Source organism: Acinetobacter genomosp. 15BJ (assembly GCF_000400715.1).
Classification (GTDB): domain Bacteria; phylum Pseudomonadota; class Gammaproteobacteria; order Pseudomonadales; family Moraxellaceae; genus Acinetobacter.
The window spans coordinates 257,530-466,021 of the sequence record NZ_KE007351.1 but is presented as its reverse complement, the minus strand read 5'-3'; the positions used below and the strand labels follow the sequence as shown (position 1 = coordinate 466,021).

Here is a 208,492-nt window from a genome sequence, read left to right as displayed (position 1 = left end):
GAGTTTGATCATGGCTCAGATTGAACGCTGGCGGCAGGCTTAACACATGCAAGTCGAGCGGAGTTATGGTGCTTGCACTATGACTTAGCGGCGGACGGGTGAGTAATGCTTAGGAATCTGCCATTTAGTGGGGGACAACATTCCGAAAGGAATGCTAATACCGCATACGTCCTACGGGAGAAAGCAGGGGATCTTCGGACCTTGCGCTAAATGATGAGCCTAAGTCGGATTAGCTAGTTGGTGGGGTAAAGGCCTACCAAGGCGACGATCTGTAGCGGGTCTGAGAGGATGATCCGCCACACTGGGACTGAGACACGGCCCAGACTCCTACGGGAGGCAGCAGTGGGGAATATTGGACAATGGGCGGAAGCCTGATCCAGCCATGCCGCGTGTGTGAAGAAGGCCTTTTGGTTGTAAAGCACTTTAAGCGAGGAGGAGGCTCTCTTAGTTAATACCTAAGATGAGTGGACGTTACTCGCAGAATAAGCACCGGCTAACTCTGTGCCAGCAGCCGCGGTAATACAGAGGGTGCGAGCGTTAATCGGATTTACTGGGCGTAAAGCGTGCGTAGGCGGCTGATTAAGTCGGATGTGAAATCCCTGAGCTTAACTTAGGAATTGCATTCGATACTGGTCAGCTAGAGTATGGGAGAGGATGGTAGAATTCCAGGTGTAGCGGTGAAATGCGTAGAGATCTGGAGGAATACCGATGGCGAAGGCAGCCATCTGGCCTAATACTGACGCTGAGGTACGAAAGCATGGGGAGCAAACAGGATTAGATACCCTGGTAGTCCATGCCGTAAACGATGTCTACTAGCCGTTGGGGCCTTTGAGGCTTTAGTGGCGCAGCTAACGCGATAAGTAGACCGCCTGGGGAGTACGGTCGCAAGACTAAAACTCAAATGAATTGACGGGGGCCCGCACAAGCGGTGGAGCATGTGGTTTAATTCGATGCAACGCGAAGAACCTTACCTGGTCTTGACATAGTAAGAACTTTCCAGAGATGGATTGGTGCCTTCGGGAACTTACATACAGGTGCTGCATGGCTGTCGTCAGCTCGTGTCGTGAGATGTTGGGTTAAGTCCCGCAACGAGCGCAACCCTTTTCCTTATTTGCCAGCGGGTTAAGCCGGGAACTTTAAGGATACTGCCAGTGACAAACTGGAGGAAGGCGGGGACGACGTCAAGTCATCATGGCCCTTACGACCAGGGCTACACACGTGCTACAATGGTCGGTACAAAGGGTTGCTACCTAGCGATAGGATGCTAATCTCAAAAAGCCGATCGTAGTCCGGATTGGAGTCTGCAACTCGACTCCATGAAGTCGGAATCGCTAGTAATCGCGGATCAGAATGCCGCGGTGAATACGTTCCCGGGCCTTGTACACACCGCCCGTCACACCATGGGAGTTTGTTGCACCAGAAGTAGGTAGTCTAACCGTAAGGAGGACGCTTACCACGGTGTGGCCGATGACTGGGGTGAAGTCGTAACAAGGTAGCCGTAGGGGAACCTGCGGCTGGATCACCTCCTTAACGAAAGATTGGTGACCGGTAAGAATCCACAACAAGTTGTTCTTCGAAGATGTATCTGAGGGTCTGTAGCTCAGTTGGTTAGAGCACACGCTTGATAAGCGTGGGGTCACAAGTTCAAGTCTTGTCAGACCCACCAAATCTGATTGCAGTAGCTTAGATTGAAAGATATGTCGTTCATTAAGTGATAAGCTGGGGACTTAGCTTAGTTGGTAGAGCGCCTGCTTTGCACGCAGGAGGTCAGGAGTTCGACTCTCCTAGTCTCCACCATACATTACGAAGTAATGTAGAAAACGAAAGTTAAATTCCAAAGATAGCTTATAGAAATTAATAAATAAGAAGATCGAATGATCTTGGTTTATTAACTTCTGTGATTTATCACAGTTTACTACTCACCGACGAGGTGGTAGTTAATCATTAACAGATTAGAAAATTGAGTCTGAAATAAATTGTTCAAACTCGATTAATTTGACACTAACGGTAATACGTAAGTATTTCAGTTAGATGAAGAATTAATCTGAGAACTAGCAAAAACACTGAATCAAGCGTTTTGGTATATGAATTAGATTGAAGCTGTATAGTGATTAAATTCACAGACAACAGATAGTAGCAATTAAGTTTGCAACGATAACACTCACTTGTATGTGTTAACGACTGTTTGGGGTTGTATAGTCAAGTAATTAAGTGCATGTGGTGGATGCCTTGGCAGTCAGAGGCGATGAAAGACGTAATAGCCTGCGATAAGCTCCGGGGAGGCGGCAAATATCCTTTGATCCGGAGATTTCTGAATGGGGGAACCCACCCGCTATAAGGCGGGTATCATAAGCTGAATACATAGGCTTATGAAGCGAACGAGGGGAAGTGAAACATCTCAGTACCCTTAGGAAAAGAAATCAATTGAGATTCCCTTAGTAGCGGCGAGCGAACGGGGAGCAGCCCATTAAGTTGTGTGTGTTCTAGTGGAACGCTCTGGGAAGTGCGAACGTAGAGGGTGATATTCCCGTACACGAAAGGGCACACACAATGATGACGAGTAGGGCGAGGCACGTGAAACCTTGTCTGAATATGGGGGGACCATCCTCCAAGGCTAAATACTCCTGACTGACCGATAGTGAACCAGTACCGTGAGGGAAAGGCGAAAAGAACCCCTGTGAGGGGAGTGAAATAGATCCTGAAACCGCATGCATACAAGCAGTGGGAGCCGACTTGTTCGGTGACTGCGTACCTTTTGTATAATGGGTCAGCGACTTATATTCAGTAGCAAGGTTAACCGAATAGGGGAGCCGTAGAGAAATCGAGTCTTAATAGGGCGTTTAGTTGCTGGGTATAGACCCGAAACCAGGCGATCTATCCATGAGCAGGTTGAAGGTTGGGTAACACTAACTGGAGGACCGAACCCACTGTCGTTGAAAAGCCAGGGGATGACTTGTGGATAGGGGTGAAAGGCTAATCAAGCCTGGTGATAGCTGGTTCTCCCCGAAAGCTATTTAGGTAGCGCCTCGGACGAATACCATTGGGGGTAGAGCACTGTTTCGGCTAGGGGGTCATCCCGACTTACCAAACCGATGCAAACTCCGAATACCAATGAGTACTATCCGGGAGACAGACTGCGGGTGCTAACGTCCGTAGTCAAGAGGAAAACAATCCAGACCGCCAGCTAAGGCCCCAAAATCATAGTTAAGTGGGAAACGATGTGGGAAGGCATAGACAGCTAGGAGGTTGGCTTAGAAGCAGCCACCCTTTAAAGAAAGCGTAATAGCTCACTAGTCGAGTCGGCCTGCGCGGAAGATGTAACGGGGCTAAAACTATGTGCCGAAGCTGCGGATTTGACTTTAAGTCAAGTGGTAGGGGAGCGTTCTGTAAGCCGATGAAGGTGTATTGAGAAGTATGCTGGAGGTATCAGAAGTGCGAATGCTGACGTGAGTAACGACAAAACGGGTGAAAAACCCGTTCGCTGAAAGACCAAGGGTTCCAGTCCAACGTTAATCGGGGCTGGGTGAGTCGACCCCTAAGGCGAGGCCGAGAGGCGTAGTCGATGGGAAATTGGTTAATATTCCAATACTTCTGTGTAATGCGATGAGAGGACGGAGAAGGTTAAGTCAGCCTGGCGTTGGTTGTCCAGGTGGAAGGTTGTAGGCATGTATCTTAGGCAAATCCGGGGTACTCTATGCTGAGAACTGATAGCAAGCTGTACTTGTACAGTGAAGTGGCTGATACCATGCTTCCAGGAAAAGTCTCTAAGCTTCAGTTACACAGGAATCGTACCCGAAACCGACACAGGTGGTCAGGTCGAGTAGACCAAAGCGCTTGAGAGAACTCTGCTGAAGGAACTAGGCAAAATGGTACCGTAACTTCGGGAGAAGGTACGCTGCTGACGGTGATGGGACTTGCTCCCTGAGCTATTGGCAGCCACAGAAACCAGGCCGCTGCAACTGTTTATTAAAAACATAGCACTCTGCAAACACGAAAGTGGACGTATAGGGTGTGATGCCTGCCCGGTGCTGGAAGGTTAATTGATGGGGTTAGCGTAAGCGAAGCTCTTGATCGAAGCCCCAGTAAACGGCGGCCGTAACTATAACGGTCCTAAGGTAGCGAAATTCCTTGTCGGGTAAGTTCCGACCTGCACGAATGGCATAATGATGGCGGCGCTGTCTCCAGCAGAGGCTCAGTGAAATCGAAATCGCTGTGAAGATGCAGTGTACCCGCGGCTAGACGGAAAGACCCCGTGAACCTTTACTGCAGCTTGACATTGAACTTTGACCTTACTTGTGTAGGATAGGTGGGAGGCTTTGAAGTTAGAACGCTAGTTCTAATGGAGCCGTCCTTGAAATACCACCCTGGTAATGTTGAGGTTCTAACTCTGCCCCGTAATCCGGGGCGAGGACCATGTCTGGTGGGTAGTTTGACTGGGGCGGTCTCCTCCTAAAGAGTAACGGAGGAGTACGAAGGTGCGCTCAGCGTGGTCGGAAATCACGCGTAGAGTATAAAGGCAAAAGCGCGCTTAACTGCGAGACCCACAAGTCGAGCAGGTACGAAAGTAGGTCTTAGTGATCCGGTGGTTCTGTATGGAAGGGCCATCGCTCAACGGATAAAAGGTACTCTGGGGATAACAGGCTGATACCGCCCAAGAGTTCATATCGACGGCGGTGTTTGGCACCTCGATGTCGGCTCATCTCATCCTGGGGCTGAAGCAGGTCCCAAGGGTATGGCTGTTCGCCATTTAAAGAGGTACGCGAGCTGGGTTTAGAACGTCGTGAGACAGTTCGGTCCCTATCTACCGTGGGCGCTGGAAATTTGAGAGGATCTGCTCCTAGTACGAGAGGACCAGAGTGGACGAACCTCTGGTGTACCGGTTGTGACGCCAGTCGCATCGCCGGGTAGCTATGTTCGGAAGGGATAACCGCTGAAAGCATCTAAGCGGGAAGCCTACCTCAAGATAAGATTTCCCTAGGAATTTATTCCTCTAAAGAGCCGTTCGAGACTAGGACGTTGATAGGTTGGGTGTGGAAGCACGGTGACGTGTGAAGCTGACCAATACTAATTGCTCGTGAGGCTTGACTATACAACACCCAAGCAGTTGTATATAAAGCTCAATTCGATTCAAAACCAAACAGTCAGAAGTGAAAACAACTGATTGAACTTGATTTAGTGAATAAACTAGTTACAATACAGACCAATTATCTAATCCGTTAATAACTCTTTGGACCGTAAGTAAGGCATACGACAATACATCGTGATTAAGACCCGAAAGCACCACAACAGTTTGCTGGCGACAATAGCAAGAGTGAACCACCTGATCCCTTCCCGAACTCAGAAGTGAAACCTCTTAGCGCTGATGGTAGTGTGGCACTTGCCATGTGAGAGTAAGTCATCGCCAGCTTTTAAATACTAAACACCCCCAACCTAACGGTTGGGGGTGTTTTTTATTGGACGGAATTTTATATCTCAACTTATTTTAATTAGATTTGACTAAAAATACTTCATACTCCTCCATCTCTTGCTTAAGATATAAACAATTTGAATCGAGCATCCGTTTATGCAGTTTAAAATTATCGCCGCTCAAGATCTGGATAAACTACAGCGACAACAGATTGCTGAGCTATGCTTTACAGCTTTTGATGAAGATCCTTGGGGGCAATATGCTTTCATGCAAACAGCTTCTCATCTAGTCGGTATATTGGATGAAAAGATTGTATCGCATGCACTATGGACGGATAGAGTTTTCACTATTCATAGCAATAATCAGGTGAAAACTGCTTATGTTGAATATGTGACTACTGATGAAATGATGCGGGGGAAGGGGTTAGCATCACAGTTATTAAGATATTTGATAGATGCTTTAACTACTTTGGGTTATGAACTTGCTGCATTACAACCTGAAGATGATGCTTTTTATAAAAAACTAGGTTGGATTTCTTGGTTGGGGGATTTATATATCAAACAAAATACCTCTACTTATCTGACAGATGAGCATGAAATTCTCTTGTATCCATTGAGTGTTAAGCTGAAAGAATTACTATCACAACATAATACGGATACAGCTGATGATGCTATTTGCACAGATTGGCGAGAGGGTGAGCTTTGGTAGGAATAATTTCATATATTAATGATATTTAATAAAATTATTTTAATTTAAAAAACCTGTAAAGATAAGAATAGGTTAGTATTTCACCTTGGTAACTTATAACTTTTCATAAATCTTAACGTTTTCTACTTTCCTCCTTGGCTCACAAGCCTATAATGATTGAGAATCATTCCAAATCTAATAAGGAAATAACATGTCGACCGATCAGCAATTTCCAACACCTGCCAACTTAGGTATCGCAGTCTATTCAAACAATGCCGAAGCGATTGGTAACACACCTTTAGTTCGTATCAATCGCCTCATCAAAACGGGTGCAACGGTACTGGCAAAAGTGGAAAGCCGTAACCCTGCATTCTCAGTGAAATGTCGTATTGGTGCAGCGTTGATTGCAGATGCGGAAAAACGTGGTGTACTTAAAACAGGTATGCATATTGTTGAGCCAACCAGTGGCAATACAGGCATTGCTTTGGCATTCGTCGCAGCAGCAAAAGGCTATCCAATTACCTTAACCATGCCTGCAAGTATGAGTTTAGAGCGTAGAAAAGTATTAAAAGCATTAGGGGCAGATCTGGTTTTGACTGATCCAGCCAAAGGCATGAAAGGTGCAGTTGATGAGGCTGTTCGTTTAGCCACTGAAAATCCTGAACAATATTTCTTACCACAACAGTTTGAGAATCCAGCCAATCCACAAATTCATACGGACACCACAGGCCCTGAAATTTGGCAGGCCACTAATGGTCAAGTTGATATCTTGGTCGCTGGCGTAGGTACGGGTGGTACCATTACTGGGATTTCACGTTATTTTGAACAAGTTCAGAATAAATCACTTTATTCAGTAGCGGTTGAACCTGCGGAATCACCAATCATCACGCAAACCAAGCGTGGTGAAAGCATCACACCAGCGCCACATAAAATTCAGGGAATTGGTGCGAATTTTATTCCTAAAAACTTGGATTTAGATCTAGTTGATGAAGTTTTACCCGTGAATAGCGCAGATGCAATTGAGTGGGCAAGAAAGTGTGCAACCCAAGAAGGCATCTTAGTCGGTATTTCAAGTGGTGCAGCATTAGCGGCAGCAGCGCAAATTGCTGAACGTCCTGAAAATGCAGGCAAAACCATTGTGGTGATCTTACCAGATAGCGGTGAGCGTTATTTATCTTCAGTCTTATTTGAAGGTTTGTTTGACGAAGCTTAAATTCGTTATTCAGTCCAATAAAAAAACCATGCTTGAGGCATGGTTTTTTATTGATTTTAAAGCGCTTTCTTTAAAGTTTTTTCGTGGCGTTTGACCGAACGAGCATATTTCTTGGCTTTATGCCGCGTCCAGAAACTGCGTTCATAGCCTGTTGGTCCAACATTGTAATAAGCTACGGCTTTAGACCAACTGCCAGCAGATCGATAGTAGGTCGAGAGCACATGTGCACCACAGTTAATATTAACATTTTCATCATAGAGATTGCCCGGACAAGACTGACGCCAATGGCTGGAAATAATCTGAGTTAAACCGATTGCACCCGTTGGCGAACGGGCTGAACTGTTGTAATTAGACTCTTGGCGGATCAGGGCGGCAAGTAAAGTTGGAGATACATCATAACGCTCAGAACTTTGAAGGATCATCGGCGATAAGCGATTGGCCGTAGTCGGAGAAACCGAATACGCATTTTGCAAACCTGAGGAAAGCTGATTCGAGCGATTGGCAAAGGATCCGCTTAAACTGCTACATGCAGATAGACTGATTGCAAGCACAACAAGGCTGATCTTTAAAATGATTGCGGCAAACGGTTTAAAGGCCGTATGTTGATCAGAAGAAGTTGATGTGATGTGCAAAACCAGAACCCGATACCAAACAGAAGTATAAGGATGGTATGCACTCAGTTTAGGGGAGTCAATAGTAGTTATTTTACGGTAATGAATGGATCAGAGAAAGTCATAAAAAAGCCCCGACATCCTGTCGAGGCTTTCTCATATTTGGTTTCTTGCCGCCAACTCCTGTCAACGACCACGTCCTGTGTTTCTTGTTGTTCTGAATGAGACATCCTGTCTCTCTACACTTGATATATTAGTGAGTCTAGCTCAGCAGGTATATTCGGCAATCACCGCAGTTATTGTAGGCTTTTGCTTACAATAGGACTTTATAGCGCTTCTTTTAAGCTTTGTTCATGGCGTTTGACCGAGCTGGCATAGCGTTCAGCTTGCTGGCGCATATAGGGACTTCTTCTGTAACCTGTAGGGCCAACATTGTAGTAGCCGAGAGCTTTTGACCAATCACCTGTCGATTGATAGTAGTTTGCCAGAATATAGGCACCACAATTGATGTTGACGTGTTCATCATATAAATCACCAGGGCAGAACTGTTGCCAGAATTTCGGGCGTACTTGAGTTAAACCTACGGCATCTGCTGAAGACCGCGCACGAGTTCTATAGCTAGATTCTTGACGAATTAGCGCAGCCAATAAATGTGGTGAAATATTATGACGCTCAGCTGTTTGCAGGATGATAGGAGCAACCCGATTTGCGGTTGTTGGTGCTACTGAAAAAGCGTTTTGAATACCAGAAGACAGTTTTTGGGAGTGATTCACCGTAGGTGCCTTGGTTGTCGTACACGCGACAGTGAAGTAAGTACTTAAAAAAATGAGACTCAATTTAGCAAAAGTAATGTGAAAGCGAGAAAAAGAAAAGTTTTTGTAAATTATCATCGTAGAAAAATTTGACCGTCATTTATAAAACATGCGGATGGTAGGAAGCAAGCCAATGGGAGTCAATGCAATCTATAGGGGTAAATCGTTTAGTTTTAGATATTAAGCTGAATAAAAAAGCCCCGACATCCTGTCGAGGCTTTCTCATATTTGGTTTCTTGCCGCCAACTCCTGTCAACGACCACATCCTGTGTTTCTTGTAGTTCTGAATGAGACATCCTGTCTCTCTATGCTTGATAGAGTAATGAATTGATCTCATCAAGTATATTCGCCAATCATCACAGTCGCTGCAGGCTTTTACTTACAAGGTGTAGATAGCAGGTGGGATCAGATTAGCGTTTCTTTAGAATCCAGCCGACCAATCTTTGTGCAATTGGCGCGCAGACCAATACGCTAGGAAAGGCAAACATCCACGCCACGATCCATGCAGACATCCACATGGCGAAGAAATTATTGATAAAACCCACTGCCTTTAATGTGGTGATGCCCGAGATTAAAAAAGACATCATGCAGGATAAAATCAATGGAAATAAAAGACTTGCTGCTTTCACGTGTTCATCACTCCTTGATATGCACTTAAGCTGCATGCAAAGTTTTGTCCAAATAACTGAGCGGTTTTAATATCGCCAACATCAAAAGCATCTGCCGCACTGGCATGTTCGGCTTGTGCCATAAGACCAGACCATGACCCAAGACGATTTGCTGCTTGCATATACGGAACACCTTGATGTTGCTCAGGTAAAATTGGGTTGCCGACCCATATCATACCGTGTTGCATCGCAAAGGTGAAAAGTGAAATCAGGGTAGATTGCTTATCGCCTGCGGGTAGTGAGGAAACGGTAAATCCTGCGGCTAATTTTCCTTTAAATGCTTGCTTCTTCCATAATGGGCCGGTGGTATCCATCAACTGTTTCAATGTGCCAGAAATCCCACCCAGATAGGTCGGTGAACCCCAAATCAGTCCATCATAGTGACAGAGTAGCTCGGGTTGAGACATTAACTGTTCAGCGGTGAATAAATCAATTTTAATCTGTTCAACTTGTGCTGCACCGAGTTGAATCTGTTGAGCAATAAATTGGGTATGGCCCTGACGGCTATGATAAACAATGGCAATCGACTTCATGGTTTGATCCCTCATTGAAATAGTGCAAGCACTTGAGCGCTGAGATATAAACCGCAGCCGAAAATAGCGTGATTGATCAGGCTTCGGAGGCAATTTTGCAAAGGCTGTGCTGTTTTAGCTGAAGCAATGCCTGCCCCCATAGCGGGTTGCATGATGAAAAAGGGAATGAGCACAGTGATCACCCCGAAAATAAGAGCAGAGCTAAATTGGGGTTGTCGTAACCATGCATCTCCTACCATCAGGACAAAGCTGAATGCAAAGAGGATGCCGACACTGTAATGTGCTAGCCAACCCAAGGCATATTCCCGTCGAATGGCAGGACTTTGTGCAATCGATGCATGGATGAACTTGCCCCGAAACATCCAGCCCACCCAACGACCCAGCAAAGCAAAATTTAAGGTGGGCTGATTGAGTTTTTTTAACAACAATAGCCACATATCTATTATCAGCGTGGCCCCTACACCTAAACACAGGATTTGAAATAATAGTTCAACAGTATTCATTTTTTCACCTTGATCTTTTTTGCATAAAACGCGATAAAGATAGTGTGCAAGTTCAAGTTAACTTGAAGTCAAGGGGTATTTATGGATATTGGAGAAGTTGCTAAACGGGCAAAGGTGACCACCTCAACCTTACGCTTTTATGAGGAAAAAGGCTTGATCAAATCAATAGGCCGTCATGGATTACGTCGGCAATATGGCAAGCAGGTCTTGGATCAATTGGCATTGATTGCTTTAGGGCGGGCGGCAGGTTTTTCTCTCAATGAAATTGCGCCTATGTTTGGGGAGAGTGGTCAGCTCGAATTGGATCGAGCCATGCTCAATGAGAAAGCAGACAAGCTGGAACAAATGATCCGACGTCTGCACTTTATCAGCCAAGGACTGAGACATGCCGCGGTTTGCCCCGCAGAAAATCATATGCAATGCCCAACCTTTCAAAACTTTTTAAAAGCTGCGATTGCCGGTGAGTATCAGCCGACCAAACTTGAGTAAGATGGATGCTGAGGCAGTGGGTCTGATTGCTAAGATAAAGTGTTGCGTTACATTGTCATCTTTTCGCCATAAAGACTTCATTTTATTGCAGTAAAAGCGTCATAAAAACTTGTTTTAATTTGCGTAAATTTTTACCAAATGTATAAAACCATGAACAAGAAAACTTTATTGGCCTTTTTCTGCTGTAGTACTTTGGGTTTAACTGCCTGTAATAATGATGACAATAATCAAGATCAGAATACATCGACAGACAAAGTCACAGAACCCACGCTGATTTCTTTCGTCAAGCTTCCTGTCGCAACTTATGCCGCTGGACCAGATTCAGGTAAAGCAGTGAGTGGGGCCAACGGCATCTATCCACCCTTTAAAGGACAACCTGTACAGGGCTTTTCTGCCGCCTTAAAAAATGAGGATGGCAGTTATATGGCCATGGCCGATAATGGTTTTGGCACACAGGATAATTCAGCTGATTTCTTATTACGCATTTATAAAATCAAAGCCGATTTTAAAACCAAGAGCAAAGGTTCGGGGCAGGTATCCGTACAAAGCTTCATTCAATTACGTGACCCAAATAAACGGATTCCTTTTGAGATTGTGAATGGCAATACGTCAGAACGCTTATTGACTGGAGCGGACTTTGACCCTGAATCGATGCAACGTGCGGCTGATGGAACGTATTGGATTGGTGATGAATTTGGTCCATTCCTGCTGCATTTCTCCGCTGATGGTGTGTTGTTAGATGCGCCGATTGCTTTGCCAAATCCATTTAATCCGAGCCAAGAATTACGTTCACCGCAAAATCAACTGAATAAAGCCAATATCAATTATGTTGAGCCATTGGTGGGACGCAGTAGTGGTTTTGAAGGCATGGCGATTTCACCAGACGGTAAATACCTGTATCCGCTACTGGAAAAGCCACTGGTGAATGACTCGACAGGTAGACTGCTGATCTCTCAATTTGATCTTCAGAAGAAAGCCTATACCGGTGTTTATTATTGGTTCGTACTGGATAGTAAAGCCACCAATATTGGTGACTTTCAGCTGTTTAATGACAAAGAGGGCATCATTATTGAACGCGATGTGAGTCAAAATAATCTGGGTGGTCATAAGAAACTGATTCGGATTAAATTCAATGAGCCGAAGCAAGTGGTGGCACGCGAAGACTTGGTCGATTTAATGAAAATTGCCAACCCAAATGGGCTGTATGGCACAGCGCGTGAAGGAGATATTGGTACAGGCAAGGTATTTGCCTTCCCATTTGAAACCATTGAAGATGTGATTATTGAAAATGGCACGACTTTGACAGTATTGAATGACAATAATTTTCCAGGTTCATCGGGTAGAAATGCCAAACTTGCCGATGATAATGAAATAATTCAGATCCGTTTGCCTAAAGCATTATTTTAAACATTTGATAAAAATGGCCGAAATGATCATTCCGCATTTCGGTCGAAGGCGTATACTGGTTGGGCATAAGGAGTTCCGATGTCTGAATCAGTTATACGTCCAACCCATATCGAATATGGTTCTAAATCGTTTACTGCGATTTTATGGTCATTGTTCTTTGCTGGTTTCGCGTCATTTTCCTCGTTGTACTGTGTACAGCCGATGATGCCGATTTTTGCAGAATTCTTTCACGTCACTCCGACCCACAGTAGTTTTCCTCTGTCTTTTTCTACCATTGCATTGGCCATCGGTCTGCTATTTACAGGCTTTATTTCTGATCGTTTTGGGCGTAAGCCGATTATGGTATTTGCCCTATTTCTGGTCTCGATTTTATTGCTGATCAGCGCTTCTTTCCCGATCTGGGAAATCTTTTTAAGTACCCGTGTTTTGATTGGTCTAGCGGTCAGTGGGGTTGCCGCAGTGGCAATGACTTATATCGGAGAGGAGATTGCGCAGAAGGATATCGGTTTTGCTATGGGGCTGTATATCTCAGGTACCGCGATTGGCGGTATGGGTGGGCGTTTGATTGCAGGTGTTTTGGTTGATTTTATTTCTTGGCAATCGGCAACTTATATTATTGGTTTTCTGAATTTTGTGATTGCTTGCTTATTTTATCTGTTATTGCCCAAATCACAGCATTTCAAACCATTTCCATTCCGGTTTTCACGTTTTAAAGCAGCTTTTGAGCAAAATCTAAAAGACCCGAAATTACGCATTTTATTCGCCCAAGGTTTTATTCTAATGGGCTGCTTAGTCACGGTCTTTAACTATATCAGTTACCATTTATTAGAAGCCCCGTTTAATCTATCGCAAACATGGATCGGTCTGATTTCAATTGCTTATTTGGCAGGGATTTATAGTTCACCCAAAGCTGCACAATGGGGCTTTAAATTTGGACGGGATAAAGTGTTGCCAGTTTTACTGGTCATGATGATCATCGGCCTATTGATTACCTTGATTCCATCACTTTGGACTATTTTGCTGGGTCTCACAATTTTTACCTTCTCATTTTTTGCGGCACATTCGACCGCCAGCAGTTGGGTTTCGGTTCAAGCAGTGCAGTATCGTGCAGTGGCCTCTTCACTGTATTTATTCTGCTATTACATCGGCTCAAGTTTACTGGGTAGTAGTGGTGGGTTGGTCTGGGAGAACTATGGCTGGACGGGGATAAATCTCATGGTGGCTGTAGTTTTAGCACTTGGGCTATTTTTAGCGTTGCGGTTAAAGGCTTTACCAATTCAGAAAGTTGATTAACTTTTGTTTTTTAGACTTATGTTTTAAAGTTTTGAATCAATATAAAAAGATAAAGAAATAGAATGAAATCAGTTAAAAAGATATTTATACCAGTGTTAGTCGTCCTTTCTTTAGGGACGAGCTTCTGTATTGGTGCTTTAACCGCAGGACTAAATGATTGGTTTCAACCTTTGGTCAGCATGCAAATTTCAAATCAAAGTGGGCAAACCATCAGCACGCTCAAGCTATCCGTAAAAACAACTGCTGTTCAGCATGAAATATTTTTTCAGCCAATCGAAAATAAAAAAATAATAGAAACGCAGTTTTTCATACAGGGCGAAGGTGGATATCAGTTGGAAGCGACACTTGCGAATGGTCAAATCGTTTCTGGAGGTAGCGGCTATATCGAGTCGGGTTATACGGTGAAAGAGGTGGTTCGATCGAATGAAATAAGCAGCGACGTCTCCCATTAATCAAAAACGCTAGTTTTGCCTCTGATATTTATATTTTGCTTAAACTTTATACAAATAATTTGTTATCCCCTTGTTCCTGAATGTTTTATAAACAGGGAAAATGAATGAAATTCATGTTAAAATGATCGGCTTTCATTTTAGGGGTTAAAATACCACCAGCCCCGATAAATGTCTCTCCTTCATCTGCTAGCCGAGATTCGCAAGCTATGTCTACTGCCTATACCATGCAGACTGCGCCTAAAGCGCTGTTTGATTACGACAAATATTGGGCGTCGTGTTTTGAACCCGCACCATTTTTGCCGATGTCACGAGAAGAAATGGATCTACTCGGCTGGGATGCATGTGACTTTATTTTAGTTTGTGGCGATGCTTATATTGACCATCCATCTTTTGTATCAGGTGTGATTGGGCGTGTACTTGAAGCACAAGGCTTCCGTGTCGGAATCATTGCACAACCTGATTGGACCAATGTAGAGAGCTTCCGCGTTTTAGGTAAGCCAACCATTGCATGGGGTGTGACTGCAGGGAACATGGATTCGATGATTAACCGTTATACGGCTGATCGTAAAATCCGCTCTGATGATGCCTATTCACCAAATAATGAAGCGAATAAACGCCCAGACCGTGCAGCCACGGTTTACTGTCAGCGTTGCCGTGAAGCTTTCCCAGATGTTCCTGTATTACTTGGTGGGATTGAAGGCAGCTTACGTCGTATCGCGCATTATGACTATTGGTCAGACAAAGTTCGTCGTTCGATTTTGATGGATTCTAAAGCTGATTTGCTCATGTATGGCAATGGTGAGCGTGCCATTATCGACGTGATGCATCGTTTATCCAAAGGTGAAAAAGTTCACGAGATCACTGATGTTCGTGGTACTGCATTTATTATCAATAAACATAATAAAAAATCGAAAGCAAAATTCGTTGAAATCGCCAGTAACGATGTTGATACCATTGGCCGTGTTGATCAAATTATCAACCCTTATGTCATGACTGAAGACATTGACGGTTGTGAAGTTGAAAAAGAAAAAGGCAACTCACTGGCACAGTATCAGGACTTTCAAAAAGAATTTGTGGCAAATCCGATCGTACGTGAAGGCGACAATCTAGATCCAGATACACAGATCGTACAGCTGAAACCTGCACCATCAAAAGCAATTAAACATAAATTACCACCACGCGAATTGGCGGTAATCCGTTTACCTTCTTATGAAGAAGTGGCTGAGGATCAGGTACTCTATGCACATGCCAATCGTATTTTGCATCTAGAAACCAACCCTGGTAATGCGCGTGCATTGGTGCAACGTCATGGTGAGCGTGATGTTTGGATCAATCCACCGCCAATTCCTCTGACCACTGAGGAAATGGACTATGTGTTTGATTTGCCTTATGCGCGCTTACCGCATCCAGCTTATGGCAATGCGCGTTTTCCAGCATTTGATATGATCAAGTTCTCGGTCAATATTATGCGTGGTTGTTTTGGTGGTTGTACTTTCTGTTCGATTACCGAGCATGAAGGTCGTATTATCCAAAACCGTTCTGAAGATTCAATTTTACGTGAAATTGAAAAGATCCGTGATACTGCACCAAACTTTACCGGGATTATTTCGGATTTAGGTGGACCAACGGCAAACATGTACCGTTTGCATTGCCAAGATCCTGAAATTGAAAAGAATTGCCGTAAACCATCGTGTGTTTATCCCGGCGTTTGTCAGAACTTACATACCGATCATGCACCTTTGGTTCAGCTTTATCGTAAAGCTCGTGAAATCAAAGGGGTGAAGAAGATTCTGATTGGTTCAGGTCTACGTTATGACCTCGCTGTCTTAAACCCTGAATATGTCAAAGAATTGGTTCAGCACCATGTTGGTGGTTATCTAAAAATTGCGCCTGAGCATACCGAAAATGGCCCATTATCCAAGATGATGAAACCCGGTATCGGCACCTATGACCGTTTTAAACAGATGTTTGAGCGTTTCAGTAAGGAAGCAGGTAAGGAACAGTATTTAATTCCATACTTTATTGCCGCACATCCGGGTACTACCGATTACGACATGATGAATCTGGCGATTTGGTTGAAGAAAAATGGCTTCCGTGCCGATCAGGTACAGACCTTTTATCCATCGCCAATGGCAACGGCAACCACAATGTATTACTCAGGCAAAAACCCATTGTCTAAAGTGGCACGTTATACGGAAAATGTGGATATCGTGAAAGGCGAAAAGCGTCGTCGTCTGCATAAAGCATTCTTACGTTATCATGATCCAAACAACTGGCCTTTATTGCGTGAAGCCTTGAAAGAGATGGGGCGTGTAGATTTAATTGGAAACTCAAAGCAGCATTTGATTCCAACTTATCAGCCACAAGGTACAGCTGAAGGTGAATATAAATCGGCACGTAAAAAGAATTCATCTGTTGCAGGGGATTCTGCAAAGCGTGGTCAGGGTCAGTCTCGGTCACAGTCAGGTCAACAGCGTCCGCAAAAAGGACAGCTATTGACGCAACATAATGGTTTACCACCACGTGAAACTGGTGAGAAAAGACCGTTTTCAGGAAAGCCAAAGTCTAAAACCAAAGCACATCGTTAATTGAGTATTTAAGAAGGCATGAGAGCGTTCATGCCTTCTTTTTTATGCCTAATTGTCATATGATCACAATTTGATCGCAAAACTATCGCCCATAGAAACATAAACTGACAATAACGACTTGAATCTTGGCAAACGAATGATTATAAATAAAGTGCAGAGGGTTATTACGACTTTGGTCGTCTAGGAAAACACGATTAAAAAACTTAAGTTTGCACTGCAAAATGACTTTGCTATCGATGTTCTTGATTAAAAAAATTGGCATCAAGCCAAAATGATTATAAAAAATCTAAAGGGATTAGTTAGAAATGTATTATTTTATAACAACAGTTGGGTTGCTGTTAATCACAGCACTTGCACTTCGTCGCTTACAACAAAATAGGCGTCAGGACAGTCCATTAAAACGCCGTGGTATTTTGAATATTGCGGAGCAAATTACCTTGATGCGTTTACAAGCTGTATTACCACGTCATACCGTATTGGCACATGTGTCTTTTGATGCTTTACTGACCACTAAATTTGCGCACACACGCCGTAAGTATCAAGGTTTGGTCGCAGACTTCGTCATTTTAGATCAGCAGCATCAAGTGCTTGCGATTATTGAGATCGCAGACGAGTCTTATGTGAACCGCCTACATCAAAAACATTATCAAGATAGTTTGCTTGAATTGGCAGGCTATCGTGTACTGCGTTATAGCAGTATTCCGACTGAACAGGAGCTCAGAGAAGATTTAGTGCCTGATTTGTTTGAGCCTACCGCTATTTCAGCGGCAGGTACGTCAGCATCGATGTCGATGCCTAAAGCAGATCGAATGATGAAATATAATGAATTCGCATTTAAATCTTATTAATCTGGGCGAACAGCGGTTACCGTCATTTCAACCAAAACATGAGGGGTGTAGAGTTTAGATTCTACACAGGTACGTGCTGGGGGATGTCCTTCAGCAATCCATGCATCCCAGACCGCATTCATGGCTGCGTAATCTTTTTCAATGTCTTTTAAAAAGATCAGTACAGATAAAATATGGGTTTTATCTGTACCTGCTTCTGCCAATAAACGATCAATATTGTCTAGAGTTTGCTGTGTCTGTGCCGTTACATCAACGCTGGTATCATCCGCCAATTGGCCTGCTAAATGAACAAGATTTCCCGCAATGGCAACTTCGCAATAACGTGATGTGACATGAAGGCGTTGCACAGACATAGTGATTCCCTAATCGAAAAAGTAGAGTCGCAATTGTACTTGATGCAATTCGGCAGCAATGTAATTTTCTATAAATCAGGCTAAAAAAGTTTCTATTCCCATTAAGTTGCGCTGTTGGAAAAATAGAATACAGCGCTGTTGTGGGCAGATAATGATATTTCCCAGATTCAGAAACTGAATTTTAGCCTGTCTTAATTGATTCAGGCAGTTTGCAATAGAACTCTGTGCTGGACAAAGTTGTTTGAGTTGGCTCAAGGCTGAATAGGCTGTCTGATTCATGGTTTTATTCCTTATTAATGCAGTGAAAAGGGACGAAGCCATCGCTTCGCCCCTATGTATTTTTATTGGCTTTGTTGTTCGGATTGATACCAATTGACATGACGGGTGATGAACATGACACAGGCAATCAGAATAAAGGACAGGATCGAACCGAATAAGAAGGTTTTACCACTGGATTGCAGTAATAGATACATCATGCCGTAGAGCACACCGAGTAAAATCCCAAATAACAGCGCAGGCTTAATCCCTTTGACCACAAAATATAAATACCATGTGATGAGACCGACACAAGCGATTGCTGCCGCTAGATAGGCGAGTGCAAAGGCGTAATATTCACTGATCGAAAGTAACAACACGAAGAACACACCTTGTGCCATCGCAACCAAGGCATATTGCACAGGATGGATTTTGAGTTGTTTTAAAACCTCAAACAGGAAGAAGCAACCAAAGGTAATGATGATCACCATCACACCGTATTTAATGGCACGATCGGTTTGGGTATAGATATTGACAGGCTCTAGGAATTGAGTCGAAATGCCTGAAATATTTGAGGGTGTACGGCTATCATAAGCGGCTTCTGCTGCTGCATTTTGTGCGTTTAGGACCTGATAAAAGCATTGGCTATTTTCGCACAATGACACATTTTCCAAATTGCGTTTGCCCAATGCAATATTTTTCCAGTCTGCTTGGAATTGATGTTTTTCACTGGATTTTTTGAATGGAAGACTTTGCCCATCGTATTTGACATCGCCCCAGTTGCCTTTGGCCTGATAGGTCATTTCATAACTGGTGGGAATAAAACTGAATTCACTGAGTCCTTCAAGTTCAAATTCTAGGTCGAATTTAAACCCTTGCTGAAATTTTTGTACCAGTTCAGGGTATTGCTTCGCCGTCAGATGCATCAGGTCAAAACCACGTTGTCCTTGGCTTTGCTCAGAAAAGTCGAACTTATAGGCCTTACCATCAATATTGAAGATCGGTTTGGCATTCAGCCCACGTGCATCTTGGATCGGAAAAATAATTTCAGCCTGTTCCCAAAGGTAATCACGTTTTGACTCGTTCTCGATGGCCTTAAATGTGCCTTTGCCAGACATCGAATTTTGATAGCTAATCGCTTTATAGATATTACGCTTATAAGTACTGTCCGAAACTTTAAATTGTGCATTCCAGTTGGTCGTTTCCGCTCCTACCGCGATAAATAGGGTTTGTGTACAGGGATAACTTTTTTTCTGTTCATCGTTACAGGTGGTTTGCACTTGGTAGGGCAGTTTTAAATAAGGCGCAACGATTTGTTGTGGACGAATTTGTTCGTTGGCAATGTCATGAATGACTTGTTGTTGATAGCTTTGACGTTCAGAGACTAAGCCCGAAATAAAAAATAAACCGATATAAAAAATTAAAATCAGGAACAAAATGGCTCCGATTTTAAGGTTGATAAAATTGCGACGCATATGAAATTCCATGGTCATTAGGATATGACCAGTATCTACATGCGATATGCGCTTCGGATGAGTTCGGTTTGAAGCTTAGATGAAGTTTGTGTGAAGTGTGAGGGTCAAGAGCACACCAGATTGATGGGTTGCTAAGAAGTCGAGGCGATTCGCTTCAATATTCTGGATGCTAATCTGACCTTGATGCTGCTGAATAATCTGTTTGACGATACTGAGCCCAATGCCGGTACTGCGTTGCTGATTATGCGGACGCGGTAGAGAAAAATAGGTTTCAAATACGCGGTTTAAGGCGTACTCAGGAATTGCATCGCCCTCATTAAAAAACAGCAGGGTGATGTTGTGATGGCTTGGGTCTTGCTGAAGTTGAACTGCGATTTTACCTTGTGGTGGGCAGAAGTCTCTGGCGTTATCTAAGAGATTATTCAATGCCTGTTTCAGCCAAAACGGATCGGCGTGGATCAAGCTGTGTTCGGGCAGATCAAGTTGAATCTGGATTTGTTTCAGTTGCAGCACACTTTGCTGTTGCTGAAAACATTGTTGAATCAGGTGATTCAGATCGACCGATTGAAATTCTAAAACATGCTGATTTTTTTCAAGTCGTGTTAATAACAACATTCGTTCAATCAGGGACTGTAAACGTTGGCTTTGTTCAACAATATGTAGCGCAAATTGTTGCTGATCGACCAGTGGTAAATCATCTTGTAGTAATTCAGCGCTGGCTTGAATCGCAGTGAGCGGGCTTTTGAGTTCATGGGTGAGTGTATTGACATAGTTTTCGACATAGCCACGATCTTCCAGTTTTTCCCGCATTTCGCTCAGTGCTTGAGTCACTTGATTGAGTTCTTTGGCGGAATAAAAGAAAGGTGCTTGATTCACGGGTGCCAAGGCCTGTGCATAGCGTCGGACGCGATCAATACTATGTCTTAGCCAATACGCCACCATACTGGCCAAGAGCAGGCTGAGTGCCGCAATCCAGAGGGCTTGATAAATCAGTTGCTGCTCAGCACGTTCGATATAGGGTTGTACCGACTGATTTGGTTTGCCAATACTGACTACACCGAGCAATTGTTGTTGGTAAATAATTGGTGCTGCAATATGCATGACACTACTGTTGCGATCATAGGGATTGGTTGCAGTTGAGCGTGCGCCGTATTTACCACGCAGTGTTAAGTAGACATCATTCCATTTGGAATAGTCTTGCCCCACAGCTTGTCCTTCGGAGTCGTAGATCACGATGCCTTGGGGATCGGTAATGTACAGTTGTTGATTAATTTGCTCTTTGCGATGCTGCCAAATGGTGGCATTCAGTTGACGAGATAAAGCTGCCTGGATTTTTTGGTCAAATTCAGGGGTATCGACCTGATGTTGATAGACATCTTCTGCAATCAATTGGGCAATGATATTGGCGTTTTCAGCGAGGGTATCTTCAACCACCTGCCGTACATTGGGTTTTACTTGTTGGGTCAGGGTATAAGCGATAAAACCTAGACTCAATACCACCACCAAGCTAAAGAAAAACCAGATACGGACAAAGATCGACATGCTTTAGCTCAACTTCATCAAACTATAGCCAAAACCACGATGGGTCCGAATCGGGTCATCATGTGGGGTAATCTGTTTGAGCTTTTGCCTTAAACTTTTGACATGGGTATCGACAGTACGTTCCAAACTATGCTCTGGATGTTCCCAAATATGATCCATTAATTGTTGGCGACTGAATACTTGTTCAGAATGCTGAATCAGTAAAAATAACAAGCGATATTCATAGCGAGTCAGTTGTAGCGGCTGACCATGATAATGAATTTGCAAGGACTGTGGGTGACATGACCAAGTTGCCGATTGCACAATAACTTCAGTTTCCGTCGTTACTGCAGAGGCTGTAACAGACTGAGTTTGAATTTCCATTCTGCGCCAAATCGCTTTGATTCTGGCGACAATTTCTCGTGCACTAAAAGGTTTACTGCAATAATCATCTGCACCAATTTCGAGGCCGACCACCCGATCAATTTCATCATCACGTGCAGTTAAAAATAACAATGGTGTTTGATCTTTCTGACGCAGTTGTTTACAGACTTCAAACCCGTTCAAATCCGGTAGTCCGACATCTAAAATAATGAAGTCAAAAGATTGTTGCGCCAGTAATTGTAATGCTTGTGTGCCAGTATTGGCCCAACTGACTGACCAGCCTTCACGCTCAAGCGCATAACGCAGGGGCAAGACGATTGCGGCTTCATCTTCAACACAGAGGATTTGTTTTTGCTTCATAAGGCATGTACATACAGAATTTTCTAGTTTTATCTACCGAGTTTAACTGAAGTCATGACCGTGCGTAGTGGGAAATATGCAATTTTTTTATAGGAAGAAGGGGATAGAGAAAGAAGACCTGAAGTGCCCTGTAATCTTCGGATTTGATCGTCACGCCAACCACAGGAGCAGATGCTAAAAGCGAGGTTTTCTTTAGCAAAGCAAATAACAAGGATAATGTTACTGCGTTGCTTAGAGTACTGAAAACTGGATAAAAAGCAAACATAAATTTTAGTCAGCGTTGTATTGTTGTGCAAAAAAGCAGCATCACCATAAAGAAAGTTGTGATTCTTCTTCTAGAGTCTGTAACTGATATACACCGACGCCAACCAGACGGAATTGGAATTCTGGGTCAATATGCATTTCATCTAGCAGTTGTAACAGCACTTGGGCTAAATCCTGTTGCGATTGTAGCGCTTGTTTAAAGCTCTTACTATGCTGTAATACTTGGAAATTCTTAAGCTTGAGTTTTACAGTCACACCGCGAGCCGTTAGCTGTTTTTTATTTAAACTACGCCAGACTTGCTCGGTCAATGGCTGCCACGCATGGCTGCATTGAGCAAGAGTGTAATCATCATCAAAGGTAATTTCCTTGGAAATCTGTTGGCGTTCCCGTTCTGCTTTGACTGGTCGATGATCAATGCCTTGCGCATATAAATACAGCTGTTTGCCGTATTTGCCAAAATGATGAATCAGCACATTTTCGTCGATTTTTTGCAGATCGCCCAAGGTATGTAAATTCAGTTGCTGCAGTCGTTCTTGGGTGACTTTACCCACCCCAGGAATTTTATTCAAAGCCAAATCTTGAATAAAGCGCAGCACCTGATTCGGTTTAATCACAAATAAACCATTGGGTTTGTTCCAATCCGAGGCAATCTTGGCTAGGAACTTATTTGGTGCTACGCCCGCTGAGGCGGTCAGTCCTGTGACCGCAAAAATATCAGCACGGATTTGTGCTGCGACTTCGGTGGCACTGGCGATATTCTTTAAGTTCTCAGTCACGTCCAGATAAGCTTCATCTAAAGACAGCGGTTCAATCAAGGGGGTGTATTGCTGAAAAATCTGATGAATTTGCGCTGAAACTTCGCGGTATTTTTCAAAATTAGGTTCAATCACGATGACTTGCGGACAGAGTTTTTTGGCTTGTCCCATCGACATGGCAGAACGGAGTCCAAAGACACGGGCAGGGTAAGACGCTGCGGCAATGACAGCTCTTGGATGATGAGAGGAAATCACCACAGGTAAATCTTTTAGATCTGGGCGATCTTTGAGTTCGACTGAGGCATAAAAGGCATCCATGTCAATATGGATGATTTTGCGTAACTCATTTGGCATCATCAATGCCTTGTGCTTTTAAAAAAATCCGCCATTGTTTTGGGGATTCTGCATAAACATTTAAATCCACGGCTTTGGGAACACCGTCGATTTTGCCTTGGCTGCTATGCTGCCAAAACAGCCATTGTCGACCGTCTTTGAGCTCAGGTTTACCTTCATAGTCTCTGACCCATAAAGGAGTGTTGTTAAAGTTCCCCATCAGCACAATATGGTAAAAGCTCTTTGAAATATAAAAAATCGGTTGTTTACCATAATGCTGTTGCAGTTGGTCATGCATGATCTGAATTTCTTTGATGAGCTGCTCTTTGGTATAAGTGTTGATGCAGTTGCTGTCATATTCCAAATCAATCACAGGTGGCAGGGCATCGGCTTTTTTCGGAACGGTCGCAATAAAATTTTCGGCTTGTATAGCCCCATCACGACACAGCCGATAAAAATGATAAGCACCGACATGTAGGCCACGTTCACGTGCTTTGAGCCAGTTTTCCTGAAAGTTACGATCTTTAAAATCACCGCCTTCGGTTGCTTTGAGATAGACGAATTGGTATTGCATAGGTGAGATTTTTTTCCAGTTAATCTCGCCTTGATGATGAGACACATCAAAGCCGCGAATGGAATAATCCTGTGCCGAGGCTTTCTGTTGATAGAACAAACCAAAATAGCTGACCACACCCAACATGACCGCTAAACCGATACTGGCGTAAGTCGGATAATGTTGAGTTGATGGAAGTTTTGCAGATTTTTTTGCCATATCGTTTGTGTTATGCGGTGCCTAAGTAATAACGCGCTTGCTCATGAGTGAATTGTACAGGTTTTGCTTTGTGAAACGTTATCTGAGCCTACAATTGTGCCACACATTTGCATGCTGCATGGTGTCCCATTTTAGCAATTTTCTGGGCATCTTTTAATCTGTGGTTTCTTTAGGAATTTGCCAAAACACTAAGGCGGTAATGATATTAATACAGCCGAGAGTGATCAAAGTGGCGTGGAAGGCAGTGCTAATCGAGGCACTGGAAAACTGTTGCCCAAACAGATTAATTAACGTTCCGGCCAAAGCCACCCCGATACTCATGGAGAGCATCATAATCATTGACAAGAAGCTATTGCCACTACTGGCGTCCTGTTGTGGTAAATCTTTCAAGGTCAGGGTATTCATGCCAACAAATTGTAGCGAGTTCAACGTACCAAAGATAAACAGGTGCAGGACTTTCAACCATAAAGGTGTAGCGACGGTCATCAGTGAAAAACTGGCAATGCATAAGCCAACCAAAACCGTATTGGTGAGTAGAAAACGACGATAACCGACCCGTTGGATCAGTGGACGTACGATGGGCTTGGAAAATAATGAACCGAGTACCATTGGAATCATCATTAAACCGGTATAGAAAGGTTCAAAGCCAAAAGCAACTTGTAGCATCAGCGGTAAAATGAAGGGAATCGCATTACTACCGAGGCGGGCAAAGAAATTGCCCAGTACCCCAATTGAAAAGATTTTGTAGCGAAATAAGCGACCATGAAACAGGGCGTTTTGATGTGTATGTGCATGGTAGGCATAAGCGGTGGCTGCCAACAGCCCCGAAATCAATAAAACCACACTGATCCAGCGGGAATATTGCGATGCAGCAATATTCTCAATGCCTAAAGACAAGCCCACCATCGCCACCATCAATAGGATAAAACCGCTTAAATCGAAAGATTTAACGCTTGGCTCTTTTTGGTTCGGCATGACTTTGAAGGTCATGATCATGCCGAGTACACCCATCGGCAGATTAATTAGGAAAATCCAGTGCCAGGTTGTTACTTCGACGAGCCAACCACCTAAAGTCGGTCCCATCAACGGGCCAATCAGACCCGCAAGGCTCATCAGGCTCATGGCAGACAGAAATTGGGAGCGTGGGATCAGTTTTAACAGTGCCAAGCGCCCCACGGGCATGAGCAAGGCACCACCAACACCTTGAATGACGCGGAAAAATAACAATTGTTCTAGGTTTTGTGACAAGCCACAGCCCAGCGAGGCCAAGCTGAAAATCACCATGGAACTCAGATAAATATTACGGATGCCAAAACGATCGGCCAACCAGCCACTGAGCGGAATACACGCCGCAACCGACAGCACATAGGCCACAATGACGCCATGCATTTGCAGGGGATTTTCATTGAGTTGTACTGCCATGGCAGGAATTGCCGTGTTGACGATGGTGGTGTCCAAGGCTTGCATAAAAAAGCCAATCGAGACCAAGAGCACCAACATTCGGAATTCAGGCTGTACCGCTTGATGTGTTGTCGTTGTCATGAGCCATGATGCATAAAAAGGCAGTTTTAGTTTAATGCAACTGTGTGTGAAATAAAGCCTAAAATTGTCAAAGAGTGGTCATGAAACTGACATTAAAGTGTCATCGAATTTGCATCACCAAATACTAGATTAGCCATACAGAATAAATTGTATGGAATTTGATCATGAAATTTAAGATTTCAGTATTACTGACCGCGTTACTGTCGGTGGGGTTAGTGGCGTGTAATGATGACAACGACAATGACAACGCAAACACCCCAGCAGAAGTGGTTGAAGCAACCCCTGAAACGATTAAGTTAAGTTTATTAGGGCGTTATGAAACCAATGTTTTCGCCAAAAGTGCTGCTGAAATTCCGGCGTATGATGCTGCAAGCAAACGTCTATTTGTGGTTAATGCCCAGAAGGGTTTAGTCGATGTTCTAGATGCTTCTAAGCCTGAAAAACCCGTCCATCTTGCAGAACTTTCTGCCCGTACCTATTTAGCCAATTCGGAAGTGAACAGCGTTGCGGTTAAAAATGGCATTGTTGCAATTGCGGTTCAAGCTGAGAAGAAAACCGATACAGGGATAGTGGTGTTCTTTAATGCCAAGGACTTAAGTTTTATCAGTAAAGTTGCTGTGGGTTCTTTGCCGGATATGTTGACTTTTAGTCCAGACGGTAAAACTGTTTTGGTGGCCAATGAAGGTGAGCCAAACGATGACTACTCGGTTGATCCTGAAGGTTCAGTCAGCATTATCGATATCAGCAATATTCAACAACCCAAAGCCAGTGCAGCAGACTTTAAGGCGTGGAATTCACAAAAGGCGGATTTAATCGCCAAAGGTGTACGTATTTTTGGACCAAATGCGAGTGTGGCTCAGGATCTAGAGCCTGAATATATAACTATTTCTGCAGACAGCAAAACTGCGTGGGTGACATTGCAGGAAAATAATGCGATTGCTCGGATTGATATTGCACAGCAGAAAGTCACTGATATTTATCCATTGGGCTATAAAGATCATGGGCAAATTGGCAATGAGCTGGATGTCAGTGATAAAGACAAAAAGATTGATATCAAGACTTGGGCAGGCTTGGTTGGGATGTATCAACCTGATTCGATTGCCAATTATCAAGCCAATGGTCAAACCTATCTGGTTACTGCCAATGAAGGCGATAGCCGTGAATGGTTGAAGGATTCCAAAGCCTATTATGCGGGCGATGTTAGTAAAGGTTTTGTTGAAAATATTCGGATGAAGCATCTGTTTAACAGCAAAGGCTTTAATAAGGATGGCGATTATCCAGCACATTTACAACAACTGGCTGCTGGGGTGAAAGGGGCGAAACTCAATCCAGTGACCTTTGCGTATTGTGGAGCAACTACGACAACTGTGGGTGCATGCCGTGATGATGCAGCATTGGGTCGTCTCAATATTGCGTGGAATATGGGTTATCAAACCAATGCAGATGGTTCAGCAAAACTGGATGCCAATGGTTTGCTCACTTATGACAAGCTCTATGCTTATGGCGCGCGTTCATTCAGTATCTGGAATACTCAAGGTCAGTTAGTTTGGGATTCAGGCAGCGAGTTTGAAAAGAAAACCGCTGAATTGTTCCCGAACTATTTTAATAGTGACCACGAATCAGTAGCCTTTGATGACCGTAGTGATAATAAAGGTCCTGAGCCTGAGGGTGTTGCTATCGGCACGATTGGCAAGAAAACTTTTGCTTTTATTGGGTTAGAGCGGATGAGTGGAGTGATGGTCTATGACATCACCACACCAAATAAACCGAAGTTTATTGAATATTTTACCACGCGTAATTTTGTTGAAACCGATGCAGCAAAACAGGGAGATCTAGGGCCTGAAGGTTTGATCTTTATTGCTGCAAAAGACTCACCGAATGGCAAGCCTTTATTGGTGGTGGGGAATGAAGTTAGTGGTTCAACTGCGGTATATCAAGTGAATGTACAATAAGTTTTCAATAAAAAAAAGCGGATCCAAATGATCCGCTTTTTTTTATGGGTATGTTTTAGACTTCGATATGGCTGGGTGTGTTTAAGTTTTTAATCACACTTGAAATCTGTTCCAGTGTTTCACAAACAATCACTTTGGCACGATGCTGTGGTGGTAAAAAGCCTTCTTCTACCGCATGATCAAGCTGTGCAATCAGGGCATCATAAAAACGATTGACGTTATAGATGATCATCGGTTTCTGATGTTGATTGAGCTGCCCCCAAGTGGCAATTTCCAGAATCTCTTCAAAAGTTCCTAGACCACCAGGCAGGGCAATAAAGGCACTGGCACGTTCAGCCATCAGTGCCTTACGTTCATGCATGCTGTTGACGATATGTAGTTCGGTCAATTTATGGTGGGCAATTTCATAATCCAACATAAATTCTGGAATCACACCGACTACTTCGCCACTATGTTCCAGTACAGTATCCGCAACTTGCCCCATCAGACCAATGCTGGCACCGCCGTAGACAATACCAAAGCCTTGATTGGCAATATGTTGGGCAAGCTCAATGGCTTTGTCTCGGTAAATCGGCTTGTTGCCTGTACGCGAACCGCAATATAACGCAATAAGAGATTGAGTGGTTTTTATGGGAGGAGGAGTAATGGTTCTTGTCTCTGTCATTCTTAATACACTATTCATTCGTTTATTTTCACCTTATCATTTTCGTTGTGCTTGTCTAGGCTAAATCAGGTTTGTGACAGTTTTATGCACATTTTACATACAATCTACTTTTGTCGTGCTTCGAAAGAATTTGAAAACATCCTCAACATAAAAAAAGATGAATTTCACTGAAATCTTGCCTATACTAAAAATCCTTTTATTAATCTATGTACCTCTATGAGTAGTGGTTGTTGTCGCTCCGCATTGTTCTTATTTCCTAAAAAAAATGTTTTGGCTGTTTGTGCCGATCTTTTAAAATCTCAACTTCATAACAATATCGCTGATTTTGCAGAGGAGTCACCTCAATGATTCTGGAATGGATGTCAGATCCTGCTGCTTGGGTTGGCTTAGCCACATTGGTGGTGCTTGAAATTGTATTAGGTATTGATAACCTTGTTTTTATTGCAATTTTGGCAGAGAAATTACCACCAGAACAACGTAATGCTGCTCGTAAAATTGGTTTGATTCTCGCCTTGTTAATGCGCCTGATCTTGCTTGCCTCGATCGCATGGGTGGTGACATTAACCACACCGTTGTTCCATATTTTTGATCATCCTTTCTCTGGACGTGATTTGATTTTGCTGTTTGGTGGTGTGTTCTTGTTATTTAAAGGCACCATGGAGTTGCATGAACGAATTGAGGGTACACAAGCACATAAAGAAGAAAATCCAGTCCATGCCGTGTTCTGGATGGTTGTGGTGCAGATCGTGGTCCTTGATGCGGTATTCTCGCTCGACAGTGTGATCACCGCAGTGGGGATGGTGAAAGAGCTTTCGGTGATGATGATCGCGGTAACGATTGCGATTGGTATCATGCTATTGGCTTCACGCCCGCTGATGGACTTTGTGAATAAGCATCCAACCGTGGTGATCCTGTGTCTTGGTTTCCTGATGATGATTGGTTTCTCATTGGTGGTCGAAGGCTTCGGTTTCCATATTCCAAAAGGTTATTTATACGCTGCGATTGGTTTCTCGGTGTTGGTGGAAATGGTCAACCAAACCATGCGTCGTAACCAAGAGAAATTGGTCACTACCACTGATTTACGTTACCGTACTGCTTCAGCCGTACTGCGTATGCTTGGTAATAAGAGCAATGGTAACGAAGGTCAAAACAAAGAAGCTGAAGATGTGTTAGCGACACAGGCCTATGCCAAAGAAGTCTTTGATGAAGACAATGGGGTATATCATAGTGTCTTGGTTCAAGGGGTATTGGGTTTATCTGAGCGTCCAGTTAAGTCGGTGATGACACCACGTCCAGAGTTGGAATGGTTAGACTTGGATGACGATCCTACTGAGTTAAAAGAACGTTTAATGGCAATGACCCATTCACGTTTGATCATTGCGCGTGGTGAGTTAGACAATATCGAAGGGATTGTTCTCACCCATAAAGTATTGAATGAATACATCGAAACAGGTGCGATTGATTTCAGTAAACACTTACGCGAACCCGTGATTGTGCATGAAAATGCACAAGTACTGATGGTGATGGAACAGTTACGTCAAGCACCGTTGCAAATGGCGATTGTCCTGAACGAATATGGTTCGATTGAAGGAATTGCCACACCAATTGATATGCTGGAAGCAATTGCGGGTGAGTTCCCTGATGAAGATGAATTGGAAGCAACTGCGGAAAGTCTAGATGATGGTTCGATGTTGTTAGAAGGTTCAACCGACATACGTCACGTTTCTTTGTTGTTGGGCAAGGATTTGGTCGATGAAAGCGAAGAATACTCCACTTTGTCGGGCTATATCTTATTCCATCTTGGTCGTTTACCTGAAAATGGTGACATGATTGAGGTGGATGGTTATCGTTTTGAGGTGGTGACAATGGATGGGCACAAGATTGAAAAAGTGCGCATTATTGCGAAAGAGAAGACGACCGAGAAATAATTAAGTTTTAGCAAATAGCCTTTGAGTTTGGCCTTGTGGTACAAGGTTTTTCTCAGGGCTATTTTTATTTGAGAATCGGAAATGACATCATCACAAAATTGTCCATGTGGGCAGGGACAATATGCTGCGTGCTGTCAGCCTTTGCACTTAAAACAGCAGATCGCTCAAACTGCAGAGCAATTGATGCGCTCGCGTTATAGTGCTTTTGCCTTGCAGCAGATTGACTATATTTTGCAAACGACAGCCTTGGGGCAACAACTGGCTTTAGATCGGGCAGCGATTGCAGACTGGAGTCAATCGAACCAATGGCTCAAACTGGAAGTCGTGCAACATCAGCCCAAGCTAGATAAAACCCATGCACTGGTTGAATTTAAGGCACATTATCATGATGGCATGCAGGCCCATATTCATCATGAAATTTCACATTTTGTATTGCATCAACAGCAGTGGTATTTTCTTGACCCGACTCTGGATCTGCAAATCACCATGAAACAGCCCTGTATTTGTGGCTCGGGGAAAAAATTTAAACAATGTTGTGCGCAATTCATCTAAGTTTGTCTTAGAATAGCGCACACTTTTACGCCTGATTTAGGGATGTAGGCAGATGTTACTCACCGTAATTTATATTATTGCCATTACTGCGGAAGCGATGACAGGTGCATTATCCGCAGGTCGACGCAGTATGGACTGGTTTGGTGTGGTACTGATTGCCTGTGTCACGGCATTGGGTGGCGGCTCAGTGCGTGATGTACTGCTCGGGCATTATCCGCTCACGTGGGTGAAACATCCTGAATATTTGGTGCTGACCTGTATTGCTGCCTTTGTCACTATTATTATTGCCAAGTGGATGCGCCATCTGCGTAACATCTTCTTGGTGCTGGATGCTCTAGGGCTCATTGGTTTTACCATCATTGGTTGTCAAATTGCGTTATCCATGGGGCATGGTTTTGTGGTATCTGCGGTGGCAGGGGTGTTAACAGGCGTTTCGGGTGGTATTCTGCGCGATATTCTGTGTAATGACGTACCGTTGGTGTTCCGTCGTGAGTTATATGCCAGTATTTCCTTTGTTGCGGTAATTTGTTATTGGGTGTGCTTGGAAGTTGGTTTGCCACACGATCTCACTGTGATTTTTACTTTGGTCTTTGGCTTTACTTTACGTTTAATCGCGATTTATTTTGGTCTGGAAATGCCGAAATTTATCTATAAAGAAGATGATGCCGAGTCTGCTTCCTCCACAGATGAGCATTGAGACTAAAATGGATAGAGAGAAAATTGAGCAGATAAGAAAAGAACTCTCTATCCCACTTAAACACGCGATAAAACTTTTAAAAGAAAACCAAAATGATGTGTCTGCCGCAATAATTAATTTCCATACAGATAATATTGAAAAAGTGATTCAAGCAACTGAATGTCAAATCTCGGTCGCCCAAGATATCTATCAATGTTGTAATTTCGATGTTGAAAAGGCGATTAAAAAAATCCAGTCACTAGTTATGCTCCTTACAACACGTGAAAATCAACAAAAAATCAAGAATGAAATAGGTTTTATTCTTTGGGCTGAATCTGAAAGTCATAAAACCAGTTCAAATGATATTTTTATTCCAGTGCAGGATTTTGATTATATTTTAGATGCTTTTAGAGTCGCTTGTTCTGTAGACCAATTGGGCAATACTTTGTCGGGAGACAATTTTGATGTATGTGGATACAACTACCTAGATCATCATACATGTACCGTTATCTTGAATGAGATGCTAAAAATTCCTGCAAATAATTTAGCGATAGAAAAATTTTTAAAAGCTTTAATTAGTTGGTGGAGTGACCAGTTAAAGCGTGCTAAATATATTGTAGTTTATGGCAATTTATAATACATCTCATTAACTCTGGTTTATGAAGTCTTAGATGTTAAAAAGAATTAATATAAGTCCCTTTTCTTGTCATTCAATTGAGATTGATGGTTATATCCCCTTTGCTATTTATTTGAATGAGAAATCTCCAGATTTGTATTGGAGAGCTGGTAATTGTTCTACATCTTTAATTGAAATAGGGCTTTTAAAAACAGGTGAATTATCAACGATCAAACTTATTACTTATGATCCACAGATGATTATTCAAACGATAAAATCACCGGCATCTGTAGCTTTGAAAAAAACATTGCTCCCTGTCTTTGATGTTTCGTCTTGGGTGATAGATATGAACGATTTTTCCAGTCAGTTTAAAGATGCATTTGACACAGATTTTCAATTGCTGATTGGGCTGGATTACATTGAACTGGCATTTTCATCTATTAAAGAGAATACAATTGAATCTTTTCAAGGGTACCATTTTAGTTTGGGCTTTAATGATCATGATGAATTTGTTTCTTTGCAAATTTTAAATATTGATAAAAATAAAATGGCATTACTTAGAGAAAGTCTCAGATTAGATAAGTAAAAATCTTCTGTTTAGAACCTTATCCAATTACAAATTCTTCGAACAAGACACCATTTGACGTTTAAACAACAACAAGGGCTTGTCACAACGCCTTCATCCACATAGCATACAAAGCATTGACGATAATAAATGATTTTGGATGACTCGCTGAAATGACCAGCCTTGCACATCATGCAACAGAAAACCGTTCCGTAGCCGAATTCACTGAACAGGCTTACTTGAACTATGCCATGTACGTGATTATGGATCGTGCATTGCCCCATATCAGTGATGGTTTAAAGCCTGTACAGCGCCGTATTGTCTATGCGATGAGCGAGCTCGGCTTGAAATCGACAGGCAAACCGAAAAAATCGGCACGTACCGTGGGTGACGTACTCGGTAAATACCATCCACATGGTGACTCAGCCTGTTACGAAGCAATGGTGTTGATGGCACAGCCATTTAGCTATCGTTACCCATTGGTTGAAGGTCAAGGCAACTGGGGTTCACCTGATGACCCAAAATCATTCGCGGCAATGCGTTATACCGAAGCTAAACTTTCGGCTTATAGTGAGTTATTGCTGAGTGAGCTTGGACAGGGCACCAGTGAATGGCAGGATAACTTTGATGGTTCGATGAAAGAACCAATCACCTTACCTGCACGTATTCCCAATATTTTATTGAATGGTACCACGGGGATTGCTGTTGGGATGGCAACCGATATCCCGCCACATAACTTGCGTGAAGTGGTGAAAGGCACGATTGCGCTGATTCGTAACCCTGAAACCACCGATGAAAAATTAGCAGAATATATTCCTGCACCAGATTTACCGACCAAAGCAGAAATTATTACTCCGCCTGAAGAATTACTGAAAATTCAAACCACAGGTCGTGGTAGTTATCGTGTTCGAGCGGTGTATACGGTCGAGAAAAATGAAATCGTGATTAGCGAATTGCCCTATCAGGTTTCTGGTTCAAAGGTTGTGACTCAAATTGCCGATCAAATGATTGCCAAGAAGTTGCCACTGGTTGCCGATATTCGTGATGAATCTGATCATCGCAATCCAACCCGTTTGGTGATCGTGCTGCGTTCCAATCGTGTTGATGCAGAAACGGTGATGAGTCACTTATTTGCCACTACGGATTTAGAGTCAAGCTATCGTGTCAATTTGAACATGATTGGGGCCGACGGCCGACCACAAGTGAAATCGATTCGCCGAATCTTGTTAGAGTGGATTGAGATTCGTAAGCAAACCGTGACCCGTCGTTTGCAATATCATTTAACCAAAATTGAAAAGCGTTTACATATCTTGGCAGGTCTTTTAATTGCCTACTTGGATATTGATACCGTGATTCGGATTATTCGTGAAGAAGACCAGCCAAAACCTGTATTGATGCAGCATTTTGGCATTGATGAAATTCAAGCTGAAGCCATTTTAGAACTCAAGCTCCGCCATTTAGCCAAACTTGAAGAAATGGAAATTCGCCGTGAGCAAGAAGAACTGGAAGCTAAAGCCGCCATTATTCGTGAGCAATTGGCAAATCCAGAATCATTGAAAAATCTTATTATCGGTGAGTTAAAAGAAGACGCGAAAAAATTTGGTGATGATCGCCGTTCACCAATCGTTGCTCGTGCAGACGCGGTACAGATCAAAGAACAAGATTTAATGCCAGCCGAAGCGGTGACCGTGGTGTTGTCAGAAGCAGGTTGGGTCCGCGCTGCCAAAGGTGCGGAAGTAGATGCCGCTAATCTCAACTTCCGAGCGGGGGACCAGTACTTAAGTCATGCGGTAGGTAAAACCAATCAGCGGGTGTACTTCTTGGATGAAACAGGGCGTAGTTATGCCTTGCCAATTAGCAGCTTACCGTCGGCGCGTGGTTTAGGAGAACCGCTCAGTTCAAAACTGTCTCCAGCCAGTGGGGTTTCATTTATCCAAGTCTTTATTGATGACGATAATAGTGAGTTACTTGCAGTCAGTTCTAAAGGTTATGGTTTTAAAACCCAAGCTGCGCAATTGGATACCAATGCCAAAGCCGGTAAGGCGTTCTTGACGGTTGCAGATAAGGGAACGGCTTTGCCATTGCTGCCAATTCAGCAAGCAACCCACGTTGCAATTCTCAGCTCATCAGGACGCTTACTGATTATTGATTTAGCAGAACTTCCTGTTCTGAATAAAGGTAAAGGTAACAAGTTGATACAACTTGATGAAAAAGAGCAAATTTTATCCATGACAACCCTGAGTTTAGATGAAATAATCCAAGTCGCTGCAGGACAACAGCATCTCAAACTGAAAGGGGACGATCTCCAAAAATATCTAGGAAAAAGAGCAACAAAGGGGCAACTTTTACCACGCGGATATCAAAAAGCAAATAGACTCTTCATTCAGAGATAAGGCTAGTATTCTGTGATACAAATACGTTATATATGACAATGTATTCATATTGTTTGAATAGATTGACAGGGCAATTCAAAAAGTTAAAAAAAATGTTTTGTCATGGACGTAACGTTGTTACATTTTTAAGGATTACCACTCGGAGATAATGGCATTATGGAAAAGATTTGGTTTGCTGAATACCAAAAGACAGGAATTCCAGAAACAGTTGAACTGCCTGCTGAAAACACCTCACTTGTTGATATTTTTGAACGCAATTTCCAAAAATTTGGTTCACGTGATGCCTTTATCTTCATGGATAAAGTTTTAACGTTTAATGAATTAGAAGTCGCTAGCCGTAAATTCGCTGCTTATCTACAAAGCTTAGGTTTAGCTAAAGGATCACGTGTTGCGGTAATGATGCCGAACGTTTTCCAATACCCAGTGGTTGCTTTAGGTGTATTCCGTGCAGGTTTAGTGCTTGTAAACGTGAATCCACTGTACACAGCGCGTGAACTCGAGCATCAATTGAATGACTCTGGTGCTGAAGTGTTGGTGATCATTGAAAACTTTGCCAGCGTTTATCAAAGCATTATTGGTAAAACACCTGTGAAGCATGTTGTGGTAGCTTCTGTGGGTGATATGTTGGGTACATTAAAAGGTACTTTGGTCAACTTTGTTTTACGTAAAGTGCGTAAGCAAATTCCAGCGTGGAATATCCCTGAGCATACCAAATTTAATGCTGCATTAAACAAAGCCAATCCAAGCAACTATAAGCGTCCAAGTTTAACCTTAAGTGATACTGCGGTACTCCAATACACGGGTGGTACAACAGGTGTTTCTAAAGGTGCTGAATTGACGCATCGTAACCTTGTGGCAAACTTACTTCAGTGTGAAGCAATTTTCTCAAGCAAGTTTGGTGCTTCTGACAGCGCGAAAGGTGATCGCATTGTTTGTGCATTGCCGCTTTATCATATCTTTGCGTTCATGGTATGTGCGCTTTACGGTATGTACAAAGGCCAAGCGAATATCCTGATTCCAAACCCACGTGACTTGCCAGCAGTGGTTGGCGAATTACGTAAATACCAACCATCATTCTTCCCAGCAGTAAACACATTGTTTAATGCTTTAGTGAACAATGAAGAGTTCAAACAACTTGACCATAGCAATCTGAAGATGGCAATGGGCGGTGGTATGGCGGTATTACCTTCAACTGCGGCAGCATGGAAAAAGATCACTGGTACAACTATTATCGAAGGTTATGGTTTATCTGAGACTTCACCTGTTGCAACAGCAAACCCACCTGCTACAACTGAATTCAGTGGCACGATTGGTATTCCATTGCCATTAACAGAAGTTGCAATTTTGGATGATGACGGTAAAGAAGTTGCACTGGGTGAACAAGGTGAAATCTCGATCCGTGGCCCTCAAGTAATGAAAGGCTATTGGAACCGTGCAGATGAAACTGCCAAAGTGATGACTGCTGACAATTTCTTCCGTACGGGTGATATTGGTGTGATGGATTCACGTGGTTATGTGAAGATTGTTGACCGTAAGAAAGACATGATCTTGGTGTCTGGTTTTAACGTTTATCCAAGTGAAATTGAAGAAGTCATTGCCAAACATCCAAAAGTATTGGAAGTGGCTGCGATTGGCGTTCCAGATGAAAAATCAGGTGAAGTGCCAAAATTATTCATCGTGAAAAAAGATCCATCTTTAACCACTGAAGAAATTATTGCTTATGCAAAACAAAACCTAACAGGCTACAAGTGCCCACGTTATGTTGAGTTTATGGAAGAATTACCGAAATCTAACGTAGGTAAAATCTTACGTAAAGATTTACGTAAACCCGCTTAAGAATCCCACCTAACCTCCCTTTAAAAAAGGGAGGTACTGGAAAGGCGCCGCAATTGCGGCGCTTTTTTATTTGGATTTATTTATTGCTATTTGATTTCATTAACCAACGGTCGATATAAGGACGTCCGATTCCGACAATACAGACAAACACCACCATCGTTGCGAGTTGGAAACGTAAACGCGTTGGATCAATACCATTAAAGCTAAAATAATTATCAGCAATAGCATACAGCACAATCACTGCTAGCCAGTGCCACAGGGTCAATCGGTAAATGCCAACGGCATAAAAGGCAACTGTTAGAATTACAAATGTGCCCAAAGTTGACTGCCAATTTAGATTGGCGCAAATCACACTGAGTAGAAATGCCATGATTGGGAGCACAACCTTCAGCACACGATCAACTAAGAGTTGATGTTGTCGTTGCTGCGCCAAAACATCAAACATTTCTTTTTGATCTTGCTGCTGCATAGTTTGACCTTAAAACTGTATGAAAAAACACAACTTTTACACAAAAACGTGGTGTAAAAGAAACGCTTGTAGAACAAGCACAAATGAAAGTTCAATAAATTATAGATTATGATAGCATGATCAGAAGAACTTCAAATGATGGATGTCAGCATGCAAGGTATTAGCGGCATTATATTGATGATTATAGTCGCATGTTTGTTGCCGTATGTGTTTACCTTGATTGCAAAATCAAAAGGTGGTTTTCAAGCAAAAGATAATCAAAACCCGCGTGAGTTTTTAGCCAAAACCACTGGCTTGTCTGCACGAGCCAATGCTGTGCAACAAAATAGCTTTGAAAGTTTACCTTTGTTTATTGCTGCGATTTTGATGGCAGAATATATGGTCGTGCCAGAACGCTTTATTCTTACGCTGGGGTGGGCTTATATCGTATTCCGTGTGATTTATGGCATCTGTTATCTAGCCAATTTGGCAACTTTACGTTCAATCATTTGGTTTTTCTCTCTGCTTTGTCCAATTTTACTGTTCGTGATTACCATCAAAATGACTTAAGCGCAGCTGGATAGAAAATTCTCCAGCTGTTTGCATATCTAGCATCATTTTCATTGTATTCACGTTATAATCTGTCCGATTTACATCTGACTTCACAATATTAAACGAGTGTTGATATGAGTTATAGCAATATTCCTGCGGGTAAAGACGCACCTAATGACATTTATGTCATCATCGAAATTCCTGCAAATGCAGCGCCAATCAAATATGAAATCGATAAAGATTCAGATGCGTTATTTGTAGACCGTTTTATGGGTACAGCAATGTTCTACCCAGCAAACTACGGTTATGTACCAAATACATTGTCTGAAGATGGTGACCCATTAGACGTACTTGTTGTAACTCCACATCCTGTTGCTGCTGGTTCTGTGATTCGTTGTCGCCCAGTGGGCAAATTAAAAATGGAAGATGATGGTGGTATCGATGCGAAATTAATCGCTGTGCCACACGATAAATTATCTCCATTGTATAAAGATGTTCAAGAATATACAGATCTTCCGCCGTTATTGATCAGCCAAGTTGAGCATTTCTTTGCTCACTACAAAGATTTAGAGCCTGGTAAGTGGGTAAAAATCAGTGGTTGGGAAGGTGCTGACGTTGCGAAAGCTGAAGTACTTAAAGCAATCGAAGCTGCTAAAAAGTAACTTTGAATGCTTGACCAAGCTTTAGCTTTTAAAGCTTGGTCATAAAAAAACTCCATTCATTTGAATGGAGTTTTTTTATTGCTTGATCAACTGTGAATTAGAATAATTTCACAGGGATATCAAGCCAGATACGCCATTCGTTGGTATCACCAATGTAGGCATTTGTTTGGTAGTCATCACTCGCACGATAGTATGAGTGACGTAAGCGTAAGCTTGCATCTTTAGCAAAACCAGATTGAACAGTGTATTTCACTTGGTTAAAGAACTCACGTTCTTTGGCATTGTCAGTCAAGTTCTTAACTTTAATGTCCCAACCGTAAACATATGCAGTCGTCCAGCTTAAACCAGGAACACCATAACCACCAAAGTCTACGTTATATTGAAGTTGCGCAGATTTTTCACTGTTACCAATGAAGTCAGACAAGTAAGAGTTTGGCAAATAGATACTTTGTGCACCATCAGCATTCTCACCATAATCATAACCAGTATTGCCATTGTTTTGTTGGTAAGCCAACATCACACTATGCGGACCTGTGTTATAGGTGCTAGAAAGTGCCCAAATGGTGTTCTTACGATTAGACAAATCATCAGTTGTACTTGAATAAGTACTGCCTTTTTCATCCCACTTGGTGTGGTATGCGCTTAAGTCATAAGTCAAACCACTGTTTTTATCTAATGGCTGCTTATAGTTCACATTGATATAATGACGATCCAACTTATCTTTGCTGTCTAAGCCGAAATAAGCTGCATTTAAGTTGTCATCAAATTTGTATTTCGCACCCCAAACTACAGCACTATCAAGCTTTCGGCCATCGCGATTGATTTGATCAGAGTACTGATCCTTGGTGAATTTACCTGCCGTTAATTCTAAGCCATTAATTTCACGGCTTGTTGCCAAAACACCTTCAAAGTATTCAGGAACCAAACGCGTGGTATTACTTGCCAAGACAGGTAGATCTAAAATTTGTGTACCGTAAGTGACCGTCGTATTCGAGATACGGGCTTTAACAAAACCGCCACCACGTGCCCAGTGATCATAAGCCGAACCATCTGGACGTTTCGGAATCATACCGTTACCAGAATTGTTGTTTGAGCCTAATTTAAAAGAGCCGTCACCAATAACACCCGCACCAAAGCCAACTAAACCTTGAGTAAAACCAGTTTCCAGTTTCACCATTGCCGTCTGAGCATATGAGCTCGTGTCTTTGACACCATTCTTTTTGTCACGATTTAAATAACCAGTACGGAATAAAATATCCCCTTTGGCATCTTCAACAAGTCCTTTTGCTTCGCTTTGTTCGCTTGCATATGTTGAGGTAATTAACGCGGCATTAATCAAAACCGCTAAAGTAAGTTTATTTGCCTTTGGCATAGCTCGCCTCATTAAAAAAATAAATTTGGGATAGAACCGAAATTTTGACCAATTGTATAAGTTATGCATAAAAAAGATAGATTTTTATTAAAATAATTTAATTAATATTAAATAAAATACTTATATAATTTTATGATTTGTTTCCTGTTTAAAAAACCGTTAAATTAAATTTAAAATAATGATTTTTATATTTAATTTAATTTAATTTAATTTAATTTGGTTGTAAAATAGGCTGTATATTTTTTGATTTATTTTTATAAAAATATGTGATTTATTGCATTATTTTTTCTTTTTATTTAATGAGTTATTTTTTCTTTGTTTAAAAAATAAGCGTATCGGTTTGCAAAAAATACCATCCCGACGAATGACAGTGACTCATCAATCCAAAAGTTACAGATGTTCAGGCGAATTTAAGTTTTTTACCGATGCACTTTTATGGAACACTGCTTGCTTTTTCTACACGATGCTTATCTTTTAAACGCTGTGTTGATTTTTTCCTTTGCAGATATGCCTCTTTTTTGTGCAGTAAATAGCCTTTATTTTTATGATGCTTCCAAATAGTTCAAAAAAACAGATCTGTTTTTGATAAAGATCAATTCCAAGGCACAGATGACCGACGCTCAGCACTTTTATGGGACAAAATCGAGATTTAACGCAGTTTTGATAGAGTTGGCACAGCAATTGCTAATTACTTTTCGATGCAATTTAAAACATAAATCAGTCGAATATCCATCATGGGGGAGATCAATATGATGAAATTTGCATGTAAAGCAATCGCGTTGAGTATTTGTGCAGTGACTTCGACTTTTGCTATGGCGGAAGAAACAAATACATTATCTCAATACGGCCTTAGCTTTTCTGGAACCGCTGCTTTAACGACAGATTATCGTTATCGTGGTATTACTCAAACTGAAAGTGATCCTGCGGTGCAAGGTGGTTTTACATTGACACATTCATCTGGTTTATATGCCGGTGTGTGGGGTTCAAATGTTAATTTTGGTGCTCCAGATCCACATTTGGAGTTAGATCCATATGTGGGCTATGCGACTGAACTTCCATTTGCGGGTAAACCGACTTTAGATGTGGGTTTATGGTACTACGGCTATCCAAGTGCATCTGATCTGAACTGGTTAGAATTATATGCAAAATTAGGCTTTAAAAATGTCTTGGCATCTGGCGACAGCTTATTGGGTAGTTTGAACTATACCAATGATTTTGCAGGTACAGATGAGAATGGCTGGTATGTAAACGCTACTTATAATGTTCCTTTCGCTGATACCGGTTTCGGTGGTGTTGCAAGCATTGGCTATACCAAAGTAGATCTTGATGAAGCTTTTGGTCAAAAAGATGCTAAAGATAATTATGTCGACTGGAAAGCAGGTGTGACTTATAGCGTTAAATCAGTATCGGGTTTAACGGCTGAACTCGCAGCGGTAGGTACCAATATCGATGCGCAGACTCAACCTTATAAGCGTGGCGTTGAGACAGGTGCTGTGTTTACATTGACTAAAGCATTCTAAGTTTCTTTGAGTAAATAAAAAGCTAGCACTGTTGCTGGCTTTTTATTGATTCAGGCACCGAGATATTAAGCCTGCTTAAAATATAGAGAACCCCATTCTGATAATCAGAAAGACCAAAAGGATCAGAAAAAATAATCTAATAAACTGACTGCCATATCGTAATGCCAGAAAAACACCCACTAAAGAACCCATAATATTACAGACGGCGATCGTTAATCCAATTTCCCACAATACATGCCCTGTAGGTATAAAAAACAAAAGTGCTGCGCTAAATGTCCCAAGGTTAATAACCTTTGCCGATGCTGAAGCATTGAGGAAATCAAAACCGAAAACTTTTACAAACAGAAAGAGTAGAAAACTTCCGCTACCCGGCCCAAAAACACCATCATAAAAGCCAATCAAGCCGCCAAAAAGGACTCCAAGGAAGATTTCTTTATGCCCACATTTGAGATAAGTACTTCGTGCACCTAAATCCTTCTTCAAAAACGTATAGACAGCCATGATGATGAGTAAACAAAAAATGACATATGTCATCAATTGCTTTGGAATGTAGGCAGTGGTCATTGCACCAATAAATGCAAATATAAATGCTGCAAGCATTGTGGGAATCAGAAGCTTCCACACAAACTTGATTTTATGAACAAATTTAAAAATAGAAGATGCTGTTCCAGCCCAAACAGCTAACTTATTTGTACCCAAAACGGTCGCGATACTGTGTTGTGGCAAAGCATGTAGTAAGGCAGGTATTTGTACTAAACCGCCACCGCCAACTGCAGCATCAATCAGACCACCACAGAAAGCAAAGAACCCTAAAGTCAGCAAGACGGTTTCATTAATCATCATATCAGCCAGTCTGAAAATTTTTATGTTGTCCGCACTTTTTAAGGAACAGCATGCGAATCTTGTTGGATGATGATTATTAAACAGCGTTTCTTTTGAATTTGCTGTTTTTTTATGCTGTTCAGGAACTAAAGTTTTGAATGAATAAAAATTATTAGCTTGGCTAAAAAGGTGCTTTTTATGCGCTATGAAGGGTAGCAGTCGCTCATTTCAGTTGCATGATTAGAAATACTTTGTCTTAGAACTTAGAAAATATTGAGTTGATTTTTATTAGTGTTTGATTTTATTTGTCTTTTTTTTGTTTTTGTGATTTGGCACAGCAATTGCTAATTAGCTTGTGATGCAATTTAAAGCTTAAAAATCAATTGAGTATCTAAAATATAGGGGGAGACCAATATGATGAAATTTGCATGCAAGGCTGCTGTATTGGGAATGATGACTGCAACATCAACTTTGAGTTTGGCTGAAGAAACAAAACTGCCATTCCCAGGAACGATTACAGGTAATGTGAATGTTGTATCAAGCTACAATTTACGTGGGATGACCAACTCACCGGAAAGTGATACACCAGCAGTGCAAGGGGGGCTGGATTATACACATGACAGTGGATTTTATTTGGGTTATTGGTTTTCGACTTTAACCGCTGCCTATGCTGATTTTAATACTTCACCAACCGATGTGAAGGAAGAGAAAAAATCCTTCGAAAACGATTTTTACGCGGGCTATAAAGGCAAAATTACCGAGGATATTGGTTATCAAATTGGGGGAACGGTTTATTACTATTATCCAGGTTGGGAATCGACAGGTTATGAAACCATCTTGGGGCTAAGTTATAAAGATTTCAGCATTACCGCACAGACTTTATTGAATAATGTGACTTTTGGAAACAAGGGCGATACCTATTTCTTGGCGACCTATGCGCCAAAACTTGCAGGGGGCTTTACGGGGAAAGCACAAGTTGCAGCCTATTATTATGGCGATGACGACGAGTATCTGGCTTATCAGGCCAAAGCTGGCGATGTAACCAAAACAGATTTTGCTTTCCGTCATGCAACGTTGGGTTTATCACATCCTTTGGGTAATACAGGCGCAACGTGGAGTCTGGATTATATTTTTGGCGGCTATACCCGTGATGAAACTAAACAAAAGAATAAAGTGGTATTAGCTTTAGGTTATGCCTTCTAATTGAGTCTGATCTATAAAAAAGCGACCGTGAGGTCGCTTTTTTAGCTTTGCTGACCGCGATAGGACAAGGCTTCAGTAATATGGCTGCTACTGATGAATTCACTTTCGGCTAGATCTGCAATCGTTCGAGCCACTCTTAACACCCGATGATAGGCACGAGCAGAAAGGTTGAGCCGCTGTTGTGCTATTTCAATAATTTTTGTCGAGCTGTCATCTAATAAGGCATGCTGTTCCAATAATTTTGGAGAGAGCGCCTGATTTAAACAATGTTGTCTTTGGATCTGTTTGTCATAAGCATGGATAACGCGTTGTCGTACCGTGTCAGAGTTTTCGGTTGGGGTACGATCCTGTAATTCTTGTGCCTGTAAGGGTGGCACATCAATGTGCAAATCAATGCGGTCTAACAAAGGCCCTGAAATCCGATTTTGATAACGTTGAATGCTGTCAGGCGAACATTGGCAACGACTATCCTGATTAAAGGCATAACCACAAGGGCAAGGGTTCATTGCGGCTATAAACTGAAAACTTGCAGGAAAAGTCATTTGTCGTGCCGCGCGTGAAATCACAATTTCTTTGGACTCCAGTGGTTGGCGCAGTACCTCAAGTACCTTACGATCAAATTCGGGCAATTCATCCAAAAATAAAACACCCAAATGCGCTAAGGTGATTTCGCCGGGTTTGGGTTGAGAACCACTGTCATTTACCTAAATAAATGTCAAAATACTTTCAATTCTATTGACTATTAGAGCTATTTTACCCTAAATTAATGTCATAATTTACCTAAATAGATGTCATTGAATTGGAATTTACCCGAAATAGGTGTCAACATATGCTAAAACAAGAAAGAAAAATAAACCCCACATGGAGAAGTGTTTCAGGGCAAATTAGTTTTCGTGGTGAAGCTGTTCCGTATGAGTCTACGCTGGAGCGCGATTTTTTAGTCTATCAGTCGTTTAGAAAGGATGTGATTGATATCGTAGCCCAACCTATTGTGATTCCATTTAGAAAAAATGGTAGGACATATCATTACACTCCAGATTTCTTTGTACAGGTCAAAATGCATCGCGGTATCAGCGGCTATGATGATCGCTCTATGCTGGTTGAAGTTAAGCCTCAAGAAGAATGGAAAAAACACTGGCGTGATTGGTCAATCAAATGGAAAGCAGCAATGCAATGGTGCAAAGAACGTGATTTTCGCTTTGCTATCTATGACGAGGGACGCATTCGCCATTTAGCATTGGAGAATATCCAATTTTTAGCACGATATAAAAATCTCGCAGTAGACGAGCGCGAAGTGGCGGCTATCTTGCAACAGATCGAACTTATGGGGAATACCACAGTTGAGTATTTGTTGGAACGGTTCTTTAAGGGATACATCTATCGACCACGAGGGCATCAGATCATTTGGCATTTAATGGCAAGGCAAAAGATTGGCTTTGATGTGTGGTCGGATATTAAAAATGAAGCAACGGAGGTATGGCATGAACCTACCAAATAATGATCAGGCTGATAGTGATATTCAAGATGAACCGACTAAAACAGGCTTTGGCATTTGGCGCGAAGCCGTTCACCTGACGACTGGCGGTATTTATCGCCACAAGAATACAGATCATGAGTATCAATTGTTGCATTTGATAGATTCCAATCAAGCAACATTTAAGAATCTAAAGACACTGCGCAATGAAATCTTGAGCGTGCATGATTTTAATAATGTGCGTAGTAAGCAAGGTGCTAGTGTTCAAGTTCATGCCGATGAAATTAGCGATATGGATTGGGAAAAAGCACAAAAGCGTTATATGGCGATTAAACCCCTCATGGGTGATTCGGACATCCGTATTAATTCGTGGTCAGGTGAAATTGAAAAATGGGCGAGTGAATGTGGTGTGTCAACCCGAACATTAATGCGTTGGATGAATGCCTACACCAGCACTTATTCTATTGCGTCCCTATTAGATAAAAAGCGCGGATGGGTTTCAGGCAATAGACGTTTACATGACCATATCCGAGAGTTAATTGATACGGTTATTCAGGAATATTATTTAAGCATTCAGCGCCCAACGGTTGAAGCAACAATCCGTGAAGTTTTTAAACGCTGTCATCAGATGGGTTGGGATAAACCAAGCAAAAATGCCATTCGCTATCAAATTGAAAGGATACCTGAGAAAGATCATTTGAAAAAAAGAGGGTATCGAGAGCGCGCCAAAAATAAATTTACACCGAAAGTCGGGCAGTTTCCGCAGGTAGACTATCCGATGGCAGTCATTCAGATTGACCATACTCCCGCTGATATTATTTTAGTAGATGATAAGCATCGTAAGCCGATAGGCCGACCATTTATCACAGTTGCTATTGATATCTATAGCCGCATGATTACGGGCTATTATATTTCACTAGATGCGCCGTCTGTGACATCCGTGGCTATGTGTCTATCGCGCAGTATCCTGCCTAAACAAGAACTTTTAATCAAGCATGGTTTGACTGATGTCAGTTGGGATGTCTTTGGTATACCACAAAAAATTCATGTGGATAATGGTTCTGATTTTAGAGCAGAGAGTCTTAGGAAGTCTTGTGCGCTGCATGGTATTGGCATTGAATTTCGACCATTGGCCCGTCCTGAATATGGTGGTCACATTGAGCGGCTAATCGGCAATATCATGCACAAGGTGCATGAATTGCCTGGCACGACTTTTTCAAATATTAAGCAGCGCGATGGCTATGATGCTGAAAAAAATGCGGCACTTACATTAGATGAATTTGAGCGCTGGTTTTTAAACTACGTGACCCGAATTTATCACCAATCTATTCACTCTGGCATTGGACGTACACCTAATGACCAGTGGCGTATCGGTATATTTGGTGATGGAGTTGAAGCTGGGAGCGGTTTACCAGTAATCCCTGCTGATGCACAAACTCTAACTTTAGATTTCATGCCTAGCTTTGAGCGTACTATTCAGCATACAGGGGTCACGATCAATGGGATTCACTATTATGACCCTTGCTTGAACAGTCTGATTAATATCAGTGAAGATAAGCAGAAAAAGAAATTTTTATTTAAGCAAGACCCGCGTGATATCAGCATTATCTGGTTTTTTGATCCTTTTCTACGCCAATATTTTAAAATCCCGTATGCCAATCAAGCTTTACCTGTCATGAGTTTATGGGAATACAACCAGCTTTATCGCATGGTAAAAGCAAAGCATGGCACTGTGAGCGAGGGTTTAATCTATCAAGCATGGGAAGATATGCAGAAACTGGTCGATGAATCACAAAAAAATACCAAGACGCTAAGGCGACAAGAGCAACGCCGTAAAACGCATATTAAATCACAAGATGTTTATCAGCCTGTCGAGCAAGCAGCACTTATATCTGAGCAAGATTGTGCAGTGTCGGGTGACATGACAATTCAACCAGTCAGCCAGACTCAGCAGCATGCTTTGGATAATGATGCGCCAACCTATTTTGAGGATATTGAATAATGCAGGATGCAGCGTACCTCCACATTCATGAAAAATTTCGGCCTAACGTCATACTGCCTGATCGTGAGCGGATTGCGTTTATTGACCAGCCACGCTGGATTGGTTATTCCAAAGCCAATCAACTTCTTAATCTCATGCAGGGTTTATTAAATCGCACTAAGCAGCATCGTATGCCCAATTTGCTCGTGGTGGGTGAATCCAATAATGGCAAGACTACGGTAATCAAGCAGTTCGTCAAAAAGTTTGGGCAAAGTTATATCGAAGATGATATTCGCTGGGTTGTGCCAGTGATCTCGATACAAGCCCCACCATCACCAAATGAAAAAGAGCTATATATCAGTATTTTGGAAAATTTAGCTTTACCGTATAAGGGTAGCGGCTCAACTGCGATGCTGCGCTACCAGATGATTCATGCGTTTAAGGAATGTCAGGTCAAACTACTAATCATTGATGAAATTCATTCCTTTTTGACTGGTACAGCCAGACAGCAACGTCAAATCATGAATTGTCTCAAATTCCTATGTAATGAACTTGAAATTCCATTGGTTATTGCGGGAACTAAAGATGCAGTGAGGATATTGCACACTGATCCGCAGCACGCCAGTCGTTTTGATGTGGCTGAATTATCGACATGGAATAATGATGGTGAGTTTAAGCGAATGGTTGGCAGCTTTGAGCGGTTTTTACCACTTAAAGAACCCTCTAATTTAACCGATACAACTAAGATTAATTTGATTCATAATATCAGCGAAGGGCGGATTGGCAACGTCAAACGTCTATTAAGTGAGTGCGCGATTGATGCGATTAAATCAGGTACTGAACATATCAGTGAGCAGGCTATCAAGGATAAGTCGTGGCTAAGACCAACACAGGGTATTCGCAAGGTCATCGGATAAATCCACTGACTGTACCAACACCATATCATGAGGGTGAAAGCATGACCTCATGGCTGGTGCGCGCCAGCTTAAATCAGGGCTGCGATCCGCTCACGTTTACGCAGTATTATTGGCCTGATTATCGTCTCTGGACACAGGATGTCGATAGAGGATTTAGTCAGGTAAACAGTGATATTCAGCATGATATAGAGATTATGGCGCGGATAGACACAGAAGTTGATGTGCCTGCCACTTTAATAATTTTTGCCGATAATTTGGGAGCTGAAATCAAAACACAAGCTGCGCCAATAGCGTGGACACAGCCCTTATCTAAGCGCAACCGCACCTCACAAATTGGCTATCCGCATTGCCCTGAATGTTTGGAGGTAGGCAAAAATGCTTATTTAAAATTATCTTGGCGTTACAGTTGGGTGATGTACTGTACGGAACACTACTTAAAACTACAAAGCCAGTGTATTTACTGCGATCAGCCCTATCAGCCGCAAATGCTTCAAGCCCAAGCTCGTTACTTAAATCGTTGTCATTATTGTGAGCAAAAGCTGGCAGTTGCAGCAGTATCTGAAATTGTTCATTTACTTGCTTATAACTTTCAGCAATGGGCTGAGCAGGTATGGAATGTCAGGCAGGGCTGGATACTTGAGCAGCAAGTATCGGCTGGAGAGTGGTTTAATCTGGTATTATTTTATGTGAGACTCATCCGCCGTGCTATTAAACGCCCTAACCATATGTTTGGGCTGCTGTTGACTTATTTTGGTTTCAAACTGGACGATGAGATACTTGAAACTGGTGCAACGGGATTGGCGCTAGACCTACTGTCCATTGATGACCGAGTTGAGTTGTTTAAACGAGTCTACCACCTACTGGAAATCTCTCCAGAACAATGGCTAGATGGCTGTGCAGAATGTGGAGTTAGCCAGAATAGCTTTAAATGGCACAAGGAATTCCAAGTACCAGCGGCTTTTATGCCCGTATTTTTACAGTTACCACAAAAGACTAAACGCTCGCCCCAAAAACAGATTCAAACGATTAATCCCAAATCTTCTGAAGCAGTAAAACAATCATGGGCGCGGTTACAGCGTAAGATAAAAATAAGGGAGTTTTATGAACAAAACCTCATCAGAAAATAAGCTGCATACCCATTGTGATCATTGTAATAAGCAGCACGTTAAAATCGTGCGCTACTATCAGCAAGAAACATACTGTGCCAACTGTTATCGAACATGGTTTACTAAAAAACCTTGTAGTAGTTGTGGTGAAATAAAGCGTCTGCATAAAAAAGAACACAGTAGCGTCTGTCTGGATTGTCGCCGTCATCAGCCTTGCATTCGTTGTGGGTGTGATGCAGTGAAGCATAGTGCGAATACGCCACAAGGTAGGGCTTGTCAGAGCTGCTACCAGCGCCATTTTAAAGCCCCACAGCAGTGCTTTGAATGCGGCAAGAAAAAGACAGGCTTATCGCGCTATCAAGAGTTACCGCATCAGCATCCTATCTGTGGTACGTGCTATCAGCAGCATGTATGTGAAACCTGTCCTGCCTGTCGGCGCTACCGTAAACTGGTGGATACCCCACAAGGCAAGCTGTGCCACAAGTGCCATGAGTTAGGTGAGATTAATTGTCCGTCTTGTCAGAAGTTGATGCCTGCTGGGTGTGGTGAGCATTGCTGGTCGTGCTATTGGCAACAACGCTTGATACGAGAAGTAGAAATCAATCAGAATAAATTTGCATCGGATGGAGTTAAACAAGGATATGGTGATTTTATTAAGTGGTTTGTGGCGCAGCGAGATTACCAAGTAGTCACGCTAAAACATCAACACTTTGTTAAGTTCTTTGAGCGCTGTAATGCACTTTGGGGGCAAATTCCTAATTACGATAAACTGGCTAATGAATTTAAGCCTGAGGGATTGCGCAGTCATTTAACTGTACTTCGGTGGCTAATAGATACAGGCCAAATCACTATAAATCTAAAAGTGAAAGATGATATTGCCGAGCAGGAACGCATTCAAAATCTCTTAGGTAAATTTGATGCAGTGCCTGAGCAGGTTGATCGCTACTATGAAATTCTGGTGAAGAAAATAAACGCGGGCAGAACCACGCTTAAATCGCTCAGGTTGGCTTTGCAACCCGTGGCGGGACTTTATCAGCAGTTTGGGTTGATTGGCGCTCAGGCGCCAAGCCAAGCGCAAATAGATAACTATTTGACCCTCAAGTCTGGTCAGCGCAATGCCCTTTACGGTTTTATCAATTATTTGAACCAGACGCAGGAACTGGAGCTTAAATGTGAAGTACCAGATTTAAAGCGGCGTAAACGTGCCAAGCGGCAGCAACTGGAGCAGGAAATTATGGGGCTTGCTAGGCAGACTACCCCCTTAAGCAAAAAAGACCAACTGCGCTGGTTGCAATTGGGTATGGCCTATTTCCACGATCAGGAAGTCAGCTTAAAGGCCTTAGCCAATGTACCAGTTTTCTGTCAGCCAGATAATGAAATGCTAAGACTTAATTATGAAGGTAAGCATTATTGGTTGCCGCGAGCTGGGCAGTAAGGAGCGTGTAATGAATTTTACGGAACAGCACTGCTTTGGGTTTGCGCTTAATCAGCAAGGGCAATTGGTTACGATTGACCAAGCTATTCAATGGCGACAAAAAGGACTAAAGCCGAGCTATTACTGCCCGAATTCTGAATGCAGCGGCGAATTGGTAACAGTGCTCGGGAAAGTCCGTATCAATCATTTTCGACATAAGACTAGCTTTTGCAATTTAGAAACTTTGCAACATCAGCTAGCTAAGCAAATTATTGCCCAATCTATTATTAACCAGAAACAAATTAGCTTGCTATTTAATTGTGCAGTTTGCCATAAGAACACGTATGAGTGGGCAATGCCGCCAAGAATAAACCATGAATAGCCACCGATTTTGTAGACACCAACATATCAAACCGTCCGCTTCTATAATTGCAAAAGTGCATATTCTAAAAACGGACATTTCTATTTTGGGCTTACATGTTAATTTCGCATAACCTCCATTATGTTGAATAAGCTCATATTCCAAGTTATCTTTAACTAAATGGTGTCTACAAAATCTATGGTTATTCAAATCTATAACTTAGAGCTTAGTAAAAGATGATTTATGAAAAAGATCTAATACAAATATTTTTTATCTTAGGTAACAATTTACTTTTGAAGTTCTATTCAGTATGCTTTCTGCGAATCTCGAGATGATTTTTTAGTATGCCACATAATAAGTTCTCAAAACTTATTCTTGCGTTTGTCCTGTTTTTGTTTACGATAACAACAACGGGAGCTTACTCGTGGGCGCCCGTTATAGCTAAAAATCTTGATCATCATCACGATGTGAATATCTCCGTTGAAACAGATAGTTCCAGCCAATGGTCGCTTATTCACCATGATGAAGAGCAGGTTTTTATAGAAGATACTAAAAATCACAACTGGACCAGTTATGATGAATCACCTTTTCATCATTCTACTCCACCGGTTCAAGCTAAAGACCAAATGAGCATTGATCCAGTTTTTCTCTTGAGTTTTTCCCTCCCGCTCATTCTGCTTTTCCTGAGTCTTTTTGAACGACCCGTTCGATCCTATGCACTTAGGAAAAGGATAGAATATCTTTGTAATTCCTATATATTTACAAAAGGTTTAATTGTTCTAAGAAATTGATTTTTCTGTACAAAAAATAATTTCCATTTTTTTGTATAGGTAAAGTCATGTCTAAAAAATATCAGATATTTCTTGCCTGTGGTTTAGTAGCAGCAACGACTCGATTATTTGCAGCATCTGATTACGTTCAGCTACAACAACAGGTAATTTCAAACGATTCAATTTTGAAGAGTTTGCAACAGTCTCAACACGCATATGCCATAAATCAGAAATATGCCGGTAGACTTAATAATCCTACGTTTAATCTTGAATTAGACAATTTAGGTAATTCAGACCTTAAAGATCTTGATGGGCCAACGACTATGATTGGTTTGTCCCAGGATATTCCTCTCAATAATAAACGCGCTTTGCGTAGGCAGTTGGCAGGTTTTCAAGGCAATAACAACCAATTTGAGGCATTGAAGCGTCAGGCTGAATTAAAAGCCGATTTCCGTGTTTGTATGTCAAATTGGTATGCGGCTTCAAAACGGGTAGAAATTTATTCTACCGAAAGCAAGATGAACGCGAGACAAGCCCATGTTCTGAATGAAAAATTGAAGTTTGGCAGAGTAATTCCATCTGATGTTCAATTGAGTTCAGCTTTATCGTCTGAATCAAAACTACGTTATCAGAACGAAGTGAAGAAAGTTCAATTTCAAAAAAATCTGTGTTCCAAATTCATATCTGTATTACCTGATCAAGCAATAGAAGTTCCTTTAAGCATTAACTTTGCGGATAAACTGAGCTTATCTGAACAAGAAGCCTTGCTTAAAACTCAACTGGCTAAAACCCAGTATGAATTAGCTAAAAAAGAAGCCGTGCCAGATATTACGCTGGGTTTAGGGGTAAGGAACTATCAGGAGACCAATGATCAAGTTTTCTTAGTTTCTACATCTATTCCCCTATCTGTTTTTAATCGAAATAAGGGGAGCATTGCACTTGCACAAGCGGAGCAAGTACATGCAGAAACTCGTTCTATTCTCGTAAACCGTAACTCCAAAATTGAATTAGAAAATAAGTCTATTGAAGTATCGAACCTGATTGATTCGATCAAAAATTATGATCAGTCCATACTTCCTGCCACCAAAGAAAGTTTGAGAATTGCTGAAATGGGGTATCAGGCAGGAAAAATTTCTTTACTTGAATTCAATACTATTAAGCAAATTTGGTTGGATAAACATCTCGCTCGATTCGATTTGTGGTTGGCTTTGCAAAATCAAATTGCAGAGGTTGAACGAAATTATGTGACCAATTTAGATCAAGAATAAGGCCTGAAAATATGAATAAACCAACCAATACTTTAATTACTACAGGTGTTATCGCTTTATTAGTCGTTTTATGTGCAATCGCTTGGTACAAAACGGGTAATAAAGCCGAAACTTCAAGTCATAATGAGGTGACTGAAGAAAAAGTTGCTGTAGCAGGAGATGAAAAAGGCCCGCATGGGGGCCGTTTATATCGCGATGGTGATTTTGCTGCTGAAGTCAAAATCTTCGAGGAAGGGGTAGAGCCTCATTTACGGGTGTATGGCTACTTTAAAGATAAGCCATTAAAACCAGAAGAGATTAGTGCCAATATTTTTATCCAGCGTCTTGATGCAGAACAAACCATATCATTTAAGCCTGAAAGCGATTATCTGATTGGGAATGAAATTGTCTATGAGCCACATTCATTCTTGATGGTGATCAATGTTGATTATCAAGGTAAAAAACATACTTGGAAATGGGATACCAAAGAGGGACGAGTCACTATGCTTGATAGCAGTATCAAGAGCAGTGGTTTGGAACTTTTAAAAGTTGAACCCATGATGTTTGAAAATGCACTCGAACTCAAAGGTGAACTTAAATTTCCTGATAATTTTGAAGGCTTTATTACACCTAAAACGAGTGGAACATTAATAAAAACGTACCGTTCAATTGGCGATAAAGTGAATCAGGGGGATCTGTTAGCGACTGTGCAAAGTCAGGAGTTAATCCGTCTTAATGCGGAACGTACGCTTGCATTGGATACCTTACAATTTGCCCGTAAAAAGATGGAACAGGAACGAGTTTTATTTCAAAAGAAAGTTTCACCTGAAATTGACTACATCAATGCCAAACGTGAATTTGAAAATGCTCAGACTAGGGCCAATGAGCTGAATAGCTTAATCCGTTCCTATGGGGGGGCAGGTAATGGAACAATTGAAGTCAGAGCCGCAATGTCAGGTACGATTCTACAAGTGCTTGGTGCTGTTGGTTCTAATGTAACGCCATCATCTCCATTGTTCAAAATTGCCAATACAACTCAGTTACTTGCTGTGGTTAATGTGCCTGCGGATCAACTGGATGCCATTAATCCAAATAATAAAGTAACTGTTAAGCCTCAAACTCAAACAGGCACAGAAGAAGCATTGGGGCGCATCAAATATATCAGTGACGTGATTGATCCAAAAACACGAACTGCGCAAGTTTTTATTGAAATTCCCAACCAGTTCAGATGGCGTTCAGGACAGTTAATCACTGCACAAATCTTTGAAAACCAGAGCATGAAACCGATGGTTGTCCGTGAAGATGCTTTGCAAAACTTCCGTGATTGGGATGTGGTGTTTATTCGTGTCGGGAATGACTTTGAAGCACGTCCTCTAGAGTTAGGCGATAAATTTAATGGTTTTGTTGAAGTTAAATCTGGTCTAAAAGCAGGGCAGATTTATGCAGCAGGTAATTCTTATTTATTAAAAGCAGAGCTGGGTAAATCTGGCGCTACTCATGATCATTAAGGAGTAGCGTTTATGTTTGACCAAATTGTAAAGCTCTCGATAAAGAATCGTTGGCTGGTACTGATCATTTTCCTATTCATAGGGGCATTTGGCGTTTACAACTATTTTAAACTGCCAATTGATGCTGTACCCGATATTACCAACGTACAAGTTCAAATTAACAGTGAGGCCCAGGGCTTATCTCCAACCGAGATGGAATCCCAGGTCACCTACCCCATTGAAACGGCTTTGGCTGGTATTCCTAATCTGGACTATACCCGATCAGTATCCAGATACGGCTTATCTCAAGTGACTGCGATTTTTAAGGAAGGCACGGACATTTACTTTGCCCGTCAGCTAGTGAATGAAAAGTTGCAAGGGGTTACACCAAGTCTTCCAGGAGGTATATCGACTTCTATGGGTCCTGTTTCTACAGGACTTGGCGAAATCTTCATGTACACGGTGGAAAATGCAAAAAACAACCCGACTCCACTTTCACCGACTGAATTGCGAACACTTCAGGATTGGGTGATCAAGCCTCAGCTTCGAAATGTCGAAGGTGTGAATGAAATCAATACGATTGGTGGCTATTTAAAACAATTTGTTGTACAGCCCGACTATGCGTATTTACGAAGTATTGGTCTAGATCAAAAGACTATTTTGGATGCTATTTCTAAAAATAGCATGAATAAAGGTTCAGGCTATATTGAGAAGAATGGTGAGCAGTACTTGATACGTTCTGATTCTCAAATCAGTTCGATTGAACAAATTCAGAATATTCCGATCACCACAAGCAATGGTTATATTTTGCGTTTAAAAGATGTAGCTAAGATTTCTATTGGACATGAACTCCGTACAGGTGCTGCAACAAAAGATGGCCAGGAAATCGTGCTGGGTACAGCTTTTATGCTGATTGGAGAAAACTCTCGTAATGTCGCTCATGCAGTAGATCAAAAATTACAGCAAGTCCAAAAGTCTTTACCTGAAGGTGTTGAAGCCAAAGCAGTATATAACCGTACGACATTAGTTGATGCCACGATTGAAACCGTGAAGAAGAATTTGCTCGAAGGTGCAATTCTGGTCATTGTCGTGTTGTTCATTTTTCTGGGTCATTTCCGTGCTGCACTGATTACCGCAATGGTGATACCACTGTCTATGCTGATGACCATAACAGGTATGGTGAATCAGAAAATTAGTGCAAATTTAATGAGCTTAGGGGCTTTGGACTTCGGGATCATTGTAGATGGTGCCGTGGTAATTGTTGAAGCCTCACTTGCCAAATTGGCGATGAAGCAGAAAGAATTAGGACGAATACTCACCCGTCAAGAACGATTCACGACGGTTTTTGAAGCGACTAAGGAATCACGAAAAGCCATTCTCTATGGTCAGTTGATCATCATCTTGGTGTATTTGCCGATAATGACCTTGACTGGGGTAGAAGGCAAGATGTTCACGCCTATGGCAATGACCGTAGTGATGGCATTGGTTGCCGCTATGCTTCTATCGATTACATTTGTACCTGCAATGGTGGCTTTAGTGACCGCAGGTAAAATCAAAGATGAAGAGTCTAGAATTGTTTACTTCATTAAAAAGATTTATAACCCGGTCTTAGATTGGTCATTGAATCATAGGTACAAGCTGATTGCTTTTGTAGCTGTATTCTTTGTATTTAGTGCAAGCCTTTCAACACGATTGGGGTCTGAATTTATTCCCTCTTTAGATGAAGGTGATGTGGCATTACATGCGCTGCGTATACCGGGCACGTCCTTAACTCAAGCGGTCGAAATGCAATATGCGCTTGAGAAAGAAATCAAGAAAATCCCTGAGGTTCAAACGATATTTGCCAAAGTCGGTACGGCTGAGATTGCAACTGATCCGGTGCCACCAAACGTAGCTGATAATTTTGTCATATTGAAACCACGCGATCAGTGGCCAGATCCCGATAAAGAAAAATCCGCTATCGTTGCTGAAATTGAACGTGTTTCTAAAAGTGTATATGGAAACAACTATGAGTTCACTCAACCGATTCAAATGCGATTTAACGAACTTATTTCAGGTGTCCGTACTGACGTTGCTGTAAAAATTTACGGAGATGATTTAGAGCAGCTTTTGGAATTAGGGAATGGTGTTGCAGATGTACTTGAAGGTGTGAACGGTACAGCTGACTTGAAAGTTGAACAGATGTCGGGACTGCCAATGGTGTCTGTTGAACTCAAGAAAGACATGATTGCGAACTATGGGCTAGATGCAGAAGATGTGCAAAAGCATATTTCTAATCTAATCACCGGTGAAACAGCAGGTAAAGTATTTGAGGGTGATCGTAAGTTCGATATTGTTGTGCGGATGGATCAAAACTCAGTAACTGACCTGGAAAAACTGTATCAAATTCCTGTCAGTTTGCCTGATGGTTCAAGTGTATTGTTGTCCGAATTGATTGAATTGAAGAATATTCAAGGACCCAACCAAATTTCTCGTGAAAATGGTAAACGTCGTATTGTGATCACGGCAAACGTGCGTGGTACTGATATCGGTAGTTACATTGCTGATGCACAATCAAAATTAAACTCTGATTTCCAAATGCCAGAAGGTTACTGGCTCACTTGGGGCGGTACTTTTGAACAAATGGAGTCCGCCTCTAATCGACTTATGATTGTTGTACCCATCGCTTTGATTTTGATATTTGCAATGATTTATATGGCCTTAGGCAATATCAGAAATAGTGTGCTGGTCTTTACTGGTGTGCCTTTTGCATTAACGGGTGGCGTCATTGCTTTAGCCCTCCGTGATATTCCTTTCTCTATCTCGGCTGCTGTTGGTTTTATTGCTTTATCGGGTGTTGCAGTACTCAATGGTTTGGTACTCGTATCGGCCATTCAGAGATTGCGTGATCAGGGTGAAGGGCTGATTGATGCAGTAAAACATGGTGCATTAGAACGTTTGCGGCCAGTGCTGATTACTGCACTGGTTGCCTCTTTGGGCTTTATCCCTATGGCTTTAAACGTGGGGATTGGTTCAGAAGTACAGCGCCCAATTGCAACCGTTGTTATAGGGGGAATTATTTCCTCAACGCTACTTACCTTGATTATTCTGCCCACCCTGTATGTTTGGTTTAACCAAGCTCTTCAGAAAAAATCTGACGATTTCGCTGAGCAGAAAGGGTAGAGAAGTTCAATATGATGGCAATAGTGCAAGATTCAAAAATGAGATATGTGATGATGTGGCTGGTTTGCATCATCAGTCTTGCACTATGTCTGCATTTTAACGAGCATGCGACTGAAAACCGCTTTCAAGAGCATGCCTATGTAGATGTGATTCATACTCATCATCATGAGGTAAATCAGCAACATTCACATCATCATCAAGATACCTATTACGAACATTTTTCTAATGTTGCATCTCTCAAAGAAATAGCACTCATCTTGCTTCTGTTAGGTGCGCAAATATTTGACCGTACGAAGAAATACGCTCTATTGCTTGCAAGTCGTATTTTTAAACCTCCAAAAAAATCATGAGTTTTTTGAACCATTTTTTAATTTTTGGAGTTTGATTTAGATGCAAATTATTGATTCACATTATGTGAAGCTCAAAACCTATTTAAAGCTGTTGATTGCTTTATGTATGGTCTTGATAAGTCCTGCACTTTTTGCTCATGGAGTTGCAGAGGGTGACAAAGGCTATATACAGGAAATCTACGGTGTTCATGTGATCCCCTTTATTTATCTGGGCGCCAAACACATGGTTACAGGTTATGACCATTTATTATTTCTGGTCGGTATTATTTTCTTCTTATACCGTATGAAAGATATTGGTTTGTATGTCAGCCTGTTCGCCATCGGTCACTCAGTTACCATGCTGATAGGGGTGTATTACAACATTTCGATGAATGCATACATTATTGATGCAATCATTGGTTTTTCTATTGTTTATAAAGCTTTAGATAATTTAGGTGCTTATCAGCGCTGGTTTGGATTCCAGCCCAATACAAAAATTGCCACGCTGATTTTTGGTTTGATTCACGGCTTTGGTTTAGCTGTAAAAATTCAGGAATATGAAGTGCCAGATGATGGCCTGCTTGCGAATCTGATCTCTTTCAACATCGGGGTCGAATTAGGGCAACTCATGGCATTAGCCATCATTTTACTGCTTATGACGATGTGGAGAAAAACCCCTTATTTCTTCAAAACAGCATATCAAAGCAATGTCTTCTTGATGTTCCTTGGTTTTCTACTTGTTGGCTACCAACTCACTGGCTTCATTACACAATAAGGATCTAAATTATGTTTAACGCTGAAATTCCAAAAGATGTTGAATTACCCTCTTCAAAGAAACTGATTAAATCCACTGTGGTTGCTGCGGTGAGTGCCGTTGTTGTTCTTGTGACTTGTGTAATGCCAGCCGAATACGCTATTGACCCTACTGGTGTAGGTAAAGTTTTGGGTTTAACCAAAATGGGGGAAATCAAGCAATCTTTAGCGGCTGAATCAGAGAATGGAATGGGAGAGACCCCTCAGATCCCTTCAGTAAATACTGCTAATAGTTCGGTTGCTCAGGCTGCTGTAACAAATGATAGCTCAAATACAATGCCCGCTATTAAGAAAGAATCGATCTCTATCGAATTAAAACCTAACCAGGCAACTGAAGTTAAGTTGGCTATGCCTAAAGATGCAAGTGTAAGCTTTGATTGGAAATCTTCAGGTGGTGGTCTGAACTATGATACCCATGGCGATCCTGTAAATGCGCCAAAAGACTTTTATCATGGTTACGGTAAAGGTAAAAATGAAACTGAGCAATCTGGCACATTGACTGCTGCATTTGACGGAAAGCATGGCTGGTTCTGGCGAAACAGAACAGAAAATCCAGTGACTGTAACTTTGAATATTGAAGGTCAATTCAGTGAAATGAAAAAGGTCTTTTAATTTTTGGAATTCCAGATGAGGCCTAAGCCTCATCTGGAACCTGTATGGCATAAAAGTTAGGTTTTAAATAAGGAGTCCCTAAAATGCTAGAAGTATTAAAAAACATAACATATCGGCATTTGTTCTTAGCTCAAGTTATCGCTTTGATTGGTACGGGACTCATTACTATTGCTCTAGCCTTGCAGGCTTACGACATCGCAAAAGGGCAGGCAGCGCAGGTCCTGGGTATTGCCTTGGCAATTAAAATGATTGCTTATATTGGGGTCGCACCCATTGCTTCCGCATTTGCTGAAAGATTACCGAGAAAAAAAGTTTTGGTGGGCTTAGATGTCATTCGAGCTTTAACCGCATTGTGTCTGCCTTTCGTGACTCAAATCTGGCAAATCTATATTTTGATTTTTATTCTACAGTCTGCTTCAGCCGCTTTTACCCCAACATTCCAGGCCATGATCCCGGAAGTTTTACCCATAGAAGAAGAGTATACAAAGGCTTTATCTCTGTCTCGTTTAGCCTACGATCTGGAAAACATTATAAGCCCGATGCTTGCAGGTTTATTACTCACAGTGATGAGTTATCACAACTTGTTTTTGGGAACTGTGGTTGGATTTATCGGTTCAGCATTATTTGTAGTCAGTGCAAAATTACCAAATGCGAAAATGCCTGAGTTTATCGGGGTATATAACCGGATCAAACAAGGCGCAAAAATATATTTCAGAACACCTCGTTTAAAAGCATTGTTAGCTTTAAATCTCGCTATTGCTTCAGCCAGTGCAGTCGTTATCGTAAATACAGTCGTTCTTGTTCAAACGACCTTTGGCTTGACGGAAAAAGCGACGACATGGGCATTTGGTTTATTTGGATTAGGTTCAATGCTTGCTGCATTTGCATTGCCAAAAATATTAGATAAATTGAATGATAGAGCTGTCATGCTTTCAGGGACTGTGGTTCTCGTCGTTGGATTACTGAGTGGCTACTTTATTTCTACCTATGCTTGGTTATTAGCACTTTGGTTTATATTAGGCATTGGTTATTCGGTTTCTCAAACACCCACTGGACGTCTTATTAGAAAGTCTGCCTCAAGTGAAAACCGGGCAGCACTATTTGCAGCTCAATTTGCATTTTCCCATGCTTGTTGGTTAATCACTTATCCATTAGTGGGCTGGTTAAGTACAAACTTTGGAACATTGATTACTTTTGTGCCTATGGCATTCATTGCCCTCGTATCCATGGTCGTCGCATTTGTTATCTGGCCAAGAAAAGATGATTTAATTCTAGAGCATACTCATCCTGATTTACCGCAGGACCACGAGCATTTATTGCAGCACAATCATAAAGGTAAGCATGAGCATGAATTTATGATTGATAGATATCACCAGCATTGGCCTAAATAGTGGCTTATATTTTTTTATTCTTAAGTGCATTTGGGGCAGCAACATTACTGCCTCTGCAATCCGAATCTGTATTAGCTGGAATACTAATCCTAGGAGAATATTCAGCCATTTTACTTATAAGTGTAGCAACGCTAGGAAATGTTTTAGGCTCATGCGTGAATTGGTGGTTGGGAGTACAAGTTGAAAAATACAAAGATAAGAAATGGTTTCCTGTATCTGAAGAAAAGTTATTAAAGGCACAAAACCTATATGGGCGTTATGGTTCACCTTTACTATTATTAAGCTGGGTTCCAGTGATCGGTGATCCAATTACCTTAGTCAGTGGCGTGCTTAAGGAGAAATTTTCTAAATTCCTGTTTTTAGTATTGATAGCCAAGTTTTTTCGTTATGTTTTCATCTATCTGATTTATTTGAAAATGGCCTAAGTTGTGTTAGCTTTGATTAAATATCATACAAATTGATATTCTTACTATTGGAGATGGGATTAGATGAAATTTTTTTTATTAATATGCTTTATAGGCATGTCATTTACTTATGCAAATGCTCATTCTGGAGGAACAAACTCACAGGGTTGTCATACCAATAGTAAAACTGGTGATTACCACTGTCATTGATAGGTCAGTGCACAGTTTTCTATTTTAAAAACTGTGCGTTTAAATTATACGTAGCGCTTAATTAAAGCTAAAAATTCATTCAGTTCTTGTTCCTTTATTTCCGCAGTATCACCTAATACATGCTTTCTAAGAGGCTTTGTTGCACAAAGATTTGAAATGCAAAGCGCCCCTAATTGAGCTAAATTTAAGGCGTAACTTGGGTAAGTGGTCGACCTAATTCCGTAAATCTGTTAAGGACTGCTACACGTGCATGGATTTCATTCACTTGGCTATCAAAACTCCTTGCACTGAGTTTACCTCCTAATAATTTAATGCAATGCATCTTAGTTTCAACCAAACTTCGCCGATGATAGCCTGACCATTTTTTCCATAGTGTCCTGCCTAAACGTTTAATTGTTCGAAGTAATTCATTTCGCTCTAGCGAGCTACTCTTTGTATCTTTCCATTGTTTCGCATTTTTTCTAGGTGGAATCACCGCATGCCCTTGCCGATCTGCAATGACCTGACGGCATTGCTTGGTGTCATAAGCTCCATCGGTATAAACAGAGTTAATCTGCTCATCTTGTGGAATCTGATTAAGTAAATCACCAAGCACCTGTGAATCACTGACATTATTGGTTGTAAGCTGAACTGCTCGTATTTGTAGGGTTTTAGCATCTATACCAATATTTAGTTTACGCCATTGGCGACGATATTCAGGCTGATGTTTCTTACGTTTCCATTCGCCCTCACCTAGAAACTTCATGCCTGTAGAGTCCATGAGTAGATGCAGCCCATCGCTACTTTTTTGGTAGCTGATTACAATATCAATATGCTTTTGTCTTCTACAAAGCGTGGTGTAATCTGGAGCTATCCAATTTAATCCGCAAAGTTTAATCAGACTTTGCACAAAGCCAGTAACCATACGTAAAGACAGACGAAATAAGGATTTAATCATTAAGCAGCATTGGATAGCTGCGTCGGAGTAGGTTTGATTTCGCCCTTGTTTGCCTTTTGATGGCGCATACCATTACATAGCAGGATCAAACCAAATGGCAATATTTCCGCGACTCATAAGTGCTCGGTTATATGCGGGCCAATTGGTTGTGCGGTAGATTTTGTGTGTAGGCTTCTTCATTTGAAAATTATATCGCTGAAAAACCCTTTACAGATAGGTTTGTGCAACAAAGCCACTGTAATGCATTATTTTCGCCTTGTTATATAAATTAATTCGTTTATCAATGAGGGATCGGCGTATAGTTTTCAAGATCAAATAGACACTAAAAATTAAGTTAAATTATTAATCCCATTTCTTATCCAGTTGCTACTTGCTGCTTTCACATGGTTAAACGTGGCAACATTGCTTTCAAGGTTCTTAAACATAGTTTTGCTTAATGTTCCGCGATTGCCAAGTACCTGATAAACCAGATGACGTAGCCCCAAGGGATTGTTATCTGATAAAAACCATTGCTCATCATCCACGTTAAAGATAAGGCCACTTGAGCTATATTTATCAGTTGGTTCACAATCTATGATGAAATAATTTTTGGAGTTAGTTTTGACTCTGAGGACTAATATGGTTTTAGGATATACAGAGTGCAGATTGCCATAAGTCATGGTAGCGAGCGTTTCTCCCTGAAAGCCTTCATTAAAGGTATAGCTGTCAATCTTAGTTAGCCCTCTAAGTGACTTGGCATCATTAAGAAGTTCTGCCAACTGCTGATTAGCGCTGCTAGATTCAAGCGTATCACTTTTAAGTCCACTCTCTAAATCAATAACGGCTTGTAGACGACCAATGTGACCGCCTGTACCCACTTGAATGCCCGTTGCATAACTCTCAAGCTCTGGCGCGGTGATAGGAATGACTTTGCCGATATTTAATGCCTTAACTATATCAATATTCTGATTCTTGGCGACTTCTCTAGCTTTACCGATGCTTTGGACTTTTTCTCTTAATATGGCCGTATTTTGGTTATTAGGCCCAAGCTCTGCTTCTACAACTAGATCATCTGTTTCGAGGTTTTGATAGATTGGCTTAATTGTTTGAAAACTTTTAGCTGAACCTTGATCAGCGAGAGTTGAAAAAGAATTGGCAATATCGTAATAAACAAGCTTACCTTCGGGCATGGAAATAGCATTAATCTGAGTGCATAGCCAACTATCGTCAGATAGCTGTACTGCTTTAATTATCATTTCAATAGGTTGTTTATGATAAGGCTCAACTTTTAAATAACTATATCTCTTGGCTTGAAGATTAGCTAAAACCCTGCTGTTTAATGCCTTAACTACTTTTTTAGTAAAATCACTATTTCTAAGATGGTACAAAAATACTGCATCACCTTTAGTGAATTTCTCAGAAAGAAAGACCGCATCAGGGCAGGATCGGTTTATATAATTCAGGTGCAGCAATTGACTAATTGTGCTGTCCGATGGGTTTTCGCCTTCTCCCCAAAGATAGGTTAATAAAATGCGGTTAATTTCTTTAGATGCGCCATAGAGCGCATTAAAAAATTGTAATGGGTGGATTATGATGCGATGAACAACACCTTGGTCATCTGCCTGCTCAGCCACAATCAAACTGTTACCATCATTAATGATATTGCTAACAGGGTAGAGTGCAGGGTCAAATGCATATTGGCTTTCGCCATTTTTAGTTTGGGCATAATTGACTTGATATTTATAATTCTTCTTCAGAGTAACACCCATATTCTCCAAATCGTAACGCCCAATGCAGCAGCCATTCGCCCATATTGAGCCAATGGGAATACTGGGTATGATTTCAAGCGGTAAACTAATCGTAATCTGATAGCCAGAATCTTGATATTTCCCTTTCTCAAGAGCAGTGATATTAGCAAACATCACTTCAACTAATTTTTGGGCATGCCGATGTTGTGATTTATTTTTAATTTTGCCGTACCAGATCACAATATATTCGTGGTCTTTAAAAAAAGCAGGTTTTTTGGACTTTGGATTATCAAGTTGAGGGTTGGTAAATTTGCTGATATCTAAGTTGGTCGTGCTGGTGGTTCTTGGGCAACCAGCAAAAGGATTAAACTTCATTAGCAACCTCCAACTGATGAAGATTGGAGGTTGTGACATCTATTTAGGTAATATGACAAGTATTTAGGTAAATGACAACCACCACCGACCAAGGCAATCGCAGATGCAGTATGGTGAGGTGCGCGAAAGGGCCGTTGTCCAAAGCTATGTTGTGCATTGGCAACCGAGTAAATACTGGCGACTTCTAGATTTTCACGTGCATTGAGTGGAGGCAAAATAGAGGGCAGCCGTGAAGCCAACAGTGTTTTACCAGTGCCAGGTGGCCCTTTAAATAATAAAGAGTGTCCGCCTGCGGCAGCAATTTCTAAAGCACGACGCGGGCGAAGTTGTCCTTTTACATCGGCAAGATCGAATTGATAATAGGAGGCGGCTGCGGTTGTTCTTTGTGGTGCAGCTTGAATCTGGGAATTGCCCGAAAAATGTGCACAAACCTCTTGTAGATGATTGGCCGCATAGACTTCAAATTCTGGCAGCTGATTGGCTTCATCCAAATTTGCAGTTGGCAGTAATAGGCGATGTTGCGCCTGTTGACAGGCCATCGCAATGGTTAAGGCCCCTGAAATCGGGCGTAAATGTCCATCCAGTGCCAGTTCACCAATAAATTCAAAACCTTCGGTGCTGTTTTCAGGAAGTTGTCCAGAAGCAATCAGGATACCAAGAGCAATGGGTAAGTCGAGTCTGGAACCGTCTTTAGGTAAATCTGCAGGCGCTAAATTAATGGTTAAGCGCTTGGTTGGAAACTGAAAACCGCTATTAATAATGGCTGAGCGGACACGATCTTTACTTTCACGAACTGCAGCTTCAGGTAGACCCACAATTGTTAACGAGGGCAAGCCTGAACTGATATGAACCTCAACTTCAATTTGTGGGGCATGCAGACCCAATAGGCCTCTCGTATAGATTTTGGCAAAAGACATCTTATTATTGTTCCATTGTGGTGCTTTATTTTTAATCATTTTTCGGTGCTGTTCGCACCGAATTGGTGCTTATTTTTTATTCTGAACGATTCCTTCAAGTATTTTCATTTGCTGTTGCAGCTCAGTCAGGCGTTGATTGGCCGTATTGAGAGCAGTTCTTTGGCGATCAAGCTCTTGTTTAGAGACAAGGTCTAACTTTTCGATACTTTCACTGAGTAACGCACGTAAGTTTTTTTCTAGGTCTTTTTTAGGTTGGTCAACTTGTTGCAAAATTGCCTGTAAAAGAGTCTCAATCATAAAGTGCTCAATAGGTTATGTATATTTGCTGCTCAGTGTATCACTGCTGGCTATATTCCTCTAGCACACTTCGGGACAGAAGGATGAGTGACTGGTTGATTTCATTCAATATAGCGAAATGAAACTTATTTTCGATGCACTATCTACATCTTCAAGCCTAAATAGGTTATAAAGAAAGCTTGTGCTCGATATTTAAAAACCCCCAACCTTTAAATATTGGCATGAAAATTGAACATAAAACCTTACTGGTGAAAATAAGCCGAAGGAAAACAAACATGAAGCTTGTAACTGCAATTGTAAAACCATTTAAATTAGATGATGTGCGTGAAGCACTCTCTGAGATTGGTGTTCAAGGGATTACCGTAACTGAAGTCAAAGGTTTCGGACGTCAAAAAGGCCATACAGAACTGTATCGTGGTGCAGAGTATGTGGTTGATTTCTTACCGAAAGTGAAGATTGAAATTGCAATTAGCGATGAAATGGTGGATGCAGTCATTGAATCAATCACTCGTGTCGCAAGCACAGGCAAAATTGGTGACGGTAAAATCTTTGTCACGAATTTAGAGCAAGTAATCCGTATCCGTACGGGTGAAACTGGGCCAGATGCTGTCTAAATTGGCACAAACTTTGCTGAGTTAGAAATAAGAGAAATAGCTCACAAAATAAGGTTGGGGGACACGAATGAAAAAAATGCTTATGGCGCTCAGTCTATCTGGCGCACTCTTAGGTGGTTCAGCGGTGGTTTGGGCAGACGATACTGCATCAGCACCAACAACTGAACAAACCGTAGCCGTTGCTGATACGGGTGCTGCAACAACTGAAATTGTAGCAGTTGAAGCTCCAGCTCCTGAAGAGGCTGCTCCTGCTGCTGTAGCAACAGTGGATACGGGTGATACAGCTTGGGTTCTTGTTTCAACAGCATTGGTTCTGTTGATGACTATTCCTGGTTTGGCTCTGTTCTACGGTGGTATGGTACGTAAGAAAAACGTACTCAGCACCATGATGTTCAGCCTTTCTGCGGCGATCTTAGTGAGTTTAATCTGGGTAATTGCCGGTTACTCATTGGCTTTCTCTGGTTCAGGTGCTTATGTGGGCGACTTGGGCAAGGCGATGCTGAATGGCGTTGCGTTTGATGCCTTAAGTGGAACAATTCCTGAAAGCTTATTTGTTATTTTCCAAATGACGTTTGCGATCATCACTGTAGCGATTATCAGTGGTTCGATTGCTGATCGTATGAAATATTCAGCATTTATGGCATTTATCGCAGTATGGGTGGTCTTGGTTTATGCACCAATCACTCACTGGGTATGGGCGGCTGACGGCTGGTTATTCAAAGCAGGCGCATTAGATTTTGCTGGTGGTACGGTTGTTCATATTAACGCAGGTGTTGCAGGTTTGGTTGCAGCATACATGTTAGGGAAACGTACAGGTCTTGGCCGTGAATCTATGGCGCCACATAACTTAACTTTAACTGTGATTGGCGCAAGCTTGATTTGGGTGGGTTGGTTCGGCTTTAACGGTGGTAGTGCTTTAGGTGCTGGTGCGCGTGCAAGTATGGCGATTCTTGTGACTCAAGTTGCTGCTGCCGCTGCTGCATTCTCATGGCTCATTGTTGAACGTCTGGTTCGTGGTAAAGCATCGGTTCTTGGTGGTGCATCAGGTGCGGTTGCTGGTTTAGTGGTGATTACGCCTGCTGCTGGTTTCGTTGGTGTAGGCGGTGCTTTGATCATGGGCTTAATTGGTGGTGTGGTGTGCTTCTGGGGGATTACTGCACTGAAACGCCTGCTTAAAGCGGATGATGCCTTGGATGCATTTGGTTTACATGCTGTTGGTGGTATCGTTGGTGCGATTCTTACTGGTGTGTTCTACAGTGATGAAATCATCAAAGCGGCAAATGTTGCACTTGCACCAACCTTTATCGGTCAATTGTGGGTACAAATTGAAGGTGTATTAGCGACAATCGCTTATAGCGCAATTGTGACTTTCATTATCCTGAAAGTAATTGATCTGGTGATTGGTATCCGTGTCAGCGCTGATGATGAGCGTATGGGTCTTGACCTGAGCCAACATGGCGAACGTATCGAATAATCTGCACAACATACGATTTAAAAAAACAGCCTTATGGGGCTGTTTTTTTATGGCTTTAGGGTGCTAGTTCTGCAATTGAAGAAACTTTGCTACACTTAAGCAAAGTGAGTAAATAATCGCGCAACTATGCATTGTCCATTTTGTAACGCTGCTGATAGTAAAGTCATAGACTCCCGTTTGGCTGCCGAAGGCTGCCAGATTCGTCGTCGCCGTGAGTGTGTCATTTGTGGGGAGCGTTTTACCACCTTTGAAAGTTATGATGTGGTCATGCCTCGCGTGATCAAATCAGACGGTAAAAATGAACCTTTTGATGAGGCCAAACTGCGCCGTTCTTTAATGCATGCCTTACAAAAACGTCCTGTCACTCAGGAACAAATTGAAACCGTACTCAGCGATATTCAATCGCAGATTCGTCGTTTAGGCGAGCGCGATGTCAAATCCAGAACCATTGGCGAAATCGTGATGCAGGCATTATTTGCATTGGATCATGTTGCCTATGTTCGATTTGCTTCTGTGTACCAAGATTTCCAAGATGTAGAAGCATTTCGCCATCAAATTGAGCAAATGCAACAACGTGAAAATGAAGCTTAAATTCGAGAGATCATGTCTGAGTTAACCCAAGATCATTTATCTGAACATCAGCAGTGGATGCAACAAGCCATTGCCTTAGCTCGACGTGGTCAATATTCGACGAAGCCGAATCCAAATGTCGGTTGTGTGATTATCAAAGACGGTCAACTGATTGGGGAAGGCTATCACCCTAAAGCTGGTCAGCCGCATGCGGAAGTTTTTGCATTGCGTCAGGCAGCTGAGAGTGCCAAAGATGCAACTGCATATGTCACTTTGGAACCCTGCGCACATTATGGTCGAACACCGCCTTGTGCGGAAGCTTTGGTCAAAGCCCAGGTGAAAAAAGTTGTCATTGCCTGTTCTGATCCAAATCCACTGGTCGCAGGTAAGGGCGTTAAAATTTTACAAGATGCAGGCATTGAGGTTGAAACGGGGATTTGTACGGAAAGTGCAAAAACGCTCAACTTGGGTTTTTTGAAGGCCATGTCAACTGGCCTGCCTTATGTACGTTTAAAGATAGCATCCAGTCTGGATGGCCGTACTGCGATGGCTTCGGGTGAATCAAAGTGGATTACTGGCACAGCAGCTCGACAAGATGTACAACATTGGCGGGCAATTTCGGGTGCGGTGATCACTGGTATTCAAACGGTTTTAGCCGATGATTGCGAACTGAATGTACGTGTTTTAGAAGGCGTTGACCTGACAACAGTGGTGCAACCAAAACGGATCGTTTTAGATCGACAAGGGCAATTACCACTTTCTGCAAAAATTTTACAGCAATCTGAAACGGTGATGGTGATGACACCATTTCGTCAAGAACTTGCTGATTTAGGCGTGATACAATTGCCACCGCAACCTTTAAACCAGTTATTACAGACTTTGTCTCAACAATATCAAATTTATGATGTTTTAGTTGAGGCAGGTGCGACTTTATCAACGGCCTTTTTACAACAAGGATTGGTTGATGAAATGATTAGTTATGTTGCACCAACTTTACTTGGTCAATCTGCTCGGGCTATGTTTAATGCTGAATTTAGCAAAATGGCAGAGCAGCTTCGTTTTGAGTTGGTCGATGTAACCCAACTTGGGCAAGACATTCGCCTAAGATTGCTCCCTATCCAAGAGATGATATGAATCCAGAACCATCGGTTTATCACAAACGTCGTCATGCTGCCCGTACGACTGACGAATATCTTTTTCATCAGTTAGTACCGTATCTCGGTAATAAGCGTCGGTTGCTTCACCTGATTTTAGAAGCACTTGAGATTACAGGTACACTGAATAGCAAGAAAAAGAATCCACCGATTTTTGCTGATTTCTTTGCGGGGAGTGGGGTTGTTTCGCGTTTAGCGCGTCAGAATGGTTATCGCGTGATTGCCAATGACTGGGAACCGTATAGCCATGCGTTGAACAATGCCATTTTAGCTTGTGTTGATGCACCTGCTTTTAAAGAGTTAGGGGGTTATCAGAAAGCCATTGATTATCTGAATCGCTTACCTGAGGTCAAAGGCTGGGTCACGCATAATTTATGTCCGCGTAATGATGATGTGTATGATCCTGCCCGTGATCGTTTGTTCTTCAAACGCCGTAACGGTATGCGGATCGATGCGATTCGTCAGCAGATTGCAACATGGCAAGCGCAAGGTGCAATTAATGATGTAGAGATGAGTGCTTTATTGGCACCGCTATTGTATTCCGCAAGTTTCGTCAGTAATACCAGTGGTGTCTTTAAAAGTTTCCATCAGGGCTGGGGCGGACGTACCCAAACTGCCTTGGAGCGGATTGAATCTTTATTGTGGTTAACGCCGAGCCGTTTTTGCGAGATTGGGGATGCTAAGCGTCCTGCTGCTGAAGTGTGGTGTGTCGATGCACAGCATTTAGCCAATCAAATGAGTAGTTTTGAGGTTGATGTCGCTTATCTTGATCCACCCTATAATCAGCATGCCTATAGCAGTAACTATCATGTTCTGAATGCATTGACTTTATGGGATCAAGTTGACTTGCCATCCCCAGATACCAAAGGTTTTAAAAGTGGTATTGATCGAGCTTGGCGTAAAGAACGTCCAAGTCCTTATAACTCATCTAAATATGCCAAAGAGGCCTATGAAAAGTTATTGGAAACGATTAATGCACGTTATATCTTGACCAGTTATTCGACTGATGGAAATATTGAGCCCAAAGACTTGCTCACTGCCAATTTGAAGCGCGGTAAAGTGACTTTGTTGACCCAAGATGTACCACGTTATCGGGTGAGTAAACAACGCCAGTCTGAACGTGCTCGCGTACTTGAGTTTATTGTGATCACGGACACCCACGCCAAGTCTGGACCTCCGTTACGGCAGCTCTTGGGACAGTTATACCATTTCGCTGAATTGGGTGGTGTAGATACCACGGGTAACAGTACCCAACTGGCACTTTGGTAAAAGAAAAAAAGACACCATTTTGGCAACAAAGTGGTGTTTTTGTATCCAATATTTGGTGGGTATCGGTTAATTAGATTGTTATGATCGGCTTTCAAGATAAGTTCATGTTTTTATAGTAAATATCTATCAATTTTGAGTTGGTTTATATGTGCATCGTCATGCTTTTAAGTTAAATGATATAAAGTGGCAATTAAAAAAATAATGATTTAAAACAAATGTATAGAACTTTTTATCCTTCTGTTTTTATCGTCGTGTTCACTTAATATAAGACTGGAAATACTTTAACCAATCGTTCAAATTTTTACCAAATGATATTGACCATATCTAAAAATAACTATAGTTTGCCGAGCTTAATTTAGGGTCTTGCCTATTTGCAGCGATGACCAAGAGAGGTTGTTATGAGTCGCTCGGAACCCACCTTATTGGGGCAGTGTGTAGCTGAATTTTTTGCTACCGCAATTTTTTTATCATTTGGTATTGGTGTGGTGGCTGCACTTAAGCTTGCAGGAGCGAGTTTAGGCTTGTGGGAAATTAGTATCGTATGGGGCTTGGCTGTTGCATTGGCAGTGTATTTATCTGCTGGCATTTCTGGGGCACATCTCAATCCCGCAGTGACTATCGCTTTGGCGCTGTTTGCTGGTTTTGAAAAACGTAAAGTACCTTTCTATATCATTTCACAAGTTGCTGGTGCAGCTGTGGGGGCACTTCTGGTTTATGGTCTGTATAGCAATTTATTTGTGGACTATGAGCAAACCCATCATATGGTGCGGGGCAGTGTTGAAAGTTTAGAATTGGCGGGAATTTTCTCAACCTATCCACATCATCTGCTCTCGCTTGGTCAGGCCTTTATGGTGGAAATGTTTATCACCATGTTATTGCTGTGGTTGATTATGGCAATTGGTGATGATAGCAATGGTTTACCACGTGGTGCTTTGGCTCCGATTCTAGTGGGGCTGTTGGTTGCTGTGATTGGTGCGTCTTTTGGCCCATTGACTGGCTTTGCTATGAACCCTGCACGTGATTTTGGCCCAAAAATTGTAGCCTATTTCTCTGGCTGGGGACCTGTTGCTTTTACTGGTGGCCGTGATATTCCGTACTTTATCGTCCCGATTATTGCACCAATCGTAGGGGCTTGTTTGGGCGTACTTGGTTATAAGTTGTTCTTTAGCCATTTCTTGCTGAATCAAAAAGTCGAACACAAAGCCACTGCTGAAAAACAAGTGTCTGAAATGCAATAAAGACCAGATGAATTTTAAAAAGGGCGATCAATAGATGGCCCTTTTTATTTGCCTGTATTTGCATTGCACATGCCTTGTTATCTCCAGTTCTTTGCTTTAAGGTATCTTCTTTACAGTGCTACATACTGCAATAAAGATAGGTTGAAACTCCCATGTTTACAGGCATTATTGAAAGTTTAGGTAAGGTTGAGAGCCTACAAAGTGTAGGTGGCGACGTTCGTTTGCGTATTCAAACTGATTTGGATATGTCTGATGTGCATTTGGGTGATTCGATTGCCACTAACGGGATCTGCCTGACCGTGATTGAATGGGGTGAGAACTGGTATGCGGCTGATGTTTCGCGTGAGAGTTTAAATCGGACGACACTGGGCCAGTGGAAGGTCGGCCAAGCCGTCAATGTCGAAAAAGCGATGCTGCCAACCACACGTTTTGGTGGACATATTGTCAGCGGCCATGTGGATGGCTTAGGTGAAATTAGCTTAGTGCGCCATGATGCACGTTCACTGTATTTTGAAGTGACAGCACCTGTTGAGTTGGCTAAATATTTAGCCGAGAAAGGTTCAGTCACGGTCGATGGGATCAGTTTGACGATTAACCATTTACGCGGCAATATTTTAAGTTTGAATTTGATTCCACATACTGCCGAGCGTACCAATATTGGCACTTGGCAGGTTGGAAGCAAAGTCAATTTGGAAGTGGATGTCTTGGCACGTTATATCGAGCGTTTATTGCTAGGTGATAAGGCCGCTGAACAGAAAACTGAATCGAATATTAGTATGGCATTCTTGGCTGAAAATGGTTTTTTAAAATAAAAGATGAAGTATAAAAAAGCCCAGTTCGAACTGGGCTTTTTTATTATTTTTCGTCTGAAAATTCACTGTTTTTCAGAATATAGTCAATTTCATCTTGTGCTAGGGCGTGCAGTTTTGCTCTAAACACCGTTACCGCTTGCTCAATTAAACCTTCAGCTTCTAATTCAAGTCGTACACGGACACTTTCCAGTTCGGACAGAATTTGCTGGTCATCGATCACCATACTTTGACCTCGTGCATAATCCACACTTGGCTGTTCAGGGTTACTTTGATAGCGTTCAGTTTGCTGTGCAATTTCCTGATCAATATGACCACGTAAGGCAAGCAGGTTTTCAGTCTGTTGTTCAAATTGACGGGCTTCATCGGCTTGTAATTGCGCTGCATATGCTGCTTCAGCTGCACGCTTCTCTTCCAAAGCCTTTTCCAAAGCCAGTTGTTTACGAATACGTGCTTGTTCAATCAAGTCCGCTTTTAAGTCGGCATAGGCTTGATCAATGCGCTGCTGAGAAAGTTGCTGAGCATTTTCCTCATGCTGTGTCCATGTCTGAGTCAGTGTTTGTGGTAGCAGTAGATCACAAATACGTGCTAAATCATCCTGATAGGTCTGACGGACAGCCTCAGGTGCATTTAACCAACGTTTTTTAAAGTCCTGACCTACATTTAATGCCACAAGACACTCCTCAAATGATGCTGTTTATTGCCGATTTATAATTTAAATGTTCGAGGTTCAATACCTAAACGACGATACATTTTAAATTTTTCCCGCCCGATCTGTTTTGCCGTTTCATTATTTTCAATAATTTCGATAATGTGGCGAAAATCTTGAGTTTGTTCAAGTGCATGATTGTTAAAATTAAACACGATCCAATCATTCGACGGAGGTAATTCCGCTGAAATACACACAGGACTATGCGGTTGATCGATGCCATGTGGAATAAAACTGAGTGGATCAAAGTTCCAAAGTTTCTCATCTAACTCCGTTTGCTGCTCTGAATCAACGCAATACCACCAAATTTGTGGATGCTGATTCAGAATCTTACGGCATAAACGGCAAGCACTTTCGACTTGCCGTTCTGTACTATTCTCAAATAGATAAAAGCTGATTTGTGGCATGTTCTAGTTTTTCGTTGCAACACGATTTGCTAAAAACTGCATCAGTAATGGCACAGGACGACCTGTAGCACCTTTGGCTGCACCCGATAACCACGCCGTACCTGCGACATCGAGGTGTGCCCAACGATAATCACGAGTGAAACGTTCGAGGAAACAAGCAGCAGTAATTGCGCCACCATATGGACCGCCAATGTTGGCAATATCAGCAAAAGGAGAGTCGAGTAATTCTTGATACTCTTCCATCACTGGCATACGCCATACGCGGTCTAGTGACTGTTCACCTGCCTGTTGTAGGTCTTGGGCAAGTTCATCATCTGGCGTAAATAAGCCACTCACCACTTTACCCAGTGCAACAACGCATGCACCTGTGAGGGTTGCGATATCAATCACCAGTGCTGGGTTAAAGCGTTTGATGTAGGTGAGGGTGTCGCAAAGGACTAAACGACCTTCGGCATCGGTATTTAGGATCTCAATAGTCTGACCGCTCATGCTGGTCACAATATCACCTGGACGAGTTGCATGGCCAGAAGGCATATTTTCTGCTGCTGCAATCGCACCGACCACATGAATTGGGAGTTGAGCTTCACAAAGTGCTTGAATGGTTCCAAGAACAGAAGCTGCGCCACACATATCAAATTTCATTTCATCCATACCTAAGCCAGGTTTCAATGAAATACCACCTGTATCAAAGGTCACACCTTTACCGACAAGCACGACAGGTGCTTGATCTACTTTGGCATTGTATTCGAGTGTAATAATGCGACCTGGGCGGTCAGAGCCTTTGCTGACTGCAAGGAAGGCATACATCCCTAGGTCCGCCATTTGCTGTTCATCAAGCACTGTGACTTTTAAAAGCGCTGGATATTGTGCTGCAAGTGCAATCGCTTGATCTGCCAAATATTCAGGGAAGCAAATATTACCAGGACGGTTGCCGAGATCACGGGCGTAGTTCTGACCTGATTGCACTGCATGAATCAAATTCAATTGTGCATCATCTAAAGTGGTTCGATTGGCAACAAGATGGATTGTTTCTAAGACAGACTCATTCTTTTTCGATTTAAATTCATCATAACCATACGCTGCTTGAGTCAGGCTTAAGACAAACAGTGAATGTAAATCGGTTGAGAGTGCTGAAAGATCGATACTAATTTGTTTAAATTTATTTTGTGATGATTTGATAATAGTTTGTGCGAGTTTTGCTAATTTTGTCGCTTTTAACTCGGCATTTTTTCCGAGTCCGAGCAATTGAGCATTGGCTTGTACGGAAATATTGGTAATTAAGGCTAAGCTTTCGTTAAAACCTGCTTTGAATTGTGTTGCGTTAAGCACTTCTTCTAGGTGATTGATTTGATATGTATTTAAGTTCTGTTGTAATTGTTCTGAATCAACCAAAATCCACAAAGATTCGCTAGACGCCTGAGTTGGGAATGCGTTATGAAGGGTAAATTTCATTGTTTGTATGGAACCTGATGAGTGAAAAATAAAGATAAGTCCATTAAACACTTTCAGATATGAGGTTGCAATCCGCAACAAGCGATAGGTTTTATATTTTTAACATTCGGGTAAACTAGCGTTACCTTCAATTGGGCTTTTTGGAAGTATTACTTTGATTATTCGGCGTTATCTCGTCAAACAAGTGGTTTCGACATCTCTCGTCGTCATTGGTTTATTAACCCTGATTATGATGGGTGGTCGTTTAATCAAATATTTTGGCGTGGCAGCTCAAGGTCGTTTAGATGCAGGCATTTTATTTAGCATCATCGGCTATCGTTTGCCCGAGTTTTTAACGCTGATTCTTCCTTTGGGTTTCTTCATTGCCTTGATGCTGGTGTTTGGTCGTCTGTATGTTGACCATGAAATGGCGGTGTTAAATGGCAGTGGTGTGAGCCGTAACCAGTTGGCACGCATGTTGTTACCAATGACCTTGGTATATCTGGTGGTGCAAACCTGTTTAATGATTTGGATGGGGCCGTGGGGTTTACGTGAGTTTGAAAAACTGACCAGCACACAAGCGGTACGCACGGGTTTTGACTTGGTTCGTCCCAAGGAGTTTATTTCTTCAGGGCCTTTTACCATTTATGCAGATTCCTTGTCTGAAGACCGTAAGAATTTAAAAGAGATTTTCTTCTATCAAAAAGCCAATCAAGAAGATAAACCAGACATCATGATTTTGGCGAAAGAAGCCACTCGTGTTGAAGTTGCTAATGATACGGCTAATGTCGTGGACTTGCTTCAAGGTCGCCGTTACGAGATTTATCCTAATCAGCCACGTTATCTTCAGGCAGAATTTCAATCTTATCGCTTACGTTTAGAAAATGATAAAGATGTGAAATTTGAAAGTGATGATGTAGAAGCATTGTCCATGTCCAAGCTTTGGCAGAAACGGGATGATTCCGTGGTACGTAGTGAGTTAGGCTGGCGTATCTTTGGACCATTTATCATTATTGTGGGTTTGATGCTTGCTGTCGCATTGTCTGAAGTGAGTCCGCGTCAAGGGCGTTATTATCGTTTGATTCCTGCGATCTTTATTTTTGCCAGCTTAATTGTGGTATTGATCGCGATTAAGACTCGAATCAGTAAAGATGAGTTGGATATTTGGGCTTATCCAGCTGTGATTTTGGTTTATGCCATTGCAGCCGCAATTTTTGCACGTAAACAAAAATTAGCGCCTAAAATTAAGAAAAGTATGCAGCGAGTGGGGTTGTGATGTTAGCACGTCGAATAGTCGCCAAACATGTGACAAAAACCACGGTTCTAGCCATGCTTGGAACAACGCTGGTGTTATCTTTCCTACAAGTATTATTTACTTACCTTGGTGAATTGGGTTCGCTGAAACCTAACTATAATGCGTGGCAGGCTTTTCTATTTGTGATGTGGGGTGCACCGCGTTATTTATATGAAATTCTGCCTGTTGCTGCATTGATTGGCTCGGTTTTAGGACTGGGCGCACTTGCTTCGAATAGTGAACTGATCGTGATGCGTTCTGTGGGTATCAGTTTATGGCGAATTGTTGGTTGGGTCATGCGTTCAGCGCTGTTATTGATCGTACTGTCTTTTGTGTTGAGTGAATGGGTGATTCCTTATACCAACGAACAAGCTCAAAGTATTAAAAAGCAACGCAGTGTAGCGGCTTTGGGAGAAGTCAAAGGCTATTGGTCACGTGAAGGTCAGCGTTTTATTTATATTGATTATGCCAACTCACAAGGTCAGCTACGCAACATTCAGACCATCGATTTTGATCAGGACTATCGCTTGCAGTCTTTTGTGACCGCTGAAAAAGGGCAGTTTATTAAAGATGGTGAATGGCAGTTGTCTCAATCACATCAAGTGGATTTACTGGCGCAAGGTAATGCCATTAAAACGGATCATGAGCAGCAATCACTTGGTTTAGCATTACAGCCGAAATATGTACATATGGTGACCTTGGACCCTGAAGATTTATCTCCAAGCCAATTGATTAGTTTCATGCGCTATATGGATGAATATAGCCAGGTGCCAAAGACCTATGAATTGGCCTTCTGGCAGAAAGTGACGTCACCGTTTTCTTTAATTACCTTAGTGTTGATTGCTTGTTCCTTTATTTTTGGGCCATTACGTCAACAGTCAATGGGTTTCCGTTTGGTGATTTCACTGTTTACAGGTCTAGGCTTCTTCTATCTTCAAGATTTCTTGGGCTATGCAAGTTTAGTGTACGCACCTTCACCTGCATGGTTTGTGCTGATGCCTGTGGTGCTGATCTTTATGGTGGGTAGCTATCTGCTCTATCGAGCACGCTAATCTTGATGGAGAGGTTCTATGATCAGGATTGATGAAAGCCATCAGTCAGGTCATGGAGAATTCGATTAAATTTCGGTAAAATAGACCGATCAAATGACAAACAGAGAGTCCATTATGACGGATGCAAATGCTGGCAAAATTCCTCACGTTCTGGTAATTATGGATGGTGTAGGACATCGTGAAGCAGTTGAAGATAATGCTTTTTTAGCGGCAAAAACGCCAAACCTCACTGCGATGAAGGCCAAGCATCCAAATAGTTTAATCTCAGGTTCAGGCGAAGATGTCGGCTTACCTGATGGTCAAATGGGCAACTCTGAAGTCGGTCATATGAATTTAGGTGCAGGTCGTGTGCTGTACCAAGATTTCACTCGAATTACTAAAGATATCCGCACTGGTGCTTTTTTTGAGCATGAAGTTTTAATTGATGCTGTAGAAAAAGCCAAACTAGCAAAAGGTGCCGTACATGTGATGGGTCTGTTGTCTCAAGGTGGTGTTCATTCACATGAAGATCATATTGTGGCAATGTGTGAGCTTGCATTGAAACGTGGTGCAACCGTATATCTACATGCCTTCCTAGATGGACGTGACACCCCACCACGGAGTGCAAAGCCATCATTAGAAAAACTAGATGCTTTATTTGCACAATATCCAAATCAGGGTCGTATCGTTTCGATGATTGGTCGTTACTTTGCGATGGACCGTGATAATCGTTGGGATCGTGTTGAACAAGCCTATCGCCTCATGACAGAAGGTGAGGCAGTACGTGTCGCCAACTCAGCAGTTGAAGGCTTAGAGCTAGCTTATGCTGCGAATGAAAATGATGAATTTGTTAAAGCAACACGTATTGGTGAAATTGCCAAAGTGCAAGATGGTGATAGTGTTGTTTTTATGAACTTCCGTGCCGATCGCGCGCGTGAGATTACTCGTGCTTTTGTTGAAAAAGATTTTGCTGGATTTACCCGTAAAGTTGTTCCAAACCTGTCTAAGTTTGTGATGCTAACACGTTATCAAGCGAGTATTGATGCACCTGTGGCGTATATGCCAGAAGCGCTTAAAAACTCGATTGGTGAATATTTGTCAAGTTTGGGTAAGACCCAATTGCGTATTGCTGAAACTGAGAAGTACGCACACGTCACGTTCTTCTTTAGTGGTGGTCGTGAAGATGAATATGAAGGTGAAAAACGTATTCTCATTCCTTCACCGAATGTTGCAACCTACGATTTAAAACCAGAAATGAGTGCTTATGAAGTAACTGATGAGTTGGTGAATGCAATCAATTCAGGTGAGTTTGACCTTTTAGTCGTGAACTATGCCAATGGTGATATGGTTGGTCATACGGGTGTTTTTGATGCCGCGGTGAAAGCAGTTGAAACAGTCGATAGCTGTCTAGGTCGTGTTTACGATGCAGTGATGGCGAACAAAGGGCATATGTTAATTACAGCGGATCATGGTAATGTAGAGCAAATGCAAGACTATGATAGTGGACAGGTTCATACCCAACATACCACAGAATTGGTTCCATTTATTTATGTTGGTCCAACACAAGCAACGATTGCTGAAGATGGCGTATTGGCGGATGTAGCGCCAACACTCCTGCATTTGATGAACATTGCTGTACCGCCTGAAATGCAAGGCAAGAACTTAATTACTTTAAAATAAGGTGAATCAATGACCCAACACAACAACATTTACCGAGCGTTATGTGCAAGTGTGTTGATGTGTTGGGGGCATAGTCTCTCAGCCGCACCAATCACCCATTCTTCAGGGTGGTCGAATGAAGACTCCAAGTCTGGTAATGCTGAAGTCCCAATTGAATCTATTCAACAATTTGTACAGATTTACGGCATCGTCAAAGATAACTATGTCGATAAAAAGTCGGATGATGCTCTATTCCAACAGTCCATTAAGGGCTTAGTCAGTGGTCTAGATCGTTACTCCCGTTATTTATCTGCAGAAGAATATCGTCAACTGATTCAGTATACAGAGGGTGATTTAGCTTCTGTCGATTTCAATTTAAATTATGATGCACATTCGAAAACGTGGCAAATTCAGGATCTGAAGTCTGGTTCGGATTCGAGTAAGCTGGGTTTACGCAATGGACAAGTTATTCTGAAAGTGGATAACCAAGAACTCAAAAGCTTAAATCAAGACCAAGTACAAGGTCTACTGTATGGCTCGATTGGAAGTACTGTCCAAATACAAACAGAGAATAATAGTACGACCATTTTGGTGAGAAACAAGAAAGTCGAAACTGATATTGAACCAGTATTGTTGCACAATCAGGTATTGGTGCTGAAAATACGTGTTTTTCAGCAAGATACGGCGAATGAGATTAAACGTTTGATTGAAGAATATAGTTCGACCAAACTTAAGGCCGTGGTATTCGATTTACGTAATAATCCAGGGGGCTTGCTTTCAGCCTCGGTCGAAGCGGCTGACCTATTTTTAAATCAGGGTTTAATTGTCACGACTAAAAGCCGTTCTGAAGGTGACCAGCAATTCCAAGCACTTCCTTCTAATGAATTTCAAAATATGAAATTAGGCATTTTAATCAACCGTCGTTCTGCTTCTGCTGCTGAAGTCTTTACAGCGGCATTAAAAGAGCATAAGCGTGCATGGGTGGTAGGCGAAAATAGTTATGGCAAAGGGGTGGTTCAAAAGTTGTTCCCCTTACCAAGTGGCGCTGCATTGCAGATGACGGTATCACACTATTACACTCCAAATGGCAATATGATTGAAGGTCAAGGCATTCAGCCAAATCAGACTTATGCTTTGTCTGCCGAGATGAAAGAAGATAATTATCTTGAACATGTCACAGATCTGGTTTTGAAAAGTAGATATTAAAAAAAGCCCCTCAGTTGAGGGGCTTTTTTTAATATTGATTATTCATCATCTTCAGTATCTAAACCGAACTTCTTCAATCGATAACGTAACGAACGGAAGGTCATTCCCAACTTCTTTGCCGCCAACGTTCGATTCCAATGTGTGAGATTCAGTGCATTCAGAAGAATTTCTTTTTCAATATTCTCTAAATAACGCTCCAAACCTTCAGGTGGAAGCTTCTTTGAACTCATGTTTGGGCTTGCAGAATATTGCGGTGTTTCAACTTCTTCAGCCGTCGTATTGGAAAGTGAAGGTGCTGGGCTTGCCAATGAACTACGTAAAGGTGCCGTTTGGAGATGTGCCAAATCAATATTGTCATCGTCACTCAGCGTAATCGCACGTTCAATAATATTGCGTAATTCACGCACATTACCTGGGAAATATTGCTGTAATAAGAACTGCTCTGCACGTGAAGACAACGATTTCGCAGTTAGATCCCATTCTTGACTAATCTTTTGAATAAAGTGATTCGCCAATAACAAAATATCCTGTCCACGTTCACGTAAAGGCGGCAGTACGATATCCATCACATGAATACGGAAGAACAAATCTTGACGGAAACGACCTTGCTGTACCAACAGTTCCAAGTCTTGGTGACTAGCACTAATCACACGAAAATCCACATCAATCTCTTGATCTGAACCAACGGGGCGAATTTTCTTTTCTTGTACGGCACGCAGCAATTTGACTTGCATATTTAAAGGTAGTTCGGCAATTTCATCCAAGAACAAACTACCGCCGTGTGCAGACAGAATTAAGCCTTGCTTGTCCTGAGTTGCACCAGTAAAGCTGCCTTTTTTATGTCCGAATAGCTCACTTTCCATCAATTCAGTAGGAATCGCACCACAGTTAATCGCAATAAAAGGACCTTCGCTGCGATTACTTAAACGATGGACCAGATTCGCAACCACTTCTTTGCCTGTTCCTGATTCGCCTGTAATGAATACTGGGGCTTGGGAACGTGCAATTTTCTTTAAGGCGATGCGGAGCTGTTGAATGGGTGCAGAACGTCCAATTAACAGCTTGTTTTCTAAGGCTGTTTCTGCAGCCTCTTGTTCAGGCTGTGGACGGTTTAATGCTTTCTGAATCAATTGATCCAAATGCATCTGGTTGACAGGCTTACTGACAAAATCAAATGCGCCTGCTTTTAAGGCTGAAATGGCAATATCCATATTGCCGTAGGCAGTCAGTACCGCAATAGGCGTATTGGGATAGTTCTGTGTCACGTGTTTGACCAGATCCAAACCATTGCCATCTGGAAGATTTAAATCTGTTAAGCAAGCATCGTACTGGAATTCAGTAAAGAACTTTTTTGCCTGTTCGACCCGATAGGCGAGATGTGTTTTGATACCCATACGCGCCAGCGTCATCTGCATTAAAAGACATAAATCTTCTTCGTCGTCTACCAATAAGACGAGTGGTTGTTTTGTTGCCATTTCCCCGAGAAACCTAATCTATAAATCAATGAATTTTTGAGCATTCAATCCTGAAGCATGCTCCTTGTTGTCGCTCTATATAAGTGAGCTTTGCATGATTTGCCTCACAAAACGTATGAGACAAATACAATCCTAAACCAGTTCCTTTAATTTCGGTACTAAAAAATGGTTTGAACAGTTGAGAAATATCTCGTTTTGAGACACCCGTCCCAAAATCGATGACATCAATGCAAGTTCGACCATCTTTTTCGTGCACCTCGACTTCTATATAAGGCGCGTCAGTTGCATTATGTCGCAGTGCATTCCGAATTAAATTAATCAGCACTTGGCGTAATTGTTTTTCATCAAATAAGATGTTGGTTTGCTCTGTGAGTTTAATTTGAATTTGTTGTTTCGCATCTGCAAGATCTTCATTGAGTAAACTTTCAAAGAAGGAGCTCAGATCAATTTCTTGTGGTTCTGTAGGTTTATTTCGTGCCATTGCTAAGGTGTCTTGCACGATACTATCAATCCGCTTGGCTTGTTTGCTAATCATGCGCGACAGCATTTCTTGTTGATGGGTATCACTGTCTTTGAATAATTCATTGGCCTGTACAATAGCAGCCAAAGGATTGCGAATTTCATGGGCAATACTGGCTGACAGCTGACCAAGTGCAGCGAGTTTCAATTGCTGAACTTGCTGAGTCAGTTTCTGTGCGTCTTTTAGGATCAATAATACTAAGGCTTGTTCAGGAACAATTAGATGCTTAACCCGAACATTGATAGTGTATGAACTTTGCTGTGATTCAAAACTGAATTCTTCGCCATCCTCTAAGTCACTAAACTGAACCAGTTCAAATAAGTCGGGTTGTAATTTGATCAGTGGCGTTTTTTCCAAGGAAATCGGTAAATGGATACCTAATAGCGCATTGGCTGCAGGATTGGTTAAGACGATATGGTTACTTTCATCCAGTACTAAATAGCCATCTTCGATTTGTTCTAAGATATAGCGGTTAATATTCTGTAGTTGATGGATTTCAATGGATTGATGAAAAGTTAAGGTTTCTAGAATTTTAAAACGCTGTACTGCAATACGACCAATGGCATGAACTACAAAAAATAAAAACGCCAGAAAAACGCTATTTCCGAGGTGATTTAAATTATTGGCCTCAAAAAAGTCACCTAAAAAACGTTGGTAAACCACCATAATGACAGCAAATAAAGTAATAATCAGCGACAGGTGAGCGTTTAATAAGATCGCAGAAGAAAAAATAATAATGACGTAAAGCAAGCTGAGTTGCAGATTTGGGCCACCCGCAGAGAAGGTGATTAAGCTTAGGCAAATGACATCAATCAGAAAGATAAAAATCAACTGCTTGGAGATTTGTATCGGAACAAGCTGTAATAAAAACAGTTGAAAAATGTTGAATGCAATATAGCAAATCAAGGTATAAAAATATAAGAAGGGATAAATATAGTTGTTGGAAAGTTGTTCAGCAGTGAGTAAATAAATTAACAACAGGCTAATCGAAATGATCAGCCGATAGCCGCTATACCAAACCCCAAGCCGATAGACAGTTTGTGAGACTGACGACGCAATTTTCCCTAACATAGGCGCTTACTGTTATTTTAAGGTTTAATGAGTCCATAACGAATCGCAAGATGGGTGAGTTTGACATCACTATCAATGCTCAATTTTTCAAAAATACGATAACGATAGGTATTTACAGTTTTGACGCTTACGAATAATTTGTCAGCGATTTCTTGGGCACTAATACAATTCACCACCATCATGGCAACTTGCATCTCACGTTCTGATAGCGCATCAAAAGGAGATTGTTGCGTATCCGAAAGATAGGAGCTGGCCAATTGTTCAGCAATATCTGCACTAAAGTATTTTCCGCCTTGCATGACTTTGTTAATAGCACGAACCATTTCAGAAATCGGTGCGCCTTTGGTGATATAGCCTTTCGCTCCTGCTTTTAATAGCAGTGAAGGATAGGGTTCTTCAGCAAGACCACTAACAGCAATCACTTTTGTTTCAGGTGCGCTTTGTAATAAACGGCGAGTGGTTTCTACCCCACCAATACCAGGCATATTCACATCTAACAACACCACTTGAGGGTGTTTCTGGCGAACTAACGCAATGGCTTCTTCACCTGATTCAGCTTGCCCAATGACCTCTACATCGGGGTGGTCTTCCAACATACGACAAATTCCTGTGCGTACGAGTTCATGATCATCAACAACGAGAACAGTGATCAAGAAGACCTCCTTTTTTCAAAAAAACTGGTTTTTTGTTACATAAAGCAAAATTAGCTTGCAATGAAACGACAAAATTAGCAATCCTATTCTTCGTTTTTAGCGAATAGTTGTACACAATTGTGTCTATAAAAGCTTTACCCGATTTGTTTAAATGTAAGGCATAATGGTATTAAGCGCAAATGTGCAGCGTCCTGAGTTGAGTATTGTGTCGTGAAAAATTCTAAAAAATCTATCATGCATGTTTTAAGCATGTCTATCTTGTTGGCCTGGAGCACAACAAGTTTTGCTGAACTGGTTGTGAATAACAATCCAGCTTCTTCGCGTGTAAGTGGTTCAGCTTCGATGAATTGGTCTGCAACTGATGCAAGCCAGTTGATGGAAGATGATGAACCATTAGAAATTGGTCCACAAGGTTCAACCTCTGTTACCACAACATTGCGTAATGGTGGTTCGGCAACAATTACTTCTTCAAGTACGCCGCAACAGTCAGGGCAGATTCGAGATACCTTTGGGTATAGTAGTCAACCCTCTGTCAATGCACGTGCTGCTTTGGTGATGGACGCGCAAACCGGCGAGGTGCTGTACAGTAAAAACAGTAATATGTCGGTACCCATTGCGTCGATTACTAAGCTGATGACTGCTGTCGTCACGGCAGATGCACGTTTAAACATGTCAGAAGAAATTACCTTAGAGTCGATTGATTTTGCAGGCGCAGGCGGTAAGAACTCAAGTTCAACCCTACGTGCAGGCGATACCATGAATCGAGCAGAAGCACTTTTGTTTGCATTAATGAAGTCTGAGAATCCAGCTGCGGCTGCATTAGCACGTACCTATCCAGGTGGTCGTCCTGCATTTATTGCGGCAATGAATGCAAAAGCGAGACAATTGGGTATGACGTCTACGCGTTATGCTGAATCTACAGGTTTAGATCCACACAATGTTTCTTCAGCACGTGATTTGGGTATTCTAGTCAGTACAGCTTCACAATATGGCTTGATTCGTCAATTTTCGACTACACCAACCTATGACTTCAATTTAGGTTACCGTGTGCTGAAATCCAATAATACCAATGCCTTGGTACGTAATGGTGGCTGGAATATTAACTTGTCAAAAACAGGTTATATCAATGAAGCAGGTCGTTGTGTGGTGATGCATACGACTGTGAATTCACGCCCAGCGGTTGTGGTGTTATTAGGCGCACCAAGTTCACAAGCACGTAATAGTGATGCAACGAATTTATTAAGCTGGTTAAGTACTTTACCAAAACGCGTTTAGTTCTTTTAAGTCAAAAAACTCCTCTTTATGGGGAGTTTTTTTATGCCTGAATAATGCGACACAACTTGTCTTATTTTAATAAATTGTGTTCGTTTTTTAAACAGAAATCGGCTAATGTGTGCATACAACAAAAAATGATGACATACCGTTATGAATGCGATGCAACATGCACGGATTTCTGCAAAACGCTGGGGTGGGGAACCCGAAGACTACTATGAATTACATGCGTTTATAGACAGTACCAAAAGCCTATGTAGTGATGCACGACACCGAATTTTACATACCTTGTGGGGCATAAATTCTATTGTAGTTCCTGTGTTTGGGCATAGCCTTCAAAATAGTGCAGGCAAATCGATTGATATTAAAGATTTGTGTGAGCGTGATCATCTATTGGTGGATTACCAACAACGTTTTATTCTGACACTTAATGATTTTGTAAATGCGATAAACCCAAGACAATTGCCTCAAAACTTTGAGAGGCATCTAGAAGCATTGCATCATTATTATGTGCAGGACAAAACACTTTCACAATTAATGTTATCGCCTTTAGCACTCACTGGGAAATTGCATTCGCTGTTGCTCACCCATAACAGTTGGTTTATCTATGATATTTTGCCAAGGATTGGGCAACTGCCTAAGTTAGACAATATTGTGTATAGCCCCGCTGATTTTTTTAATGCCATGCATTTTGAATTATGGATGGATAATGGCATGGCAATTCCTGCAAGTGCTCAAGCATTACATCAAATAAAACAAACAACTCAATCATAAATGAATTAAGGGGAACAACATGACGACTTATGTGATTCGTGCCAAATACTTTGGTTATAACGATGAAGTCTTTTATGTGGCAGGCAATCGTATTGCCAATGTTTTTGAGGATAAAGTCCAAGCCGAAGCTGCATATAAAAAGCTTGAAATTGATGGGGCGCGAGATTTTGCCCTGTATGAAGTGGAATCGCTTTTTGATGCAGATGAAGTTCTGTTAAAACAACTGGATAATTTTGTGTTTTCACGTTGCGGCGAGCATGTCTGTGAAAATGGGGATATTTCAGATGATGTGTTACCTGAAAGCTTAAGCGATGAAGATACCTTTGAATTTATTCAATTGGCAGGAATGCAAAAATTTCAACTGGTACAGTTTGAACATGAGGCTCGGTTTTATGCACTTTGGTCAGTCAAAAAACAGAAATGGGTGGAACAACATGATGAGTTTTTTGCCAGTTTAGCGTATGCAGATCAACCTGAACAATTAAAAACGAATGTCGGAACTATTTTTGCAGATTATGACTATGGTGATATTCAGCTTAAAGGCTCAATTGATGAGTTGTCTGATCAACCTATGCTCTTACAGGCAATGATCACAGCGCAATCGGGTTTGAAATACGATCAGAAAAGCCAAATTTTAACGATTATGCAGGGTTGGGAGGAAGAAGCTTTATATGCGGTTAATCCTTTACTCAAACAACCATTATTTGAAATCAAAGAAATTGAGCTTGAAGAAATTCAGAGGATTGAAAAAGAATTAGCTGCACAATATAGCTATGATGATTACGAATAACTTTTTCTTTCTATGATTAGTAATAAAAAACCAGTTGCAGGCAACTGGTTTTTTATTGAAGAGCTTATACTTACATATTTGAAAGAATCGAATCTTTCACTTGATCCATAGTCGCATCAATCGACAACATCACGGCATCAGCACATTGCTTGATTGCAGTGTCAGGATCCTTTAAGCCATTGCCTGTCACTGTACATACAATCACAGAACCTTCAGCAATTTTACCCGCTTTAAGATCACGGATTGCACCACCAATTGATGCTGCTGAAGCTGGTTCAACAAAGACACCTTCATACATTGAAAGCAAACGTTGCGCTTCGAGGATTTCAGCATCAGTGAGTTCATCAAACCAACCTTTAGAATCACGTACCACAGCTTTGGCATGGTTCCAGCTTTGTGGATTACCAATACGAATCGCTGTTGCAACAGTTTCTGGGTTCTCTACTGGCGCACCGCGTAAGAATGGCGCAGCACCAGAAGCTTGATAACCGACCATTGTTGGTAAGCCTTCTGGTTTAGGACCAGTGAATTGATCTGTTGCAGCATCATAAATCACTTGCTCAAACTGATCTGCAGGTTGGTTTGCAACCGCTTCGGTATAACCCATCCAGTGTGCTGTGATGTTACCAGCATTACCGACGGGTAAGCAGTGATAATCAGGAGCACGGCCCAATGCTTCTACGATTTCATAAGCAATGGTTTTTTGACCTTGTAAACGGTATGGGTTGATTGAGTTTACAATCGTTACAGGTGCTTGATCTGCAACTTCTTTGACCAAACGCATACCGTCATCGAAGTTACCACGGATTTGCATAGTGATCGCGCCGTACATCATTGCTTGCGCCATTTTACCCATGGCAATTTTGCCTTCTGGGATTAATACGAACGCTTTGATGCCTGCACGTGCTGCATAAGCTGCTGCCGCTGCAGAAGTATTGCCTGTAGAGGCACAGATAATCGCTTTAGAGCCTTCTTCAACTGCCTTGGTCACCGCCATGGTCATACCACGGTCTTTAAATGAACCTGTTGGATTCAGACCTTCGTATTTCACATAGATTTCGACGTTTTTGCCAATAATACGTGGAATATTCTCTAGTTTAATCAGTGGAGTATTACCTTCACCTAAAGAAATTGCGCGTGTAGTTGCAGACACAGGTAAACGGTCACGATAACGATCTACAAGACCAGTATAACGATTGGCATTCGACATGATGGTGTTCCAATATAAGGTAGAGAAAAAATCCCGCTCAACAAGCTCCCTTTCAAAAGAGAGCCGTTCCATTCTTGAGTGAAGAAGGGTGAGGGGATTTAAACTGATTAACTATCGAGCGATTCTAAACGAATTCTTACGATTTCGCCACGAATTGCAGGTAATGCTTGAATTTGTGCTAGTGCTTCATCCATTTTTGATTCAACGATTGGATCCGTTAAAATCACGATTGGAATCAAGTCTTTTAAGCGTGATTGCTGCATGATGGCATCAATACTGATTCCAGCACGACTTAGAATCGTAGTGACATCAGCCAATACGCCAGTTTGGTCTTCAGCATTGAGACGGATGTAGTAACCTGTCGTCATTTCTTCACGGCTCAAGATTGGCACGTTAGTCAATGCTTCAAAAGCAAGCTGAGGAATGGTACCTGCGCCATCTTCGGTATATGAAATATCACGAACGATATCAATCACGTCAGCAACCACAGCAGAAGCGGTTGGACCTGCACCTGCGCCAGCGCCGTAATATAAAGTAGGACCAACTGCATTGGCCTGTACCAAGACTGCATTTTTAACGCCATTGACGTTAGCAATCAATTCTTCAGCAGGAATTAAAGTTGGATGTACACGTAATTCAATGCCTTTGTCTGCGCGACGTGCGATACCTAAGTGCTTGATACGGAAACCAAGTTCTTCTGCATATTTCACATCTTGAGCAGTAATTTTGCTGATGCCTTCGGTATAGACCTTATTAAATTGTAATGGAATACCAAAAGCACATGACGCCAAAATCGTTAGCTTATGTGCAGCATCAATGCCTTCAACATCAAAGGTTGGGTCAGCTTCGGCATAACCAAGTTCTTGCGCTTCTTTTAAAACGTCTTCAAAGGCACGGCCTTTTTCACGCATTTCAGTCAGAATGAAGTTGCCTGTACCATTAATGATGCCTGCAAGCCATTCGATATGGTTCGCTGCAAGACCTTCACGGATCACTTTAATGATTGGGATACCACCCGCAACGGCGGCTTCATAGGCAATCTGAACAGCATTGTCTTCAGCTGCTTTAAACAGTTCATTGCCATGTTCAGCCAGTAAAGCTTTGTTTGCAGTCACAACCTGTTTGCCATGCTTAATGGCTTCCATGATGACTTCATAAGCAGGATGAATACCACCCATGACTTCGACCACCATATCAACATCTGGTTGACGGACGATCTCCATCAAGTCATCGCTTTGTTTAATGCCTTCGAGTTGTAAATCTGGACGTGGACGGCGTGTGCCTACGTGTGTAATTTGAATTTCTCGACCGGTACGGCGTTTAATTTCCGCAGCATTTTCTTGTAGTAATTTAAGGGCTCCACCACCTACAGTACCAAGACCGAGTATCGCCAGACGAACTGGTTTCACGTCACACTCCATTATATTCAATCATTTTAATGAAGCTTGATCATAGCTAAAAAAATGCGCAGACACTAGGGTCTGTTGTCACTTTATAAATGAATTGCGTTGAAGGCTGAAAATCCATCAGACAAGGTATGAAACGTAGGGAATGGCATTCCCTTGCCAAGTTTCATAACGACGTATGAGGGAGTTTTAGCCACAACCCTGTGGGACAGGGAGATTTTTGACGCTTCTGCGTTATGTCTTGTTTATTTAGAATGACTAAATTTCACAATCCATGCCTTGTATCGCCTAAAAATCTCCTCTGTCGCAATCATAGATAAAGTGGTAACAGACCCTACTTCGATCATCTTTAATCTGTCGCCCGAGTCTTTGCTCATCTGTCGTGTAGTTTGAACTTATTTGTTTAAGCGTTGCACGATTTCTTCTGGGGTCATGTAACCACCTAAATATTCGCCATCGACGTTATAAATGGCAGGTGTACCATTCACGCCCATATTTAAACCCAGTTGATATTGGTCACGAACAGGGTTTTTACATTCGGCAGCAGAGACGGGTAAACCTTTCGCAGCTTGATCGAAAGCAGCTTTGCGATCTTGGCTACACCAGATTGCCTGCATGGTTGGCATGAACTGTTCACCACGTGGCCATGCGATGTAACGAACTTCAATCCCTTTGGCATTAATTTCAGCAAGATGTTCATGTAGTTTATGGCAATAAGGGCAGCTTGAATCCGTAAATACATAGATCACATGTTTGGCTTTGCCGCCTTGCGCTGGATACACGATTAAGTCTTCAGTTTTGAGTGAAGCTAAATGTTTCTTATTTTCGGTTGCTTGTAGAGCGTCACTGACATTGTGCAGCTGTTTATCACCTAAACGAACCACATCACCTTGAATGATGTATTGACCATCCGCAGTGGCATAGACTGAACCCATCCCTTCCAGACTCACCCAATATAGATTAGGCACTTCAGTTTTTTTGATGGTAATAATTTTAGCGTTAATATTGGCTGTTTTGAAATTCTTCTCTAAGGTCGAGACTAAACGCTGTTGCGCATTGCGTTCATTCAATGTTGATGCTTCACCTGTCGCCGGTGCACTTGCTGTGAGCGCATCTTGTTTTTGTGCTGAGTTTTCTTTTGAGCAAGCACTGACTAATAATGTTGATGCTAATATACAAGCAATTACAAGCTGAGACCGAGTAAACAACATATAGAACCTTTTTTGTACGAATTCATTTGTATAAGGGGCCTAGCATAACAAAAAAAATGAATCACTTCGTTAAATCTTGCATAGGCTCTGTGAACAGAGTCAAGTTTTAGCTGAATCCTAGATAAAAGGTGGTTTTAGCCCCGTGGATGGTATTTACCATGCAATTCCTGCATCCGCTGTTGCGCGACATGGGTATAAATTTGCGTAGTAGATAGATCACTATGTCCAAGTAGCATTTGTACCACGCGTAAGTCTGCGCCGTGATTGAGTAGATGAGTCGCGAAAGCATGGCGTAAGGTATGGGGGGATAACTCCGCTTGAATATTGGCTTGTAGGGCATAACGCTTAATCGCATACCAAAAATTCTGTCGACTCATAATGCCGCCATGTTGAGTGAGAAACAGATAATCGGTACTGCTCTTATACAATTGTGGGCGTGATTCAGCTAAATATTTTTCAATCCAATCACAGGCAAATTGACCAAGGGGGACGAGACGTTCTTTATTGCCCTTACCCGTGATTCGAACAAAGCCCTGTTTTAAATTAATCAGTTCTAAACGTAAATTCAGTAATTCTGAAACACGCAGACCACAGGCATACAGGACTTCGAACATGGCACGATCACGTAGGCCTAATGCTGTGCTGATGTCAGGTGCATTGATTAAGGCCTCGACATCTTGTTCAGATAAATCCTTGGGTAAGGCTCGTCCAATTTTAGGAGAGTGGTGGGTGGCAACAGGATTATCATCACGGAGCTTTTGTTCTCTTAAGAATTTATAAAACTGTCTGAGTGCGGATAAGCAGCGGGCAATCGAACGAGGGCTTTTCCCTGCTTTGGTGAGGGCGATCAGCACGTCAGCAATGTCATCACTGGACCATTGTGGTAATGCGGCGGTTTGATGTAATTCAGCACATTGAATCAGGTCGGATAAATAGGCATTACGGGTATGTGGGCTCACGGTTTGAGCCACCAGATAATCCCGAAAACCCTGTAAAAAACTCAAATGTTCGGGGATGTTAACCGCAGTAGGAATACGGGGTTTTTTATTCAGCATAAGGCGTTAAACATATTTCTCAGTGAAAGTGGGACATGTATTTTAGGGAGAACGCTACCCTGATTTATTTTTGGTTGAATTGCACTGTAAAAGAAAAATGAATTGTTGTCGATCTGTCACAGAAGCAAATGCCACTGAGATTGGTTTTGGTAATTATTCTCATTTGCTTGTATACTAGCAAAAAAGGGTTAAGGGTTAGAAGCGGTGCGATTGTCAGCATTAAAAGTCAAGCAAACAGCGATGATTACGAAAGTAAATCGCGTGGTCGATGAGACAGAACAGCCAGATTTAGTTGCAGTTCGTTTAGAAAGTTTAGGCTTTGTGCCAGGTACACAAGTACAGGTGATTACCAAAGGCATCTTTGGTGGAGATCCGATTCTAATCCAGCTCGGTTTTACGCGTTTTGCGTTACGAAAAGCGGAAGCGGATAAAATTGAAATTCAACTTGAAGGAGCACCTGCATGAGTGATGCGTTACGTGTTGCCCTTGTGGGAAATCCAAACTGCGGTAAGACATCTTTATTTAATCATTTAACCGGTACACGCCAAAAAGTTGCCAACTATGCGGGTGTGACGGTTGAACGTAAAGTCGGGCACTTTCAGCTTCCGTCAGGGAAGTCTGTGCGTGTTCTGGATTTGCCAGGAACCTATAGTTTACAGGCGACCAGCCCAGACGAAGAAATTACCCGTGATGTCTGCCAAGGCAAGATTGCGGAAGAAGGGCAACAAGATGCCTTCTTGTGTGTGGTCGATGCAACTAACTTAAAGCTACATCTTGGTTTGGTGTTAGAAATTATTGAGTTGGGTCGTCCGATCCTTGTCGTTTTGAACATGATGGATGAAGCGCGTCGTCGTGGTATTCAGATCAATACGCAAAGATTATCAGAGCGTCTTGGTGTGCCTGTTGTTGAAACTGTGGCGGTACGTAATTCAGGTATCGAAAACCTACTGCATGCACTTGATCAAGACAAGTATTCAATTCCACAAACGGAACTGAGCGGCTTGAAGGGTGACCATCATCAGAAAATTGAAGTGATTTTCAAAGATGTGGTGAATTTTGTTGATCAGGAAGATAAACGTACTGATTTTCTGGATAAGATTTTCTTACATCCAGTCCTCGGCTTACTTAGCCTTGCAATCATGATGTTCATTGTATTCCAAGCGGTATTTGCTTGGGCTGCGCCATTTATGGATGGGATTGAAACCTTCTTTGCATGGTTTGGTGAGAAGCTCGGTGAGTATATCTCGCAACCGTTGCTGCATAGTTTGGTTGTTGATGGGATTATCGCGGGTGCGGGTAGTGTGGTTGTGTTCTTGCCACAAATTTTGATTTTATTCTTCTTTATTTTGGTTTTAGAAGAATCAGGTTATTTACCGCGTGCAGCTTTCTTGCTTGATAAATTGATGTTTAAAGCAGGTTTAAGTGGCCGAGCGTTTATTCCGTTACTTTCAAGCTTTGCCTGTGCAGTCCCTGGGATTATGGCAACACGTAGTATCAGTGATCCACGTGATCGTTTTACCACGATCATGGTTGCGCCATTGATGACCTGTTCTGCACGGTTACCTGTTTATGCTTTATTGATTGCTGCCTTTATTCCAAGTCAAACGGTCTGGGGCATTTTCAATCTACAAGGTCTGGTTTTATTTGGTCTATACATGTCAGGGATTGTGAGTGCACTTTGTGTCGCGATCGTGATGAAATTTTTGCAAAAAGATAAGTCACAACATGCACTTTTGCTTGAGCTACCAAGTTACCGTATTCCTGATCTGAGAAGCGTTGGAATTGGCTTATTAGATCGCGGTAAAATCTTCTTAAAACGTGTTGGTGGCATTATCTTTGCCCTGTCGATTTTGCTTTGGTTCTTATGTACGTTCCCACAAGCGCCAGAAGGGGCAACTTTACCTGATATCGATTACAGTTTTGCTGGGATGTTAGGACACTTGCTGCAACCAATTTTTGCACCTGTTGGTTTTAATTGGCAGATTGTGGTTGCGCTTATTCCTGCAATGGCAGCGCGTGAAGTTGTGGTTGCGGCTTTGGGTACGGTCTATGCTTTATCTGGTGCTGATGATGATGCAATCTCTCAGGGGCTTTCTCATTTAATTAGTGCGGATGGCACAGGTTGGTCATTGGCAACAGGTTTATCATTGTTGGTGTGGTTCATCTATGCGCCGCATTGTTTGGCAACCTTAGCAACGGTACGCCGTGAAACAGGTTCATGGAAACATGTTGCTGTGATGACTGCGTATTTATTCGGTTTGGCATATTTAATGTCTTTCTTGACCTACCAAATTGCATCAAGCATTTGGGGTTAAGAAATCCCACCTCGTCTCCCTTTAACAAGGGAGGCAATTATTGGAGAGGCGTTTATGTTTGAGTACTTGATTGTTGCTGTATTGGTACTGTGGAGTGCTGTTGTAGTGTTTAAGAAGGTGTTCCCTCAAACAGCAAGTTCAGCATTTTTGAGTCTGTCAAATCTTTGTCAGCGTTTAGGTTGGCAACGCTTGGCAGTATGGTTAAAACCTAAAATGGCTGTCGGTTGCGGTGGTGGCTGTGGTTGTTCAACTGATGAGGCTGAAACTAAAAAACCAGAAACGATTCAAACGGTCAAATGGCGTTAATCGCAATCTTAAAATTGCCCATCTTAAGGTGGGCATTTTTTTGGAAAAGAAAAATGAATCAGACGGATACGTGGGAAAAGAAATCATTAAGCTTGAGGCACAAATTGGTTTTATCGGGCTTTATACTGGTGATGACATTGCTTTATCTTTCTGCTTTGTCTAAAGGTCTAAATATTTATAAAGAAACCCTCTCTTGGCTTATCTCATGTTCCATCTTGATTTATCTGTGGTTAAGACCCGAATTGATTGAGCTTAAATTCAAGCACTATGTATTTAAATCTGTAGATTGGCTGGGTGCTGTGATCTTGGTTCTATTGGGGATTAGCTTTTTTATACCTGCCTAAGCTTTTACGCACTGACACAAAAAAGATTGAATAAAACCAAAACTGAAAAAGCATTTAAAACAGTAAAGTGCTAACATTTTTGCCATTCTGTAATCTGCAAAAAATGGGGCGAAAATGTTAATACAACGTGGTGGATTAAAAGTTGTGGCTGGCTTGGGTATTTCGGGCGTGTCAGCAGTTAACTTTCTACATGAACAGGGCTACCAAGTTGCAGTAACAGATTCACGAGCAACCCCACCTGGACATGATCAGATTCCAGCAAGTGTTCGTACCAGTTTTGGTCAACTCGATACCGAGCTTTTATTACAAGCAGAAGAAATTATTCTCAGTCCAGGGCTTGCACCTCAACTTCCAGAAATTCAACAGGCCATTGAAAAAGGCATTCCAGTTGTTGGTGATATTCAATTATTACGCCGTGCGACTGAGGTGCCAATTATTGCGATTACAGGATCAAATGCAAAAAGTACCGTGACCACATTAATCGGCTTGATGGCACAAGATGCTGGCAAAAATGTGGCTGTCGGTGGCAATTTAGGTCGCCCTGCATTAGATTTATTAAAAGATAAACCTGATTTGATTATTTTAGAGTTATCGAGTTTTCAACTTGAAACTACGTCACATCTGAATGCAGAGGTGGCTGTGGTGCTGAACATGAGTGAAGATCATCTTGATCGTCATGGTGATATGTTGGGTTACCACAAAGCCAAACATCGTATTTTCCAAGGTGTGAAAAAAGTCGTTTATAACCGTGATGACAATCTAAGCCGTCCATTGGTTCCAGATGTTACCCCAATGCAAAGTTTTGGTCTGAATGCACCTGATTTAAATCAATATGGCGTGTTGCGTGATGCCGATGGCAGCATGTGGTTAGCACGTGGAAGAGAGCGTTTGCTGAGAACATCTGAGATGTACATTCAAGGCATGCATAACGTCGCCAATGCGTTGGCGTGTTTGGCTTTGGGTGAAGCTGTTGGTTTGCCTACAGATTCGATGTTTGAAACGCTTAAGCATTTTAATGGCTTGGAACATCGTTGTGAGTATGTCGAAACGATTGATGGTGTGCGCTATTACAATGATTCTAAAGGTACCAATGTCGGTGCGACGCTAGCTGCAATTGATGGCCTTGGTGCTGCAATTGAAGTGAACAAAGGTAAGTTAGCCTTGATCTTAGGTGGGCAAGGTAAGGGGCAGGATTTCAAGCCTCTCCGTGATGCAATTCAAAAATATGTAAAATCAGTGATTCTCATTGGAGAAGATGCTGCGGTGATTGAACAAGCGATTCAAGGTACAACAGTTATTCAGCATGCAAACAGCCTAAAAGAAGCGGTTGAAATGGCACAAAAAGCAACACAAGCGGAAGATGTTGTTTTACTTTCGCCAGCCTGTGCAAGCTTTGATATGTTTAAAAGCTACAATGATCGTGGGCATCAATTCGTGGCATGTGTAAATGCCTTGAACGAAAAGAAGAACTAGGAACAAGACTATGACTGATTTAGCCCAAAATACGGTGCAAAAGATTTCGCAGTTGCTGAATCGTTTACCCAAGCTTCCAGCAGAAATGACAGCGCGGAATATCCTGATTTTTTGTGTGATTTCTTTACTGTGTTTCGGTTCGGTTATGGTGGCATCTGCTTCGATGCCATATGCAGAATATATCCATGAAAGCCCATTTTATTTCTTGATTCGCCACGGTATTTCGATTGTGGTTGCTGCGGTAGTGGCATTCTTAACCTATCGAATATCATTGAATCTGTGGTTTAAAAATGCCTTTCCTTTGTGGTTAATTACCATTGTATTGTTGCTGGCGGTATTGGTCGTCGGTTCTGAGGTCAATGGTGCACATCGTTGGATTAAGGTCGGTGGTTTCACCTTGCAGCCGACTGAAATTGCCAAAATTGTGATGGCGATTTTTACTGCTGACTATGTGGTGCGTCGTGCCAAAGAGGTTCGAACGCATTGGAAAGGTTTATTGCGTTTAAGTGGCGTCATGGCATTAACGGTCGGTTTCATTGTTGCTGAGCCTGACTTGGGTGCAACCGTCGTTATCGTGTTAATGATGGTGGGTGTATTCTTCTTGGCGGGTGCACCCGCAACGCAGTTCTTGATCATGCTGGGTGCGATCTTTGCAGGTGTCAGTGCGTTGATTATCTTCGAACCATTCCGCTTCCAACGCTTGATTTCATTTACCAACCCTTGGGCGGATCCTTTGGGTGTGGGGTATCAGCTGTCCAATGCTTTGATGGCCTTTGGTCGTGGTGAGTGGTTTGGTACGGGCTTAGGGCACAGTGTACAGAAGCTATCTTACTTACCTGAAGCACATACTGACTTTATGTTGGCGGTATTAGGTGAGGAGTTTGGTTTCTTTGGCGTGTCGATCGTGATGCTGCTGTCGTTTACCATGCTGGCGTGTTGTATCCGTATTGGTCACCGTGCCTTGCAACATAACTACTTACGTGCAGGTTATTTGGCCTACGGGATTAGTATCATCTTCCTGATGCAGATTTTGGTAAATGCAGGCATGAATATGGGCTTGATGCCAACCAAAGGTTTGACTCTGCCTTTCATTAGTTATGGCGGTACATCACTCATGATGTGTGCGGCGATGATTAGCTTGATTCTAAAAATTGATGCGTCAACGCAAGAGTTGAACCCAGTGAAAGAAGAATCTAATTTCTAGTATATGTAAACAAACAAAAAGCCCTGTCGTTATGCAGGGCTTTTTTATTGTTTATAAATAGGTTCCAGTTAAATACTCACCTTTCGGAATCAGATTGACATCCCATTGCTGCACGGCTTGTTGTAGCATAATCCGCGGTTGATTCAGTTCCACCGCAGGTTGGCCTAAAGCCAAGATCGCTTGCTGTAATAGTTTGGGGGCTTGAGCGATATCCAGTGCTTGCGCAAGATTCTGTTTAGACAGTTTCTGCCCTTGATCGTTCATGGCAAGAGGAAGATGCATATAGCTTAAACTTGGATAACCCAGCAAAGAACCTAACCAGATTTGTCGAGCAGTGTTATCGAGTAAGTCTGCACCGCGTACTACATGCGTGATGCCTTGTAGATAATCATCTATCACCACCGCCAATTGATAGCTGATAATGCCATCACGACGCTTTAATACAAAATCACCAAGCTCATGCTGTAAGTCAGAACATTGTCGACCTTGTAAACGGTCTTCAAAACAAATCTGTTGATCAGTAACCTTTAAGCGAATCGCTTGATCAGCAAACTCTAAATTTAAATCGCGGCAAGTTCCTGCATAGATATGATTTGAACCCAGCATTTTACGGGTACATTGGCAGGCATAAATCGCATCGAATTGTTTGAGTTGCTCAAGCGCCTGTTCATAGATTTCGAAACGATCTTTTTGAAAAATAATCTCTGCATCGGGTTCAAATTGAAAGGCATCAATGCAAGAGAGAATGTGTGCTTCGCTATTGGGATAAATGCGAGGGATGTCGGTATCTTCAATCCGAACGAACCATTGGCCGTAGTTGGCTTTGGCATCGCAATAACTTGCAACTGCTGTGAGCAGGGAGCCAAAATGCAATGGGCCGGTTGGCGATGGCGCAAACCGACCCACATATGAGCGGAGATTAAGCAAAGCATCGCTTTGCTTAACTTCATGGCTCAACACGGTTTTCAAAATTAACCGTTATTTTGCTTTTCTTTGATTTCAGCCAAAGTTTTGCAATCGATACATAAAGTCGCAGTTGGGCGAGCTTCTAAACGACGTAAGCCAATCTCGATACCACAAGTTTCACAGAAACCGTAGTCTTCGTTTTGAATTGCTTCGATCGATTGTTCGATTTTACGGATGAGTTTGCGTTCACGGTCACGTGTACGTAATTCAATCGCAAATTCTTCTTCTTGCGTCGCGCGGTCATTGACGTCAGGAAGTGCACTAGATTCGTCTTGCATCGTATTTAAAGTACGATCAACTTCAGACATTAACTCTGCTTTCCATGCATTTAAAATTTGGCGGAAATGCTCAAGTTGTCCTTCAGACATATATTCTTCATTTTTCTTTGGCTGATAAGGCGCAATTCCAAATAAGCTCGCAGTTGTACCGCTTTCTGAAGCTTTTGGTTTGGTTTTGCGTGTACGTTTTACAGCCAATTTTTGATCGTCGATCACTTCTGTCTGTTCGTCCAAGACTTGATTTTGGTTGTCATTCGCCATATAGGGCATTCCTCATCTTACACGTACTATCTATACGCAAAAAATATGGTGATATGCAAGTGTTTTTATAGAAACCTGAGATGGTTTTTCCCATCAAGGGTCGACATCATATAGAGTTTTTGAGCAAGATGGTAGTCATTCCCGTCCAGATTTTGTCTGAAATTGACAATGTAATTTGTAATCAAAAGTTTAATCATATCCTAAAACTTCAGAACTACTCATTCGTTGCGATGTCGGTAAACGATAGACCTGAGTTTCCAGTTCACCATTTGCTTTAAGGCAGATATAGCGGTAACCAGGATGCTCTTCATCGAGCGCAAATTTATCGCTTCTTGGTTTGAATTGGATACAGGTTGAAGGGGTAGATAAAAATTCAACACCTTGCCATGTATTGATCGAATCTTGATGCACATGACCACAGACAATTGCTTTGACATTGGAGAATGGTTGAATTGTTTCCAATAGGTCTGAGGAGTTTTTGAGCTTATGTTGGTCAATCCATGCTGATTGCATCGCAAAAGGATGATGGTGACAAGCAATAAGCACATGACGATCATGTTGTTGTGCAAGTAATTGGGTGAGTTGCTGCAATTGTGCGTCAGCAATTTTTCCATCAATACGTTTTGGTTGTGCGCTATTTAATAAAATAATGCACCATTGACCCAGCTCAATCACAGTTGGCTGAGTTGGATCAGTCTCATGAAATGGAAAATGCGCCGCATCATCATGGTTGCCTGGCGTATGGAAAAAGGGAATCCCCACGCTTTGCATATGTTGTACATAGCGTTTATAGGGGTCGTCTCAGGAAACGGAAAATATAGCACGCTAAGGTTTTTCAATTGCGCGCAATGGCCTAAATTTTCCACCACCTATCTTGGCTTTGCTTCGCCATAGATAATCCCCAGTTAAATTGATGTGCTCCCACCCCAGCGGTGACAGATATTGCAGCAAGGTATCATCGACTGTGCGACCATGCCCTCGTAGGGCGTTAGTCGCTCTCTCTAAATAAACCGTGTTCCACAATACAATGGCGGCGGTCACTAGATTCAAGCCACTGGCTCGATAACGCTGTTGCTCAAAGCTTCGATCTCGAATCTCACCCAATCGATAAAAGAAAACGGCGCGCGCTAATGCATTACGGGCTTCACCTTTATTTAATCCAGCTTGAACCCGACGGCGTAGTTCTACGCTTTGCAACCAATCCAAGATAAACAGTGTGCGCTCAATACGCCCCAGCTCTCGTAATGCCAATGCCAAACCATTCTGTCGTGGATAACTACCGAGTTTACGTAGCATTAGCGACGCTGTGACAGTCCCTTGCTTGATTGATGCGGCCAGACGCAAAATATCGTCCCAATGAGTACGAATCTGTTTGATATTCAGTGTGCCGCCAATCATGGGTTTAAGTGCGGCATAGTCTATGTCTGACTTTGGAATATAGAGTTTCGTATCGCCCAGATCACGAATTCGTGGTGCAAATCGAAACCCTAGCATGTGCATGAGTGCAAAAACATGGTCGGTGAATCCAGCCGTATCGGTGTAGTGTTCCTCGATGCGTAAATCAGACTCGTGATACAGCAGCCCATCAAGAACATAGGTTGAATCACGAACGCCCACATTGATCAGCTTACTGCTAAATGGTGCGTATTGATCAGAAATGTGTGTATAAAATAACCTTCCAGGCTCTGCGCCATATTTTGGATTGATATGTCCTGTACTTTCAGCTCTGCCACCTGCGCGGAAGCGTTGGCCATCTGATGAGGAGGTAGTGCCATCTCCCCAGTTTTCAGCGAAAGGTTGTTTCAATTGAGCATTCACCAATTCGGCCAATGCCGTTGAATAAGTTTCATCACGGATATGCCAAGCCTGTAGCCATGAGAGTTTGGCATAAGTTGTACCAGGACATGATTCGGCCATTTTCGTCAGCCCTAAATTAATTGCATCAGCCAGTATGGTCGTGAGCAATAACGCTTTATCCTTCGCAGTGTCATCCGTTTTCAAATGAGTGAAGTGTCGAGTAAAGCCTGTCCATTCATCGACCTCCATTAATAATTCGGTGATCTTGATATGTGGTAACAGCATTGCTGTTTGGTCAATTAAAGTTTGGGCTGTATCAGGAGCCACGGCATCGAGAGGTGTTATTTTTAGACCAGATTGATTGATCATCGCATCAGGCAAATCGTTGGTCGCTGCCATGCGATTAATGATTGCTAATTTCTGCTCCAATAGTGAAAGGCGACTTTGCAAATATAGATCACAATCAGTAGTAATGGTTAGAGGTAACTCATTGGACTGTTTTAGCTGATTAAATTTATCAGCAGTCACTAAATACTCATCGAAGTCTTTGAATTGGCGAGAGCCTTGTACCCAGAGATCCCCAGCCCGTAGCGAGTTTTTAAGTTCAGATAACACACATATTTCGTAATAGCGGCGATCAATACCATCATCGGTAAAGACTAGTCTTGCCCACCGTTTTTTGATAAACGCTATTGGAGCATTAGAGGGGATTTTTCGTGTATTATCAACATTCATGCTGCGGAGCAACTCTACAGCGGCAAGCATATCTTTTGCTGCTGGGGCAGCACGCAATTTAAGTATGGCAAGAAGTTCTGGCGCGTAACGGCGTAAAGTTGCATAGCTCTCGCCAATTCGTGGTAAAAAATCAAAGTCTTCGGGTTGCGCCAGTTTTTCTGCCTCAGTAATACTTGCTGCAAAAGCATCCCATGAAATAACAGTTTCGATGGCGGCAAACGGATCACTGCCATTTTGCTTGGCATCTAGCAAGGCTTTCCCGATAAGCCCATACAAACGCACTTTGTCGTTGATCGCTTTACCTGATGATTGAAATTGTTGCTGGTGTTTATTTTTTGCGATAGCAAATAGCTTTCCAATAATGCGATCATGCAGGTCAATAATTTCGTCGGTGATCGTGGCCATACTCTCCACAACGATTGCTACCAAAGTGGCATATCGACGTTGAGATTCAAATCTGGCCAAATCAGCAGGAGTCATTTGCCCACCTTCGCGAGCAATTTTCAGTAAGCGATTTTGATGAACGTGTTTTCCAATGTCTTCAGGTAGATCGATGGCTTGTAAGCACTTCAGCCGCTCAATGTGCTCAAGCATGTACTTTGAGTTTGGTTTAGCTGGTGACTGTCTAAGCCACCCCAATATTGTCAGTTTGCTGCCCTCTTTACGGTTCAGCAAAGCATCTATATTTTGACGATGAGTTTCTGAAAGTGAGCTCGTCAAAGCAGTATAAATTATGCGGTTGGCAGATGTGATTGCTTCTGCGCAAATACTATCAATTGCATTTATAGCTGGCAAAAGGACTGATTTTTGTCGTAAATTTTCAACGAGAGTTGTGGCTAAAATAAGACCTTTATCTGTCTGAAGGGACAAATCCACCATCATATTGACCGATTGCCGATAGTCACTCAAGGTGAATAGTTTGAACCCAAAAACTTTTTTCAATTCGGCAATATGTTCTCGTCTTGTTTGCTCGCGCTGACCATAATCATTCCAGCAGTCCACTGATATACTAAGTTGAGCAGCCATCATGAAAAGTAAGGGTTTGAATGGTTCGTCGTTAATACCCAATATCACTCCAGGGTAACGCATGTAGCAAAGTTGAATTGCAAAGCCTAGCTTGTTGGATGCCCCTCGATGTTGATGGACTATGGATTTATCAGAATCACTCAGAGTGTAATGCTGAAGCATAAAAGCTCTATCATCTGGAATTTCGAACAGGCTTCCCAATTCCGTGGACGACAAAATAGAATGGCGCGGCATGGCTCATTAGTCCCAAATAAACTAAACTATTAAAGGTACATTATTTTGTACCGCCACGCTTAGCTTTGCGCTGCAATTTCGCAAGGAGGTTCAATTGGGACAGAATGCGGCCATTTATTGCCGAGTATCAACGAACGATCAGTCCTGCGAACGACAGGAATATGACCTACGTGCCTACGCCAATCGTTGCGGCTACGATGTTGTCGGTGTTTGGAAAGAAACTGCATCAGGCAGTAAGGATGAGAGATTGCAAAGAAAATACTTGATGACCATGGCGCAATCTCGTGAAATCGATGCCATCTTGGTGACGGAATTGACACGCTGGGGCAGAAGCACCGTGGATCTCGTACAGTCATTACAAGATCTTGGGCATTTCGGGGTATCTCTGGTGGCACAAACAGGTTTGCAGTTTGACCTTTCCACATCTCAGGGAAAGCTCATGGCTTCTGTGATGTCTGCATTAGCAGAGTTTGAGGGAGATTTACTACGTGAACGTGTGCGCTCTGGTGTAGCAGCGGCACAAGCGCGGGGCGTTGTGTTTGGTCGTCGTCCTGGTCAACGTACCAAGTCAGATCGTCTGGCACCTAAAGTGTTGGAGTTGGTGTCTGCTGGACACTCTTATCGACAAGTCGGTCGGCTGGTCAATCTAAGCAAAAATACCGTGTTGGATATCGTTAAAAGAAGTCGGAGTGAAAATCCTTAGCGTGCTATATTTTCCGTTTCCTGAGACGACCCCTTATTTAAAACTGGCTAAAGAAAAAGGAGCTGTTGGGAACTTAAAGTAGAGGTGGTACTCATGATGGTTACTAAAACCATAGTATTTTTAATAATAAACTTATAAAACAATATATTACAAATTTATATGATGCGTATCATACGCATCATATAAAAATCGTCATATTTTGATATAATTGATCCAATCAACCCTCTGATAGGTTTCATTTAAATTTCATGAGTCTTACAGAAATTAAAGTTCGCCAAGCTCATTGCAAGGAAAAAACTTGTTTTTTATCCGATGAAGATGGACTTAGCCTGAAGATTGAGCCGAGTGGAAGAAAATCTTGGTGCTATCGCTATACAGATCCACAAACAAAAAAACGTCGCCGCATTCAGTTAGGACTTTATCCTGAATTATCACTGAAAAAAGCACGACAAGTCAGAGATGACTTTAAAGACAATAATTTTTGTTTTGAACATGATACTGTTTCTAATGTCATCACCTTTCGTAAGGTAGGGGAGGAGTGGCTGCAGTTCAAACTGAAGAATTCATTTAATGATTTACCCCGCTGCGGTGTACTACAGTTAGCAGAAAGATGTTTACAGCAAGATATTTATCCAGACCTTCAGGATTTACCTTTTCAAAATATCAAGCGCTATGACCTGGTTTCAGTAATTAAAAAAATAGAGGGACGCCAAGTAAAAGAACCTGTCAAAAAAGCTTGTAGTTATTTGAACCAAATTTATGACTACGCTGTAGCGATGGGTTATTGTGAGTTCAACATCGCTCATGGTTTAAATAAAATCACCATTAACAGCAAAATCAAGAAAAATTATCCGTATTTGAAAGCGGAGGATATATCTGATTTTAAGAATAAATTACAAAAATTGGATGCCCATCCCATTATTAAAAAAGCATTGATGTTCAAATTGCATACTGGCGTACGAGGAGCTGAATTATTATTATCTGAGCCCCATCATTTTGATTTAAAAGATAAAATTTGGAGAATACCAGCCTTACATATTAAACAGTTTCGACGAAAAGTCATATTAGGCCATGAGATTCCAGATTTTTTAGTTCCACTTTCAAATCAGGCTTTAGAGATTTTAAAAGACGTCATGCAGTGGTCATACGGTGAAAAATACCTTTTTGCTAGCCCACGCAAATACAATCAACCGATTCATTTTAATACTCTAAATATGGCCATACGTAAGATGGGGTATGGCAAACATCAATTATCTTCTCATGGATTACGTTCTACTTTTAGTACCATTTTGAATGACTCAGGTTTGTTCCAAGATAATTGGATTGAGGCACAACTTTCACATATTGATAAGAACCGTACCCGTGCCAGCTATAATCACGCTGACTATTTAGCTCAACGGACTGAAATGATGCAGTGGTGGGGTGATTATTTAAGTACTACTAAGTGAAAATCGTACTTTTATACATAAACTTAAAACATTATGGGGTGTCAAATGGATAGTAAACAATATACTTACCGTGTTATATGGTCAGCAGAAGATAATGAGTATGTTGGGTTGTGTGCTGAGTTTCCATCATTGTCTTGGCTTGATGCGGATCAGTCTAAAGCATTCTCAGGAATAGAGGAGCTCGTTGCTGATGTTGTCGCTGATATGGTTAGCAATAATGAAAAAGTTCCTACACCACTCTCCGGAAAAATATAGTGGTCAGTTTATTGTCATTGTTCTCAGTGGTTTAACAAAAACTAGCCCTCGAAGCCGCAGAACGTAGTGTGGACATGAATCGTTTAGTATCAGTAAAAAGAGCTATGTAATTTTAGTCTGTACTAATGTCTAGTAGGAGTGAGTGATAGAGCAGGAACAAGAATTTATGCTTCATATATTCTGTAAATCGTATGAATTAATAGGTATTTTTAAAGAAAGTTTCTTTGATTTAGTGCTTTTTATTTAAAAAATTAATTTTTAAATACAACTTAGGCTAATTGATAAACACTATCTGGAAAGATTAAAAGAAAATATTTTTTAATTTCTGCTAATTCATTTAAGGCAGGTTCCCTTTCAAGCAGTTGAAATGTCCAAATAAGTACAGCCTGATGATTATCATAGCAAGTATTTACTCCAAGAAAATTAGCCATTCCATAACTTCTATTGATGTTCATTTCTTTAATTAATTGATTTCCTAAGTCACGAGCTTGCTGGCTGATCAATAACTCATTTGTTAACACGGCGGTCATCTCCACAAAATAATCTAATGCAGGTTCAATCCTTATACTTAAAAAGTTATAATTTAGTTGAAATGGATAAAATATACTTTCTATAAGTTTTAATAACCTGCTGTAGGTTAATTTTAGCAAAGTATTACTCAGGCAACAACTTTAAATAACCCGCAGCAAGTTATTTTTTGTAAATTAATTTAAATATGATTACTTGTAAGTTATCTAGCCTCATGGGCGATAGAAAAATTTTAAAATTAAGTGAAGTGGTGCATGCAACAGGTATCAATCGCAATACGCTCACAAGTATGTATTATGACCGTGCTGTACGTATTGAATTACCAGTCGCCGATAAGTTGTGTAAGTACTTTAACTGTACGATGAATGATTTGTTTGAGTTTAAGGAAGAAGTTGAAGAAAAGGATTAACTAATACTTCGTTTGATAAGTTTTCCCTACAGGTCTAATACTGAATTTTATAAAGCTTCATCGAAAACATATATTTACTTTATTATTTATATAAAGGAATCAATCGAATGATAGAGGTATTTTTCTTATAACTTAGTTAAGAAGAGGGGCTAATGACCCACAATAGCGGTAACTATTGTGGGTTTGTTCCATGTAATGCAAATTGCCGTACAAGGAATTTAAAATGACTTCACTCCTCATCTTACGTTGCCCTTGTACTTATTGCAAGATTTTGAGTCTTTTTACAGGATTTTTCATTACACCATTTAAATTACTTCTTTTTATCATGTCGATAATGTTGGGTGCCAAGGCCTGTCGCCATAACATTTGAAATTGAAAGTTCTATAGATGTCCGCAATCCATCGAATAATTGAACCTCATTTGATGCACGAAGATAGTCCAATATATTTTCGCTCAAGGACTCTATGATTGCTTTGGGATTTCTAATTCTAAATTGATCACTTTCAGCCAATTTAATGAGATGTGACAGGTCTGGAAATGCTTTACTACCCGCCAGTTTGAGTGCAATTTTATGATCAATGGATTCATAAATGAGTGTATGCGTAATATCGAAAGGTGGCGAAACAAAAATGTTCTTCATATCTGAGGAATATTGCAGAGCAAAGTTTGATATACGCTGAATTATCAGGAGACTTTCCCTTGGGAGATTCTAGGCAGCCAACTTATAAAAGTCTTCGGCCATTTGATTTGGTGTCTTAAAACCCAAACCCTTTTGAATTCTTCGATGATTATAAAATAACTCAATGTATTTTATAATATCTGCTTTGGCTTCTTCTCTGGTTTGATAGTTGTAATGATGCACTAACTCATTTTTCAGTATTCCCCAAAAGCTTTCAATCGGTGCATTATCGTAACAGTCTCCGCGCTTGCTCATTGAACCTTGAAAACCATATTGCTCAAGTATATTTCGATATTCATGGCTGCAATATTGGCTGCCTCTGTCCGAATGAACAATTAAGCCTTTCGTTGGTTTTTGATTACGAATCGCCATAGTCAGTGCATTGCAAACAAGTTGTGCGGTCATACGCTCATTTAAGCTATAGCCAACCACTTGCTTCGTGTAAAGGTCTTTTACCGCTGCTAAGTACAGCCATCCTTCAACAGTCCATATGTACGTAATATCACTTGACCATGCTTGATTTGGTCTAGTCATTGAGAATTGTTGCTCCAGCAGGTTTTCATAGATCGCTCGATTATGGTCACTATTCGTAGTCCTTTTAAAACGCTTGTGTCGCTTACAATACAGGTGGTTCAGCGCTTTTATCTGACGTACAGCGTACATACTCATTTTTATGCCCTGAGCTTGTAAGTATTTGGTTAATCGAATATAACCATAGCTCTGCCTTGTCTCCTCATGGGCTATTTTCACCAATATCGTCTGTTGATTTCGTTGAATCGTTCTTTTGCTCACGCCTCTCTTGAGCCAATCATAAAAACATGAAACTGAAACATGAAGTAATCGAGCCATTAAGGTAATTGGAAAAGAATATCTTTTTTGTTTCATATAGGCGTACCTTACTGACTTTCTTTGGCAAAGTACGCTGCTGCCTTTTTTAAAAATTCACGTTCCATTTCAGCTATTTTGAGCTGTTGTTTGAGTTTTTTATTTTCTTCGAGTAGAGCGTTTAGATCAGGTGAATACTGTTTTGTACCTGCTAAAGTTCCAGCCTTTGCTTTGGTATTCCAATTTGAAAGAGTTTGCATTGAAATGCCAAGTTGTCTGGCTGTTTCCGATACATTGCCTTGATTGGCTTCAATTAATTTGATGGCTTCAGCTTTAAATTCTGTGGTGTAAGTCTTGTGTTTCTTGCTCATGGTAAACTCCTGATGAGTGTGTTTAGTTTACCAAGTTAAAACCTCCTGTTTTTTCAGCACACATCAGCCAGGAAATAGAGCCATAAAGATAGTCCATGTATCTGTATACATCTTCCACCACTCTTTCGAAATTTCTCCTGTGTGACTCCATCCAAAAAGAATAAAAAATGGAGTAGCAATAATTATAGAGGCAATACAGATAGTTAATAAATTAAGACTGTTATAACGATTTAAAAGAATTGAGAATATGAAGCTGAAAGGTACAGTCAAAATACAATAAGCCAAGTAGACAAGACCGTGCCCTACAAGAACCACTAAAATCGAGTATAGGCTGTATTCCTGATTCATTACGATAAACAGGACTGCTGTGAAAAAAAGTAGTGGTAAAGGAGAAAGTAAGAGAGCTTTTACTATTTTTTCATTTGAGTATTTCACTAATTTAATTCTCTTATCTACTCAATAAACAATAATACTATAACGATTTTATTGGAGGTTTTTTGATTCTATTTAACATAATGGCTGTTATGCAAAGTCGACTTGTAATGCAATTTGCATTACACTGTTCCTAGTACATTAAATACTTGGGAAATATGATGGCTACTGTTAACTTCAGGATCGATGAAGCCCTTAAAGAAAAATCTTATTCAATCCTTAAAGAGCAAGGTATTGCACCTACGGATTTCTTCACTAGTATTCTTGAGTATGTTGCTACGACTGGGAAACTGCCTGTCAAAAAAGCTTTGCTTTCGGAAGAAGATGAAGAATTATTAGCTCTTGTCCGTAAGCGCATTAATGATCCTAAAGAGATGTTTGAGGAAGTCACATTAGATGACTTATAAGCTTTTACGTCACAAGGACTTTACAGCAGAATGGGAAAAACTCCCTGTTGCTATACGAGATCAATTTAAAAAGAAACTAGCCAAAGTCATAGAGCAGCCACATATTCCAAAGAATATGCTTAGAGGCGATCTTGCAGGTTGCTATAAAATCAAATTATTAAAAGCTGGTGTCCGACTTGTCTATCAAGTTAAAGATGATCAGGTAGTTATCCTGCTCATTACCGTCGGAAAACGAGCTGATAGCATAGTTTATGACGAAGCGAAAAAGCGAATTAAAGACTAAAAATGGGAGCTTATAGCTCCCATTTTTGTGTTATTCACCAATTAAAATGTCTATGCGATAAACCATTTAAAATGTCCTGTTTTTAACAGCAAGAGTCAAGAACAGGATTTAAATTTCTTTGTTCAATAACAGCTTTCTGAGCTTTACGACTCGGCGTACTTTTCTTGGCTCGGGAACGTTTATTCTGTTTTTCCAACTCTTCATGTTGCTGTTGAATATGGGCCAGGACCGAACCTAATCTTTTATTCTCAACCACTTCATTCTGCTGCAGTCCAGCCAGTTGATGTGTGCTGAGAAAACAGGAGGTTTTAACTTGGTAAACTATAGACACTCATCAGGAGTTTACCATGAGCAAGAAACAGAAGACTTACACCGCAGAATTTAAAGTTGAAGCAATAAAATTGATTGAAGCCAATCAAGGCAATGTATCGGAAACAGCCAGACAACTTGGCATTTCAATGCAAACTCTTTCAAATTGGAATAATAAAGCAAAGACTGGCACCTTAGCAGGCACTAAACAATATTCACCTGATCTAAATGCCTTACTCGAAGAAAATAAAAAGCTCAAACAACAGCTCAAAACAGCTGAAATGGAACGTGAATTTCTAAAAAAGGCAGCAGCGTACTTTGCGAAAGAAAGTCAGTAAGGTACGCCTATATGAAACAGCAAAGACATTTATTCCCGATTAGCTTTATGGCTAGATTACTTCACGTTTCAGTGTCACGATTTTATGATTGGCTAAAACGAGGCATGAATAAAAGATTGGTTCAGCGAAATCAACAGACAATTTTGGTCAAAATAGCTCATGAGGAAACTAAACAAAGCTATGGCTATATTCGATTAACTAAGCATTTACAAGCGCAAGGTATCAAAATCAGTACGTATGCTGTACGTCAAATAAAAAAGCTCAACCAGCTGTATTGTAAGCGTCATAAGCGTTTCAAAAGAACTACGAAGAGTGATCATAATCGAGCGATCTACGCAAATTTACTAGAGCAACAGTTTTCAATGACTAAGCCCAATCTTGCATGGTCAAGCGATATTACATACATTTGGACTGCTGAAGGTTGGTTATACTTGGCAGCAGTAAAAGACCTGTACACGAAACAAGTGGTTGGCTATAGCTTAAATGAGCGTATGACCGCACAACTTGTTTGCAATGCACTGACTATGGCGATTCGTAATCAAAAACCAACGAAAGGCTTAATTGTTCATTCGGACAGAGGCAGCCAATATTGCAGCCATGAATATCGAAAGATACTGGAAAAATGTGATTTTCAAGGTTCAATGAGCAAACGTGGGGACTGTTACGATAATGCACCGATTGAAAGTTTCTGGGGCATACTCAAGAATGAATTAGTGCATCATTGCAACTATAAAACCAGAGATGAAGCTAAAGCAGATATTACAAAATACATTGTGTTATTTTATAATCAGCGAAGAATTCAAAAGAGTTTGGATTTTAAAACGCCAAATCAAATAGCAGAGAACTTTTATCGGTTAGCTGCCTAGCATATCCCAAGTGAAAGTCTCCTGCTAATTCAGCACATATCATTCAACACAGTATGGAAATTACTGATTTTGATCCTCTCCAGTATGGTAAAAGATATCCAATTGTATTTCCTCCCCATCCAACAAAGCTATCAGTTGAGGTAGAAGGACTTTGGTTAGATGATAATAAAACACGGTTCTTTATCACTCGATTCAAAAAAGTTGACCCGATTGATGACCATACCATTGATGTAAATCAAGACCACATTAACACTATCCCCAAAGACGATGAAAAGAACCCAATTCCTCGGGAAAAAAGCAAAAATAAGAATGAACATATCAATACCCAAAAACCGCCATCAAAAGTAAATGGTGAATACCGAAAAAGGTCTGATGTAGAATCAGGAAACACCAATGGTATATTGAAGTATTCATTTAATGAACCTACTACCGATCCAGTAGAAGTTGATTCCTATATTCGACCATATACAGATAAATCCGAAGATGTTGAGACATCATCCGATGAACCGCATGGAAATGAAAAAACAAATATCAAAAAGTCAGAAACTACAGATAAACCGCCTACAAGGGATGAACGTTTTGACATTCCGTATATTATTGAATCACTTCAAGCATTAGCGTTAGAGAAAGATTCTCCATTGCAAAAAGTCTATGCTATTAATGAGTTTGGTGAGGGAATAGAAGGCTTCAACCTATTGCAAATCAAAGAACTTGTTCCTAATCCTAATCACCCGTCTTGGATTGATGATAAGCTTGGAAGACAACTATTATTTCTAAAACTAGAACTCAAAGATAGAATTGATCACTACTATTTAATTGATATACATAAAAATAGAAACCATGAAGCTTTCTGCGCTTTCCTTATCATTACTCCTTACAGATTAACTGGAGAACAGATAAGTAAAATATGTATAGAACTTGAAAGTGCAAAAGGGATTAAAAAATGGATGGCCCATTGCGAACATTTTACTAAACAAATTATTTCTCTCAAACATTCTTGGGCAACTCCTGATGAATGGAAAAATAAATTCAAGAATCTTTTTAAGGCATTAAGCAAATAATTTAACTTATTAGTTATAAGTAGATTATAAAATATTATCAGGTATAAACAGGATTCTTGTCATATAGAACTTAGATATGAGCCAAATTTAATTTTGGCTCATATCTTTCAAATATATCATTGAAAAATTCCTTTCAAATCTTTTGGTACGCCAGAAGCAGTTTCCATTTGCCCCTTACTATTTTTCCAGATCATTGCAGGTGTAGCATAAAAACCATACTTGGTCATCATTTCTTCATTACTTTCAATTTTTTGGGCAATGTTCGCTGGGATTGGTTTCATTTCTTTTATCTTCTGCTTCCCTTTGGTCGCATTAAATTCTTCAAAAACCTTTGCTGGATTTGCAGCAGCAAGTAATGTTGCTGCCTGTCCTCTACTTTCTGGACGAATCACTGCCACTTGAATATGACGTAACTGGACTTTTCCTGATTTTACATAAGGACGGGCTTTTTCCCAAAACATATGACAGTATGGACAGTTTGGATCTGAGAATACATAGACAATACGGGGTGCATTAACATTGCCGTCCTGAATATAAGCGGATTTACCCAAACTTTTCCAGACATCATCCAATACGGATTGTTTAACATGCTTATTTAGGGCATCAACAGTCAGGTTATCGCCTTTGGCATTATGTAAGTCACCAATGATGTAATATTTCTGGTCATTGGAGATAAAGACTGTTGCAGGATTTTGTTGCATATGTCCTGCCCAACCCGTCATTTGTGCGGGGGCTTCTATCTGTTTTACAAAGCTAAAGCCCTCTTTTTCCAGTTGCTGCTTAATTGTGGGTACAGCAGCAAATGTCTGAGCGGCACTCAGGGATAATATTAAGCCAGACATTAACTTTAAATGAGCGTTCATCAGGTTACACCTCTATTGATTTGATGGATAAGTAATTTTTCGCAGGTATTGCTTGAGCATGGCTTGGCTTAATTCACCAAGATGACGTTCCACAAGTTGTCCTTGTGCATTAAAAAATAAGGTACTGGGTAAGCCATACATATTCATGTGTTGAGGCATTTCCCCATGAGGATCAAACAAGACATTGTTAAAATTCAATTGATAACGATGTAGATAGGACACAATCGCTTCAGGTGTTTCACCTTGGTTAAGCATGACAAATTGAACATTTGGATAATCTTGCTGTGCCTGATACAACACAGGCATTTCACGATGGCAAGGCGGACACCAACTCGCCCATAAATTCACGACAGTAGGTTTACCAATAAATTGAGTCAGGGATTGTGGTTGCTGTTTGGGATCGTTAAATGCTAAATCTGGATAGTGTTGCTGTGCATTCCAATGATTGAGTAAATTGATTCCCACAAACTGTATTGTGATAAACAATAGAAAACTGCTTACCAATGCAGGCAATTTTAATAAGCGATTTTTCCAGATAAACCAGCCACTACCCGCAATGATGCCTGCATAAAGGTTAAATCCTTTATCCTGAACCTTAAGAATATCTATTGGATGAGCCAAATATAAATCAGCATGAATCAGCACAAATACAAGTCTTGCGGCAAATAAGCCAATCCATAGTGCAGTCCATAAGGAATCCTTATAGCACTTCCAGGTTGAATCACTCCATTGATGACGTTGCTTAAAATATTTCCCAATGAACCATACGCCAATAAATCCAGACAGTAAAATCAATAGTGACCACGGGAGTATAAAAACACCGAGATGCAATGCTTGGGAAGAAATCAAGGTTGATTCTCCCTATTTAATTTTTGAATATTCTGAATTAGTTGTACTGCGGTATAAGTTCCTGTAAGACGAAGATCACGCTGCTCTTTCTGGTTAGGTGCAAGAAACAATACCGTTGGTGGACCAAGAATCTGCCACTGTTTTAAAATGATGTCTTGCGAAGCTTCATACTGGGTTAAATCCAGTTTAATACGAGTCACATTTTTCAATGCATCCTGAACATCAGTTCTTGGTAAAACATCTCTTTCGATAGGCTGACAAGCAACACACCAGTCAGCATAGACGTCAATGACAATAGGGTCTTTAGCATGTGCAGCTAACGCCTGATTCAGTTCCTGTTGATTTTTAACAATGATCCACGATTGAAGTGACTCACTTTCTGTGGTCTTGACATTTGCAATCGCTTGATTGATATGCCAAATTCCACTCACAGCACAGCCACAGATCAAAACCAGAATGGCAGCTTTATAAGGGATATGGACAATATGGCGTAAAATACCCAGTAAATATCCCGCCATTGTAATCAGAATTAAGGCAAGTCCTGCATAGTAAAAAGTTAAAGGCAATAAAGGACGAGCAAAATATATCGCCATTGCCAGCATGATAAAGCCAAAACTAAACTTTAATCGATCCATCCATAAACCAGGTTTGGGTAGATATTTAGCTCCAAAGACACTGGCGATAAATAAAGGTATCCCAATCCCAAGACCCAGTAAGAACAGGTAGAATCCACCAAGTAAACTATGTTCAAGATGAGAGACATAGAGCAAAGCCCCTGCCAATGGTGCACTCATACAGGGACCAACAATCAAAGCCGAAACTGCTCCCATGATGCCAGCACCCAGCAGTGTTCCACCTTTTTGGCGTTGCTGTATCTGGTCTAAACGTTGTAATAAACCCTGTGGTAAGGACAGTTGATATAAACCAAATAAGTTCAACGCAAATACAATAAACATCAGGGCAAATAAGCCAATGAATACAGGATTTTGAAACCAGCGTTGAATACCATAACCAATTTGTGAAACCACAATACCCATAAGTCCATAGACCAATGCCATACTCAGTACAAAGGTCAATGCGATGATGGCAGCTTTATAGCCTTTATTACGCTGCACCAAAATGCCTGAAAGAATAGGAATCAAAGGTAATGAGCAAGGTAAAAAGGCAAGCAGAATACCCAGTCCTAAAAATAGGATAATGTTAAAAACGACACTTTGATTGGATAAAAGGTTTAAAAAGAATTGATCATTGTTCCAGTCATCACTCAATGATGTTGTTTGTGGCTGAGTTTCAGCCTGCTCTTGTACCTTATCATGAAGAGGTACGGCTGATTCATCCTCCTGTAAGGTCGAAGAAGTTTCAGGATTCGATTTTTCCTGAACAGTTTGCTCTTCAGATTCTGTTTCTACTTTTGATGTATTTTCCTGAGTGACTAAAGCTGCAAGATTAGAGAACTTTGTTTCTGAATTTTGTTGTGGAAGCAGTCCTGCTGCATCAGTCGTGATTGTGGTACGTTGTACGGGATAACATAGGCCATCTTCCGAGCAACCCTGCCAACTCACTGTATATTGGCTGTTTGGTTTTACATCCAGTTGGGTCAGCACCTGATTGTAGTGCACATTGGTTACACCAAAAGTTGGATCATCCTTTTCCTGCCCTTTGGGTAAGTTTAAAGACAGATTCTGCTGATCTAGACTCACCTTGAACTGGTCATGATATAAATAATAATGAGGGGCAATATCCCATTTTAACTCGGCTGTTTTTTCAGATAGAGAACTTGCCTGAAATTTAAATGCCTGTTCTGGTGGCAAAAAATCCTGATTTGCATATATCGATGTTGTGGCTATGCCCAATACAATCGCTATAAATGGTTTAATCAACATACGAGCTTATCTAAACTTAACATTCAGAGCATTATCAGGGACGCTAAATTAACAGAACATTAAGGGCTGTTTTTGTTTGTAAAATAGGTGGGCTAGATGAGGAAATACCATGTTTGTCGTACTTGTTGAAGATGATCCCTATATTGCCCAGAGTATTCTTGCTGCACTAGATTACCTGAATGTTTCAGTTGAGCATGTCGATACTGCTAAAGCTGCGGATTATTTTATTCGCAACAGTGCGGTTGATTTATGTTTACTGGATTTGGGTTTGCCTGATCAGGATGGTCTTGATTTGTTAAATACATGGCGTAAAGATCAAATTCATGTACCTGTTCTGGTGCTTACAGCACGTAATCAAACCCAGCAATGTGTAGATGCCTTAAATATCGGGGCAGATGATTATCTGGCCAAGCCCTTTGACTTAAAGGAACTGATTGCCAGAGTCCATGCTTTGGCAAGACGAAATCGTGGTTACTCCTCAAATGTGCTGCATATTGGTGAATTAGAGATTCATCAGGACACGCAACAGGCGCATTATCAAGGACAACTCCTCACATTATCCAGACGGGAATATAGTTTGCTGGAAGCCTTTATACTTTATCCCAATCAAGTGTTAAAAACAGAGCAATTGATTGATAAAATTTATGGTTATCAGGACAGTATTGAAAGCAATGCATTGAATGTGCATATCCATCACCTCAGGCAAAAGCTTCATCCTGATATGATTCAGACGGTTCGGGGTGTGGGCTATATGTTCAAAGTGCCAGAGCAAAGCACATGAAAAGTTATAGTTTAAAATGGCGACTGGTTTCCACTATTCTGGTGGTCTTTGTTATCTTGTGGTCACTGGTATTCTGCTGGCTTTATTTTGAACTGGAAAAACGCCTGCAAAACACACTGGATGAACGCCTTTCTGCTTCTGCTCATATGGTCGCCCGTTTAATTCAGCAGCTCCCTGTAGACGAGATTGCCAATACAGTGAATGCGACACAACAAGACCATGGCACTCCAAATCTGATTGCCTGTCAGGTTTCATTATTCAGTTCTAATATTTCAGCCAACCATCAGGTGATTGCCAAAACACAAGGTTCACCTGAAAGTTTAAGTACACGAAAAATAGGGCTGAGTACCTGGTCAGAAAATGGAGTGGAATGGCGTAGTTATGTCTTGCAGAAAGGACAGATACAGGTGGTTGCTGCGGAAAGGTTGCAATTACGTTATTCCTTGCTCAAACAGATTTTACAATCAGTATTGATCCCTTTAATCATTACATTGATTTTATGTATTTTTTTAATTTTATGGATTATTCGGGTTGAGTTTCAACCTTTAGACCAGATTGCACAACACCTAAGCCATAAGAAACAGCATTTATCTGATGCGGCCACCTATTTACTGGAATTAAAAACCCAGAATATCCCTAAAGAAATTCAACCCTTTGTTGATGGTTTACTGGAACTTATCCATGACCTGCATCAAAGTCTGGAAAATGAAAAAAGTTTTAGTGCCTTTGCAGCCCATGAGTTACGTGGTCCACTTACCGCAATTAAGACTCATGTTCAACTGAGCCAGCTTATGCTGAGCCAGACTGAACCAACACAAGGTAAAATTGACTTCAATCTCAAACAGGCAGAAGCAAGTATCCAGCGTTATGAGCAGTTACTGGAACAACTATTATTACTCAGCAAAACTGAAATACAACCGCAACATGCTTCAATCGAATCCACAGACATTGCCCAAACCCTACAACACGTCATTGCTGAACTTGAACAAAAATATCCTGATATATCCAAACATCTTAATATTGACTGGGAAAGTTTATCTTTAATCAATCTACCTCACGCTACTTTAACGATTGTACTTAAAAACCTGATTGAGAATGCTTACTTACATGCACAATCGATAACCCCGATTCAAATATATATGGATAAGGGGGATTTAATGGTTGCGGATACAGGTCATGGTTTGACCAATGCTGAACTCGGTTTACTGACACAGCGATTCTGGCGTAAATCTTCGCAAAATGCTGGGCATGGTTTGGGATTATCTTTAGTCAAATTACTACTGGAAAAACATGGGTTTTCAATGCAGTTTTTGCACAATCAACCACAAGGATTAAAAATCAGGATTTATTCTTCAATTTCTGATTAGCCTTGAAAACGCCATAAAGTATTTAGGAATTTTTGTTCCGTTCCCCAAGGCGTTAAATGAATTTCAGTATCATGCTGAATAAGCTGAAAATCTTGCCCCAATGTCATCGCCAGTTTATTCACACTATAACGCTCTACAGGTAAACCGCTACATTGGGTCGGACCATCTTCAGCAAAGGTAGAAATCATCACCATACCATTAGGCTTTAGTGCATGACGCATTACATCTATATATTGCTGTTGTTGAGTTTCTGTCACCATAAAATGAAATACTGCACGGTCATGCCATAAATCAAAAAATTGTGTTGGTAACTGAGCTATACAAATATCCGCAACCTGCCACTGTACATGACCTGCATCCAGCTCTTTCTCCTTAAGTCTATATTTAGTTGTATTTAAAGCTGTTTCAGATAAATCCAGAAGATATAAATTTTTATACCCTATTTCAATCAGTTGGTCGATAAGTAATGATGCACCACTACCCACATCTATTAAATTTGATTTTAAATCAACAACATGATGTTGAATTAGAGCTAGTCTTTTTAAATCTTGCTGCTGATACCAGCTTACCTTATCTACCTGTTTGGATTGGTAAACCTTTTCCCAATAATTGTTTTCCACTTTAAACCTCCATCACTCCTAAATAAAATCGACAGCACCTTATTATTCTGGCAATTTACTATTTAATAGGCCAACTTAAGTAACAGCCTAAAAAAGCCTGCAATCATAAGTAAACTTAAAAAACCACCCAGCCACAGCACAATAAACCATTGGGTTTGAGAAAGTTTCATGGCTTTACTCCTTTAGTGATAACCATCACCGACTTTAACTTTATCCCGAAATACCCAATAGGACATCGCAGTATAGGTAATGATAATTGGGATAAGAATTAACGCACCAATCAACGAAAATAGCTGGCTTTGATACGGTGCTGCGGCATCCCAGATAGTCACTGAGGGTGGAATAATGTAGGGGAACAGACTAATCAGGAAACCTGTATAGGCTAAAAAGACAAGACCAAACATATACATCAAGGGTGCAAACTCATGTCGTTGTTTACAGGCACGAATCACCAGAAAACTCAATAATAAAACCAGTATTGGTACAGGGCTAAAATAAAACAGTTGCGGTAAGCTAAACCAGCGTTCAGCAATTACAGGATGTGCCAGTGGCGTGTAGATACTGACCCCAGCAAAAATCACCAATAATGCTACCACCAGTTTAGGCATCAGTTGATAAAGTTGCTGTTGCAACTGAGATTCAGTTTTTAAAATCAACCAGCCACAGCCCAAAGCAGCATACCCCACCACCACGCCCACACCTGTAAATAAAGAAAATGGCGTGAGCCAGTCGAGTCCACCACCAGCATAACGACCATCTATAATTTTGATGCCCTGAATATATGCACCTAAAATCACACCCTGTAAAAAACTGGAAAGTATCGACCCACCAATAAATGCCTTATCCCATAAATGTTTGGTACGATTTGCCTTAAAACGAAACTCAAAGGCAACCCCACGAAAAATCAGGGCAATCACCATGAGGATAATTGGTAAATACAGTGCAGATAAGACGGCTGAATAGACCATGGGAAAAGCTGCAAATAATCCTGCCCCACCGAGTACCATCCATGTTTCATTACCATCCCAGACGGGGGCAACAGTATTCATCATCACATCCCGTTCCTGTTGGTCTTTGACAAAAGGAAAGAGAATCCCAATACCTAAATCAAATCCATCAAGTACCACATAGACCAGTACACCCAAACCAATAATGGCAACCCAGATTAAAGATAAATCAATCATGATGATGCTCCTTTATCCTGTTCATCAAGAGATTCATTGATGGCACTGAGTGGGCGCATCGGGGTTTTAAAATGTCCCACACCGCCTATTTCACTTGCCTGACTATGAATAAACTTTGGTCCCTTATGCATTAGTTTGAGCATGTAATAAATACCCACACCAAACACAATGCAGTAGACCACCACAAAGATAATCAGGGTTAAACCCACCTGCTCGGCTGATACAGGAGAAAGCGCATCTTTGGTTCGCATAATGCCATAGACAATCCATGGCTGCCGTCCAACTTCGGTGGTAAACCAACCTGCCAGTAAGGCAATAAAACCAGAGGGTGTCATAATAAGTGCAAAACCATGAAACCATTTTTGCTCATAGAGTTTGCCTGTTTTTCTAAGCCAGACACTGGCGAATGCCATCAGCAGCATTAACATGCCAAGCCCCACCATAATACGGAAACTCCAAAATACAATGGTTGAGTTTGGACGATCTTCAGGGGCAAAGTCTTTTAATCCAGTGACAGTTCCATCCATTGAATGAGTCAGAATTAAACTACCTAAATTGGGAATAGCGATGGCATATTTGGTACGTTCTTCCTGCATGTCAGGCAGTCCAAATAAATAAAGTGGCATCCCTTCCTCATGATTAGTTTCCCAATGTCCCTCCATGGCTGCAACTTTGGCAGGCTGATGTTTTAAGGTATTTAAACCGTGGGCATCACCAATAAACACCTGTAACGGGGCTAAAATCAGAATCAGCCACAATCCCATGGAAAAGGATTTTTTAACCAGTTCATCACGACGACCTTTCAATAAGTGCCATGCTGCTGTACCTGTGACCAATAATGCTGCCACAAGAAATGCAGCAATACCCATATGTGCCAAGCGATATGGGAATGATGGATTAAAGACAATTGCAAACCAGTCATGTGGCACAATAATGCCATTCTCAATGCTAAAGCCTTGTGGCGTCTGCATCCAGCTATTAGAGGATAGAATCCAGAACATGGAAATACAGGTGCCAATTGCGACCATTAACGTGGCAAAAAAGTGCATGCGAGGACTAACACGCCCCCAGCCAAACAGCATAATCCCCAAGAAACCAGCTTCAAGGAAAAATGCACTCAATACTTCATAGGAAAGTAAAGGTCCTGTAATACTGCCTGCAAAATAGGAAAATTCGCTCCAATTCGTACCAAATTGATAACTCATCACCACACCAGACACCACGCCCATCCCAAAAGACAAGGCAAAGATTTTTATCCAGAATTTAAACAAATCCTGATAAATCGGGTTTTGGGTACGCAACCATTTCCATTCCAGTACCGCCAAAAAACTTGCCAGACCAATCGAAATAGCAGGAAAAATAATATGGAATGAAACTGTGAAAGCAAACTGTATTCTTGCCAGTTCCAAAGCTGTCAGCCCTAAATTCATAAGACCTCCTTACTCAAGCAGATAATGCGGAAAAAATTAAATAAGCAGCAACAACGGTGACAGTCGTTGCAAATATTTTTTGTACCGTTTTAACTGGAATCAGGGTGATGATACGTCGTCCTATTAACATGCCAGCAATACATGCCAAAACAAAACTAAGTGTGACTTCAAGAGGGTACTGAAACCCATCCAGCACATGAATCGAGATACTTAAACCACCGATTAAAAAAATAATCATCAATGAGGTAGCAACGATGCTGTACATGTCCAGATTGGTGATTTTGCGTAGTGCAGGCACAATCACAAAACCACCACCAACCCCCAACAAACCTGTGAGTAAACCTGCTATTACACCGAGTCCTCCCAGTATTGAGGCAGTTTTAACATTCCAGATAAAACGTCCTGTGGATGGGCTAACCTTGCAAGGTGGGTTTTCAAAATCATTGACTTTATTAAAGAAAATACGATAAGCAACAATCAGCATCACCACTGCGAAAGCCAGTGTTAGCCAGAGTGGTTCAACAATATGAGACAGGTGTACACCATAGCGTGCCGATGGAATACTGATTAAAGCAATCCAGATGGCTGCACGATAACGGACAATCTTGTTGAATAAGCCTTGAACAGTTCCAATAAAAGCAGACAAGGTAATTGCTAATAAACCAACAGGTGCCGCTTGAGCCACTGTCCAGCCTTGACTTGCCATCAATGCAGGTACCGCCAAAATGCCACCACCAGCTCCTGTCAAGCCAAGCAAGCAACCAATAACTAAACCCTCAATAATGAGTAAAAACATATCTTGAACCCGCCTTTTATCTCATATCGAATCATTTTTTAAAGTCAAAAAAGCCCTAAACCCATCTCCTATAAAAAGATAGGTATTTGATATATAATTTAATTTATTTTCTTGTGAGCTTCGGTTTAACTAGCCATTCATGCCCTTTGAGCATACCATCCCAATATATAGGTGGTAGAATCTGCTCTTTGAGTAGCCATGCCATACGAGAGGGTTGTTCACCATCTAAGAACCATTTTGGAAAACTTGGTAGCAGCTTGCCGCCATAGCCAAACTCAGCCAGTACAATTTTGCCCCGTTCTACAGTGAGTGGGCATGAACCATAACCATCATAATGAGCAAATTGTTCACTGCCTTTAAGATATTGCAGGACATTAACTGCAACGATTGGAGCCTGTTTACGTGCAGCTGCGGCAGTTTTGGCATTGGGAGCATTCATCACATCACCCAAAGCAAAAATATTAGGATATTTTGGATTGGCATGTTGTAAGGTATGTTGATTGACATCAAGCCAACCTGCTGCATCTACTAAAGAACTGGCACGAATAAAATCGGGGGCTTGCTGTGGGGGTACAACATGCAACATATCAAAATCCGTTGCGATGATTGACTTACTCTCACCTACCACAACCTGAAACCAAGCTCGTTTTTGCTGACCATCGACCTTGATGAGCTGATGATTAAAATTTAAATTGATACCGTATTGTTCAACATATTCCATCAATGCAGGCACATAAGCCGCCACACCAAATAACACCGCACCTGTATTAAAAAAATCTATCTGAATATCTTTCAGCAACCCCTGTTTTTTCCAGTGATCTGCTGATAAGTACATGGCTTTTTGTGGTGCACCAGCACATTTAATTGGCATTGGTGGCTGGGTAAATACTGCTTTGCCTTTTTTTAAATTCTGTACAAGCTGCCATGTATAAGGAGCAAGGTCATAACGGTAATTGGAAGTCACTCCATTTTTTCCGAGTGTTTCTACCAGCCCCTCTATGCCATGCCAATTCAGTTTTAGACCTGGACAAATGACCAGAGCTTCGTAACTTAGTGGTTTACAGCCCTCTAAAATGACCTGTTTATTTTCTGGGTCAAAAGCAGCAACAGCTTGCTGAATCCATTTGACTTTTTGCGGAATTAAATCACGCATCTGACGGGCAGTTTTTGCTGGTGGAAAAATACCACCGCCCACCATCGTCCAACCAGGTTGATAATAATGAATATCGGCAGGGTCAATGATGGCAATATCCAAATCAGCCTGACGTGATAATAGGCTTGCAGCAACGGAAATTCCTGCTGCTCCTGCACCGACAATCACCACCGTATATTTGGTACTACTTTGTGGATTTGCCTGTTTTAACACACGAGGAACAATACCCTGTAAATCATAACCCAACGTTTTTGCAGTGAGTAAAGTCTGTTCAAGATTCTGCTCACGTCCTTGTGATAATGCCCAGAGCGTAATTGAGCGTGTACCTGTGCGGCAAAATGCCAATAACGGTTTTTCGGCATTTTGATACATCATTCTAAATGCCTGTGCCTGCTCATCCGTAACCTGACCACTGGTGACAGGCAAATATTCAACGGTTATGCCATGTTGTGTTGCAGCCTGTTGAATTTCGATGATATTGGGCTGGTCTGCCCCCTCACCATCAGGACGATTACATATAATGGTTTTTATGCCTTGTTCTGCAAGCGTTGTCATATCCTGTGCGGTAATCTGTTCCGAAACTAGAAACTCAGTATTGACCTGTTTAAGTTGCATGACATGATCTCCTTATTTGCCACAGGCTTTATTGGCAGGTAAAGCAATATCAATTTTCTTTGGATAAGGTAAATTCAGATTCTGCATAATGTCGATAAACTCCTGTTTGCTTCGTCCATTGCCCAAACGTGCATTATGTAAACGTTCCTGTCCAACTGTTGAAGACAGTCTGCCTTTGTAATCATGGCCTGGGTAAACAATAGTTTCATCGGGCAAAGAAAAAATTTGTTGATGAATACTGTCATATAAGGTTGCAGCATTACCCTCCTGAAAATCAGTACGACCACAGCCATCTATCAGTAAAGCATCACCTGTAAATACCATACCCTCGACCACATAACTGGTACAGGCATTGGTATGCCCAGGGGTATAACGGGCTTCAACTAAAATATCGCCAATCCGAATTGCACTTTTATCAGTGATAAAAATATCACCACACGCCACACCAGAATTGCGATGCAACACCGTTTTACAACCGAATTTTTCCCTTAACTGATTGGCAGCCGTCACATGGTCAGCATGAACATGGGTATCTAAGCTATATGCCAGAGTTAAGTTCTTTGCTGCCAAGAGCTTGGCATAATGCCCAATCTCGGAAGCCACAGGGTCAATCAATATCGCTTGCTGTGTATCCTCACAGGCGAGTAAATAGGTATAGGTCGAACTTTCCTGTTCAAAGAATTGATGAAATATCATAGGTATTTTTCTCGAATCAAATCAACTTATATTCTAATTTTGCAAATACAATGCCAATTTTATCTTTTAATTTTATATACAGTAAAATCAATTAAATATATTCGTTTTATTTATTTTGGTATTTCAAACAACTTATTTTTGTTTCATAATTTGTTTCAAATGTTGCAACAACTGAAATAACATATGAAACATCAGCCACAAGAAATCGAATGCAGCCCTATACAACTCGAATTAAGTCAAAAATTTCATAGTTGCTCCAAAGAAATGCGGCATATGTATTCAATTATTGAAAAAGTAGCGGTGACTGAATTTCCTGTTTTGGTTCGTGGAGAATCTGGTAGCGGTAAAGAGTTGGTTGCCCAAGCCATTCACCATTACAGTCAGCGTAAGAATGAGGTTTTTATTGCCATTAACTGTGCTGCACTCAATGCCAATATTCTGGAGAGTGAACTGTTTGGACATGTTAAAGGGGCATTTACAGGGGCAATTAGAGAACATAAAGGCGTATTTGAACGTGCAGCAGGTGGCACATTATTTTTGGATGAAATTGCCGAAATTCCACTGGAATTACAAGCCAAGTTATTGCGTATTCTGGAAACAGGTGAATTTACTCCAATGGGTGGGGAAAAATCCATTAAATCTGATGCGCGTATTATTACTGCAACCCATCGGGCATTGAGAGAAGAAGCTCGACTGGGGCATTTTCGACAGGATTTACTCTATCGCTTACGGGTGATTCCTATTTTTATACCGCCTTTACGTGAGCGTAAACAGGATATTCCCCTCATTGCCGAAGCAATTTTAAAAGAACAACAGGAAAGTTTAAACACCACACCTAGACTTACACAACAGGCAATCGAAGTATTGATAAATTATGACTGGCCTGGCAATGTACGAGAACTTAAAAATACGCTGCTCTATGCACTGACGATGGCAAATGGTCAATCTCATATTGAAGTCATGGATTTACCCGATGAAATCAGTCATACCCAATACCACAGTGAATGCATCAATTCATTAGAGCCATCACCACAAAAGGGAAAGCTAAACAAAGATACAGTGCAAAAGATGTTAGTCAAATATCAATATGACTTCGCTTTAACAGCTCAAGCCCTTAATATCAGCCGAACTACATTATGGCGTTATCGAAAGTTGTTTAATTTATAGTTGTGCTTCCGTCAGCCATGTCTTAAATGCCACCAGTTTCGGCATATTCTGACATTCTTCCCGATACACCATGTAATACGCCAATACAGATGAACATTGCATATCAGGATATAATCGTATCAATCGCCCCGTTTTTAAATCATCTGCTGCCATGACACTTCTGGCCAATGCCACGCCATGTCCGTCTATGGCTGCCTGTAAAACCGCAGCCGAATTATTGATTTTTAAACCTCGTTGGGTCGGTTCATCACTAATCTGATTGTACTGTAACCATGTATCCCAAGTCGTAAACCCTGAATGGGCATCCATTGTTAAATCATGGATTAATGGTAGATTTAATAAACTCTTAGGATCTTGTAATTGTAGCTGATACTTCTGATAAAACGCAGGCGAACAAACAGGAAATACCTCCTCATCCATTAACTTCTCTGCAACCAATCCTGACCAGTTGCCTTGTCCATATCGCACTGCAATATCAATACCATGACGTCCAAAATCCACAGGCTTTAAATTGGTATCCAGTCGAATATCAATCTCAGGATAAGCTTGTTGAAAAGTATCAATTCTTGGTAACAGCCATTTCGCTGCAAAAGCAGGACTGATGGCAACAGTTAAAACCCCTGTTGAGGTTTGAGCCTGTAATTTTTCCAGTCCAAATATCAGCCTGTCGAATCCTGCACGAATATCAGGTAATGCCAACAATGCCGCTTCAGTTGCTACCAGTCTGGCTTTACCTCCTGTACTCCGCTGAAACAAGGTCATGCCGAGATAATCTTCTAGACTTTTAACCAGTTGTCCTACTGCCGCAGGGGTAACATTTAGTTCATCAGCAGCAGCCGAAAAACTTTGATGTCTGGCACTAGCCTCAAAAGCTCTTAATGCGTTGAGATATACAGGAGTTTTCATTCTAAAGATTTTCTATTAATCATCACAAGATTATCTCATTTGTTTATATAGGACATGAATCATAAAATCAATCCATGCAAATGACATACAGAATAGATATGTCAGGGAAAAACTCAAAATTGATAGAGGATGGCATAGTCATGAATAGATTTTCTTTGAAAGTAGCGATTGTAACAGGTGGTGGTTCAGGTATTGGTAAAGAGGTTGCCACTCGCTTAGTGAAAGAAGGTGCAAATGTTGTCATTACTGGACGTAATGAAGATAAGTTAAAACAGGCTGCTCAGGATATTGATGCCACAGGTGAGCATATCCGTTATTTTGCTGCGGACATTGCATCCCCAATAACTTCACAACAACTTGTTGATTTCACCACCGCAGAATTTGGTGGGGTTGATATCCTGATTAACAATGCTGGCATTTTTGCGCCTAAACCATTTCTGGAAGTCTCTGAATCTGAATATGACGGATTTCTAGACATCATCTTAAAAGGCAAGTTTTTCATGGCTCAGGCTGCCGCAAAAGCCATGCAGTTACGTGGTGGCGGTGCAATTGTTCAAACAGGTTCGTTATGGGCATTACAGGCAGTTAAAGCAACGCCATCTTCTGCCTATTCTGCTGCGAATGCTGGTGTACATGCATTAACTCATAACTTAGCAATTGAACTTGCAGAGGTGAATATCCGTATTAATACCGTTGCTCCTGCTGTAGTTGAAACACCTGTGTACAACACCTTTATGACAGATGATCAAGTGAAAGAAGCACTTCCATCTTTTAACTCGTTCCATCCATTAGGTCGTAACGGTCAGCCTGCCGATGTTGCAGAAGCGATTTTATTCCTTGCCTCAACAAATGCAGCATGGATTACAGGAACCATTCTACCTGTTGATGGTGGTGTAATGGCTGGTCATTAATTTATACCTATTTTTAACCTTTTAGCTAAGTGAGATTTAATATGCAAGACTGGAATAATTATCGTGATTCTTTATTACAACGTGTGGGTGAATATGCTCAACTTGCGCCAGATGTAATGAAAGCCATTGGTTCACTTGAGCCAAGTATTGGCAAGATGGGAAAACTGGATGCCAAAACCCATGAATTGATTGCTCTGGCAGTCGCTGTAACGACACGTTGTGATGCATGTATTGCCGTTCATTCTAAAAAAGCGATTGAACTAGGTGTGAGCCGTGAAGAAATTGCAGAAGCTCTTTCTGTGGCAATTGCATTAAATGCTGGTGCTGCCCTGACTTATTCAGCCCGTGTTTTAGAAGCAGTAGATAGCGTAAGTCAGCAATAACATTTTTAAATTCTTCCTCCTATTGATCTGCATCAGGTCAATAGGATATTTGCCTTTTTGAATGGATGAGACAAAGCATGTTAATTAACGCTGATTTTTCCCAAATGGCTGTGGTTAAACCCAACGACTATCAATGGGTCAAGTCTCCTCGTGGTGAAGTTGAAAGAGTTATGCTGGATCGGGTTGGAGATGAAACTGCCCGTGCCACGAGTTTGGTTCGTTATACACCACACACCATTTTTCCAGAGCATCAGCATCCATTGGGTGAAGAAATTTTGGTGCTTTCAGGAACATTCACTGAAAATAATGATCAGCATTATCCAGCAGGCTGGTATTTACGCAATCCAGATGGTTCAAAACATACTCCATCCAGTGAAGATGGCACACTGATTTTTGTCAAACTCATGCAAATGTCCAAGACTAATACTGAGACTGTGCGTATCAATACTCATTATCCTGAAAACTGGCAAACACTTGGTCAGCGTCTGATTTGTCCCTTATACCTCTCGCATGATGAACATACCTATCTCGAAAAACTTAAACCACATCAGAGTTTTGATGAACATAGTTTAAATGGGATAGAACTTTTAATTGTACAGGGTGAATTGATTGCAAATGGAGAGTGTTATCCCACAGGTTCATGGATTCGTTTACCACTTCAAAGTAGCCATAGTTTTTATGCAAGTGAAATAGGCGCAATGCTGTATGTAAAAACAGGCCATCTTTCCTCTGCCCAAAAATTTATGGAGCAGCAGTCATGATACAGACCAAGATTGCCATTATTGGCGCAGGATTAAGTGGCCTTTATGCTGCCTATTTACTGGAGCAAGCTAAAATCACCGACTATGTTGTACTGGAAGCGAGAGAGCGTTTAGGAGGACGTGTCTATTCAGAGCGAGGATTTGATTTAGGTGCAACATGGATCTGGCCTGACCTCAATCCTGATCTAATGCGACTGGTACATCAATTGGAATTGACGTTTTCCGAACAGTTTGAAAAGGGTAAGTTGGTCTTTGAAAAGCAAAGAGGAATACCCCCTGTACAGTTATCAAGTCCTTGGGCATCGACACCCTCGATTCGCCTTGAGGGTGGAATGAGCAGCCTGATTCATGGCTTAGCCCAACAAATTCCTGCACAAAAAATTATGACTCAACAACAGGTCACTCATATTACTCAACAAGAACAAGCACCACTTCATTTAACCACTCAGAATCAGGCGGGTGATGAAACAATTATTGAAGCAGATTATATCCTAATTGCGCTTGCACCTCGTCTAACTGCTCAACACATTTTATTCTCTCCAGCCTTGCCCCCTGCATTACTGAGCCAGTGGAAACACACTGCGACATGGATGGCTCCCCATGCCAAGTATGTGGCAGTTTATCCTGAAGCTTTTTGGAGAAAACAGGGCTTGTCTGGTCAAGCCAGTAGCCATGTTGGCCCTATGGGTGAAATTCACGATGCGTCTACATCCAATGGTCATGCCGCCTTATTTGGTTTTCTGGGTATTCCTGCAAGCGTTCGTAAAAAAGTCAGTGAGGCAGACTTGATGGCACATTGTCGGGCACAACTGGTTCGCCTGTTTGGTTCAGAAGCTGCAACCCCTGAATATGAATATATCAAAGACTGGTCAGCAGACAATTTTACCGCCACTGAAGATGACTGGAAAAACCCTGCTGTCTCTCATGGAGTAGCACCTGAAAATACCCCGAATGACCAAATTTGGCATAACCGTATCATTGGCATTGCTAGCGAATGGTCACAGCACTATTCAGGCTATTTAGCAGGGGCGATAGATGCTGCTCAGATTGGTGTTCAGCGTATTCAACAACTCTTATAAAATTCAATAGGCATATTTATGCAAAAGACTTATAAAGCCGTACAGGTAAGCCAGTTTGGTAAACTGGAAATGGTTGAACGAAATATTCCCACACCACAGGTAGGTGAGGTTCTGATTGCGGTGGAAGCCTGTGGCATCTGTGGTGCAGATGCCACCACAGTCGAAAGTAGCAATCCTGATTTTCAATATCCCCGTGTGCCAGGTCATGAAGTGGTTGGGCGGATTATTGCTATTGCAGATTCCTCATCCTATTGGAAAATTGGTCAGCGAGTTGGAGTCAGTCGCCTAGGCGGACATTGCAATCACTGTGCTGAATGTCGTCAGGGTTTATTTAATCTCTGCAACAACCAGCCTGTTATGGGGAGTAGCCATGATGGTGGCTATGCAGAAATGCTACTTGCCAAAGAAACAGGATTAGTGACTATTCCTGATGAACTAAGTTCAGTTGAAGCTGCACCTTTGGTGTGTGCTTGTCAACGGCATTCTAAAATTGACCCCTTTTACCTTAAAAATGGCTAAGTAAAATTGACCCCTTTGATCTCGTATTAAGTTTCAACCTGGGGCTGAATCCCAATTCTTTTTTTATCCCTCAAACGATAACTCTCACCCGATATTTGTACTACATGACAGTGATGTGTGCTGAGAAAACAGGAGGTTTTAACTTGGTAAACTATAGACACTCATCAGGAGTTTACCATGAGCAAGAAACAGAAGACTTACACCGCAGAATTTAAAGTTGAAGCAATAAAATTGATTGAAGCCAATCAAGGCAATGTATCGGAAACAGCCAGACAACTTGGCATTTCAATGCAAACTCTTTCAAATTGGAATAATAAAGCAAAGACTGGCACCTTAGCAGGCACTAAACAATATTCACCTGATCTAAATGCCTTACTCGAAGAAAATAAAAAGCTCAAACAACAGCTCAAAACAGCTGAAATGGAACGTGAATTTCTAAAAAAGGCAGCAGCGTACTTTGCGAAAGAAAGTCAGTAAGGTACGCCTATATGAAACAGCAAAGACATTTATTCCCGATTAGCTTTATGGCTAGATTACTTCACGTTTCAGTGTCACGATTTTATGATTGGCTAAAACGAGGCATGAATAAAAGATTGGTTCAGCGAAATCAACAGACAATTTTGGTCAAAATAGCTCATGAGGAAACTAAACAAAGCTATGGCTATATTCGATTAACTAAGCATTTACAAGCGCAAGGTATCAAAATCAGTACGTATGCTGTACGTCAAATAAAAAAGCTCAACCAGCTGTATTGTAAGCGTCATAAGCGTTTCAAAAGAACTACGAAGAGTGATCATAATCGAGCGATCTACGCAAATTTACTAGAGCAACAGTTTTCAATGACTAAGCCCAATCTTGCATGGTCAAGCGATATTACATACATTTGGACTGCTGAAGGTTGGTTATACTTGGCAGCAGTAAAAGACCTGTACACGAAACAAGTGGTTGGCTATAGCTTAAATGAGCGTATGACCGCACAACTTGTTTGCAATGCACTGACTATGGCGATTCGTAATCAAAAACCAACGAAAGGCTTAATTGTTCATTCGGACAGAGGCAGCCAATATTGCAGCCATGAATATCGAAAGATACTGGAAAAATGTGATTTTCAAGGTTCAATGAGCAAACGTGGGGACTGTTACGATAATGCACCGATTGAAAGTTTCTGGGGCATACTCAAGAATGAATTAGTGCATCATTGCAACTATAAAACCAGAGATGAAGCTAAAGCAGATATTACAAAATACATTGTGTTATTTTATAATCAGCGAAGAATTCAAAAGAGTTTGGATTTTAAAACGCCAAATCAAATAGCAGAGAACTTTTATCGGTTAGCTGCCTAGCATATCCCAAGTGAAAGTCTCCTGCTAATTCAGCACATATCAATGATCCTGAATTTCCAACCTTTTTCTTTAGCGAAAGCATGAGCTGCCTTAAATTTTGGCTTTAATTTATTCCAATCCTCTATAAGTTTCTTTCTAGGTTTTATTTCTATCAACAGTGGACAGGTGATTTCCTCAAAATCATCACAATTTGCACTGGAAAACTGTACTAGGAAATCAGGGGTATAAGTAGATTCATTACCCAACTCTGTTATATATGGTATGGTAATAGGCTGGCTTACTATATCTATAACATTGCTATTGAACTCTTGCTTAATCAAAAAATCACGCTCAAGAGTAGATTCACACCAAATCGTCTTTTCCCCTCTAAAAGCGTAATTTACCGAAATACTCCCATATACAGTTTGAGATTTCCTAACTGGAGAATATTCATCACTGATTCTTTTCATAGAAAACCTCTTACAGCTACTCGTGCCTATTCGTGTAAATTTGCAAGCCACTCTTGCTTATTGCTGTCATTACTCTAATCTATTTGTGTAATTTTAGAGTGACAACCTATTGTTTTCTTATCATGCCACTCTTATCTATTGCTGTAAATGACAACAAGGGCGAAATCAAACCTACTCCGACGCAGTCATCCAATGCTGCTTAATGATTAAATCCTTATTCCGTCTGTCTTTACGTATGGTCACTGGCTGGCACTGTTGCAAATAGTGATTTGAGTCGATGATGTTCCCTTTAAAAAGTGCTTAGAGACCGAAAACCCTGTTGATTAGACACACTTCACCCTGAGGCTGACCATAATAAAATGACGATGCTTGTCCTTTACGTAGTGCACGCATGACTTCAATACCTTTAATTGTGGCATAAGCAGTCTTCATAGATTTGAATCCTAATGTGGCCCTGATGATTCGCTTTAACTTACCATGATCACATTCAATGACATTATTTTTATACTTAATCTGCCTGTGCTCAATATCTACTGGACATTTTCCTTCTCGCTTTAATCGTGATAAAGCATGGCCATAGGTCGCTGCTTTATCTGTATTGATGACCCGTGGAATTTGCCATTTTTTCACCGTATTGAAGATCTTTCCTAGAAAACTATAGGCTGATTTACTGTTCCGTCTAGCGGAAAGGTAAAAGTCAATCGTATGACCCCGTTGATCAACTGCACGATACAGGTAAGTCCATCGCCCCTTCACTTTGATATAAGTCTCATCCATATGCCATGAATGTAAATCTGTAGGATTACGCCAATACCAGCGTAACCGTTTTTCCATTTCTGGAGCATAACGCTGAACCCAACGATAAATTGTACTGTGATCCACATTTATGCCTCGTTCAGCGAGCATTTCTTGAAGTTCACGATAGCTGATGCCATATTTACAATACCAACGAACAGCCCAAAGAATGATTTCACCTTGAAAGTGCCGACCGTGGAAGGGATTCATCTGCTGTATCTCGAAATAAATAAGATATTTAGCTTATCATGTCAGCCTATTTGCAACAGTGCCCCCTCGACCAGGTTATATTTAAAACAGCTGTGCAATGCCTACATTAATGGCAAAGCCAGCTAAGGTTAAAAACAAAAATAAACAGCCTGCTAATAACAGTGGTTTTATTCCCGCTTGGCGAATAGCGCCAACATGTGTACGCAGCCCAAGTGCGACCATGGCAATGGTAAGTAGTATATTATCAAACCATATAATAGCGTTTGTAGTTCCTTGCGGAATAACCGATAACGAATGCACGCCACTTGCCACTATAAATAACACTGCAAACCAAGGGATTGAAATACCCGCTTTTTGCTCGCCGCCATGTGCGTTTATGTTTGCATGCTTTTTACTTTGCCAAAACGATAAGCCTACTAAAAATGGCGCAAGCATCATTACGCGTAGCATTTTTTCTATCACGGCGGTGTCAGCCGCATTGGCACTTACCGTAGTCCCTGCTGCTACCACTTGCGCAACTTCATGAATGGTTGAACCAACAAAAATACCGTACGCATGCTCACTCACACCCATATATTCAAACATAATTGGGTAGGCAAACATACTTAACGTGCCAAACACCACAACCGTTGCCACCGCTACAGATACTTTATGCGCTTGTGCTTTTATTACTGGCTCTGTTGCCATTACCGCTGCGGCGCCACAAATAGAGCTACCCGCACCTATTAGTATGGTTGTTTGTTCATCAAGCTTAAAAACGCGCTTACCTAGCTGTACTGCTAATATAAACGTACCAAGCAGCATTACCACATCGGTTAATAGGCCATGCCAGCCTACACCCGCTACTTGTGCAAAAGTAATCCTAAACCCAAATAAAATAATGCCCGCTTTGAGTAATATACTTTTAGCGTAATCAACGCCTACATCTGTACGCGTAGCAATGCGCGCAAACACACTGTTACCCACAATAATGCCAAGCACAATACCAATTGTTAAGGAGCTAAATTGCGCACTTTGCATTATAGGTAACTTACTTAATGCAACAGATGCCCCCGCTAACACAACCACCAGCAGCATACCTAACCACCAGCGCGTATCGCCGTATTGCTTAGTCAAAGGCTGAAAACTACTTTTAATAGCGCTAAGCATAATATTCCCTCACTTAAACCAAGTTGATGTGTTGACTTAATTGTAAGAAAGCTCAAAATATAACTCCAATATATTAAAATCATGATTTGATAACTTAAAGTTATACAATTTAGAGTTATGCAATTTAAGGTTGTTCAATGAACTTACATTCACTTAGGGTGTTTTATACAGTGGCTAAATTGGGTAGTTTTTCAGGCGCAGCCGAAGCGCTTTTTATAAGCCAGCCCGCTGTTTCTAAAGCGCTAAAAGAGCTAGAGCATCAGTTAAACATTCAACTTATTGAACGTGCATCTAAGGGTAGAAAGCTCACCCTAAGCGAGGGCGGCCAAGCTTTGTATGATCACGCCCGCAGTATTTTTGCTATCGAAAAAGCCGCCATTGAAGATATTAAATCGCGAACAGGGCTTAAGCGCGGTACATTAGTTATAGGCACCAGCACCACCATTGCCAGTTATTGGCTACCGCCTTATTTAGCCAAATTTTGTGCGCAGTACCCGCATATAAAAGTAGAAGTACAAGTGGCTAATACCACGCAAATTGAGCATGCCTTACTTGAATGCACTATCGATTTAGCACTGGTTGAAGGCACACCTACCGAGCCGCACATTATTAGTAAGCACTGGCAAAGTGATTTAATGAGTGTGGTTATACCGAGCAACTTTAAGCCCACTAAAGACTTAAAAGCATGGTTAAACGAGCAGTTTTGGTTATTACGCGAGCCAGGCTCTGGCACGTTAGAAATGTCTGTAAAGTTATTAGCAGAGCATGGCGTACAAGCAGAGCAAAGTATGCAATTAGGCAGCAACGAAGCTATAGCAAGAGCTGTTGCTCAAGGTATGGGGGTCGCTTTATTTCCAAACGTAGTCACAGAAGATTTAGTGCAGTTAGGCAAATTAGCGCGCCTGAGCCAAAAAAATAACGAGCAACTCTCTCGGCCGCTATACCAACTGCATTATAAAGACAGACCGTCTTCGCATGCTGCACAAGCATTTGAAAAAAGCCTGTTTAGTGAATAGAGGTTATGTGAGTAAAATTAGAATTGAGCTGTAAGTCGTGTATATATAAGAAGCTGAAGGTCGAAGCATTATTGTTTGTTCTGCTTTGACTACAAATGCTTCTTAGCATATGAGCTCAGTGCTCTGCTTGACTCATATAAATCGAGGGCAATTTGAAACCAATGTGTCCAATGAATATTGTTACTCTTTTTGAGCAAGGAGATCATTTCTTTAAGCGTATCTGAGTAAAAACCTTAGATTACTCATAAATCATAATGCAAAAGCTGGTGCAAACTGTTAAGCGCTGGCTGATTTTTTATGTTTTTTTGAATCTTATTTTTTCCCATAAAGCCCTCAGATTAATACCGATTCCCATAAAATTTGGTTTCAATTCTACTATTTTTTCTTCACTTTTCGGTTCTTTGGAATTAACTCCAGCCTCATTACCTTTGGCTTTAAAACCTTCAACATTTTTGACTTTAGCTAAGGTTTCTTTTGAGGTCTTATTGTTCTTTAAATCAACATCTTTTGAATCTTCTATATCGAACATTGGCATATCCTATCCTTTGCTATTCAAGTACCCTATATACCATCTAACTATTTGTGCAATAGCTGAAAGACGGAACGATGTATTTGCTTGACTAACATCATCTGTACGGTTGGAGGCTTTTAATCCTCTGACCTGCCTTGCCTTTACCCCCGTATTAACATTTAAAAATTTTGCGCCAGTAATTGGCTTTGTTGCACAAACCTATCTGTAAAGGGTTTTTCAGCGATATAATTTTCAAATGAAGAAGCCTACACACAAAATCTACCGCACAACCAATTGGCCCGCATATAACCGAGCACTCATGAGTCGCGGAAATATTGCCATTTGGTTTGATCCTGCTACGTAATGGTATGCGCCATCAAAAGGCAAACAAGGGCGAAATCAAACCTACTCCGACGCAGCCATCCAATGCTGCTTAATGATTAAATCCTTATTTCGTCTGTCTTTACGTATGGTCACTGGCTTTGTGCAAAGTCTGATTAAACTTTGCGGATTAAATTGGATAGCTCCAGATTACACCACGCTTTGTAGAAGACAAAAGCATATTGATATTGTAATCAGCTACCAAAAAAGTAGCGATGGGCTGCATCTACTCATGGACTCTACAGGCATGAAGTTTCTAGGTGAGGGCGAATGAAAACGCAAGAAACATGGACCTGAATATCGTCGCCAATGGCGTAAACTTCATATTGGTATAGATGCTAAAACCCTACAAATACGAGCAGTTCAGCTTACAACCAATAATGTCAGTGATTCACAGGTGCTTGGTGATTTACTTAATCAGATTCCACAAGATGAGCAGATTAACTGTGTTTATACCGATGGAGCTTATGACACCAAGCAATGCCGTCAGGTCATTGCAGATCGGCAAGCGCATGCGGTGATTCCACCTAGAAAAAATGCGAAACCATGGAAAGATACAAAGAGTAGCTCGCTAGAGCGAAATGAATTACTTCGAACAATTAAACGTTTAGGCAGGACACTATGGAAAAAATGGTCAGGCTATCATCGTCGAAGTTTGGTTGAAACTAAGATGCATTGCATTAAATTATTAGGAGATAAACTCAGTGCAAGGAGTTTTGATAGCCAAGTGAATGAGATCCATGCACGTGTAGCAGTCCTTAACAGATTTACGGAATTAGGTCGACCACTTACCCAAGTTACGCCTTAAATTTGGCTCAATTAGGGACGCTTTGCATTTCAAATCTTTGTGCAACAAAGCCCCGCCAATGTAAAAATGACCCACTAGGGGATGCGGACAAAATTCAACCGGCGTTGACAGCTCGCGCACTTCGGGGGTAAATTTGGTTCGGATTTTGCTCATGATGACTCCATTGTCTCAAATAACGGAGCCTCCTCAAAATCCGGGGCGGTTCACTTCTATAGAAAGGAGAGAACTTTCCTCGACAAGTTGATGTCTGAGACAGGTATTGAGTACTTCGTGAAATAGATTAATCAAGATCACTCAACAGTATGCTTCGGTTGCACGACAAGACACTTAAAAATGTCCTTTCAGCAATATTGTTATCAAAAGAATTCTTTTTAGGATAGTAACCATGAAATCGCTAAAGCATCTAATTCCCGTACTTACATCATGTCTGTTAGGCATGTCCGCTGTCATTCCAGCAATTTCTCATGCGGCTCAAGAGGTACGAGTTTATGGCCCGGGCGGCCCAGCTCCCGCGATGAAAGAAGCCGCGAAGACATTTGAGGAAAAAACTGGCACACCAGTAATAGTTACCGCTGGCCCCACACCAAAATGGATTCAAAACGCAAAAGACGATGCTCACATTATCTACAGCGGATCTGAAACGATGATGACCGACTTCGCCCAGGCTATGGAGGGCGGATTTGATGAAACCAAGGTTAAGCCGCTCTACCTGAGGCCATTGGCAATACTTGTACGCCCGGGCAATCCTAAAAATATCAAGGGACTTTCCGATTTGTTCAAACCTGGACACAGAATTTTGGTGGTCAATGGTGCTGGACAAAATGGTGTATGGGAGGACGCAGCGGGCCGTAAAGGAAGTATTGAGTCGGTGAAAGCGTTCCGAAAAAATATTGCCAAATACGCCAAAAACAGCGCCATCGCAAAACAGGAATGGACTGATGACACTTCTTTGGATGCCTGGCTAATCTGGAACATTTGGCAAGTTGCGAACCCCACCTTGGCGGAAGTTGTGCCCATTGAAAAAGATTATGTTATCTATCGTGATACCGGTGTGGTGCTAACCAACAAAGGTGAACAGATCACAGCAGCGAAACAATTCGTTTCGTTCTTACAATCCGACGACGGTGCGGCTATCTTCAAAAAATGGGGATGGATTACTCAATAAAATAAGCTTAAGAACAGTGGTGCTTGCATGAGCAAGCTCACGTGTGCGCCACTGCCCTTGCATAATGATGTGGTTCTAGGATTTTAGACCACGCCTATAAGTGATAATCTACTCCCCAATAAGCATGGGAAATGCTTGTTTTTGGAGTCAACCATGACACGAAGAAAACGTCGTAATCATTCAGCAGAGTTTAAAGTTACAGATTAACCAGTGATTTTAGCGTTACCCGTCACGTTTGAGCTGAAACCAACTTATCAATAGAGATTATCATGTCAAATAAATATTCTATTAAATTTTCAATCCTCGTCAGCTTATCAGCGTTATCTTTGGTCGCTTGTGGCAATCAAGTCGAGAAAAATAGTCAAACAGATACCATCGCCTCAACGCCTCAAACAACTCAGCAGCGTCAGGCGATAACCACCATTCCTAACGTTCAAACTCAAATCTCAGATACATTGAAAAACAATACGTTAACGGTACATCGCGACCCGAACTGTGGCTGTTGTCATAGTTGGATTGAGCATGCTAAATCCTACGGTGTGATGATTGTTGACAAAGTCACCAGTAATGAGGCAGTTACAGCGATCAAAGCGCAGCATCAATTACCAACGTCAATGTACTCTTGCCATACCATCATAAGCCAAGACGGTTATGTGTTTGAGGGTCATGTGCCGGTCAAGTATATGGATAAGTTCCTACAAAACCCGCCCAAAGACGCTATTGGTCTAGCCACACCGGGTATGCCAATGGGTAGTCCAGGCATGGAAAAGGGTGATCAATTCAGTCCTTATACTATTATGCTGATAAAAAAAGACGGTAGTACCGCGCCTTATGCTAGTATTAAACAAGCAAACGAACAATATTGAAGATATTAGCCAGTACAGCGCTAGGTAACACTGATTGGGTCACGTCCGGCTATAGGACGTGGCTCTCATATAATATTACAGCAGATTGAGTAAGTTATTGACTGAAGTTACGCAGCCCTTTAAAAAAGCGCTATCATAACAAAAAAAGTAGTTTTTATAAGAACTACTGATTAGGACCTTGACACCCTGCTTTTTACTGGATAATCTTATTTCAACGCAGCAAAATCTGTGTGCAGGCGTGAGAACCTGATAAAATATCTAGGTGCAATTAAATGTCGCACTTGCGGCTATTTTTTTGCCTACTGTTAAGCAGTCCCTATGGTAGCTTAGCAGGGCAGCTTCGTGCTGGCTGATCCTAGATTCAGTATTCTCACCCCTGTTAAGTTGCCTCCATTGCCGTGAGAAGCGATGGAGATAATTAAACTCTTATCTAGGAAACTGCTATGCATACTAAATTCAATGATGCAAACCCATGCATGCCAAAAAACCTCGCTAAACAACTGATTGTCGAAAGCGCTAAACTTCTGAATCATCAACAACGCCAAGCCTTGCTCGATATTTTCATGACTTTAGATCAGGCGGAAAAAACAGCTGAAAAGACACTTCAGCAACATGCTGTAGCGCAACAAAGCACCCACAACTTTTCTCAAGATCACGAATGCCAAGAAGACAATCAGGAATATTGGTCAGGTCATTACTATGATTCTTACAGTCAAGAATATCCGGAAGATTGGGTAAAACGGACTCAGTCCACCCCACATCGTCATAAGTTCCCTAGAACTGCTTACTGATCGTGGGGGGGCCTCTTTAAAAGTAGGCATCATAATCCGAGCTACTCGACTGAGTTGGCTCGGATGAGGATGAATACCGGGGAAACTGAGGGATTTGAGAACCTGATGACAGTCGTTGATTTACATTTCAAAATCCAGTCCATGATGTTTAAGCCATCATAAACTAGACATTTTTATTGGTGAGAATATAGACATTTTGAATGGGTTCTAACATGTTATGTTATTCCCAAGTAGAAATGTCCTACCTAATAACCAAATAGAAATGTCCTATATGGACATTTCCAAGTCAAGCACAGGATTTAGATTTCGTTGTTCAATCGCTGTTTTCTGTGCTTGTCTACGTGGCATCTTTTGAGAACGATTGCGTTTGTTTTGGTGTTCCAGTTGTTCATGCTGTTGTTGAATATGTGCCAGCACAGAACCCAAACGTTTATTCTCAACGATCTCTCGCTGGTTGAGCTGACTTAATTTATCAAAGATGCTGTAATTGATTTTTCTTCCCTGATATTCAATGGCTACAGTACCATCCGGATATTCCAGGAACTCAAGATACTTGCCGCCCAATCTTTGATTTTCTTCGCTGTTTTCCAAGATATATACGCATTTATCATAAGTAATCGTCAAGCTGTTCGTGACCCTGCGGGGTTCACGCCAGGTAAAAACATCATCTAATTCTTCGGCTGTTTCAGCGATAGGCCGATGTAGATCCTTGGAATTAAAAGCCATCTTGGCGAATTTACGATTAAATTGCTCAATAAAGCACGGCAGCCACTTATTGGCATCTGCAATTGAACTGATGCCTTCTAGACGCATCTCCTTAATCAGACGATCCTGAAGTGTTCTATTCGCTCGTTCTACACGACCTTTGGCTTGAGGGGAGTTAGCGAAAATGATATCGATATTGAGAGTGCTCAGAACACGTCCAAACTGGGTAATCTTGGTGTCTTTCTTGCTACTTTGATTCACCCTAAAAACTGAATGTTTGTCACTGTAAAATGCCAATGGCTTACCATGCTGTTCGATATATAAACGTGTCGAAATCATATAGTCAAAGGCTGACTCTGACGCACAGAAGCGTAAATGCTGCAATTTTCCTGTGGCATCATCGATGAATACTAGCAGACAGCATTTAGGTGCTCGACCTTCAAACCAATCATGGTGTGAGCCATCAATTTGGATCAATTCACCATAACAATCTCGGTTATAACGAGGCTGATATGGTCGTTTCAGGCGCTTGCAGCGAGGGATCCATAAATCGGCTGCAATCATCCAGGAACGCAGGGTTTCTACTGAAAGATCGAATCCATTCACGGTGGTGAGCTTTTCATGCGCTAAAGTGGGTCCGAAACCATAAAGTTGATCTGAAACAATATTGAGACACTTAAGTCTGAGTTCTTCAGGAAGTTTAGAATTGCTGATTTGGCCACGACCGGCATGGGCTAATGCAGCGGGACCTTGAGCTTTGTATTTCTGCAGTAAGCGTCTGATGTGACGTTCTGAGATATGAAGTAGCTGAGCAGCCTGGGATTGAGTTATACGTTGATCACAGATTTCTTGCAAGACCGACAATCGTTTAAGTTCTTTATCCGACATAGACACCAACATATCAAACCGTCCGCTAAGGAAATTGCAAAAGCGCATATTCTAAAAGCGGACATTTTTACTTTGGAGAAACCGGACATTTCTATTTTGGGCTTACATGTTAATTTCGTAAAACCGCCATTATGTTAAATTTAGAACATGTTACTTTAAGTTCATAGAGGCTTTGTTGCACAAACCTATCTGTAAAGGCTTTTTCAGCGATATAATTTTCAAATGAAGAAGCCTACACATAAAATCTACCGAACAACCAATTGGCCCGCATATAACCGAGCACTCGTTCATCGCGGAAATATTGCCATTTGGTTTGATCCTGCTACGCAATGGTATGCTCCATCAAAAGGCAAAATAAGGGCGAAATCAAACCTACTCCGATGCAGCCATCCAATGCTGCTTAATGATTAAATCCTTACTCCGTCTGTCTTTACGTATGGTCACTGGCTTTGTGCAAAGTCTGATTAAACTTTGCGGATGAGCAGCTACGAATATCAGTGATATTCGTACACCACGCTTTGTAGAAGACAAAAGCATATTAATATTGCAATCAATTACCAAAAAAGTAGCGATGGGCTGCATCTACTCATAGACTCTACAGGCATGAAGTTTCTAGGTGAGGGCGAATGGAAACGCAAGAAATATGGACCTGAATATCGTCGCCAATCGCGTAAACTTCATATTGGCATAGATGCTAAAACTCTACAAATACGCGCTATTCAGCTTACAACCAATAATGTCAGTGATTCACAGGTGCTTGGTGATTTACTTAATCAGATTCCACAAGATGAGCAGATTGACTCTGTTTATACCGATGGAGCTTATGACACCAAGCAATGCCGTGAGGTCATTGCAGATCGGCAAGCGCATGCGGTGATTCCACCTAGAAAAAAATGTGAAACCTTGGAAAGATACAAAGAGCAGCTCGCTAGATCGAAATGAATTACTTCGAACAGTTAATCTTGGAAGCAGTGCTTCTCAGGCAGGACACTATGGAAAAAATCAGGCTATCATCGGTGAAGTTTGGTTGAAACTAAGATGCACTGCATTAAATTATTAGGAGATAAACTCAGAGCAAGGCGTTTTGATAGCCAAGTCAATGAGATTCATGCACGTGTAGCAGTCCTCAACAGATTTACGGAATTAGGTCGACCACTTACCCAAATTACGCCTTAAATTTAGCTCAATTAGGGGCGCTTTGCATTTCAAATCTTTGTGCAACAAAGCTGTTTGAATAAAAACTTATCTATGTACCTTCAATTTTAAGCATGGTTTGATCCTATCTTTTCAAATAAATGGCCATGCAATACTCAGTAAAAATAATAGCCCTAATACGGCGCAACTCATTTGCCAAAAACGTAAAGGATCTCGTTCAATGATTGCTGGTGGTTTAGAGTTTAATAATTCTTTGGAAGGATGCATTAGATTATGAATGAGTTCAGACAAGGCCTCAAAACGATGTGTCGGTTCAATACTCAGCGCTTGGCCTAAAATTTTATCTAACCATATAGGTAAATCAGGCCGATATTTCCTGATGGAATGATATTGAACTTTTTTAAGCTGCTTTAAACTGTTACAGCGAGCTAAATCTGTGCCATAAGGTAATTGTTTGGTGAGTAAATAATAGGCCATGACCGCCAAAGAAAATTGGTCTGAATGTACAGATGGCGAATGATCAATAAAATACTCCGGTGCCATAAATGCTAAGGTTCCGAGTGGTCGATTCGCATTTTTAGGATTAATTTCGACCAGGCCTCTTACTGCTGTTGAACCATAATCAATCAGTTTAATTTTCATGGCATTTTCTGCATTTAAAACCATGATATTCTTTGGCCGTATATCCTGATGCAGCATCTCCAGCCGGTGCATTGCATTTAAAGCCAAGGCCGTTTGTTGCAAAATTGGTAAAATATCATCGAGCTTTAAAGGCTTTTCCTGGCGATGCAGCCATTGAGCCAAGGTTTCACCCTGCAAATATTCATAACATTGGAATAAATATTTTTTCTCAGTGTTATGTGGATAACAGTGCATCAGGTTGTCATGTTTCAGACGTTTCGATACCCAATCTTCGAGTTGAAACTGCTCTACGGCATTTTTATCTTGCTGTAAATCTACCCCCAAAGTTTTTATGACCAAAGGCTGCTGCTGAGTATCGTGTGCCAAATACAGGCAACTGCGATGATTTTGGTGCAAAATCTTATCAATCACATAACCTTCAAAAACTTCACCTTTACTGAGCTGTTGTGGAAATACATAATCCTGCTGAATATGAAACTGATTCAGTTCAGGCAACTGTTCTACACGGATCACCTGGAAACTTAAGTTATCATCACTGCCCTGTTCTAAAGCTTTTTCAACTAATCCTTTGGCAAGTTGATTTAAATCTGCATCTATTAAAGTTAAATCTAATAATTGTTGATCTGTGACAAATTCATAGACCCCATCGGTCATTAGTAAAAAAATATCTTTTTCTTTGAGTTCAATATTTCGATAATCAATTTCAATACGATAATCCGCACCTAAGGCTCGACTAAGATAATGCTCTTTGGAAGACAACCAGACACGATGATCATGGGTTAGTAATTCAATTTCATGATCGCGAATGCGGTAAATACGACTATCACCAACATGAAAAACATGGGCTTGTTGCTGTTTTAAAATCAGTGCAGATAAGGTACAGACATACCCTCGGTCTTTATCAAAACGTCCTTGACTTTGTTGAGTCTGTGCATAAAGCCATGAATTGGTCGCGCGGATCACTCGTTCTGCTGAAGTCTGTGTACTCCAGGCATCTGAAGTAGAATAATAGTCAGATAAAAAACTACCAACGGCTGTTTCTGCTGCAAGATGACTGACATTACTGCTACCGATTCCATCCGCTATAACACATGCAATACCTTTCTGTTTCAGCACATGTCCTTCGGGCAGATATACTCCATGGAAATCCTGGTTCTGTTGTTTAACTCCGGCAGTAGAATATTGCCCAATAGTGACTTTTAATGTTTTTTTCATGCTGAAAGCTCAAAAAGGGATCTATATGATCCCTTTATAAAATGATGAATGTTAAAATTCTTTTTTAACACCAGTACGGACATGGGTGGTATAAAGTGCCAGACCTGTTAATGCCAAACCGCCCACCAGATTACCTAAAGCAACCGGCAGTTCATTCCATAGGAAGTAGTCAGCAATCGAGAAGTCACCGCCCATCATCATGGCAAATGGGAACAGGAACATGTTCACGACAGAGTGCTCAAAGCCCATGGCAAAGAACAGCATAATTGGCATCCACATGGCAATAAATTTGCCACTCACCGTAGTAGACATCATCGCGCCAATGACACCTAATGACACCATCCAGTTACACAGCATGCCACGGATAAAAATAGTCATCCAGCCGGCGAATCCGTATTCGGCATAACCTAATGTCCGCTCCTCGCCAATATGCGCAATTTTTACGCCGACAGGGTTTGGATCCGCTGCAAAACCCATGGTATAAACCGCTGCCATGAGCACCGCAACGACTAAACAGCCTGTAAAGTTCCCTACAAACACCAAGCCCCAGTTTTTTAGAATACGTCCCCATGTCACCCCTGGGCGTTTATCTAGCCATGCCAGCGGCGTAAGTACAAACACCCCAGTTAATAGGTCATAGCCCAATAAATACAACATACAAAAACCAACTGGAAACAGGAGCGCACCAATCAATGGTGATCCTGTTTGCACGGCTATGGTAATGGCAAATACCGCTGCCAAGGCCAGAATGGCCCCTGCCATAAAGGCACGAATCAATACATCACGGGTTGCCATATGCAATTTGGATTCACCCGCATCTACCACTTTTTTTGCAAACTCTGCAGGAGCAAGATATGCCATGTCATCGTCCTCATTTTTAATATCTGGACCTGTTTTTAAACAAAAAGACGCCTAAGGTCTTTGGAACCTTAGGCGTCGTTGCCTTAAATATCAGAACAGGTAATTTTGTTATGGCGCCATTGCCATGCTTGTTATAAATAAAGCAAAAGCTGTGCCATAAATTATTTAAAAATCATTCAATTTTTTACGCTCTATTTAAAGCTAATTTCGTCCTCTAGTTGGCATGAGAACTGCATTAATGAAAATTCACATAAATGTATTTCAAAAATAATCTGGAGATTTTTATGATTACCCATCGTCAACAAGTAACTGACATGATCATTTCAGCGAAAGTTTTAAAGTCAATTAAATGGGCAGATGTCGCCAAAGAAATTGGTCTTTCTAAAGAATGGGTAACGGCTGCCTGCCTGGGACAAATGGCATTTAATAAACAGCAGGCAGAGAAAATTGGTCAGATTTTTGACCTTAGTGATGAGGCAGTAGCATGGCTGCAAATTGTACCTTACAAAGGCTCTTTACCAACCAGTGTGCCTACGGACCCTTTAATTTACCGCTGGTATGAAGTTGTAAATGTATATGGTTCGACTATTAAAGAGCTGATCCATGAAGAATTCGGTGATGGCATTATGAGCGCAATCGACTTCAGCATGGATATTCAGCGTGAGGAAAACCCGAACGGTGACCGGGTAAATGTCGTATTGTCTGGCAAGTTTTTACCTTATAAAACCTATTAATTAATCGTTTGATAAAGCCATCATATTGATGGCTTTTCATTTCTTCGTAAGGAGATCTTTTATATCACCGTCTTTATCCTTATTTAATTTTGACTATACACAGCTTCTGGGTATAAGAGGAACCGACATCAATATAGTGACAGTTATCAATCTGGGTATGTTTTTTGGCACTGTTGCAAATAGAGATTTGAGTCGATGATGTTCCCTTTAAAAAGTACTTAGAGACCGAAAACCCTGTTGATTAGACACACTTCACCCTGAGGCTGACCATAATAAAATGACGATGCTTGTCCTTTACGTAGTGCACGCATGACTTCAATACCTTTAATTGTGGCATAAGCAGTCTTCATAGATTTAAATCCTAATGTGGCCCTGATGATTCGCTTTAACTTACAATGATCACATTCAATGACATTATTTTTATACTTAATCTGCCTGTGCTCAATATCTACTGGACATTTTCCTTCTCGCTTTAATCGTGATAAAGCATGGCCATAGGTCGCTGCTTTATCTGTATTGATGACCCGTGGAATTTGCCATTTTTTCACCGTATTGAAGATCTTTCCTAGAAAACTATAGGCTGATTTACTGTTCCGTCTAGCGGAAAGGTAAAAGTCAATCGTATGCCCCCGTTGATCAACTGCACGATACAGGTAAGTCCATCGCCCCTTCACTTTGATATAAGTCTCATCCATATGCCATGAATGTAAATCTGTAGGATTACGCCAATACCAGCGTAACCGTTTTTCTATTTCAGGAGCATAACGTTGAACCCAACGGTAAATAGTCGTGTGATCAACATTCACACCCCGTTCGGCCAGCATTTCCTGTAGTTCACGATAGCTAATGCCATATTTACAATACCAGCGCACAGCCCAAAGAATGATTTCGCCCTGAAAATGCCGACCATGGAAAGGATTCATATGCTGCACCTTTAGCTAAAACAGTCTTCAGCTTACCATTCGTGGTTATTTGCAACAGTGCCAGCTAATGCCATATTTACAATACCAGCGCACAGCCCAAAGAATGATTTCGCCCTGAAAATGCCGACCATGGAAAGGATTCACATGCTGCACCTTTAGCTAAAACAGTCTTCAGCTTACCATTCGTGGTTATTTGCAACAGTGCCAATAAGAGTTCAAATATTCTATTTAATTGTCATTAAACCGGATTCTGGCAGGGTGATATATGGAAAATTTGGACGAATTAAAAAGCCTGCATTTGCGGGCTTTTTAATGTCTGGTTTGGAGTTAGTTATTTTTCTTTTCTAATTTTTGGGCAACGGCTAATTCACATTCTACTGGATGGAAGCTGACCAGATCTGCCGATGTACTTAACTTGCCATTTTCACGGTCGAAAATAAAAGAGACAGAACATTTTTGATTTTCCTGATCGGTGATTTGAACACCGTAATACCAGGTTTCCGCATCGCTAATCACTACGACGTTTTTAGTCTCACCTAAATTTTCTTTTAATACCGCCTGAGTTGGGGTGCTAATTGCACTAGCAATAAAATCTAATGAAACAGGTTTGTGCTCAGTGATTTTAGAGGTGATTTCTGGACTAAACAGTTGGTAATCATTACTGATTAACTGTTCATGATTATGTGCGTTTGCCAGTGATGCTGCGGATAGTGCTAATGTCAGCGTGATTAACTTGATTTTCATATTGTATCCCCATGATTCGAATATTTTAAAGTTTGAGTTTCTTTCAAATTTCTAAAATCATATACGATCTTAAAAATAATAAAGGGTTTGGAGATAAAATCTCATTTTTTTGTTTCACTCTGATGGGCATGCTGTTCCACAGTGGGAAAATATGCAGTCAGATCTTTAAGGATTTTGAGACCAATATATCGGAGACAGTTTATTTAACTGATGTTACGCATCCATTCTATATGTTGTAAATTTTAAAAAAATCGACCGCAACATGTAGTGGCGAAGATGCTCAAAAATACACTTATTGCGTAACATCAGTTATTTAAGTTAGGCTGCCAGTTTAGATTTGCTAAAATTTACATAACGCACGTTAGACAAATTGAGAAAAAAGCCAGTTCAATATGTACTGGCTTTTTAGTGTCACGTATATAAATCTAAGAATTGTTTTAATCGTTGCTAAGATGATGTTTCACGGCTTCTAAACCATTGATTTAAAGTTCAGGATTTTGACTGGCATGACCTTACTTTGGCGTGTGCTCTAAAATTACATTAGGCCATTCATTAAAGTTGTAAACCATAAATAGAAATGTCCGGTTTTCTATCCGATCAGGAATAACAATATTATTAATAAAAAACAATAAATTAAATAGTTGCTTAGTTTTCATAATGTATATATAGTGTATATACATTTTATTGTTTTAATGCCTTTGGGAATAAATATCTTATGACTGATCAACCCAAAAAAATAAAGGCCAACAAAAAAGATGGGCAACTCTTAATTCGCATTAACAGCACTGAACGTGATGAGTTCATTCAATTGTGTGAAGCTATGGACACCAGTGCCGCTAGAGAATTAAGAAAATTTATCCGTAGTTTTATGAAAAAAAATCAGTCAGCGGATATTCATACCAAGGAGTGACATCATGTCGAAGCAAGTTAAAATCTTGAAACAGAAGATCAAAGCACGTCTTGAAAAGATTTCAAAACACAAAAACAAGTTAAATAAGTTCAAAAAGCAGCTTAAAAAACAGAAGTAATATAGTGAGGATTAGTCTCACTAGAAAGTAAAAAAAAGCTGAATTTCCTATTAGGAAATTCAGCTTTTTTCATTATTTACTGTCGGGACTATACCAGCTCAGAAATAATATCTGCCAATACTTCGTCTGCTTGCGAAGTACTTTTCACAGAAGAAATTTCCTTTTTAATTTTAGTGAGAGATTTCCCAGTTTCTTTAAAAGAAAAAACGGTTTTATTTCCTGTGAGGATTAGAGGGGTAAGATTAGAGACTTCGCCTATTTTTAAAAATAGCTCTGCCACTCTGACTTGATGAGCATAAATAGATCGTAACTTTTGGGTAATTTCTAAAGCAGTCCGTTTATTCATAAATATATCCATTAATTTTATTAGATTTTTTGAACATTTTAATTCTTATAAACCCAATCTTAGCAGAACCAGTATCGATGAGTAAATGCCTATACAGCATCCTCAATAAATTAGCTGGGCTACAGCAGAATAAAGTCGTTGATAATAAAAGATTAGGTTCAGTTCTGGCGCATATCCAGCAACAGCATGAAGAGTTGGAGAAACAGAATAAACGTTCCCGGGCCAAGAAAAGTATGCCAAGCCGTAAAGCTCAGAAAGCCGATATTGAACAAAGAAAGTTAAATCCTGTGCTTGACTCTTGTAGTTAAAAACAGGACATTTTAAATGGTTTATCGCATAGACATTTTAATTGGTGAATAACATAACATAAAAAATCCTAGACTCAAATCTAGGGTTTAAATTTAAAAAAATACATAAAAATTAATAACATGGTATTAATATTGTCCCATTGTAATTTGTTTCAATTCTAATGAATTATGAAACTCAAAATGTAAATAATTATCAAATATTTTGTATTTAAGCCAACTGTTACTTTCTCTTTCGGGGGTTCCAAATAAATTAGCTACAGATTGCATCGTACTTTTGTGATTAATACCTGTGATCAGATTTTCTAAAAATGGGTATGGGTAATATTCTTCATTCTCTTTGACGTAGATGAAAATGGTATCTAGTATCTGATGTTCATTAAACCTGAACGTAATACCTCTCTTAAAAAATTGCCAATAGGATAGCTTTTCTCCACCAAAATTAGTCTCTAATGAGTCAAACTCACTTGCAACAAGAATAACTGCTTTCAAAATATCTGAACTTGACTCTTTAGTTCCAAGACAAGATAAAAAAACCTCTACATCACCTGAAAAATTCACTTATGACATACCTAAATCAAAATTTTCTTTATCCTTTGGTTTTTATCATATTAAAAATGAAATCTCTGATTCAAAGTTAAAATTTTCAAAAGCTGTATCCATTTAACATAAATCTCTTATACGAATTCTAGCCCTGCATAGGGCGGGCTAGATATAGCGATTAGACCCAATTCTCTAGCTTCAGACCATCAATTCGTTCAAATTCTTTTGTATTGTTCGTAACTAATACAACATCCAATGCCAAAGCATGAGCAGCGATCAGCATATCTAAGCTGCCAATCGGTTTACCTGTAGATTGAAGATTCTGGCGTAATTTGGCGTAATGCCAAATCGCCTGTTCATCGTAAGGAAGAATCTCTAAAGGTGACAAAAACTTGTTTAACGCCTGTTTATTGCGTTCAGATCCAGACTTCTCTACACCAAAAGCCAGCTCAGATGCCGTGATACTCGAAATCGCAAGCTGGCCGAGTTGATATTGCTTAAAGCGCTCAAAAACTTGTTGAGGCTTATTATTGATGACATAGATACAAATATTTGTGTCTAAGAGGTAAATCATCTGAACTCCTCACGGAGCTGTTCGCCTTGATCAGCTCGCTCCAATTGGAATCCAACCTCAAACTCATTTATTGCTTCTAACATGACATCCCAAGGATTGTCGATGGGCATGAGTAATACACCACGACCGAAGCTTTTGATGGCCACTTCCGTGCCATTAAAGCGAAAGGCTTTAGGCAAGCGAACAGCCTGACTGCGACCAGTTTGAAATACTTTCGCAATTTCCATAATTACCTCCCGAAACCAAGATATATATCATTGATACATATCTTAACATTAAATCTTGTAAAGTCAAAGTGAAATTAAAATCATAAGGCAATAAAAAAGCCCGACATCCTGTCGGGCTTTTTCATATCGGGGTGCTCGTCTTACTGATCTCGTGCTGCCCATTCCTTGCGCTATTTTCTTATTCTTGTTTTCTGGAAACATCCAGTTCTCTTATGTATTCATCATAGGGCTAATGCTTTGGATTACCAATCCTCAAAAATCTTAAATTCATGTAAGTTTTAGCTTACAAAGTTGGCCTATTTTATCCCAAGAGTTGTCCGCAGAAATTGGGGATTATTTATGAACTGTGACCCTTGAGAAATCAGGAAAAAATGCAAAAACGAATGTTTTTTGATCAATTTTATTGGCTAAAAGTTACAGTTTTGCTTAAAAAGAAACCGACTTGTTTCCAAGTCGGTTGAACGAGAACGTTCCAGAGGGTATGAATAACGATAAGATACTGATCTTAAAGTAATATTAAAAACACTGTTATTCACCAATTAAAATGTCTATGCGATAAACCATTTAAAATGTCCTGTTTTTAACCACAAGAGTCAAGCACAGGATTTAAATTTCTTTGTTCAATAACAGCTTTCTGAGCTTTATGAACCGTACCGGGTTTGTCGGAGAGTCAATATTCTGAGAGACTATCCCGATGACAAAATTAAAATATACCCCTGAAATCAGAGAAAGAGCGGTTCAATTATTGATTGAATCTGAAAAAGATTATCCTTCTACTTGGGCTGCAATCACAGCAATTGCGCCTAAGATTGGTTGTACTCCTGAAACACTTCGTGCCTGGCATCAAAAGCATTTAGATCAGCAAAATCCTATTAAAGTACAACAGATATCTGATCAAGAAAAAATGAAGCAAATGGAACGTGAAATTAAAGAATTAAAGCGTGCCAATGAAATTCTACGTAAAGCAGCCGCTTTTTTCGCCCAGGCGGAGCTCGACCGCCCACACAAATAATGGTGGATTTCATCCATAACAATAAAGACTTATATGGTGTTGATGCGATTTGTAGGATTTTACCGATCGCAGCTTCAACCTATTACCGGACTCTAGATCTCTGCGAAAATCCAGAACATCGAGCAAAGCGAGATTTACATGACTTGCATCATGCTGAGGAGTGACTATTAAGCCATGCCATAACAGCTATACAAAATAGAAAAAAGATACAAGGTAATATCCAAACTTTAGGATAACGTTCCAGTACCATTAACAATGTATAGAACTCTCCTCGTATTCAATTCCACATCATAAATCTTCCTTATCTCATGACACCCTGTTGCAAACTGTATTTCCATAACATTCTAAAGGCAGTATCTTTTGAATATTGCTTATACATAACCATTTTAGGACCTCAAATTCATCAACGGCTTTATTCGATTTCGCCCCCGTGTTAAGAGTTCTTTTGATGTAAGCATCCAGCTTGTTTTTAAGATTCAAGATAAAACCTCGAATAAAGTCTGGTAAATCTAATATCAAAAGTGCTCTGAGTTTGATCAGAACTTCAAATGATTTTTTTTGCATGTCTTATATTATTAGAATTAACTACTCTACCTCACTATATCGTAGAGTTCATTTCATCCAATCGACGTATTAAAGATTTTGATAAGAGTTGCTTAGAACATATAGCAAGCTATGGCTCACTCGACAGCCTATGTACATTGTATTTATTGCATCACTGGGGAGTAACAATTAATAGTACTGCTCTTTCTAATGATTGCTGTTCACTTCTCATAAATTCATTAGAGTTATTACTAAAAAGAAATCCTCACTTCCATCGTTCACATGTCTTTTTATTTGATGAATTATGTGATCAGATCTTCCTTATGGAATTAAAAGGATATAGTCGTCCACTCAAAATTAAATTAAATTGGCGAGAATACAGAAAGGAAAACTGGTCTAGTGAAGTTAAAGAGATATCTACAAAAGCTGAAGCAGATTTCCGTGTTCACCCCAAACTTCAAGACTTCATTCCAAGCACAGATCAAAACCTAGTAGAACTATAGAAAGAAACTGTTTGTTTAAGTTGATTTTATCTGCTTACCAGAATCTAAAAACAAAAAAACCACTTACGATTTGTACGCGTAAGTGGTTGTTTTATATGGTGGGCCCAGACAGAATTGAACTGTCGACCAACGGATTATGAGTTCATAGGTCTATTAAATAGCTATCAAAATATGACGTAAACTGATATCAAGCTTATTTCACACCTTATAGTGAAAAGTGTAGCAAGTTGCTACACAGTCATATAACGTCTTTTCCAAATATTTCATTCAATCGTTTTCTATTTTCTTTTACAAAATTTGGATTATTTTTTAATTTATATTTCATTTCTTTCTTAAATTCACTCATTGAACTGCCAGCTACAGCAAAATCCATTTGGAACATAATATCATTCACTATCACATTTGCTTGAGATTCAGTTAAGCACCCTTCTGTCTTAAACCACTTACTAAATTGTTTATAATTTGGATCGTTTGCATAGATGTACCAAGACCTTACAGTCATATCGAACTTCGCACCTAATTCTTTAACAAGCGCATTATCATCAAAATTGACATCTAAATAGATTTGAGTCTTATCATTAGTATTAGATACAACAACTTCAGTGGCATGCCTATTAAGAATTTTAAATCGAACTCCGACAATAGGTCGACCTTTCTTGATGGTATCGTATTCTAATTGAAGACTAGTCCTTTCATTAATTTCTTCAATAATTTTGTCTAAAACGTATCGTCTAAAATCAACCCAACGATCGTATTTTTTCTCCCCAATATCAATTAATGCTTTGATATTCTCAAGTGAAAGTTCAACCTCATAAGAATCTTGATTAGCATACTTAAATTCATTTTTGATAAAGTATGAATACAAACTCATACTAGTTACAGAGTCCAAAGCAAATAAATCTTTCAATTGATAGGTCGTAAAATTTCCATTTGCTAAACGAGTAAAATATGGAAGTACTTCACTGGTGAAACGTATCTGCAAAGCATTTTTAGCGTCATCTTCCCAACGGAGTTCACGAATAATTGGTACTACTGAGTGTACTTTTTTAACTTTACGCTTATTATCATCCACGGGCTCTTCAATTACAAAATGAGCTACTCGTGATGATAATTCTTTATAAATACGATCAATAGCAACATTAATGGAATTCTTTTTATCTAATCCTAATAGTTCGCCTAAATCATCTTTATGCAAATAAATATAAGTTTGCTCTGTAATTTCACGATCTTGATTATTCTTCTCACCATAATTCGCAACAGCCATTGCATAAAGTAGAGCTTTATACTCATTAGATGATAATTCAATTGGTCTAATCAGACGGTTACTAGTGCTGACTACTCCATTATGTCGAATATTACCAATACAATAAGGTAGATGTTCTAATTCTTCTGGTTCGTTGTGATTGCTCATAAGTGGAAAGATTAAAATATTTTCTACATGTTATACACAAAAGTGGAAGAAGATGCAAACCGCTCACTATTTTCTCTTGCTTACATTAAATTAACTCAGTTTATGCCCATCAAACATCTTAAGAGTGGAAGAAGTGTCACTATTAAAGTGCAATTTTGATACTATTCAGCCTTATGGTGGAATATCTATAAAACTAAACACTTTTAAGTGACAATTCTTCCACCTTTGAGAATTCATCCGTGTCGCTAAAGTAATCAATTTGAAAGTAGGAATAGCCTACAACACCACTAAAGTGGAATTACTTAACACATATTCCACTATTAAAGTGACAAACCTTCCACCATTCCGGTATTCTTGACTATCAAACATCATGTTATCAATTAAATTTTATACAAATAGTTTATCCACAGAATAAAAAACATCTAATGACAAGTCTTCCACCTTTATTTTAAGAAAAACAAACTTATCAACATCATAAGCAATTGAATTATATTGTTTTAAATTAAAAAATCCACGTTAAAATAAATCACAAGGACAAGTCTTCCACCATAGTGACAAACCTTCCACTTATCGGTGACAGACCTTCCACTTATTAGTGACAAACCTTCCACTTATCGGTGACAGATCTTCCACTTATCAATGACAGGCCTTCCACTTATCAATGACAGGCCTTCCACTTTAAAAACTCTATATATTTGTTTTTAAACAAATAAAATCAGTCTAATTATAATTAACTAATTAATATTAATTAATACTAATTAAAATTAGCTAGCTATATTTTTAAAAAAAGTTAAGAAATGTTTTTCCCACATCTTTTGAATTCAAAAGATAAAAATATGACAAAGGAACTGTAGCAAGTTGCTACAAATATCTTTATATTAAATGAAATCAAAGTAAATTCCTTAAGACAAATATGTCAACTAAAATCATTGCTGTAGCTAATCATAAAGGTGGTTGCGGGAAAACAACTACTGTAGTACATCTTGCTTCAGAACTTGCTGAATTAGGAAATAAGGTCTTAGTAATTGATCTGGATCCACAAGCAAATGCAAGTTTACATATAGGATTAAGACATCCTAGCGAAGTTGAAACTACATCAGCTGAATTACTTATTGGTGATATAAGTCTATTATCGGAAGCATTAGAAGAAGAAACAAAATTTAAAAATGTTTCCTTAATATATGGCTCATTAACTCTTGGTAAAACTGAAGATCAATTGAAAGATGATGCACCAAGACCATCCGAGGAACTTTCAAATAAATTGGAAATTCTAGAAGGATTATATGACTACATTCTTATTGATTGCCCTCCTAGCTTAAAATTACTAACCAGCAATGCTTTAGCCGCTTCGACACATGTTATTGTTCCAATTGAATCTGGTTCACAATACGGTCTCTATGGTGTTACTGATTTAATTAATCATTTAAGTAAAATTAGAAGAGTTAACCCTGAATTAGAACTCTTAGGTGCTTTATTAATTAAACATGATGAGCGTCAGAATGTATGTAAATTAATAAAAGATGAAGCATTTAATCAAGTTGGAGAATTATTGCATACCACAATTCCAATGAGCACTAAGGTTAATCAAGCTGCAATTTTGCAACAACCTTTATTATCTGTTGATAAAAACTCAAAAGTTCGAAAAGCTTTTGAAACTTTAGCACAAGAAATTGTTCAGCGTGTCGGATAATATAATTCTGGAAATACTATGGTAAGTAATAAAGAGCTATTGGCTAAACGTCTTCAGCAAAATACTCAAAAGCATCAACATGCCCAAAAGGAGCATATTAACGATGTCAAAGAGCTAAGACGTAATGTACAAATTACAGATATTCAGGCTAGCCCTAACCAGCCTCGAAAACTCTTTAATCAACAAGATATTGAAGATTTAGCAGCATCAATTGAGGAAATTGGGCTATTACAACCAATTGCAGTTCGTAGAATAAATGATAAATATGAGTTGATTGCTGGTGAAAGACGATTGAAAGCCCACCAATTTCTCAATAAGAACACCATTGAAGTAATCATTATTGATGCATCGGATGAAGAAGTTGCTTTATTAACATTAGCTGAAAATTTAAAGCGAGAAGATCTGACAGATTATGAAATATATGTTGGATTAACTTCTTTGGATGAAAAATTAAAAAAAAATAAGCAGAAGTTAGCAAAGTCATTAGGTATGAATCGTGAAGATATGTATAAATATTTATCTTTTGAAAAATTACCTGGAGAGTTGATTGAAGATTTGGAAAAACAGCCGTCATTATTAGCACGGACCGCTGCTACAGCAGTGAAAAAGTTTCTATCAGATCATGAAGAAAACCATGAAAATGCTAAAGAAGCATTATTCGAAGCATGGTCAAAATTGCTTAAAAAAGAAGTTGAACAGACAAAACTGGCATCACTAGCTGAAAAAATCTTTAAGTCAAGAGAAACGAAAGAAGTAATTCAAACTTCAATTGTACATAAAATTGAATATGATGGGAAAGTTGCTGGTAATATCAAATTTGACCATAATACATTAAAGATATCTTTAAAAATCGGACAATTTGATGATCAAAATTTACAAGAATTAGAAGCTTTCCTAAAAAGAATGTTAGAAAAATAAAGTAAAAAAATAGTGTAGCAACTTGCTACACTATTTTTTGCAATTAGGAAAATTTATATAAGTAGTCATAATAATATTTTCATAAATTTGTCATTTAAATTGAATATTTAAAGCGTATTTTTCGACCATCCTAAGATGAGTCGATGCAATGCTTTGGCATAAGAAAAAATTTAATAAAAAATTAATAAGTTTGGCATGCTGTAGTTTGGGCACAGTTATTTTGATGGGCTGTCAAAGTCCTGCTTTAGTTCAATCAACTTCTACTTCAGTACAACCATCAAAACAGCCTCAACGTGTGGTTTTTTTCTTGGGAGATGGAATGGGTATCACGACACTAACAGCTGCACGAATCTATGCTGTTGGTGAAGACGGGCAACTGCCGATAGATCAACTTCCAGAGTCAGCATTTGTTCGTACTTTCTCAGAAGATGCACAGGTTACAGATAGCGCACCATCGATGGGTGCTTATATGACAGGTGTAAAAATGAAAAATGAAGTGATATCCATGCAGACTGGAACAATTGCAGTAGAACCAGATCAGGCTGGAAACCATCAATGTGGAACCAATCCTCAGAACCAGAATAAGCAAGACACCCAAACTTTACTCGAATTGGCCAAGGCACAAGGTTGGGGTACAGGTGTAGTCACGACAACTCGCATTACGCATGCTACACCAGCATCGACTTATGCCCATATTTGTCATCGTGATGCTGAAAATGACATAGCATCCCAATTAGTACCAAGTTCGCAAGGTGATACCTATCAGCGTTATAACGTCAAATTAAAAGATGGGGTTGATGTGATTCTAGGCGGGGGTAAGCGTCAATTTCTGCCGAAAGATCAAGGGGGAGAACGGATAGACCAACGGAATTTGATCGCAGAAATGCAACAAGCAGGCTATCGAGTGGTCTATGATCAAACTCAACTCTCCCAGATGAAGTTAGGAAAGAATGAAAAATTATTGGGTTTGTTTAATACTAGCCATTTAAATTATGACTTAGATCGAACCAAAAAAAACTTGCCTGAACCTAGCTTAAAGCAAATGACGTTGGCCGCTTTGGACATTCTAACCCAAAATAAAAATGGTTTTTTCCTGATGGTTGAAGGGGGACGTATAGACCATGCTTTACATGACACCAATGCTAAGCGTGCATTACAGGATACAATTGCCCTAAACGAGGCTTTGGATGCAACCATTAAAAAACTTCGACAAAGTGACCCTGAATTAAAAAATACCTTGATTGTGATAACTGCAGATCATGATCACACTCTAATTTTAAATGGCTATGCCAAGCGTACTGGAAAATATGTACAAGGTCAGGAAACCAGTGTACTAGGTTTGGTTAAAAACTATGATCGTGCGGGTTTTGCCAAAGATATTCATGGACAACCTTATCCGATTATTGGTTTTGGTACGGGCAAAAAGCGTCCGACACAAAATCGGATGGATGACCTAGTAATCAATTTGAAAGACAGTGATATCTGTCATCCAGTACAGGGTCCACAACCTAAACAAGGTGAGAAATATAGTTTTACTTATCCTTTGAGTGAAACTGGTTGGTGTACGGGAGCTGCTGCGGATGATTTCCAGCAAGAAGCCGTGATTCAGACAGGTTTTAAAGATAAAGAAACACATGGCGGGGCTGATGTTTTCTTGGGAGCCATAGGGCAGGGAGCAGAGCAATTCTCGGGTAGCTTAGAGAATGTTGAAGTGAACCATCTGATTCGCAAGATCACAGGCTTATAAGTAGAGGGATATCCAATGAATAGTACATTAAAAACTTTCCCTTACCTGTTGACGCTTTTAACTTCTGCAATCACCTCATGCGGTGTATATGCTGAAAATTATTCAGATTTTAGTCCGACAAAAAATATCATTTTCTTTCTAGGTGATGGTATGGGGCCAACTACGGTAACAGCCAGTCGAATTTATGTTGTAGGGGAAAATGGTAAACTGGCGATGGACACCATGAAACATGCGGCCCGAATCAAGACCTATTCTGAGGATGGTCAAACCACGGACAGCGCACCTTCTATGGGCGCTTATATGACAGGGCAAAAGAATAAAAATGAAGTGATTGCCATGTCGACGGGTACGGTAGCCGTTGAGCCTGATGATGGAACATTGCCAAATGGGAAAAGCCTTGCCAAAGCTGTAAACCGCTGTCCTGAGCAAGGGAGTAGTGTGGCAGCAGGAATCCCTGCTTTATCTATCTTAGAGCTGGCTAAGAGCAAAGGGAAAGCTGTAGGGGTGGTGACGACGACAGAATTGACTCATGCGACCCCTGCTGCAACCTATGCACATATCTGCCATCGTGATGCACAATATGATATTGCCCTACAAGCAGTTCCCAAAGGCAAGGGCTATAACCCAAAGTTGTTAGATGGAATTAATGTGTTGATGGGAGGTGGCTTAAATCACTGGACTGTTTATGACGATGTATCAAACCCCAAAGGTCGTTTGGATGGTCGGGATTTACGAGCAGAGTTAAAACAACAGGGCTATCAAACAGCATCAACCCAGAATGAACTTGCCCAGACAGTCAATAATCAGAAAATTTTTGCAGTGTTCTCTGCTCAGTCACATTTAAATTATGATTTGGATCGAGTAAATAAAAAGATTGATAGTCAACCAAGCTTGGCGATTATGACCAGTAAGGCAATTGATGCCCTTGAAGCGCAAAACCAAGGGCAAGGATATTTCTTAATGGTTGAGGGCGGACGTATTGATCATGCCTTACATGGCAATAATGCCAAACGTGCCTTACAAGAAGCCAAGGCATTTAATGACGCTATCCAGACAGCTCTGCATCAGGTGGATATCAGCAATACTTTAATTGTAGTGACCGCAGACCATGATCATGTCATGACCTTCAATGGTTATGCTGCACGTACAGGGCGCAGTACAGCAGACAATCCTGGGATTTTAGGTCTCAGCTATGATTACAACGTCGCAAAAGAGCAAAATGCCTACAGCAAAGTGTTGGCTGATGGTCAGATGCATAATCCTTATCGCGATGTGAATGGTGCTACAGGGACCACATTGGTGTTTGGCAATGGTACAGGACCACGTTTAGATATTCGTGAAAGCATCAGTAATGAGCAAGCTTTTGCGGATGACTATAAGCAAGAAGTGGGTGTACAGCTGGAGAAAAGCGAAACGCATGGGGGCGGTGATGTGATGCTTTTTGCAGAAGGCCAAAACTCGAATCTATTCAAAGGGACTCGTGAAAATACCTGGGTCTTTGAACAGTTAAAAAAAGCGTTTGGATTTTAAATGAAGACAATGCTACAACAGTTGTTAAAGCCGCAAAGTTCACTCATAGCATTCTCTTTGTATGCCCTGAGTTCATTGGCGTGGTCAGCAGATGAATATCGCATTAATTACCGCATTGAGCGGCTTGATAGCAATGGTGTGACCACGATTCAACAATATAGCGATAAGATGATTCGCGACGAACATAATGTTTGGATTGAGCGTTTAAATACTCAAGAACATGCACATACTGAAGCAGGAGAGCATGGGCATCAGAGCTTTGATCATGCGATTCAATGGCTGCAAAAAGATAAGCCAAGTGAAATGAAAACCAAAGATGAGGCTTTTCAACGGTTCTATATTTTGCCTGATGAAAAAATGCGAGTGCGTTTGAAGGATGTAGAGCAAGAAATGCTGGGCATGCGAAGTTGCTGGCGTTGCGAATATAGCTTAATTCAGCCTGACTTATTAATGCACATTCCAGCTATTCAAAGTCATGCTGGAGTTCAGCATTATCAAATGCATCAAGCAGGTCAAACCTTGAATATCGTATGGAATGAAAAAGATCAGATTGTAGAACGCTATGAGTTACGACGTCCTGCGCAAGGTTATTCAAAGGTATTTTCAGTACATAAAATGAAATCACCAATTTCAACACCGTGGATACAGACTGAAAAATATAGTGACCGAGATTATTCCGATTTTAGTGATTAAAGCGGATCGGTCATTCTTCATTTTGATGTGTTTTAGAGATGATCCTGTTGAATCATCGATAAAGAGGATGCGTTTTTGACTATTTTACGAAGTAAAGAAGAGATGTTCAGTTAAAGCTAAAGGACTAAGATTGCGCTGCTTGTACCGTTAAGCCACTCCAACGTTTAAAGGCCCGACGAAAATTAGTAGTGTCATTAATCTGCAAGTATTGAGAAATCTGTTCAGTTTTAAAGCCCTGTACACGATATAAGTGTATGGCTGTGTGTAACCGGCTTTGATCCAGTTGTGCTTGGAAATTGGTTTGGTGTTTCTTTAGTTTACGTTTCAATGTCGCAGAACTTATTTGAAAATGTTCTGCCGTGTGTTCAAGTTGGATATTATTTTGAATATTCTGCATCAAATACTGATGCACACTCAGTAAAAAGCTCTGTTGGAGATGCTGAGCACTCATGTATTGCAAAGCCTGCTGATGACTGATGGTCGCAAGTGTTGCTGAGGCACCAGGCAATGGTTCATGAATAAAATGGCTGGGTAAGCTCATCATATTCATTGGACGGTTAAAGGTCAGGTCTCCGCCAAGGTGCGTCCAATATTGCTCAATATAGTCTGGCTCATTAAAGTTAAACTCAAAGGTCCAAGGTAACTTGCTTTGATACAACTGTCTGCTTAAGGCCTGTATTGCACTCATTGCACTTTCAATAAAAAATCGATTTTCAATTTTGTTTTCGTCTAGCCAATAGAGATGGATCTGGTCTGAGCTATACATGATACGAGGACAGAGCCAGGGCGAAACTGAAGCAAAAAAAGTTAAATATCGATTTAATGCATCATCTAAACTGGATGAATAAAGCATGGCTTTAATTGCATCATTGAATGGAGTGGTTAAACTGCGCTGACCAAATAAGAAGCTGATATCCTGATTACGAAAGTACTGTTCAGCATTTTTGAGGATGTGCTGGAATTGTTGCTGATTTATCAGCTTATGACCAGAAAAAATATCTTCAATAAAAAGCCCACTACCGCGAAGTAACACATGATGGTCAACTTCATGACTAGCTGCCAAATCAATCAATATTGATAGCTGATGATGGGCAGGAATAAAACAGTAGTCGCATTCAAAACTCATACGCTTACCCGTTGTACTGCATAATGCTTTTTCAACTGCATGAGTTGTTGATTCAAAGCATTGAGTAATTGTTGTGGTTGATCATAGTGTTGAATTGAACAGGAGGTGGTTAATGCTTTTAGGGGAATATGGACAGACAAATCGCGATGATAATAGGCATAGGTTATGATCATACGTTCTAATTGATGGGCAATTTTTTCAGCTTGTTGTGCTGTGGTATTGGGCAATAATACGATAAAGCGATCCCCAGCAAAGCGGCAAAGTAAATCATGTGGACGCAAGTTCAGGCTCAATAATTGAGAAATATACTGTAGGACAGAAGTACCCTCATCAAAGCCGTATAGCTGGTTAATTTGGTTGAAATTCTGCATATCGATCAAGAGCACGGCTACATCACTTTTAACGATGTCATCTTGTTCCATGATTGATTTAAGCTGAGACTTAAAATAGTTGGCATCAGCTAAGGGAGTAAGCGCATCGAATAAACGATGGTCCCTATAGACACGCTCACGCTTTTGCATCTGTTTGGATATGGCGAGCTCTTCTTGATGCCAGAAATAGATCCCTGTGGTCAGTAAACATAGACCAATCGGAAAGGGGATGGATTCTAGCCAAGCATCCCAAATGATTTCTTTGGGTAAGCGGATAAACTCATCCAAAGTATCCATCCACATATGAAAGAAAATAAAGCACAGTCCATAAAACATATAATGGGTGACTCGACCCAAAGGACGACTTTTGACAATAAAAAAGATCCAGATTCCGATAAAAACAGTCGCTCCACCTTCGCCTAAAATATCAACCCAATTCCATTCATGAAGGGATTTGATCAGCCCTAAGCGGATAAATAGCCATAATGAGAGCGCACAGAAAGTTGCTAACAATAAGAAAGGCTTGCGGTAATAAGCAAAATATTTCGGCATAGCGTGTAGAGAAGGTCTATTTGGGCACAAGCTAAACAGGTTTAGATGACAGTTTAATGGCAAGTGTTAGAGTCAAAACAGATCAGGCTATTTTGAGCTTTTAATGCTGAAAGTAAGGGAAAATCCTGTATTTACAGTAAATATGTACCTTTTAATTCGTCAAAGAATAGATTTAGACAGATCAAATCAGCTCATTTTGTGGCAAGAAATCCAGCAAAAGGTCCAAATGGAGAGGGAGGGAATCATTGCTGTCACATCCTGTTCATATTCGCTTTTTATTGTGCGCTCAAACCATGCCACTTTGGCTTGAGGGGAAGAATACAATGAGCAATCTGAATAGCCGTTTAATGAGAAATAAACGTGCGGGCTTTCAGCTCAGCACACTGGTCTTGTCAATGTTAAGCCTGACACATGTTCATGCGCAGGAAGAAAATAATGTGGAATACGTGCAGGTCATTGGACAAGCAGCAAGTATGGATAAAGCACTAAAAGAACAAAAACGTGCGGACCAGATCAGCAGTGTGGTACATGCTGATGGGATTGGACAATTACCCGATGATAATGCAGCAGAAGCTTTACAACGTATTCCAGGGGTGTCTACCGAACGTGATCAAGGCGAGGGACGTTTTGTTTCAGTGCGGGGCTTGGGGGCGGATCTCAATTCAGTCACCATCAATGGCACCCTCGTGCCTGCACCTGAAAGTGACCGTCGTGGTGTAGCACTGGATGTATTGCCATCTGAGTTGGTGCAATCGTTGGCTGTGGTCAAAACTCTGACCCCAGATATGGATGCTAATTCTTTAGGTGGAACCGTTCAGGTCGAAAGTTTATCGGCTTTTGATCATGATGGTTTGTTTTATACCGGTACAGTTGAAGGCAGTTATGATGACAAGCGGGAAAAATATAGTCCTAAAGCATCAGGTGCGATCAGTAACCGTTTTAGTGTAGGTGAAGGTCAGGATAACCTCGGGGTGGCATTGGCCCTGAGTTATCAAAATCGAAAGTTTGGTTCTGATAACGTTGAAACTGGTGGTGTATGGGATGGTCATGCGCTCGAAGAAACAGCAATGCGTCAATATGATATCGAGCGAGAGCGTATCGGTGCGGGGCTAAATTTTGATTACCGTCCTAACGATACGGGTGAATATTATTTAAGAACTTTATACAGCCGTTTTAAAGATACCGAAACGCGTCAGGAAGTCGCAGCTGAGTTTTCTGATCCACTGTTGGCTGGACAAAGTGGTGATGCAGAAGTGACCCGCTCATTGAAGAACCGAGAGGAGACTCAAGAAATTCAGTCTTTTGTTTTAGGCGGTAAACAAGGATTCGGTACCTGGACCGTTGAAGGGCAGTTAGGCTATAGCGAAGCATCAGAGGAAAATCCAGGTGGAATTTCTGGGGCAAAATATAAGGCTGAATTAAGTAATTTTGGTTTTAACAGTACACAAAAACCAGTGATTACGGCAGATCAGGACCTTTACGATGCTGCGAACTATGAGTTGGATTCGATTTCTTGGGAACAATCCAAAACCACGGATGAAGAGTACAACGCAAAGCTAGATTTTCTCAAAGACTATATGTTGGGTAATTATGCCGCATCGTTTAAGTTTGGCGGCAAGATTAGTCAACGTGAAAAGACCAACAATACCGATGAGTGGGAGTACGAAGACTTGAGTACCTCAAGTTCGGACTTTAACTCCAATAGTGACTATGAACTCGGCCAGTTTGGTCCTAGCCTCAATGTAGATGCGATTAAAGCCAAAATTAGCGGTCTCAACGCCAGTGACTATGTCGTGGCAGATGGTTCAATCATTAACGATTTTAAGTCAAATGAAGACATTCAAGCCGCCTATTTGATGAATACGGTCGATTTAGACCAACTTCGCGTGATTGCCGGATTACGTTATGAGAACACCCAATTTAAAGCGCGTGGTTTTGAGTTTAATGATGATGTGATCACATCCACCCAATATGAAAATGACTATGATCATTGGTTGCCGAGTTTACATTTCCGTTATCAACTCGCAGACAATGCCTATCTTCGTGCTGCATGGACCAATAGTGTAGTACGACCGAACTTTGCACAAAGTGCACCAGGTGTATATATCGATGGTGATGAGGCTGAGTTTGGTAATCCAATGTTGAAGCCATTGGAGTCTTCGAACTTCGATTTAGGGGTAGAAAAGTATTTGGGGCAAGCCAGCATGGTCGGCTTCTATGCATTCTATAAAGATATCGATAACTTCATTTACAACACCAATATTGCTGGGACAGGGCAATGGGCTGACTTTGATGAAGCAATTACTTATAAAAACGGTAATCAGGCCAAACTGTATGGGATGGAATTTGCTTATTCACAGAAGTTTGACCACTTAGCAGCGCCATGGAATGGGATGTTATTGGGCTTTAATACGACTTTCAGTAAGTCTGAGGCTGATATCGATTCGATGAAAGATGGCGAGCTGCTAAGTCGTCGTATTCATCTGCCGAACCAGTCCGATGTAGTGGGTAATCTCATGCTGGGCTGGGAAAATGAACGCTTTGGCGTACGTCTTTCTGCAAACTATAAATCGAGCTATTTGTATGAATTGGGTGACATCGATGCGCCTGAAAAAGACATTTATACTGATGACCAAGTCTTTCTCGATTTCAGTAGTCACCTGAATTTATCGAAAAACCTGCAGTTGAAGTTTGATATACAGAATATAACCGATGAAGTCTATTACAACTATTCCGGTTCTAAAGCCTATAACGCGCAATATGAAGAATATGGTCCAGCTTACAAGCTTGCACTGACCTATACCCATTTCTAAACCGAATTAAATATTCGTCCTGAGGTTTTCTCTACATGAGAAGACCCGAGGCGGTTTAACCCAATTTTGAGTATTTCTATGAATGTTTCATGTTTTAAGTTGTCGGTTTTAACCAGTTGCTTATGCTTGCTGACGGCATGTAGTCAACACGGTATTTTAGCATCGGCTCCGAGTAGCACAGCGCTTCAATCCTCAATACCTCAGCTGGATCAACCGCAAGCAGCAAAGCTACAGTTACGTGAAGTCGACATCAATGATGCTAAAGCTGAAGATATGCAATGGTTAAGTTTGAGTACCTGGCCTGAAGTTGCTGGAGTGTTAACGAGTAAAAATAAAGGGTTGCAGTTTCTAGACGATGAACAAAATGTCTTATATCAAATTCAGGGTCAGTTTGGACGTTTTGATTATCGCATTGGAGCAGAGCGTTTATTGATTGCTACCTCGAATTTACAACAACAGCAAATTCAGCTCTTGAGTATGAACTTGCAGAACAAAAGCTGGGATAAATCGGTTTTTATTCCAAAACGTACCTTTAAGTCTGAAGATGTCTGCTTATACACCGACCCACAAGGTTTAAGTTTTGCATTCTTGGTGGGCGAAGAGGGGATTGGTGAGCAATGGTTGGTTGCCAATCATGAAAAAGCACTTGTGCAACCCAAACTGGTACGACGTTTAAGTTTTCCGCCCGCGAGTAGTGTCTGTAAAGTGAATGATGCTTCAGCTGAACTATTCATTAATGAGGCGAATGTGGGGGTTTGGGCATATCCTGCGCATTCTGAAGCGGACATGGTACGCCAAGCTGTTGATCTTGTAGAACCTTTTGGTTCGATTCAAGGTACACCTTCTGCAATTGCGATTGTGGATGATCTGGTAGCGGTATTAGATGAAGAAAAACCATTACTTTACCGTTATCAAAAGCAGGATAAGTACTGGAATAGATTATCTTCTTTAGTGCTGGATACAGTAAAAGAAGCCGAAAGCCTGAGTATTCGTGGCAATGATAGCGATAAAGCGTTGTTGATTTTAGATGATAAAACTGCCAAGACCACAGAGCTTGAATGGCCAACGCAGGCAACCCAGCGCACAGCAAATATTGTCACGATCCCCGCAGAAGTCCAGACTGAGGGTGTCCCAAGCACAGGGGATGCTGCTGATGATCCTGCCATTTGGCATAACGCAGCACAGCCGAGCCAGTCCCGTATTCTAGCGACGGACAAACAAGGGGGGTTACAGGTTAGTGATTTGCAAGGGAAAGCCATCCAATATTTACCTGTCGGACGATTGAACAATGTCGATGTCCGTCATGGTTTTAAGTGGGGTAATCAGACTGTTGATTTGGCAGTGGCATCGAACCGAGACCATAACAGTCTGCATGTCTTTGCGATCCAACCTAACACAGGCAAGGTTTCAGTACTTGGCGAGCTTCCAACTGAGCTAGATGACATCTATGGCATCTGTATGTACCGCGACGCTCAAGGTGAAATCTATGCCATTCCGAACGATAAAAATGGCACGTTTATTCAGTATCACATTACCGCAACACAGCAGAAATTGCAGGCTCAAGAAGTCCAACGATTTTCCGTGAAAACGCAACCTGAAGGTTGTGTAGTCGACGATGCCACAGGACGTATTTTCTTAGCTGAAGAAGATGTTGCAGTATGGGTTAGAGATCTTAATCCAAAGACCCAGTTACCGATGCAGCAAGTACTTGCTGTGGGGGATGTCTTATATGACGACATTGAAGGCATGGGACTTTATCATGCAAAAGACAAAAGTTACCTAGTGGTATCTAGTCAAGGCAATGACAGTTTTGTGGTTGTGGATAGCAAAGCACCGTATACAGTTCGGGGCGCATTCCGAGTAGGGATTAACACCGAAAAAGGGATTGATGCCGTCTCAGAAACCGACGGTTTGGATGTGAGTTCTCAAGATTTTGGTGGTAAGTGGAAACAAGGCATGCTGGTGGTACAAGACGGACGCAAACGTATGCCAGAAACTAATCAGAACTTTAAGTACGTTCCTTGGGAAAAAATAGCACAAGCCCTACACTTGGACTAAATGTTAATTCAGTATATGGGCTGGTGTAGCAAAGCACAGCCCACTTTTATAAATACCTACGCTGCAGCAAGCAGCAATTAAAAAATTGGGGAGCGTTATGCAAGCAACAATGGATCAAATGTCAGTGTGGATACTGATCAGCCATGCCAGTGTTTTAGTCAAAATTGTGATGTTGATTCTAGTCTTAGCTTCGGTGGTGAGCTGGTATCTGATTGTACGTCACGGCATGCTACTGCGTGGGCAAGAGCAACTCTGGCATCGGTTTTTAAAGAACTTTAGACAGCAAAAAGATTTAAACCTATTACAGCAGGAATACCAACAGTCCGAACAGCACAAAGGGGTGGTCAGTATCTTTCAATATGGGGTAGATGAATATCATCAACTGATAAAAGATGAACAGCTCACTACGGCTGATGTAATCGATGGTGTAGAACGTCGGTTACTCAGTAGCATCAGTGAAGAAGAAGAAAAGCTCCAACAAAATCTTACTTTCCTTGCAACAGTAGGCTCTGTTAGTCCTTACATCGGCTTGTTTGGAACGGTTTGGGGAATTATGAATGCTTTTATTGGACTATCTGGCGTTGAGCAGGCGACTTTAAATACCGTTGCACCAGGCATTGCAGAAGCTTTGATTGCGACCGCAATAGGCCTATTTGCAGCCATTCCGGCTGTAGTGGCTTACAACCGGTTTTCGGCACGTGCTGACAAGTTATCTAGTCGCTATTACGGCTTTGCCAATGAGTTACAAACCAGAATTTACCGTTTGCTTGGACATACTGAGCGCAGTTCGCGTTAAGGAGTAAGAGTCATGATCAAGCGTCCTCAAAAGTTGAAACCCAATGCAGAGATGAATGTAGTCCCCTATATCGATGTCATGCTGGTGCTGTTGGTGATTTTTATGGTGACCGCACCGATGCTGACACAAGGGATTAAAATTGATTTACCTAAAGTCGATGCCGATGTCATGCCAGCGTCACAACAGCAGCGTATCGTGACTTTATCCATTCAGGCGAATGGCCAGTATTACTGGAATATTGGGTCAGAAGTGAATACAGAAAAAGTGACTGATCAAGCGATCGATTTAAGCAGTATGCAACAAAAATTAATTCCCATGATCAATAACGATCAAAGCCTACAGTTTTATGTTCGTGCAGATCAGAATGCTGACTATCAATTAGTTGCACAAGCCATCGCAGTCTTGCAAAAGAGTGGCGTGACCAACTTGGGCTTAATCACGGAGGAACCACAATCATGATGGCAATAGCATCAAAAATCAGGTTTCGTGATCAGGGGCTAGCTTTAACAGTCACAGCAGGCTTACATATTGCGGTGATTGCCTGGCTTGGTACGGTTGAAATGCATGAAACATTCAAAGAGCCCCAGCCGAAAACGATTCAATTACAATTTATTCAACTGCCACCACTAGTCCTAGAGCAGCCAAAAATAAAACAGCCTGAAGCCGTGGTTGAGAAAAAAGTTGCTGATCAGCCCCCTCAAAAAAAGCAGGTTGAGCAACCTAAAGAAACACAGCTGAAAACTGACAAGAAATTTGTGGAATCCAAAAGTGAGAAAGTTGCACCTGTGGCCAATAAACAACCACAGCAGGTGTCAGCTGAAAATTCAAGTACAACAACAGAAACTAAGAAAGTAGCAGAGACTGAACCGAAGTCAAACCTTGCAACGCAGTCTATGAATGACAAGCCGACAACATCAAAAGCACAATCCAGCCAAACAGCGACTTTTGATGTAAAAAACTATCAACCTGTTTCCAAAATTGCACCTACATATCCTGAATCAGCTTTAGATCGAAAGATCGAAGGGGACTGTACAGTTGTTTATAGCGTGAATGAAAAAGGAAGAGTTGAAAATCCAAAAGCACAAGGTGATTGTCATCCGATGTTTGTACGTCCTTCAATACAGGCTGCACTTAATTTTAAGTATCAGCCGAGATTAGTAGATGGCAAGCCGACGAGTGTATTGAATGTTAAAAATACATTTCAATATCGAATTTCATGAAATATACGTAAATATGAAGAATAAAAAATATCTTCTAATATCATTAAAGCGCCTGTCACTCCTCTCCTAGATAAATATCGTCTTCTTGTATAGGAGAGAACATCATGAGTAGATAATGTTATACCCTTAATTTTTTTCAATATAATAGAGAGCATATATCAGAGTTTTGATTTTTATCACTTCATTCCTGAACAAAGAAAACAAATAGGTTGTTCATTAGGAAATTTATACAATTGAACCTCGCAATAGGTAGGTATTTTGTTGGGTAATATTTCTGGTATTTGTAATACTAATCAGGCTAGAGTTAGGCACTTCTTTTTAAAAAGCACCAGAGGGTAAACCGAGTGAGTGACCTTAATTTAGATTTTTTAGACCAAACATTAGATAATAACGAGAAGAAGAATAAGAAAATTAAAAAGATACGAATTGGTTACAAGCTATATGACAAGTTTAGAGGGGATCCTAAATTCGCAGACGAAGTGGCTAATTCAGCTTTAGATCCGGATAAGCGTTGTTATCGCGGGATAAAGATTAAAATCACCCACGATGATTATGAACTTACATTTATAGCAGATGATTAATTTTTGATTGAAGAATTTCTTTAAGTGAAAACGGTAACAAATATTTAACTTGTGTGAATAATCATGTTTATGCAAAATTGAGACATATTTCTCGCGCTGGTAGTTATCCAGAGTTTGGTCTGTATCTATCCGTAGTGCAGACCTTTTTTTATGGTGACAGTGTTTCTTAGTGATTTTCGATCTAGATGTAGTGATTTCACGTTTAAATAGCTCAAAATTTTACTGACTTTTCGGTGATGGCATAACTCAATATGGTACATCAGCCAGTTTTGGACAAGTGATATTCAAAAAATATGATGCTGCAATGTTAGATGCACAAACGGCATACATCTGGGCTAATACCACACTGTAGGATTAATTCTTTCACGTTTGCAGAACTTAAATCCATAAGGAGTACAGGGCTTTTTAGCTGTTTATGGATATTACAGCCCATACAACTGAGATAGTGCAGAACATATCTTGGTGGTGCTTCATTAAATGTTCTTGGTGATAAAATGAGTTAATTCGCAGGTTCTACAGATTATTTAGCGACTGTTAAACTACATCTAAGCCTATTTGAATATGAGAGCAGGAACTTAATTTGGATTCCAGTTACGTTGCCGTTAAAAAATCAATATTTTGTTGAATTCGTGTTTGAATCATCTGTAGGGTAGATTCTCGAATTTGATTGGGATACAGGCGCTGCGCAATTTGACTAAATTGAAGTGCAATTTCACGCATGGCCAAGATGATCTCATCGACTTCTAGAGTAGTCAGATTAGCTTCTGAAGTACCGAGTTTATGTATGTCATTTCGGGAAATATTGAGCGCTTCGCCCATAATGTCCATTTGATGATAACCACCTGGACCCTCGCAGAAGGTCACATCATAGGCTGGAGACAATTTCCATTGACCATTTTTCTCCATGAGAAAAGAAAAGTTCTTAGTATGGTCATCCCGATTATTGAAAAGCACATTAAACACAGCACGTTTAAAAGCATACAATCTTTCTCGTACATCTTGCGTACACATCAAGGTTGCCCGGAGAAAATTGCGATAGTCTAGGCTACCTGGAACTTTATAGTCTGCTCCTGTATATGCAGCCAAACTCTGCATTGGAATCCGCATACCATTTTGACGGTCGAATCGTTTAGAAGCAAAAGCCGTTAAACCATTGGGCAAATTAAAGAAATGGGTATCTGGAGTCTCGATTGCACAAAGCCGCAAACATTCTGCATAGACGGCTTCAATGGCGCAGACTTCAGGATGCTCTTGCTGAGCAGGAAACTTAATCAGCCAGGCTTCATGTTGATCAGAAGCTTGAGTCGAAAACTCAAAATTGACAGGATCTCGGTAAACCAATGCTTTGGGTCTGGCACCTTGGGGGGAGCCACCCATGACCAGCAAATGTTGTAAAAATTCGCCACCTTCTCCTTTGAGGACTTCTTGGACTTCCTGTGCCAATTGCGGCAGGGGAATATTCTCTGAAGTTTGCATCTCTGCGACACAGGGTTCAAAGGAGAGGGCACCCATTGCATGGGTGCTAATATAAGTTAGACGTTCCAAAGGGCCGATTCGTGCCGGATTCAGTCCAATTTTTCGAAAATATCGATCCATCAACAACATGCCCCAACCATCCGGCAAAGCATCATAGACTGGACCAGGCAATCCCATTTGATGAGTAGGAAAACCCTGTCTGAATGGTAGACCTTTTAAAGGGAGTAAGTAAGAAGAGAGCTCAACACCTCGCTGTATTGCTTCTGGACTATATTCAAAAGCGATGCTAGGTCTACCAGTTGTGGCAGTTGAACTAATCAGCGTTCCCCACAGCCAAGTTTCACCCCAACCATTGTAATAAATATTAAGCCTATTGAGCATTATCCCTTCCTCTTAATACGCTGTCGCTTACTTTGACTCTCATAGCGTAAAATGTCATTTACACTGTTAAGCTGAGGTTGGAATAGCTCCTGAAGTTCGTGTAATCGGCCCAAGACCATTGCAATACGGACTAAATTTTCAACAGATACATTTCGCCCCGCTTCTAGATTCGAAACAGTATTTACGCCGACACCTGCTCGTGCTGCAACGTCAGCTTGGGACATCTCCAGAATGAGTCGTTGCTTACGTAAACGCTCACCTAAAAGAGTCACAACTTCTTCGGGTTTAGTGAAATATAAATCCATTATATTGGGGCTTAATCTTTAATAATTTAATTAAACCACAAAATAATGGAATTATTCTACAGCTATCGTGTAGTTAAGGTGGACTTTGTTATGCAGTACATCGAAAGGGAGGTATGGTCCTTGGATATAGGTTACAGAAAATCATCAGGATGTACTTGGACTGATTGTTGAAACGGAGATTTCAGTATTTTCATTTTTCCTTTTAGGCCACATGACTTAGAAGGGTTCTTCGAAAAGTAGTTCATATTTTAAAAATCCTATAAATATTGAGGATATTTTCTTAATGCTTTCAATATAGCATGCGGTGAATATGTAACTCGTGCGGGCTTAATCTGCCTTTCAGTATAAATTTTTTGGGCGTGAGAGGGGGGGAGGACAAGCAATTTAAATCGTGGATACTTCTAAATTATTTGTGTAATAGAAGATGCCAAACATGGATTTAGGGGGGTAATAACACTAAATCAAAAAAAATTGGAAGAATGATTATTTAAATATTATTGTAAAACAATAATATATATTAAAATAAATAATTTTTTAAATAAAAAATAGGAAAAATTATATAAGTATTTGCTGTGTAATTTTGAACTGATTAAATCATGAGTTTTGAACAATTGGTAAAAAATATCAAGGTGTTTTTTATCAATTTATTCTGCCACTCTCAACTCCAACCTAAGCTTGGTGAATATAACGTCATCCTAGGTACTGGATCATTCGGGACAGTTATCGACCAAAACAACAACGATGTACAGCATGATGTTTATTTGAATGCTTGCAGACCGAAGGCCACCAAGGTACTTATGATTCAGTGCAGCGTTATGTTGGAATTTGAAATAAGTCCGTTTTACGTCCTAAATCCAAACTAACTTTTGTTCCCATGCTGTTGCCTGGAGATATGTGCTAGTTTTTCTGGAGTTATGAAACGGTAGAACTTTCAGGTGACATGCATCAAGTCAAAATTGCACATTTTCGTTTAGCCCATAGCTGTAAATGCTTTGTTGTAGCTTTTTCTATAGAAATACAGGAAATGGTCATGGACACACATCAATGCGTTTTTCACTTCTTAGGTGGCATACCAAAACGAATGGTCTATGGCAATCAAGACCGTTGTAGATATCATTATGACAGGCAAGGAACGGCAATTTAACTGGTGTTTTATGGCACTTGGCGTACATTACCTATTTGATCTTGTTGCATGTACACCCACGTCAGGCTGGGAAGAAGGTCAATTCGAAAATCAGTTCGGCAATATTCGTGAATGGTTATTCATCCCATGTCTGAAATTTAATGATCAGCATGAGTTCAATCATTGGCTGGAGTTGCGATATCAGAAGCTTGCCAAAAGATAGTACTCGATCATGAAACAATATCGGATAATGGATGTTTATGACATGGAAAATGCCATCTCATTGCCATCCAGCAGCCATTTGATGGTTATATTCTGCATGTCTTACGCGTAAGCAACCGCCATCTGATTCACTGTGACCTCAACCGTTACAGTGTACCAGCCCAGTACGCCAGAAAAATTGTGCTCGTCCATGCCTATGCCGACCATATTAAAATGATTTATAAGCATCAGGTCAGCGTTGATTATCCCCGTCCGTTTGGACGTGATCATCTAGCATGTAAGCTTTGACAGAAACCTAGCGCAGTCCGTCATGGTGTCCCATTTTAGGAATTTCCGCCTGCCATACTCAAAGTCCGAGACAAAATACTGAAATATCCTAATGAAGATTATGCGTTTGTCATATTGTTGCTTGCAGTTAAGGAGTGTGGGTAAGAGCACTACAGGTTACTTGTGAACTGACCCTATAGTATGGTGCATTTCATCCATCGTAATGAATGAATTGCGGCATTTAATTTCTTCGACATCACCAGCCAATCTGGATCTGTCAGAACAGAATTGATTGCAACTACGTCATGAGCCTCAAGCCAATATTAATCGTTATGATAGCTTGTTAGGAGGCTGAACATGTTGAACAGTTTTAGTCAAAAATAACTTATGTGATTTACAGATGCATTCCATTGAAATGGCATGTAATAACCAAAAATCATAGTAAAATGGAAGAATATTTTTTTTAAATGTAACTATAAAACAAAAATATATGAAAAAATAGTTCATTTTATAAATAAATAATAGAAAAATGGTATAAATATTTAGTAATTAATTTTGATCTTATTAAATAATGAATTTTGAACAAATGGTAAAAAATATGAAGGTTTTTCTTTATCAGTTTGTTCTGCCGTTCTCAACTCAAGCGAAAGAGTTGGCCAATGTGAAGACTAGGCTTAAACAATTAGAAAAAATAAGACCAGGCAACAACAAGGCTAAGCAGAATGATTTCAAAAAAATTTATGTAAAACTCTGGTGTCAAATTTTAGAGCTTCTTAAAAGCGATAGGTCAGTCCGAGCGAATGTTAACTATGTTCCACAACTGCAATTGATTTGTAATGTGGAAAAATATATCGACTCAAAAATGACATCAGAAATTTTTAATACTCGGAGAGAATTCACTGCGCAATTCTTGATTCTTTTTTTTGATCTGCGTAATGAAGAAATAAAGAAAAAAATAATCCATTGTTATAACAATAAATCCTCCGTGAATGATACAGCACCACTAATGAACAAAGAAGTTGAGTGAGTTAATGGAACAGCAATTTTTAGATCAATATCATCAGTGCAAGACAAGGTTTGTTGCTAAAGAATTTGATGATTTAGATCACGAAGATTTGAAAGCCTTTCAGCACTTAAGACACCGTGCTCGACAAATTTTTAAATCAATTATTAGAGATCGTAAACTTGGCGAAAAATATGACGTTGCTGCATTAACATATTTTGGAGTAGATCTAGAATTTAAAAATGATAATGTGTCGTATCTTGTTTTTAGATCGAGTTATTTCATTTATGCACTCTATGAAAAAATTGCCGAATTAGCGGATTCTCAAGCAAAGCAAAAAGAGGTTTTTGATTTACTACGGTTTATCGCTAAACCTCTGATCCAAAACATTGAAGCTGAACTGGATTTAAAGGATGAAAGCCAGAGACTATTACAGTGCTTTATACAATATATGCTAAAACTGAAGGATGGACTAGTTACGTTTAGTGACTGGGATTGATGTGTGCTGAGAAAACAGGAGGTTTTAACTTGGTAAACTATAGACACTCATCAGGAGTTTACCATGAGCAAGAAACAGAAGACTTACACCGCAGAATTTAAAGTTGAAGCAATAAAATTGATTGAAGCCAATCAAGGCAATGTATCGGAAACAGCCAGACAACTTGGCATTTCAATGCAAACTCTTTCAAATTGGAATAATAAAGCAAAGACTGGCACCTTAGCAGGCACTAAACAATATTCACCTGATCTAAATGCCTTACTCGAAGAAAATAAAAAGCTCAAACAACAGCTCAAAACAGCTGAAATGGAACGTGAATTTCTAAAAAAGGCAGCAGCGTACTTTGCGAAAGAAAGTCAGTAAGGTACGCCTATATGAAACAGCAAAGACATTTATTCCCGATTAGCTTTATGGCTAGATTACTTCACGTTTCAGTGTCACGATTTTATGATTGGCTAAAACGAGGCATGAATAAAAGATTGGTTCAGCGAAATCAACAGACAATTTTGGTCAAAATAGCTCATGAGGAAACTAAACAAAGCTATGGCTATATTCGATTAACTAAGCATTTACAAGCGCAAGGTATCAAAATCAGTACGTATGCTGTACGTCAAATAAAAAAGCTCAACCAGCTGTATTGTAAGCGTCATAAGCGTTTCAAAAGAACTACGAAGAGTGATCATAATCGAGCGATCTACGCAAATTTACTAGAGCAACAGTTTTCAATGACTAAGCCCAATCTTGCATGGTCAAGCGATATTACATACATTTGGACTGCTGAAGGTTGGTTATACTTGGCAGCAGTAAAAGACCTGTACACGAAACAAGTGGTTGGCTATAGCTTAAATGAGCGTATGACCGCACAACTTGTTTGCAATGCACTGACTATGGCGATTCGTAATCAAAAACCAACGAAAGGCTTAATTGTTCATTCGGACAGAGGCAGCCAATATTGCAGCCATGAATATCGAAAGATACTGGAAAAATGTGATTTTCAAGGTTCAATGAGCAAACGTGGGGACTGTTACGATAATGCACCGATTGAAAGTTTCTGGGGCATACTCAAGAATGAATTAGTGCATCATTGCAACTATAAAACCAGAGATGAAGCTAAAGCAGATATTACAAAATACATTGTGTTATTTTATAATCAGCGAAGAATTCAAAAGAGTTTGGATTTTAAAACGCCAAATCAAATAGCAGAGAACTTTTATCGGTTAGCTGCCTAGCATATCCCAAGTGAAAGTCTCCTGCTAATTCAGCACATATCAGTACCTGTTTCACCAATAAATCAAAAAAAATTTTCTTCTTTTCCTTTACTGCTTTCTGATACTCACCTTGAGTGCTTCTGCCTTTAGCAATCCGTTGTCTTAAGGATGGATTCTTAATTCCATAAGTAAGTGTGTCTATACCAATATATTGATGAAGTATCTCTTTGTAAGCCTTAGACCCTTCTTTATCATTCAGATTACACAACTCTCCTCTCAATGCTGTTATTTGATCCAGCAGGCAAATCAATTCACGAATCGAATATCCAAATTTTAGATCTAAGAAGTCATATTTAGGATCGTTACAGCTCTCCTCCATCTCCCTATAGATAGAATTATATTCCTCCACTGTAAAATACAATTGTTGCTTGAAGTGTTGTGAACCAAGATTTTGCTTTCTTTTTATTTTTACTTCAATCCCAATAATAGGCGCCCCTCTCCAGTCTTCAATTGTTTTTGGCTCAGGTCTACCCTCCATATCAAAATTAATGACAAGCTCAACATGCTTCAAACCATTATTCAAATAATCTTCCAACCAGACAATATTAAGATATTGGTTCAATATCTCAGCTTCCAATTCATCCATTGAGCTTTTATCAAATACTTTCATAGCGACTTTGTTCGATTTAAACCATTAATCATACCTACCCGTGCAGATTGTACATTTTTATATTTTCAAAAAGTTATTTTTACGGCTGTTGATTCCTTATTTACACCAACCCTAAAGTGAATAATAAGAAACGTGATCACACACCTACACAACTTTAAACACTCTTGTCCATAGGACATGAAAGGAAATGAATCATGGTTATAGATTTAACAACCCGCGATTACCTATTTTTAAAATACCGATCAGTACACATAAAACTTGAAGATGTTGTAAAGGAATATTATCCGAATCTAAGCAAGGAGAACATGTTAGCAAGGGCCCGTGAAAAACGATTTCCATTTACATGTTACCGAATTGATGAAAGTCAGAAAGGGGCATTTTTTGTAAATCTACAGGAGCTTGCTGAAGCGATTGATCATATTTACCGTACCCAGTACTCGATCTTTCAAAACAAAGTACAAAAAGCGATCCAGTCAGTAAGTTGAAAAATGGTAGGAGAAATTAAATGTTAGAAGCTCGCTATCGTGTAAAGGACTTAGTGAACTATACTGAACGTCAAGCAAAGGACTATGTGGATCGTAGTGGACATAGACGCAGACTTTCATACAGGCCTGCTAGCAAAGGCTTGTTGAATATAGCAGAATCCACTTTTTGGAAAATGGTTCGTAGTGGAGATTTTCCTAAACCCACCTATTTAACATCTAGCATACCAACTTGGGCAGAAAGTCAAATCAGTATTTGGCTTAGGGCAAGAAGTAAAAAGGTGGAGGTTAATTTTAAATGAGCACATTCCAGATGAGTATGAACGAATACTTGTTTATAAAATATCGCTCCATAACAGTTGAGCTTATGATAATCGTCAAAGACTATTATCCACATTTAAGTAAAGCCGAAGCATTGAGAAAGGCAAATAACTGTGAGTTTCCTTTTTCAGTATTTAAACTGGATAAAAGTAAACGTGCCCCATTTCTAGTGCACGTTAAGGACCTAGCCAACTTTTTAGATAAACAATACTCTGAAGCCTCAAAAGATTTTGCTACGTTTCATCAATGAGGCGTAGCACCTCCTCAAACTGCATTACATTTCTTCTAGCCTTTACCGAAACATATCGTTGGAGGCTACTCCAAGAATCATGCAAACTTACTTTTTGAATTTCAGGAATCGTAAAGCTTTGTTCTGCAAGTCTAGTACATCCTTCATGTCTTAAATCATGAAAGCGCAGATCTTCAATCCCTAGCATTTTGCAAGCCTCTCTAAACTCTTTCCCCAAACTCTTGGCATTCAGAGGTAAGAGTAAATTTTCATTGTGTGATGTGTGCTGAGAAAACAGGAGGTTTTAACTTGGTAAACTATAGACACTCATCAGGAGTTTACCATGAGCAAGAAACAGAAGACTTACACCGCAGAATTTAAAGTTGAAGCAATAAAATTGATTGAAGCCAATCAAGGCAATGTATCGGAAACAGCCAGACAACTTGGCATTTCAATGCAAACTCTTTCAAATTGGAATAATAAAGCAAAGACTGGCACCTTAGCAGGCACTAAACAATATTCACCTGATCTAAATGCCTTACTCGAAGAAAATAAAAAGCTCAAACAACAGCTCAAAACAGCTGAAATGGAACGTGAATTTCTAAAAAAGGCAGCAGCGTACTTTGCGAAAGAAAGTCAGTAAGGTACGCCTATATGAAACAGCAAAGACATTTATTCCCGATTAGCTTTATGGCTAGATTACTTCACGTTTCAGTGTCACGATTTTATGATTGGCTAAAACGAGGCATGAATAAAAGATTGGTTCAGCGAAATCAACAGACAATTTTGGTCAAAATAGCTCATGAGGAAACTAAACAAAGCTATGGCTATATTCGATTAACTAAGCATTTACAAGCGCAAGGTATCAAAATCAGTACGTATGCTGTACGTCAAATAAAAAAGCTCAACCAGCTGTATTGTAAGCGTCATAAGCGTTTCAAAAGAACTACGAAGAGTGATCATAATCGAGCGATCTACGCAAATTTACTAGAGCAACAGTTTTCAATGACTAAGCCCAATCTTGCATGGTCAAGCGATATTACATACATTTGGACTGCTGAAGGTTGGTTATACTTGGCAGCAGTAAAAGACCTGTACACGAAACAAGTGGTTGGCTATAGCTTAAATGAGCGTATGACCGCACAACTTGTTTGCAATGCACTGACTATGGCGATTCGTAATCAAAAACCAACGAAAGGCTTAATTGTTCATTCGGACAGAGGCAGCCAATATTGCAGCCATGAATATCGAAAGATACTGGAAAAATGTGATTTTCAAGGTTCAATGAGCAAACGTGGGGACTGTTACGATAATGCACCGATTGAAAGTTTCTGGGGCATACTCAAGAATGAATTAGTGCATCATTGCAACTATAAAACCAGAGATGAAGCTAAAGCAGATATTACAAAATACATTGTGTTATTTTATAATCAGCGAAGAATTCAAAAGAGTTTGGATTTTAAAACGCCAAATCAAATAGCAGAGAACTTTTATCGGTTAGCTGCCTAGCATATCCCAAGTGAAAGTCTCCTGCTAATTCAGCACATATCAGATAATTATTCTAATAATCAGGTGTTCAATCAGACCAAAATTCGTAATTACTTACATGATTTGAAAATTATATTTAAAAGGCTAGTACAAAGGAAAATTGTTCAACGGCAACGTCGTAAAAAAATAAAAATGAATGATTGGCCAACAAAAAAGAAATTAAAAATCTTCCAAAGAAAGCAAGAGCAAAGACAGCTCATCAAAAGTTATCCAGGATACATTAGGACGTGCCAAGAGGTCCTTTATGATGAAGAGGGGGACGTAGAATATATAGATGAAGGAATTTCTGTACATACGACAGATAGGTCTACTGCTAGATTTAACGCTGTACTTAATCCGCAGAGTGAACATTTGATGAGGCATCGTCAGAGACGTCTACAGCCGTTTGTGACCAACACTCATTTTATGAGTAAGGATGTTATTCAACATCTGATATATTTACTAAAAAGCGAGCTTTACAATGCTCATCCCAATGATGCCGCAATAGCAGCCGCGTGTTTATTGAGTCTTGCGACAGGCTTATCACCGATGCATTTACTTCAATTTCAGCAATTGATTGATGAAGGTGTTTTGATAAAAAGTAAAAGTCATAAAAAACCAGAGTATATTCTTAGATTACATTTAGATATTACAGAACAGAAAGTTGATATTTTAAAGCATCATCAGCTAAATCAGACTGTGACACATGATCTGCATTTATCAAGTAGTTGGTTCGAATACATTGTGCTTCATGAGTCTCAACACGTGCTTATGGTGAATGATATTAATAAAAAAATAAAAGAATGGACAGTGAACCAAGGGATCGGCTCGATTACTGTAGAGAAACTACAAGCTCAGCTGTATTTCTATATTTTCCATCGTACTTTCAATGAATATATTGCTCATGTGCTTTCTGGCAAGGACAGTGATCATGAGTTACCAAGTAGTTATTACAATGGTGTTCCGACAACTGAATTGAATCAGAATTATTTAATCTATTTAGATACACTCGACATTAAAGAGACTAAGCAAGAAATTCAAATTGTAAAAAATCAATTTGAAGAAAATAAGCAGAATTTATCACTGCGTTTTGGCAGTCAATTGGCGTTAAACCAAAACTATGTCTCTCAATTCTTTACACGCTTACATGCAACTTGTTCTGACAAGGTACAGCTTCATCAGCATCTGATCGAGCGAATAAATGCTTATAGCGTTTGGATGTGGCATATCAGTTTATTGTGTCTGACTCTCCGTCCTCGTGAGAATTTATTAGGAAATTATAGTGATTACGATTTAAGGATGAAATTGCTGTACGTTAATGATAAGAAAAACAGTCGATCTCGTAAAGACGGTCGATATATACCGTTGCCTCAATTTTTCATCCAAGCCGTTAAACGTTATATCCAATTTTTAAATACGGTGATACAACAGTATGCAGATTTACTCAAATATGTGTTTGGTAAAAGGATTACTCTGCAAGATCTTTTTGGGCAAGTCATCTTCTATCCCAATGACTTACCTAGTTCAGCTCAGGAATGGGCCAGTAAAAAGATTAAAATTTTTGCCCTCAAACGTAGTTGGGTTAATGATTATATGGAGAAGCATCAGCTCAGCAGCTTGTATAACAATTGGTTACGTCATTTTGATATGAACATACTAATGGAGCAGAGTGTTGCATTTAATGTAATACAAGCCATTTATGGGCATGATCAACGCAATCAGGAGCTCTTTTACCGCTATTCATCTGCATCCTTACCGCAGTATATAAATCAGTTTACCCAGAGTATTGATCGCATGATTAAGCAGTTGCATATTGAGCATCTCTCAATCAGCCTGACTACTCAGAATGAGGGTTTATCATGAAAAAAAATGATCTGCTGATAGCGAAGATTAGAGAACAGGTTGATTCTGTCTTTTCTGAGATGAGGAATCAGATTAAAAAGTTAAGTGATAATTCTGAATTATTAGATTACAAGTTGAATGCTCTCTGGTATGAGTTTTATGATGAATTAATATGTTTTTTAGAGCAGAAAAAACTAACCAGTAAAGATGCTCAAAAGCCCTATATTCAGGATTGTGAACAGTATTTTTTATCCCTGCGTCAGGATTACTTATCAGAAACACCACTGGCTTATCCTATAAAAGTATGGCCAAAGACCACATTCTTTGATCCAATCCCACGACAAATTCGAAGTACTGAAGCACACCTTCGACTTGGGCAGCAGCATTTTCATATCGCCATAGCATTAAAAGAATATTGGAATGATCCGTGCCATGAAGAAATCACAGTGGATTGGATATGGGGTAGTTTTTATCTAAGTTTGATGTATTGTTCAGGTTGTAGTGATTTAAGTCATTTAACGGCTATAGGAAATACTTTAATTAATGCAATCATTGAGGGTGAACTACAGGTCTGTTCTAAGCTATACCATGCAGATTACAAAAAAATTATTAACCCACTAGTGCTGCACTACCGAGTACAGCAACGTGCTTATGGTAATCAGATTGATAATAGACAGGTCTATCAGTGGCGCCATATTTGGTTGAACCCCTATTCACAATTGTATATACAAGGGATAAAAAAACGAACTGCTCAGGCTTTGTATACACAGACCCCTCGACTTGTACTTGAGTCTATTTCAACAGTATTAGGTCGATTGCCGAAAGAGCTTGATCTCAATTATCAAATGACTGGATTGAAGAAACTCTTACGCCGTAGTGATGCAAAGTTAGAAGAGATCCGCTCACTTACGCCTTTCGAGAATTTGAATTTAGCTATTGAGTTAGACCCAAATTCAGGCTTAGACATGTGTTTAAGTGAGGTAATGCAAAATCGCTTAAAGACAGTGTCTTTAACTCCTATGGATCAGGTGCGGTCTTGGTTTGATTTGTTCATAGATCAAGATCAAACCTTGCCCGATGATAAGCAAAGGATAATTCCTCTACATACTGAATTCGTCAAGCCAGACTTGATTACAGCACATCAGCAACTCAAAGAAATCCCTTTTGAGTTGATGTTATTTGAACGAGATCAAACGGAAAAAAATGAGAGTCACAAGAGACAACGTAAAAGTGAGCGAATTAAATGGATGCGATGGAAACAGATTCAGCAACGTCTAGAACAAAAGAAATTAGTAAGCGGTATATATGAAAAAAATATCATCGAAGCGCAGCTCAGGCTACTGGCTTGGATCTTTCATCTTAAAGCTCAAAACAAGAAGTTAAATAGTATCGAACGCTATTTAAGTAGCATCGCCAAAGATTATTTATTTCATATCTATATGTTTACGGATGATATAGAAACTATGAATCAAGAAGATTGTGAGGAACTATACGAAGCAATTCTAAATAGCATTGATGATCGTGACCAAGCGAAACGAGAATCTGATCCAAAGGCTAATCATGGGCGAGCACAGTATGCATTTGGCCGACTAAAAGCATTTCATACATTTTGTATGAAGCAATATCAAGTGCCTAAAGTTAGTACGTTTAAGTATAATGATTATCAACGGGTGCAATTTTGTGATGCAAAATTGATTAGTCCGAAACTATTTAATCAGCTCAAGCAGGTGCTCACCTTAAAGATTGAACAAAGTGAGACGTCTAAAGAGCGAGAGTATTTATATCAACTACAGCTCATGTATTTACTCGCATTTCGATTAGGAATGCGTTTGAATGAAATTCGTGGCCTAACCCTCGCTGAGGTCATTTGTCCTGAGCTGATATGGAATCATGATACACAAGGAAAAATTGTTAACATTCACATTAACTTACGTAATAATGTTTACCGAAAACTAAAAAGTCAAAATGCAAAGCGTCAGCTCGATTTGAATGCCGTTATGCTAGATGCTGAGTTAGCATTGGTTCAGCAGCATATAAAGCAATGTATTATGCATAATCCTGTTAAAACAAATCATACGGAAAAATTGATTTTTGCTAATGATAGCGAAATTTTAAGTGCAACTTATATTAGCGAAATGACCCAGATGATTTTTGACAAGATACTAGGAGAAGGTCACGGCTATACATTCCATAATTTTAGACATAGTGCAGCGAATCATCTAGCAATAGCTTGGCTAGGCTCAAAAGAAATGGTCATGACCTATACAGACTATGGGTGGAGCCAGTGTAAGAAGATGCGTAAGCATTTGTTTGGAGATACTGCAATTCAAAATGAGGCTGTTATACAACATAAGTGGCGGTTACTTGCCGATTGGATGGGGCACGGCACCATAGAGCAAACAGCATCACATTATCTACACATACTTGATTTGTTGGTGGTCGATCGAATCTATCACCTGCCATGTACAAGCCATGAGACTGCGATCAAACAGATTCTACAAGGTGATATAAAAGGATCGAAAGAAGATATTATTGATCTCAATCACGTGATTCAAAAAGACAGGCAGTTTGATTTTTATCATGCCTCACAAGCAGTAAATAAAGTTGATTCAGTCAAACTATCTCGGCCTACAGAAAGTAAAAATTTATTTGTCTCTACAGTGATACATGATTATATAAAGTATAAATCGTACGAGGATCACATTTGGGTTACCCGTAGTAAAAAGCTGGCAACAAAATGGATGGCCGTGAAAAAGTTTCAAGAAAGTGATTTCCTTGATGATGGTGAATTGATTACGCTATATGAATATGCTTTGAAGAAAGGTTTTGATGTGAAAAAATGTTTAGATATTCCATCAATGCAGAAGAATGTTCAAAAGCAGATTATGATTGCGCTAAAAACTCTTAAAGAACATGGCAAAGTTAGAAAAAATTTCATTCATTTTCAATACTGTTTCGATAAACAAAATAGACCAAGAATCAATTGGTCTGTTGAAAGTCTTGTATTAGGATTGAAATGCATTTTGCCTGATCATACGGAATTAAAACTGGATAATTATCCACCTGATATGACACGAAAAAGTCGTGAAATTAAATTAAGTTTTATCAATTCAGCATTTGGTAATGTAACTCTTTGTATAGTTTTTATATTGTTATTACATACAATTAAGCAAGAAAACCTGTGGATTTGAAAATAATTTCAGAAGTATTTGAATCAACAGAATCCAGTTAAAGTACAACTCCTTTCAGATCAGCTACGTATCAAATAACTTGAGCGTGAGAATAAAGAACTGCAACGGGCCAATGAACGCGATATTATCGTTTTCTCAATTACTTACGCAAAAGACCGTGATGGCCGCTTATCTATGAATTTTGGTGCACTTAACCGTCAAGGTGGTCAGCGCCGTCTAAATGTAGCAATTACTCGCGCTCGTCAAGGATTACATGTTTTCTCGACCTTAAGTCCAGAAGAAATTAATTTGGCAAGCACCAATAGTGAGGGTGTAAGGGATTTAAAAGACTTCTTAGTTTTTGCTCGTAGTGGTCAGTTGCATTTAAATTATGTTGATCAAAAAAACAGCAGACTAAAAAAGAATTTGTACAGTACTTACAGAATAAGCTTCAAGAAAAAGGTTGGAGCGTGGACCCCGGAATAGGTCAGGGCGATAGCTGTGTAGATCTAGCTATTAAAGATGACTTGCATGCAGATAGCTATATTGTAGGTATTCTAGTCGATGGTGAAAATTATGCAAAAGCAGCTACAGCAAGAGACCGTGATCAGCTCAGACCAACAGTATTAAATGGGTTAGGCTGGCAGGTATTATCAGTGTGGACAGTTGATTGGTGGCTGGATCCAGAGCAGAACTTAACTAAATTGGTAAAAGCATTGGAAGAGATCAAAATAAATCAACAGGTTGCTTAAATTGTCTGAAACCTTTGTGATGAAAAGCATGATTTAAATCAAGTCATTGACGGGGAAAAGTCAGATCAATGAACAGGCATTTTTAAGGTCATCAGATTAAGTGAATTCTGATAATGAATAAAGCGCCGTTTGGCACTTTATTCATCCTAGCCCCTCAATATTGCAAAATGCGATAATTGGTTTATACTTGATTTATAGCAAAATGCGATAAAATGTTATGCATGTGATCACCCACGCTCGAATTATAGCAGCAATGCACAAGTGGCCACAGGCTGAAACGGCATTAGATGGTTGGTATCGAATCATAAAGGCAAACGATCCGAAAGATTTTGCTGAGATGAAACAGCTCTTTCCAGCGGTCGATAAAGTTGGAAAGTTCCATGTGTTCGATATTGGCGGGAACAAGATCCGACTTATTGCAGTCGTGATGTATCAGGCGAAACGTGTGTATATCCGTCATGTCTTGTCCCATAAAGAATATGACAAAGGTCATTGGAAGGAAGGTTAGTATGAACGCGATGATTAAACAGGCCGTAGACCACTGGCACTACGTTGCACCATTGCTCAGCAAGCCAGAAAATGAAGAAGACTTTCATACACTTGTTGAAGCTTTAGATGAACTTTTAGATACCGTTGGTGATGATGAGTCTCATCCTTTAATGGGGCTTATTCATCAGCTTGGTGATCTGGTTTCTGATTATGAAAATGAGCATCTTCCTATGCCTAAAGGGAATGGTCGCGCTGCTTTGGCTTTTTTAATGGAGCAACATGGTTTAGGTCAGTCTGACTTAGCAGAGGTTGCAACCCAATCTGTGATTTCTGAGATTTTAAGTGGTAAACGCCAACTGAATATACGTCATATTAAGGCATTGTCTGAGCGGTTTAATGTATCGGCAGATACGTTTTTCTAAAAGATAGGGCGCTGCGAGGCGCTCTATTAGTAATCAATTTGAATTTCTTGTTAGTCTTGATATTTCAATTTACAAAGTCTATGTGCCTATAATCGCTTTATTCCTTCGTTAAGAATCACAAAAACGGTAATAAATAAAAAAACACTATATAAAATTATCATTGAAATACTGCCCATTGTAGCTTTACGCAGTAAAGTTTTTTGCTTTTTTGCACTTAATAAAGTGAACCGTACCGAGTTTGTCTGAGACAAACTTTCTTGACGAATATGGCAACATTCTAACGCCACTTCAATATAGTGTTGCGTATAATTACACAATGAATAGCAAAGACATTATTAAGTGTCTAGAGCAGGAAGGCTGGTACAAAGTGGGAGATAAAAGCGACCATGAGAAATACAAGCATCCTGAAAAATCTGATCATGTTGTAGTTCCTCGCCCGAGGAAAGACATGCCGATTGGCACTTTATGCAATATTTATAAACAGGCTGGTTGGGAGTGGAGGTAAATATGTTATATCCAGTATATGTTCATAAAGATGAAGATACTGCATACGGCTTAACTTTTCCTGACTTTGAAGGGTGTTTTAGTGCAGCAGATGAAATGCAAGATATTCAACGCATGGCGCAAGAGGCTGTAGAGCTTCATTTTGATGGTGAGGATTTGAAATTACCAAAACCATCAAGCCCTGAACAATGGTTGGGTGATGAGCGATTTCAAGATGGGTTCTGGTTGTTGATTGATATTGATACAAGCAAAATCAGTCCGTATCAATGTCAGTATGTCAGAGTCTTTGGTCAAACATATTGATGCTGTTGCAAAAAGACAGCATTTAAGTCGATCTGCCTTTTTGGCAAAAAGTGCAGAATTAGCACTACACGATTAAGATCTTAAGAGAGCAACCACCCGTCTACATGGCGGGTTTTTTTGGCTTAATTTATGAAAAATACCGATCTTCTTAGCGCTGATAAGGGATATGACTCGAAAGCTTTGAGAGAGCAGATAGAAAGAAAATCCACAAAATGTTAAAAATCATGCTAGAAGATGAACTCTGGTTGAAATAGCCTAAGCAAAATGAAAAGGGGGAATTGTCTAAAAATCTCTCTGGTTATAAGTAAACTGTCTTTATGAAAAGCATCATGCTAACTTTGATTCATAATAAGGAGAATTTAAAAGCTTTAGCATCACAATTTGGTCACTGGATTTTAGACAATAGTGTAAAGATTAGCACTTTGGTAAATCGATGAGCTAAAGTGTTGTAGTCCAAACCCGATCTGACAGTTACCCATTTTTTAGTGGGCCTGTTAGGTTAAATTTGAGCTAAATTTTTCTCAGCCAAAATTCATTTCCAATCAAATAATGTTTCAAGTGGCGTGCGGACACTGCACAATTTAATTCACGGTGCCTAAGACTGGTATCAACTTCGGTCCAGTCATTCTTGCTTTGCTAATGATCTCCACCAGTTCATCATAAGTCAGCTCAAACTTATCCTCACTATCAAAAACATAAACCATGTTCTTGCCTTCATGTTCAGGTGGAGTGGGTGGTATAAAGCGTTTCGGGATTAGGAGTTGAGTAATTTGTTCGTCAGTTAATTTAAATAAATGCATGTTTTTATCCTACTCTTGGTAAGTCAGACTATTTTGTTAAATATGATGGTGATCTAAGGTTTTGATTCATGTGCCATGAGGCTTCTTGATTGTTAGCAATGCCTAACGTGACGAGATTCTTCCCAAACCGTTCACTGATGACTTCGATAACATCTGTGAGTTGGCGGAAGGCAAATTATATAAAGCGATTTTTACAGAAATTAAGTAGCTTGCCATCGATGAGTATGCAACACAGCATAAACAAAATAGCCAAATGAACTAAATGCCCACTGACAAATACACCACTAGAATTTGATTTAGTGGTGTATAGATGGTCTGTAGATACAAAATATGTCATTTCATATTTTAGTAATTGCACTTAAACCATTGTTGCTTGTTGTCCCAAATCACGCGCCCTGACTCCAACGGCGTTTGTTTGTAAAGAACATCACGGCCCGAAGAAACTTGATTGCTGTTGTTTAACCAACCTTTAATATTGATTTTTATATTTTGTTTATCGTTTGAAAAACCCTCTAAACTTGCAATCACAATACCTTCAACTTGATTGTAAGTCGGCTGCCCATAAACCAGTGTTCCTGTATAAGCGCTTAACGGGGTATTCTTACAAATTGTTTGTCCGATATCATTTTCTTTTGGTGCGTTCACTATCAGGTTTCTTTCATACTCAGCCTTTAAGCGCAGTTGATCACTCTTTGCCTTTTCCTTGGCCTGCTTTGCTTTGGTTTCTATAACCCGTTCTTGTTGATATGAAGTCCGTAAGGCACTATCTGCTTGCTCCTTTGAGACTACTGATGTTTTTAGTGTAACGAAATTCAACGGATCGCTTCCAGTAACACCACCTATGCGAGATGCAATAGGCTCAATAGACACATTCCACGGCGTATTTGACGCACAATGAAATGTTCCGGTTGCCGCAAGCAAATTCGGATAATTAAGTGCAGATATATGCTTACCTGTCATATAACGTAATGACGTTTTAGATATCTGGAATAGCTTGCCCCCTTGTGCAACACATAGGTTGTTCATATATGCATGCGGGATCAGAGCATCTGGTACGGAGTCTTCAAATAGGTATTCTTTGCCTATACCATCTTTTCCATTGAGTTTTTTACCATCGATCAGGCTTTGTGGCGAGTTGTATTGCTTTACATCGCTTGGCTTAATAGAGTTTGCTGTAACACAGCCAAAAAGTGGAAGAACTGCGCCAAAAGCACACAATATATTTAAATTTTTCATATCGAATATTCCAATTCTATTCATATAAAGTAATAAGAAATTTCAAAAAAACTTGGTGAAAAGTGTTAGCTCTAAATAGTAATATCCGCCTTTGATACTTAGGTTAAGAATCTTAGCTTTAACCCACACCAGCTCGTTAAAAGTAATTTGAACTACTTCCTGAACGGTAGAGTTTGGTATTAACTAATTAGGTCAAAAGGTACGATTACTCGATTCATAAACTAAACTTGCACGGGTAGAAGTTTTATTTCCCATTGGGTCCCAAATCTTTCATTTAAGAACTGAGAAATAGCTTCTTTACGAACGTCATATTGATCTGATTTATAAAGCACTGCATTGGTTCCAGTCGATACACCGTAGCGAGTAAAACCATCCATTGCATCATTGGCTGTAGTCTTATTTGTCAAAAAAACCTGTGCTTTGTCATTTTTGATGAATTTATGAATATCTTTAAGTCGAGGAGCTTTTTCGACAGGAATAGTTATTTGCACAACATGATAGGGATCGAGAGATACAGCTTCAATAATGTAATCAACGCCACGAGTCATACCACTGCTGAAACATTGAGCCGTGTCATCTGCAGATTCAAAATCATCAAATAAACCGTCTTGTATGGCTTCCTGACGAGAATTGGTAGTTATCATGTCTCCCTCACCATCAGAAATTAGATAGCAATTATCAGGATAAAGCTTGATTAAATACGACATGAGACCCCTCAAAATTTTCAATTAATAATGTTTTATAAAGTTTATGTATGTTTATCTAACAACTATATTTTGGCAAGAAGTTTTTGATTTGTGAATTGGTTCAATTTTTTCTTGGTCGGCCTGTTTTCTTTTTCATATCCATTTTTAGAAAAGAAATAACAAAATTGGGATCATAGAGTTTCTTGCGTGAGCCACCTAAATTTAGAATTTCAAGTTTGGCTGCTAGGGTTTGCCTGGACATCGGAAAGCGTTTAGTGAGCCATGCCAAATCAACTAGATCCGGATATTGTTCTACTTCAAGCGAGACGACTTTAGCGCCGTATATAGTATCCCCAAGACATATTCTAGGTGGAGATTTGCTTTCTACAGTAATGATATATTTTTGTTTAAACATGCTGAAGTACTCCCAATTTTTATATTTAAAAGTAACAAACCCATAATGACCGAATGATATGATGATGTCCTTGTTTTTGTCTATTTTTTAAACTCTGCTCTTGTTGCTATATCAAAATTTTGCTGTTACCACATCAAATTTTTCATTATCGAATGCTGTTACCACATCAAAATGTTATATAAATAATGTCTAAGAGATAGTAAGTTGAGGAATAGTTTCAATTATTACTTGCTCTATATTTAATATTCAGCAAAAGAAAATGAGCTGAAATTTAAGATTTCCTTTCTAATATGACATCGGCTAACTGATCTGCAATTTCTTGGATGGTGTTGATAGAAGTATTCAATGCAACTTTATCAGCGAGATTAGGACTGTAGTTGATGACATCTGTTTTGGAAATTTTGTGCCAAATTGGCAATATCATTTTGTGCCCATTCATTTCTCTAGCAACTAGACCGTCTAATTCATACTGGGTCCAATCTTTTTTTATAAATGCTTCTGATAGCACGACAGTTCCATATCTAGAGTTCTTGAGTCCACTATCAATTTTTCTGCGCAGACTATCTCCCACTCTTAAGGAGAATTCGTCGTACCATACTTTAATGCCAAGCTGTTGCAATGTCTCAGCAAGAGGTCGGACAAAATCTTCCTTGTCTTCTGAAGCATGTGAAATAAATAGATCGTATTCAACTTCGACTTCTGGTACCGAATCGAGATAAGGAGATGCTGTAACATTAGTGATGTGTCGTGTTGATACCTTAATTGCATCGATTTCACGTTTTAACTTTTTCTGATGTTCAATTTCTTCTTTTTGCTGCTTCTTAACTAGAGCCTCCAATTTTTTTCTTTCAAGTTCTTCTGCTTTTGCTAAGTTCTGATTTTCTTTAAGCAGCTTGTTATGAATTTCTGTTTTCTTTTTTTGAAGCTCGGCAACCTTGATTTGATATCTAGAAAGTTCCTGCTCTTTACGGCTAATTTCAGATAATTTAGAGCTTAGAGAAGAGGGGCTAATATTGTTGGTTATGGATTTTTGCATTTGGACTAATTTAGCATTCGTATCTGCTATTTTCTTTTGTTCTAAGCTCATGCGGTGAGTGATATCTGCGAATTCTTTATTAAGTCTTGTAATAGTTGAAGATATGGATTGAATTGACATCTTGATCTGATCAAAAAAATAAAAATTATTGTTTGATCTACTTAAATGCAAGGTTAAGTTTTGAAATCGTAATATTAATGCTTGTTCCCAAGCAGTCGTTCTTTGAAGTTTTATCTATAGAAGATAATGATGAAATTAAAAAAACGTAAAACCACATTATTATAATTCCACTCAAAATATTGTTATTAAATTATTTTAATAGTGCTTATAAGTTAGAAAATGAATTGTGTTATTAGCTGTTTATTCGAATTCTCTTGAAGATAATAAACTAGTTTAGCTAAAGGGAAACATCAAGAAAGGTAATCTTAAATTTTTTTAGAATGGACTGAATAAGGCTTATTGGGGTCGTCTCAGGAAACGGAAAATATAGCACGCTAAGGATTTTCACTCCGACTTCTTTTAACGATATCCAACACGGTATTTTTGCTTAGATTGACCAGCCGACCGACTTGTCGATAAGAGTGTCCAGCAGACACCAACTCCAACACTTTAGGTGCCAGACGATCTGACTTGGTACGTTGACCAGGACGACGACCAAACACAACGCCCCGCGCTTGTGCCGCTGCTACACCAGAGCGCACACGTTCACGTAGTAAATCTCCCTCAAACTCTGCTAATGCAGACATCACAGAAGCCATGAGCTTTCCCTGAGATGTGGAAAGGTCAAACTGCAAACCTGTTTGTGCCACCAGAGATACCCCGAAATGCCCAAGATCTTGTAATGACTGTACGAGATCCACGGTGCTTCTGCCCCAGCGTGTCAATTCCGTCACCAAGATGGCATCGATTTCACGAGATTGCGCCATGGTCATCAAGTATTTTCTTTGCAATCTCTCATCCTTACTGCCTGATGCAGTTTCTTTCCAAACACCGACAACATCGTAGCCGCAACGATTGGCGTAGGCACGTAGGTCATATTCCTGTCGTTCGCAGGACTGATCGTTCGTTGATACTCGGCAATAAATGGCCGCATTCTGTCCCAATTGAACCTCCTTGCGAAATTGCAGCGCAAAGCTAAGCGTGGCGGTACAAAATAATGTACCTTTAATAGTTTAGTTTATTTGGGACTAATGAGCCATGCCGCGCCATTCTATTTTGTCGTCCACGGAATTGGGAAGCCTGTTCGAAATTCCAGATGATAGAGCTTTTATGCTTCAGCATTACACTCTGAGTGATTCTGATAAATCCATAGTCCATCAACATCGAGGGGCATCCAACAAGCTAGGCTTTGCAATTCAACTTTGCTACATGCGTTACCCTGGAGTGATATTGGGTATTAACGACGAACCATTCAAACCCTTACTTTTCATGATGGCTGCTCAACTTAGTATATCAGTGGACTGCTGGAATGATTATGGTCAGCGCGAGCAAACAAGACGAGAACATATTGCCGAATTGAAAAAAGTTTTTGGGTTCAAACTATTCACCTTGAGTGACTATCGGCAATCGGTCAATATGATGGTGGATTTGTCCCTTCAGACAGATAAAGGTCTTATTTTAGCCACAACTCTCGTTGAAAATTTACGACAAAAATCAGTCCTTTTGCCAGCTATAAATGCAATTGATAGTATTTGCGCAGAAGCAATCACATCTGCCAACCGCATAATTTATACTGCTTTGACGAGCTCACTTTCAGAAACTCATCGTCAAAATATAGATGCTTTGCTGAACCGTAAAGAGGGCAGCAAACTGACAATATTGGGGTGGCTTAGACAGTCACCAGCTAAACCAAACTCAAAGTACATGCTTGAGCACATTGAGCGGCTGAAGTGCTTACAAGCCATCGATCTACCTGAAGACATTGGAAAACACGTTCATCAAAATCGCTTACTGAAAATTGCTCGCGAAGGTGGGCAAATGACTCCTGCTGATTTGGCCAGATTTGAATCTCAACGTCGATATGCCACTTTGGTAGCAATCGTTGTGGAGAGTATGGCCACGATCACCGACGAAATTATTGACCTGCATGATCGCATTATTGGAAAGCTATTTGCTATCGCAAAAAATAAACACCAGCAACAATTTCAATCATCAGGTAAAGCGATCAACGACAAAGTGCGTTTGTATGGGCTTATCGGGAAAGCCTTGCTAGATGCCAAGCAAAATGGCAGTGATCCGTTTGCCGCCATCGAAACTGTTATTTCATGGGATGCTTTTGCAGCAAGTATTACTGAGGCAGAAAAACTGGCGCAACCCGAAGACTTTGATTTTTTACCACGAATTGGCGAGAGCTATGCAACTTTACGCCGTTACGCGCCAGAACTTCTTGCCATACTTAAATTGCGTGCTGCCCCAGCAGCAAAAGATATGCTTGCCGCTGTAGAGTTGCTCCGCAGCATGAATGTTGATAATACACGAAAAATCCCCTCTAATGCTCCAATAGCGTTTATCAAAAAACGGTGGGCAAGACTAGTCTTTACCGATGATGGTATTGATCGCCGCTATTACGAAATATGTGTGTTATCTGAACTTAAAAACTCGCTACGGGCTGGGGATCTCTGGGTACAAGGCTCTCGCCAATTCAAAGACTTCGATGAGTATTTAGTGACTGCTGATAAATTTAATCAGCTAAAACAGTCCAATGAGTTACCTCTAACCATTACTACTGATTGTGATCTATATTTGCAAAGTCGCCTTTCACTATTGGAGCAGAAATTAGCAATCATTAATCGCATGGCAGCGACCAACGATTTGCCTGATGCGATGATCAATCAATCTGGTCTAAAAATAACACCTCTCGATGCCGTGGCTCCTGATACAGCCCAAACTTTAATTGACCAAACAGCAATGCTGTTACCACATATCAAGATCACCGAATTATTAATGGAGGTCGATGAATGGACAGGCTTTACTCGACACTTCACTCATTTGAAAACGGATGACACTGCGAAGGATAAAGCGTTATTGCTCACGACCATACTGGCTGATGCAATTAATTTAGGGCTGACGAAAATGGCCGAATCATGTCCTGGTACAACTTATGCCAAACTCTCATGGCTACAGGCTTGGCATATCCGTGATGAAACTTATTCAACGGCATTGGCCGAATTGGTGAATGCTCAATTGAAACAACCTTTCGCTGAAAACTGGGGAGATGGCACTACCTCCTCATCAGATGGCCAACGCTTCCGCGCAGGTGGCAGAGCTGAAAGTACAGGACATATCAATCCAAAATATGGCGCAGAGCCTGGAAGGTTATTTTATACACACATTTCTGATCAATACGCACCATTTAGCAGTAAGCTGATCAATGTGGGCGTTCGTGATTCAACCTATGTTCTTGATGGGCTGCTGTATCACGAGTCTGATTTACGCATCGAGGAACACTACACCGATACGGCTGGATTCACCGACCATGTTTTTGCACTCATGCACATGCTAGGGTTTCGATTTGCACCACGAATTCGTGATCTGGGCGATACGAAACTCTATATTCCAAAGTCAGACATAGACTATGCCGCACTTAAACCCATGATTGGCGGCACACTGAATATCAAACAGATTCGTACTCATTGGGACGATATTTTGCGTCTGGCCGCATCAATCAAGCAAGGGACTGTCACAGCGTCGCTAATGCTACGTAAACTCGGTAGTTATCCACGACAGAATGGTTTGGCATTGGCATTACGAGAGCTGGGGCGTATTGAGCGCACACTGTTTATCTTGGATTGGTTGCAAAGCGTAGAACTACGCCGTCGGGTTCAAGCTGGATTAAATAAAGGTGAAGCCCGTAATGCATTAGCGCGCGCCGTTTTCTTTTATCGATTGGGTGAGATTCGAGATCGAAGCTTTGAGCAACAGCGTTATCGAGCCAGTGGCTTGAATCTAGTGACCGCCGCCATTGTATTGTGGAACACGGTTTATTTAGAGAGAGCGACTAACGCCCTACGAGGGCATGGTCGCACAGTCGATGATACCTTGCTGCAATATCTGTCACCGCTGGGGTGGGAGCACATCAATTTAACTGGGGATTATCTATGGCGAAGCAAAGCCAAGATAGGTGGTGGAAAATTTAGGCCATTGCGCGCAATTGAAAAACCTTAGCGTGCTATATTTTCCGTTTCCTGAGACGACCCCTACAAGGGCCGTAAGCCGTCACTGACTCCTGAACAAGTGGCTCTGCTGCATCAACGTCTTGAATCTGGCGACTACAAAACCAAGCGAGCATTGGCGAAGGAGTTTGGGATTTCTGCGCCAACGCTGTATCGGTATCAGTAGTAGTTCCAGCTATTTGATATTATTTGTCTATCTATTGAAAATTTTTCTGAGTAAAACAGGGTCGGCATCCTGAACTGAGCTTGCTCCAATTTTATTTGCTGCTAACCGTAAACAGGAATCGACCGATACAAACCAACTTGCCATCAAGTAGTAACTGAACCGATACTGTCGTAATGCGCCGACCCGCACGAACAATACTGGGGACTGCCTGTAACGTACCTATAAATGCTGGCCGCAGGTAATCAAAGGTCATCGTGGAGCATAAGGGCAGCTCATTATCACCACGCTGACGGGCAAGATAGGCGGCGGCGGCCACTTCACCAAAACTCGCGAGAATGCCGCCATGAAACGTGCCAATCATCGGGTTGCCGATATGCGAATCACGAAAGTCCATAAAGTACTGTATTTCTCCATGTTGCATTTCCTCACGAAAACCTAGAAAATCGACAAAAGGCTCGTCACACAATTTTAGTGGGGGTGTTTCCGCGCTCATCTGATTTACTATACTCATATCACTCGCCTCGCGCTTCATTGCTGTCAAAAGAGGGTCCCATCGTGCCGATTGCGAAAGAACCAGTGACAGTAGCCAGTAGCTCACCACTGTCTTCTGCAACCGCTCGGCCCGTGATAAAGGCCACCGTATCGGTTCTACCAATGCAATCCACTATCGCCTTTAAACCTACCGCAGAGGGAATACGTCGCAAAAAATCGACACGCAAATCAATAGTGGCAATCGGCTCTAACGACCGCAATGACGAAAAAATAGATAAGCCGCAAGTCGTATCCAGCAGCGTCACCAAAGCCCCTCGATGCAGTGAGCCTTTACGGTCAGAGAGTTGCTCAGAGAAGGGCATCGTCATCTCGGCATGACCATCGCTCACTGCACCAACACTAATATTGAACATATTGAATAAAGGGTGATTAGTACCAAAAAACGCCTTAGCCATGGTCAGGTGTGCCGTGTTATTACTGTCCATTTTTGAACTCCCGCCATTGCTGGCTGATTTTATTGCGAAAAAATTAGCGGCACGTCTCAAAGTGCAAGGGCGGCATCTGTATAATTACGTTCGGCCTGCATCACCGCCACAATGGCCTCTTCAATGGCGGCATATGGAAAGTTTGTGCTTTCCGAGGCAGACTTCAAACACATGGCTAATGCCGTCCATGCTTTTTCGCAAGCCCTCATTAACAGGGGCAGTCGATATTGCTGTACACTTGCGTCATAGTGAACCGCTTCATCAAGGAATTCAGCGTACATTTTGCGGAAGCCGCCGCCACCTGTGCCACGCTTTTCAATAATTTGGTAGGCAAATCGGGTCGTCCAGTGCCAATCGCCTGTGGCTCCCCAACGACTCAGTTCGGCCAGCCATGTTTCCAGTGCCGATATGCCACTCACAGCTAATGACTTGGCGTTGTCATGGATGACACCGGTAATCATCTCGGGGGTAATTTCGCCTTGAAACGCGGTGGGCGTGAACATATTGCCATAGTGAATAAATGGGGGCTGTGTAGAAAAACGTGCGCGGGTCAGTGCCTCTCGCGTCACCGACAAAACACTCGGACGCTCGGTATCGGTGACAAATACCGCACCTGTCTCTGGATTTCTCGACCAAGCGGCTATGGCGTGACCGGGAAAGTGCGTGCTGCTGTTGAAGTAAGGTAAATAAAAAATATCCGTCAGCAACAGGGTGGGGTGACCCGCATCCAAACATTTCTCCAGCGCGGTGGCTGCCGATTCGGGTGACTCGAAGGTTTGCCACTCAAAGGGTATACCGATACTTTCAAATACGCGCGCTTCAAACCCCAAAGACCGCACATGCACTAAAAATGGCACAGGGGCGTCAGCCATTTCCAAATAGGTCACGCCAAGCCCTGAGCCTAATCCAAAGCACATGGCCTCGGAAATATTCAGCCCATTAAACTCGAGCAAATCACGAATTGCGGAGCTGCCACAATGCCTCCCGATGGCGTGCGTGATACGGGATGGAGTCTTATAGTTGGTCACAGGTTTTTTGCCTCTTCGTGAAAATCTGGATTAAGGATGCCTCTTGTCATCATCTGCCATATCGCATCCGCGATCTGTTCAAGATTGTACTTACCATTTTCTTTATACCAAGTGGCAGCCCAGTTTATTGCTCCTAGCCCAATCAGTCTTAACAGATCTGCATCCACATCGTTTCGGATACAACCATAAGACTGCAGATCATCAAGAATTGTCTGCCAATATCGCTCGTATCTGTCTCTCTCAGCAATAATCTGCTCACGTGCGACTCCATGTACCGAGCGCCACTCAAACAACAACACATAAACCATATCGTCACCCGACATAAGGATATCGACATGTGTCTGCAGTGCCGATTGCATTTTTTTGAGTGGATCTTGAATCGCGGAAGTCGCCTCAACAATCCTGTAAATAGTTCTCTCAATAGCAAGCCGCATCATATCAACCAAAATATCGTCTTTACTACGATAGCGGTAATGCAGACTGCCTGGAAGAATACCACAAGCACTGGCAATTTCTCGCACACTGGTACGCTCAAAACCCTTTTCTCGAAACAGCTTGGCAGAAGCGGCTAATACTCTCTCGCGGTCAGCAACTTCGACTCGCGTAGATTCACTACTCAACATAGTTTGACTCATAACATTATATCAATAAGACAGGTTACTCGACTTGGTCAAGTCGAGTCGAGTCTTTCACGGTCTCTCCTGATCTATACAGCTTTTGCAATGGGGACATTAAAAACAATTCGTGACGCTTCCATAGGGTCTTGATGCTTATCATATTCAGCCAGCCAAGAATTAACCTTTTCTGGGATTTCGGTGTCGCTAGGATGGAAACCTGGCTTAAACCAGTCCAGATAGCGTGGAATAAGTCTGGTAATCAGGCCACGTGGTCCATAGAGGCGATAAAATCCCTTAGCAAGCACCAATGGCTGACCTTGTAGTTTGTCAATTTTCAACATATGCCAAAGAACTGAGCCAACCACCGCATGTACCAGTAGCGTTCCGATAATCAAAGCAGATGCGCGGGTGAAATACCCCCCACCTGCCGCTGTTTCGTAAACATCAAAGGCTACTGTTTTGTGTTCGACTTCTTCTACCCCATGCCACATGAACATGGCACGCATTGCGGGATGAGCATTCTTGAACATCTCACCCTCACCCTCCATAGCACCCTCGCCTAGTACAGCAGTAATATGTTCAAAGGCAGCTGTCATGGCCAACAGATACTTGGCGGGCAGGTGTTTTTGGGAGAGCCGAATAAATAATTTGAATCTTGCGATGACCTTTTCGACATGAATGCCTTGCGACTGCATCACCGCATTATACTGGTCATGCACAATGCCATGTTGCGCTTCTTGGCGAAAAAAGTTTTTGATATCTTCTCTCAGTTTAGGATCTGTGACCAGATCCTGATAGTTACGCACCGACTGAATAAAAAAACGCTCTCCATCGGGGAAGTGAATAGAAAGTGCATCAAAGAAGCGTGTTAACACCGGGTCACCGTCGTTCCAAAAAACTGGAACATCACTTAAATCAAACCGCGGCTTACGTGGCTGGATATTGATCATATGAGTCATGGCGAGAGTTTCCTTGTAAAGGCATCGAATGTCTGTAAACCTGCTATCACATTTGACCTTGAGCAATATTTTTCACCTTGGTCAGGCACAGCAAATATCACACAAGAATTCAACGGGTATTGGTCAAATGACCAAATGCATATTTTGAATATATTGGTCGATTGACCAAATGTCAAGCCTGTCCTCAAAATTTGATAGAATGAGTTAACAACGCAGCAGGTGAGCCAGATCATCTTTGACATCGAATATAGCTACCAGACCTTTTGGCAGAGGTGTTTTTTTAATGTTAGTTTTTTTACATTAGAGTGTGTTGACGTTTGAAAATATTGATTGCAAATTGGAGGCAGACTCAGAGAATTAAAGCTCTCCCCATCCGAGTCCACCATGCCACGCTTTATGCTGAACGACCAACATTGAGCAAAGATTTCTCCTATGCTCAAGCAACAGGACATTGATCACAAACCAAATTTACGGCTCACCGTAGAAGCCATGCTCTACAGAATGTGGGTGAAATGTCCATGGCTAGACCTACCTCCTGACTGAGTTTGGTCAGCAGCCTAATCTCTACAAAAGATACAACGACTGGTCAGCAAAAGGTTTTTTCCAAAGCATACTCAGGGTTTTATCTACTGACTCTGATATAGAGTAGGGGTTATGGATAGCAATTACGTCAAGGCACATCAACATAATGCACGTGCTGCAACTCACGATCAGGAGGCGATTGGCTTAAGTCGAGGTAGCAAGACAAGTAAGATCCATCTTGCCGTAGATGGGTATGGATTACCCATCGTGTTTGCGATCACGGGTGGTGAATTACACAAAGCCAAAGCTGCACCTGACTTGCTCTCACAGGTATCTATCGATGCCATTCTGATTAACATCTGAATCAGCGTAATGCAAATCTAGCCTGATGTAGTTTTAAGCTACCCCATCAACGCCTGTACCGCAATCGACTCATCCGCCAACCGCAGTGGATCGACCGCCGTACCAGCCGTGATCAGCTTTTTGCTTAGCATAAACTCCTGCGGACGATTCACACAATCCGCCGCAATCAGGCGACCCGCCTGCAAATAAAACGCTGCAAAGCTACGCCTTTGCTGCACATCACCCCGAATCACGATCTGATCATACCCCTGACTGAGTCCCGCAATCTGCAACTTTAGATCATACTGATCTGACCAAAACCAAGGCAAACTCTTCGAGGTCCGCTGTAAGCCACACAAGGTCGCCGAGGCAATTTTGGCCTGTTCATTGGCGTTTGGTACCGACTCCAAGCGCATCCGCCGCTGATAAATCGGATTAAACGCATTGGCACAATCCCCGATGGCCACAATCTCTGGCGCACTGGTACGGCAATACTCATCAATCACAATACCATTGTCCACCTGCAAGCCCGCGTCCAGCGCCAACTCGATATTCGGTACAACCCCGACCCCGATGATCACCAGATCTGCATCGAACATCGAACCATCGGCACACAGCACCGCTTGCGCCCGCCCCTCACCCGTGATCGCCGTGACCGACACACCGGTATGAATCGTCACACCCTGTTCGCGATGAATCCGCGTATAAAAGTCCGACACTTCCGGTGCAGTTACCCGCTGCAAAATCCGCTCGGCGGCTTCCAAGACCACCACCTGCATGCCCTGCTCGGTCAATGCGGCGGCTGTTTCAAGACCGATATAGCCACCACCGATCACCACTGCTTTGCCGTTGGGTTGTACAAATGGCTGGATAGCCTGTACATCGCTGATATTTCTAAGATAATGCACACCTGCCAAATCAGACCCAGCCAGCGACACCGTCCTGACTCGTGCACCGGTACACAGCGCCAACTGGTCATACGCAAGCGTACTGCCATCTTGTAGTGTCACGCTGCGCGCTGCCCGATCAATCGCAACCACCCGCCCGTGCCGAAATTCGATCTGATTTTTTTGATAAAAAGCGGCTGGCCGAATCAATAACTCATCGACCAGTTGTGCACCGCATAAAAAGGTCTTGGACAACGGCGGTCGATGATACGGCAAATACGGCTCATCGCCGATCACCACAATCTCGCCCTGCCAGCCATCTGGCCGCAGACTTGCCGCCAACTGCGCCGCAGCATGACTTGCGCCAATGATGACGATTGTTTGCATATGAATTCACTCAGTTCATGGTTGATGCACAGCATCAATTGTTGCCGACGACAGTTGCAAAATGCCTCTGTCGCCTATTTTGATACCTACGCTTTGGCAGTCAGTTTGACCATCATCTTGGCATAGCCGCGCACAAAGTTAGACTGCACCAACTCTGGCTCACCCAATACCTCAATATTGTCGAAGCGAAGCAATAACTCCTCCCACAGAATCCGCAACTGCATCTCGGCCAAGCGATTGCCCATACAGCGATGCACACCAAAGCCAAATGACAAATGATTGCGTGCACCTTTACGATCAATCAAAAACGCATCTGGCTGTTCAATCACCCGCTCGTCACGATTGCCCGAGGCATACCACATTAAGATCTTGTCGCCCTTACGGATGGTTTGGCCGTGCATCTCGATGTCTTGCTTGGCGATGCGACGCATATACGCCAGTGGGGTCTGCCAGCGAATGATCTCGGACACCATATTTGGAATCAGGCTCGGTTGGTTTTTCAGTTTGACAAACTGCTCAGGAAACAGGTTCAGCGCATATACCCCGCCGGTCATGGAGTTCCGCGTGGTGTCATTCCCACCGACAATCAGCAAGGCCAAATTGCCCAAAAACTCCATCGGACGGTGAATCAAATCCTTGGTATCGTCATTGCTCAGCATTAAGCTAATCAAATCAAATCCCATCGGCTCACCTGCCGCTTGCTGAGCCGCCTTGGCATGCCACAGCGCGGCAAACTGCTTGGCCATATCAGCGGCGGCATTAAAAAGCACATCGTTGTCGCTAATCTCACCGCCCGTGGCTTCTGCGCTGCCCGCCAACGTATCAGACCAGTACACCAGCTTGTGCCGCTGTTCATACGGAAAATCTAACAAGGTCGCCAGCATGCGTGCGGTGATTTCTTTGGACACCCGCTCCACCCAATCAAACGGCGTATCGAGCGGCAAATCATCCAAAATCTCTTGTACCCGACTGCGGATCAGCCCTTCCATTTCTTTTAAATTTTTCGGTGCGACCACACCTTGTACCGCTTGACGCTGCACATCGTGCTTAGGCGGATCCATTGCAATAAACATTTCCACATCCAGTCCGGCGGGCGGCTTGCCAATCACAATCACCGGTTCCGCCGAAAACAGCTCGTGGGATTTGTCCACGAACACAATATCGTCATAACGGGTAATCGACCAAAATGCACCGAATGGACTGCTTTTTTGGTAATGAACAGGACGCTCGTCGCGTAGCCGCTTAAAGTATGACTGCCATTGATGCTGTCGATATAAAAACGGATTGCTCATATCGATGTCTTCGAGCTTGAGCGTGGCAACATCGGGGATTGGCTTTTCTACAAAATCAGGGAACGGTTGCGCCTGTGTCACCCGTTGCTTGACCTTTTGGAACACCTGCATGCCTTTCACTTGTAAATGCATGGGTATCGGCAGCAGGGCTGAAATTTGGTTTAGTGTGGCTTGCATGTTTTTCATGATTCATTCCTCAATGATGATGCTTAACAGCTGTTGAAATCTGCCGTCACTACATTTGAAACTCAGGCAAATGCACCACCATGCCATCCATTGCATCGGACAATTGAATCTGGCACGCCAAACGAGACGACGCCGTACCTTCTGGTACCATCTCTAGCATGCGCGCCTCTTCGTCATTGGGCTGTCCTGTCGCCGCCAGCCAAGCACCGTCAACGATCACATGACAGGTTCCACAAGCACATTCGCCACCGCAATCTCCATCAATGCCGGATACGCCGTGATCGATAGCCAGTTGCATCAGCGACTTGCCCGCTTCGATGTCAAGTACGGTGGCGGTACCGTCATACTCGATCAATGTAATTTGACCCATTATTACTACTCCTGTGTGGTATACGGTTGCTGGTGACGCCGATGAAAATAGCCATCCCTCTTTACTCATAATAGACATGTATCCATACTGCTTACAGGTCTCTTGTTGACAATATAGGGTCATTAAAAGACGATTATGGCGCTGTAGCCCCATCGTCGATTGCATTTTTCTAGTCGATGTTCTTTCATACTGGTCTGTTATTGAGGTGTTTGAGCCATGTTGCATCCAAGTCTGCTGACTGGTCTCGCCAGTACAAGTGAATCTGCTAATATCCCCTGTAGCTATACCCGTCTGATTGGCCGAGAGCTGGACTTGCAGGCGCGTGACCTACCTAAACTATTAAAATTCACCACGCTGACCGCTGAACAACTGATGCGTGACGACACGATGATCACGGCCAGCCAACAGATTCAAATCTTACAAAATAGCTTGGAGTTGTCCGCATCCGATCAGTTTGGCTTGCGTTTAGGGCAGCGGCTCACGCCGTCAACACATGGCTCGATGGGCTTTTTAATCAATAGCAGCCCGAACTTATTGGCCGTGTTACAAGCGTTTCAAACTTTTTTGCCGACCCGTATGAGTTTGATTAGGCTCGAAACACACACCAATGCTGAGTGGACGACCTGCTTGATTTTCTTTGAGCAGACCTTGAGTCATGCAGTACATCGGCTACTGTCCGAAACTGTTGCGGTGATTTTTTCGGAATGTGCCGAATTTATTGTTGGACGACCGCTGACCGAGGCGGTGATTCAGTTTAGCCATCCCGCCCCCGATCATCATGCCTGTTACGCGGATTATCTTGCCGGTACCTATCAGTTTGATCAGCCACAACTGTCGATCCGAGTGCCGACCGAGTTGTGCTTGATTGCCAATGCATCCGCGCAGCACGATAGCTATCTGCTGGCGATGCAACAATGCGAAATGATCCTCAACCGGCTCAAGACCCAACAACACAGCACCACCTACCAAGTGCAAAAAGCCATGCTGTCCTATCCGCTCGGGCAACTGAGTGAAGAGGATCTGGCTGCAGCCTTGTTTATGAATAAGCGTACGCTGGCCAGACGTCTGGTCAAAGAGAACACGAGTTACCGGCTGATTCGAGATCGGATTTTATCTGAGAAAGCCAGTAGTTATTTACATGACCCTCAAATATCGGTCGAGGCAATTGCCAGCTTACTGAATTACCACGACTCTGCTAATTTTCGGCGCGCGTTTAAACGCTGGTTTGGTGTATCACCAAGTGCTTATCGGCGAAAAATCACCCATCGGCAAGAAGAAAATGACCTGAGAGAATGAGGTTGTTCGTATGATTGTTAATACGTTGAAACATCAATACGCCCTAGAAAAATACCTTAAAACGCTATGTCAGAGATGGCAATCATATGGCAGCCCTCCACTTCCAATCCGATAACCTCAACTCAACCCAACGCTTGCAACCCGCTGTGAACTCTGTAGAGGTTTTAATTCCCATTGCAGCCCATCCACCGTCAATGTCTTCAGTTAGGGGTCGTCTCAGGAAACGGAAAATATAGCACGCTAAGGATTTTCACTCCGACTTCTTTTAACGATATCCAACACGGTATTTTTGCTTAGATTGACCAGCCGACCGACTTGTCGATAAGAGTGTCCAGCAGACACCAACTCCAACACTTTAGGTGCCAGACGATCTGACTTGGTACGTTGACCAGGACGACGACCAAACACAACGCCCCGCGCTTGTGCCGCTGCTACACCAGAGCGCACACGTTCACGTAGTAAATCTCCCTCAAACTCTGCTAATGCAGACATCACAGAAGCCATGAGCTTTCCCTGAGATGTGGAAAGGTCAAACTGCAAACCTGTTTGTGCCACCAGAGATACCCCGAAATGCCCAAGATTGTTGACGCTCACTTAATATTGACCAGCGATGCTCGTTGAATATTGACCAGGCATTTAAGCAATGTAGCGTACTACACTGCTGTGGATAAATCGATCAATTGCTGTTGCTTTTTCTTCACTGATCGACGGTTAAAATAACTCTCCTTTCTCTGCTTCTCGTTTCTTTATACGCTGCTTGGCTTCCTCCGTGCTTTGCTTAAAACGATAGGATTCATTACCCGTTTCGATGATATGGCAATGATGAGTCAGTCGATCCAGCAGTGCAGTCGTCAACTTAGCATCACCAAATACATTGCTCCATTCCGAGAAGCTCAAGTTCGTCGTAATGATAGGGGTCGTCTCAGGAAACGGAAAATATAGCACGCTAAGGTTTTTCAATTGCGCGCAATGGCCTAAATTTTCCACCACCTATCTTGGCTTTGCTTCGCCATAGATAATCCCCAGTTAAATTGATGTGCTCCCACCCCAGCGGTGACAGATATTGCAGCAAGGTATCATCGACTGTGCGACCATGCCCTCGTAGGGCGTTAGTCGCTCTCTCTAAATAAACCGTGTTCCACAATACAATGGCGGCGGTCACTAGATTCAAGCCACTGGCTCGATAACGCTGTTGCTCAAAGCTTCGATCTCGAATCTCACCCAATCGATAAAAGAAAACGGCGCGCGCTAATGCATTACGGGCTTCACCTTTATTTAATCCAGCTTGAACCCGACGGCGTAGTTCTACGCTTTGCAACCAATCCAAGATAAACAGTGTGCGCTCAATACGCCCCAGCTCTCGTAATGCCAATGCCAAACCATTCTGTCGTGGATAACTACCGAGTTTACGTAGCATTAGCGACGCTGTGACAGTCCCTTGCTTGATTGATGCGGCCAGACGCAAAATATCGTCCCAATGAGTACGAATCTGTTTGATATTCAGTGTGCCGCCAATCATGGGTTTAAGTGCGGCATAGTCTATGTCTGACTTTGGAATATAGAGTTTCGTATCGCCCAGATCACGAATTCGTGGTGCAAATCGAAACCCTAGCATGTGCATGAGTGCAAAAACATGGTCGGTGAATCCAGCCGTATCGGTGTAGTGTTCCTCGATGCGTAAATCAGACTCGTGATACAGCAGCCCATCAAGAACATAGGTTGAATCACGAACGCCCACATTGATCAGCTTACTGCTAAATGGTGCGTATTGATCAGAAATGTGTGTATAAAATAACCTTCCAGGCTCTGCGCCATATTTTGGATTGATATGTCCTGTACTTTCAGCTCTGCCACCTGCGCGGAAGCGTTGGCCATCTGATGAGGAGGTAGTGCCATCTCCCCAGTTTTCAGCGAAAGGTTGTTTCAATTGAGCATTCACCAATTCGGCCAATGCCGTTGAATAAGTTTCATCACGGATATGCCAAGCCTGTAGCCATGAGAGTTTGGCATAAGTTGTACCAGGACATGATTCGGCCATTTTCGTCAGCCCTAAATTAATTGCATCAGCCAGTATGGTCGTGAGCAATAACGCTTTATCCTTCGCAGTGTCATCCGTTTTCAAATGAGTGAAGTGTCGAGTAAAGCCTGTCCATTCATCGACCTCCATTAATAATTCGGTGATCTTGATATGTGGTAACAGCATTGCTGTTTGGTCAATTAAAGTTTGGGCTGTATCAGGAGCCACGGCATCGAGAGGTGTTATTTTTAGACCAGATTGATTGATCATCGCATCAGGCAAATCGTTGGTCGCTGCCATGCGATTAATGATTGCTAATTTCTGCTCCAATAGTGAAAGGCGACTTTGCAAATATAGATCACAATCAGTAGTAATGGTTAGAGGTAACTCATTGGACTGTTTTAGCTGATTAAATTTATCAGCAGTCACTAAATACTCATCGAAGTCTTTGAATTGGCGAGAGCCTTGTACCCAGAGATCCCCAGCCCGTAGCGAGTTTTTAAGTTCAGATAACACACATATTTCGTAATAGCGGCGATCAATACCATCATCGGTAAAGACTAGTCTTGCCCACCGTTTTTTGATAAACGCTATTGGAGCATTAGAGGGGATTTTTCGTGTATTATCAACATTCATGCTGCGGAGCAACTCTACAGCGGCAAGCATATCTTTTGCTGCTGGGGCAGCACGCAATTTAAGTATGGCAAGAAGTTCTGGCGCGTAACGGCGTAAAGTTGCATAGCTCTCGCCAATTCGTGGTAAAAAATCAAAGTCTTCGGGTTGCGCCAGTTTTTCTGCCTCAGTAATACTTGCTGCAAAAGCATCCCATGAAATAACAGTTTCGATGGCGGCAAACGGATCACTGCCATTTTGCTTGGCATCTAGCAAGGCTTTCCCGATAAGCCCATACAAACGCACTTTGTCGTTGATCGCTTTACCTGATGATTGAAATTGTTGCTGGTGTTTATTTTTTGCGATAGCAAATAGCTTTCCAATAATGCGATCATGCAGGTCAATAATTTCGTCGGTGATCGTGGCCATACTCTCCACAACGATTGCTACCAAAGTGGCATATCGACGTTGAGATTCAAATCTGGCCAAATCAGCAGGAGTCATTTGCCCACCTTCGCGAGCAATTTTCAGTAAGCGATTTTGATGAACGTGTTTTCCAATGTCTTCAGGTAGATCGATGGCTTGTAAGCACTTCAGCCGCTCAATGTGCTCAAGCATGTACTTTGAGTTTGGTTTAGCTGGTGACTGTCTAAGCCACCCCAATATTGTCAGTTTGCTGCCCTCTTTACGGTTCAGCAAAGCATCTATATTTTGACGATGAGTTTCTGAAAGTGAGCTCGTCAAAGCAGTATAAATTATGCGGTTGGCAGATGTGATTGCTTCTGCGCAAATACTATCAATTGCATTTATAGCTGGCAAAAGGACTGATTTTTGTCGTAAATTTTCAACGAGAGTTGTGGCTAAAATAAGACCTTTATCTGTCTGAAGGGACAAATCCACCATCATATTGACCGATTGCCGATAGTCACTCAAGGTGAATAGTTTGAACCCAAAAACTTTTTTCAATTCGGCAATATGTTCTCGTCTTGTTTGCTCGCGCTGACCATAATCATTCCAGCAGTCCACTGATATACTAAGTTGAGCAGCCATCATGAAAAGTAAGGGTTTGAATGGTTCGTCGTTAATACCCAATATCACTCCAGGGTAACGCATGTAGCAAAGTTGAATTGCAAAGCCTAGCTTGTTGGATGCCCCTCGATGTTGATGGACTATGGATTTATCAGAATCACTCAGAGTGTAATGCTGAAGCATAAAAGCTCTATCATCTGGAATTTCGAACAGGCTTCCCAATTCCGTGGACGACAAAATAGAATGGCGCGGCATGGCTCATTAGTCCCAAATAAACTAAACTATTAAAGGTACATTATTTTGTACCGCCACGCTTAGCTTTGCGCTGCAATTTCGCAAGGAGGTTCAATTGGGACAGAATGCGGCCATTTATTGCCGAGTATCAACGAACGATCAGTCCTGCGAACGACAGGAATATGACCTACGTGCCTACGCCAATCGTTGCGGCTACGATGTTGTCGGTGTTTGGAAAGAAACTGCATCAGGCAGTAAGGATGAGAGATTGCAAAGAAAATACTTGATGACCATGGCGCAATCTCGTGAAATCGATGCCATCTTGGTGACGGAATTGACACGCTGGGGCAGAAGCACCGTGGATCTCGTACAGTCATTACAAGATCTTGGGCATTTCGGGGTATCTCTGGTGGCACAAACAGGTTTGCAGTTTGACCTTTCCACATCTCAGGGAAAGCTCATGGCTTCTGTGATGTCTGCATTAGCAGAGTTTGAGGGAGATTTACTACGTGAACGTGTGCGCTCTGGTGTAGCAGCGGCACAAGCGCGGGGCGTTGTGTTTGGTCGTCGTCCTGGTCAACGTACCAAGTCAGATCGTCTGGCACCTAAAGTGTTGGAGTTGGTGTCTGCTGGACACTCTTATCGACAAGTCGGTCGGCTGGTCAATCTAAGCAAAAATACCGTGTTGGATATCGTTAAAAGAAGTCGGAGTGAAAATCCTTAGCGTGCTATATTTTCCGTTTCCTGAGACGACCCC

192 protein-coding genes, 2 tRNA genes, 3 rRNA genes, 22 pseudogenes and 1 other annotated feature are annotated in these 208,492 nt (G+C 41.0%); of the genes and pseudogenes, 125 read left to right on the top strand and 94 right to left on the bottom strand.

Translation table 11 applies throughout. From position 1 onward, the window contains the following. From F896_RS00005 to cysK, 7 genes are all read left to right on the top strand, one after another. A 16S ribosomal RNA gene (locus F896_RS00005) occupies positions 1-1,530 on the top strand; the annotation flags it as partial. 59 nt (positions 1,531-1,589) lie between these two features. Then, positions 1,590-1,666, top strand: a tRNA-Ile gene (locus tag F896_RS00010). 55 nt (positions 1,667-1,721) lie between these two features. Continuing rightward, positions 1,722-1,797 (top strand) — tRNA-Ala (locus F896_RS00015). Positions 1,798-2,197: 400 nt separating this feature from the next. Beyond that, positions 2,198-5,089, top strand: a 23S ribosomal RNA gene (locus tag F896_RS00020). Between the two features lie 203 nt (positions 5,090-5,292). After that, positions 5,293-5,407, top strand: a 5S ribosomal RNA gene (gene rrf / locus F896_RS00025). 156 nt (positions 5,408-5,563) lie between these two features. Further along, positions 5,564-6,115 carry a GNAT family N-acetyltransferase gene (locus F896_RS00030; protein WP_016165269.1) on the top strand — a complete coding sequence of 184 codons (552 nt, stop codon included), beginning with the start codon at positions 5,564-5,566 and terminating at the stop codon, positions 6,113-6,115. 190 nt (positions 6,116-6,305) lie between these two features. Next, positions 6,306-7,307, top strand: a complete 1,002-nt coding sequence (cysK, locus tag F896_RS00035) for a cysteine synthase A (RefSeq protein WP_016165268.1) — start codon at positions 6,306-6,308, stop codon at positions 7,305-7,307. Positions 7,308-7,363: 56 nt separating this feature from the next. On the opposite strand, the gene F896_RS00040 is transcribed toward cysK, so the two are convergent. The 5 genes from F896_RS00040 to F896_RS00060 form a co-directional block, all read right to left on the bottom strand. After that, on the bottom strand, positions 7,364-7,882 hold the full coding sequence (locus tag F896_RS00040; protein WP_032882614.1) for a lytic transglycosylase domain-containing protein: 519 nt from the start codon (positions 7,880-7,882) through the stop codon (positions 7,364-7,366). Positions 7,883-8,244: 362 nt separating this feature from the next. Beyond that, positions 8,245-8,808, bottom strand: a complete 564-nt coding sequence (locus tag F896_RS00045) for a lytic transglycosylase domain-containing protein (RefSeq protein WP_016165266.1) — start codon at positions 8,806-8,808, stop codon at positions 8,245-8,247. Between the two features lie 332 nt (positions 8,809-9,140). Further along, complete coding sequence (locus tag F896_RS00050; protein ID WP_016165265.1) at positions 9,141-9,359, bottom strand: DUF2798 domain-containing protein; 219 nt, start codon at positions 9,357-9,359, stop codon at positions 9,141-9,143. Beyond that, complete coding sequence (locus tag F896_RS00055; RefSeq protein ID WP_016165264.1) at positions 9,356-9,931, bottom strand: flavodoxin family protein; 576 nt, start codon at positions 9,929-9,931, stop codon at positions 9,356-9,358. Before F896_RS00055 ends, F896_RS00050 begins: the two co-directional genes overlap by 4 nt. 11 nt (positions 9,932-9,942) lie before the next feature. Continuing rightward, the gene (locus F896_RS00060; RefSeq protein ID WP_016165263.1) at positions 9,943-10,434 is read right to left on the bottom strand and encodes a DUF2938 domain-containing protein; all 492 of its coding nucleotides are present in this window, start codon (positions 10,432-10,434) and stop codon (positions 9,943-9,945) included. Positions 10,435-10,515: 81 nt separating this feature from the next. Here F896_RS00060 and F896_RS00065 point away from each other — a divergent pair, with 81 nt between their 5' ends. The 6 genes from F896_RS00065 to F896_RS00090 all read left to right on the top strand — a co-directional run bounded on the left by F896_RS00065 (position 10,516) and on the right by F896_RS00090 (position 17,511). Beyond that, positions 10,516-10,923, top strand: a complete 408-nt coding sequence (locus tag F896_RS00065) for a helix-turn-helix domain-containing protein (protein WP_016165262.1) — start codon at positions 10,516-10,518, stop codon at positions 10,921-10,923. A gap of 150 nt (positions 10,924-11,073) precedes the next feature. Next, positions 11,074-12,330 carry an esterase-like activity of phytase family protein gene (locus tag F896_RS00070; RefSeq protein ID WP_171069732.1) on the top strand — a complete coding sequence of 419 codons (1,257 nt, stop codon included), beginning with the start codon at positions 11,074-11,076 and terminating at the stop codon, positions 12,328-12,330. Between the two features lie 78 nt (positions 12,331-12,408). After that, positions 12,409-13,623, top strand: coding sequence for an MFS transporter (locus tag F896_RS00075; protein WP_016165260.1), 1,215 nt, complete (start codon positions 12,409-12,411; stop codon positions 13,621-13,623). A gap of 62 nt (positions 13,624-13,685) precedes the next feature. Continuing rightward, positions 13,686-14,075: a hypothetical protein gene (locus tag F896_RS00080; RefSeq protein ID WP_016165259.1), complete on the top strand. Its 390-nt coding sequence runs from the start codon at positions 13,686-13,688 to the stop codon at positions 14,073-14,075. Between the two features lie 206 nt (positions 14,076-14,281). Continuing rightward, positions 14,282-16,663, top strand: coding sequence for a YgiQ family radical SAM protein (locus F896_RS00085; RefSeq protein ID WP_016165258.1), 2,382 nt, complete (start codon positions 14,282-14,284; stop codon positions 16,661-16,663). 305 nt (positions 16,664-16,968) lie between these two features. Next, positions 16,969-17,511 carry a DUF2726 domain-containing protein gene (locus tag F896_RS00090; RefSeq protein WP_016165257.1) on the top strand — a complete coding sequence of 181 codons (543 nt, stop codon included), beginning with the start codon at positions 16,969-16,971 and terminating at the stop codon, positions 17,509-17,511. Here F896_RS00090 and F896_RS00095 read toward each other — a convergent pair. The 8 genes from F896_RS00095 to mdtD form a co-directional block, all read right to left on the bottom strand. Further along, positions 17,508-17,864: a RidA family protein gene (locus tag F896_RS00095; RefSeq protein WP_016165256.1), complete on the bottom strand. Its 357-nt coding sequence runs from the start codon at positions 17,862-17,864 to the stop codon at positions 17,508-17,510. The genes F896_RS00090 and F896_RS00095 overlap by 4 nt on opposite strands. Before the next feature lie 75 nt (positions 17,865-17,939). Continuing rightward, the gene (locus F896_RS00100; protein WP_016165255.1) at positions 17,940-18,143 is read right to left on the bottom strand and encodes a hypothetical protein; all 204 of its coding nucleotides are present in this window, start codon (positions 18,141-18,143) and stop codon (positions 17,940-17,942) included. A 62-nt stretch (positions 18,144-18,205) separates the two neighbouring features. Further along, positions 18,206-19,594: a cell envelope integrity protein CreD gene (creD, locus tag F896_RS00105; protein ID WP_016165254.1), complete on the bottom strand. Its 1,389-nt coding sequence runs from the start codon at positions 19,592-19,594 to the stop codon at positions 18,206-18,208. A gap of 75 nt (positions 19,595-19,669) precedes the next feature. Continuing rightward, complete coding sequence (gene creC, locus F896_RS00110; RefSeq protein WP_016165253.1) at positions 19,670-21,136, bottom strand: two-component system sensor histidine kinase CreC; 1,467 nt, start codon at positions 21,134-21,136, stop codon at positions 19,670-19,672. 3 nt (positions 21,137-21,139) lie between these two features. Next, positions 21,140-21,859 (bottom strand): two-component system response regulator CreB, encoded by a 720-nt coding sequence (gene creB, locus F896_RS00115; protein WP_016165252.1) that lies wholly within the window; start codon positions 21,857-21,859, stop codon positions 21,140-21,142. A 306-nt stretch (positions 21,860-22,165) separates the two neighbouring features. Continuing rightward, entirely contained in the window at positions 22,166-23,233 is a 1,068-nt protein-coding gene (gene dinB, locus F896_RS00120) for a DNA polymerase IV (RefSeq protein ID WP_032882591.1), read from the bottom strand. Beyond that, complete coding sequence (locus tag F896_RS00125; protein ID WP_016165250.1) at positions 23,223-23,984, bottom strand: glycoside hydrolase family 25 protein; 762 nt, start codon at positions 23,982-23,984, stop codon at positions 23,223-23,225. The genes dinB and F896_RS00125 overlap by 11 nt, the downstream gene beginning before the upstream one ends. A 153-nt stretch (positions 23,985-24,137) precedes the next feature. Continuing rightward, the gene (mdtD, locus tag F896_RS00130) at positions 24,138-25,526 is read right to left on the bottom strand and encodes a multidrug transporter subunit MdtD (protein ID WP_016165249.1); all 1,389 of its coding nucleotides are present in this window, start codon (positions 25,524-25,526) and stop codon (positions 24,138-24,140) included. A gap of 164 nt (positions 25,527-25,690) precedes the next feature. On the opposite strand from mdtD, the gene F896_RS00135 reads away from it, so the two are divergent. Then, on the top strand, positions 25,691-27,478 hold the full coding sequence (locus tag F896_RS00135) for a choice-of-anchor I family protein (RefSeq protein WP_016165248.1): 1,788 nt from the start codon (positions 25,691-25,693) through the stop codon (positions 27,476-27,478). A gap of 55 nt (positions 27,479-27,533) precedes the next feature. Here the strand turns inward: F896_RS00135 and F896_RS00140 are convergent, their stop codons facing one another. Beyond that, the gene (locus tag F896_RS00140) at positions 27,534-28,160 is read right to left on the bottom strand and encodes an LOG family protein (protein ID WP_016165247.1); all 627 of its coding nucleotides are present in this window, start codon (positions 28,158-28,160) and stop codon (positions 27,534-27,536) included. Between the two features lie 326 nt (positions 28,161-28,486). Here F896_RS00140 and F896_RS00145 point away from each other — a divergent pair, with 326 nt between their 5' ends. The 7 genes from F896_RS00145 (at position 28,487) to F896_RS00175 (ending at position 36,708) form a co-directional block, all read left to right on the top strand. Next, a complete protein-coding gene (locus F896_RS00145) occupies positions 28,487-30,070 on the top strand; it encodes a TerC family protein (RefSeq protein WP_016165246.1) in 1,584 nt (527 codons plus the stop codon). An 81-nt stretch (positions 30,071-30,151) separates the two neighbouring features. Next, positions 30,152-30,622 (top strand): YchJ family protein, encoded by a 471-nt coding sequence (locus F896_RS00150; protein WP_016165245.1) that lies wholly within the window; start codon positions 30,152-30,154, stop codon positions 30,620-30,622. A gap of 52 nt (positions 30,623-30,674) precedes the next feature. Next, positions 30,675-31,319, top strand: a complete 645-nt coding sequence (locus tag F896_RS00155) for a trimeric intracellular cation channel family protein (protein WP_004802075.1) — start codon at positions 30,675-30,677, stop codon at positions 31,317-31,319. Positions 31,320-31,326: 7 nt separating this feature from the next. Continuing rightward, on the top strand, positions 31,327-31,935 hold the full coding sequence (locus F896_RS00160) for a hypothetical protein (RefSeq protein WP_016165244.1): 609 nt from the start codon (positions 31,327-31,329) through the stop codon (positions 31,933-31,935). Positions 31,936-31,969: 34 nt separating this feature from the next. Beyond that, a complete protein-coding gene (locus F896_RS00165; protein WP_016165243.1) occupies positions 31,970-32,500 on the top strand; it encodes a hypothetical protein in 531 nt (176 codons plus the stop codon). A 152-nt stretch (positions 32,501-32,652) separates the two neighbouring features. Beyond that, positions 32,653-34,872 (top strand): DNA topoisomerase IV subunit A, encoded by a 2,220-nt coding sequence (gene parC, locus F896_RS00170; RefSeq protein WP_016165242.1) that lies wholly within the window; start codon positions 32,653-32,655, stop codon positions 34,870-34,872. Between the two features lie 156 nt (positions 34,873-35,028). Then, a complete protein-coding gene (locus F896_RS00175; RefSeq protein ID WP_016165241.1) occupies positions 35,029-36,708 on the top strand; it encodes a long-chain-fatty-acid--CoA ligase in 1,680 nt (559 codons plus the stop codon). A 76-nt stretch (positions 36,709-36,784) separates the two neighbouring features. Here the strand turns inward: F896_RS00175 and F896_RS00180 are convergent, their stop codons facing one another. Next, positions 36,785-37,177, bottom strand: coding sequence for a hypothetical protein (locus F896_RS00180; protein ID WP_016165240.1), 393 nt, complete (start codon positions 37,175-37,177; stop codon positions 36,785-36,787). A 150-nt stretch (positions 37,178-37,327) separates the two neighbouring features. On the opposite strand from F896_RS00180, the gene F896_RS00185 reads away from it, so the two are divergent. Continuing rightward, positions 37,328-37,726 (top strand): MAPEG family protein, encoded by a 399-nt coding sequence (locus tag F896_RS00185; protein WP_004802081.1) that lies wholly within the window; start codon positions 37,328-37,330, stop codon positions 37,724-37,726. 116 nt (positions 37,727-37,842) lie between these two features. Next, positions 37,843-38,370 (top strand): inorganic diphosphatase, encoded by a 528-nt coding sequence (gene ppa / locus F896_RS00190; RefSeq protein WP_016165239.1) that lies wholly within the window; start codon positions 37,843-37,845, stop codon positions 38,368-38,370. Between the two features lie 97 nt (positions 38,371-38,467). Here the strand turns inward: ppa and F896_RS00195 are convergent, their stop codons facing one another. Beyond that, on the bottom strand, positions 38,468-39,742 hold the full coding sequence (locus F896_RS00195; RefSeq protein WP_016165238.1) for an OprD family outer membrane porin: 1,275 nt from the start codon (positions 39,740-39,742) through the stop codon (positions 38,468-38,470). A 749-nt stretch (positions 39,743-40,491) separates the two neighbouring features. Here F896_RS00195 and F896_RS00200 point away from each other — a divergent pair. Beyond that, entirely contained in the window at positions 40,492-41,262 is a 771-nt protein-coding gene (locus tag F896_RS00200) for a TorF family putative porin (protein ID WP_004802085.1), read from the top strand. A gap of 75 nt (positions 41,263-41,337) precedes the next feature. On the opposite strand, the gene F896_RS00205 is transcribed toward F896_RS00200, so the two are convergent. Continuing rightward, a complete protein-coding gene (locus tag F896_RS00205; RefSeq protein WP_032882590.1) occupies positions 41,338-42,102 on the bottom strand; it encodes a sulfite exporter TauE/SafE family protein in 765 nt (254 codons plus the stop codon). A 396-nt stretch (positions 42,103-42,498) separates the two neighbouring features. Here F896_RS00205 and F896_RS00210 point away from each other — a divergent pair, with 396 nt between their 5' ends. Beyond that, a complete protein-coding gene (locus F896_RS00210) occupies positions 42,499-43,287 on the top strand; it encodes a TorF family putative porin (RefSeq protein ID WP_016165236.1) in 789 nt (262 codons plus the stop codon). A gap of 41 nt (positions 43,288-43,328) precedes the next feature. Here the strand turns inward: F896_RS00210 and F896_RS00215 are convergent. After that, a pseudogene (locus F896_RS00215) lies at positions 43,329-43,979 on the bottom strand (ATP-binding protein); the annotation flags it as partial. 137 nt (positions 43,980-44,116) lie between these two features. On the opposite strand from F896_RS00215, the gene F896_RS00220 reads away from it, so the two are divergent. From F896_RS00220 to F896_RS21505, 16 genes are all read left to right on the top strand, one after another. Next, on the top strand, positions 44,117-44,785 hold the full coding sequence (locus F896_RS00220; protein ID WP_016165234.1) for a heteromeric transposase endonuclease subunit TnsA: 669 nt from the start codon (positions 44,117-44,119) through the stop codon (positions 44,783-44,785). Beyond that, on the top strand, positions 44,769-46,763 hold the full coding sequence (locus F896_RS00225; protein ID WP_016165233.1) for a Mu transposase C-terminal domain-containing protein: 1,995 nt from the start codon (positions 44,769-44,771) through the stop codon (positions 46,761-46,763). Before F896_RS00220 ends, F896_RS00225 begins: the two co-directional genes overlap by 17 nt. Continuing rightward, positions 46,763-47,659 (top strand): TniB family NTP-binding protein, encoded by an 897-nt coding sequence (locus tag F896_RS00230; RefSeq protein ID WP_016165232.1) that lies wholly within the window; start codon positions 46,763-46,765, stop codon positions 47,657-47,659. The genes F896_RS00225 and F896_RS00230 overlap by 1 nt, the downstream gene beginning before the upstream one ends. Next, positions 47,617-48,786, top strand: a complete 1,170-nt coding sequence (locus tag F896_RS00235) for a TniQ family protein (RefSeq protein WP_155765800.1) — start codon at positions 47,617-47,619, stop codon at positions 48,784-48,786. Before F896_RS00230 ends, F896_RS00235 begins: the two co-directional genes overlap by 43 nt. Beyond that, positions 48,761-50,200, top strand: coding sequence for a hypothetical protein (locus F896_RS00240; protein WP_016165230.1), 1,440 nt, complete (start codon positions 48,761-48,763; stop codon positions 50,198-50,200). The genes F896_RS00235 and F896_RS00240 overlap by 26 nt, the downstream gene beginning before the upstream one ends. Positions 50,201-50,210: 10 nt before the next feature. Next, a complete protein-coding gene (locus F896_RS00245) occupies positions 50,211-50,561 on the top strand; it encodes a competence protein CoiA family protein (protein ID WP_016165229.1) in 351 nt (116 codons plus the stop codon). A 323-nt stretch (positions 50,562-50,884) separates the two neighbouring features. Beyond that, positions 50,885-51,331 carry a hypothetical protein gene (locus F896_RS00250; RefSeq protein ID WP_016165228.1) on the top strand — a complete coding sequence of 149 codons (447 nt, stop codon included), beginning with the start codon at positions 50,885-50,887 and terminating at the stop codon, positions 51,329-51,331. Positions 51,332-51,378: 47 nt separating this feature from the next. Continuing rightward, positions 51,379-52,578 (top strand): TolC family protein, encoded by a 1,200-nt coding sequence (locus F896_RS00255; RefSeq protein WP_005248670.1) that lies wholly within the window; start codon positions 51,379-51,381, stop codon positions 52,576-52,578. A gap of 11 nt (positions 52,579-52,589) precedes the next feature. Continuing rightward, positions 52,590-54,065 (top strand): efflux RND transporter periplasmic adaptor subunit, encoded by a 1,476-nt coding sequence (locus F896_RS00260; protein ID WP_016165227.1) that lies wholly within the window; start codon positions 52,590-52,592, stop codon positions 54,063-54,065. Positions 54,066-54,077: 12 nt separating this feature from the next. Continuing rightward, positions 54,078-57,206, top strand: coding sequence for an efflux RND transporter permease subunit (locus tag F896_RS00265; RefSeq protein ID WP_016165226.1), 3,129 nt, complete (start codon positions 54,078-54,080; stop codon positions 57,204-57,206). An 11-nt stretch (positions 57,207-57,217) separates the two neighbouring features. Continuing rightward, a complete protein-coding gene (locus tag F896_RS00270; RefSeq protein ID WP_005403915.1) occupies positions 57,218-57,556 on the top strand; it encodes a hypothetical protein in 339 nt (112 codons plus the stop codon). 40 nt (positions 57,557-57,596) lie between these two features. Further along, complete coding sequence (locus F896_RS00275) at positions 57,597-58,310, top strand: HupE/UreJ family protein (protein WP_016165224.1); 714 nt, start codon at positions 57,597-57,599, stop codon at positions 58,308-58,310. 11 nt (positions 58,311-58,321) lie between these two features. Continuing rightward, complete coding sequence (locus tag F896_RS00280) at positions 58,322-58,960, top strand: hypothetical protein (protein WP_016165223.1); 639 nt, start codon at positions 58,322-58,324, stop codon at positions 58,958-58,960. 83 nt (positions 58,961-59,043) lie between these two features. Continuing rightward, entirely contained in the window at positions 59,044-60,351 is a 1,308-nt protein-coding gene (locus F896_RS00285) for an MFS transporter (protein WP_016165222.1), read from the top strand. Further along, positions 60,348-60,776, top strand: coding sequence for a YqaA family protein (locus F896_RS00290; RefSeq protein WP_081402399.1), 429 nt, complete (start codon positions 60,348-60,350; stop codon positions 60,774-60,776). Before F896_RS00285 ends, F896_RS00290 begins: the two co-directional genes overlap by 4 nt. Positions 60,777-60,839: 63 nt before the next feature. Beyond that, positions 60,840-60,965 carry a YHYH domain-containing protein gene (locus F896_RS21505; protein WP_155765798.1) on the top strand — a complete coding sequence of 42 codons (126 nt, stop codon included), beginning with the start codon at positions 60,840-60,842 and terminating at the stop codon, positions 60,963-60,965. A gap of 184 nt (positions 60,966-61,149) precedes the next feature. Here the strand turns inward: F896_RS21505 and F896_RS00295 are convergent. The 4 genes and pseudogenes from F896_RS00295 to F896_RS00310 form a co-directional block, all read right to left on the bottom strand. Further along, positions 61,150-62,082, bottom strand: a pseudogene (locus F896_RS00295) (IS5 family transposase). A 149-nt stretch (positions 62,083-62,231) separates the two neighbouring features. Further along, positions 62,232-64,004, bottom strand: coding sequence for a hypothetical protein (locus tag F896_RS00300; protein WP_016165219.1), 1,773 nt, complete (start codon positions 64,002-64,004; stop codon positions 62,232-62,234). Positions 64,005-64,075: 71 nt separating this feature from the next. Further along, positions 64,076-64,921 (bottom strand): annotated as a pseudogene (locus tag F896_RS00305) (YifB family Mg chelatase-like AAA ATPase); the annotation flags it as partial. A gap of 69 nt (positions 64,922-64,990) precedes the next feature. After that, positions 64,991-65,218, bottom strand: coding sequence for an accessory factor UbiK family protein (locus F896_RS00310; RefSeq protein WP_016165217.1), 228 nt, complete (start codon positions 65,216-65,218; stop codon positions 64,991-64,993). Between the two features lie 275 nt (positions 65,219-65,493). On the opposite strand from F896_RS00310, the gene glnK reads away from it, so the two are divergent. From glnK to F896_RS00345, 7 genes are all read left to right on the top strand, one after another. Continuing rightward, positions 65,494-65,832 (top strand): P-II family nitrogen regulator, encoded by a 339-nt coding sequence (glnK, locus tag F896_RS00315; RefSeq protein WP_004656379.1) that lies wholly within the window; start codon positions 65,494-65,496, stop codon positions 65,830-65,832. A gap of 67 nt (positions 65,833-65,899) precedes the next feature. After that, a complete protein-coding gene (locus F896_RS00320; RefSeq protein ID WP_016165216.1) occupies positions 65,900-67,306 on the top strand; it encodes an ammonium transporter in 1,407 nt (468 codons plus the stop codon). 126 nt (positions 67,307-67,432) lie between these two features. Further along, positions 67,433-67,897: a transcriptional regulator NrdR gene (gene nrdR / locus F896_RS00325; RefSeq protein WP_004656377.1), complete on the top strand. Its 465-nt coding sequence runs from the start codon at positions 67,433-67,435 to the stop codon at positions 67,895-67,897. A gap of 12 nt (positions 67,898-67,909) precedes the next feature. Then, positions 67,910-69,010 carry a bifunctional diaminohydroxyphosphoribosylaminopyrimidine deaminase/5-amino-6-(5-phosphoribosylamino)uracil reductase RibD gene (gene ribD / locus F896_RS00330; RefSeq protein WP_016165215.1) on the top strand — a complete coding sequence of 367 codons (1,101 nt, stop codon included), beginning with the start codon at positions 67,910-67,912 and terminating at the stop codon, positions 69,008-69,010. Then, complete coding sequence (locus tag F896_RS00335) at positions 69,007-70,299, top strand: DNA adenine methylase (protein WP_005210030.1); 1,293 nt, start codon at positions 69,007-69,009, stop codon at positions 70,297-70,299. Before ribD ends, F896_RS00335 begins: the two co-directional genes overlap by 4 nt. A 398-nt stretch (positions 70,300-70,697) precedes the next feature. Beyond that, positions 70,698-71,537 carry an MIP/aquaporin family protein gene (locus F896_RS00340; RefSeq protein WP_016165214.1) on the top strand — a complete coding sequence of 280 codons (840 nt, stop codon included), beginning with the start codon at positions 70,698-70,700 and terminating at the stop codon, positions 71,535-71,537. Positions 71,538-71,689: 152 nt separating this feature from the next. Then, positions 71,690-72,349: a riboflavin synthase gene (locus F896_RS00345; RefSeq protein ID WP_005240240.1), complete on the top strand. Its 660-nt coding sequence runs from the start codon at positions 71,690-71,692 to the stop codon at positions 72,347-72,349. A 43-nt stretch (positions 72,350-72,392) separates the two neighbouring features. Here F896_RS00345 and F896_RS00350 read toward each other — a convergent pair whose 3' ends face one another. From F896_RS00350 to F896_RS00360, 3 genes are read right to left on the bottom strand one after another with little or no spacing between them, the layout of a single operon-like run. Beyond that, positions 72,393-73,019 (bottom strand): cell division protein BlhA, encoded by a 627-nt coding sequence (locus F896_RS00350; RefSeq protein WP_016165213.1) that lies wholly within the window; start codon positions 73,017-73,019, stop codon positions 72,393-72,395. Positions 73,020-73,054: 35 nt separating this feature from the next. After that, positions 73,055-73,462, bottom strand: a complete 408-nt coding sequence (locus F896_RS00355; RefSeq protein WP_016165212.1) for a DNA polymerase III subunit chi — start codon at positions 73,460-73,462, stop codon at positions 73,055-73,057. Positions 73,463-73,465: 3 nt separating this feature from the next. Then, complete coding sequence (locus tag F896_RS00360) at positions 73,466-74,914, bottom strand: leucyl aminopeptidase (RefSeq protein WP_016165211.1); 1,449 nt, start codon at positions 74,912-74,914, stop codon at positions 73,466-73,468. 154 nt (positions 74,915-75,068) lie between these two features. On the opposite strand from F896_RS00360, the gene lptF reads away from it, so the two are divergent. The 4 genes from lptF (at position 75,069) to F896_RS00380 (ending at position 80,083) form a co-directional block, all read left to right on the top strand. Further along, positions 75,069-76,169, top strand: coding sequence for an LPS export ABC transporter permease LptF (gene lptF / locus F896_RS00365; protein ID WP_016165210.1), 1,101 nt, complete (start codon positions 75,069-75,071; stop codon positions 76,167-76,169). Then, positions 76,169-77,239, top strand: a complete 1,071-nt coding sequence (gene lptG, locus F896_RS00370; RefSeq protein ID WP_016165209.1) for an LPS export ABC transporter permease LptG — start codon at positions 76,169-76,171, stop codon at positions 77,237-77,239. The genes lptF and lptG overlap by 1 nt, the downstream gene beginning before the upstream one ends. A gap of 114 nt (positions 77,240-77,353) precedes the next feature. After that, positions 77,354-78,898, top strand: a complete 1,545-nt coding sequence (gene gpmI / locus F896_RS00375) for a 2,3-bisphosphoglycerate-independent phosphoglycerate mutase (RefSeq protein WP_016165208.1) — start codon at positions 77,354-77,356, stop codon at positions 78,896-78,898. A gap of 9 nt (positions 78,899-78,907) precedes the next feature. Further along, positions 78,908-80,083, top strand: coding sequence for a S41 family peptidase (locus F896_RS00380; RefSeq protein WP_004802146.1), 1,176 nt, complete (start codon positions 78,908-78,910; stop codon positions 80,081-80,083). A gap of 38 nt (positions 80,084-80,121) precedes the next feature. Here F896_RS00380 and F896_RS00385 read toward each other — a convergent pair whose 3' ends face one another. The 3 genes from F896_RS00385 to F896_RS00395 are packed head-to-tail and all read right to left on the bottom strand — an operon-like array spanning position 80,122 to position 83,802. Next, positions 80,122-81,558 carry a sigma-54-dependent transcriptional regulator gene (locus F896_RS00385; protein ID WP_016165207.1) on the bottom strand — a complete coding sequence of 479 codons (1,437 nt, stop codon included), beginning with the start codon at positions 81,556-81,558 and terminating at the stop codon, positions 80,122-80,124. A gap of 25 nt (positions 81,559-81,583) precedes the next feature. After that, positions 81,584-83,149 (bottom strand): sensor histidine kinase, encoded by a 1,566-nt coding sequence (locus tag F896_RS00390; RefSeq protein ID WP_016165206.1) that lies wholly within the window; start codon positions 83,147-83,149, stop codon positions 81,584-81,586. Between the two features lie 17 nt (positions 83,150-83,166). Continuing rightward, the gene (locus F896_RS00395) at positions 83,167-83,802 is read right to left on the bottom strand and encodes a response regulator transcription factor GacA (protein ID WP_004802154.1); all 636 of its coding nucleotides are present in this window, start codon (positions 83,800-83,802) and stop codon (positions 83,167-83,169) included. Positions 83,803-84,012: 210 nt separating this feature from the next. Between F896_RS00395 and pbpG the strand changes: the two genes are divergently transcribed. From pbpG to F896_RS00410, 3 genes are all read left to right on the top strand, one after another. Beyond that, the gene (gene pbpG / locus F896_RS00400; protein ID WP_155765797.1) at positions 84,013-85,077 is read left to right on the top strand and encodes a D-alanyl-D-alanine endopeptidase PBP7/8; all 1,065 of its coding nucleotides are present in this window, start codon (positions 84,013-84,015) and stop codon (positions 85,075-85,077) included. A gap of 150 nt (positions 85,078-85,227) precedes the next feature. Then, the gene (locus F896_RS00405) at positions 85,228-85,848 is read left to right on the top strand and encodes a DUF6915 family protein (RefSeq protein WP_016165204.1); all 621 of its coding nucleotides are present in this window, start codon (positions 85,228-85,230) and stop codon (positions 85,846-85,848) included. 19 nt (positions 85,849-85,867) lie between these two features. Further along, a complete protein-coding gene (locus F896_RS00410) occupies positions 85,868-86,638 on the top strand; it encodes a hypothetical protein (protein ID WP_016165203.1) in 771 nt (256 codons plus the stop codon). A gap of 70 nt (positions 86,639-86,708) precedes the next feature. Here the strand turns inward: F896_RS00410 and thrC are convergent, their stop codons facing one another. The 4 genes from thrC to xerD form a co-directional block, all read right to left on the bottom strand. Beyond that, positions 86,709-87,848 (bottom strand): threonine synthase, encoded by a 1,140-nt coding sequence (gene thrC / locus F896_RS00415; RefSeq protein ID WP_004802157.1) that lies wholly within the window; start codon positions 87,846-87,848, stop codon positions 86,709-86,711. Positions 87,849-87,955: 107 nt separating this feature from the next. Then, positions 87,956-89,257: a homoserine dehydrogenase gene (locus F896_RS00420; RefSeq protein ID WP_004802159.1), complete on the bottom strand. Its 1,302-nt coding sequence runs from the start codon at positions 89,255-89,257 to the stop codon at positions 87,956-87,958. Positions 89,258-89,649: 392 nt separating this feature from the next. Continuing rightward, a complete protein-coding gene (locus F896_RS00425) occupies positions 89,650-90,465 on the bottom strand; it encodes a DsbC family protein (protein ID WP_016165202.1) in 816 nt (271 codons plus the stop codon). A gap of 134 nt (positions 90,466-90,599) precedes the next feature. Then, positions 90,600-91,520, bottom strand: coding sequence for a site-specific tyrosine recombinase XerD (gene xerD, locus F896_RS00430; RefSeq protein ID WP_016165201.1), 921 nt, complete (start codon positions 91,518-91,520; stop codon positions 90,600-90,602). A gap of 204 nt (positions 91,521-91,724) precedes the next feature. Here xerD and F896_RS00435 point away from each other — a divergent pair, with 204 nt between their 5' ends. The 7 genes from F896_RS00435 to ftsW all read left to right on the top strand — a co-directional run bounded on the left by F896_RS00435 (position 91,725) and on the right by ftsW (position 97,162). Continuing rightward, entirely contained in the window at positions 91,725-91,985 is a 261-nt protein-coding gene (locus F896_RS00435) for a FeoA family protein (protein ID WP_004656347.1), read from the top strand. Then, positions 91,982-93,835 (top strand): ferrous iron transporter B, encoded by a 1,854-nt coding sequence (gene feoB / locus F896_RS00440; protein ID WP_016165200.1) that lies wholly within the window; start codon positions 91,982-91,984, stop codon positions 93,833-93,835. Before F896_RS00435 ends, feoB begins: the two co-directional genes overlap by 4 nt. Positions 93,836-93,889: 54 nt before the next feature. Beyond that, a complete protein-coding gene (locus F896_RS00445; RefSeq protein ID WP_016165199.1) occupies positions 93,890-94,141 on the top strand; it encodes a DUF6587 family protein in 252 nt (83 codons plus the stop codon). A gap of 40 nt (positions 94,142-94,181) precedes the next feature. Continuing rightward, positions 94,182-94,304 carry a hypothetical protein gene (locus tag F896_RS21370; protein ID WP_265596760.1) on the top strand — a complete coding sequence of 41 codons (123 nt, stop codon included), beginning with the start codon at positions 94,182-94,184 and terminating at the stop codon, positions 94,302-94,304. Next, the gene (locus F896_RS21320) at positions 94,246-94,485 is read left to right on the top strand and encodes a hypothetical protein (RefSeq protein WP_016165198.1); all 240 of its coding nucleotides are present in this window, start codon (positions 94,246-94,248) and stop codon (positions 94,483-94,485) included. Before F896_RS21370 ends, F896_RS21320 begins: the two co-directional genes overlap by 59 nt. Positions 94,486-94,599: 114 nt before the next feature. Then, positions 94,600-95,958: a UDP-N-acetylmuramoyl-L-alanine--D-glutamate ligase gene (gene murD, locus F896_RS00455; protein WP_016165197.1), complete on the top strand. Its 1,359-nt coding sequence runs from the start codon at positions 94,600-94,602 to the stop codon at positions 95,956-95,958. Positions 95,959-95,968: 10 nt separating this feature from the next. Next, a complete protein-coding gene (gene ftsW / locus F896_RS00460; RefSeq protein ID WP_016165196.1) occupies positions 95,969-97,162 on the top strand; it encodes a putative lipid II flippase FtsW in 1,194 nt (397 codons plus the stop codon). A gap of 51 nt (positions 97,163-97,213) precedes the next feature. On the opposite strand, the gene gluQRS is transcribed toward ftsW, so the two are convergent. The 4 genes and pseudogenes from gluQRS to F896_RS00480 form a co-directional block, all read right to left on the bottom strand. Beyond that, positions 97,214-98,122 carry a tRNA glutamyl-Q(34) synthetase GluQRS gene (gluQRS, locus tag F896_RS00465; protein ID WP_016165195.1) on the bottom strand — a complete coding sequence of 303 codons (909 nt, stop codon included), beginning with the start codon at positions 98,120-98,122 and terminating at the stop codon, positions 97,214-97,216. 11 nt (positions 98,123-98,133) lie between these two features. Beyond that, positions 98,134-98,667 carry an RNA polymerase-binding protein DksA gene (gene dksA, locus F896_RS00470; protein ID WP_004802178.1) on the bottom strand — a complete coding sequence of 178 codons (534 nt, stop codon included), beginning with the start codon at positions 98,665-98,667 and terminating at the stop codon, positions 98,134-98,136. A 189-nt stretch (positions 98,668-98,856) separates the two neighbouring features. Further along, positions 98,857-99,459 (bottom strand): annotated as a pseudogene (locus tag F896_RS00475) (metallophosphoesterase); the annotation flags it as partial. A 33-nt stretch (positions 99,460-99,492) separates the two neighbouring features. Then, positions 99,493-102,459 (bottom strand): Tn3-like element ISAcsp1 family transposase, encoded by a 2,967-nt coding sequence (locus F896_RS00480; protein ID WP_004726714.1) that lies wholly within the window; start codon positions 102,457-102,459, stop codon positions 99,493-99,495. A gap of 94 nt (positions 102,460-102,553) precedes the next feature. Here F896_RS00480 and F896_RS00485 point away from each other — a divergent pair, with 94 nt between their 5' ends. From F896_RS00485 to F896_RS0120190, 3 genes are all read left to right on the top strand, one after another. After that, positions 102,554-103,162, top strand: a complete 609-nt coding sequence (locus F896_RS00485; protein ID WP_004726718.1) for a recombinase family protein — start codon at positions 102,554-102,556, stop codon at positions 103,160-103,162. A gap of 248 nt (positions 103,163-103,410) precedes the next feature. Then, positions 103,411-104,610 carry a tyrosine-type recombinase/integrase gene (locus F896_RS00490; protein ID WP_016165193.1) on the top strand — a complete coding sequence of 400 codons (1,200 nt, stop codon included), beginning with the start codon at positions 103,411-103,413 and terminating at the stop codon, positions 104,608-104,610. A 33-nt stretch (positions 104,611-104,643) separates the two neighbouring features. Next, positions 104,644-104,865: a hypothetical protein gene (locus F896_RS0120190; RefSeq protein WP_004758958.1), complete on the top strand. Its 222-nt coding sequence runs from the start codon at positions 104,644-104,646 to the stop codon at positions 104,863-104,865. Positions 104,866-105,134: 269 nt separating this feature from the next. Here F896_RS0120190 and F896_RS00495 read toward each other — a convergent pair whose 3' ends face one another. Further along, positions 105,135-105,386 carry a hypothetical protein gene (locus F896_RS00495; protein ID WP_004758991.1) on the bottom strand — a complete coding sequence of 84 codons (252 nt, stop codon included), beginning with the start codon at positions 105,384-105,386 and terminating at the stop codon, positions 105,135-105,137. A 194-nt stretch (positions 105,387-105,580) separates the two neighbouring features. Between F896_RS00495 and F896_RS00500 the strand changes: the two genes are divergently transcribed. Next, positions 105,581-105,802 carry a helix-turn-helix domain-containing protein gene (locus F896_RS00500; RefSeq protein ID WP_004658364.1) on the top strand — a complete coding sequence of 74 codons (222 nt, stop codon included), beginning with the start codon at positions 105,581-105,583 and terminating at the stop codon, positions 105,800-105,802. 310 nt (positions 105,803-106,112) lie between these two features. Here F896_RS00500 and F896_RS00505 read toward each other — a convergent pair whose 3' ends face one another. The 3 genes from F896_RS00505 to F896_RS00520 form a co-directional block, all read right to left on the bottom strand. Beyond that, positions 106,113-106,442: a hypothetical protein gene (locus F896_RS00505; protein WP_016165192.1), complete on the bottom strand. Its 330-nt coding sequence runs from the start codon at positions 106,440-106,442 to the stop codon at positions 106,113-106,115. Positions 106,443-106,511: 69 nt separating this feature from the next. Next, positions 106,512-107,677, bottom strand: a protein-coding gene (locus tag F896_RS00510) for an IS3-like element ISAba22 family transposase (protein WP_155765796.1) whose coding sequence is annotated in 2 segments (ribosomal slippage) — positions 106,512-107,419 and positions 107,419-107,677 — 1,167 coding nt in all. Because the reading frame shifts where the segments join, the coding sequence is not laid out codon by codon here. Between the two features lie 63 nt (positions 107,678-107,740). Beyond that, complete coding sequence (locus F896_RS00520; RefSeq protein ID WP_016165189.1) at positions 107,741-108,112, bottom strand: hypothetical protein; 372 nt, start codon at positions 108,110-108,112, stop codon at positions 107,741-107,743. Between the two features lie 158 nt (positions 108,113-108,270). On the opposite strand from F896_RS00520, the gene F896_RS00525 reads away from it, so the two are divergent. After that, the gene (locus F896_RS00525) at positions 108,271-108,516 is read left to right on the top strand and encodes a type II toxin-antitoxin system RelB/DinJ family antitoxin (protein WP_000246755.1); all 246 of its coding nucleotides are present in this window, start codon (positions 108,271-108,273) and stop codon (positions 108,514-108,516) included. Further along, positions 108,506-108,799: a type II toxin-antitoxin system RelE family toxin gene (locus F896_RS00530; protein ID WP_000221358.1), complete on the top strand. Its 294-nt coding sequence runs from the start codon at positions 108,506-108,508 to the stop codon at positions 108,797-108,799. The genes F896_RS00525 and F896_RS00530 overlap by 11 nt, the downstream gene beginning before the upstream one ends. An 82-nt stretch (positions 108,800-108,881) precedes the next feature. Here F896_RS00530 and F896_RS0120185 read toward each other — a convergent pair. Further along, positions 108,882-109,082, bottom strand: a pseudogene (locus F896_RS0120185) (ISNCY family transposase); the annotation flags it as partial. A gap of 64 nt (positions 109,083-109,146) precedes the next feature. Between F896_RS0120185 and F896_RS00540 the strand changes: the two are divergent. Next, positions 109,147-110,312 (top strand): IS3-like element ISAba21 family transposase gene (locus F896_RS00540; RefSeq protein WP_085940850.1). Its coding sequence is split into 2 segments (ribosomal slippage): positions 109,147-109,405 and positions 109,405-110,312, totalling 1,167 coding nucleotides; the frame shifts between segments, so codons are not numbered across the junction. 41 nt (positions 110,313-110,353) lie between these two features. Then, a pseudogene (locus tag F896_RS00545) lies at positions 110,354-111,373 on the top strand (hypothetical protein); the annotation flags it as partial. Between the two features lie 116 nt (positions 111,374-111,489). Here the strand turns inward: F896_RS00545 and dsbG are convergent. From dsbG to dsbD, 3 genes are read right to left on the bottom strand one after another with little or no spacing between them, the layout of a single operon-like run. Beyond that, a complete protein-coding gene (gene dsbG / locus F896_RS00550) occupies positions 111,490-112,236 on the bottom strand; it encodes a thiol:disulfide interchange protein DsbG (protein ID WP_016165187.1) in 747 nt (248 codons plus the stop codon). A gap of 12 nt (positions 112,237-112,248) precedes the next feature. Beyond that, positions 112,249-113,085 carry a TlpA disulfide reductase family protein gene (locus tag F896_RS00555; protein WP_016165186.1) on the bottom strand — a complete coding sequence of 279 codons (837 nt, stop codon included), beginning with the start codon at positions 113,083-113,085 and terminating at the stop codon, positions 112,249-112,251. Continuing rightward, positions 113,082-114,968: a protein-disulfide reductase DsbD gene (dsbD, locus tag F896_RS00560; RefSeq protein ID WP_016165185.1), complete on the bottom strand. Its 1,887-nt coding sequence runs from the start codon at positions 114,966-114,968 to the stop codon at positions 113,082-113,084. The genes F896_RS00555 and dsbD overlap by 4 nt, the downstream gene beginning before the upstream one ends. Before the next feature lie 109 nt (positions 114,969-115,077). Here dsbD and F896_RS00565 point away from each other — a divergent pair, with 109 nt between their 5' ends. Further along, a complete protein-coding gene (locus F896_RS00565) occupies positions 115,078-115,749 on the top strand; it encodes a response regulator (protein WP_016165184.1) in 672 nt (223 codons plus the stop codon). After that, entirely contained in the window at positions 115,746-117,116 is a 1,371-nt protein-coding gene (locus F896_RS00570; RefSeq protein WP_016165183.1) for an ATP-binding protein, read from the top strand. The genes F896_RS00565 and F896_RS00570 overlap by 4 nt, the downstream gene beginning before the upstream one ends. Here the strand turns inward: F896_RS00570 and F896_RS00575 are convergent. The 7 genes from F896_RS00575 to F896_RS00600 all read right to left on the bottom strand — a co-directional run bounded on the left by F896_RS00575 (position 117,113) and on the right by F896_RS00600 (position 123,610). Continuing rightward, positions 117,113-117,736 (bottom strand): class I SAM-dependent methyltransferase, encoded by a 624-nt coding sequence (locus tag F896_RS00575; protein WP_016165182.1) that lies wholly within the window; start codon positions 117,734-117,736, stop codon positions 117,113-117,115. The two genes, F896_RS00570 and F896_RS00575, sit on opposite strands and share 4 nt — an antisense overlap. Before the next feature lie 62 nt (positions 117,737-117,798). Beyond that, positions 117,799-117,906: a hypothetical protein gene (locus tag F896_RS20945; protein WP_016165181.1), complete on the bottom strand. Its 108-nt coding sequence runs from the start codon at positions 117,904-117,906 to the stop codon at positions 117,799-117,801. Between the two features lie 12 nt (positions 117,907-117,918). After that, positions 117,919-118,920, bottom strand: coding sequence for a cytochrome d ubiquinol oxidase subunit II (cydB, locus tag F896_RS00580; protein WP_016165180.1), 1,002 nt, complete (start codon positions 118,918-118,920; stop codon positions 117,919-117,921). Next, the gene (locus F896_RS00585) at positions 118,917-120,350 is read right to left on the bottom strand and encodes a cytochrome ubiquinol oxidase subunit I (RefSeq protein ID WP_016165179.1); all 1,434 of its coding nucleotides are present in this window, start codon (positions 120,348-120,350) and stop codon (positions 118,917-118,919) included. Before F896_RS00585 ends, cydB begins: the two co-directional genes overlap by 4 nt. A 13-nt stretch (positions 120,351-120,363) precedes the next feature. Further along, entirely contained in the window at positions 120,364-121,146 is a 783-nt protein-coding gene (locus tag F896_RS00590) for a sulfite exporter TauE/SafE family protein (protein WP_016165178.1), read from the bottom strand. 103 nt (positions 121,147-121,249) lie between these two features. Then, a complete protein-coding gene (locus tag F896_RS00595) occupies positions 121,250-122,914 on the bottom strand; it encodes a bifunctional protein tyrosine phosphatase family protein/NAD(P)/FAD-dependent oxidoreductase (protein ID WP_016165177.1) in 1,665 nt (554 codons plus the stop codon). A gap of 12 nt (positions 122,915-122,926) precedes the next feature. After that, the gene (locus tag F896_RS00600; RefSeq protein ID WP_016165176.1) at positions 122,927-123,610 is read right to left on the bottom strand and encodes an MBL fold metallo-hydrolase; all 684 of its coding nucleotides are present in this window, start codon (positions 123,608-123,610) and stop codon (positions 122,927-122,929) included. Positions 123,611-123,793: 183 nt separating this feature from the next. Here F896_RS00600 and F896_RS00605 point away from each other — a divergent pair, with 183 nt between their 5' ends. Continuing rightward, positions 123,794-124,777: a sigma-54 interaction domain-containing protein gene (locus F896_RS00605; RefSeq protein ID WP_016165175.1), complete on the top strand. Its 984-nt coding sequence runs from the start codon at positions 123,794-123,796 to the stop codon at positions 124,775-124,777. On the opposite strand, the gene gcvA is transcribed toward F896_RS00605, so the two are convergent. Then, on the bottom strand, positions 124,772-125,683 hold the full coding sequence (gene gcvA, locus F896_RS00610) for a transcriptional regulator GcvA (RefSeq protein WP_016165174.1): 912 nt from the start codon (positions 125,681-125,683) through the stop codon (positions 124,772-124,774). The genes F896_RS00605 and gcvA overlap by 6 nt on opposite strands. 140 nt (positions 125,684-125,823) lie before the next feature. On the opposite strand from gcvA, the gene F896_RS00615 reads away from it, so the two are divergent. From F896_RS00615 to F896_RS00635, 5 genes are all read left to right on the top strand, one after another. After that, positions 125,824-126,594 carry an SDR family NAD(P)-dependent oxidoreductase gene (locus F896_RS00615; RefSeq protein ID WP_016165173.1) on the top strand — a complete coding sequence of 257 codons (771 nt, stop codon included), beginning with the start codon at positions 125,824-125,826 and terminating at the stop codon, positions 126,592-126,594. 41 nt (positions 126,595-126,635) lie between these two features. After that, positions 126,636-126,977, top strand: a complete 342-nt coding sequence (locus F896_RS00620; protein ID WP_016165172.1) for a carboxymuconolactone decarboxylase family protein — start codon at positions 126,636-126,638, stop codon at positions 126,975-126,977. 77 nt (positions 126,978-127,054) lie between these two features. Further along, entirely contained in the window at positions 127,055-127,738 is a 684-nt protein-coding gene (locus F896_RS00625; RefSeq protein ID WP_016165171.1) for a cupin domain-containing protein, read from the top strand. After that, positions 127,735-128,817, top strand: a complete 1,083-nt coding sequence (locus F896_RS00630) for a flavin monoamine oxidase family protein (RefSeq protein ID WP_016165170.1) — start codon at positions 127,735-127,737, stop codon at positions 128,815-128,817. The genes F896_RS00625 and F896_RS00630 overlap by 4 nt, the downstream gene beginning before the upstream one ends. An 18-nt stretch (positions 128,818-128,835) precedes the next feature. Next, on the top strand, positions 128,836-129,336 hold the full coding sequence (locus F896_RS00635) for an alcohol dehydrogenase catalytic domain-containing protein (protein ID WP_016165169.1): 501 nt from the start codon (positions 128,836-128,838) through the stop codon (positions 129,334-129,336). A 26-nt stretch (positions 129,337-129,362) separates the two neighbouring features. Here the strand turns inward: F896_RS00635 and F896_RS21175 are convergent. Continuing rightward, positions 129,363-129,452 (bottom strand): annotated as a pseudogene (locus F896_RS21175) (AAA family ATPase); the annotation flags it as partial. A 61-nt stretch (positions 129,453-129,513) separates the two neighbouring features. On the opposite strand from F896_RS21175, the gene F896_RS00645 reads away from it, so the two are divergent. After that, a protein-coding gene (locus F896_RS00645) for an IS3-like element ISAba21 family transposase (RefSeq protein ID WP_085940850.1) occupies positions 129,514-130,679 on the top strand; the annotation gives its coding sequence in 2 pieces (ribosomal slippage) (positions 129,514-129,772 and positions 129,772-130,679; 1,167 coding nt in all). A gap of 41 nt (positions 130,680-130,720) precedes the next feature. On the opposite strand, the pseudogene F896_RS00650 reads toward F896_RS00645, so the two are convergent. Further along, positions 130,721-131,128, bottom strand: a pseudogene (locus F896_RS00650) (Tn7 transposase TnsA N-terminal domain-containing protein); the annotation flags it as partial. A gap of 151 nt (positions 131,129-131,279) precedes the next feature. On the opposite strand from F896_RS00650, the pseudogene F896_RS20940 reads away from it, so the two are divergent. Then, positions 131,280-131,378, top strand: a pseudogene (locus F896_RS20940) (transposase); the annotation flags it as partial. Positions 131,379-131,428: 50 nt separating this feature from the next. Here F896_RS20940 and F896_RS00655 read toward each other — a convergent pair. Continuing rightward, the gene (locus F896_RS00655; protein ID WP_001067783.1) at positions 131,429-132,133 is read right to left on the bottom strand and encodes an IS6-like element IS1008 family transposase; all 705 of its coding nucleotides are present in this window, start codon (positions 132,131-132,133) and stop codon (positions 131,429-131,431) included. A gap of 81 nt (positions 132,134-132,214) precedes the next feature. Further along, entirely contained in the window at positions 132,215-133,282 is a 1,068-nt protein-coding gene (locus tag F896_RS00660; protein ID WP_016165167.1) for a YeiH family protein, read from the bottom strand. 137 nt (positions 133,283-133,419) lie between these two features. Here F896_RS00660 and F896_RS00665 point away from each other — a divergent pair, with 137 nt between their 5' ends. Continuing rightward, positions 133,420-134,298: a LysR family transcriptional regulator gene (locus F896_RS00665; protein WP_016165166.1), complete on the top strand. Its 879-nt coding sequence runs from the start codon at positions 133,420-133,422 to the stop codon at positions 134,296-134,298. A gap of 295 nt (positions 134,299-134,593) precedes the next feature. On the opposite strand, the gene F896_RS00670 is transcribed toward F896_RS00665, so the two are convergent. Further along, entirely contained in the window at positions 134,594-134,833 is a 240-nt protein-coding gene (locus F896_RS00670) for a hypothetical protein (protein ID WP_016165165.1), read from the bottom strand. A gap of 232 nt (positions 134,834-135,065) precedes the next feature. Here F896_RS00670 and F896_RS0120180 point away from each other — a divergent pair. From F896_RS0120180 to F896_RS00685, 4 genes and pseudogenes are all read left to right on the top strand, one after another. Next, positions 135,066-135,998 (top strand): annotated as a pseudogene (locus F896_RS0120180) (IS5 family transposase). Between the two features lie 385 nt (positions 135,999-136,383). Then, on the top strand, positions 136,384-137,163 hold the full coding sequence (locus F896_RS00675; protein ID WP_004758163.1) for a substrate-binding domain-containing protein: 780 nt from the start codon (positions 136,384-136,386) through the stop codon (positions 137,161-137,163). Between the two features lie 269 nt (positions 137,164-137,432). Continuing rightward, entirely contained in the window at positions 137,433-138,029 is a 597-nt protein-coding gene (locus tag F896_RS00680; protein WP_016165164.1) for a DUF411 domain-containing protein, read from the top strand. Positions 138,030-138,472: 443 nt separating this feature from the next. After that, positions 138,473-138,820: a hypothetical protein gene (locus tag F896_RS00685; RefSeq protein WP_016165163.1), complete on the top strand. Its 348-nt coding sequence runs from the start codon at positions 138,473-138,475 to the stop codon at positions 138,818-138,820. 267 nt (positions 138,821-139,087) lie between these two features. On the opposite strand, the gene F896_RS00690 is transcribed toward F896_RS00685, so the two are convergent. After that, positions 139,088-140,413, bottom strand: a complete 1,326-nt coding sequence (locus tag F896_RS00690; RefSeq protein ID WP_081402397.1) for an ISNCY family transposase — start codon at positions 140,411-140,413, stop codon at positions 139,088-139,090. A gap of 403 nt (positions 140,414-140,816) precedes the next feature. Here F896_RS00690 and F896_RS21415 point away from each other — a divergent pair, with 403 nt between their 5' ends. Then, entirely contained in the window at positions 140,817-140,894 is a 78-nt protein-coding gene (locus F896_RS21415; RefSeq protein WP_261484713.1) for a hypothetical protein, read from the top strand. A 35-nt stretch (positions 140,895-140,929) separates the two neighbouring features. Next, a pseudogene (locus F896_RS21365) lies at positions 140,930-141,355 on the top strand (IS5 family transposase); the annotation flags it as partial. A 345-nt stretch (positions 141,356-141,700) separates the two neighbouring features. On the opposite strand, the gene F896_RS00700 reads toward F896_RS21365, so the two are convergent. Both F896_RS00700 and F896_RS00705 read right to left on the bottom strand, forming a co-directional pair. Next, positions 141,701-143,425 (bottom strand): bifunctional protein-serine/threonine kinase/phosphatase, encoded by a 1,725-nt coding sequence (locus F896_RS00700; RefSeq protein WP_008941921.1) that lies wholly within the window; start codon positions 143,423-143,425, stop codon positions 141,701-141,703. Between the two features lie 51 nt (positions 143,426-143,476). Beyond that, positions 143,477-144,286, bottom strand: coding sequence for a formate/nitrite transporter family protein (locus F896_RS00705; RefSeq protein ID WP_008303564.1), 810 nt, complete (start codon positions 144,284-144,286; stop codon positions 143,477-143,479). Between the two features lie 284 nt (positions 144,287-144,570). On the opposite strand from F896_RS00705, the gene cynS reads away from it, so the two are divergent. Then, positions 144,571-145,020: a cyanase gene (cynS, locus tag F896_RS00710; protein WP_000628076.1), complete on the top strand. Its 450-nt coding sequence runs from the start codon at positions 144,571-144,573 to the stop codon at positions 145,018-145,020. A 79-nt stretch (positions 145,021-145,099) separates the two neighbouring features. Here the strand turns inward: cynS and F896_RS21315 are convergent. From F896_RS21315 to F896_RS00720, 4 genes and pseudogenes are all read right to left on the bottom strand, one after another. Beyond that, positions 145,100-145,186, bottom strand: a pseudogene (locus tag F896_RS21315) (serine/threonine-protein phosphatase 2); the annotation flags it as partial. A 52-nt stretch (positions 145,187-145,238) separates the two neighbouring features. Next, positions 145,239-145,943, bottom strand: a complete 705-nt coding sequence (locus F896_RS00715; protein WP_016165160.1) for an IS6-like element IS1008 family transposase — start codon at positions 145,941-145,943, stop codon at positions 145,239-145,241. A 66-nt stretch (positions 145,944-146,009) separates the two neighbouring features. Continuing rightward, positions 146,010-146,087: pseudogene (locus F896_RS20930) on the bottom strand (IS6 family transposase); the annotation flags it as partial. Positions 146,088-146,270: 183 nt separating this feature from the next. Then, positions 146,271-146,687: a hypothetical protein gene (locus F896_RS00720; protein WP_016165159.1), complete on the bottom strand. Its 417-nt coding sequence runs from the start codon at positions 146,685-146,687 to the stop codon at positions 146,271-146,273. A 715-nt stretch (positions 146,688-147,402) separates the two neighbouring features. Here F896_RS00720 and F896_RS00725 point away from each other — a divergent pair. Continuing rightward, positions 147,403-147,597 (top strand): hypothetical protein, encoded by a 195-nt coding sequence (locus tag F896_RS00725; protein WP_016165158.1) that lies wholly within the window; start codon positions 147,403-147,405, stop codon positions 147,595-147,597. Between the two features lie 206 nt (positions 147,598-147,803). Here F896_RS00725 and F896_RS00730 read toward each other — a convergent pair whose 3' ends face one another. Beyond that, complete coding sequence (locus F896_RS00730) at positions 147,804-148,061, bottom strand: hypothetical protein (protein WP_016165156.1); 258 nt, start codon at positions 148,059-148,061, stop codon at positions 147,804-147,806. An 83-nt stretch (positions 148,062-148,144) separates the two neighbouring features. On the opposite strand from F896_RS00730, the pseudogene F896_RS00735 reads away from it, so the two are divergent. Continuing rightward, positions 148,145-148,369 (top strand): annotated as a pseudogene (locus F896_RS00735) (ISNCY family transposase); the annotation flags it as partial. Between the two features lie 126 nt (positions 148,370-148,495). On the opposite strand, the gene F896_RS00740 reads toward F896_RS00735, so the two are convergent. The 3 genes from F896_RS00740 to F896_RS00750 form a co-directional block, all read right to left on the bottom strand. Further along, a complete protein-coding gene (locus tag F896_RS00740; protein WP_004763240.1) occupies positions 148,496-148,927 on the bottom strand; it encodes a hypothetical protein in 432 nt (143 codons plus the stop codon). Positions 148,928-149,087: 160 nt separating this feature from the next. Continuing rightward, the gene (vapC, locus tag F896_RS00745) at positions 149,088-149,483 is read right to left on the bottom strand and encodes a type II toxin-antitoxin system tRNA(fMet)-specific endonuclease VapC (protein WP_000639719.1); all 396 of its coding nucleotides are present in this window, start codon (positions 149,481-149,483) and stop codon (positions 149,088-149,090) included. Beyond that, entirely contained in the window at positions 149,480-149,710 is a 231-nt protein-coding gene (locus F896_RS00750; RefSeq protein WP_000401521.1) for an antitoxin, read from the bottom strand. Before F896_RS00750 ends, vapC begins: the two co-directional genes overlap by 4 nt. A gap of 694 nt (positions 149,711-150,404) precedes the next feature. Here F896_RS00750 and F896_RS00755 point away from each other — a divergent pair. Both F896_RS00755 and F896_RS00760 read left to right on the top strand, forming a co-directional pair. After that, positions 150,405-150,883: pseudogene (locus tag F896_RS00755) on the top strand (transposase); the annotation flags it as partial. Continuing rightward, positions 150,680-150,796: a sequence feature (AL1L pseudoknot), on the top strand. It overlaps the preceding pseudogene by 117 nt. Positions 150,884-151,270: 387 nt before the next feature. After that, on the top strand, positions 151,271-151,768 hold the full coding sequence (locus F896_RS00760; protein WP_004726987.1) for a hypothetical protein: 498 nt from the start codon (positions 151,271-151,273) through the stop codon (positions 151,766-151,768). Positions 151,769-152,006: 238 nt separating this feature from the next. Here F896_RS00760 and F896_RS00765 read toward each other — a convergent pair whose 3' ends face one another. After that, positions 152,007-153,179, bottom strand: a complete 1,173-nt coding sequence (locus tag F896_RS00765; protein WP_000064928.1) for a replication initiation protein — start codon at positions 153,177-153,179, stop codon at positions 152,007-152,009. A 913-nt stretch (positions 153,180-154,092) separates the two neighbouring features. Between F896_RS00765 and F896_RS00770 the strand changes: the two genes are divergently transcribed. The 5 genes from F896_RS00770 (at position 154,093) to F896_RS00790 (ending at position 159,757) form a co-directional block, all read left to right on the top strand. Further along, entirely contained in the window at positions 154,093-154,869 is a 777-nt protein-coding gene (locus tag F896_RS00770) for a ParA family protein (RefSeq protein ID WP_000104830.1), read from the top strand. An 18-nt stretch (positions 154,870-154,887) separates the two neighbouring features. Next, positions 154,888-155,787 carry a ParB/RepB/Spo0J family partition protein gene (locus F896_RS00775; RefSeq protein ID WP_016165153.1) on the top strand — a complete coding sequence of 300 codons (900 nt, stop codon included), beginning with the start codon at positions 154,888-154,890 and terminating at the stop codon, positions 155,785-155,787. Between the two features lie 148 nt (positions 155,788-155,935). Next, on the top strand, positions 155,936-157,534 hold the full coding sequence (locus F896_RS00780; protein WP_016165152.1) for an alkaline phosphatase: 1,599 nt from the start codon (positions 155,936-155,938) through the stop codon (positions 157,532-157,534). A 15-nt stretch (positions 157,535-157,549) separates the two neighbouring features. Further along, positions 157,550-159,064: an alkaline phosphatase gene (locus F896_RS00785; RefSeq protein WP_016165151.1), complete on the top strand. Its 1,515-nt coding sequence runs from the start codon at positions 157,550-157,552 to the stop codon at positions 159,062-159,064. Then, entirely contained in the window at positions 159,065-159,757 is a 693-nt protein-coding gene (locus F896_RS00790; protein ID WP_016165150.1) for a hypothetical protein, read from the top strand. A 124-nt stretch (positions 159,758-159,881) separates the two neighbouring features. Here the strand turns inward: F896_RS00790 and F896_RS00795 are convergent, their stop codons facing one another. Both F896_RS00795 and F896_RS00800 read right to left on the bottom strand, forming a co-directional pair. Further along, positions 159,882-160,883: an AraC family transcriptional regulator ligand-binding domain-containing protein gene (locus F896_RS00795; protein WP_016165149.1), complete on the bottom strand. Its 1,002-nt coding sequence runs from the start codon at positions 160,881-160,883 to the stop codon at positions 159,882-159,884. Beyond that, on the bottom strand, positions 160,880-161,806 hold the full coding sequence (locus F896_RS00800; protein WP_016165148.1) for a diguanylate cyclase domain-containing protein: 927 nt from the start codon (positions 161,804-161,806) through the stop codon (positions 160,880-160,882). The genes F896_RS00795 and F896_RS00800 overlap by 4 nt, the downstream gene beginning before the upstream one ends. Before the next feature lie 323 nt (positions 161,807-162,129). On the opposite strand from F896_RS00800, the gene F896_RS00805 reads away from it, so the two are divergent. From F896_RS00805 to F896_RS00825, 6 genes are all read left to right on the top strand, one after another. Further along, entirely contained in the window at positions 162,130-164,619 is a 2,490-nt protein-coding gene (locus F896_RS00805; RefSeq protein WP_032882579.1) for a TonB-dependent receptor, read from the top strand. Between the two features lie 78 nt (positions 164,620-164,697). Beyond that, complete coding sequence (locus tag F896_RS00810; RefSeq protein WP_016165146.1) at positions 164,698-166,677, top strand: phytase; 1,980 nt, start codon at positions 164,698-164,700, stop codon at positions 166,675-166,677. 97 nt (positions 166,678-166,774) lie between these two features. Next, on the top strand, positions 166,775-167,473 hold the full coding sequence (tolQ, locus tag F896_RS00815) for a protein TolQ (protein ID WP_016165145.1): 699 nt from the start codon (positions 166,775-166,777) through the stop codon (positions 167,471-167,473). A 12-nt stretch (positions 167,474-167,485) separates the two neighbouring features. Continuing rightward, a complete protein-coding gene (gene tolR, locus F896_RS00820) occupies positions 167,486-167,932 on the top strand; it encodes a protein TolR (RefSeq protein ID WP_016165144.1) in 447 nt (148 codons plus the stop codon). Further along, complete coding sequence (locus F896_RS0120165; RefSeq protein ID WP_016165143.1) at positions 167,929-168,693, top strand: energy transducer TonB; 765 nt, start codon at positions 167,929-167,931, stop codon at positions 168,691-168,693. The genes tolR and F896_RS0120165 overlap by 4 nt, the downstream gene beginning before the upstream one ends. 344 nt (positions 168,694-169,037) lie before the next feature. After that, on the top strand, positions 169,038-169,274 hold the full coding sequence (locus tag F896_RS00825) for a hypothetical protein (RefSeq protein WP_004716968.1): 237 nt from the start codon (positions 169,038-169,040) through the stop codon (positions 169,272-169,274). A gap of 591 nt (positions 169,275-169,865) precedes the next feature. On the opposite strand, the gene F896_RS00830 is transcribed toward F896_RS00825, so the two are convergent. Both F896_RS00830 and F896_RS00835 read right to left on the bottom strand, forming a co-directional pair. After that, on the bottom strand, positions 169,866-171,131 hold the full coding sequence (locus tag F896_RS00830) for a type II toxin-antitoxin system HipA family toxin (protein WP_016165142.1): 1,266 nt from the start codon (positions 171,129-171,131) through the stop codon (positions 169,866-169,868). Beyond that, the gene (locus F896_RS00835; RefSeq protein WP_016165141.1) at positions 171,131-171,436 is read right to left on the bottom strand and encodes a helix-turn-helix domain-containing protein; all 306 of its coding nucleotides are present in this window, start codon (positions 171,434-171,436) and stop codon (positions 171,131-171,133) included. Before F896_RS00835 ends, F896_RS00830 begins: the two co-directional genes overlap by 1 nt. 1,088 nt (positions 171,437-172,524) lie before the next feature. On the opposite strand from F896_RS00835, the gene F896_RS20250 reads away from it, so the two are divergent. From F896_RS20250 to F896_RS00855, 5 genes are all read left to right on the top strand, one after another. Next, entirely contained in the window at positions 172,525-172,782 is a 258-nt protein-coding gene (locus tag F896_RS20250; RefSeq protein WP_016165140.1) for a hypothetical protein, read from the top strand. A gap of 59 nt (positions 172,783-172,841) precedes the next feature. Continuing rightward, positions 172,842-173,069 (top strand): Mu transposase domain-containing protein, encoded by a 228-nt coding sequence (locus F896_RS21500; RefSeq protein WP_416201946.1) that lies wholly within the window; start codon positions 172,842-172,844, stop codon positions 173,067-173,069. 550 nt (positions 173,070-173,619) lie between these two features. Continuing rightward, a complete protein-coding gene (locus tag F896_RS00840) occupies positions 173,620-174,075 on the top strand; it encodes a hypothetical protein (protein ID WP_016165139.1) in 456 nt (151 codons plus the stop codon). Between the two features lie 4 nt (positions 174,076-174,079). Continuing rightward, positions 174,080-174,550 carry a hypothetical protein gene (locus tag F896_RS00845; protein WP_016165138.1) on the top strand — a complete coding sequence of 157 codons (471 nt, stop codon included), beginning with the start codon at positions 174,080-174,082 and terminating at the stop codon, positions 174,548-174,550. 63 nt (positions 174,551-174,613) lie between these two features. Next, positions 174,614-175,779, top strand: a protein-coding gene (locus F896_RS00855; RefSeq protein ID WP_085940850.1) for an IS3-like element ISAba21 family transposase whose coding sequence is annotated in 2 segments (ribosomal slippage) — positions 174,614-174,872 and positions 174,872-175,779 — 1,167 coding nt in all. Because the reading frame shifts where the segments join, the coding sequence is not laid out codon by codon here. Here F896_RS00855 and F896_RS00860 read toward each other — a convergent pair. Further along, entirely contained in the window at positions 175,730-176,428 is a 699-nt protein-coding gene (locus tag F896_RS00860; RefSeq protein ID WP_016164799.1) for a hypothetical protein, read from the bottom strand. The genes F896_RS00855 and F896_RS00860 overlap by 50 nt on opposite strands. A gap of 194 nt (positions 176,429-176,622) precedes the next feature. On the opposite strand from F896_RS00860, the gene F896_RS00865 reads away from it, so the two are divergent. The 3 genes from F896_RS00865 to F896_RS00875 are packed head-to-tail and all read left to right on the top strand — an operon-like array spanning position 176,623 to position 177,481. Continuing rightward, entirely contained in the window at positions 176,623-176,913 is a 291-nt protein-coding gene (locus F896_RS00865) for a pyocin activator PrtN family protein (RefSeq protein ID WP_005206965.1), read from the top strand. Positions 176,914-176,933: 20 nt separating this feature from the next. Further along, the gene (locus F896_RS00870; protein WP_005206964.1) at positions 176,934-177,212 is read left to right on the top strand and encodes a helix-turn-helix transcriptional regulator; all 279 of its coding nucleotides are present in this window, start codon (positions 176,934-176,936) and stop codon (positions 177,210-177,212) included. Continuing rightward, on the top strand, positions 177,209-177,481 hold the full coding sequence (locus F896_RS00875; RefSeq protein ID WP_005206962.1) for a pyocin activator PrtN family protein: 273 nt from the start codon (positions 177,209-177,211) through the stop codon (positions 177,479-177,481). Before F896_RS00870 ends, F896_RS00875 begins: the two co-directional genes overlap by 4 nt. Here F896_RS00875 and F896_RS00880 read toward each other — a convergent pair. Next, positions 177,465-177,737 (bottom strand): annotated as a pseudogene (locus F896_RS00880) (tyrosine-type recombinase/integrase); the annotation flags it as partial. The gene F896_RS00875 and the pseudogene F896_RS00880 sit on opposite strands and share 17 nt — an antisense overlap. A 66-nt stretch (positions 177,738-177,803) precedes the next feature. Here F896_RS00880 and F896_RS00890 point away from each other — a divergent pair. The 9 genes and pseudogenes from F896_RS00890 to F896_RS21360 all read left to right on the top strand — a co-directional run bounded on the left by F896_RS00890 (position 177,804) and on the right by F896_RS21360 (position 186,545). Further along, positions 177,804-178,969, top strand: a protein-coding gene (locus tag F896_RS00890; RefSeq protein WP_085940850.1) for an IS3-like element ISAba21 family transposase whose coding sequence is annotated in 2 segments (ribosomal slippage) — positions 177,804-178,062 and positions 178,062-178,969 — 1,167 coding nt in all. Because the reading frame shifts where the segments join, the coding sequence is not laid out codon by codon here. 171 nt (positions 178,970-179,140) lie between these two features. Next, positions 179,141-180,850, top strand: coding sequence for a hypothetical protein (locus F896_RS00895; RefSeq protein ID WP_016165137.1), 1,710 nt, complete (start codon positions 179,141-179,143; stop codon positions 180,848-180,850). Next, positions 180,847-184,020 (top strand): site-specific integrase, encoded by a 3,174-nt coding sequence (locus tag F896_RS00900; protein WP_016165136.1) that lies wholly within the window; start codon positions 180,847-180,849, stop codon positions 184,018-184,020. The genes F896_RS00895 and F896_RS00900 overlap by 4 nt, the downstream gene beginning before the upstream one ends. A 111-nt stretch (positions 184,021-184,131) precedes the next feature. Further along, a pseudogene (locus tag F896_RS20665) lies at positions 184,132-184,751 on the top strand (hypothetical protein); the annotation flags it as partial. A 217-nt stretch (positions 184,752-184,968) separates the two neighbouring features. After that, positions 184,969-185,259, top strand: coding sequence for a type II toxin-antitoxin system HigB family toxin (locus tag F896_RS00910; RefSeq protein WP_016165133.1), 291 nt, complete (start codon positions 184,969-184,971; stop codon positions 185,257-185,259). Position 185,260: 1 nt separating this feature from the next. Beyond that, entirely contained in the window at positions 185,261-185,662 is a 402-nt protein-coding gene (locus F896_RS00915; RefSeq protein WP_016165132.1) for a helix-turn-helix domain-containing protein, read from the top strand. 316 nt (positions 185,663-185,978) lie between these two features. Beyond that, complete coding sequence (locus F896_RS0120145) at positions 185,979-186,167, top strand: type II toxin-antitoxin system HicA family toxin (RefSeq protein ID WP_032882575.1); 189 nt, start codon at positions 185,979-185,981, stop codon at positions 186,165-186,167. Between the two features lie 2 nt (positions 186,168-186,169). Continuing rightward, positions 186,170-186,464, top strand: a pseudogene (locus F896_RS00920) (type II toxin-antitoxin system HicB family antitoxin); the annotation flags it as partial. After that, the gene (locus tag F896_RS21360; protein ID WP_079282112.1) at positions 186,441-186,545 is read left to right on the top strand and encodes a type II toxin-antitoxin system HicB family antitoxin; all 105 of its coding nucleotides are present in this window, start codon (positions 186,441-186,443) and stop codon (positions 186,543-186,545) included. The pseudogene F896_RS00920 and the gene F896_RS21360, both read left to right, overlap by 24 nt. A 505-nt stretch (positions 186,546-187,050) precedes the next feature. Here F896_RS21360 and F896_RS00925 read toward each other — a convergent pair. The 8 genes and pseudogenes from F896_RS00925 to F896_RS00950 form a co-directional block, all read right to left on the bottom strand. Then, the gene (locus F896_RS00925) at positions 187,051-187,269 is read right to left on the bottom strand and encodes a hypothetical protein (protein WP_016165131.1); all 219 of its coding nucleotides are present in this window, start codon (positions 187,267-187,269) and stop codon (positions 187,051-187,053) included. Between the two features lie 28 nt (positions 187,270-187,297). Continuing rightward, positions 187,298-187,432, bottom strand: a pseudogene (locus F896_RS20655) (DUF4113 domain-containing protein); the annotation flags it as partial. 182 nt (positions 187,433-187,614) lie between these two features. Continuing rightward, positions 187,615-188,505, bottom strand: a complete 891-nt coding sequence (locus tag F896_RS00930) for a hypothetical protein (protein WP_016165130.1) — start codon at positions 188,503-188,505, stop codon at positions 187,615-187,617. Positions 188,506-188,571: 66 nt separating this feature from the next. Then, a pseudogene (locus F896_RS21495) lies at positions 188,572-188,685 on the bottom strand (hypothetical protein); the annotation flags it as partial. Between the two features lie 41 nt (positions 188,686-188,726). After that, entirely contained in the window at positions 188,727-189,212 is a 486-nt protein-coding gene (locus F896_RS00935) for a hypothetical protein (RefSeq protein WP_016165129.1), read from the bottom strand. 100 nt (positions 189,213-189,312) lie between these two features. Further along, the gene (locus F896_RS00940) at positions 189,313-189,606 is read right to left on the bottom strand and encodes a hypothetical protein (protein WP_016165128.1); all 294 of its coding nucleotides are present in this window, start codon (positions 189,604-189,606) and stop codon (positions 189,313-189,315) included. Positions 189,607-189,877: 271 nt separating this feature from the next. Beyond that, positions 189,878-190,762 (bottom strand): toll/interleukin-1 receptor domain-containing protein, encoded by an 885-nt coding sequence (locus F896_RS00945; protein WP_016165127.1) that lies wholly within the window; start codon positions 190,760-190,762, stop codon positions 189,878-189,880. A 374-nt stretch (positions 190,763-191,136) separates the two neighbouring features. Then, positions 191,137-191,745 (bottom strand): recombinase family protein, encoded by a 609-nt coding sequence (locus F896_RS00950; RefSeq protein ID WP_004726718.1) that lies wholly within the window; start codon positions 191,743-191,745, stop codon positions 191,137-191,139. A 94-nt stretch (positions 191,746-191,839) separates the two neighbouring features. Here F896_RS00950 and F896_RS00955 point away from each other — a divergent pair, with 94 nt between their 5' ends. Continuing rightward, positions 191,840-194,806, top strand: coding sequence for a Tn3-like element ISAcsp1 family transposase (locus F896_RS00955; RefSeq protein WP_004726714.1), 2,967 nt, complete (start codon positions 191,840-191,842; stop codon positions 194,804-194,806). A 51-nt stretch (positions 194,807-194,857) separates the two neighbouring features. After that, a pseudogene (locus F896_RS20650) lies at positions 194,858-194,980 on the top strand (helix-turn-helix domain-containing protein); the annotation flags it as partial. Positions 194,981-195,071: 91 nt separating this feature from the next. On the opposite strand, the gene F896_RS00960 reads toward F896_RS20650, so the two are convergent. The 5 genes from F896_RS00960 to F896_RS00980 all read right to left on the bottom strand — a co-directional run bounded on the left by F896_RS00960 (position 195,072) and on the right by F896_RS00980 (position 198,561). Continuing rightward, on the bottom strand, positions 195,072-195,491 hold the full coding sequence (locus tag F896_RS00960) for a PaaI family thioesterase (protein ID WP_000029507.1): 420 nt from the start codon (positions 195,489-195,491) through the stop codon (positions 195,072-195,074). Between the two features lies 1 nt (position 195,492). Then, entirely contained in the window at positions 195,493-195,957 is a 465-nt protein-coding gene (locus F896_RS00965; protein ID WP_000378064.1) for a PaaI family thioesterase, read from the bottom strand. A gap of 56 nt (positions 195,958-196,013) precedes the next feature. Then, positions 196,014-196,985: a BtrH N-terminal domain-containing protein gene (locus tag F896_RS00970; protein WP_000186299.1), complete on the bottom strand. Its 972-nt coding sequence runs from the start codon at positions 196,983-196,985 to the stop codon at positions 196,014-196,016. Next, positions 196,982-197,608, bottom strand: a complete 627-nt coding sequence (locus F896_RS00975; RefSeq protein WP_000952904.1) for a TetR/AcrR family transcriptional regulator — start codon at positions 197,606-197,608, stop codon at positions 196,982-196,984. Before F896_RS00975 ends, F896_RS00970 begins: the two co-directional genes overlap by 4 nt. Positions 197,609-197,691: 83 nt before the next feature. Beyond that, complete coding sequence (locus F896_RS00980; protein ID WP_000149466.1) at positions 197,692-198,561, bottom strand: metal-dependent hydrolase; 870 nt, start codon at positions 198,559-198,561, stop codon at positions 197,692-197,694. A 654-nt stretch (positions 198,562-199,215) separates the two neighbouring features. On the opposite strand from F896_RS00980, the gene F896_RS00985 reads away from it, so the two are divergent. Further along, positions 199,216-199,446, top strand: coding sequence for an IS5 family transposase (locus F896_RS00985; RefSeq protein WP_004656998.1), 231 nt, complete (start codon positions 199,216-199,218; stop codon positions 199,444-199,446). Positions 199,447-199,484: 38 nt separating this feature from the next. Here the strand turns inward: F896_RS00985 and F896_RS00990 are convergent, their stop codons facing one another. From F896_RS00990 to F896_RS01000, 3 genes are all read right to left on the bottom strand, one after another. Beyond that, a complete protein-coding gene (locus F896_RS00990) occupies positions 199,485-200,699 on the bottom strand; it encodes an NAD(P)/FAD-dependent oxidoreductase (RefSeq protein WP_001193555.1) in 1,215 nt (404 codons plus the stop codon). Positions 200,700-200,785: 86 nt separating this feature from the next. Next, positions 200,786-202,177 carry a cytochrome P450 gene (locus F896_RS00995; protein ID WP_004658516.1) on the bottom strand — a complete coding sequence of 464 codons (1,392 nt, stop codon included), beginning with the start codon at positions 202,175-202,177 and terminating at the stop codon, positions 200,786-200,788. Between the two features lie 49 nt (positions 202,178-202,226). Next, positions 202,227-202,547 (bottom strand): 2Fe-2S iron-sulfur cluster-binding protein, encoded by a 321-nt coding sequence (locus tag F896_RS01000; protein ID WP_004658513.1) that lies wholly within the window; start codon positions 202,545-202,547, stop codon positions 202,227-202,229. A 216-nt stretch (positions 202,548-202,763) separates the two neighbouring features. Here F896_RS01000 and F896_RS01005 point away from each other — a divergent pair, with 216 nt between their 5' ends. Next, positions 202,764-203,843, top strand: a complete 1,080-nt coding sequence (locus F896_RS01005; RefSeq protein WP_004658508.1) for a transcriptional regulator CypR — start codon at positions 202,764-202,766, stop codon at positions 203,841-203,843. Between the two features lie 240 nt (positions 203,844-204,083). Here the strand turns inward: F896_RS01005 and F896_RS01010 are convergent, their stop codons facing one another. The 3 genes and pseudogenes from F896_RS01010 to F896_RS01015 form a co-directional block, all read right to left on the bottom strand. Then, positions 204,084-204,437 (bottom strand): recombinase family protein, encoded by a 354-nt coding sequence (locus F896_RS01010; RefSeq protein WP_009516421.1) that lies wholly within the window; start codon positions 204,435-204,437, stop codon positions 204,084-204,086. 117 nt (positions 204,438-204,554) lie between these two features. After that, positions 204,555-204,773: pseudogene (locus tag F896_RS0120135) on the bottom strand (ATP-binding protein); the annotation flags it as partial. A 16-nt stretch (positions 204,774-204,789) separates the two neighbouring features. Further along, positions 204,790-207,756, bottom strand: coding sequence for a Tn3-like element ISAcsp1 family transposase (locus F896_RS01015; RefSeq protein WP_004726714.1), 2,967 nt, complete (start codon positions 207,754-207,756; stop codon positions 204,790-204,792). 94 nt (positions 207,757-207,850) lie between these two features. Here F896_RS01015 and F896_RS01020 point away from each other — a divergent pair, with 94 nt between their 5' ends. Beyond that, positions 207,851-208,459, top strand: coding sequence for a recombinase family protein (locus tag F896_RS01020; RefSeq protein ID WP_004726718.1), 609 nt, complete (start codon positions 207,851-207,853; stop codon positions 208,457-208,459). Positions 208,460-208,492 lie beyond the last annotated feature (33 nt).

Excerpts from the sequence above, each read along its gene's own strand:
- F896_RS00030 (WP_016165269.1), top strand. The coding sequence starts at position 5,564 with ATGCAGTTTAAAATTATCGCCGCTCAAGATCTGGATAAACTACAGCGA.
- cysK (WP_016165268.1), top strand. The coding sequence starts at position 6,306 with ATGTCGACCGATCAGCAATTTCCAACACCTGCCAACTTAGGTATCGCA.
- F896_RS00045 (WP_016165266.1), bottom strand. The coding sequence starts at position 8,808 with ATGATAATTTACAAAAACTTTTCTTTTTCTCGCTTTCACATTACTTTT.
- F896_RS00055 (WP_016165264.1), bottom strand. The coding sequence starts at position 9,931 with ATGAAGTCGATTGCCATTGTTTATCATAGCCGTCAGGGCCATACCCAA.
- F896_RS00060 (WP_016165263.1), bottom strand. The coding sequence starts at position 10,434 with ATGAATACTGTTGAACTATTATTTCAAATCCTGTGTTTAGGTGTAGGG.
- F896_RS00065 (WP_016165262.1), top strand. The coding sequence starts at position 10,516 with ATGGATATTGGAGAAGTTGCTAAACGGGCAAAGGTGACCACCTCAACC.
- F896_RS00070 (WP_171069732.1), top strand. The coding sequence starts at position 11,074 with ATGAACAAGAAAACTTTATTGGCCTTTTTCTGCTGTAGTACTTTGGGT.
- F896_RS00075 (WP_016165260.1), top strand. The coding sequence starts at position 12,409 with ATGTCTGAATCAGTTATACGTCCAACCCATATCGAATATGGTTCTAAA.
- F896_RS00080 (WP_016165259.1), top strand. The coding sequence starts at position 13,686 with ATGAAATCAGTTAAAAAGATATTTATACCAGTGTTAGTCGTCCTTTCT.
- F896_RS00085 (WP_016165258.1), top strand. The coding sequence starts at position 14,282 with ATGTCTACTGCCTATACCATGCAGACTGCGCCTAAAGCGCTGTTTGAT.
- F896_RS00090 (WP_016165257.1), top strand. The coding sequence starts at position 16,969 with ATGTATTATTTTATAACAACAGTTGGGTTGCTGTTAATCACAGCACTT.
- F896_RS00095 (WP_016165256.1), bottom strand. The coding sequence starts at position 17,864 with ATGTCTGTGCAACGCCTTCATGTCACATCACGTTATTGCGAAGTTGCC.
- F896_RS00100 (WP_016165255.1), bottom strand. The coding sequence starts at position 18,143 with ATGAATCAGACAGCCTATTCAGCCTTGAGCCAACTCAAACAACTTTGT.
- creD (WP_016165254.1), bottom strand. The coding sequence starts at position 19,594 with ATGCGTCGCAATTTTATCAACCTTAAAATCGGAGCCATTTTGTTCCTG.
- creC (WP_016165253.1), bottom strand. The coding sequence starts at position 21,136 with ATGTCGATCTTTGTCCGTATCTGGTTTTTCTTTAGCTTGGTGGTGGTA.
- creB (WP_016165252.1), bottom strand. The coding sequence starts at position 21,859 with ATGAAGCAAAAACAAATCCTCTGTGTTGAAGATGAAGCCGCAATCGTC.
- dinB (WP_032882591.1), bottom strand. The coding sequence starts at position 23,233 with ATGCCAAATGAGTTACGCAAAATCATCCATATTGACATGGATGCCTTT.
- F896_RS00125 (WP_016165250.1), bottom strand. The coding sequence starts at position 23,984 with ATGGCAAAAAAATCTGCAAAACTTCCATCAACTCAACATTATCCGACT.
- mdtD (WP_016165249.1), bottom strand. The coding sequence starts at position 25,526 with ATGACAACGACAACACATCAAGCGGTACAGCCTGAATTCCGAATGTTG.
- F896_RS00135 (WP_016165248.1), top strand. The coding sequence starts at position 25,691 with ATGAAATTTAAGATTTCAGTATTACTGACCGCGTTACTGTCGGTGGGG.
- F896_RS00140 (WP_016165247.1), bottom strand. The coding sequence starts at position 28,160 with ATGAATAGTGTATTAAGAATGACAGAGACAAGAACCATTACTCCTCCT.
- F896_RS00145 (WP_016165246.1), top strand. The coding sequence starts at position 28,487 with ATGATTCTGGAATGGATGTCAGATCCTGCTGCTTGGGTTGGCTTAGCC.
- F896_RS00150 (WP_016165245.1), top strand. The coding sequence starts at position 30,152 with ATGACATCATCACAAAATTGTCCATGTGGGCAGGGACAATATGCTGCG.
- F896_RS00155 (WP_004802075.1), top strand. The coding sequence starts at position 30,675 with ATGTTACTCACCGTAATTTATATTATTGCCATTACTGCGGAAGCGATG.
- F896_RS00160 (WP_016165244.1), top strand. The coding sequence starts at position 31,327 with ATGGATAGAGAGAAAATTGAGCAGATAAGAAAAGAACTCTCTATCCCA.
- F896_RS00165 (WP_016165243.1), top strand. The coding sequence starts at position 31,970 with ATGTTAAAAAGAATTAATATAAGTCCCTTTTCTTGTCATTCAATTGAG.
- parC (WP_016165242.1), top strand. The coding sequence starts at position 32,653 with ATGACCAGCCTTGCACATCATGCAACAGAAAACCGTTCCGTAGCCGAA.
- F896_RS00175 (WP_016165241.1), top strand. The coding sequence starts at position 35,029 with ATGGAAAAGATTTGGTTTGCTGAATACCAAAAGACAGGAATTCCAGAA.
- F896_RS00180 (WP_016165240.1), bottom strand. The coding sequence starts at position 37,177 with ATGCAGCAGCAAGATCAAAAAGAAATGTTTGATGTTTTGGCGCAGCAA.
- F896_RS00185 (WP_004802081.1), top strand. The coding sequence starts at position 37,328 with ATGCAAGGTATTAGCGGCATTATATTGATGATTATAGTCGCATGTTTG.
- ppa (WP_016165239.1), top strand. The coding sequence starts at position 37,843 with ATGAGTTATAGCAATATTCCTGCGGGTAAAGACGCACCTAATGACATT.
- F896_RS00195 (WP_016165238.1), bottom strand. The coding sequence starts at position 39,742 with ATGCCAAAGGCAAATAAACTTACTTTAGCGGTTTTGATTAATGCCGCG.
- F896_RS00200 (WP_004802085.1), top strand. The coding sequence starts at position 40,492 with ATGATGAAATTTGCATGTAAAGCAATCGCGTTGAGTATTTGTGCAGTG.
- F896_RS00205 (WP_032882590.1), bottom strand. The coding sequence starts at position 42,102 with ATGATTAATGAAACCGTCTTGCTGACTTTAGGGTTCTTTGCTTTCTGT.
- F896_RS00210 (WP_016165236.1), top strand. The coding sequence starts at position 42,499 with ATGATGAAATTTGCATGCAAGGCTGCTGTATTGGGAATGATGACTGCA.
- F896_RS00220 (WP_016165234.1), top strand. The coding sequence starts at position 44,117 with ATGCTAAAACAAGAAAGAAAAATAAACCCCACATGGAGAAGTGTTTCA.
- F896_RS00225 (WP_016165233.1), top strand. The coding sequence starts at position 44,769 with ATGAACCTACCAAATAATGATCAGGCTGATAGTGATATTCAAGATGAA.
- F896_RS00230 (WP_016165232.1), top strand. The coding sequence starts at position 46,763 with ATGCAGGATGCAGCGTACCTCCACATTCATGAAAAATTTCGGCCTAAC.
- F896_RS00240 (WP_016165230.1), top strand. The coding sequence starts at position 48,761 with ATGAACAAAACCTCATCAGAAAATAAGCTGCATACCCATTGTGATCAT.
- F896_RS00245 (WP_016165229.1), top strand. The coding sequence starts at position 50,211 with ATGAATTTTACGGAACAGCACTGCTTTGGGTTTGCGCTTAATCAGCAA.
- F896_RS00250 (WP_016165228.1), top strand. The coding sequence starts at position 50,885 with ATGCCACATAATAAGTTCTCAAAACTTATTCTTGCGTTTGTCCTGTTT.
- F896_RS00255 (WP_005248670.1), top strand. The coding sequence starts at position 51,379 with ATGTCTAAAAAATATCAGATATTTCTTGCCTGTGGTTTAGTAGCAGCA.
- F896_RS00260 (WP_016165227.1), top strand. The coding sequence starts at position 52,590 with ATGAATAAACCAACCAATACTTTAATTACTACAGGTGTTATCGCTTTA.
- F896_RS00265 (WP_016165226.1), top strand. The coding sequence starts at position 54,078 with ATGTTTGACCAAATTGTAAAGCTCTCGATAAAGAATCGTTGGCTGGTA.
- F896_RS00270 (WP_005403915.1), top strand. The coding sequence starts at position 57,218 with ATGATGGCAATAGTGCAAGATTCAAAAATGAGATATGTGATGATGTGG.
- F896_RS00275 (WP_016165224.1), top strand. The coding sequence starts at position 57,597 with ATGCAAATTATTGATTCACATTATGTGAAGCTCAAAACCTATTTAAAG.
- F896_RS00280 (WP_016165223.1), top strand. The coding sequence starts at position 58,322 with ATGTTTAACGCTGAAATTCCAAAAGATGTTGAATTACCCTCTTCAAAG.
- F896_RS00285 (WP_016165222.1), top strand. The coding sequence starts at position 59,044 with ATGCTAGAAGTATTAAAAAACATAACATATCGGCATTTGTTCTTAGCT.
- F896_RS21505 (WP_155765798.1), top strand. The coding sequence starts at position 60,840 with ATGAAATTTTTTTTATTAATATGCTTTATAGGCATGTCATTTACTTAT.
- F896_RS00300 (WP_016165219.1), bottom strand. The coding sequence starts at position 64,004 with ATGAAGTTTAATCCTTTTGCTGGTTGCCCAAGAACCACCAGCACGACC.
- F896_RS00310 (WP_016165217.1), bottom strand. The coding sequence starts at position 65,218 with ATGATTGAGACTCTTTTACAGGCAATTTTGCAACAAGTTGACCAACCT.
- glnK (WP_004656379.1), top strand. The coding sequence starts at position 65,494 with ATGAAGCTTGTAACTGCAATTGTAAAACCATTTAAATTAGATGATGTG.
- F896_RS00320 (WP_016165216.1), top strand. The coding sequence starts at position 65,900 with ATGAAAAAAATGCTTATGGCGCTCAGTCTATCTGGCGCACTCTTAGGT.
- nrdR (WP_004656377.1), top strand. The coding sequence starts at position 67,433 with ATGCATTGTCCATTTTGTAACGCTGCTGATAGTAAAGTCATAGACTCC.
- ribD (WP_016165215.1), top strand. The coding sequence starts at position 67,910 with ATGTCTGAGTTAACCCAAGATCATTTATCTGAACATCAGCAGTGGATG.
- F896_RS00335 (WP_005210030.1), top strand. The coding sequence starts at position 69,007 with ATGAATCCAGAACCATCGGTTTATCACAAACGTCGTCATGCTGCCCGT.
- F896_RS00340 (WP_016165214.1), top strand. The coding sequence starts at position 70,698 with ATGAGTCGCTCGGAACCCACCTTATTGGGGCAGTGTGTAGCTGAATTT.
- F896_RS00345 (WP_005240240.1), top strand. The coding sequence starts at position 71,690 with ATGTTTACAGGCATTATTGAAAGTTTAGGTAAGGTTGAGAGCCTACAA.
- F896_RS00355 (WP_016165212.1), bottom strand. The coding sequence starts at position 73,462 with ATGCCACAAATCAGCTTTTATCTATTTGAGAATAGTACAGAACGGCAA.
- F896_RS00360 (WP_016165211.1), bottom strand. The coding sequence starts at position 74,914 with ATGAAATTTACCCTTCATAACGCATTCCCAACTCAGGCGTCTAGCGAA.
- lptG (WP_016165209.1), top strand. The coding sequence starts at position 76,169 with ATGTTAGCACGTCGAATAGTCGCCAAACATGTGACAAAAACCACGGTT.
- gpmI (WP_016165208.1), top strand. The coding sequence starts at position 77,354 with ATGACGGATGCAAATGCTGGCAAAATTCCTCACGTTCTGGTAATTATG.
- F896_RS00380 (WP_004802146.1), top strand. The coding sequence starts at position 78,908 with ATGACCCAACACAACAACATTTACCGAGCGTTATGTGCAAGTGTGTTG.
- F896_RS00385 (WP_016165207.1), bottom strand. The coding sequence starts at position 81,558 with ATGGCAACAAAACAACCACTCGTCTTATTGGTAGACGACGAAGAAGAT.
- F896_RS00390 (WP_016165206.1), bottom strand. The coding sequence starts at position 83,149 with ATGTTAGGGAAAATTGCGTCGTCAGTCTCACAAACTGTCTATCGGCTT.
- F896_RS00405 (WP_016165204.1), top strand. The coding sequence starts at position 85,228 with ATGAATGCGATGCAACATGCACGGATTTCTGCAAAACGCTGGGGTGGG.
- F896_RS00410 (WP_016165203.1), top strand. The coding sequence starts at position 85,868 with ATGACGACTTATGTGATTCGTGCCAAATACTTTGGTTATAACGATGAA.
- thrC (WP_004802157.1), bottom strand. The coding sequence starts at position 87,848 with ATGTCGAATGCCAATCGTTATACTGGTCTTGTAGATCGTTATCGTGAC.
- F896_RS00425 (WP_016165202.1), bottom strand. The coding sequence starts at position 90,465 with ATGTTGTTTACTCGGTCTCAGCTTGTAATTGCTTGTATATTAGCATCA.
- xerD (WP_016165201.1), bottom strand. The coding sequence starts at position 91,520 with ATGCTGAATAAAAAACCCCGTATTCCTACTGCGGTTAACATCCCCGAA.
- feoB (WP_016165200.1), top strand. The coding sequence starts at position 91,982 with ATGAGTGATGCGTTACGTGTTGCCCTTGTGGGAAATCCAAACTGCGGT.
- F896_RS00445 (WP_016165199.1), top strand. The coding sequence starts at position 93,890 with ATGTTTGAGTACTTGATTGTTGCTGTATTGGTACTGTGGAGTGCTGTT.
- murD (WP_016165197.1), top strand. The coding sequence starts at position 94,600 with ATGTTAATACAACGTGGTGGATTAAAAGTTGTGGCTGGCTTGGGTATT.
- ftsW (WP_016165196.1), top strand. The coding sequence starts at position 95,969 with ATGACTGATTTAGCCCAAAATACGGTGCAAAAGATTTCGCAGTTGCTG.
- dksA (WP_004802178.1), bottom strand. The coding sequence starts at position 98,667 with ATGGCGAATGACAACCAAAATCAAGTCTTGGACGAACAGACAGAAGTG.
- F896_RS00480 (WP_004726714.1), bottom strand. The coding sequence starts at position 102,459 with ATGCCGCGCCATTCTATTTTGTCGTCCACGGAATTGGGAAGCCTGTTC.
- F896_RS00490 (WP_016165193.1), top strand. The coding sequence starts at position 103,411 with ATGAGTCTTACAGAAATTAAAGTTCGCCAAGCTCATTGCAAGGAAAAA.
- F896_RS0120190 (WP_004758958.1), top strand. The coding sequence starts at position 104,644 with ATGGGGTGTCAAATGGATAGTAAACAATATACTTACCGTGTTATATGG.
- F896_RS00500 (WP_004658364.1), top strand. The coding sequence starts at position 105,581 with ATGATTACTTGTAAGTTATCTAGCCTCATGGGCGATAGAAAAATTTTA.
- F896_RS00505 (WP_016165192.1), bottom strand. The coding sequence starts at position 106,442 with ATGAAGAACATTTTTGTTTCGCCACCTTTCGATATTACGCATACACTC.
- F896_RS00525 (WP_000246755.1), top strand. The coding sequence starts at position 108,271 with ATGGCTACTGTTAACTTCAGGATCGATGAAGCCCTTAAAGAAAAATCT.
- F896_RS00530 (WP_000221358.1), top strand. The coding sequence starts at position 108,506 with ATGACTTATAAGCTTTTACGTCACAAGGACTTTACAGCAGAATGGGAA.
- dsbG (WP_016165187.1), bottom strand. The coding sequence starts at position 112,236 with ATGAACGCTCATTTAAAGTTAATGTCTGGCTTAATATTATCCCTGAGT.
- dsbD (WP_016165185.1), bottom strand. The coding sequence starts at position 114,968 with ATGTTGATTAAACCATTTATAGCGATTGTATTGGGCATAGCCACAACA.
- F896_RS00565 (WP_016165184.1), top strand. The coding sequence starts at position 115,078 with ATGTTTGTCGTACTTGTTGAAGATGATCCCTATATTGCCCAGAGTATT.
- F896_RS00570 (WP_016165183.1), top strand. The coding sequence starts at position 115,746 with ATGAAAAGTTATAGTTTAAAATGGCGACTGGTTTCCACTATTCTGGTG.
- F896_RS20945 (WP_016165181.1), bottom strand. The coding sequence starts at position 117,906 with ATGAAACTTTCTCAAACCCAATGGTTTATTGTGCTGTGGCTGGGTGGT.
- cydB (WP_016165180.1), bottom strand. The coding sequence starts at position 118,920 with ATGATTGATTTATCTTTAATCTGGGTTGCCATTATTGGTTTGGGTGTA.
- F896_RS00585 (WP_016165179.1), bottom strand. The coding sequence starts at position 120,350 with ATGAATTTAGGGCTGACAGCTTTGGAACTGGCAAGAATACAGTTTGCT.
- F896_RS00590 (WP_016165178.1), bottom strand. The coding sequence starts at position 121,146 with ATGTTTTTACTCATTATTGAGGGTTTAGTTATTGGTTGCTTGCTTGGC.
- F896_RS00595 (WP_016165177.1), bottom strand. The coding sequence starts at position 122,914 with ATGCAACTTAAACAGGTCAATACTGAGTTTCTAGTTTCGGAACAGATT.
- F896_RS00600 (WP_016165176.1), bottom strand. The coding sequence starts at position 123,610 with ATGATATTTCATCAATTCTTTGAACAGGAAAGTTCGACCTATACCTAT.
- F896_RS00605 (WP_016165175.1), top strand. The coding sequence starts at position 123,794 with ATGAAACATCAGCCACAAGAAATCGAATGCAGCCCTATACAACTCGAA.
- gcvA (WP_016165174.1), bottom strand. The coding sequence starts at position 125,683 with ATGAAAACTCCTGTATATCTCAACGCATTAAGAGCTTTTGAGGCTAGT.
- F896_RS00615 (WP_016165173.1), top strand. The coding sequence starts at position 125,824 with ATGAATAGATTTTCTTTGAAAGTAGCGATTGTAACAGGTGGTGGTTCA.
- F896_RS00620 (WP_016165172.1), top strand. The coding sequence starts at position 126,636 with ATGCAAGACTGGAATAATTATCGTGATTCTTTATTACAACGTGTGGGT.
- F896_RS00625 (WP_016165171.1), top strand. The coding sequence starts at position 127,055 with ATGTTAATTAACGCTGATTTTTCCCAAATGGCTGTGGTTAAACCCAAC.
- F896_RS00630 (WP_016165170.1), top strand. The coding sequence starts at position 127,735 with ATGATACAGACCAAGATTGCCATTATTGGCGCAGGATTAAGTGGCCTT.
- F896_RS00635 (WP_016165169.1), top strand. The coding sequence starts at position 128,836 with ATGCAAAAGACTTATAAAGCCGTACAGGTAAGCCAGTTTGGTAAACTG.
- F896_RS00655 (WP_001067783.1), bottom strand. The coding sequence starts at position 132,133 with ATGAATCCCTTCCACGGTCGGCACTTTCAAGGTGAAATCATTCTTTGG.
- F896_RS00660 (WP_016165167.1), bottom strand. The coding sequence starts at position 133,282 with ATGCTTAGCGCTATTAAAAGTAGTTTTCAGCCTTTGACTAAGCAATAC.
- F896_RS00665 (WP_016165166.1), top strand. The coding sequence starts at position 133,420 with ATGAACTTACATTCACTTAGGGTGTTTTATACAGTGGCTAAATTGGGT.
- F896_RS00670 (WP_016165165.1), bottom strand. The coding sequence starts at position 134,833 with ATGCCAATGTTCGATATAGAAGATTCAAAAGATGTTGATTTAAAGAAC.
- F896_RS00675 (WP_004758163.1), top strand. The coding sequence starts at position 136,384 with ATGAAATCGCTAAAGCATCTAATTCCCGTACTTACATCATGTCTGTTA.
- F896_RS00680 (WP_016165164.1), top strand. The coding sequence starts at position 137,433 with ATGTCAAATAAATATTCTATTAAATTTTCAATCCTCGTCAGCTTATCA.
- F896_RS00685 (WP_016165163.1), top strand. The coding sequence starts at position 138,473 with ATGCATACTAAATTCAATGATGCAAACCCATGCATGCCAAAAAACCTC.
- F896_RS00690 (WP_081402397.1), bottom strand. The coding sequence starts at position 140,413 with ATGTCGGATAAAGAACTTAAACGATTGTCGGTCTTGCAAGAAATCTGT.
- F896_RS21415 (WP_261484713.1), top strand. The coding sequence starts at position 140,817 with ATGATTAAATCCTTACTCCGTCTGTCTTTACGTATGGTCACTGGCTTT.
- F896_RS00700 (WP_008941921.1), bottom strand. The coding sequence starts at position 143,425 with ATGAAAAAAACATTAAAAGTCACTATTGGGCAATATTCTACTGCCGGA.
- F896_RS00705 (WP_008303564.1), bottom strand. The coding sequence starts at position 144,286 with ATGGCATATCTTGCTCCTGCAGAGTTTGCAAAAAAAGTGGTAGATGCG.
- cynS (WP_000628076.1), top strand. The coding sequence starts at position 144,571 with ATGATTACCCATCGTCAACAAGTAACTGACATGATCATTTCAGCGAAA.
- F896_RS00715 (WP_016165160.1), bottom strand. The coding sequence starts at position 145,943 with ATGAATCCTTTCCATGGTCGGCATTTTCAGGGCGAAATCATTCTTTGG.
- F896_RS00720 (WP_016165159.1), bottom strand. The coding sequence starts at position 146,687 with ATGAAAATCAAGTTAATCACGCTGACATTAGCACTATCCGCAGCATCA.
- F896_RS00725 (WP_016165158.1), top strand. The coding sequence starts at position 147,403 with ATGACTGATCAACCCAAAAAAATAAAGGCCAACAAAAAAGATGGGCAA.
- F896_RS00730 (WP_016165156.1), bottom strand. The coding sequence starts at position 148,061 with ATGAATAAACGGACTGCTTTAGAAATTACCCAAAAGTTACGATCTATT.
- vapC (WP_000639719.1), bottom strand. The coding sequence starts at position 149,483 with ATGATTTACCTCTTAGACACAAATATTTGTATCTATGTCATCAATAAT.
- F896_RS00750 (WP_000401521.1), bottom strand. The coding sequence starts at position 149,710 with ATGGAAATTGCGAAAGTATTTCAAACTGGTCGCAGTCAGGCTGTTCGC.
- F896_RS00760 (WP_004726987.1), top strand. The coding sequence starts at position 151,271 with ATGATTTTTTTTGCATGTCTTATATTATTAGAATTAACTACTCTACCT.
- F896_RS00765 (WP_000064928.1), bottom strand. The coding sequence starts at position 153,179 with ATGAGCAATCACAACGAACCAGAAGAATTAGAACATCTACCTTATTGT.
- F896_RS00770 (WP_000104830.1), top strand. The coding sequence starts at position 154,093 with ATGTCAACTAAAATCATTGCTGTAGCTAATCATAAAGGTGGTTGCGGG.
- F896_RS00775 (WP_016165153.1), top strand. The coding sequence starts at position 154,888 with ATGGTAAGTAATAAAGAGCTATTGGCTAAACGTCTTCAGCAAAATACT.
- F896_RS00780 (WP_016165152.1), top strand. The coding sequence starts at position 155,936 with ATGCTTTGGCATAAGAAAAAATTTAATAAAAAATTAATAAGTTTGGCA.
- F896_RS00785 (WP_016165151.1), top strand. The coding sequence starts at position 157,550 with ATGAATAGTACATTAAAAACTTTCCCTTACCTGTTGACGCTTTTAACT.
- F896_RS00790 (WP_016165150.1), top strand. The coding sequence starts at position 159,065 with ATGAAGACAATGCTACAACAGTTGTTAAAGCCGCAAAGTTCACTCATA.
- F896_RS00795 (WP_016165149.1), bottom strand. The coding sequence starts at position 160,883 with ATGAGTTTTGAATGCGACTACTGTTTTATTCCTGCCCATCATCAGCTA.
- F896_RS00800 (WP_016165148.1), bottom strand. The coding sequence starts at position 161,806 with ATGCCGAAATATTTTGCTTATTACCGCAAGCCTTTCTTATTGTTAGCA.
- F896_RS00805 (WP_032882579.1), top strand. The coding sequence starts at position 162,130 with ATGAGCAATCTGAATAGCCGTTTAATGAGAAATAAACGTGCGGGCTTT.
- F896_RS00810 (WP_016165146.1), top strand. The coding sequence starts at position 164,698 with ATGAATGTTTCATGTTTTAAGTTGTCGGTTTTAACCAGTTGCTTATGC.
- tolQ (WP_016165145.1), top strand. The coding sequence starts at position 166,775 with ATGCAAGCAACAATGGATCAAATGTCAGTGTGGATACTGATCAGCCAT.
- tolR (WP_016165144.1), top strand. The coding sequence starts at position 167,486 with ATGATCAAGCGTCCTCAAAAGTTGAAACCCAATGCAGAGATGAATGTA.
- F896_RS0120165 (WP_016165143.1), top strand. The coding sequence starts at position 167,929 with ATGATGGCAATAGCATCAAAAATCAGGTTTCGTGATCAGGGGCTAGCT.
- F896_RS00830 (WP_016165142.1), bottom strand. The coding sequence starts at position 171,131 with ATGCTCAATAGGCTTAATATTTATTACAATGGTTGGGGTGAAACTTGG.
- F896_RS00835 (WP_016165141.1), bottom strand. The coding sequence starts at position 171,436 with ATGGATTTATATTTCACTAAACCCGAAGAAGTTGTGACTCTTTTAGGT.
- F896_RS20250 (WP_016165140.1), top strand. The coding sequence starts at position 172,525 with ATGGCAATCAAGACCGTTGTAGATATCATTATGACAGGCAAGGAACGG.
- F896_RS00840 (WP_016165139.1), top strand. The coding sequence starts at position 173,620 with ATGAATTTTGAACAAATGGTAAAAAATATGAAGGTTTTTCTTTATCAG.
- F896_RS00845 (WP_016165138.1), top strand. The coding sequence starts at position 174,080 with ATGGAACAGCAATTTTTAGATCAATATCATCAGTGCAAGACAAGGTTT.
- F896_RS00860 (WP_016164799.1), bottom strand. The coding sequence starts at position 176,428 with ATGAAAGTATTTGATAAAAGCTCAATGGATGAATTGGAAGCTGAGATA.
- F896_RS00865 (WP_005206965.1), top strand. The coding sequence starts at position 176,623 with ATGGTTATAGATTTAACAACCCGCGATTACCTATTTTTAAAATACCGA.
- F896_RS00870 (WP_005206964.1), top strand. The coding sequence starts at position 176,934 with ATGTTAGAAGCTCGCTATCGTGTAAAGGACTTAGTGAACTATACTGAA.
- F896_RS00875 (WP_005206962.1), top strand. The coding sequence starts at position 177,209 with ATGAGCACATTCCAGATGAGTATGAACGAATACTTGTTTATAAAATAT.
- F896_RS00895 (WP_016165137.1), top strand. The coding sequence starts at position 179,141 with ATGAATGATTGGCCAACAAAAAAGAAATTAAAAATCTTCCAAAGAAAG.
- F896_RS00900 (WP_016165136.1), top strand. The coding sequence starts at position 180,847 with ATGAAAAAAAATGATCTGCTGATAGCGAAGATTAGAGAACAGGTTGAT.
- F896_RS00910 (WP_016165133.1), top strand. The coding sequence starts at position 184,969 with ATGCATGTGATCACCCACGCTCGAATTATAGCAGCAATGCACAAGTGG.
- F896_RS00915 (WP_016165132.1), top strand. The coding sequence starts at position 185,261 with ATGAACGCGATGATTAAACAGGCCGTAGACCACTGGCACTACGTTGCA.
- F896_RS0120145 (WP_032882575.1), top strand. The coding sequence starts at position 185,979 with ATGAATAGCAAAGACATTATTAAGTGTCTAGAGCAGGAAGGCTGGTAC.
- F896_RS21360 (WP_079282112.1), top strand. The coding sequence starts at position 186,441 with ATGTCAGAGTCTTTGGTCAAACATATTGATGCTGTTGCAAAAAGACAG.
- F896_RS00925 (WP_016165131.1), bottom strand. The coding sequence starts at position 187,269 with ATGCATTTATTTAAATTAACTGACGAACAAATTACTCAACTCCTAATC.
- F896_RS00930 (WP_016165130.1), bottom strand. The coding sequence starts at position 188,505 with ATGAAAAATTTAAATATATTGTGTGCTTTTGGCGCAGTTCTTCCACTT.
- F896_RS00935 (WP_016165129.1), bottom strand. The coding sequence starts at position 189,212 with ATGTCGTATTTAATCAAGCTTTATCCTGATAATTGCTATCTAATTTCT.
- F896_RS00940 (WP_016165128.1), bottom strand. The coding sequence starts at position 189,606 with ATGTTTAAACAAAAATATATCATTACTGTAGAAAGCAAATCTCCACCT.
- F896_RS00945 (WP_016165127.1), bottom strand. The coding sequence starts at position 190,762 with ATGTCAATTCAATCCATATCTTCAACTATTACAAGACTTAATAAAGAA.
- F896_RS00955 (WP_004726714.1), top strand. The coding sequence starts at position 191,840 with ATGCCGCGCCATTCTATTTTGTCGTCCACGGAATTGGGAAGCCTGTTC.
- F896_RS00960 (WP_000029507.1), bottom strand. The coding sequence starts at position 195,491 with ATGAGTATAGTAAATCAGATGAGCGCGGAAACACCCCCACTAAAATTG.
- F896_RS00965 (WP_000378064.1), bottom strand. The coding sequence starts at position 195,957 with ATGGACAGTAATAACACGGCACACCTGACCATGGCTAAGGCGTTTTTT.
- F896_RS00975 (WP_000952904.1), bottom strand. The coding sequence starts at position 197,608 with ATGTTGAGTAGTGAATCTACGCGAGTCGAAGTTGCTGACCGCGAGAGA.
- F896_RS00980 (WP_000149466.1), bottom strand. The coding sequence starts at position 198,561 with ATGACTCATATGATCAATATCCAGCCACGTAAGCCGCGGTTTGATTTA.
- F896_RS00985 (WP_004656998.1), top strand. The coding sequence starts at position 199,216 with ATGGATAGCAATTACGTCAAGGCACATCAACATAATGCACGTGCTGCA.
- F896_RS00990 (WP_001193555.1), bottom strand. The coding sequence starts at position 200,699 with ATGCAAACAATCGTCATCATTGGCGCAAGTCATGCTGCGGCGCAGTTG.
- F896_RS00995 (WP_004658516.1), bottom strand. The coding sequence starts at position 202,177 with ATGAAAAACATGCAAGCCACACTAAACCAAATTTCAGCCCTGCTGCCG.
- F896_RS01000 (WP_004658513.1), bottom strand. The coding sequence starts at position 202,547 with ATGGGTCAAATTACATTGATCGAGTATGACGGTACCGCCACCGTACTT.
- F896_RS01005 (WP_004658508.1), top strand. The coding sequence starts at position 202,764 with ATGTTGCATCCAAGTCTGCTGACTGGTCTCGCCAGTACAAGTGAATCT.
- F896_RS01015 (WP_004726714.1), bottom strand. The coding sequence starts at position 207,756 with ATGCCGCGCCATTCTATTTTGTCGTCCACGGAATTGGGAAGCCTGTTC.